This window comes from Cyanobacteria bacterium FACHB-DQ100 (genome assembly GCA_014695195.1).
GTDB lineage: Bacteria > Cyanobacteriota > Cyanobacteriia > Leptolyngbyales > Leptolyngbyaceae > Leptolyngbya.
This window is the reverse complement of record JACJNW010000039.1, coordinates 1-229,747: the sequence shown is the minus strand read 5'-3', so window position 1 is coordinate 229,747 and position 229,747 is coordinate 1. Positions and strand designations below refer to the sequence as shown.

The 229,747-nt window shown below is 48.5% G+C and carries 225 protein-coding genes, 3 pseudogenes and 1 riboswitch (1 of these 229 cut by a window edge); of the genes and pseudogenes, 127 read left to right on the top strand and 101 right to left on the bottom strand.

Going from position 1 to position 229,747, the window contains the following annotated elements; all coding sequences use genetic code 11:
* The 3 genes in view from H6F51_23165 to folK are tightly spaced (at most 21 nt apart) and all read right to left on the bottom strand, a layout consistent with a single transcriptional unit that may run on beyond the window.
* Window positions 1-1,250 carry the 5' portion of a deoxyribodipyrimidine photo-lyase gene (locus tag H6F51_23165; GenBank protein MBD1825373.1) on the bottom strand. Its footprint begins 187 nt before the window's first position, so the window shows 1,250 of its 1,437 coding nt (coding positions 1-1,250); the start codon lies at window positions 1,248-1,250; its stop codon lies beyond the left edge, outside the window.
* 3 nt (window positions 1,251-1,253) lie between these two features.
* Entirely contained in the window at window positions 1,254-1,808 is a 555-nt protein-coding gene (locus H6F51_23160; GenBank protein MBD1825372.1) for an NUDIX hydrolase, read from the bottom strand.
* Between the two features lie 21 nt (window positions 1,809-1,829).
* Window positions 1,830-2,300, bottom strand: coding sequence for a 2-amino-4-hydroxy-6-hydroxymethyldihydropteridine diphosphokinase (folK, locus tag H6F51_23155; protein MBD1825371.1), 471 nt, complete (start codon window positions 2,298-2,300; stop codon window positions 1,830-1,832).
* A 62-nt stretch (window positions 2,301-2,362) separates the two neighbouring features.
* Here folK and H6F51_23150 point away from each other — a divergent pair, with 62 nt between their 5' ends.
* Complete coding sequence (locus H6F51_23150; protein MBD1825370.1) at window positions 2,363-2,923, top strand: Uma2 family endonuclease; 561 nt, start codon at window positions 2,363-2,365, stop codon at window positions 2,921-2,923.
* A 5-nt stretch (window positions 2,924-2,928) separates the two neighbouring features.
* Here the strand turns inward: H6F51_23150 and ppk2 are convergent, their stop codons facing one another.
* On the bottom strand, window positions 2,929-3,756 hold the full coding sequence (gene ppk2, locus H6F51_23145) for a polyphosphate kinase 2 (protein MBD1825369.1): 828 nt from the start codon (window positions 3,754-3,756) through the stop codon (window positions 2,929-2,931).
* Window positions 3,757-3,840: 84 nt separating this feature from the next.
* On the opposite strand from ppk2, the gene H6F51_23140 reads away from it, so the two are divergent.
* Window positions 3,841-4,164, top strand: coding sequence for a YnfA family protein (locus H6F51_23140; protein MBD1825368.1), 324 nt, complete (start codon window positions 3,841-3,843; stop codon window positions 4,162-4,164).
* Window positions 4,165-4,185: 21 nt separating this feature from the next.
* Here the strand turns inward: H6F51_23140 and H6F51_23135 are convergent, their stop codons facing one another.
* From H6F51_23135 to H6F51_23120, 4 genes are all read right to left on the bottom strand, one after another.
* Window positions 4,186-5,352: an ABC transporter permease gene (locus H6F51_23135; protein MBD1825367.1), complete on the bottom strand. Its 1,167-nt coding sequence runs from the start codon at window positions 5,350-5,352 to the stop codon at window positions 4,186-4,188.
* A 19-nt stretch (window positions 5,353-5,371) separates the two neighbouring features.
* Window positions 5,372-6,517 (bottom strand): AI-2E family transporter, encoded by a 1,146-nt coding sequence (locus tag H6F51_23130; GenBank protein MBD1825366.1) that lies wholly within the window; start codon window positions 6,515-6,517, stop codon window positions 5,372-5,374.
* 83 nt (window positions 6,518-6,600) lie between these two features.
* Window positions 6,601-7,446 (bottom strand): metal-dependent phosphohydrolase, encoded by an 846-nt coding sequence (locus tag H6F51_23125; GenBank protein ID MBD1825365.1) that lies wholly within the window; start codon window positions 7,444-7,446, stop codon window positions 6,601-6,603.
* 78 nt (window positions 7,447-7,524) lie between these two features.
* The gene (locus H6F51_23120) at window positions 7,525-7,863 is read right to left on the bottom strand and encodes a hypothetical protein (protein ID MBD1825364.1); all 339 of its coding nucleotides are present in this window, start codon (window positions 7,861-7,863) and stop codon (window positions 7,525-7,527) included.
* A gap of 200 nt (window positions 7,864-8,063) precedes the next feature.
* Between H6F51_23120 and H6F51_23115 the strand changes: the two genes are divergently transcribed.
* Both H6F51_23115 and H6F51_23110 read left to right on the top strand, forming a co-directional pair.
* A complete protein-coding gene (locus H6F51_23115; protein MBD1825363.1) occupies window positions 8,064-8,468 on the top strand; it encodes a hypothetical protein in 405 nt (134 codons plus the stop codon).
* 152 nt (window positions 8,469-8,620) lie between these two features.
* On the top strand, window positions 8,621-10,012 hold the full coding sequence (locus H6F51_23110; GenBank protein ID MBD1825362.1) for an ATP-dependent DNA helicase RecQ: 1,392 nt from the start codon (window positions 8,621-8,623) through the stop codon (window positions 10,010-10,012).
* An 83-nt stretch (window positions 10,013-10,095) separates the two neighbouring features.
* On the opposite strand, the pseudogene H6F51_23105 reads toward H6F51_23110, so the two are convergent.
* The 4 genes and pseudogenes from H6F51_23105 to H6F51_23090 form a co-directional block, all read right to left on the bottom strand.
* A pseudogene (locus H6F51_23105) lies at window positions 10,096-10,436 on the bottom strand (DUF86 domain-containing protein).
* Window positions 10,433-10,738, bottom strand: a complete 306-nt coding sequence (locus tag H6F51_23100; protein MBD1825361.1) for a nucleotidyltransferase domain-containing protein — start codon at window positions 10,736-10,738, stop codon at window positions 10,433-10,435. The pseudogene H6F51_23105 and the gene H6F51_23100 overlap by 4 nt, the downstream one beginning before the upstream one ends.
* Before the next feature lie 95 nt (window positions 10,739-10,833).
* Window positions 10,834-11,445, bottom strand: coding sequence for a DUF4935 domain-containing protein (locus H6F51_23095; GenBank protein ID MBD1825360.1), 612 nt, complete (start codon window positions 11,443-11,445; stop codon window positions 10,834-10,836).
* Entirely contained in the window at window positions 11,442-11,912 is a 471-nt protein-coding gene (locus H6F51_23090; protein MBD1825359.1) for a hypothetical protein, read from the bottom strand. Before H6F51_23090 ends, H6F51_23095 begins: the two co-directional genes overlap by 4 nt.
* Before the next feature lie 155 nt (window positions 11,913-12,067).
* Here H6F51_23090 and ureC point away from each other — a divergent pair, with 155 nt between their 5' ends.
* Both ureC and H6F51_23080 read left to right on the top strand, forming a co-directional pair.
* Window positions 12,068-13,777 carry an urease subunit alpha gene (ureC, locus tag H6F51_23085; protein MBD1825358.1) on the top strand — a complete coding sequence of 570 codons (1,710 nt, stop codon included), beginning with the start codon at window positions 12,068-12,070 and terminating at the stop codon, window positions 13,775-13,777.
* A gap of 42 nt (window positions 13,778-13,819) precedes the next feature.
* The gene (locus H6F51_23080; GenBank protein MBD1825357.1) at window positions 13,820-14,107 is read left to right on the top strand and encodes a Uma2 family endonuclease; all 288 of its coding nucleotides are present in this window, start codon (window positions 13,820-13,822) and stop codon (window positions 14,105-14,107) included.
* Here the strand turns inward: H6F51_23080 and H6F51_23075 are convergent.
* Complete coding sequence (locus H6F51_23075) at window positions 14,100-16,505, bottom strand: glycoside hydrolase family 65 protein (protein MBD1825356.1); 2,406 nt, start codon at window positions 16,503-16,505, stop codon at window positions 14,100-14,102. The two genes, H6F51_23080 and H6F51_23075, sit on opposite strands and share 8 nt — an antisense overlap.
* 143 nt (window positions 16,506-16,648) lie before the next feature.
* On the opposite strand from H6F51_23075, the gene H6F51_23070 reads away from it, so the two are divergent.
* The 3 genes from H6F51_23070 to H6F51_23060 all read left to right on the top strand — a co-directional run bounded on the left by H6F51_23070 (window position 16,649) and on the right by H6F51_23060 (window position 18,145).
* Entirely contained in the window at window positions 16,649-17,077 is a 429-nt protein-coding gene (locus tag H6F51_23070; protein MBD1825355.1) for a ferredoxin, read from the top strand.
* Window positions 17,078-17,113: 36 nt separating this feature from the next.
* The gene (locus H6F51_23065) at window positions 17,114-17,206 is read left to right on the top strand and encodes a hypothetical protein (protein MBD1825354.1); all 93 of its coding nucleotides are present in this window, start codon (window positions 17,114-17,116) and stop codon (window positions 17,204-17,206) included.
* 288 nt (window positions 17,207-17,494) lie between these two features.
* Window positions 17,495-18,145 carry a response regulator transcription factor gene (locus tag H6F51_23060; GenBank protein ID MBD1825353.1) on the top strand — a complete coding sequence of 217 codons (651 nt, stop codon included), beginning with the start codon at window positions 17,495-17,497 and terminating at the stop codon, window positions 18,143-18,145.
* Window positions 18,146-18,196: 51 nt separating this feature from the next.
* Here H6F51_23060 and H6F51_23055 read toward each other — a convergent pair whose 3' ends face one another.
* Window positions 18,197-19,429: a hypothetical protein gene (locus tag H6F51_23055; GenBank protein ID MBD1825352.1), complete on the bottom strand. Its 1,233-nt coding sequence runs from the start codon at window positions 19,427-19,429 to the stop codon at window positions 18,197-18,199.
* A 230-nt stretch (window positions 19,430-19,659) separates the two neighbouring features.
* Here H6F51_23055 and purD point away from each other — a divergent pair, with 230 nt between their 5' ends.
* Entirely contained in the window at window positions 19,660-20,937 is a 1,278-nt protein-coding gene (gene purD / locus H6F51_23050; GenBank protein ID MBD1825351.1) for a phosphoribosylamine--glycine ligase, read from the top strand.
* Window positions 20,938-21,012: 75 nt separating this feature from the next.
* On the top strand, window positions 21,013-22,971 hold the full coding sequence (locus H6F51_23045; GenBank protein ID MBD1825350.1) for a HAMP domain-containing protein: 1,959 nt from the start codon (window positions 21,013-21,015) through the stop codon (window positions 22,969-22,971).
* 2 nt (window positions 22,972-22,973) lie between these two features.
* Here the strand turns inward: H6F51_23045 and ribA are convergent, their stop codons facing one another.
* Window positions 22,974-24,668 (bottom strand): bifunctional 3,4-dihydroxy-2-butanone-4-phosphate synthase RibB/GTP cyclohydrolase II RibA, encoded by a 1,695-nt coding sequence (gene ribA / locus H6F51_23040; protein MBD1825349.1) that lies wholly within the window; start codon window positions 24,666-24,668, stop codon window positions 22,974-22,976.
* Between the two features lie 276 nt (window positions 24,669-24,944).
* Here ribA and H6F51_23035 point away from each other — a divergent pair, with 276 nt between their 5' ends.
* The gene (locus H6F51_23035) at window positions 24,945-26,003 is read left to right on the top strand and encodes an N-acetyl-gamma-glutamyl-phosphate reductase (GenBank protein ID MBD1825348.1); all 1,059 of its coding nucleotides are present in this window, start codon (window positions 24,945-24,947) and stop codon (window positions 26,001-26,003) included.
* Here H6F51_23035 and cobM read toward each other — a convergent pair.
* From cobM to H6F51_23020, 3 genes are read right to left on the bottom strand one after another with little or no spacing between them, the layout of a single operon-like run.
* Complete coding sequence (gene cobM, locus H6F51_23030) at window positions 25,994-26,803, bottom strand: precorrin-4 C(11)-methyltransferase (protein MBD1825347.1); 810 nt, start codon at window positions 26,801-26,803, stop codon at window positions 25,994-25,996. The two genes, H6F51_23035 and cobM, sit on opposite strands and share 10 nt — an antisense overlap.
* Window positions 26,804-26,809: 6 nt before the next feature.
* Window positions 26,810-27,661, bottom strand: a complete 852-nt coding sequence (locus H6F51_23025; protein MBD1825346.1) for a prolipoprotein diacylglyceryl transferase — start codon at window positions 27,659-27,661, stop codon at window positions 26,810-26,812.
* A gap of 53 nt (window positions 27,662-27,714) precedes the next feature.
* A complete protein-coding gene (locus H6F51_23020) occupies window positions 27,715-29,271 on the bottom strand; it encodes a PAS domain S-box protein (GenBank protein ID MBD1825345.1) in 1,557 nt (518 codons plus the stop codon).
* A 525-nt stretch (window positions 29,272-29,796) separates the two neighbouring features.
* On the opposite strand from H6F51_23020, the gene rlmN reads away from it, so the two are divergent.
* The gene (gene rlmN, locus H6F51_23015; GenBank protein MBD1825344.1) at window positions 29,797-30,813 is read left to right on the top strand and encodes a 23S rRNA (adenine(2503)-C(2))-methyltransferase RlmN; all 1,017 of its coding nucleotides are present in this window, start codon (window positions 29,797-29,799) and stop codon (window positions 30,811-30,813) included.
* A 40-nt stretch (window positions 30,814-30,853) separates the two neighbouring features.
* Here rlmN and H6F51_23010 read toward each other — a convergent pair whose 3' ends face one another.
* Complete coding sequence (locus tag H6F51_23010; protein ID MBD1825343.1) at window positions 30,854-31,033, bottom strand: replication restart DNA helicase PriA; 180 nt, start codon at window positions 31,031-31,033, stop codon at window positions 30,854-30,856.
* Window positions 31,034-31,414: 381 nt separating this feature from the next.
* On the bottom strand, window positions 31,415-32,119 hold the full coding sequence (locus tag H6F51_23005; GenBank protein MBD1825342.1) for a DUF4230 domain-containing protein: 705 nt from the start codon (window positions 32,117-32,119) through the stop codon (window positions 31,415-31,417).
* Between the two features lie 119 nt (window positions 32,120-32,238).
* Between H6F51_23005 and clpS the strand changes: the two genes are divergently transcribed.
* Window positions 32,239-32,559, top strand: coding sequence for an ATP-dependent Clp protease adapter ClpS (gene clpS, locus H6F51_23000; protein MBD1825341.1), 321 nt, complete (start codon window positions 32,239-32,241; stop codon window positions 32,557-32,559).
* Complete coding sequence (locus H6F51_22995) at window positions 32,556-32,846, top strand: metal-binding protein (protein ID MBD1825340.1); 291 nt, start codon at window positions 32,556-32,558, stop codon at window positions 32,844-32,846. Before clpS ends, H6F51_22995 begins: the two co-directional genes overlap by 4 nt.
* Window positions 32,847-32,862: 16 nt before the next feature.
* Here the strand turns inward: H6F51_22995 and H6F51_22990 are convergent, their stop codons facing one another.
* On the bottom strand, window positions 32,863-33,183 hold the full coding sequence (locus tag H6F51_22990) for a hypothetical protein (GenBank protein ID MBD1825339.1): 321 nt from the start codon (window positions 33,181-33,183) through the stop codon (window positions 32,863-32,865).
* 138 nt (window positions 33,184-33,321) lie between these two features.
* Here H6F51_22990 and H6F51_22985 point away from each other — a divergent pair, with 138 nt between their 5' ends.
* Window positions 33,322-34,239 (top strand): histone deacetylase, encoded by a 918-nt coding sequence (locus tag H6F51_22985; GenBank protein MBD1825338.1) that lies wholly within the window; start codon window positions 33,322-33,324, stop codon window positions 34,237-34,239.
* A gap of 97 nt (window positions 34,240-34,336) precedes the next feature.
* A complete protein-coding gene (locus H6F51_22980) occupies window positions 34,337-34,828 on the top strand; it encodes a hypothetical protein (GenBank protein ID MBD1825337.1) in 492 nt (163 codons plus the stop codon).
* A gap of 201 nt (window positions 34,829-35,029) precedes the next feature.
* Here the strand turns inward: H6F51_22980 and H6F51_22975 are convergent, their stop codons facing one another.
* Entirely contained in the window at window positions 35,030-35,731 is a 702-nt protein-coding gene (locus tag H6F51_22975; GenBank protein ID MBD1825336.1) for a response regulator transcription factor, read from the bottom strand.
* A gap of 351 nt (window positions 35,732-36,082) precedes the next feature.
* Between H6F51_22975 and H6F51_22970 the strand changes: the two genes are divergently transcribed.
* The 5 genes from H6F51_22970 (at window position 36,083) to H6F51_22950 (ending at window position 40,970) form a co-directional block, all read left to right on the top strand.
* The gene (locus H6F51_22970; GenBank protein MBD1825335.1) at window positions 36,083-36,700 is read left to right on the top strand and encodes a CPP1-like family protein; all 618 of its coding nucleotides are present in this window, start codon (window positions 36,083-36,085) and stop codon (window positions 36,698-36,700) included.
* 6 nt (window positions 36,701-36,706) lie between these two features.
* The gene (locus H6F51_22965) at window positions 36,707-37,327 is read left to right on the top strand and encodes a DUF4129 domain-containing protein (protein ID MBD1825334.1); all 621 of its coding nucleotides are present in this window, start codon (window positions 36,707-36,709) and stop codon (window positions 37,325-37,327) included.
* The gene (locus H6F51_22960; GenBank protein ID MBD1825333.1) at window positions 37,327-38,406 is read left to right on the top strand and encodes a DUF4350 domain-containing protein; all 1,080 of its coding nucleotides are present in this window, start codon (window positions 37,327-37,329) and stop codon (window positions 38,404-38,406) included. The genes H6F51_22965 and H6F51_22960 overlap by 1 nt, the downstream gene beginning before the upstream one ends.
* A 134-nt stretch (window positions 38,407-38,540) precedes the next feature.
* A complete protein-coding gene (locus H6F51_22955; GenBank protein ID MBD1825332.1) occupies window positions 38,541-40,118 on the top strand; it encodes a DUF4070 domain-containing protein in 1,578 nt (525 codons plus the stop codon).
* Window positions 40,119-40,190: 72 nt separating this feature from the next.
* Window positions 40,191-40,970, top strand: coding sequence for a phosphate ABC transporter permease (locus tag H6F51_22950; GenBank protein ID MBD1825331.1), 780 nt, complete (start codon window positions 40,191-40,193; stop codon window positions 40,968-40,970).
* Here the strand turns inward: H6F51_22950 and H6F51_22945 are convergent.
* Window positions 40,967-41,590 (bottom strand): precorrin-8X methylmutase, encoded by a 624-nt coding sequence (locus H6F51_22945; protein ID MBD1825330.1) that lies wholly within the window; start codon window positions 41,588-41,590, stop codon window positions 40,967-40,969. The two genes, H6F51_22950 and H6F51_22945, sit on opposite strands and share 4 nt — an antisense overlap.
* A gap of 103 nt (window positions 41,591-41,693) precedes the next feature.
* On the opposite strand from H6F51_22945, the gene H6F51_22940 reads away from it, so the two are divergent.
* The 9 genes from H6F51_22940 to H6F51_22900 all read left to right on the top strand — a co-directional run bounded on the left by H6F51_22940 (window position 41,694) and on the right by H6F51_22900 (window position 49,294).
* On the top strand, window positions 41,694-43,016 hold the full coding sequence (locus tag H6F51_22940; protein ID MBD1825329.1) for a cytosine deaminase: 1,323 nt from the start codon (window positions 41,694-41,696) through the stop codon (window positions 43,014-43,016).
* A 356-nt stretch (window positions 43,017-43,372) separates the two neighbouring features.
* Window positions 43,373-43,768, top strand: coding sequence for a prevent-host-death family protein (locus H6F51_22935; protein ID MBD1825328.1), 396 nt, complete (start codon window positions 43,373-43,375; stop codon window positions 43,766-43,768).
* A 27-nt stretch (window positions 43,769-43,795) separates the two neighbouring features.
* Window positions 43,796-44,665, top strand: a complete 870-nt coding sequence (locus tag H6F51_22930) for a hypothetical protein (protein ID MBD1825327.1) — start codon at window positions 43,796-43,798, stop codon at window positions 44,663-44,665.
* Complete coding sequence (locus H6F51_22925) at window positions 44,655-45,146, top strand: hypothetical protein (GenBank protein MBD1825326.1); 492 nt, start codon at window positions 44,655-44,657, stop codon at window positions 45,144-45,146. The genes H6F51_22930 and H6F51_22925 overlap by 11 nt, the downstream gene beginning before the upstream one ends.
* Before the next feature lie 56 nt (window positions 45,147-45,202).
* Window positions 45,203-45,439, top strand: a complete 237-nt coding sequence (locus tag H6F51_22920; protein ID MBD1825325.1) for a type II toxin-antitoxin system Phd/YefM family antitoxin — start codon at window positions 45,203-45,205, stop codon at window positions 45,437-45,439.
* Window positions 45,436-45,819, top strand: a complete 384-nt coding sequence (locus tag H6F51_22915; GenBank protein MBD1825324.1) for a type II toxin-antitoxin system VapC family toxin — start codon at window positions 45,436-45,438, stop codon at window positions 45,817-45,819. Before H6F51_22920 ends, H6F51_22915 begins: the two co-directional genes overlap by 4 nt.
* 309 nt (window positions 45,820-46,128) lie before the next feature.
* Window positions 46,129-47,409, top strand: coding sequence for a histidine--tRNA ligase (locus tag H6F51_22910; GenBank protein MBD1825323.1), 1,281 nt, complete (start codon window positions 46,129-46,131; stop codon window positions 47,407-47,409).
* Between the two features lie 113 nt (window positions 47,410-47,522).
* The gene (locus tag H6F51_22905; GenBank protein MBD1825322.1) at window positions 47,523-47,963 is read left to right on the top strand and encodes a hypothetical protein; all 441 of its coding nucleotides are present in this window, start codon (window positions 47,523-47,525) and stop codon (window positions 47,961-47,963) included.
* Window positions 47,964-48,235: 272 nt separating this feature from the next.
* Window positions 48,236-49,294, top strand: a complete 1,059-nt coding sequence (locus H6F51_22900; GenBank protein ID MBD1825321.1) for a hypothetical protein — start codon at window positions 48,236-48,238, stop codon at window positions 49,292-49,294.
* A gap of 71 nt (window positions 49,295-49,365) precedes the next feature.
* Here H6F51_22900 and pgmB read toward each other — a convergent pair whose 3' ends face one another.
* Window positions 49,366-52,284, bottom strand: a complete 2,919-nt coding sequence (gene pgmB / locus H6F51_22895; GenBank protein ID MBD1825320.1) for a beta-phosphoglucomutase — start codon at window positions 52,282-52,284, stop codon at window positions 49,366-49,368.
* A gap of 30 nt (window positions 52,285-52,314) precedes the next feature.
* Window positions 52,315-54,720, bottom strand: coding sequence for a sucrose synthase (locus H6F51_22890; protein MBD1825319.1), 2,406 nt, complete (start codon window positions 54,718-54,720; stop codon window positions 52,315-52,317).
* A 276-nt stretch (window positions 54,721-54,996) separates the two neighbouring features.
* Window positions 54,997-55,089, top strand: a riboswitch (TPP riboswitch).
* 7 nt (window positions 55,090-55,096) lie between these two features.
* On the opposite strand from H6F51_22890, the gene thiC reads away from it, so the two are divergent.
* Entirely contained in the window at window positions 55,097-56,467 is a 1,371-nt protein-coding gene (gene thiC / locus H6F51_22885; GenBank protein MBD1825318.1) for a phosphomethylpyrimidine synthase, read from the top strand.
* A gap of 127 nt (window positions 56,468-56,594) precedes the next feature.
* Window positions 56,595-57,148, top strand: a pseudogene (locus H6F51_22880) (hypothetical protein).
* Here the strand turns inward: H6F51_22880 and H6F51_22875 are convergent.
* Window positions 57,140-57,355, bottom strand: coding sequence for a DUF3148 domain-containing protein (locus tag H6F51_22875; protein ID MBD1825317.1), 216 nt, complete (start codon window positions 57,353-57,355; stop codon window positions 57,140-57,142). The pseudogene H6F51_22880 and the gene H6F51_22875 overlap by 9 nt on opposite strands.
* A gap of 120 nt (window positions 57,356-57,475) precedes the next feature.
* On the opposite strand from H6F51_22875, the gene H6F51_22870 reads away from it, so the two are divergent.
* Window positions 57,476-58,432: a ribonuclease Z gene (locus H6F51_22870; GenBank protein ID MBD1825316.1), complete on the top strand. Its 957-nt coding sequence runs from the start codon at window positions 57,476-57,478 to the stop codon at window positions 58,430-58,432.
* 447 nt (window positions 58,433-58,879) lie between these two features.
* On the opposite strand, the gene H6F51_22865 is transcribed toward H6F51_22870, so the two are convergent.
* Window positions 58,880-60,037, bottom strand: coding sequence for a trypsin-like peptidase domain-containing protein (locus H6F51_22865; GenBank protein ID MBD1825315.1), 1,158 nt, complete (start codon window positions 60,035-60,037; stop codon window positions 58,880-58,882).
* Between the two features lie 161 nt (window positions 60,038-60,198).
* Between H6F51_22865 and H6F51_22860 the strand changes: the two genes are divergently transcribed.
* Window positions 60,199-60,549, top strand: coding sequence for a metal-sensitive transcriptional regulator (locus H6F51_22860; protein ID MBD1825314.1), 351 nt, complete (start codon window positions 60,199-60,201; stop codon window positions 60,547-60,549).
* Here H6F51_22860 and H6F51_22855 read toward each other — a convergent pair.
* From H6F51_22855 to H6F51_22845, 3 genes are read right to left on the bottom strand one after another with little or no spacing between them, the layout of a single operon-like run.
* Window positions 60,546-61,895, bottom strand: coding sequence for a GHKL domain-containing protein (locus H6F51_22855; protein MBD1825313.1), 1,350 nt, complete (start codon window positions 61,893-61,895; stop codon window positions 60,546-60,548). The two genes, H6F51_22860 and H6F51_22855, sit on opposite strands and share 4 nt — an antisense overlap.
* Window positions 61,895-62,254: a PAS domain-containing protein gene (locus H6F51_22850; GenBank protein MBD1825312.1), complete on the bottom strand. Its 360-nt coding sequence runs from the start codon at window positions 62,252-62,254 to the stop codon at window positions 61,895-61,897. Before H6F51_22850 ends, H6F51_22855 begins: the two co-directional genes overlap by 1 nt.
* A gap of 55 nt (window positions 62,255-62,309) precedes the next feature.
* The gene (locus tag H6F51_22845) at window positions 62,310-62,969 is read right to left on the bottom strand and encodes an NAD(P)H-binding protein (protein MBD1825311.1); all 660 of its coding nucleotides are present in this window, start codon (window positions 62,967-62,969) and stop codon (window positions 62,310-62,312) included.
* 323 nt (window positions 62,970-63,292) lie between these two features.
* Between H6F51_22845 and H6F51_22840 the strand changes: the two genes are divergently transcribed.
* The gene (locus H6F51_22840) at window positions 63,293-63,985 is read left to right on the top strand and encodes a DUF1997 domain-containing protein (GenBank protein ID MBD1825310.1); all 693 of its coding nucleotides are present in this window, start codon (window positions 63,293-63,295) and stop codon (window positions 63,983-63,985) included.
* Here the strand turns inward: H6F51_22840 and H6F51_22835 are convergent, their stop codons facing one another.
* Together H6F51_22835 and gatB are read right to left on the bottom strand one after the other, a co-directional pair.
* Complete coding sequence (locus H6F51_22835) at window positions 63,986-64,474, bottom strand: cyclic phosphodiesterase-like protein (protein ID MBD1825309.1); 489 nt, start codon at window positions 64,472-64,474, stop codon at window positions 63,986-63,988.
* 43 nt (window positions 64,475-64,517) lie between these two features.
* On the bottom strand, window positions 64,518-66,026 hold the full coding sequence (gatB, locus tag H6F51_22830) for an Asp-tRNA(Asn)/Glu-tRNA(Gln) amidotransferase subunit GatB (GenBank protein MBD1825308.1): 1,509 nt from the start codon (window positions 66,024-66,026) through the stop codon (window positions 64,518-64,520).
* Between the two features lie 211 nt (window positions 66,027-66,237).
* On the opposite strand from gatB, the gene H6F51_22825 reads away from it, so the two are divergent.
* Together H6F51_22825 and H6F51_22820 are read left to right on the top strand one after the other, a co-directional pair.
* Window positions 66,238-68,043 (top strand): serine/threonine phosphatase, encoded by a 1,806-nt coding sequence (locus H6F51_22825; GenBank protein ID MBD1825307.1) that lies wholly within the window; start codon window positions 66,238-66,240, stop codon window positions 68,041-68,043.
* A gap of 71 nt (window positions 68,044-68,114) precedes the next feature.
* Window positions 68,115-68,658: pseudogene (locus tag H6F51_22820) on the top strand (hypothetical protein).
* Window positions 68,659-68,802: 144 nt separating this feature from the next.
* Here the strand turns inward: H6F51_22820 and H6F51_22815 are convergent.
* A complete protein-coding gene (locus H6F51_22815) occupies window positions 68,803-69,021 on the bottom strand; it encodes a DUF4327 family protein (protein MBD1825306.1) in 219 nt (72 codons plus the stop codon).
* Between the two features lie 205 nt (window positions 69,022-69,226).
* On the bottom strand, window positions 69,227-70,891 hold the full coding sequence (gene cimA / locus H6F51_22810) for a citramalate synthase (protein ID MBD1825305.1): 1,665 nt from the start codon (window positions 70,889-70,891) through the stop codon (window positions 69,227-69,229).
* A 122-nt stretch (window positions 70,892-71,013) separates the two neighbouring features.
* On the opposite strand from cimA, the gene H6F51_22805 reads away from it, so the two are divergent.
* The 12 genes from H6F51_22805 to H6F51_22750 all read left to right on the top strand — a co-directional run bounded on the left by H6F51_22805 (window position 71,014) and on the right by H6F51_22750 (window position 80,683).
* Window positions 71,014-71,352, top strand: a complete 339-nt coding sequence (locus H6F51_22805) for a 2Fe-2S iron-sulfur cluster binding domain-containing protein (GenBank protein MBD1825304.1) — start codon at window positions 71,014-71,016, stop codon at window positions 71,350-71,352.
* A gap of 77 nt (window positions 71,353-71,429) precedes the next feature.
* A complete protein-coding gene (locus tag H6F51_22800) occupies window positions 71,430-71,810 on the top strand; it encodes a hypothetical protein (GenBank protein MBD1825303.1) in 381 nt (126 codons plus the stop codon).
* Between the two features lie 5 nt (window positions 71,811-71,815).
* A complete protein-coding gene (thiO, locus tag H6F51_22795) occupies window positions 71,816-72,859 on the top strand; it encodes a glycine oxidase ThiO (protein MBD1825302.1) in 1,044 nt (347 codons plus the stop codon).
* A 145-nt stretch (window positions 72,860-73,004) separates the two neighbouring features.
* A complete protein-coding gene (locus H6F51_22790) occupies window positions 73,005-73,832 on the top strand; it encodes a thiazole synthase (protein ID MBD1825301.1) in 828 nt (275 codons plus the stop codon).
* A 263-nt stretch (window positions 73,833-74,095) separates the two neighbouring features.
* Window positions 74,096-74,551 (top strand): HNH endonuclease, encoded by a 456-nt coding sequence (locus H6F51_22785; protein ID MBD1825300.1) that lies wholly within the window; start codon window positions 74,096-74,098, stop codon window positions 74,549-74,551.
* Between the two features lie 92 nt (window positions 74,552-74,643).
* The gene (locus H6F51_22780) at window positions 74,644-74,814 is read left to right on the top strand and encodes a ssl1498 family light-harvesting-like protein (protein ID MBD1825299.1); all 171 of its coding nucleotides are present in this window, start codon (window positions 74,644-74,646) and stop codon (window positions 74,812-74,814) included.
* Window positions 74,815-75,008: 194 nt separating this feature from the next.
* Window positions 75,009-76,985, top strand: a complete 1,977-nt coding sequence (locus H6F51_22775) for a tetratricopeptide repeat protein (GenBank protein MBD1825298.1) — start codon at window positions 75,009-75,011, stop codon at window positions 76,983-76,985.
* Between the two features lie 104 nt (window positions 76,986-77,089).
* The gene (gene argB, locus H6F51_22770) at window positions 77,090-77,983 is read left to right on the top strand and encodes an acetylglutamate kinase (GenBank protein MBD1825297.1); all 894 of its coding nucleotides are present in this window, start codon (window positions 77,090-77,092) and stop codon (window positions 77,981-77,983) included.
* 41 nt (window positions 77,984-78,024) lie between these two features.
* Window positions 78,025-79,071 carry an alpha/beta fold hydrolase gene (locus tag H6F51_22765; protein ID MBD1825296.1) on the top strand — a complete coding sequence of 349 codons (1,047 nt, stop codon included), beginning with the start codon at window positions 78,025-78,027 and terminating at the stop codon, window positions 79,069-79,071.
* Between the two features lie 14 nt (window positions 79,072-79,085).
* A complete protein-coding gene (locus H6F51_22760; protein ID MBD1825295.1) occupies window positions 79,086-79,619 on the top strand; it encodes a Uma2 family endonuclease in 534 nt (177 codons plus the stop codon).
* Window positions 79,620-79,632: 13 nt separating this feature from the next.
* A complete protein-coding gene (locus H6F51_22755) occupies window positions 79,633-80,100 on the top strand; it encodes a hypothetical protein (GenBank protein MBD1825294.1) in 468 nt (155 codons plus the stop codon).
* A gap of 46 nt (window positions 80,101-80,146) precedes the next feature.
* Complete coding sequence (locus H6F51_22750) at window positions 80,147-80,683, top strand: hypothetical protein (protein MBD1825293.1); 537 nt, start codon at window positions 80,147-80,149, stop codon at window positions 80,681-80,683.
* 100 nt (window positions 80,684-80,783) lie between these two features.
* Here H6F51_22750 and uvrB read toward each other — a convergent pair whose 3' ends face one another.
* Window positions 80,784-82,787 (bottom strand): excinuclease ABC subunit UvrB, encoded by a 2,004-nt coding sequence (gene uvrB, locus H6F51_22745; protein MBD1825292.1) that lies wholly within the window; start codon window positions 82,785-82,787, stop codon window positions 80,784-80,786.
* A gap of 220 nt (window positions 82,788-83,007) precedes the next feature.
* On the opposite strand from uvrB, the gene H6F51_22740 reads away from it, so the two are divergent.
* A complete protein-coding gene (locus H6F51_22740) occupies window positions 83,008-83,196 on the top strand; it encodes a CsbD family protein (GenBank protein ID MBD1825291.1) in 189 nt (62 codons plus the stop codon).
* A 110-nt stretch (window positions 83,197-83,306) separates the two neighbouring features.
* Here the strand turns inward: H6F51_22740 and H6F51_22735 are convergent, their stop codons facing one another.
* Window positions 83,307-84,254 (bottom strand): apocytochrome f, encoded by a 948-nt coding sequence (locus tag H6F51_22735; GenBank protein ID MBD1825290.1) that lies wholly within the window; start codon window positions 84,252-84,254, stop codon window positions 83,307-83,309.
* A gap of 31 nt (window positions 84,255-84,285) precedes the next feature.
* On the bottom strand, window positions 84,286-84,825 hold the full coding sequence (locus H6F51_22730) for a cytochrome b6-f complex iron-sulfur subunit (protein ID MBD1825289.1): 540 nt from the start codon (window positions 84,823-84,825) through the stop codon (window positions 84,286-84,288).
* Window positions 84,826-85,088: 263 nt separating this feature from the next.
* On the opposite strand from H6F51_22730, the gene H6F51_22725 reads away from it, so the two are divergent.
* From H6F51_22725 to H6F51_22695, 7 genes are all read left to right on the top strand, one after another.
* Window positions 85,089-85,406 carry a DUF3067 family protein gene (locus tag H6F51_22725; GenBank protein ID MBD1825288.1) on the top strand — a complete coding sequence of 106 codons (318 nt, stop codon included), beginning with the start codon at window positions 85,089-85,091 and terminating at the stop codon, window positions 85,404-85,406.
* 65 nt (window positions 85,407-85,471) lie between these two features.
* Entirely contained in the window at window positions 85,472-85,744 is a 273-nt protein-coding gene (locus H6F51_22720; protein ID MBD1825287.1) for an HNH endonuclease, read from the top strand.
* Window positions 85,741-86,679, top strand: a complete 939-nt coding sequence (locus H6F51_22715) for an SIS domain-containing protein (GenBank protein MBD1825286.1) — start codon at window positions 85,741-85,743, stop codon at window positions 86,677-86,679. Before H6F51_22720 ends, H6F51_22715 begins: the two co-directional genes overlap by 4 nt.
* An 85-nt stretch (window positions 86,680-86,764) precedes the next feature.
* On the top strand, window positions 86,765-87,727 hold the full coding sequence (locus H6F51_22710; protein MBD1825285.1) for an S-layer homology domain-containing protein: 963 nt from the start codon (window positions 86,765-86,767) through the stop codon (window positions 87,725-87,727).
* A gap of 77 nt (window positions 87,728-87,804) precedes the next feature.
* Window positions 87,805-90,384, top strand: a complete 2,580-nt coding sequence (locus H6F51_22705) for a leucine--tRNA ligase (GenBank protein ID MBD1825284.1) — start codon at window positions 87,805-87,807, stop codon at window positions 90,382-90,384.
* Between the two features lie 67 nt (window positions 90,385-90,451).
* On the top strand, window positions 90,452-91,477 hold the full coding sequence (locus H6F51_22700; GenBank protein MBD1825283.1) for an agmatinase family protein: 1,026 nt from the start codon (window positions 90,452-90,454) through the stop codon (window positions 91,475-91,477).
* A gap of 56 nt (window positions 91,478-91,533) precedes the next feature.
* Window positions 91,534-92,034, top strand: a complete 501-nt coding sequence (locus tag H6F51_22695) for a hypothetical protein (GenBank protein MBD1825282.1) — start codon at window positions 91,534-91,536, stop codon at window positions 92,032-92,034.
* Window positions 92,035-92,092: 58 nt separating this feature from the next.
* Here H6F51_22695 and H6F51_22690 read toward each other — a convergent pair whose 3' ends face one another.
* Both H6F51_22690 and H6F51_22685 read right to left on the bottom strand, forming a co-directional pair.
* Window positions 92,093-92,935, bottom strand: a complete 843-nt coding sequence (locus tag H6F51_22690; protein MBD1825281.1) for a carbonic anhydrase — start codon at window positions 92,933-92,935, stop codon at window positions 92,093-92,095.
* A gap of 13 nt (window positions 92,936-92,948) precedes the next feature.
* A complete protein-coding gene (locus H6F51_22685) occupies window positions 92,949-96,422 on the bottom strand; it encodes a DUF4912 domain-containing protein (protein ID MBD1825280.1) in 3,474 nt (1,157 codons plus the stop codon).
* A gap of 201 nt (window positions 96,423-96,623) precedes the next feature.
* On the opposite strand from H6F51_22685, the gene H6F51_22680 reads away from it, so the two are divergent.
* A complete protein-coding gene (locus H6F51_22680; protein ID MBD1825279.1) occupies window positions 96,624-98,339 on the top strand; it encodes a PAS domain-containing protein in 1,716 nt (571 codons plus the stop codon).
* Between the two features lie 35 nt (window positions 98,340-98,374).
* On the opposite strand, the gene H6F51_22675 is transcribed toward H6F51_22680, so the two are convergent.
* The 9 genes from H6F51_22675 to H6F51_22635 all read right to left on the bottom strand — a co-directional run bounded on the left by H6F51_22675 (window position 98,375) and on the right by H6F51_22635 (window position 105,818).
* Window positions 98,375-99,475 (bottom strand): ABC transporter ATP-binding protein, encoded by a 1,101-nt coding sequence (locus H6F51_22675; GenBank protein MBD1825278.1) that lies wholly within the window; start codon window positions 99,473-99,475, stop codon window positions 98,375-98,377.
* A gap of 20 nt (window positions 99,476-99,495) precedes the next feature.
* Entirely contained in the window at window positions 99,496-100,377 is an 882-nt protein-coding gene (locus tag H6F51_22670; GenBank protein ID MBD1825277.1) for a carbohydrate ABC transporter permease, read from the bottom strand.
* 2 nt (window positions 100,378-100,379) lie between these two features.
* Window positions 100,380-101,285 carry a sugar ABC transporter permease gene (locus H6F51_22665; GenBank protein MBD1825276.1) on the bottom strand — a complete coding sequence of 302 codons (906 nt, stop codon included), beginning with the start codon at window positions 101,283-101,285 and terminating at the stop codon, window positions 100,380-100,382.
* Window positions 101,286-101,288: 3 nt separating this feature from the next.
* Entirely contained in the window at window positions 101,289-102,599 is a 1,311-nt protein-coding gene (locus tag H6F51_22660; protein MBD1825275.1) for an ABC transporter substrate-binding protein, read from the bottom strand.
* A 503-nt stretch (window positions 102,600-103,102) separates the two neighbouring features.
* Entirely contained in the window at window positions 103,103-103,297 is a 195-nt protein-coding gene (locus H6F51_22655) for a hypothetical protein (GenBank protein MBD1825274.1), read from the bottom strand.
* A gap of 326 nt (window positions 103,298-103,623) precedes the next feature.
* The gene (locus H6F51_22650) at window positions 103,624-104,157 is read right to left on the bottom strand and encodes a hypothetical protein (GenBank protein ID MBD1825273.1); all 534 of its coding nucleotides are present in this window, start codon (window positions 104,155-104,157) and stop codon (window positions 103,624-103,626) included.
* Window positions 104,158-104,289: 132 nt separating this feature from the next.
* Window positions 104,290-104,493 carry a phycobilisome linker polypeptide gene (locus tag H6F51_22645; protein MBD1825272.1) on the bottom strand — a complete coding sequence of 68 codons (204 nt, stop codon included), beginning with the start codon at window positions 104,491-104,493 and terminating at the stop codon, window positions 104,290-104,292.
* 291 nt (window positions 104,494-104,784) lie between these two features.
* Window positions 104,785-105,270 carry an allophycocyanin subunit beta gene (gene apcB / locus H6F51_22640; GenBank protein ID MBD1825271.1) on the bottom strand — a complete coding sequence of 162 codons (486 nt, stop codon included), beginning with the start codon at window positions 105,268-105,270 and terminating at the stop codon, window positions 104,785-104,787.
* A 62-nt stretch (window positions 105,271-105,332) separates the two neighbouring features.
* The gene (locus H6F51_22635) at window positions 105,333-105,818 is read right to left on the bottom strand and encodes an allophycocyanin (GenBank protein MBD1825270.1); all 486 of its coding nucleotides are present in this window, start codon (window positions 105,816-105,818) and stop codon (window positions 105,333-105,335) included.
* Between the two features lie 364 nt (window positions 105,819-106,182).
* Here H6F51_22635 and H6F51_22630 point away from each other — a divergent pair, with 364 nt between their 5' ends.
* Entirely contained in the window at window positions 106,183-108,132 is a 1,950-nt protein-coding gene (locus H6F51_22630) for a CHASE3 domain-containing protein (protein ID MBD1825269.1), read from the top strand.
* On the opposite strand, the gene H6F51_22625 is transcribed toward H6F51_22630, so the two are convergent.
* Complete coding sequence (locus tag H6F51_22625) at window positions 108,082-108,300, bottom strand: hypothetical protein (protein ID MBD1825268.1); 219 nt, start codon at window positions 108,298-108,300, stop codon at window positions 108,082-108,084. The two genes, H6F51_22630 and H6F51_22625, sit on opposite strands and share 51 nt — an antisense overlap.
* A gap of 219 nt (window positions 108,301-108,519) precedes the next feature.
* On the opposite strand from H6F51_22625, the gene H6F51_22620 reads away from it, so the two are divergent.
* On the top strand, window positions 108,520-110,121 hold the full coding sequence (locus H6F51_22620) for an Hsp70 family protein (GenBank protein MBD1825267.1): 1,602 nt from the start codon (window positions 108,520-108,522) through the stop codon (window positions 110,119-110,121).
* Here the strand turns inward: H6F51_22620 and H6F51_22615 are convergent.
* Window positions 110,118-110,363 (bottom strand): hypothetical protein, encoded by a 246-nt coding sequence (locus H6F51_22615; GenBank protein MBD1825266.1) that lies wholly within the window; start codon window positions 110,361-110,363, stop codon window positions 110,118-110,120. The genes H6F51_22620 and H6F51_22615 overlap by 4 nt on opposite strands.
* Window positions 110,364-110,601: 238 nt before the next feature.
* Here H6F51_22615 and H6F51_22610 point away from each other — a divergent pair, with 238 nt between their 5' ends.
* A complete protein-coding gene (locus H6F51_22610) occupies window positions 110,602-110,784 on the top strand; it encodes a hypothetical protein (GenBank protein MBD1825265.1) in 183 nt (60 codons plus the stop codon).
* Here H6F51_22610 and H6F51_22605 read toward each other — a convergent pair.
* Window positions 110,781-111,710 (bottom strand): sugar ABC transporter permease, encoded by a 930-nt coding sequence (locus tag H6F51_22605; GenBank protein ID MBD1825264.1) that lies wholly within the window; start codon window positions 111,708-111,710, stop codon window positions 110,781-110,783. The two genes, H6F51_22610 and H6F51_22605, sit on opposite strands and share 4 nt — an antisense overlap.
* Window positions 111,711-111,850: 140 nt before the next feature.
* Here H6F51_22605 and H6F51_22600 point away from each other — a divergent pair, with 140 nt between their 5' ends.
* Both H6F51_22600 and H6F51_22595 read left to right on the top strand, forming a co-directional pair.
* Complete coding sequence (locus H6F51_22600) at window positions 111,851-112,480, top strand: phosphoribosylglycinamide formyltransferase (protein ID MBD1825263.1); 630 nt, start codon at window positions 111,851-111,853, stop codon at window positions 112,478-112,480.
* Window positions 112,481-112,675: 195 nt separating this feature from the next.
* Window positions 112,676-113,614, top strand: coding sequence for a branched-chain amino acid ABC transporter permease (locus tag H6F51_22595; protein ID MBD1825262.1), 939 nt, complete (start codon window positions 112,676-112,678; stop codon window positions 113,612-113,614).
* Here H6F51_22595 and H6F51_22590 read toward each other — a convergent pair.
* Window positions 113,576-114,238 (bottom strand): HAD-IB family phosphatase, encoded by a 663-nt coding sequence (locus tag H6F51_22590; protein MBD1825261.1) that lies wholly within the window; start codon window positions 114,236-114,238, stop codon window positions 113,576-113,578. The genes H6F51_22595 and H6F51_22590 overlap by 39 nt on opposite strands.
* Before the next feature lie 173 nt (window positions 114,239-114,411).
* Between H6F51_22590 and H6F51_22585 the strand changes: the two genes are divergently transcribed.
* The gene (locus H6F51_22585; protein ID MBD1825260.1) at window positions 114,412-115,377 is read left to right on the top strand and encodes a CHAD domain-containing protein; all 966 of its coding nucleotides are present in this window, start codon (window positions 114,412-114,414) and stop codon (window positions 115,375-115,377) included.
* A gap of 62 nt (window positions 115,378-115,439) precedes the next feature.
* On the top strand, window positions 115,440-115,781 hold the full coding sequence (locus H6F51_22580; protein MBD1825259.1) for a hypothetical protein: 342 nt from the start codon (window positions 115,440-115,442) through the stop codon (window positions 115,779-115,781).
* 39 nt (window positions 115,782-115,820) lie between these two features.
* Here H6F51_22580 and H6F51_22575 read toward each other — a convergent pair whose 3' ends face one another.
* From H6F51_22575 to H6F51_22565, 3 genes are all read right to left on the bottom strand, one after another.
* Window positions 115,821-116,441, bottom strand: a complete 621-nt coding sequence (locus H6F51_22575) for a universal stress protein (protein MBD1825258.1) — start codon at window positions 116,439-116,441, stop codon at window positions 115,821-115,823.
* Between the two features lie 659 nt (window positions 116,442-117,100).
* Window positions 117,101-117,997 carry a DMT family transporter gene (locus H6F51_22570; protein ID MBD1825257.1) on the bottom strand — a complete coding sequence of 299 codons (897 nt, stop codon included), beginning with the start codon at window positions 117,995-117,997 and terminating at the stop codon, window positions 117,101-117,103.
* Window positions 117,997-119,496, bottom strand: a complete 1,500-nt coding sequence (locus H6F51_22565) for an FAD-dependent oxidoreductase (GenBank protein MBD1825256.1) — start codon at window positions 119,494-119,496, stop codon at window positions 117,997-117,999. Before H6F51_22565 ends, H6F51_22570 begins: the two co-directional genes overlap by 1 nt.
* A gap of 80 nt (window positions 119,497-119,576) precedes the next feature.
* Between H6F51_22565 and H6F51_22560 the strand changes: the two genes are divergently transcribed.
* Both H6F51_22560 and H6F51_22555 read left to right on the top strand, forming a co-directional pair.
* A complete protein-coding gene (locus H6F51_22560) occupies window positions 119,577-120,005 on the top strand; it encodes a peptidylprolyl isomerase (protein ID MBD1825255.1) in 429 nt (142 codons plus the stop codon).
* A 322-nt stretch (window positions 120,006-120,327) separates the two neighbouring features.
* Window positions 120,328-121,782, top strand: coding sequence for a glycosyltransferase family 2 protein (locus tag H6F51_22555; GenBank protein ID MBD1825254.1), 1,455 nt, complete (start codon window positions 120,328-120,330; stop codon window positions 121,780-121,782).
* A gap of 51 nt (window positions 121,783-121,833) precedes the next feature.
* Here H6F51_22555 and H6F51_22550 read toward each other — a convergent pair whose 3' ends face one another.
* From H6F51_22550 to H6F51_22530, 5 genes are all read right to left on the bottom strand, one after another.
* A complete protein-coding gene (locus H6F51_22550; protein MBD1825253.1) occupies window positions 121,834-122,298 on the bottom strand; it encodes an Hsp20/alpha crystallin family protein in 465 nt (154 codons plus the stop codon).
* 114 nt (window positions 122,299-122,412) lie between these two features.
* A complete protein-coding gene (locus H6F51_22545) occupies window positions 122,413-122,676 on the bottom strand; it encodes a hypothetical protein (protein ID MBD1825252.1) in 264 nt (87 codons plus the stop codon).
* Between the two features lie 179 nt (window positions 122,677-122,855).
* Window positions 122,856-123,125 carry a GlsB/YeaQ/YmgE family stress response membrane protein gene (locus tag H6F51_22540; protein MBD1825251.1) on the bottom strand — a complete coding sequence of 90 codons (270 nt, stop codon included), beginning with the start codon at window positions 123,123-123,125 and terminating at the stop codon, window positions 122,856-122,858.
* 196 nt (window positions 123,126-123,321) lie between these two features.
* Window positions 123,322-126,030: a cyanophycin synthetase gene (gene cphA / locus H6F51_22535; protein MBD1825250.1), complete on the bottom strand. Its 2,709-nt coding sequence runs from the start codon at window positions 126,028-126,030 to the stop codon at window positions 123,322-123,324.
* Between the two features lie 220 nt (window positions 126,031-126,250).
* On the bottom strand, window positions 126,251-127,102 hold the full coding sequence (locus tag H6F51_22530; protein MBD1825249.1) for a cyanophycinase: 852 nt from the start codon (window positions 127,100-127,102) through the stop codon (window positions 126,251-126,253).
* A 204-nt stretch (window positions 127,103-127,306) separates the two neighbouring features.
* On the opposite strand from H6F51_22530, the gene trmD reads away from it, so the two are divergent.
* Genes trmD through H6F51_22515 form a run of 3 tightly spaced genes read left to right on the top strand, consistent with a single transcriptional unit; the run spans window position 127,307 to window position 129,238 of the window.
* The gene (gene trmD, locus H6F51_22525; protein ID MBD1825248.1) at window positions 127,307-128,026 is read left to right on the top strand and encodes a tRNA (guanosine(37)-N1)-methyltransferase TrmD; all 720 of its coding nucleotides are present in this window, start codon (window positions 127,307-127,309) and stop codon (window positions 128,024-128,026) included.
* Window positions 128,026-129,009 carry a DUF1517 domain-containing protein gene (locus H6F51_22520; GenBank protein MBD1825247.1) on the top strand — a complete coding sequence of 328 codons (984 nt, stop codon included), beginning with the start codon at window positions 128,026-128,028 and terminating at the stop codon, window positions 129,007-129,009. Before trmD ends, H6F51_22520 begins: the two co-directional genes overlap by 1 nt.
* A gap of 4 nt (window positions 129,010-129,013) precedes the next feature.
* Window positions 129,014-129,238 (top strand): hypothetical protein, encoded by a 225-nt coding sequence (locus tag H6F51_22515; GenBank protein MBD1825246.1) that lies wholly within the window; start codon window positions 129,014-129,016, stop codon window positions 129,236-129,238.
* On the opposite strand, the gene H6F51_22510 is transcribed toward H6F51_22515, so the two are convergent.
* On the bottom strand, window positions 129,225-129,863 hold the full coding sequence (locus H6F51_22510) for a Uma2 family endonuclease (protein ID MBD1825245.1): 639 nt from the start codon (window positions 129,861-129,863) through the stop codon (window positions 129,225-129,227). The genes H6F51_22515 and H6F51_22510 overlap by 14 nt on opposite strands.
* Before the next feature lie 66 nt (window positions 129,864-129,929).
* Between H6F51_22510 and H6F51_22505 the strand changes: the two genes are divergently transcribed.
* Together H6F51_22505 and H6F51_22500 are read left to right on the top strand one after the other, a co-directional pair.
* A complete protein-coding gene (locus H6F51_22505) occupies window positions 129,930-130,889 on the top strand; it encodes a M48 family metallopeptidase (GenBank protein MBD1825244.1) in 960 nt (319 codons plus the stop codon).
* A 111-nt stretch (window positions 130,890-131,000) separates the two neighbouring features.
* Window positions 131,001-132,872: a carbohydrate porin gene (locus H6F51_22500; GenBank protein ID MBD1825243.1), complete on the top strand. Its 1,872-nt coding sequence runs from the start codon at window positions 131,001-131,003 to the stop codon at window positions 132,870-132,872.
* A 97-nt stretch (window positions 132,873-132,969) separates the two neighbouring features.
* Here H6F51_22500 and H6F51_22495 read toward each other — a convergent pair whose 3' ends face one another.
* The 3 genes from H6F51_22495 to H6F51_22485 form a co-directional block, all read right to left on the bottom strand.
* A complete protein-coding gene (locus tag H6F51_22495; protein MBD1825242.1) occupies window positions 132,970-134,448 on the bottom strand; it encodes an alpha-amylase in 1,479 nt (492 codons plus the stop codon).
* Window positions 134,449-134,645: 197 nt separating this feature from the next.
* Window positions 134,646-136,775 (bottom strand): AAA family ATPase, encoded by a 2,130-nt coding sequence (locus tag H6F51_22490; GenBank protein MBD1825241.1) that lies wholly within the window; start codon window positions 136,773-136,775, stop codon window positions 134,646-134,648.
* Between the two features lie 95 nt (window positions 136,776-136,870).
* Window positions 136,871-138,952: an SLBB domain-containing protein gene (locus H6F51_22485; GenBank protein ID MBD1825240.1), complete on the bottom strand. Its 2,082-nt coding sequence runs from the start codon at window positions 138,950-138,952 to the stop codon at window positions 136,871-136,873.
* A gap of 463 nt (window positions 138,953-139,415) precedes the next feature.
* Here H6F51_22485 and H6F51_22480 point away from each other — a divergent pair, with 463 nt between their 5' ends.
* Both H6F51_22480 and H6F51_22475 read left to right on the top strand, forming a co-directional pair.
* Complete coding sequence (locus tag H6F51_22480; protein ID MBD1825239.1) at window positions 139,416-140,384, top strand: phosphodiester glycosidase family protein; 969 nt, start codon at window positions 139,416-139,418, stop codon at window positions 140,382-140,384.
* Window positions 140,377-140,994, top strand: a complete 618-nt coding sequence (locus tag H6F51_22475; protein ID MBD1825238.1) for a DNA-3-methyladenine glycosylase 2 family protein — start codon at window positions 140,377-140,379, stop codon at window positions 140,992-140,994. Before H6F51_22480 ends, H6F51_22475 begins: the two co-directional genes overlap by 8 nt.
* Here H6F51_22475 and H6F51_22470 read toward each other — a convergent pair.
* The gene (locus H6F51_22470) at window positions 140,991-143,084 is read right to left on the bottom strand and encodes a S8 family serine peptidase (protein ID MBD1825237.1); all 2,094 of its coding nucleotides are present in this window, start codon (window positions 143,082-143,084) and stop codon (window positions 140,991-140,993) included. The two genes, H6F51_22475 and H6F51_22470, sit on opposite strands and share 4 nt — an antisense overlap.
* 149 nt (window positions 143,085-143,233) lie before the next feature.
* Between H6F51_22470 and H6F51_22465 the strand changes: the two genes are divergently transcribed.
* The 3 genes from H6F51_22465 to H6F51_22455 all read left to right on the top strand — a co-directional run bounded on the left by H6F51_22465 (window position 143,234) and on the right by H6F51_22455 (window position 145,484).
* Window positions 143,234-143,518, top strand: a complete 285-nt coding sequence (locus tag H6F51_22465; GenBank protein MBD1825236.1) for a hypothetical protein — start codon at window positions 143,234-143,236, stop codon at window positions 143,516-143,518.
* A complete protein-coding gene (locus tag H6F51_22460; GenBank protein MBD1825235.1) occupies window positions 143,515-144,771 on the top strand; it encodes a glutathionylspermidine synthase family protein in 1,257 nt (418 codons plus the stop codon). The genes H6F51_22465 and H6F51_22460 overlap by 4 nt, the downstream gene beginning before the upstream one ends.
* A gap of 107 nt (window positions 144,772-144,878) precedes the next feature.
* A complete protein-coding gene (locus H6F51_22455; protein ID MBD1825234.1) occupies window positions 144,879-145,484 on the top strand; it encodes a hypothetical protein in 606 nt (201 codons plus the stop codon).
* A gap of 158 nt (window positions 145,485-145,642) precedes the next feature.
* On the opposite strand, the gene H6F51_22450 is transcribed toward H6F51_22455, so the two are convergent.
* Window positions 145,643-146,512 (bottom strand): alpha/beta hydrolase, encoded by an 870-nt coding sequence (locus H6F51_22450; protein ID MBD1825233.1) that lies wholly within the window; start codon window positions 146,510-146,512, stop codon window positions 145,643-145,645.
* 354 nt (window positions 146,513-146,866) lie between these two features.
* Between H6F51_22450 and H6F51_22445 the strand changes: the two genes are divergently transcribed.
* From H6F51_22445 to rpiA, 4 genes are all read left to right on the top strand, one after another.
* A complete protein-coding gene (locus tag H6F51_22445; protein MBD1825232.1) occupies window positions 146,867-147,532 on the top strand; it encodes a CIA30 family protein in 666 nt (221 codons plus the stop codon).
* 12 nt (window positions 147,533-147,544) lie between these two features.
* Window positions 147,545-147,973, top strand: coding sequence for a lactoylglutathione lyase (gloA, locus tag H6F51_22440; GenBank protein ID MBD1825231.1), 429 nt, complete (start codon window positions 147,545-147,547; stop codon window positions 147,971-147,973).
* 159 nt (window positions 147,974-148,132) lie between these two features.
* A complete protein-coding gene (locus H6F51_22435; GenBank protein MBD1825230.1) occupies window positions 148,133-149,518 on the top strand; it encodes a carbohydrate porin in 1,386 nt (461 codons plus the stop codon).
* A 54-nt stretch (window positions 149,519-149,572) separates the two neighbouring features.
* Window positions 149,573-150,277, top strand: a complete 705-nt coding sequence (gene rpiA / locus H6F51_22430) for a ribose-5-phosphate isomerase RpiA (protein MBD1825229.1) — start codon at window positions 149,573-149,575, stop codon at window positions 150,275-150,277.
* A 113-nt stretch (window positions 150,278-150,390) separates the two neighbouring features.
* On the opposite strand, the gene H6F51_22425 is transcribed toward rpiA, so the two are convergent.
* Window positions 150,391-152,046: a glycosyltransferase family 39 protein gene (locus H6F51_22425; GenBank protein MBD1825228.1), complete on the bottom strand. Its 1,656-nt coding sequence runs from the start codon at window positions 152,044-152,046 to the stop codon at window positions 150,391-150,393.
* 262 nt (window positions 152,047-152,308) lie between these two features.
* Between H6F51_22425 and H6F51_22420 the strand changes: the two genes are divergently transcribed.
* Window positions 152,309-154,240 (top strand): chloride channel protein, encoded by a 1,932-nt coding sequence (locus H6F51_22420; GenBank protein MBD1825227.1) that lies wholly within the window; start codon window positions 152,309-152,311, stop codon window positions 154,238-154,240.
* A 136-nt stretch (window positions 154,241-154,376) separates the two neighbouring features.
* Here the strand turns inward: H6F51_22420 and H6F51_22415 are convergent, their stop codons facing one another.
* Window positions 154,377-154,766, bottom strand: coding sequence for an AbrB family transcriptional regulator (locus H6F51_22415; GenBank protein ID MBD1825226.1), 390 nt, complete (start codon window positions 154,764-154,766; stop codon window positions 154,377-154,379).
* Between the two features lie 677 nt (window positions 154,767-155,443).
* Between H6F51_22415 and H6F51_22410 the strand changes: the two genes are divergently transcribed.
* Entirely contained in the window at window positions 155,444-156,682 is a 1,239-nt protein-coding gene (locus tag H6F51_22410) for a trypsin-like peptidase domain-containing protein (GenBank protein MBD1825225.1), read from the top strand.
* A gap of 67 nt (window positions 156,683-156,749) precedes the next feature.
* On the top strand, window positions 156,750-157,286 hold the full coding sequence (gene def / locus H6F51_22405; protein MBD1825224.1) for a peptide deformylase: 537 nt from the start codon (window positions 156,750-156,752) through the stop codon (window positions 157,284-157,286).
* Here the strand turns inward: def and H6F51_22400 are convergent.
* Entirely contained in the window at window positions 157,272-157,643 is a 372-nt protein-coding gene (locus H6F51_22400; GenBank protein ID MBD1825223.1) for a sulfite exporter TauE/SafE family protein, read from the bottom strand. The two genes, def and H6F51_22400, sit on opposite strands and share 15 nt — an antisense overlap.
* Before the next feature lie 148 nt (window positions 157,644-157,791).
* Between H6F51_22400 and H6F51_22395 the strand changes: the two genes are divergently transcribed.
* From H6F51_22395 to H6F51_22380, 4 genes are read left to right on the top strand one after another with little or no spacing between them, the layout of a single operon-like run.
* Complete coding sequence (locus H6F51_22395) at window positions 157,792-158,361, top strand: hypothetical protein (protein ID MBD1825222.1); 570 nt, start codon at window positions 157,792-157,794, stop codon at window positions 158,359-158,361.
* A gap of 34 nt (window positions 158,362-158,395) precedes the next feature.
* Complete coding sequence (locus H6F51_22390) at window positions 158,396-159,130, top strand: ATP-binding cassette domain-containing protein (protein MBD1825221.1); 735 nt, start codon at window positions 158,396-158,398, stop codon at window positions 159,128-159,130.
* Complete coding sequence (locus tag H6F51_22385) at window positions 159,118-159,744, top strand: ABC transporter permease (protein ID MBD1825220.1); 627 nt, start codon at window positions 159,118-159,120, stop codon at window positions 159,742-159,744. The genes H6F51_22390 and H6F51_22385 overlap by 13 nt, the downstream gene beginning before the upstream one ends.
* Entirely contained in the window at window positions 159,741-160,619 is an 879-nt protein-coding gene (locus H6F51_22380) for an ABC transporter substrate-binding protein (GenBank protein ID MBD1825219.1), read from the top strand. The genes H6F51_22385 and H6F51_22380 overlap by 4 nt, the downstream gene beginning before the upstream one ends.
* Here the strand turns inward: H6F51_22380 and H6F51_22375 are convergent.
* The 11 genes from H6F51_22375 to H6F51_22325 all read right to left on the bottom strand — a co-directional run bounded on the left by H6F51_22375 (window position 160,612) and on the right by H6F51_22325 (window position 168,918).
* Window positions 160,612-161,241, bottom strand: a complete 630-nt coding sequence (locus H6F51_22375; GenBank protein MBD1825218.1) for a Uma2 family endonuclease — start codon at window positions 161,239-161,241, stop codon at window positions 160,612-160,614. The genes H6F51_22380 and H6F51_22375 overlap by 8 nt on opposite strands.
* A gap of 122 nt (window positions 161,242-161,363) precedes the next feature.
* Complete coding sequence (locus H6F51_22370; protein ID MBD1825217.1) at window positions 161,364-162,119, bottom strand: phycobilisome rod-core linker polypeptide; 756 nt, start codon at window positions 162,117-162,119, stop codon at window positions 161,364-161,366.
* A 124-nt stretch (window positions 162,120-162,243) separates the two neighbouring features.
* Window positions 162,244-162,993, bottom strand: a complete 750-nt coding sequence (locus H6F51_22365) for a phycobilisome rod-core linker polypeptide (protein ID MBD1825216.1) — start codon at window positions 162,991-162,993, stop codon at window positions 162,244-162,246.
* 36 nt (window positions 162,994-163,029) lie between these two features.
* Window positions 163,030-163,773 (bottom strand): phycobilisome rod-core linker polypeptide, encoded by a 744-nt coding sequence (locus H6F51_22360; protein MBD1825215.1) that lies wholly within the window; start codon window positions 163,771-163,773, stop codon window positions 163,030-163,032.
* Window positions 163,774-163,996: 223 nt separating this feature from the next.
* Window positions 163,997-164,839 carry a phycobilisome rod-core linker polypeptide gene (locus H6F51_22355; protein ID MBD1825214.1) on the bottom strand — a complete coding sequence of 281 codons (843 nt, stop codon included), beginning with the start codon at window positions 164,837-164,839 and terminating at the stop codon, window positions 163,997-163,999.
* Window positions 164,840-164,857: 18 nt separating this feature from the next.
* Window positions 164,858-165,490 (bottom strand): HEAT repeat domain-containing protein, encoded by a 633-nt coding sequence (locus tag H6F51_22350; protein MBD1825213.1) that lies wholly within the window; start codon window positions 165,488-165,490, stop codon window positions 164,858-164,860.
* A gap of 70 nt (window positions 165,491-165,560) precedes the next feature.
* On the bottom strand, window positions 165,561-166,394 hold the full coding sequence (locus tag H6F51_22345) for a HEAT repeat domain-containing protein (GenBank protein ID MBD1825212.1): 834 nt from the start codon (window positions 166,392-166,394) through the stop codon (window positions 165,561-165,563).
* 26 nt (window positions 166,395-166,420) lie between these two features.
* Complete coding sequence (locus tag H6F51_22340; GenBank protein MBD1825211.1) at window positions 166,421-166,678, bottom strand: phycobilisome linker polypeptide; 258 nt, start codon at window positions 166,676-166,678, stop codon at window positions 166,421-166,423.
* Between the two features lie 69 nt (window positions 166,679-166,747).
* Entirely contained in the window at window positions 166,748-167,611 is an 864-nt protein-coding gene (locus H6F51_22335) for a phycobilisome linker polypeptide (protein ID MBD1825210.1), read from the bottom strand.
* Window positions 167,612-167,803: 192 nt separating this feature from the next.
* Complete coding sequence (gene cpcA / locus H6F51_22330) at window positions 167,804-168,292, bottom strand: phycocyanin subunit alpha (protein MBD1825209.1); 489 nt, start codon at window positions 168,290-168,292, stop codon at window positions 167,804-167,806.
* A 107-nt stretch (window positions 168,293-168,399) separates the two neighbouring features.
* Window positions 168,400-168,918, bottom strand: coding sequence for a phycocyanin subunit beta (locus tag H6F51_22325; protein ID MBD1825208.1), 519 nt, complete (start codon window positions 168,916-168,918; stop codon window positions 168,400-168,402).
* A gap of 676 nt (window positions 168,919-169,594) precedes the next feature.
* Here H6F51_22325 and serS point away from each other — a divergent pair.
* Entirely contained in the window at window positions 169,595-170,866 is a 1,272-nt protein-coding gene (gene serS / locus H6F51_22320; protein ID MBD1825207.1) for a serine--tRNA ligase, read from the top strand.
* 365 nt (window positions 170,867-171,231) lie between these two features.
* Here the strand turns inward: serS and H6F51_22315 are convergent, their stop codons facing one another.
* Window positions 171,232-171,885, bottom strand: a complete 654-nt coding sequence (locus H6F51_22315) for a Uma2 family endonuclease (GenBank protein ID MBD1825206.1) — start codon at window positions 171,883-171,885, stop codon at window positions 171,232-171,234.
* Between the two features lie 178 nt (window positions 171,886-172,063).
* Here H6F51_22315 and rseP point away from each other — a divergent pair, with 178 nt between their 5' ends.
* From rseP to rpsN, 3 genes are all read left to right on the top strand, one after another.
* Entirely contained in the window at window positions 172,064-173,152 is a 1,089-nt protein-coding gene (gene rseP / locus H6F51_22310; protein MBD1825205.1) for an RIP metalloprotease RseP, read from the top strand.
* Complete coding sequence (nth, locus tag H6F51_22305) at window positions 173,149-173,850, top strand: endonuclease III (GenBank protein ID MBD1825204.1); 702 nt, start codon at window positions 173,149-173,151, stop codon at window positions 173,848-173,850. The genes rseP and nth overlap by 4 nt, the downstream gene beginning before the upstream one ends.
* Window positions 173,851-173,913: 63 nt before the next feature.
* Window positions 173,914-174,216: a 30S ribosomal protein S14 gene (gene rpsN / locus H6F51_22300; protein ID MBD1825203.1), complete on the top strand. Its 303-nt coding sequence runs from the start codon at window positions 173,914-173,916 to the stop codon at window positions 174,214-174,216.
* 59 nt (window positions 174,217-174,275) lie between these two features.
* Here the strand turns inward: rpsN and H6F51_22295 are convergent, their stop codons facing one another.
* Entirely contained in the window at window positions 174,276-174,605 is a 330-nt protein-coding gene (locus H6F51_22295) for a hypothetical protein (protein MBD1825202.1), read from the bottom strand.
* A gap of 77 nt (window positions 174,606-174,682) precedes the next feature.
* Between H6F51_22295 and H6F51_22290 the strand changes: the two genes are divergently transcribed.
* Window positions 174,683-175,261 (top strand): leucyl/phenylalanyl-tRNA--protein transferase, encoded by a 579-nt coding sequence (locus H6F51_22290; GenBank protein MBD1825201.1) that lies wholly within the window; start codon window positions 174,683-174,685, stop codon window positions 175,259-175,261.
* Between the two features lie 147 nt (window positions 175,262-175,408).
* Window positions 175,409-176,764 (top strand): serine hydrolase, encoded by a 1,356-nt coding sequence (locus H6F51_22285; protein MBD1825200.1) that lies wholly within the window; start codon window positions 175,409-175,411, stop codon window positions 176,762-176,764.
* 12 nt (window positions 176,765-176,776) lie between these two features.
* On the opposite strand, the gene H6F51_22280 is transcribed toward H6F51_22285, so the two are convergent.
* The 4 genes from H6F51_22280 to H6F51_22265 all read right to left on the bottom strand — a co-directional run bounded on the left by H6F51_22280 (window position 176,777) and on the right by H6F51_22265 (window position 178,870).
* Window positions 176,777-177,319 carry a Uma2 family endonuclease gene (locus H6F51_22280; GenBank protein ID MBD1825199.1) on the bottom strand — a complete coding sequence of 181 codons (543 nt, stop codon included), beginning with the start codon at window positions 177,317-177,319 and terminating at the stop codon, window positions 176,777-176,779.
* Window positions 177,320-177,339: 20 nt separating this feature from the next.
* Window positions 177,340-178,149, bottom strand: coding sequence for a DUF3598 family protein (locus H6F51_22275; protein MBD1825198.1), 810 nt, complete (start codon window positions 178,147-178,149; stop codon window positions 177,340-177,342).
* A gap of 158 nt (window positions 178,150-178,307) precedes the next feature.
* A complete protein-coding gene (locus H6F51_22270) occupies window positions 178,308-178,499 on the bottom strand; it encodes a hypothetical protein (protein ID MBD1825197.1) in 192 nt (63 codons plus the stop codon).
* 83 nt (window positions 178,500-178,582) lie between these two features.
* Window positions 178,583-178,870: a hypothetical protein gene (locus H6F51_22265; protein MBD1825196.1), complete on the bottom strand. Its 288-nt coding sequence runs from the start codon at window positions 178,868-178,870 to the stop codon at window positions 178,583-178,585.
* 250 nt (window positions 178,871-179,120) lie between these two features.
* On the opposite strand from H6F51_22265, the gene H6F51_22260 reads away from it, so the two are divergent.
* Window positions 179,121-180,605, top strand: coding sequence for a hypothetical protein (locus H6F51_22260; protein ID MBD1825195.1), 1,485 nt, complete (start codon window positions 179,121-179,123; stop codon window positions 180,603-180,605).
* Here H6F51_22260 and H6F51_22255 read toward each other — a convergent pair.
* From H6F51_22255 to H6F51_22245, 3 genes are all read right to left on the bottom strand, one after another.
* Window positions 180,586-180,774, bottom strand: a complete 189-nt coding sequence (locus H6F51_22255; GenBank protein ID MBD1825194.1) for a hypothetical protein — start codon at window positions 180,772-180,774, stop codon at window positions 180,586-180,588. The genes H6F51_22260 and H6F51_22255 overlap by 20 nt on opposite strands.
* Window positions 180,775-180,880: 106 nt before the next feature.
* Window positions 180,881-181,675: a PD-(D/E)XK nuclease family protein gene (locus tag H6F51_22250; protein ID MBD1825193.1), complete on the bottom strand. Its 795-nt coding sequence runs from the start codon at window positions 181,673-181,675 to the stop codon at window positions 180,881-180,883.
* A gap of 122 nt (window positions 181,676-181,797) precedes the next feature.
* Window positions 181,798-182,022 carry a DUF2811 domain-containing protein gene (locus H6F51_22245; protein ID MBD1825192.1) on the bottom strand — a complete coding sequence of 75 codons (225 nt, stop codon included), beginning with the start codon at window positions 182,020-182,022 and terminating at the stop codon, window positions 181,798-181,800.
* Window positions 182,023-182,694: 672 nt separating this feature from the next.
* Here H6F51_22245 and H6F51_22240 point away from each other — a divergent pair.
* Window positions 182,695-183,444 carry a DUF475 domain-containing protein gene (locus H6F51_22240; GenBank protein ID MBD1825191.1) on the top strand — a complete coding sequence of 250 codons (750 nt, stop codon included), beginning with the start codon at window positions 182,695-182,697 and terminating at the stop codon, window positions 183,442-183,444.
* A 67-nt stretch (window positions 183,445-183,511) separates the two neighbouring features.
* On the opposite strand, the gene ndk is transcribed toward H6F51_22240, so the two are convergent.
* A complete protein-coding gene (ndk, locus tag H6F51_22235) occupies window positions 183,512-183,961 on the bottom strand; it encodes a nucleoside-diphosphate kinase (protein MBD1825190.1) in 450 nt (149 codons plus the stop codon).
* A 143-nt stretch (window positions 183,962-184,104) separates the two neighbouring features.
* Between ndk and speA the strand changes: the two genes are divergently transcribed.
* The 5 genes from speA (at window position 184,105) to H6F51_22210 (ending at window position 192,513) form a co-directional block, all read left to right on the top strand.
* Entirely contained in the window at window positions 184,105-186,132 is a 2,028-nt protein-coding gene (gene speA, locus H6F51_22230; protein ID MBD1825189.1) for a biosynthetic arginine decarboxylase, read from the top strand.
* Window positions 186,132-186,749 (top strand): histidine phosphatase family protein, encoded by a 618-nt coding sequence (locus H6F51_22225; GenBank protein MBD1825188.1) that lies wholly within the window; start codon window positions 186,132-186,134, stop codon window positions 186,747-186,749. Before speA ends, H6F51_22225 begins: the two co-directional genes overlap by 1 nt.
* A gap of 41 nt (window positions 186,750-186,790) precedes the next feature.
* The gene (locus H6F51_22220) at window positions 186,791-187,705 is read left to right on the top strand and encodes a TIGR01777 family protein (protein ID MBD1825187.1); all 915 of its coding nucleotides are present in this window, start codon (window positions 186,791-186,793) and stop codon (window positions 187,703-187,705) included.
* Window positions 187,706-187,869: 164 nt separating this feature from the next.
* Window positions 187,870-190,467: a DNA gyrase subunit A gene (gyrA, locus tag H6F51_22215; GenBank protein ID MBD1825186.1), complete on the top strand. Its 2,598-nt coding sequence runs from the start codon at window positions 187,870-187,872 to the stop codon at window positions 190,465-190,467.
* A 213-nt stretch (window positions 190,468-190,680) separates the two neighbouring features.
* Window positions 190,681-192,513, top strand: a complete 1,833-nt coding sequence (locus tag H6F51_22210) for a tetratricopeptide repeat protein (protein MBD1825185.1) — start codon at window positions 190,681-190,683, stop codon at window positions 192,511-192,513.
* A 113-nt stretch (window positions 192,514-192,626) separates the two neighbouring features.
* On the opposite strand, the gene H6F51_22205 is transcribed toward H6F51_22210, so the two are convergent.
* Window positions 192,627-193,127: a nucleoside deaminase gene (locus tag H6F51_22205; GenBank protein MBD1825184.1), complete on the bottom strand. Its 501-nt coding sequence runs from the start codon at window positions 193,125-193,127 to the stop codon at window positions 192,627-192,629.
* 106 nt (window positions 193,128-193,233) lie between these two features.
* Between H6F51_22205 and H6F51_22200 the strand changes: the two genes are divergently transcribed.
* From H6F51_22200 to H6F51_22180, 5 genes are all read left to right on the top strand, one after another.
* On the top strand, window positions 193,234-194,808 hold the full coding sequence (locus H6F51_22200) for a pentapeptide repeat-containing protein (GenBank protein MBD1825183.1): 1,575 nt from the start codon (window positions 193,234-193,236) through the stop codon (window positions 194,806-194,808).
* A gap of 38 nt (window positions 194,809-194,846) precedes the next feature.
* Complete coding sequence (locus tag H6F51_22195; GenBank protein MBD1825182.1) at window positions 194,847-195,185, top strand: hypothetical protein; 339 nt, start codon at window positions 194,847-194,849, stop codon at window positions 195,183-195,185.
* A gap of 70 nt (window positions 195,186-195,255) precedes the next feature.
* Window positions 195,256-195,606, top strand: a complete 351-nt coding sequence (locus H6F51_22190) for a YtxH domain-containing protein (GenBank protein ID MBD1825181.1) — start codon at window positions 195,256-195,258, stop codon at window positions 195,604-195,606.
* Window positions 195,607-195,617: 11 nt separating this feature from the next.
* Window positions 195,618-196,199, top strand: coding sequence for a DUF948 domain-containing protein (locus tag H6F51_22185; GenBank protein ID MBD1825180.1), 582 nt, complete (start codon window positions 195,618-195,620; stop codon window positions 196,197-196,199).
* 134 nt (window positions 196,200-196,333) lie between these two features.
* The gene (locus H6F51_22180) at window positions 196,334-197,137 is read left to right on the top strand and encodes a TPM domain-containing protein (GenBank protein ID MBD1825179.1); all 804 of its coding nucleotides are present in this window, start codon (window positions 196,334-196,336) and stop codon (window positions 197,135-197,137) included.
* Window positions 197,138-197,247: 110 nt separating this feature from the next.
* On the opposite strand, the gene H6F51_22175 is transcribed toward H6F51_22180, so the two are convergent.
* The 4 genes from H6F51_22175 to H6F51_22160 all read right to left on the bottom strand — a co-directional run bounded on the left by H6F51_22175 (window position 197,248) and on the right by H6F51_22160 (window position 202,163).
* On the bottom strand, window positions 197,248-198,792 hold the full coding sequence (locus H6F51_22175) for a TAXI family TRAP transporter solute-binding subunit (protein ID MBD1825178.1): 1,545 nt from the start codon (window positions 198,790-198,792) through the stop codon (window positions 197,248-197,250).
* A 70-nt stretch (window positions 198,793-198,862) separates the two neighbouring features.
* Entirely contained in the window at window positions 198,863-199,162 is a 300-nt protein-coding gene (locus H6F51_22170) for a hypothetical protein (protein MBD1825177.1), read from the bottom strand.
* Window positions 199,163-199,685: 523 nt separating this feature from the next.
* Window positions 199,686-200,150 (bottom strand): tryptophan-rich sensory protein, encoded by a 465-nt coding sequence (locus tag H6F51_22165; protein ID MBD1825176.1) that lies wholly within the window; start codon window positions 200,148-200,150, stop codon window positions 199,686-199,688.
* A gap of 84 nt (window positions 200,151-200,234) precedes the next feature.
* On the bottom strand, window positions 200,235-202,163 hold the full coding sequence (locus H6F51_22160) for an amino acid transporter (protein ID MBD1825175.1): 1,929 nt from the start codon (window positions 202,161-202,163) through the stop codon (window positions 200,235-200,237).
* Between the two features lie 335 nt (window positions 202,164-202,498).
* Between H6F51_22160 and H6F51_22155 the strand changes: the two genes are divergently transcribed.
* The 9 genes from H6F51_22155 to H6F51_22115 all read left to right on the top strand — a co-directional run bounded on the left by H6F51_22155 (window position 202,499) and on the right by H6F51_22115 (window position 211,971).
* Window positions 202,499-203,746 (top strand): dicarboxylate/amino acid:cation symporter, encoded by a 1,248-nt coding sequence (locus H6F51_22155; protein ID MBD1825174.1) that lies wholly within the window; start codon window positions 202,499-202,501, stop codon window positions 203,744-203,746.
* Window positions 203,747-203,930: 184 nt separating this feature from the next.
* Entirely contained in the window at window positions 203,931-204,932 is a 1,002-nt protein-coding gene (locus H6F51_22150) for a glycosyltransferase family 9 protein (protein ID MBD1825173.1), read from the top strand.
* The gene (locus tag H6F51_22145; protein MBD1825172.1) at window positions 204,922-205,353 is read left to right on the top strand and encodes a hypothetical protein; all 432 of its coding nucleotides are present in this window, start codon (window positions 204,922-204,924) and stop codon (window positions 205,351-205,353) included. The genes H6F51_22150 and H6F51_22145 overlap by 11 nt, the downstream gene beginning before the upstream one ends.
* A 287-nt stretch (window positions 205,354-205,640) precedes the next feature.
* Window positions 205,641-206,624: a helix-turn-helix domain-containing protein gene (locus H6F51_22140; GenBank protein MBD1825171.1), complete on the top strand. Its 984-nt coding sequence runs from the start codon at window positions 205,641-205,643 to the stop codon at window positions 206,622-206,624.
* A gap of 90 nt (window positions 206,625-206,714) precedes the next feature.
* A complete protein-coding gene (locus H6F51_22135; GenBank protein ID MBD1825170.1) occupies window positions 206,715-207,683 on the top strand; it encodes a glycosyltransferase in 969 nt (322 codons plus the stop codon).
* Window positions 207,680-209,569 carry a glycosyltransferase gene (locus tag H6F51_22130; GenBank protein ID MBD1825169.1) on the top strand — a complete coding sequence of 630 codons (1,890 nt, stop codon included), beginning with the start codon at window positions 207,680-207,682 and terminating at the stop codon, window positions 209,567-209,569. The genes H6F51_22135 and H6F51_22130 overlap by 4 nt, the downstream gene beginning before the upstream one ends.
* A gap of 156 nt (window positions 209,570-209,725) precedes the next feature.
* Window positions 209,726-210,451, top strand: a complete 726-nt coding sequence (locus H6F51_22125; GenBank protein ID MBD1825168.1) for an SDR family oxidoreductase — start codon at window positions 209,726-209,728, stop codon at window positions 210,449-210,451.
* A 39-nt stretch (window positions 210,452-210,490) separates the two neighbouring features.
* Window positions 210,491-211,255, top strand: coding sequence for a pentapeptide repeat-containing protein (locus H6F51_22120; protein ID MBD1825167.1), 765 nt, complete (start codon window positions 210,491-210,493; stop codon window positions 211,253-211,255).
* 35 nt (window positions 211,256-211,290) lie between these two features.
* The gene (locus H6F51_22115) at window positions 211,291-211,971 is read left to right on the top strand and encodes a 2-C-methyl-D-erythritol 4-phosphate cytidylyltransferase (GenBank protein MBD1825166.1); all 681 of its coding nucleotides are present in this window, start codon (window positions 211,291-211,293) and stop codon (window positions 211,969-211,971) included.
* Here the strand turns inward: H6F51_22115 and H6F51_22110 are convergent.
* Window positions 211,968-212,537 (bottom strand): Uma2 family endonuclease, encoded by a 570-nt coding sequence (locus H6F51_22110; GenBank protein MBD1825165.1) that lies wholly within the window; start codon window positions 212,535-212,537, stop codon window positions 211,968-211,970. The two genes, H6F51_22115 and H6F51_22110, sit on opposite strands and share 4 nt — an antisense overlap.
* Window positions 212,538-212,660: 123 nt before the next feature.
* On the opposite strand from H6F51_22110, the gene H6F51_22105 reads away from it, so the two are divergent.
* From H6F51_22105 to larB, 6 genes are all read left to right on the top strand, one after another.
* Entirely contained in the window at window positions 212,661-214,436 is a 1,776-nt protein-coding gene (locus H6F51_22105; GenBank protein ID MBD1825164.1) for an autotransporter domain-containing protein, read from the top strand.
* A gap of 306 nt (window positions 214,437-214,742) precedes the next feature.
* On the top strand, window positions 214,743-216,527 hold the full coding sequence (locus H6F51_22100) for an ABC transporter substrate-binding protein (GenBank protein MBD1825163.1): 1,785 nt from the start codon (window positions 214,743-214,745) through the stop codon (window positions 216,525-216,527).
* A gap of 6 nt (window positions 216,528-216,533) precedes the next feature.
* On the top strand, window positions 216,534-216,773 hold the full coding sequence (locus H6F51_22095) for a DUF2281 domain-containing protein (protein MBD1825162.1): 240 nt from the start codon (window positions 216,534-216,536) through the stop codon (window positions 216,771-216,773).
* Entirely contained in the window at window positions 216,760-217,149 is a 390-nt protein-coding gene (locus H6F51_22090; protein ID MBD1825161.1) for a PIN domain-containing protein, read from the top strand. The genes H6F51_22095 and H6F51_22090 overlap by 14 nt, the downstream gene beginning before the upstream one ends.
* Window positions 217,150-217,178: 29 nt before the next feature.
* Complete coding sequence (locus H6F51_22085; GenBank protein MBD1825160.1) at window positions 217,179-218,951, top strand: ABC transporter substrate-binding protein; 1,773 nt, start codon at window positions 217,179-217,181, stop codon at window positions 218,949-218,951.
* A 17-nt stretch (window positions 218,952-218,968) separates the two neighbouring features.
* Window positions 218,969-219,742: a nickel pincer cofactor biosynthesis protein LarB gene (gene larB / locus H6F51_22080; GenBank protein ID MBD1825159.1), complete on the top strand. Its 774-nt coding sequence runs from the start codon at window positions 218,969-218,971 to the stop codon at window positions 219,740-219,742.
* On the opposite strand, the gene H6F51_22075 is transcribed toward larB, so the two are convergent.
* The 3 genes from H6F51_22075 to H6F51_22065 form a co-directional block, all read right to left on the bottom strand.
* Window positions 219,734-220,513 (bottom strand): Rpn family recombination-promoting nuclease/putative transposase, encoded by a 780-nt coding sequence (locus H6F51_22075; GenBank protein MBD1825158.1) that lies wholly within the window; start codon window positions 220,511-220,513, stop codon window positions 219,734-219,736. The two genes, larB and H6F51_22075, sit on opposite strands and share 9 nt — an antisense overlap.
* A 101-nt stretch (window positions 220,514-220,614) precedes the next feature.
* Entirely contained in the window at window positions 220,615-220,920 is a 306-nt protein-coding gene (locus H6F51_22070) for a hypothetical protein (protein MBD1825157.1), read from the bottom strand.
* 15 nt (window positions 220,921-220,935) lie between these two features.
* Window positions 220,936-222,105: a cysteine desulfurase gene (locus H6F51_22065; GenBank protein MBD1825156.1), complete on the bottom strand. Its 1,170-nt coding sequence runs from the start codon at window positions 222,103-222,105 to the stop codon at window positions 220,936-220,938.
* A gap of 95 nt (window positions 222,106-222,200) precedes the next feature.
* Here H6F51_22065 and H6F51_22060 point away from each other — a divergent pair, with 95 nt between their 5' ends.
* From H6F51_22060 to H6F51_22045, 4 genes are all read left to right on the top strand, one after another.
* Window positions 222,201-223,775 (top strand): helix-hairpin-helix domain-containing protein, encoded by a 1,575-nt coding sequence (locus H6F51_22060; protein MBD1825155.1) that lies wholly within the window; start codon window positions 222,201-222,203, stop codon window positions 223,773-223,775.
* A gap of 395 nt (window positions 223,776-224,170) precedes the next feature.
* Window positions 224,171-225,286, top strand: a complete 1,116-nt coding sequence (locus H6F51_22055; GenBank protein ID MBD1825154.1) for a 4Fe-4S ferredoxin — start codon at window positions 224,171-224,173, stop codon at window positions 225,284-225,286.
* Between the two features lie 167 nt (window positions 225,287-225,453).
* Window positions 225,454-227,190, top strand: a complete 1,737-nt coding sequence (locus tag H6F51_22050) for an AAA family ATPase (GenBank protein MBD1825153.1) — start codon at window positions 225,454-225,456, stop codon at window positions 227,188-227,190.
* A gap of 52 nt (window positions 227,191-227,242) precedes the next feature.
* Window positions 227,243-228,328, top strand: coding sequence for a histidinol-phosphate transaminase (locus H6F51_22045; protein MBD1825152.1), 1,086 nt, complete (start codon window positions 227,243-227,245; stop codon window positions 228,326-228,328).
* A 60-nt stretch (window positions 228,329-228,388) separates the two neighbouring features.
* Here the strand turns inward: H6F51_22045 and H6F51_22040 are convergent, their stop codons facing one another.
* Window positions 228,389-228,529, bottom strand: a complete 141-nt coding sequence (locus tag H6F51_22040; protein ID MBD1825151.1) for a hypothetical protein — start codon at window positions 228,527-228,529, stop codon at window positions 228,389-228,391.
* A 184-nt stretch (window positions 228,530-228,713) separates the two neighbouring features.
* Between H6F51_22040 and H6F51_22035 the strand changes: the two genes are divergently transcribed.
* Entirely contained in the window at window positions 228,714-229,631 is a 918-nt protein-coding gene (locus H6F51_22035) for an SGNH/GDSL hydrolase family protein (protein MBD1825150.1), read from the top strand.
* A 9-nt stretch (window positions 229,632-229,640) separates the two neighbouring features.
* Here H6F51_22035 and H6F51_22030 read toward each other — a convergent pair.
* Window positions 229,641-229,747 (bottom strand): IS1 family transposase (locus tag H6F51_22030; GenBank protein MBD1825149.1); only part of this gene is annotated, 107 nt, incomplete at its 5' end.

Sequence of the window (229,747 nt, the reverse complement as noted above, 5' to 3'; positions counted from 1 at the left end):
ATATACTCCGCCTCCGCATCAAACTTTTTCGCTTGACTCGCCGGATTAAAGATTCTCAACGGTTTTGGATCCATGCCGCTCGATGTACTCCACTGCCACCCGCCGTTATTCGACGACAAATCGCCATCATACAACCGCTGCATAAAATACTTCTCACCCAAGCGATAGTCCACGAACAAATCTTTTGTGAGAAAGCTTGCCGTAATCATTCGACAGCGATTGTGCATCCAAGCGGTTTCATTCATCTGCCGTATCGCCGCATCGATAATCGGATATCCCGTCCGCCCTTCGCACCAAGCCTGAAAATACTTTTCGTTATTGTCCCAGGGAAACGTCTTCAGCACCGGACGATAAGCACCCTCGGCTAATTCAGGGAAATGATACATTGCGTGTTGATAAAACTCGCGCCAAGCAATCTCCTGCCGCCAAACTCGAATATCATCGGTTTCGCCCTTGTGATCTGCCGCTTCCACGGTCGCCGCCCAAACCGTCCGGACTCCAATCACTCCAAACTTGAGCGCCGCACTTAAAAGCGAAGTCCCAGGCTGAGCCGGAAAATTTCGCTGTTCCTGATATTGATAGATCGCCGAAGCACAGAACTCTTCTAATCGCTCCTTTGCCGCCTTCTCGCCGGGATCAAGCATCAAGGGATTGTCCCAGACATAGCCCAGTTCTTTTACTGTTGGAAGCGGAATGATCCCTGCTGCTTGTTCCCGCTCGGCATCGGTCAATCCTTCTGCCCCTGCCAAATCTGCAACGGGAGACGCTTTCGATCGACTACTCCAATTCTTCCAAAACGGGGAATAAACCGTATAAGGCGAACCTGTTCCTGATTTGATGTCTTCCGGTGAATGGAGCAGTTGATCCCAAAATCGCTGCACTTCGATTCCACTTTCATTCAGCGCAGTGACCACTGCCTGATCGCGATCGCGTCCATACGGCTCGACATCCTGATTCAAAAACACCGCTTTAGCATTCAGCGATCGTGCCAGTTTCGGAATCCCTTCCTTCGGATCAGCCTGGATAATCAGTAATTCACTCCCTGCCGCCGCATACCGCTCCTGCAAAGATTCCAGACTGCCGATCAGATACTTCACCCGGGCAGGCGCAACATCATCGCGATCGAGAATCAACGGATCAAGGCAAAACACGCCCACGACTTTTGGCGATCGTTCTCTTGCCTTGGACAGCCCCAAATTATCTGAAGCCCGAAGATCCCGACGATGCCAAAACAAAATCAAATCAGACATAACCTACGAACCGAGTAACAACGATCGCGCTAATAAGAAGCTAGAAATCGACTTAGAATCCGCGATATCTCCAGCGTAGATCGCACTCTCGACTTCCTGCGGTGTCATTAACACTGTTTCCATGTCTTCATCCTCATCTTGAGCAGGCGGATTCTCGACCACAGTGGCTTCTGTCGCCAAAAACGCATAGATAATCTCATCCGAATAGCCCGGAGCTAAAAAGAATTGTCCAAGCTTCTTCCAATTTTCCGAGGTGTAGCCTGTTTCTTCCTGAACCTCGCGCTGCACCGTTTCGAGCGGATCTTCTCCCGGTTCAACAGTGCCTGCCGGAAACTCATACAATCGTCCCTTTGCCGCAAATCGATACTGCCGCACCAGCACAAGCTTGCCGTCAGTCGTCACTGGGATTACCAATGCACCGCCCGGATGACGAATACATTCCCAATCGCCCTCTGATTTATTCGGCAATCGTAAACTGTTGACTTCAAAGTTAAACTTGCGTCCTTTGTACAAAAGGCGCTGCTTTAGGAGTTGAGGAGGTTCTGATCCGAAGGACATAAACTTAACGAGGTGAAGGATTTAGAGCTTTCGCACATCAGACGCATCAATCGATCGCGCTAGTTCCAAGATCGATCGATTCAACACTGGATGCTGCCAATCCGGAGCAATTTCAGCCAAAGGCACCAGCACAAAGGCCCGATCGCTCATACGCGGATGCGGAATATTTAGCATTTGCGTTTGAAAGATTCCATCTTCAAATAGAAGGATATCTAAGTCAAGGGTACGAGCATCCCATTTCTGCTGCCGAATCCGCCCAAATTCGCTTTCAATGTGCTGAAGCTTTGCGAGCAGTTCTAGGGGTTCTAAGTCAGTTTCAAGAATCGCACAGCCATTGAGATAATCGGGCTGGGACGGACTGTTGGGAAGCGTCACTGCTTTGGTTTGATACCAAGACGATCGCGCAATCACACCCTCTAATCGACTTAATGCAGATTCTAGAATCGAGCGTGAATCTCCCAAATTGCTACCGAGCGCGATCGCATATTTCATCAGACGATAATCCAAAACTTCCCTGTTATAGTCAAGAGTATCGCTGCATTCTGGACAAGCTAATGGTACATCCTGCCTTTACTGAGATTACCGATGAAGAACTAATGCAAATGAGTTCCAAAAATCCTGAACTGCGATTTGAACGTAACGCAGATGGGAGTTTAGTCACGATGCCACCGGTTGGGGGAATTTCAGGAGATCGAGAAGCGTCTGCGATTAGCTTTCTCTACGTTCACGTTCATGGACAAGAATTAGGAAACGTTTTCAGTTCTAGCACTGGATTTCGATTGGCAAATACAGCAATCCGCTCTCCAGGTGCGGCATTTGTCGCGAAGGGTCGATTACCTCAAAATTGGAAACAGCAAGAAGACAAATTTATCGCGATCGCACCTGATTTTGTGATTGAAATTCGATCGAAATCCGACTCCCTCGAAGCGTTAAAAGCCAAAATGCAGGAGTACATCGAGAATGGGGTGCGCTTAGGATGGCTAATTGATTGTAAAAACAAAACCCCTTTTGTCTATCGCGCCGATGGTTCAATCACGCAATATCCTGAATCTGCAACTTTAAGCGGTGAAGATGTCGTTCCAGGACTTTCTTTAGCGCTGAAAATTCTGTTGTAGCTGCGTCAATAAATCGAGGGCACAAAGAATTGTTCATTGATCGGGGGACGAACATAATCATCGGGAGCAGCCTGACGCGGCGTTAGCTCGATCGGTTCAGGAGTCATATCGGTATACGGAACTTTGCTCAAAATATGACTGATACAGTTGAGACGAGCACGTTTTTTATCATCCGCTTCGACCGTGAACCAGGGCGCTTCAGGAATATTTGTGTGAGCAAGCATTGTATCTTTTGCTTTGGAAAATTCCACCCAGCGATCGCGAGACTCCAAATCCATCGGACTCAATTTCCATCGCCGCATCGGATCAATTGCCCGCGATTGAAATCGCCGCTCTTGCTCCTCATCGCTCACCGAAAACCAGTATTTCAGCAGCATAATCCCCGATCGCACCAGCATTCGCTCAAACTCTGGGCAGGAGTGCATAAACTCTTGATACTGCACTTCGGTACAAAAACCCATGATGTGCTCGACCCCAGCGCGGTTGTACCAACTGCGATCAAATAGCACAATCTCACCTGCTGACGGTAAATGCTCTACATAGCGCTGGAAATACCATTGGGTTTTTTCGCGATCGGACGGCGTTCCTAACGCCACCACTCGACACCCACGCGGATTCATCGGATCGGAAATGCGTTTGATCGTGCCCCCTTTACCCGCCGCATCGCGCCCTTCAAAGATAATCACCAGCCGATATCCGGTGTGCTTGATCCAATACTGCATCTTCACCAGTTCGGCTTGTAACTTGCTAAGTTCGGTTTCATAAACTTTTGAACTGAGCTTTTTTGCTTTATGAGCCTCAGTTGTGTGTTGTTTTTTATTCGATCGATCCATTAGCACACCGAGAACAAACACTTAAACTCAACTTACAACACCGCATCCTGAGCAATACTGAAAAGAATCTGCATGTTTAAACCGATGCTTCAGTCTCTATTGTTTTTCGTCTTAGCTGGATTGTGTGAAATCGGGGGCGGCTATCTATTTTGGCTCTGGGTGCGTGAAGGAAAAAGCGTTTGGTTTGCAGCGGTTGGAATGCTTATCTTAGCGATCTACGGAGTTGTACCAACCTTGCAGCCCGTCAATTTTGGCAGAGCTTATGCAGCTTATGGGGGCGTGTTTATTGTGTTGTCGATCGCTTGGGGCTGGATCGTCGATCGCGTTCGTCCCGATTATTACGATTGGCTCGGAGGCGCTATCGCGCTCATGGGTGTGTTGGTGATGATGTACGCACCCCGACACTAGAAGCGCGATCGCGCCTTGGAACTATCGCTGCAAACTCCGGGGATCGAGCGCGTCGCGCAATCCATCTCCAAGCAGGTTAAACGCCAGCACCGTCAAGACAATCAAAACAGCAGGTGGCCACACCAACCAGGGTTGCAGCACTAAAATTGAGGCGTTGCTTGCCAACGACAACATATTTCCCCAGGACGGATCAGGCTGCTGAATTCCAAGACCAATCAGACTCAGAACCGATTCCGCAATGATAAAACTCGGAATTTGCAGCGTTGCCGAAATGATCACATAGGTTGCGGTTTGCGGTAGGACATGCCGAACAATAATGTAGAGCGATTTTCCACCCATTGCCCGCGATGCCTGCACAAACTCACGCTCTTTAATCGAAAGCACTTGCCCCCGAATCACCCGCGCCAATCCTGCCCAGCTAATAAACGACGTAATGAAGATAATCAGCAAAAACCGTTGAGCGCTCGATAATCCCGGTGGCAACACCGCAGCCAGTGCCACCAAAAGATAAATGCTCGGAATCGTCATCAACACTTCGACAATTCGCATCAACACCCCATCAATCCAGCCGCCAAAGTAGCCAGAAATTCCGCCGATTAACATTCCGATCGGAAACGACAGCGCAATCCCCACCAATCCGATACTGAGACTAATTCGACCGCCATACACCAAGCGGCTAAACAAATCCCGCGCCTGCTCATCTGTCCCTAATAAATTAAATTTCCCTTCGCCAGTCGTGCCGAACAAATGCAGATTGCCAGGAATCCCTGGAAACAGTTCAATTTCTTCAAACTTCGGATCGCTGAGTGAAACCTGGGTCGGTAACGGTAATCGAATTTGAAAAAAGCGGTAAGGCTCACCTTGCACAAAAAATCTCAGCGGTGAAGGCTTCGACCGATCGACCCGCAATTCGCGATCGCCCGTATTCACATCTACCGGGCCTTGCGTGGTTGGATAGACGTGCGGGCCAATGAAGCGATTATTTTGATCCGTCCAATAAATCTGCGTCGGGGGTAACAATGCACCATCCGTTTGAGGCTTACAAGCCCCGCTGGTAATCGACACCGTATCACACGGGCTATAGGGCGCAACAAACTCGGCAGCGATCGCCGAGAAATAGAACAGCAGCAGCAGCAGCGCTCCAAGCTTGGCTAACGGATTTCTTTTGAGTTTCAGCCACCAGTCCATAGGTCAGAGAAGATAGGGGTTAACGCGAATCGTTGACGATGATTGTGACTTTCGGTTCGTCGTCAGGCTCAACCGAGAGCATGGGCTCCAGAATGCTATTTTCCACCGTTTCCGAGAAGATCGAGCCCCGCTGCGGCGGCAAGTCAGGATTGAGGAGAATTTCGACGGTCGTTTTAACGACGCTGGTTAAAGGAATCGCCAAAATCACACCCAATAATCCCGCTACTCTAGCACCTACCAGCAGCGACATGAGGATGATGACGGGACTGAACCCCGTTAACTCTCCTAAAATCCGAGGCGCGATCGCATTATCTTTTACCTGCTGAATTCCAATTGCAACCCCGACCACTTCGATCGCTAACCACCAATCAATAAACGCCACCAAAATCCCAACGATCGCAATTCCCAAACTCGCCCCAATAAACGGAATCACTTCCATCGCCCCGATAAACACGGCAAACACTAGGAAGAACGGCACTCGCAGCCACCAAAACGCGATCGACAGCATCACTGCCATAAACAGCCCTAACAGCAATTGACCGGATGCAAATCGCTGTAAACTATCGCGCATGGAGTTCGTTAGACTTTCCCGAATCGGCTGCGAAAAAATGCCCGTGATCCCGTTCCAAAGCTTCTTCCCATCTAGCACCAAGTAAAACGAGATCACCAAGATCAAAATAAAATCCAGCACCCAGTTAAACGTGCCCAGCACCAAGCCAATTCCGGTTGAAGCGAGCGATCGCGCCTGTCCTTGCAGTTGAGCGGAGAACTGCTGCTCAAGAAACGACAAATCAAAGCCTAAATGCCGCGCTTGGCTCCACGCTTGAAATTCCGAAATTTGATCTTGTCCTGATGCAATCAGATTTGGCAAATTTGCTGCGAGTTGTTGCGCTTGCTGAAGAATTGGCGGCGCGATCGTCACCGCCACCACCCCAAAAATTACGCCAGCGAATAGGTAAACGATCGCAGCCGAAATCGTTCTCGGTAGCACTTGGCTCAGCCGCGAAACCGGATAGTTCAGCATAAAAGCAATCAAGCTCGCTGTGACTAGAACGCTAATCAGTTCACCAAAATAAGTGAGGGCGTTGAGCGTCAGCCATCCAGAGACTAGAATCAGCAACCAAGTAATGAGAAATTGCTGAATAGGGGAGAAAAAACGATCCATGAGCAGCCGCGATCGAGTACCTTTTAATTCTGCCGCCTGATTTGGCGAATGGGTGGGATGCGATCGCGGCTTTCTACCTGAAGTTACATCCAATAATCATCCGCAGGTTCGTGTTCAACCACAAACACATTCGAGTAGAGATTCGCAATGATTTGCTTTCCTTGTTGCGTCAGCGACAGATAGTACAGCGCGTGTTTGATGTAAGGATAAACGCCTTGCCAGTAGAATTTAGGGTAATTCTTGCGTAAATCTCCAGGATGACGGTATCCCAAGGCTTTGTTGACCCCTGTTTCCTCGAATTCGTAGTAGAGGGCGCTAATTTTCTTCAGATAGCGGGGATCGCTTAATTGCCCGATCAAGTCTGAGGCGCGAATCAAGCCGGGATAGTTCATCGTGTCCTGGTGATCTTCGGCAGCGGGAACCGGAAAGCGCGTTAACTCGATATTCTGCTTAACGATTTCGGCGTTGATCAGTTTGTGTCCACCGAATCGCTCATCAATGAAGAGTTTGGCGCGATCGACATGATAGGGAGTCATCGCCGCATCCGACGATCCGGGCTGCACTGCCACCATTGCACCATCGCGTCCAGTTGCATACAGATTGTGTCTATCCTGCCGACAAACTCCCCGAACGTAGCCAATATCGTGGCAAACTAGCGAAATAATGAAGTGGAGCCAGTCCTCACACGACACGCCACCATCGCGAATATGCCGACCTCGCAAAATCTCTTGACCCACCAGAGTCACCAAGATCGAGTGTTCAACATTGTGATAAAGCGCATCGCTATTTGCGATATTTTCCATTGCCATCGACCCAACCCAGCCGATGATATCTTCATAATCAGACTTCCAGCCGCCATACGTGCGATGGTAGCCTTCCTTCAGCTTCTGAACAAAATCATCAATTAAGAGTTCTGTAGCGTTAAACATTTGGGGCGGTATGGCTAATTAACGCTTTTAGTTTTCCCGCCCCGCTTCACAAATTAAATATCGTGCTGAATCTCGTTTTTACTTTTTCATTACCTCAGCGACGCAGGCTTGAACGATCGAGTTTAATTCTTCTGGTGCAGCCTTGCCTTGTCCAATGCTGTTGCCGATTTGGGTGAATTGCTCAAACGAATAGGTTTTCTGAAGTTCTTCGATGCTACAGGTACAAATCTGACGCATCGCCTCGGAAGAAATGGTTTTGCTGTCCCCTTGCTCAACGCAAGTTTTCGTAAACACTTCAACTGCTTCTGCTGGATAGGGTGTCGTGTTTTGGGCGATCGCCTTTTGGGGCAGCACGGTTAGACTGCTGGCCGCAACCAAACCCAGCAAAGTCGAGAGCAGGTTGGATGAAAGGTTCATAAATACTGAATCTCAATGAATGGCTGATCGATATTATGGTTTTGCTCCGTTGAGGATCTATCTGCTCGGACAAAACTTTCAATAAACTTTAAGATTAATCGTTGGGGTAGAAGAATCTCTATTGAAATCAATCGGGCACTGGACAGTCTGCTCGCTTCGGATGTGACAAGATGGGGATGGTGTTTACCAGATGTTGCCGGATGTCTTTGACTGAGTTTGATTCAACGCTGCAACGATTGGGACAGGTGCGGTTTGCCCTGTTGCGTCTGCATAAAGCGCTGCTCGATGGAGAGCGGGTAAGGTATGAGCAGGAGTATGGACGGATTCGATCGAATACGGAGTTTTTTCAGTTGGTGCTGGAAAGTGAATGGTTTGCCTGGTTGCGACCAATTTCGCAGTTTATTGTGCAGATTGATGAAGCTTTGAGCGCGAAGGAGCCGATTACACTGGCTCAAGCGGATGAGCTACTCGTTCAAACTCGTCAACTGATGCAACCGTCGCAAACCGGATCGACGTTAGAGCAGAATTATTATCACGCAATTCAGCGCGATCCAGATATTGCGTTTATTCATGCAGAGTTAGCGAATATGTTGACGGTGAAATAGTTCGACGGTGCGATTTCTTGCGTGGGTCTGTCTACGTTAAGTGGGTACGATCGCGAGAATTTACCAAATGAAGAAATTGAATGATCCACGGGTGCAGGGGTTGTATTTTGGTCTGAGCTTCGTGGATCATTGGTTTTTTGGCGGTGTGTAGGATGATGCCACTCTTACATGATCGCCTAAAGCAAATTTGGGGCTATTCAGAGTTTCGGTTTCCTCAATTTGAGATCGTTCAAGCGATTTTAGCTCGGCAGGATGCGTTGATTGTTTTACCCACAGGTGGCGGTAAATCATTGTGCTTTCAGCTTCCTGCCATTATGCAGCAAGGATTAACGATCGTTGTTTCTCCCTTGGTTGCACTGATGGAAAACCAAGTCCAAGAGCTACAGCAAAAACGCATTCCAGCAGCACTGCTCCACAGTGAACTTTCAAGCTGGCAACGCAAACAAGTTCTAAATGCTATTGCAACTCATCGCTTACTGTATCTTTCCCCCGAAACACTGCTAAGTCCACCCGTTTGGCAGCGCTTGATCAATCCCGAACTTAAGATTAATTCACTAATCATTGATGAGGCGCATTGTTTAGCTCAGTGGGGTGAGACATTTCGACCTGTTTACTATCGATTGGGGGCTGCTCGATCGACCTTATCGAACCATCGAAACCGCATTACGATCGCGGCTTTTACGGCAACTGCAAACCCAGCAACTCAAGCAACCATCCAACGCCTTTTACAACTTGAAGCACCGCAATGTTTTCGAGTGAGTCCGTATCGAGCGAATCTAACCTTGAAGGTTCAACCTGTTTCAACGCCGAGACAGCGCAGACAAAAGTTATTAGAGGTGATTCGCGCTCAAACTGGCTCAGGCTTAGTGTATGTACGATCGCGTCGAGATGCTGAAGAACTCGTAGAATGGTTAACTCAACAAGGACATCGAACTGCAGCTTATCATGCAGGCTTAAAATCAACCGATCGACGACAGATTGAACAGGCTTGGCTGAACGATCAGTTACGGTTTGTGGTTGCAACTTGCGCTTTTGGTCTAGGAGTTAACAAAGCTGCAACTCGATGGGTTGTACATTATCATGCTCCGTTGCTGATGAGTGAGTATGTCCAAGAAATTGGGCGAGCAGGACGAGATGGAAAAGCTGCGATCGCGGTTCTACTCAAAAGCAGTTGGCTTGATTTAGAAGATCGTCAGCGCTGGCAGTTCTTTGAGACTCAGGAACGCAATCAAGCTATCAAAGCACAGCAATTAATTCCGAAGCTACCGCAGCAAGGCAATATTGATGTGGTAGCGCGAGAGTTTAAGGGAGCAGCGATCGCGCTTTCTCTTCTGCACAATGCAAATCAACTGACTTGGACTGATCCTTTTCACTATGAAATTCAGTCTAAACAAAAGCGATTGAAGACTTCGCACAATTCGACCCAATCCATGAAAGACTATCTCAGCACTAAAGGCTGTCGGTGGAGGTTTGTGTTGCGATCGTTTGGCTTTGAGCAGGATGCTGAGAACTTTGCTTGTGGTCACTGTGATCACTGTCGTTAACACCAGAAGCTCAACAAGCCAGTAATTATGACTGTCGTGGAGACCCAACTTCTACAAGTTACACATTGCTCTGATGAAACCTTTTAGAGATCATCAATCTCCACAAGCATTCTATCAACCGTATCCTTCAAACTAGGTAAGTTGTTCTGCACGATCACCCAAACTAAGTTCAGCGACACCCGGAAATACTCATGCACCACAATGTTCCTGAACGCAATAATTTGCACCCACGGCACTTCGGAGTATTGATTCATCAATTCGACTGATAATGAATTTGTTGCCTCTCCAATAACCTGAAGATGATGAACAATCCAAACTTGAATCAGTTCTTGTGCATCAAACGCCTGCTTTCCTTGATTCGCGTACCGTTCAATCGCTGCGATCGCACCAAAATATCCCGCAACCGTTCATCATCTCGCCTCATAACCGCACTGCCTCTGAAAGAACAGACTCTCGAATCCGTTCTTTCAACATATCCACCGTTGCAACATCAACCTTGCGCTGCAAAAGCCTTTCTAAATCAAGCTTTAGCCCTCCAGGAAACCAAGGCGAAATCCTTTCCAAATCGTAGTTAACCAGAAAATCGATGTCGCTGGTTGCTGTCGCTTCTCCCCGCGCAACTGAACCAAATACTCGGATGTCGAATGCTCCATGCCGTGCCGCGACTTCTAGGATCTGCGATCGTTTCTCCGATAAAAGCTCCGCAATTCCTAATCCCGTTTGCATTGTTTATACTTCAGCAATCAAGATTTTCAGATAGTTACTTCTAGTTTAAGATCTTCCTTTCAAAATCCTAAAGCCATCGGTAAATTCTGCAAACTTTATGACGATCGCAGTTGTGCCTGAATAAACTGATATCCGTGATCAAATCGGGAAAGCATTCGGCAATTCAATTGATTGAGTTCACCAATAATATTGGGATCATCAAAGTCTCTTGCATTGCGATTGAGAAAGCACGATCGCTGGGGTTGATTCTGCTGCAAATGATCCACCACAGAAGCATAGACGATCGCATCTTGAGGTCTTAGCTGATAAGTTAGCTCACAGGATGCGGCTTCAAGCAAGATGTCGGAAGTCAGTGGAATAATTTCAGCAAGGCTGATTAAGCGCGATCGAATTTGATTGAATCGTTGTCGCTCTTCTTGATTGCTTAGAGTAATGAGATCAGAGACATCTTGAATATTCCTAATCCGATCGCCATAAGAGACTGTCCGTGAAAGTTGAGCTAATTCAGCATTCAGTTGTTGCTGCAAATTCGTGCGACGAATGGCTTGACGGCTCAACTTTTCATGGGGTTCAGCCAAACTATAAGCCGGAATGATTAGCCCTGCCTGACCAGTTTGGCACAGACTTAAAACTGATTCACAACTTGTACACTGTTCCTGCTCAAAAGCCAATTCCAGAATAAAGTTCGTTTCGACGTAAATATTCACGCCAATTCCTCATACTGAAGTTGTCCTCCAGAGATGGCTGAATAGAGACCAGAATCAATCAGCCAGGATTGTGATTGATAGGATGTTTCAGCAAGATTTTTTGAAAGCGTCAGTTCGCTTAACCACGCACCAACCATCAGCGTAAAACTGTCGCCATAGATTTGCTCAGGCTGGATTCCTGTTCGTTCAAAATAAGGTTGAAAAATTGGAACAGCATCAATGATGTAGTCTGGTTCTCGATCTAATTGACCATCAGATTCAATCCACAGGAAGAGACGATCGGGAAAAGCCATCAGGAAATATGGAGCCTTTGGAGCTTCTTCATGAGCGAGAAGATTACTTCTAAATTTCGCAGCCCAATCTGGTGCAGCATTCAGTTTGGTTTTCACTTCAACCGCTACGACAAGTTGACCAGAGCGATTTCTAACTTCTATATCCCATTGAAAACCTAGATAAATCGACATCATTCGCCCTCTTCAAAGACGATTTACTCTATCATTCTGTCGCAAAACTTGAATCACCCACGATCGCCCGTCAAAATCAGTCAAAATCCTAAAGCCTTCTGCATCTGCTCTAAATCCATCTGATAATAAACAACCGAGAATTTTCCGAGGGTTGCCTTATGAGCTATCGCATGAATCGCCGCGCCTATGCCGAAACTTTTGGCCCGACTGTCGGCGATCGCGTCCGGCTTGCGGATACTGAACTGATCATCGAAGTCGAACAAGACCTGACCACTTACGGGGATGAAGTGAAATTCGGCGGCGGGAAAGTGATTCGCGATGGCATGGGACAATCGCCGATTACCAATGAAGAGGGTGCGGTTGATGCAGTGATTACCAATGCGCTGATCCTTGACTGGTGGGGCATTGTGAAAGCAGATGTGGGAATTAAGGATGGGAAGATTCATGCGATCGGTAAAGCTGGAAATCCCTATATTCAAGACGATGTCACGATCATTATTGGCCCTGGCACTGAAGCGATCGCCGGAGAAGGCCTGATCCTCACCGCAGGCGGAATTGATACTCACATTCACTTTATCTGTCCGCAACAGATCGAAGTTGCGATCGCATCGGGTGTTACAACGATGATTGGTGGCGGAACAGGACCTGCTGCGGGAACGAATGCCACGACTTGCACTCCCGGACCTTGGTACATTCATCGAATGCTGCAAGCGGCAGAAGCCTTCCCGATGAACTTAGGATTCTTAGGCAAGGGAAATTCGAGCCAACCGGATGCACTCGAAGAACAGATCAAAGCGGGCGCAATGGGACTGAAGCTGCACGAAGACTGGGGAACCACACCTGCGGCGATCGATACCTGTTTAAGCGTGGCTGATGACTATGATGTGCAAGTTGCCATTCACACCGATACCCTAAACGAAGCAGGCTTTGTTGAAGATACGATCGCAGCCTTCAAAAATCGCGTCATTCACACTTATCACACCGAAGGTGCAGGCGGCGGACACGCTCCAGACATCATTAAAGTTTGTGGTGAGGCGAATGTATTGCCCTCCTCGACCAATCCGACTCGACCTTACACACAAAACACGCTAGATGAACACTTAGATATGTTGATGGTTTGTCACCATCTTGATCCGAGCATTCCTGAAGATGTTGCCTTTGCAGAATCGCGGATTCGCCGAGAAACGATCGCAGCCGAAGACATTCTGCATGATATTGGTGCGTTTAGTATGCTGTCTTCTGACTCGCAAGCAATGGGGCGCATCGGAGAAGTGATCATTCGCACTTGGCAAACCGGACACAAGATGAAAGTACAACGGGGAGCATTATCAGAGGATAGCGATCGGAATGATAATTTCCGAGCCAAACGCTATGTTGCCAAGTACACGATCAATCCTGCAATCACACATGGCATTGCGGATCACGTTGGATCGGTTGAAGTTGGTAAGTTAGCCGATTTGTGTCTGTGGCGACCTGCAATGTTTGGAGTCAAGCCAGAAATGGTAATCAAAGGAGGAATGATCGCTTGGTCACAGATGGGCGATGCAAATGCGAGTATTCCGACTCCGCAACCTGTACATATGCGTCCGATGTTTGGCAGTTTTGGTCAAGCGATCGCGCCCATCTCCCTTACGTTTGTTTCTCAGGCTTCGTTGAAGAAAGGTAGTTTAGATTCGCTGCATTTGAAACGTCGATTAGTTCCCGTTTCTGGAATTCGCAGTCTGACCAAACGCGATATGAAACTGAATGATGCACTCCCTCACATGGAAGTAGATGCAGAGACGTATCAAGTTCGGGCAGATGGCGAACTATTAACTTGCGAACCTGCAACGGTTTTACCCATGGCGCAACGTTATTTTTTGTTCTGAGTCATTGTTAAGATCAAGATATTGCAACCAGTGAGGTAGAGCATGAATCAACCCATTACTGATCGGATGCGGTGGACGATCGCAGATCTAGAGCTACCTCCGGAGGATGACCGACGATATGAAATTATTGATCGCGAACTCAAACTCCGCCTTTATTCAGCGCGAGGAGTGCGAGAGTATTGGATCATTGATTGGCAAGCTCAACAGATGGAGGTTTACCGCCGAGAATCCGCTACCCTCGCGCTAGTCGCAACATTGTTTCCGGGTGATGAGATCACAAGTGCCGTGTTGCCTGGGTTTAGAATGCCGATCATAGTTCTATTTACCTAGACTGATCCTGAATGCAAGTTTCTATCTTGTCGATTGGTTTAATTGCCATCAATACAGGTTCTTCCGCGCCCAGAACAATGGTTTCGCCCTGATGCTCGATCGTTAATTTCGTTCCTTCTCGCAGCAAGTAAGTTGCTTTGTCGTGCGTAATCTCAACTTCTAACCGCTGCCCTTGTAGAATCAGCGCAAACTTCATCCGCTTTAAGGTCTTTGGTAGCCGAGGATGGAACGAAAATCCTCCATCAGAATCGCGTAAGCCTGCAAATCCATACACTAACACCATCCAAGTCCCGCCCATTGAGGCAATGTGGCATCCATTTTCTACATTGCCTGCCACATCGCCTAAATCCATCAAGGTGGCATAGCGGGCATAGTCGATCGCTTGATCCATTTTGCCGATTTCTGCTGCAACAATGCTTTGAATACACACAGATAGCGAAGAATCACCTGTCGTTAGCGGATCATAATACTCAAAGTTCTGGCGCTTTTGCTCTCGCGAAAACTCATGCCCCAGTAAAAACATTGCTAACACAATGTCAGCTTGCTTGATCACTTGATGTCGATAGATTACCAAAGGATGGAAGTGAAGCAGCAGAGGATACTTCTCAGCAGGTGTGTTCTCAAAGTCCCAAACTTCTTGTTCTAAAAATCCATCGTGCTGTAAGTGAATGCCTAGCTTCTCGTCAAAAGCGAGATACATTGAGTCGGCTGCTCTTTGCCAGTCATCCGCTTCTGAAAGTTCAACTTGAATTTTTGCAGCTAGCGCAGCAAAGCGATTGGGATACTCATTGTGCAGTTGTCGCACCACTTTGGCAGCATACCAAAGGTTCTCTCTTGCCATCAAATTGGTGTAAGTGTTGTTATCAACCACAGTGTTGTATTCATCCGGCCCTGTCACTGCATGAATGCAGAATTGGTTGTTCGATCGCGGTGAGAAAAATCCTAAGCTAAACCACATTCGCGCTGTTTCCACGAGCATCTCTGCTCCAACCTGACAAAGAAACTCATCGTCCTGCGTGACTTTTACATACTTTTTTAGGGCATACATAATGTCAGCATCAATGTGATACTGAGCCGTTCCTGCTGCATAATAAGCCGAAGCTTCTTCCCCGTTGATGGTTCTCCAGGGGAACAATGCCCCTGCTTGACTTACTTCCTTTGCCCGCTGTCTTGCTTGATCCAACATTTGATAGCGGAACATTAATAGATTCTTTGCGATCGAGGGTGCCGTATAAGTTAGAAATGGCATCACATAGATTTCTGCATCCCAGAAGTAATGTCCATCATAGGCTTGGCTGGTCAATCCTTTTGATGGAATTCCCGCTCCCTCTGATCGCGCCGAAGCTTGCAAAATGTGGAACAGATTAAATCTCAGAACTTGCTGTAGCCGCTCTGGTGTTTCATCGGGGTGATCGGGTGCGCCATCAATCTCAATATCACTGCGATACCAAAAATCATCGAGATAGTCACATTGGCTTTTCAGGAGTGCATTAAAGCCTTGTTTCATCGTTCGATCGAGCGTCCGTTCTGCGCGATCGTGCAATTCCTGACTCGAACAGCGCCCCGAATGATGGTAAGTAATAAACTTGATCAATCGAATCGTTGCATTGGGCTTTCCATCAATGCTAAAGACCACTTTGCCATCATCTTCAGAACAATCGCTGGTGTACTCATAAGCACAGTCTGTCTCAAACTGATGATCGACACCACAGGCAACTGTCATGTGACTATTTCGAGTTTGGTGACTGAGAATCAATCGGCGATCGCGCTTGGACTGTTGTTGCGGAAGGAGAACCCGCTCTTTAAACTTCTTCGCCAATCTTGGATCGTTGCTGGTGCTACCGCCTTCTGGCTCGTAGCGGACTTCCGAAGAAATGACGATCGGCGCTTCTGCATTGAGCAAAGTGACTTCATAGGAAATCGCCGCCACATGACGCTGCACAAGCGATATCAATCGCTGCGATCGGATCAAAACCTGCTTTCCCGACGGCGTTTCCCAGAGAATTTCTCGATCGAGCGTCCCCGTCTGCATATTCAGAGCGCGTTCAAACTGCAACAAAGTTGCAGTCGGCAAATAAAATAGTTCATCATCAACATAAAGCTTAATCGGCTTACTGTCAGTCACGCTGACGATCGTCTGTCCGGTTTTCGCATAGCCATATGCCGCTTCCGCATACTCAATCTCATACGACTCATAGAAGCCATTAATGAATGTCCCGTTTTGCGCCACCGGATTGCCTTCCTCACACCCCCCACGCATTCCGACATAGCCATTAGCAGTAGAAAATAAAGTTTCCATCTGGGCAAGGCGTTGCGGGTAGAACTCAGTTTCAACCCACCGCCAAGGATCATGTGGATAAATGTGCTTTGGCGGATGGATCAGTTTACGATGTAGCATTGGGTCTAAGCGTATGAGAACAATGAACGCGAGTAATCGAATTTGCTCTCATCCTGTAATTTCGGGGGAATCGCTGCATCTGACTTTCTACATAATTTTGGCGATCGTGCTGATTTGCGTATTTCTTGTTTGAATAGGTATCTATGACTGCATCTGACTCGTTTTCAACTTGTATTCAAACCTTGGGACTCGATCGCATCGATCGGCATATCTTCATTTGCGCTGATCAAACAAAGCCCTTATGTTGCAGCAAAGAAGCGGGGATCGAAGCTTGGAACTATTTGAAAAAACGCTTACGAGAACTAGAGTTAGACAAGCCCACTGCTGAGCGTCCAAGCTGTGTGTTTCGCACCAAAGCAAACTGCTTAAGGGTTTGCGATCACGGCTCGATTCTAGTCGTCTATCCCGATGGCGTTTGGTACCACTCCGTTACGCCAGAAGTGATTGAACGGATTATCCAAGAACACCTGATTGGCAATCGGATTGTTGAAGAGTTTGTTCTTTTGAGACATCCGCTTCCGCAACCAGAAAACCCTTCTAAAAAGAACGAAGATCCGGTAGCTTCTGACTAAGAAAAACTAAACCTTTAAGAGAGTGAAAATTAATAAATGTTGAGAGAGTTCGTGCTTTACGATCGTCAAAATCAATCACTCTCACTTCATTTCCGAGATTGTTTAAACACTACTAGATTGATTTTGTAGCAAATAGTCCATGCGCTTGGATCGCGATCGTTGCCCCCTGCCCCGGCTGCATCCGAAAAAAGTTTAACTTCTTGACGAGTCGGATATAATGGCGCATGACATATAGATTAGATAAAAATCTGGATGGTTTCAGTTCTTGAATCAACTTCGAGTCCGATCAGCCAGAATAATCCGTACTGTTGAGCCGAAATACACGACTCTGAACGCTCAGAATCGGTAAGATAGCTCAGTCATGAAGTCGATTTGTGTAAATGTTGATTTAGATTCAGGCAGAGCGAGTAGCACAGCATGAAGGAAACCAGTTCAGGGAATCACAGACGCTTGCTGTTGATTGATGATGACCCTAACCTAATTCTGTTGGTTAAAGATTATCTGGAGTTCCGGGGATACGAAGTCGTCACCGCAGAAAACGGGCGGGAAGCGCTGGAAGTCCTAGAGCAAGATATCCCAGATATGATTATTTGCGATGTGATGATGCCAGAAATGGACGGCTATCAACTCGTAAGCAACATCCGCCAAGACCCCAAAACAAGCTGGATTCCAGTGTTGTTTCTCTCTGCTAAAGGTCAGAGCCAAGACCGAGTAAAAGGTCTGAATATCGGCGCGGATGTGTATATGGTGAAGCCGTTTGAGCCAGAAGAACTGGTGGCACAGGTGGAATCCTCGCTCAAGCAGGCTTCGCGTCTGATTCAGCATAAGGATGCCAAAGGCGGCGAAACGGCTCCTAAGATTCAGGTGCCGTTTGATGTGGAATTAACGCCGACTGAATTAAGGGTGGTTCAGTTTGTGGCGCGAGGCATGGCGAATCGTGAGATTGCCGAAGAATTAAACGTGAGTCAACGCACGATCGAAAGCCACGTCAGCAATATGCTCGGTAAAACCGGATTGCACAACCGCACCGAGTTGGCGCGGTGGGCGATCGAAAATAGCATGGCGTAGGTTGAATCTCATCAAGAGTTTAGGGGCGGCACGATCGTGCCGCCCTTTTTGTTAACGTGCCGCCTGAATCTTCTGGAGTTGTTCGGTAAAGTAATCCACTCTGTAGTTGATTTGTTGAGCCACTTCTAACCCTTGACGAAAGGCATTCGCCGCCTCTGTTCGTGCATTGCGCTGAAGCTGAATTTGTCCAATTTGATCGTAGGCATCCATCACGCCGAACGTATCGTAAGCCTGCTGCTGGACGCCTGCGAGATATTGATAAACTTGCAGCGCCGCATCAAGGCGATTGTTCGATCGATATAGCGCTCCCAATTTTCGGAGCGCATCGCTCGCGTAGGCAAACTGTAACAGCGGTGCTGCAAGTTCAAACGCTTCTTGGTAAACCTTTTCTGCTGCCTCTAATTGATTTGTTGCCGCATAATTATCCGCCTGTCGCAGTTTGAGTGCGGGAATCAATTTGGCTTGCTGAGGATCACGCTGATAGATGTCAATTAACTGCTGTTGGTAGGCGATCGCCTGAGCGGGCTGTTTGGCTTGCTCAGAAATATAGGCAAGCTGAGCTAAATTCGCCGTCACGTTCTGAGCATCGTTACGCGCCTTTGCAATATTTAAGAGTTCTGTATAAGTTGCGATCGCATCCGGATAATCAAACCAACTGAGGTGCAATTGCCCGATCGTGTTGAGTAAATTGAGTTCGGCGGCAGCATCTTGACGCGCTCTCGCTTCCGTTAACATCTGCTGATAAACCTTCAGCGCCAGTCCGGGCGATCGCACTTGCTGAAATGCAAGTCCTAAACCGGGGAGGATCTGTGCGCGATCAGGCGGTACGGGCTGATTGTTCTGCGGTTGCTGAATCTGGATTTGAATAGCCGAAAGTCGATTTGTGATAACCCTCACCTGATTCGGCTGGTTCTGCACCCAAGCGATATTTCCGACTCGTCCTAACGCCTGCACTTCTTCGAGCAATCCCAGCGCTCGCCTTAACCGTAATTCACGATTCCAAATATCAAACGCACCCAAAGAATCGCCCGATCGCAGTTTTGCGCCGGCTTCCGTGTCGAGTCGATCAAGTGCCGTTCTCAGCGCTTGCTTCTCAGCTTCGGGCAGCGGGCGGTTTAAGCCACCGGGAAGCAAGGGGTCAGGCGTGCTTAGCTCTAAAGGATTGTAGAATCGGTCTGGAAGTTGCGGTTTTGCCGGGGGATCAGCCGCATTGATGCTGAGTGTCATGCTCAAGCTACAGACGATCGTGCCTGCGATTCCGCTCCAGTAGCGCAGTAGGGTCATGATGATGTCTTAGGTCTTTCTTTACCAGAATCTCAGGTTATCGAAAAGTTTCAGCACAATACAGCAAACCTTCTACAACTTCATCGAATTAGAAGTTAAAACCTAAAAATTATCATTTCTGTGTATCGAAGATTTTACACTTAGGCTTAAGATTTGTACTGGACTGGGTGTGATTAAATCGATCGCGCTGTTCGTTAGATTCATTCAAAAAGAGCCTGAGCGAGGAAACTGTGAGAATTTTGGTCGTTGGCAATGGTGGGCGCGAACACGCTCTAACTTGGAAGTTCTTGCAGTCTCCGCAGGTACAGCAAGTGGTGTGTATTCCGGGCAATGGCGGCACGGCTTCTCTGAAAAATTGCCGTAATTTGCCGCTATCGATCGACGACTTTGCGGGCATGGCGCGATATGCGCTGGTGAACAATATTGGCATGGTGGTCGTGGGGCCTGAGTTGCCGCTCTCGCTTGGAATTACAGACTTTCTAAGACAGCAAGGCTTAACAGTGTTTGGGCCGACTCAAGCGGGAGCACAAATCGAGTCGAGTAAGGCTTGGGCAAAAGCGTTGATGCAAGAAGCAGGAATTCCAACCGCAAAGGCTGAGGTGTTCACCGATGCAGAGTCGGCAAAGAATTATGTCCGCGCTCAGGGTGCGCCGATCGTGATTAAAGCCGATGGACTTGCTGCCGGAAAAGGGGTGACTGTAGCCGAATCTGTGGAGCAGGCAGAGGGCGCGATCGCTGCCTGTTTCTCCGGTCAGTTTGGTGCAGCCGGAAGCCAAGTTGTGATCGAAGAATGCCTGATGGGTCAAGAAGTCTCAATTTTGGCTGTCACCGATGGCTTAACGATTCGCCCACTATTGCCTGCTCAAGACCATAAGCGGATTGGCGAAGGCGATACCGGAGAGAACACAGGCGGCATGGGGGCTTACGCTCCGGCTCCGATCGCAACTCCAGAGTTGATGAATCGAATTCAGCAAGAAATTCTCGAACCTGCAATTCGGGTACTGCGCGATCGCAAGATCGATTATCGCGGCGTTTTGTATGCAGGATTGATGATTACGCCTGAAGGCGATCCAAAAGTGATCGAATTTAACTGTCGATTCGGTGATCCAGAAACGCAAGCGATTTTGCCGCTGCTTGAAACGCCGTTAGAAAAGCTTTTGTACGCTTGCGCCCAGCAGAAACTTGCAGATTTTCCTGAGATTGAGTGGAAATCGGGTGCAGCAACTTGCGTGGTGGTGGCTGCCGGTGGCTATCCGGGGAGCCATCCAAAGGGACTACCCGTCAGCGGCATCCAAGCGGCAGAAGAAACCGGAGCGGCTGTGTTTCATGCGGGAACGCAATTAAAGCAAGCGCAATTAATCACAGACGGTGGACGAGTGTTTGGAGTCACGGCGATCGGTGAAACGTTCGATCAGTCGATCGAGGCGGCTTATCGAGCGGTCGATCGCATTCAGTTTGAGGGAATGTACTACCGCCGTGACATTGGTAGCCGCGTAAAGACGAAGTAAGATGAAGAAAAACGCGAAGACAGAAACAAGTTGTTATGATGCTTCGCAGTTTGTTCTTTATTCATAATCTTCACCGTGTCATCCCTCGTTGCCCAAATTCCGGATGTTCTACGTCGCTGGTGGTCTGGTTTTAGCCTCCAGACAAAACTCATGGCGGCAGCTACTTTGGTCGTGTCGATCGTGATGAGTGGCTTAACCTTCTGGGCGGTCAATACAATCCAGATGGATGCGCGGTTGAACGATACGCGCTTCGGCAGCGATTTGGGTTTACTGATGGCGGCGAACGTTGCGCCCCTGATAAACGAGGAGAATCGAACGGAACTGGCTCGCTTTTCGCATCGCTTTTATAGCAGCACTGCCAGCATTCGCTATATGCTCTACGCCGATGCGGACGGCAACATCTTTTTTGGGATTCCTTTTTCCGATGCTCAGGTGCAGAACTCGCTAACGATTCAGCGCAAAATTCAACTGCCCGAAGATTTTACAGAACGCACGGATCATCCGCTGGTACGCCAGCATCTCACTCCGGATGGTGAGGTGACGGATGTATTTGTGCCGCTGGTGTCCGAGGGCAAATATCTCGGCGTTTTGGCGATCGGCACGAATCCGAATCCAACCGTGGTCACTTCTTCGCACTTGACGCGAGATGTGACGATCGCGGTATTCGTCTCAATCTGGGTGATGGTGATTTTGGGGGCGGTGTTTAATGCGCTGCAAATTACCAAGCCGATTCGTGAATTAGTCATCGGGGTGCGCAATATTGCCAAAGGCAACTTTAAGCAGCGCGTGGATCTGCCTGTTGGCGCGGGTGTTGAACTGAGTGGACTCATTGACAGCTTTAACGACATGGCAGAGCGGCTAGAGCGCTACGAAGAACAAAACATCGAAGAATTGACCGCAGAAAAAGCCAAATTAGAAACCCTAATTTCGACGATCGCAGATGGAGCAGTGCTGCTCGATGCCAATATGCAAATCGTGTTAGCCAATCCGACAGCACGAAAGATTTTTGGATGGGAGAACAAAGCGATCGAAGGCGAAAACGCGCTTTATGCCTTTCCGGTCGCGGTTCAAGTTGAACTGACAAGACCGCTGTTTCAGATGGCGCGGGGCGAAGTGCGGGAGGAGGCAGAATTTCGGATTACCGCGATCGAACCGAATAACCGCACCTTGCGCGTATTATTAAATGCCGTTGTTGATCCGGTGCGCGAGAACGTGAAAGGCATTGCGGTCACGGTGCAGGATATTACTCGCGAAGTCGAACTCAACGAAGCAAAAAGCCAATTTATCAGCAACGTTTCTCACGAACTCAGAACGCCATTATTTAATATCAAATCGTTTATCGAAACGCTTTACGAATACGGTGAAGAACTCACCGAAACTCAGAAACTCGAATTTCTTGAAACTGCCAATCGAGAAACCGATCGTCTTACCCGTTTAGTCAACGATGTTCTGGATCTCTCGCGTTTGGAATCGTGCAAGATTTATCACTTTGAAGCGATCGATCTGGTGCAGCCGATCGAACAAATTCTCAGAACTTACCAACTCAACGCCAAAGATAAAGGCATCGAACTGATTCAAGAAATCGAGCCAAACTTACCGCCTGTGTTTGGACACTACGATTTGCTGCTTCAAGTCTTTGCGAATTTGGTGGGTAATGCTTTGAAATTCACCGAAGCGGGTGGAAAAGTGGCAATCCGCGCTTACTCGCTACCAGCGCATGAATCTCAATCCCAGCGATTTGTGCGCGTTGAAATTGGCGATACCGGAATTGGAATCGATGGAGTCGATCAAGAAGCCATTTTCGATCGCTTCTTCCGCGTGGAAAACCGAGTTCATACGCTCGAAGGAACGGGATTGGGACTGTCGATCGTCAAAAACATTATCGAGCGCCACCGCAGTCATGTTCGACTGGTGAGCGAAGTCGGCTGTGGGACAACGTTCTGGTTTGATTTAGTTGTGTTTCAGGAGAACTCACATCTGATCGAAACCACAGCCGAGCCTGTAAGACTTGCTGAAGCGGTGAATGCACCCTGAACTTACGGTTTCTCAAAGCTATAGATCGTTTGGGTTGAGAGCAATTCACAGACCTTTGAGGGCAAATGATCGATCGGAAACGTTTGGCGATCGAGTTGGATTTGCAATCCGATCAGCGGATCGGTTCCGGGTGAAACTAGAAACTCTAATTTCTCCATTTCAAAGCTGGTCGAAACCTGATCCAGAATTTGGGCAATTGCGCTCGTCAGGGGGTGCTGTGGAGCCTTGTACCAGTCTGCATCATGGATGATTTCCTGCTCAAACCCCAAATTCACGATCAACGAAGCACGATCAAACAACGCTAACGCCACAGGTCGTGCTTCTTCTTGCAGCATCAGATCTTGAGATTTAGCAAGATGCCGCAGTTTTTCTAACAGCGCATATCGTTCTGTCACCGAATTAAAGTCATCACTTAGATGCAGCGCGATCGTCACCAAATAAGTCCGCAGAAACAAGTGTCCAAGCTTTTCCGCTTTCGTCGTCAAGTAGCTGGAATTGTAGGTCGTCGCTTCGGTGAGTAACGGAACGCGATCGACCATTTCGATGCCGTAGCCTTTTAAGCCTGCGATTTTGCGCGGATTATTAGTAATCAAGCGAATCTGCTTCACGCCCAGATCATTCAGAATCTGAGCGCCGACTCCGTAATCGCGCAAATCCGGCGGAAAGCCTAATCGCTCATTCGCTTCGACTGTGTCCAGCCCGATATCTTGCAGCGAATACGCCTTCAGTTTATTGACCAGCCCAATGCCGCGCCCTTCTTGCCGCAGATACACCACCACGCCAGAGCCATTATGCTCAATCATCTTCAGCGCCGCTTCAAGCTGTACCCGACAATCACACCGCAATGAGCCGAGCGAATCCCCGGTCAAGCACTCTGAATGTACCCGCACCATCACAGGCTGATCGTTAAATTCCGCCGGATCCCCTTTAACGATCGCCACATGCTCGGTATGGTCTAATAAGTTCCGGTAGCCGTAAATTTTGAAGTGCCCGAATTGCGAGGGCAGATCTGCGATCGTTTCACGATGCACAAAGCGCTCATGGCGCAATCGATAGCTAATCAGATCCGCAATGCTAATAATCTTGAGATTGTGCGCTTTGGAATATTCGATTAACTCCGGTAGCCGCGCCATCGAACCGTCCGGATTCTGAATTTCGCAAATTACGCCCGCCGGATACAGTCCTGCAAGCCGCGCTAAATCGACTGCGGCTTCGGTATGTCCAGCGCGTTTAAGCACTCCCCCTTCTCTGGCTCGAATCGGGAAGATATGACCCGGACGACGCAAATCCGCAGGGCGCGTAGTCGGATCGAGCACCACTTGAATCGTTCTCGCCCGATCGTCTGCCGAAATTCCCGTTGTCACTCCCACTCGCGGAGACGCATCAATGCTGACGGTAAATGCAGTTTGATTACTATCGGTATTCTCCCGCACCATTAGTGGAATATCGAGTTCATCTAATCGCTCTCCGGTCATAGCAAGACAGATCAGACCCCGCGCATATACTGCCATGAAATTGATCATGTCAGCCGTGGCAGACTGCGCCGCGCAGATCACATCTCCCTCGTTTTCCCGATTTTCATCATCGACCACCACGATTGCCCGACCCGCTTTCAGGTCAGTTAACGCATCCTCGATCGTATCGAAGGTAGACGGCTGAGTATAAGTTGATTGAGACGAATTAACAGAGAAGTTCAAGGCGACTACACCGTAAAGATTCTTGAAGCGGACTGTTCTTTGATTGTAATTCTTCGGACTACAGAACTGGGTGTTCAAGCGTAGTTTCGTACAATTGTAGTTCTTTTTGGGGGAATGCCTAGATAGCTATAGTATCGGAGTGAGCAGTTCTGAAACAGGTCAACCTCTAGATTGAGAGGCAACAACTCAATTTCTTGAGAATCTGCTTTGAGAATGGCGCGATCGGCATTACAATGCAGCAAACATAAAGGTCATTCACGGGAAAGTCGAGGCAATATGGGTGATTCAGAACGAGTCTCCGTGGGAATAGTCGGAGCTTCAGGCTATGGAGGAGTTCAACTGGTTCGCCTGTTGCTCGAACATCCGCGCTTAGAATTGGCGTATTTAGGCGGGGATAGTACCGTCGGGCAGGATTTCGCAACTCAGTATCCACATCTGTTTCACGCCGTCCATCAGCAAATTGAAGCGATCGATCTTGATGAGATTGCTGCTCGGTGCGACGTGGTATTTTTATCGCTGCCGAATGGTTTAGCGTTAAAAATGGCTCCGGTGCTGATAGAGAAGGGCTGTAAGGTATTGGATCTTTCGGCAGATTATCGCTTCTCAGATTTGGCGGTGTATAAGCAGTGGTACGGTGGCGATCGTAGCGATCAAGCGATCGCTGAAACGGCAGTGTATGGATTACCCGAACTGTATCGCGATCGAATTGCTCAAGCGCAACTGGTCGGTTGTCCAGGCTGTTACCCGACTGCAAGTTTATTAGCGCTGTCTCCGTTGTTAAAGCAGGGATTAATCGTTCCAGAAACCGCCATTATCGATGCAAAATCCGGTACTTCTGGCGGGGGTCGGGTTGCAAAAACGAATTTCCTTTTAGCTGAGGCAGATAATTCTCTCGGTGCTTACGGCGTAGCGCGACACCGACACACACCAGAAATCGAGCAGGTGTGTAGCGACTTAGCCGGACATGAAGTGCTGATTCAGTTCACGCCGCACTTAATTCCGATGGTGCGAGGAATTTTAGCCACAGTTTACGCGACGTTACGCGATCCGGGATTGGTACGCGATGATTTGCTGACGATTTATAGCGCGTTCTATCGATCGTCCCCCTGGGTGAAGCTGTTGCCGAGTGGCACATATCCGCAGACAAAATGGGCGTGTGGTACAAACCTTTGCTACATCGGCATCGAAGTCGATGCTCGAACAGGTCGAGTGATTGTGATGTCGGCGATCGATAACCTGCTCAAAGGTCAAGCGGGGCAAGCGATCCAATGCCTCAACATTATGATGGGCTGGGATGAAACGCTCGGATTGCCGAAATTTAGCTTCTATCCTTGACGAAATAAACGATCGTGGTTTGGGTTGTAAAGCTGCGATCGCTTACCTGTCACTTGATCGGTTCCTGCAAATTCATAAGGTACGGTTGCAGCGCTCAGCGCCGGACTAATCACATAGAGCGTCGTTCGCACTAAGTTCTCTTGCTGCGTCACTTCTGCCATTTGACTCAGTGGAACGAGCCGGATTTTTTCATCTGACCAACCGAGCCGAAAACAGATTGCAACTGGAGTTTCTGCGGGGTAATGCTGCATTAATTTTTGCTGTGCAGACTCAATATGTCTTGCACTGAGATAAAGGCAGAGGGTCGATCGGTGTGCCGCTAACGAGGAGAGTTCTTCTGATTCCGGAACTTGAGTCCGTCCACTGATGCGCGTCAGAATAATCGATTGCACCAATCCAGGAACGGTAAATTCAACCCGCAATCGCGCAGAAGCCAACTGAAACGCGCTGATTCCAGGAACAATCTCAAATGGAATCTCAGCTTCAAACAGTGCCTGCATTTGCTCTTGAATGGCGCTATACAAGCATGGATCGCCTGAGTGAAGCCGCACAACGGATTTCTGCGATCGTACTCGCTCAATCAAAATCGGCAAAATCTCCTCTAGCGTCTTATCTGCGGTCGGAATCACTTCCGCATCTGATCGAGCGCCTTCGAGGATTTCCGGCGGCACAAGCGAATCGGCAAAGACGATCGTATCTGCCTGCGCGATCAATTTTTGCGCTTTAACGGTGAGTAAATCTGGATCTCCCGGCCCTGCACCCACAATGTAGACGGCAGGCGGAAGCGCATGATGCAACATATTTTTCTAAGAAGGTTGGGAATCCGGGGTGTTTGGGTCAGGCACAACATCAGGCAGCGATCGCCGCAGCACATACAGCCATACTAAACCGAGAGTTCCGATCGCAATTCCGGTTAAACTCACCACCTGCGCCATCCTCAAAAAGCCCAGCATCAAGCTATCGGTTCGCAATCCCTCAATCCAAACGCGACCTGCACTGTATCCAACTAAATAGGTAAGAAATAGTGTTCCAACTTTCAGCCGAGGACGTTTGAAGAATAGGAACATCAACAGCGCAAATACGCCTAAATTCCACAACGATTCATACAAAAATGTCGGATGATAATATGCAACATTTTCTAAACCCAGCGGACGACGATCGAGCGGAATGAATAACTTCCAGGGTAAATCGGTCGGACTCCCGAATGCTTCTGAATTGAAGAAATTTCCCCACCGCCCGATCGCCTGTCCCAAAATCAGCGAGGGTGCGACCAAATCTGCCAACTGCCAGAACGATACCCGCTTCAACCGAGCAAAAATCAGTGCTGCAATCACACCGCCTAAAATCGCCCCGTGAATCGCAATCCCACCCTGCCAAATTGCAAAAATCGAGGCGGGATTGGCAGCATAATCGCGCCACTGAAAAATCACGTAATACAGCCTTGCACTCGGAATCGCAGCCAGCACCAACCAAATTGCCAGATCGCTAATCAAATCTGGATTTACCTGCCGTCGGGATGCCAGATACTGAGACAAATTCACCCCAATCAGCACCGCCGACGCAATCAAAACGCCATACCACCGGATCGACAACGGGCCTAACTCAATGCCGCGTCCGGGAGAGGTAAACTGAAACGCCAAAACAACATCAGACAGCATAAATCCAAACCGAGAAATGGCACTGATCACCATAACATCTCTCACCGGTGGATTTACCTGCGATTTGGCTCGATCGCGATCGTTCCCACCGTTGCCGGATGCTGCAAATCCATCGGCAACAGAATCGTGAACTGACTGCCTTCACCCTCTCTCGAATGCATCACGACGGTACCTGAATGCAGTTCCGCCAATTTCTTCGTCAGCGCCAGTCCTAGTCCTGTCCCCTCATGCTTGCGCGACAATGAACCATCGACCTGCTGGAAGGGATGAAACAGAAGGTGCTGCTTGTCTTCGGGAATGCCAATGCCGTGATCCCAAACGGTGAGATCGAGCATTTCACCACACATTTTCACCGTGAGACCAATTTCGCCACCTTCGGTTGAAAACTTGATCGCATTCGACAGCAAGTTCAGCAACATTTGCCGCACCCGCAATTCATCCGCCATTAACGGCTCTAAACCAGGCTCGATCGATGAATGCAACGTCAACTCCTTTAATCGCGCTTGCTCAGTGACAAACGATAAAGTCTTCTCGCACAATTCATCCACAACGATCGGTGCAAGCTCCAGCCGCAATTGCCCTGCTTCCACTTTCGACAAGTCCAGCACATCGTTGATCAGACCTAACAAATGCTGTCCACTCTGATAAATCTGATGAATGTAAATCTGCTGTTTTGGGTTGAGAACGCCGAAAATCTGCTTTTGCAGAATCGACGAGAATCCCAAAATCGAAGTCAGCGGAGTTCGCAACTCATGCGACATATTCGCCAAGAAATCGGACTTCATCCGGCTAGCGCGTTCCAGTTCATCATTTTTTGCTGCGAGTTCTGCCTCAGTTTGCTTTTGCTGAGTAATATCGCGAGTAATGATCGAAACAGCAGTTGGCTGATTGTTTTCATCAAAAACCGGACTGACCGACACCAAAGCCGGGAATAAATCACCATTGCGCCGCAAGCAAGTGACTTCTCCACTCCAACCCCCTGCGATCGCTTGAGCAATCAGTAATTCTGTCTGCTTGCGCTCCGGATAAAACACAGCAGCATGTGTCCCCACCAGCATTTCTGTCTGCCAATCAAAAATCCTGCTGCAAGCAGGATTAGCATAGAGAATCTTGCCGTCTAAGTCAGTAATCACCGTACTGTCATACGCAGATTCTACAGCGCGAGAAAAAATTTGCAGCTTCTTTTCGATTCGCTTCCGTTCTGTGACATCTCGCCCAATTCCCATCCCGCCAATTAATTCATCGTGACGAAACAGAAGCCTTCCGTTCACTTCAAGATGAATTTCTGTGCCGCGTGAAGTCATTAGCACAAATTCAAAATCCCGGAGTTCGCCTGTTTCTACCAAATTGGCGAAGGCTTGCGTTGTTCTATCCCGGTGCGGTGGAGAGACAAATTCTAAATACGATCGCCCGATAATTTCTTCTTGCGAACATCCCAGCAGTTTTTGACCATATGAATTTACATAGGTCAATCGTCCTTCTAAGTCCACGGTGTAAACCATGTCGTTAGCAGTTTCAACATATGCTCGGAACAGTTCTTCCGATTGGCTCAGGCTAATCTCCACAGAACCAATACGGAGAAGTTTGTCGGGAAGTGTGTGATTTGTCATTTCCACAAAATTACCAGGCTGAGGTGAGGAGCAAGAATCAGAACTGATTTGAATCGCGAACGAAAATTAACAATAACTTGCAAAGGAATCAAAGGATGCTAGACAAAGGTCATTCATCTTATCGCCTGTGCAGGCAAACGACGAAACAATATTGAATCCACTTAAACAGAGGCTGACCTTCTAGATCGGGTATTCTAAACGGCTTTGAAAGACAATTCAATTTCTGAAATCCTCATAGAAGTTTGTACCATGACCGCAAAACATAAAGCAGAGTTTATACGGATCATTCTTTGGGTAGATTTTCTAATTTGTTAAAAATAAGTAAGTAGTTTTACAAGGAATCACGAAAAATACGCAAATCGGCTGGAGCAATTCCCAGAGTGCGAATGATGCAGTCTAGAATAGAAGCCTGACGGAACGAATGCCCGGAGTTGCCTGATAATGCAGTGCCGCTCAGCGAGTAAAATTTGCCTGCGTTTTGTTGATGTTACCGCCAGATTTTCGACAGTTTTTTATTCAGTTTCTATGAAAGCCTTAATAGGGGCATCCCTTCCAGAATTAACCGAGTGGGTCAGAGAGCAGCAGCAGCCTGCCTATCGAGGACAGCAGCTCCATCAATGGATTTATCAGCGAGGAGCACGATCGCTGTCTGAGATTTCTGTATTCCCGAAACAATGGCGCTCCGATATGGCAGATTGGGCGATCGGGCGATCGGAAATTTATCATCAGGCGAAATCGATCGATGGCACCGTAAAATTCCTATTGCGCTTGAGTGACGGTCAGATTGTCGAAACAGTTGGCATTCCTAGCGATAAGCGCCTGACCGTGTGTGTCTCGTCTCAAGTGGGCTGTCCGATGGCGTGTGATTTTTGCGCGACTGGGAAAGGCGGCTTTAAGCGCAACCTGGAACGCCATGAAATTGTGGATCAGGTTCTCACGGTGCAGGAAGTGTTTCAACAGCGCGTCAGCAACATTGTCTTCATGGGCATGGGTGAGCCACTGTTGAATGTCGAGAATGTACTGAGCGCGGTGCGATCGATGAATGAAGATATTGGCATTGGTCGGCGCTTTATCACGATTTCCACAGTAGGCATTCCCGGTAGGATTCGTAAACTTGCGGATCACCACCTTCAAGCAACACTAGCAGTGAGCTTGCACGCCTCGAATCAAGCGGTCAGAGAACGCCTGATTCCGAGTGCGCGTCAGTATCCCTTAGAAGCACTCTTAGATGAGTGCCGCGAGTACGTGAAGCTGACCGGGCGGCGGGTGACGTTTGAATATATCTTGCTGGCGGGTGTGAACGATTGTCGTGATCATGCGATCGAGCTTGCAGATCATCTGCGTGGATTCCAGAGTCACGTCAATCTGATTCCGTACAATCCAATCAGCGAAGCCGATTATCAAAGACCGGATCAGCGCCGGATTACTCAGTTTGTGAATGCGTTGAAAGACCGGAATATTGCGGTGAGCGTTCGTAAAACACGCGGTTTAGAAGCGGATGCAGCCTGTGGTCAACTCCGAGCTTCCTTTGCAGGAGTTTAAAGGTTGAAAGTCCTCAAAATGTGAGGACTTTCAATTGAATTTATCGACGCGCGTAGATGCCCGGTGCGTAAGCTTCGATTACTCTGCCTGTTCTAGAGCAAGTAATCATCAAATAATCGCACTGGGCACACTGCGTCCGCGTCAATTGATCAGGTTCAATTTGAATTCGCTCGGCATGATCACCACAGTTCGGGCACCGAACAGCTTGAATGACTTGCATTTTAAATTCCTCGATACGATCGCTAAATCAAAACATTAATAATTTGAGCTTTGAGCGGCTGATGTTCGCTTAACAGTTGTAGTGATTGCTACTAAATTTGCGACGACTTCGCAGACTGTTGTGACGAATTACTTCATATTATTAGCGGTAAAAAGCTCAGCCGCTTCAAATCTCATACTTATTTTAGAGTCGGTAAATCGAGGGATCACCTATCTACAGGGTGATCCCCGGCTTGATGAGCCTTTCAATTTAGCTAAAAAGGGCTGCTTAAATATCTTACTTTCTTTAAAGAAAGTAGCGTAATAACTCTATAATCTTGAGCAATTTCCATTAACAAGAATCAGTATTTTTGCTGTAGAATTTCTTAGTTCTGTATTCTTTTTATGGTGCTGAACATTCCTGTGTTGCGACAGACTGTGGTTCAACAATCACTTGTTTAATCCCAGAAATCCGAATGATCTGGCTTACGGCTAATTTTGCTCGATCGTTAGCTTTGTTTAAAATTCCATCAGCACAAGCCGCGAGCTGAATCTTTTTAAGCGCTTCTTCTTGAGCTAATTTCTGTAAGCTGGGGGCAACATCTGGCCCTAATCCGAGAAGCCCACGATTGTAGTCGTACACGCTCGATCGAGTCACATCGATCTTTTTGTCTAGAATCTTGGGTGCAGGTAGCTGCAATCGAACCGTATCACCCGTAATTTTCACATCTTGAGCGGTTAGCCCACTTAGATCAACGCCTGCTCGAACCTCCCCTCGCGCGATGTACAACAGCTTTGTCGTCCCAATCACCATGCCTGCGATCGTTGCATCCTGCTGCGTCGGCACCACTGCCTCCATTGTGAATACAGCCGTTGTCAGTTCGCTCACTTGCCGAACCTGCTGAATCACCACCGATCGAGTTTCGACTTTGGGTTCTGGCGGCTTGGCATTCATTAACGATTTAAGCTGAGCGAAAAACTGATCGCCCGATCGCAAGAATCCAGTAACGAGAACAGCACTCAACATGAGTCCGCTTCCCGCTAACATCCAGCTAATATTTTTGAACACGCTGCCCGCTCCTGACTTGTGGCGATCTCTTTTTCGCATCGTCTAATTCAAATATCTCTAGCTTAGAACAAGCTTACTATTTCGAAATTGAGCGACTTAGTGAAGACTGAATTAGAATTTGGTAATAAATTTAGTGAATTAAGCCCTTACTGAGAGTTATGACGAGCGTTTTTGTCAATTCAGCTTCAATGACGGCGGGGGGCACGACTCTTGAGAAAACCAGTCAAACGACTCGCCAAACCTATCCGAACTACAAGGTAATCGTTCTGGACGACGATTTCAACACATTTGAGCACGTCGCCAAATGCCTGATGCAGTATATTCCAAAAATGACCAGCGATCGCGCCTGGAAGCTGACCAATCAAGTGCATTTTGAAGGACAAGCGATCGTCTGGACAGGCCCACTGGAACAAGCAGAACTCTATCATATGCAGTTAACTGTCGAGGGCTTAACGATGGCTCCCTTGGAGCAAGCATGAAAAATAAACCGGGGCGGCTGGTGCTGACGCATTCGACCTACATTCCGGGGTTGATTGCAATGCTTGAGAAGCTAATCCAGGTGGAGGGAATCCAGACCGTTACGCCAGCGGTAATCGGGTCGGTGCGCTCTCATTCTCCCCAGTTTAAGCTCAAAATTTCTGTGCCCATCAGGGGCGGGTTCAAGGCGATTGCGCGTCAAGGTAAATCAGTTCAAGAGGTTTTCATTCTCACGACGCTGAACCAAGATCAGCTTGAAAGCGCGATCGCCTTGCTGAACGGGAAGTAACCGCTCGCTCAAGTCACTATTCCGCTTGCTGTTGAGTCGAGGCGATTCGATGTAGCGGTAGGCTCAGCGCGCAGGAGAAGGTGAGGAGGTAGGAAATTACGCCTGTCCACTTGAGGCTCAGCATACAAACCTCCCAATCTGGGCAAATCCATTTCTGTGCCCCAATCGCGACGCAATGTACAATCCAATAGGCAAACGCCATCGAAAATAGAACCTGATCGGCAATATCAGCGTCTTCTGTCTCTGCTTGCTTTTTATTGCACAAAACATAGAGTCCGAGGACGCTGGCAAAGAACGAAGCAAGGTTCAAATAGTCGTGCCAATTTGAATGAGCCATAGTGCGGGTATAAGACGGGTTTAAGTCATGAATCAGTCTAAAGGATGAAACGTCTACTACTCTAGAAAGTCTTACAAATAGCAATAATGAACGCAATTTTTTAACAAAACTACAGATAGAAATCGATCGTTTTTTTGCATGAATTTGCCCCTAATTTACCATCCTAATTACGTTGCACCGTTGCCGCGGGATCATCGCTTTCCAATGGAGAAATTTAAGAAACTTTACGAGATGCTTCTAAATGATCGAGTCGCTGATCCCGCACAATTTCACCGTCCTGAATGTCCACCACAAACTTGGCTCGAACTCGTTCATGCGTCCGAATATGTCCGCGCTTACTGCTCTGGAACCCTTGATGCGAGGGCGCAGCGGCGCATCGGTTTACCCTGGAGTCCTGAATTGGTGAATCGGACTTGTACCGCAGTCGGAGGAACAATTCTCACTGCCAAACTTGCTCTGCAATATGGTTTAGCTTGTAATACTGCGGGTGGAACTCATCATGCTTTTCCCGATTATGGGTCGGGATTTTGTATTTTTAACGATTTAGCGATCGCCTCTCGTGTCTTACAGAAATTAGGCCTAGTTAGAAGAATTTTAATTGTCGATTTAGATGTGCATCAAGGCGATGGTACGGCATTTATCTTTCAATCTGATCCAAGTGTTTTTACATTCTCTATGCACTGCGAAATTAACTTTCCTGGAACAAAACAGCAAAGTGATTTAGATGTTCCGTTAGCAGAAGGCATGGAAGACGATGAATACTTACAAACCTTGGCAGAATATTTACCCGATTTACTATCTGAAATCAAGCCAGATTTAGTGCTGTATGACGCAGGCGTTGATCCGCATTGGGGCGATCGTTTAGGCAAACTCGCACTTACAGATTCAGGCTTATATCGTCGGGAGATGCAAGTTTTAACCACCTGCGTTTCGCAAGGCTATCCGGTTGCTTGTGTGATTGGAGGCGGATATGCCGAAGACATGGATGCGCTCGTTTATCGGCATTCGATCGTGCATCGGGCGGCGAGCGATGTCTTTCGACAATACCGTTTGTAGGGTGTTGAGGAATGGGTCGATCGCAGATTGAAGCATTCCTCAACACCCTATACGCCAGATGATGCCTTCAAATTACAGAGCGCTTCTTCCAGGAGTTGTGCTTACCATTGCTACAATCGCGGCTCCGCCAACGATCGCATTTTCCGCGCCTGTTCCCACCTCCCCAGTGCAAGAATTTTCCTTCTCCCGAATGGGTATTGGCGGAATCCAACTGGGAATGAAAGCCTCTGAAGTGCAGCGTAGGCTGGGTAAGCCATTGAACATGAAAGCAGAGAAGTCTCCTTGTTGTGGGGTACTGCTGCGCTGGCAGTATGCAGAGTTTGAAGTCCGGTTGGAAGTACCAGAAGGAGCCAATCAAGCGCGCAACGCATCGGTCTATTCCATCTCAACCCGGAGCGCCAAAGTTGCCACACTAGAAGATGTTCGAGTGGGCGATCGTCGCAGTAAAGTCACGCGAGTGTATGGAACACCCAGCACGACGATTCAGGACAGAATCTTTTACAGCAATGATGCGAACGCTTCGCTATTGATGCTTCGATTGAAGAACGATCGTGTTGTAGAGATCATTGCAAACACTCAGCTAAATTAATGCAAGTAGGTAGACAGAATGGGTTGCCGCGTTTCGGCTGCGCTCAACGCTCAAAAGCCAGATTACTGTAGGCTGAGCGCAGCCGAAGCCCAAACCCAATGCGGAACTTAATTTTGTTCATCTACTTATTAAATCTGTAAACAATAAAACCGGGGCTTGCAAAAGCTTTCCCCGGTTTTATATTGAGTTGAGTTTTTTGCCCTAGCTAACTGCCGCAGGCGACTCAAACTTGTAACCGACACCCCGAACCGTTTGAATCAAAGCAGGCTGGCTCGTATCAATCTCGATCTTTTTGCGTATCTGTCCGATATGAACATCGACTACTCGCTGATCGCCGACATACTCGTAATCCCAAACTTCCTGAATCAATTCCGCCCGTCGCCAAACTCGTCCGGGATGCGCCGCTAAAAAGTGGAGCAAATCGAACTCTAGCGCGGTTAGGGGCACAATTTCATCATTCAGCTTCACTTCACGCCGTACCGGATCAATGACCAATCCTCCAAAAGCGAGACATTGCTGCTCGGCAGTGGTCACAATCCGTTGACGTTTGAGAATTGCGCCAACTCGACCACCTAGCTCCACCAAGCTAAACGGTTTCGTGATGTAATCATCTGCTCCCTGCGCGAACCCACGTACCTTATCTGCCTCATCTGTCCGGCTGGTCAGCATCAAGACAAAAACGTTGGTGCGGCTTTGCATCTCCTGGCAGAGCGAGTAGCCGTTCGCATCCGGTAGATTTACGTCTAGGATGACGAGATCCGGATTGAACTGCTCAAAAATTTGCATCGCGGATTTGCCATCTTCGGCAGATTCCATTTGATAACTTTGCTTGGTAAGGAAGCGATGAACGAGATTCCGAATTGCCGGATCATCATCCACGACGAGTATCTTGGCTGGAGCCATGACCATAACCTTGCGTTAAAAGTAAATTGAGAAGGGAGCGATCGGGCGTTTAAGAAAAAATTCCTATTTCTGTTTTACACAGAAGAAATTTGTCATCAGCATTAGTATGCCTTAGCTTTTGATTAGAATATCCTGGTTTGATAAAGTTTCCGCAATTTTACGGTCGAATCTAAACTAGAAGTAGGGAATACGCACATTGATTACAGCGCGGCGATCGCGCTTTACAGAGAAAGCGGTGATCCAGTTGGATCAGAAAACTTATCTCCAAGTCGGGAACACATCGTCTACACTCTAGTTGTAATCCCCAATGCAGCTAGGTTACTTTGGTAGAGAAGGTGGAGTAACAAGCCCATGAGTGCCCAAAGCCCGTATGAAAAGTTAGGCGTTTCTGAAGGTGCGACGTTTGAAGAGATTCAGACGGCTCGTGCCCGTTTGGTTGAAGAATTAGCAGGTGATCAGCGAAAAATCGCAGAAGTGGAAGCAGCATATGATTCTGTGCTGATGGAGCGACTTCGATTGCGCCAAGAAGGCAAGATCAAAGTGCCCGATCGCATTCGATTTCCAGAGAAATTAGTGCAAGCGACTCCGACTGAAACTCCCGCTCCAGCCTCAAAATCGAATCAGTGGTTGATGAGCTTGATCGATCAGCCGAGCACTCAGGATATCGCGTTTCCTGGGGTGGCAATGGTGGGACTAGGCACGCTTGTATATCTTTATCCCACTGATCAGGTGCTGCAAGTTTCGATGGCGCTGGCGACGGGAACAGCGTTGTATTTTCTCTTCCGCAAAGAGCGGAAGTTAGGGCGAGCGGTGCTGCTAGGGGTAGCGGGCTTGTTGCTGGGGTTTGCGATCGGTGGAGTTGCCTATACGCTGTTGCAGCCCTCTGTACCGATGCTGCCCCCGAACGAAATTTTTATCAGTTTGGTAACTTTTCTGGTTTTATGGGTGGTCAGTAGCTTTACCAAGTAATTTCTGATGGCGGCTGAGCAATTCCAGAGAAGCGATTTTAATTGGCAAATCCAGCAGTTTTTTCGGCGGGTGGGCGAGTGGATTGAATTACGATTTCCACAGGTTCAGCCTCCGAATTTGCCCGATGCGCCAAATTGGTGGTTCCCGTCTTGGTGGCTAGAGGCAGGTTTTTGGGTGCTTGTCAGTTTGGCTGTCGCTTGGTTGGGATTTCAAATCTATCTCTGGGTTCACGCTTATCTAAATCGAAATCAAGCTGAGATTGCGAAGTTTTTCGATCTCACCGCTTCCCAGCCTGAAAAAGAGCGGACGATCGCAGGCTGGGTAAAGTCTGCTCAGGAATTTCAACAGCAGGGAAATTACCGAGAAGCATCTAGGGCGCTTTATATGGCGATGCTGCAGCGGTTGAATGAGACGAAGCTGATTACGATCGACAAAAGCCGTACCGATCGCGAATATTCCCGGCTGGTGCAACTACTGCCTCAAGCTGAGTCGTATCAAATGTTACTTGAAACTCACGAGTTGCTTTGTTTTAGCGATACGCCAATTTCAGCGGAAATGTTCGATCGAGTCCAACGCGCCTATGGCAACATTGAACGCGCAACGGTTGATATGGCAAAAATGGCGTGATGAAAAAACTCGATCGACGTTTGGTTTTCGGGCTGATTGCGCTTGCTGTGATCATCAGCTTAACCCTGTTTATTGCACCCAGAAGCAACCGAATTAGCAGCGGCTCTACGTTCAGTCGTTCCCCGGATGGCTACGGAGCTTGGTATGCCTATATGCAGCGTCAGGGAACTCCGGTTGAGCGGTGGCGGAAAACAATCCGTGAGATTGAGCAAATTTCGGGCACGGGAAACACAATGATCCAGGTTGATCCCTCTGGGCTTGGAATGGCGAATCCCGATTTGAACTGGATCGATCGCGGCAATACTTGGATTGTTCTAGGCGGACGCGATCTAGCAGCAACTGAGGCGGGATTTTCCACGCAGCACGAGAGCGATCGAGGCTTGGTAAAAATTGAGACTTCTAGACGACTGACGAGCGATAAAAGAATTAAACAATTGTTGGGCGATCGCTTTGGGTCGATCGTTTGGGAAGAACCCAAGGGAAAAGGTCGAATTATTTATGCCGTAACGCCTTTTTTAGCGGCTAATGCGTATCAAGATGAGCCAGGAAATTTTCCGTTTCTGGCGCAATTAGTAACTGGAAAAAAGATTTGGATTGATGAATACCTGCACGGCTACCGCGATGAAACTGCCAAAACTGAAAGTCAGCAAAGTTGGTTAGGGTACTTGCTCGGAACACCTCTATCCGTGGTGCTTTTGCAGGCGATCGTGCTCTCGATCGTGCTGGTTTGGGCAAAGAATCGCAGGTTTGGACAGGCACAACCGATTGAAGCCTCTCGTGTGAATGATAGCGAGGCGTATACGCAAGCTCTAGCAAGTGTGTTGTACAAAGCGGGACGGAGTGAGTTTGTTGTGGATGTGGTTGGGCGTGAAGAGCAATTGCAGATCCAGCGATCGTTAGGACTTGGAGGGGTGTTGGTCGATCGAGAAGTGTTGATCAAGGCGTGGGTGGAGCAAACCGGAAGACCTGCCGCAGAACTGGCGCAACTTTTTCCAGAGAAACAGCGATTGAGTGAGCAAGAGTTAATCAAATGGCTGGCTCACCTCAAAGAGATCAGGCAGAGCTTCCCGTGGAGTTGAGAAGTTTTAACAAAACCTTGCAGAACTCCTGCAGAACTGTTACGAAATACGAAGTCTGAGAAGTCAACAGAAAGATCAAGATAAGCTTGCGACAGCTTTTGATTCGTTTTTGAAAGAATTGCCACAGCTTCAATATGCGTGTTTTACTGCTGTATCCAGTGTTTCCTCAAAGTTTCTGGTCATTTGAAAAAGCGTTAGAGCTTGTGGGCAGGAAAGCGATGCTGCCGCCGCTTGGACTGATTACAGTGGCAGCAATTCTGCCGCAAGACTGGGAATTTAGGCTGGTCGATCGCAATGTTCGCGAGGTGACTGAGGCAGACTGGGACTGGGCAGAGTTGGTGGTTCTGTCGGCAATGATTGTGCAGAAAGGAGATCTGTTAGCGCAGATTCGAGAAGCGAAGCGGCGTGGAAAGCGTGTGGCAGTTGGAGGCCCTTATGCAACGGCACTGCCTCAAGAAGTCGCAGAAGCGGATTATTTAATTTTGGATGAAGGCGAAATTACCTTGCCGAAGTTTGTCGCAGCGATTCAGCGCGGAGAAACACAAGGGACTTATCGATCTGAGGGCGATCGACCGGATGTGACCATTACTCCGATTCCTCGATTCGATCTGCTGGATTTTGAAGCTTACGATAATATGTCGGTGCAGTTCTCGCGGGGCTGCCCGTTTCAGTGTGAATTCTGCGACATCATTGTTCTCTATGGGCGTAAGCCGCGCACAAAAAGCCCAGAGCAACTTCTAGCCGAACTCGATCGTTTATATGAATTGGGCTGGAGACGATCGATTTTCATGGTGGACGATAACTTCATCGGCAATAAGCGCAACGTCAAACTCTTGTTGAGAGCGCTGAAAGACTGGATGGCAGAGCACGAGTATCCGTTCCATCTCAGCACCGAGGCTTCGGTCGATTTAGCACAAGATCCTGAACTGATGGATCTGATGGTCGAATGTAATTTTAATGGCGTATTTTTGGGAATTGAAACGCCAGATGAATCGAGCTTGACGCTGACCAGTAAGCATCAAAATACACGCAATTCCCTGTCTGATGCAGTCGATGCGATCACCCGAACAGGACTGCGAGTGATGGCAGGCTTCATCATCGGGTTTGATAACGAAACATCGGGAGCGGGCGATCGCATTGTGCGATTTGTTGAGCAAACAACAATCCCGATCGCGATTTTCTCGATGCTGCAAGCCCTTCCCGATACCGCACTCTGGCATCGCTTAAAACGAGAAGGTCGCTTAGTCGAAGACAACGCCAACCTGAATCAAACCACGCTGATGAACTTTGTGCCGACTCGTCCGCTAGAGGAAGTGACGCGAGAATATATCGATGGATTTTGGCGGCTGTATGATCCGGTGAACTATCTCGATCGCACCTATCGCCACTTCCTGAAACTGGGAGCGCCAAGACATTCTGCAAAATTAAGAAAAGTGACCTGGAAGGTTATCCGAGCATTTCTCACTGTTTGTTGGCGACAAGGGGTCGTGAGAGAAACGCGCTGGAAATTCTGGCACCACTTATTCAGCATTCTGAAACACAATCCAACCGTTGTAGAACATTACTTCTCGGTTTGTGCGCTGAATGAGCATTTCCTGGAATATCGTCAAGCAGTCCGTACTAAAATTGAGGCGCAATTAGCGGATTATTTGGCGCGTCAGGAGTTGAACAATGCTCTGGAATCAGCGCCTTCTGAAGCGCAAGCCGTTTAGTCGATCGCACCAGTGCTTTTCCTCCAGTCTAGAATTGAAGGAACGCCGTTTTGTTTGTCGATCGACTGACCTATGCTAGTTCCTTTAAGCCGTAAGAAATTTGAAGATCTGATTCCGTTCGTGGGGACTGGCGCTCAGTATAAGTATTGCTGGGGTAAGTTTCCTGATTTCCTGCGTCGAGTGCTGATCTCGATCTCGGCACTGGCAACTGTGCTGCTAATTCGAGCGTTTTTTGCGTCAGGCGAATTGCAGGACGTGCTTCAGGGTGTAACGTTCTTCATGTCGCTGTTTGCGCTGGTGTATTGGCTGTGGAGTCCCGCAGTTCTGGCAGCAGCGCGAAATGCCTCGTGTCGGCGCTATAAGTACGCGGGATTTTTGCGCGGCGAGGTGTTTGATGTCTTCGTTAGTGATGAAGTCGTTAGCACTCAAGAAAGTGTGAATAACCGGGGCGATTTGGTTGTCACAGAGAATCGAGAGCGGCGGATTAATGTAGAAGTCGGGGATGAGTCAGGATTTGCCACGCGGATTCAAGTGCCGCTTAAGCGCGAACATCAAGCGATTCGGATTGGAGATACGGCGGAAATGCTAGTGATGTCCGATCGACCAGATTTGAGTCGGATTGCTAAAGTAAGCGATGTGTTTGTCAGTCGCGTTGGCGTTTGGGTGAGCGATTATCCTTACTTGCGTCGCGATGAGTTTGAAGCGGTGAGTCGGCGGTTGAACACGATCGATATTGAACCCGAGGAGTACGACGATCGTCGGGATGAACCCGAGGAGTACGACGATCGCTACGAGCAGTTTGAAGCACCGCAACCGAGAAAACGGATTCCACGATCGAGACGGCGACGTTAACTTGCTTGATTGCCGCCGTAGGCTTGCCACGCGAGATCCACGAGGGCATTGACGATCGCAGCCGCGACGACTGCGCTTCCTTTTCTGCCTTCGGTGCGAATATGCGGAACTAGAGAATCACTCAATCGCGCCTTGGCAGCATCGACATCGAGAAACCCGGACGGCGTGGCAATAACTAAAGCAGGTTTAATTTCTTCCGCTTGAATGAGGGCGGCAAGCGTCATCAGTGCGGTTTGAGATTGTCCGACGACAAAGATTCCTTCTGGATAGCGTTTAGCTAATGTTTCAATCCCCCAAGCTGCACGGGTTTTCTCTTTCTGGGGACGAGTGATCGTCTCCATGCTGCAATAGATTGGATTGGCAAAGGTGTTTTGAATGTTGGTATTAATTCCAACCTGCACCATTGGCACATCGACAATAATGGTTGTCCGAGCCGCAAGCGCTGCTGCACCGGATTGCAGCGCCAAATCCGAGAAATAAATCAGGGTTTTATAGTCAAAATCCGCAGTTGCATAAATCGCTCGTCGGACGATTTCATATTCGGCCGGAGATAGAGTGTGATCACCCACTTCTCGATCGATGATGGCTAAGCTTTGTGCGTCGGTCGGGTGCCACTCCATAATGGTTGTTACTTTTTTTACATTGGTTTCCAAGCTCTCTTAGTTTACTCGGATTTATTCGAGTTGCATGGCAAAATCAGAGGAATGCAATGGCTCAAACCTTATGATTTTTGCTGCAAATCACTATTGGATTAGAAATGCCCATGTGCCTGCTTGTTTGCTGGTGGGTGAGGAACTGTGGACGACGCAGAAGGCATCAGATCAGTTGCTAAACGTCGATTTAGAGATTGTTGAGGGTGTGATTGCTGCGATCGTTCCTACGGGAACTCAGAGCAATGCTGGGGTTGCGTCGATCGATTTGCAGGGTGGAATGGTTTGGGCGTGTTTTGTAGATTTGCATACGCATTTAGACAAGGGACATATTTGGAATCGGGCAGCAAATCCAGATGGAACCTTTGAGAGCGCACTCGCGACAGTCCGCGCAGATTCGGAGAAGAATTGGGATGCGGAAGATGTGTATCGTCGCATGGAGTTTGGTCTGAAGTGTAGCTATGCTCATGGGACGAAAGCGATTCGGACACATTTAGATTCAGCAGGTAAACAAGGCACGATCAGTTTTGAAGTGTTTCGAGAGTTGCGGCAGAAATGGGCAGATCGAATTATTTTACAAGGCGTTTGTCTGGTTTCATTAGATTATTTTCTAACACCTGAAGGAGAAAAACTTGCAGATTTAGTCGCAGAATCTGCTGGAGTTTTAGGCGGAGTGACGTTCATTAATCCTGAGATTGATCAACAGATCGATCGCGTCTTTTCACTCGCGAAAGAACGGAACTTGAATTTAGATTTTCACGCGGATGAGAACGATGATCCAAACTCAGATACCTTACGTCGAGTCGCAGAAGCCGCAATTCGACATGAATATCAGGGCAAAGTTGTTTGCGGTCATTGTTGTAGTTTGGCAGTTCAAGAAGATACCGAGGCAGATAGAACGATCGCACTCGTAAAAGAAGCTGGAATCGGGATTGTTAGTCTCCCGATGTGCAATCTTTACCTACAAGGAAGACGACCCGGAAAAACTCCAAGATGGCGCGGAGTCACATTATTACATGAGTTGAAACAAGCAGAAGTTCCGGTGGCGATTGCTTCAGATAATTGCCGCGATCCGTTTCATGCGTATGGTGATCACGATGCGTTAGAAGTGTTTAGCCAATCGGTGAAAATTGCTCAGTTAGATCATCCCTTTGGGAATTGGGCAAAGGCAATAACTTCTACGCCTGCGGATTTAATGAATTTGCCGAAAGTGGGACGAATTGGAGTGGGTTTGCCTACGGATTTGGTGTTATTTAAGGGGCGGAATTATCGGGAGTTATTGTCGCGATCGCAGCACGATCGGATTGTGTTGAGAAACGGAAAAGCGATCGACACGACCTTACCCAGCTATACCGAGTTGGATAATTTACTTGAAAACAGAATTTCGTCTACATAGCTGCCCATTTCGGAGTGATATACAGACAAAATTCTACATATCATCCCGATTCAGAGTTTTATCCAGACGAAAAGCCGTATGAAACCCTGAATTAGAGGAGTTAGACAGAATAAGGCGGATCAAATCTGTCTAAAAAAGAGTTGAGCTGCTTAGGTTATCGGTGAGGGCAGCAACCTGAGTGTTCTCGGTTGGCACGCAGTACCCATCTAGCGCAAACCATCTATTCTACGCAAAGCAAGATACCCTACAATCCTTGCTGATTCTCTGGTTTAGACTTAAAATGTAAAAAACGTAAGACACTATTGACAGTTTCAAAATGATTTGCCATTATGAGGTGTAGGGAAGGGCAAGTAAACATGAACAAAAGTTTTAAGCAAATCCCGATGTCCGAATTAAGAGTCAAGCTGCCAAAACTTAGGCGGCAAGTTCAGTCGGGTAACTTACGGATTGTATGTACTCACTATGGTGAAGTTGCAGCCTTTTTGCTTCCACTTCAAGATATTGATGCTCTCAATTCAGAAGAGGGAGAACCTAGTATTCAGAACAGTGAAGAGATTCCTCTCACTGAGTTTCGTGATCAGCTAACCGAATCCTGGGAGAGGCTTTTGGGTGGAATAGATTGTATCTATCTGACGTTTCATAAAAGGCGGGTTGTGGCATTTGTATCGCCTCGCTTCACGCATTACCTTTCATTACCACTGATTGGTGACGCAGATAAAGTTTTGTTTGTTCCTTCTGAGATTCAGGTCTAGTTATTGCAGCATGAGGAGTTAATTGAAGTGTTCAAGTTTACGTATTTTGATTCTCAAACTAAGACGATACTTTCTGACAGAAGTACATTCTGTGATCTGGCAGTAGAGCAGGAACTTGCGCCTGTCCTAGAAATTCTCAAGCAGACTGGTGAAGTTGAAGGGGCTTGTTGTGGTATCAAGCCTGGTGTTTCGGGATTAGTTTATGAACTCAAGGGAAGAACTTTCCAGCTTACCTATGCTGTTGATGTTCCGAGAAAAGAAATCAGGTTTTATGAGTTCCAGCAGATTTCTCACTTAATTGATTGGAAAACTGCTCTAGATCAGGATCTGCGTGGAGGCGAGCAACAGCCCATTTACATCCCTCAAATCGGTGATCCACAGAAGTACATTAAGACTGTTGCGCTAATTCATTCTGGAACCAACACATCTAAATCTTTAGGTGTTGCTTTTGGTAGTGGTGCCAAAAAAGAAAAAGATTTGGCTAGGAGAGGAGATTACCTTGGACGACCCGTGATGGAGATTGGTCTTGCCAGTCGAGGTTCGACCGAGAATAAGTCTTCAAGCATTTACGTCTTAACAGATCGAGGGAAAAGGATTGCCCAGAGCGATGATCAGGAAACTCGTGAACGCCTTCTTGCAGAAGCATTGCTAGGGTTCTACCCAATTCAAATGATTATTGAGAAAACAACTCGTGACGATCAAGAACTCACTAAAGAACTAATTCAAGAGGTGATTTCTCTGGTAAGTTTCGGTGATTGTGGAGGAACCACCAATCCTCGCAGAGCCAGTTCCTTGCGGGCATTGGTGAATTGGGTGTCACGGTGGGCTGGCATTCCAATTCGACGAGAAGGTAGCGATGGTATCCAACTCTACATCCCTCAAATCGATGCAAACTAAACCATACGATTTTGAAACTCAGTGCAAAGTTGGACAAGAGGGAGAAACCTTCTTAGACCAGTGGTTATATCCTATCTACAAAGTGCTTGATGTCTCTAACGAGATGAAGTACCAGCAAGCAGGGATAGACAGAATTATCACTCGGTCAGATGGATCAGTTATCACGATCGAGTATAAGTTTGACCTTGTGGCTAAACGGACAGGCAATCTCTTTTTTGAAACTATCTCGAACGACAAAGAGATGATTCCAGGATGGGGGTGGAGTTCTCAGGCGGATTACTGGATCGTCCTGATACCAGAGCAAGAAATTCTTGTCTTTAAGCCAGGAAAACTGAGAGTGCTAGTTTGGGAATTACAGAAAACTCTTCAAAAGAGAAGTGTTCCCAATAGAGGGTACAACACAGTTGGCTATCCCATTCCACTAACCCAAGCTAGAAAAGTTGCCTTTCAGATCAAAACTCTTTACCTAGAGAGCCTTTGAACTCTTTGATGTTTTGGAGATTTGTTTGTCCATCAAATTTACACCGAGGTAGGCTGATGCTGAATGTAACTATTGATGAAATTCAACGTGATCCCTTGAAGTACCTTCACCAGGTAGAGGCAGGCGAAACTCTTGTCATTGTTAGATCTGACAAGCCTATTGCCGAACTTAGACCGATTACCAGTAGCAAACAATTGAGACCATTTGGTTTATGTGCAGGTGAGTTTATCGTTCCAGATGATTTCGATGCTCCTTTGCCGGAAGATCTTCTCAGCGCATTCGAGGGCAAATGAAGATTCTGCTAGATACTCACATCTTTCTATGGTTCATTAGTGGCGATACCCAGTTGTTAACAGATGTTCGGGATGCAATTCGTGATCCAGACAATGAGGTTTATCTGAGTGCAATCTCAGTCTGGGAAGCAATTGTCAAGTACCAGTTGGGCAAGCTGCCTCTGCCGGAGCATCCCGAAACGTATTTACCCAAACAGCGCGATCTACATCAAATTGCCAGTCTTGCCCTTGATGAAATTAGTGTGGTTCAACTGGCTAAACTGCCACTATTACATCGTGATCCATTTGACAGAATGCTTATCTGTCAAGCTTTACAAAATGGTTTAACAATTGCGACAGTGGATACAGCAATCTGTGCCTACTCAGTCAACGTCATGTAGCAGCGCAGCCCAACAATGCGTTGGTGGGGGCGGAACAGAGGTTGGTGGTGGGAGTCCGAGATTATCTGCCGCCGCACAACTTCACCGTTAGCTGGCTTAGCCTGAGATTGAATTGGGATAAACGTTCAATCTCGTGATTTGGCAATATGGCGATCGTCTTTACGATGTTGTTCGTGACAATGACGTTTTCATCTTGCAAGTAATGCACGATCGAGAACCTAGCCCTTATTAGCGGAATTTGTCAGGGGTCGTAACCATAATGCTTAACTTTGTCGGTAGACTGAGTAAGCGAATTTGATTTTGTGGGACATGGGTATTCAAGCGACTCGCGGAACGCGGGATATTTTGCCGGAAGAAATCGGCAACTGGCAACGAATTGAAGCGATCGCTCGTGAAACGCTGGCGCGTGCGGCTTATCAAGAAATTCGCACTCCAATTTTTGAGCAGACCGATTTGTTTGAGCGCGGCATCGGAGAGGCAACTGATGTGGTCGGCAAAGAGATGTATACGTTCAAAGACCGGGGCGATCGCTCGATTACGCTGCGACCGGAAGGAACGGCGGGAGTGGTGCGATCGTACATCGAACACGGAATGCAGGCTCAAGGCGGCGTGCAGCGCTTGTGGTATACCGGAGCGATGTTTCGATACGAGCGTCCCCAAGCAGGACGGCAACGGCAGTTTCATCAACTGGGTGTTGAGGTTTTAGGAAGCGGGGATGTGAGAGCCGATGCGGAAGTGATTGCGATCGCCACGGACATTCTGCAATCGATCGGGTTAAAGAATCTCACGCTGCAATTGAACTCGATCGGAAATGCGGACGATCGCCAAAATTACCGCGCTGCATTGATTGAGTTTCTTACGCCATTCAAAGACAAACTCGATCCCGATTCTCAAACTCGCTTGACCAAAAATCCGCTGAGAATTCTTGATTCCAAAGATGCACAAACGCAAGCAATTTTAGAAAATGCACCGAGCATTTTAGATTACTTAAGTGCAGAGTCGAAACAGAGATTCGATCGTGTTCAAGCCTTGCTTCAAGATCTCGGAATTCCTTGCAATATCAATGCCCGATTAGTTCGCGGCTTGGACTATTACACACACACCGTTTTTGAGATTCAGTCGGATGATTTGGGAGCACAAGCAACCGTTTGTGCAGGCGGACGATATGACGGATTAGTGGCGCAATTGGGCGGCGCGGATACACCTGCGGTCGGTTGGGCAATGGGATTAGAACGGCTTGTGATTTTATTGCAGAAAATGCAGCAAACTCAGGCAAGTCCGATCGACTTCTATATTGTGTCGCGGGGTGAAAAAGCAGAAGCACAGGCATTAAAACTGGCTCAATCGCTTCGGCGCATTGGATTTGCAACCGAGTTGGATATGAGCGGCAGTGCGTTCGGAAAACAATTTAAACGCGCCGATCGTTCCGGGGCGGCGGCTTGTTTGATTCTTGGTGATGCTGAAGCAGAGAATGGAACTGTACAGCTTAAATGGCTGAAAACTGGAGAGCAAAGCGCGATCGCGCAGACTGGGCTACTGAACAACGCAGATCAACTACGGCAGCAACTTGCAGAACGATCGGGAGCTTAATTTTGCATTTTTTCTGAGCGGGTGTGCATAAAGGTTTCTTCTCCGCCCTACTTGTGAAGTGTAGAACGCAACAACGTTTTACACTTCACAACTCAAACCTTAGGAGATATCAAATGAACGCTCGCAACACCTTGATCGCACTGTTTACCGCAACCACTTTAACGACTGGAATCGCCCTACAACCGACACAAGCGCAAACAGTACAGCAAGGACAGTTCCCAGTTCAGCCTCTCAACAGCTTTACAATGCCTGCATCTGCGATCGGGGTTTGGCAAGGCGGAATCCACAGCAAAGGTGATGATGCGGTCACATCTTTGCGGTTGCAAATCAAAAGCAGTGCATTGGGCTATCAAGGCACATGGCAAGTTTTAGGCGAAAATGGAGTGTTGCAACAAGGTAAGCTGAGCGGTACGCAAACAGGCGGCAAAGTGACTCTGAAGCTTGAAAAATTCAGCGGCAATACTTCGCTGATGTTGAACGGCACAATCAAGGGAGCCTTAATGTCAGGACAAGTCGCCAACAGCAATTTTGTCTTTTCGCTGAACAAAAACTAGCGTGATCACACCTCTCGAAGTGGATCGGATCGACTTTTGAGAATGCGATTCACTTCAGAGCAGGATATTGCTGGGTTGCTGAGTCCGAAAAAGCTTTGCGGAACTTACGATTTGATCGCTGAATCTATGTACTGGAGGTTGATGCAGAACTCAATTCACATCAAAGCAGTTGAGAGTTCTACGCATGGCGTTGATGAATGTACAGCCAGTTGCAAAATTCACACACTAACGCTATTTCCTCTTCCTGAAGTCATCACCATAGATTCACAAAAATGATTAATCTTAAGCTTTTCGCTGGAGTCGGGACTGCTTTAGTGTTGGGCAGTTGTGGGCTTTTAAGTACTGAATCGCGCTCTGTTGCGATCGCTCAATCTCCAACGCCGCGTCAAGACAATCTGATTGGGCTATTCATTGTTAAGCGCAACAATCTAAATCAACAGTATCGTGGCGAAATCTATCCGATCGTTCAGTACAAGAATGGTCGCTACAGTGATGCTAGTCTCGATGTCACACTTCAAATGCGGCAGGATGCCAAAGAAGCCGATATTGTCAAACGCAATGCTGCAAAGAGTGTCCTCAACAGCAATCCAACCTTTACGGCTGTGAATGCTCAGGGCAATTCACTAGGTAAATTTAGTATCGATCGCTTAGGCGTGAGTCAGTTTGCTTGTTCGTCGCTGTTAATCGGACGAGGAAAACTGCTTGGGCAATCTAATGTACAAACAATGTTCAATCAGCTTCCTCGCGATCGTGAAAGACAGTTAAGCGGCTTCTTCAACGGTCAGGAGTTTGACGAGACTTGGCGCTCTACCCTTGCCGCACAATCTGTTCCATCTACCGTCACTCCGGTTCGTTCAACGCCTGTTCAGAGACAACAATACCGTAAAGACCTGATTCAGATCGGCACTCGCGAAATCGCTAAAAATCCGCAGGCAAAATCGGTGCAAGGTTCAGTTGCGCTGATGGATATGCAAGTGTTTGATCTCGATCGTGATGGCAAACCCGAAGTCTACGGCAAACTGCGAAAAGCACCCGTTAGACCTGTAACGCCTTCAAATCGTGCTACTGTACAATCGATTTATGCCAATGTTTGGTTAGGCTACACTGCACCACAACCAAAAATATTAGCAAGTCAAGTTGTTCCTTACTTTGTTCCTACGAGTGAAGTGTCTCGCGCTTATGAAGTGTTGGGCGCGCTCGATGCAAATGGCGACGGCAAACAGGAAGTGTTGATTCAGAACAATGGCTATGAAGCAATTAACTTCAGCGTGTATGAATTGCAGGGCAATCAGCTTAAACCTGTGTTTACGGGTGCAGGCTACGGGTGTTAAAGCCTTGATGTAACTTTGCAAAGATTGTTCTAGCGATCAAAGAGTAAATCTCCGATCGCTAGAACACCTAACTAGCGAATTAATTCTGCTTTTCTACCGCCTTCTTTTGCAATTTGCTGCAACTGAGCGAGTAAATCCGCCCAATGTACCTCTGCTAAGCTTGGGAGAGCGATATGGGCTTCACCCACGCGCTCAACCGGGCCCAATCCCACTGCCCACATATTTCCAGCTAAAGCGGCTTCCACTCCGGCTTCGGCATCTTCAAACACGACGCATTGTTCTGGAGGGAGTCCGAGTTCTTTTGCGGCAAAGAGGAACAGATCCGGAGCGGGTTTTGCTCGATCAACACTATATCCATCTGCGATCGCGTCAAACTGGTCAGCAATGCCAAGTTTTTCCAGCACCGGACGCGCATTTTTACTGCCTGATCCCAGTGCAATTCTAATTCCTGCTTGTTTCAATTCTTTCAGTAAGTTCAGCGCTCCCGGTAGCAGATCATTGGGTGAAAAGGCTTGGATAGAGTCAACATAGTATTGATTTTTGCGCTCCATCATTTGCTGAATTTGTTCTTCGCTGAAAGAGCGACCACTGATGATTTTCATTAAAGATTCACGCCGAGATACACCGCGCAGGGCTTCGTTCGCCTGACGATCGAAGGGAATCCCCTCTTCGTCGGCAAGCCGTTGCCAAGAGCGGTAATGATATTCTGCCGTGTCGGTAATGACACCATCGAGATCGAAGATTGCGCCTTGAATGTTGGAAGAAGGAATCGAAGAAGTCATGATCGGTTTAGAAGGTTTGGGTTCTGCTTTGAGATCGAATTCGTGCCATTTGCCCCGCCAGTGTAGGCGGAATTTGAGCCGCGTCCAACCAGGGGGGAGATGCGGATGGGCAAAGGGTTCATCGCCAAATTGGATACCGCCGAATCCGAGAACAACGGCTTGCCAGATGCCGCCTGCGGATGCACCGTGAATGCCGTCATGTGCATTGCCGCGTGTGTCTTCGAGGTCAACTAATACGGCTTGCATGAAGCGATCGTAGGCTTCGATCGTTTTGTTGAGATCCGATGCCAGAATTGCATGAATGGCAGGGCCTAAGGATGATCCATAAGTGATATCAGTGCGAGGCGCGTAGTAGTTCCAGTTTGCTTCTAAAGATTCCTGTGAGTAAGGAAACTCTTGTGATTGCCGCATCAGATACAGCAGCATCAATACATCCGGCTGCTTGAGAACTTGCGCTTTGTCTGCACCTGCAATTCCTAGAATCTCCTGCATTGATTTGCTGCGCGGTTCATAGTCTTGCAGATTGATATCTTTGAGCTTGAAGAAGCCTTCGCATTGTTCGATCAATCCCGATGAATGATAAGGAATCCACATATTGTTAGCAATGTCTTGCCAACGCGATCGACGTTCTGGCGTGATTTTTAAGCGATCGCACAAGTCTTCCAAGCGATCGGGATAACATTTATTCAACCAATCATAGATATAAATTGCTTTTTCTAGATGCCACTGTGCCATGCGATTGGTGAACGCATTATTATCAACGTGTTCGTGATATTCATCGGCACCAATTACCTCACGGATTTCGAAGCGTTCATGCTGCGTACTCCATTCAGTTCGACTCATCCAAAATACAGCCGTATCTAAGATGATCTCACAGCCATAATCGCGCATCCATTCATCATCATTAGTAGCTTGCCAGTAGTACCATGCAGCGTAGGCAATATCGGCGCTAATGTGAATTTCACGATCGCGACACCAAATCCGAATGTCTTCACCGTAAGGATCTTTCGGAAGCGCCCAGCGAGGCGTGACTTCATCTCCGGTATCTGCACTTTCCCAAGCGTACATCGCACCTTTGTAGCCATAGTAAGCAGCTTTACGACGTGCGCCCTCGATCGTGTGATATCGATAGCTGAGTAGATTTCGCGCTAGGTGCGGCTGAGTGAAGGTGAAGAACGGCAGAATAAAGATCTCAGTGTCCCAAAAGACGTGACCGCGATAGCCAAATCCAGAAAGCGTTTTTGCTGGGATGCTGACACGATCGTTGTGTCGTGCCGCCGCAATGAGCAATTGGAACAAGTTGTAGCGCACAGCGAACTGAGCGCGAAGATCGCCTTCGATGACAATGTCGCTTTGTTGCCAAGCTTCTGCCCAACTTTGGGCATGAGCATCAAACAAGGTTTGATAGTTAGTTAATGCACCAAGCCTTGTTTGTGCAGCTTTCACCGGAGCTTCGGTGTCGCGAGAAGTGTAGATGGTGATCAGGTTTTCGATCGTAATGGTTTTTCCACCCAGAGCCACAAAGGTTGTAGTTAAGGTTGGATAGCCCGGAACATTAGTTGTCTGTACTGTCCCTTCTGCACCATCTAACGACAAACTTGAAGCCATCGCAAGTTCAATATGCGAAGTGCGGGTGCGGACTTGTAGCCAGACTCCATGCTCTGTTTTACCTTGTCCTAGTTGTTCCCAATGGTTAAAGCCCTGGTTCTCTGGATAACCATTGATGCTGGCTTGGACTTCAATGTTGGTGTCTTGCTCCGTGGTAATCTGACAGCGCAACCCGACAATATGCTCATCTGCCAGACTTGCGAACCGCTCAAAGTGTAGTGAAATCGTTTTCCCGCTTGGGCTGCGCCACTTGATCGATCGACTCAACACCGCTCGCTTGACATCAAGCTGACGCTCATAGCTCAGAATCTCACCTTGATCGAGCCGAAAGCGCTCTCCATCCACAATGATCAACAATGGCAACCAGTCGGGACAGTTTACAAGCTCGGTGTAAACCACCGGAACATCGTCATACACCCCATGAATCAGCGTCGCCGGTTGGGAGCGAGAAAATCCTTCCTCAAAGCTGCCGCGAGTGCCAAGATAACCATTGCCGATCGTAAAAATCGTTTCACGGGTGTTAGTCAGCTTTGGATCGAATTGAGTTTCGATGACTGTCCAGTCGGTATAAATCAAAGGGGAGCGATCGGTCTGAGTCATGGGGCAAAACTCCGCGAGAATGTTCAGGGGTTATTGTTTTTGGTGTTGTTCCAGAATCAGTTCGGCTCTAGGTTTGTAGATCAGGTGGAACAAAGCGTCGAGATAGTGTAACAGCGATTCTCGACTTTCGCGATGGACATAATTCCAGAAACTATAAAGTTTAGTTAGAAGTAAAAGTTGCTGCGTGTGATGTTGCCAATTGTACTCATCATGAATCCGCTGGATACTTCGATCTGACATAGACTGCCAATAATTTGGATCAGCGTCTGCACGATCGAGAAACTCTAAGATCTTACGCGCTGAGCCTTGGAGATCAGTCGGGTTAATCAAAACTCCATACTTGTCGTTTTCAATAATCTCAGTCGTTCCCCCAAACTCGGTTACAAATGCAGGTAATCCAGAAATCATCGCTTCGAGCAATACGCGACCAAATGCTTCAAATCGAGCAAAGTGAACGAAAATTCCCTGACGATCGGCAATGCAGCGATACATTTCTCCGAGATCAGGATTGGAAAGGCGTTTACCAATCCAGCGAATGTGTTCGTGCAATTGGTAATGATCGATTAATCGATGCAACTTCTCGATCTCTTCGGCTTCATGATCATTAATGGCATCTCTAATATGAAGATTATTAGTAACGAGAATTAAATTACAACGCTGGTGTAAATCGCTGCGCCCAAAGCATTCCACTAGCCCACATAAATTTTTCACCGCCGTTAGGGGTGCAACCGCGAGGAGTGGACGACGCTGTGGATCGGCGAGTTTGCCAAAGATGTATGCGTCTTCTTGCTCGTCGAATAATAGGTGATTAACCCGATCAATGGAGAAGCGCGATCGCGTTTCGGTGTACGGGAAAAACACCCGCTCATCGACTCCCGGCGGAACTCGATTAAATTTCGGATTAAACAGTTCAATGCCGTTGATCACATGATAAAGCTGCGGCATTGTGAAACATTTGTAGGATTCGTACTGCCCAAACGTATCGGGAGAACCGACAATTTCTTGATACGAGGAAGTCACAATAAAATCTGCCGCATTCATACTGATCAAATCTGCGGTGAATTGTGCCGAAAAATGATATTGCGGCTCTAATTCTTGCCAGTAAAGATTACTAAATAAATGCTTCGGCTTCTCGAGCGAGTGAGCAATATTGCAATGCGTTACCTTAAGCTGCCGCGCCATGAGTGAAGCAACTAAATTTCCATCACTATAGTTACCAATGATTAAATCTGGTTTATCCCCAAGTTGCTTGAGTAACTGAGCTTGAGCGTCGATCGCATAGCTCTCCAAATAGCCCCAAATCTGAAACTTAGAAATCCAATTATCAGTAATTTTCGGGTTAAATGTCCGAAACGGAACCCGCAGAATCCAGGCATTTTCAGTGCCATCAATCTTCTCTAAAGGCAATGCACAGTGAGTTCCTTCACAGTTTGGAATCAATCGCGTTAAGACAATGACCTGCGGCTGGATGTTTAGCATCTTCAACCCAGTGAGTTCAATGTTCTCTTGCAATTGGCGATCGAGCGATCGGGCTTGATCCAACACATAAGCGACTTGCCCCAATGTTTCCGGTCGCCCTAAGTCTTCTTGTCCCACCCAACCATGAATCGACACGGAGACGACTCGAAACACTGAGGGGAATCGATCCACAAATGCCTCTAAAATCGCGCTCTGTGGCATGATGATCAACTGATCCAATAGTTCCAACGTTTGGCGCGCTCGTTCTGCGGTGTTGCCCCATCCTGGCTCAAATCCAAGCGGCTGTAACTCTGGGTGAATATTTTGATAGGGTTCATCAGCAGGACGCGATCGCAGAATTTGAATTGCTTGTCGAACCTGCTGCGCTAAATGTTCACCGGACTGAATGCGATCATTGATCAATAGCTGAATGCCTTCGTACTCATGCCGATGCAACACATCGAATAACAGATTAAACCAATACTCTCGATCGTCTAAAACTTGACTGGATAAGTAGCGATTGAGAAAAGCAAGTCCTTGCCCAATGTTGCGCGGATCATCGATCGTCGGACTGCCTTCATAAAACGACGTAACGTCGATTTCAAACAAATTTGGTTGAGCATGACCGACAAATCGATCGCGAGCTTCCAGCATCTCTTTCGGAGGCATTTCGGTGCATTCTGTCAGGGCTGAATTGATCGCCCAAATCTGTTGACTGGCAACCCACGGACGCAGGACTAACCAAATACGATCGCTTTCCAATAACAGTTCGTGGCTGTACTGAATCAAGTGTGCAATGTGCGAAGAATGTAAGAAATGAGCAGGCTTTTGCGTTTCGTGACAATATTCAAAAAAGGCTTGGAGAATCTCGTTTTTGAGGAAATAGCGCTGCTCCGATCGGCTCAAACGATCCACAAGCTGCTGAAGCGCTGCTTTTTCTTCGGGATTTTGTAAAATTGCTGTAATCAGTTGATTCATAGGAACGTTCCACCAAGCGTCTAGAGTTTGACTCATTCCATTTGCAACTCGATGGACGAAAAAGTGCGACTCCCATTACTGCATTGCCATCAAGCCACAACTCACCTAGCCTACTTATAGAATCTTGATCAAGAAAACTCACCTAGCTATTGATAGAGATGCTTTAACTCAAACGAATGCTAGCTTTACCATCGATCGCACTTCGACATCAATCTTTTCGATAGAGAAACGAACTGTACAAATTAAGAATTTTTGTCGTCAACCTGATACGATAAGCAATCAAGCTAGGGGTGCCCACTTGGGCTGAGAACAAACTCTTAGAACCTGAGACTGGGTAATGCCAGCGAAGGGAAGCTAACTATCAGAGGAAAAATTTATGCGGACAGATTGGATTGCCAAGCGTCGCGGGCAGAGCAACGTCTCTCAGATGCACTATGCCCGAAAAGGTGTAATCACCGAGGAAATGCACTATGTCGCCCAGCGCGAAAACCTCCCGATCGAACTGATTCGCGATGAAGTGGCGCGGGGTCGGATGATCATTCCAGCGAATATCAATCACCCAAATCTAGAACCGATGGCGATCGGGATTGCTTCCAAGTGCAAAGTGAATGCCAATCTCGGCGCATCACCGAATTCTTCTGATATGAGCGAAGAAATTGCCAAGCTCAATCTGGCAGTGAAATACGGCGCGGATACCGTAATGGACTTGTCCACGGGTGGCGGCAACCTGGATGAAATTCGGACGGCGATTATTAACGCTTCTCCAGTACCGATCGGCACTGTGCCAATCTATCAAGTTCTCGAAAGCGTACATGGCAATTTGGAAAGTCTAACCCCCGATGATTTCCTCCATGTGATCGAGAAACACGCCCAGCAAGGGGTCGATTACATGACGATTCACGCTGGATTGCTGATCGAATACCTGCCACTTGTGCGCTCTCGGATTACTGGAATTGTTTCGCGGGGTGGCGGAATCATTGCCCGTTGGATGCTGCACCATCACAAGCAAAATCCGCTCTATACCCACTTCGACGACATCATCGAAATCTTCAAGAAGTACGATGTATCTTTCAGCTTAGGCGATTCTCTCCGTCCGGGTTGTACTCACGATGCCTCCGACGAAGCGCAACTTTCAGAACTCAAAACCCTGGGTCAACTGACTCGTAGAGCTTGGGAACATGATGTCCAAGTGATGGTCGAAGGCCCCGGACACGTTCCGATGGATCAAATCGAATTTAATGTTCGCAAACAAATGGAAGAGTGTTCCGAAGCACCGTTCTATGTGTTAGGCCCGCTCGTAACTGACATTGCACCAGGATATGACCACATCACTTCAGCGATCGGGGCTGCGATGGCTGGCTGGTACGGCACCGCAATGCTGTGCTACGTCACCCCAAAAGAGCATTTAGGCTTACCGAACGCAGAAGATGTTCGCAACGGTTTGATTGCTTACAAAATTGCAGCACACGCCGCCGACATCGCACGACACCGACCAGGGGCACGCGATCGCGACGACGAACTCTCAGCAGCGCGGTACAACTTTGACTGGAACCGACAGTTTGAACTCTCGCTCGATCCAGAACGCGCCAAAGAATACCACGACGAAACGCTACCAGCCGATATCTACAAGACCGCAGAATTCTGCTCGATGTGTGGTCCTAAATTCTGCCCGATGCAAACCAAAGTCGATGCCGATGCGCTAACCGAGCTTGAGAAGTTCCTGACTAGAGAAAAGCAGTCTGTTTAACCCGATCGTCTGACACTTCATTTGTCATCCCGCTTTCTTGAACCGAAGCGGGATTTTTTGTTCTTACAGAATAGTTCAATAGTTCTACGGTAGATTAAGCGAAACGGTTGCAATCAGGAGGTTCAGCATGACACCGCAGCAACAAGCACTGATTTCTTCTGAAGTGTTTTATCCGGCGAGCGATGGCAAGCCAGTGGCAGATAATACCAAGCAATTCCGCTGGATTGTTGTCATCGAACAGAATCTAGAATGGTTGTTCGCAGACGAGCCGAATGTGTTTGTTACAGGTGACTTGTTGTGGTATCCGATCGAAGGCAACAACACCGTTTGCACCGCTCGCAAACTGCTGTTTTACGATCGCTACGGCGTTGAAGAGTATTACATTTACGACCCCGACCGCATTGAACTGAGTGGATGGCACCGGTCGGATACCGGACTCGACAGCATCGAAGAAATGAACGGCTGGATTAGTCCTCGCCTGGGCATTCGCTTCAACTTAGCAGAAGAATTAGAGTTGTAGCGTCCAGACGGAAATCGCTTTCTTTCGTTCGCTGAAATCAGTCAGCAGTTAGCCAACGAGCAGAACAGGAGCGACAACGGGCAGAACAAGCTGAACAGCAAAAAGCAGAGATCGAACGACTCCTTCAGCAGTATCGCGCCCGCTTCGGTGAACTAGATTGATTCTAGATACTGATCGTCTAGCAAGAATGCGCCCTTGCCAAACCGAACCCCCCAATATCCGCCGGGTCGTCGATCGAGAACGGTTCCTTCGTCCCCAACCTGCAAAAGATCCGCCGGACGCAGCATCGGCATCGGCTCAGCCGTTTTTAGATAGGGCGGTAAAGAGACAAGGCGGACTTTTTCACCGATCGTAAATTCTTTCATCATCACAGCATCGCAGACTTTGAACTCATTCTACTTGGTTGAGATTTCTGATTGATCCGCTCGGTCTCGTGCAAATTCCTGTGGCAGTATGAAGGTAGTGTATTGAGTTCAGGTGGGTTAACTTTGCAGATCACATTTTTGGGAACAAGTTCTGGGGTTCCCACTCGATCGCGCAATGTTTCTGCGATCGCGCTTCGATTGCCGCAACGCGCTGAAGTGTGGCTGTTTGACTGTGGCGAAGGAACGCAACATCAATTCTTGCGAAGCGATTTACGAGTGAGTCAAATACGCCGAATTTTTGTGACTCACGTTCACGGCGATCACATTTTCGGGTTGATGGGGCTGCTGGCAAGCTGCGGACTCGCGGGAAATCCAGAGCAAATCGATATTTACGGCCCACCTGAATTAGACCAATATCTCAAAGCCTGTAAGCGCTACTCACAGACGCATTTCTCGTATCCGGTAAAGTTTCATCCGGTGAGTCCCGGTTTGGTGTTTGAGGATGAAGAATTTACGGTCACTTGCAGCTTGCTCAAGCATCGCGTTCCCGCATTTGGGTATCGTGTGGCTGAGAAAGACCGTCCAGGACACTTTAAGGCAGAACTGGCGAAAGAATTAGGGATTCCGTCTGGCCCTCTCTATGGAAAATTGAAGCGGGGAGAAAGCGTCATATTACCCGATGGACGCACGATCGACGGCAAAACCCTCTGTGGTGAAACCGAGATCGGTCGCAAAATAGCTTACTGTACCGATACCGTCTTTTGTGAAAGCGCGATCGACTTGGCGCGAGATGCCGATGTACTGATTCACGAAGCCACCTTTGCCCATCAGGACGCAGAAATGGCGTTTCAAAGGCTGCATTCCACCTCGACAATGGCGGCGCAAACTGCCTTACTCGCACAAGTTAAAACGCTGATCATGACGCACTTCAGCCCCAGATACGCACCCGGAAATCCAGTTCAGCTTCAAGATCTTCTAGCTGAAGCCCGCGCTATCTTTCCGAATACTGAACTCGCTTCAGATTTTTGGACGTATGAAGTGCCGAGACGGATTGAGCAAGCTGAAGCGATCGCACGTTGAGTGGGAGTGCTTGAAATCTCCACCTTATTTGGCTTGAGACAAGACCATCAAAAATCGCCCGTGAATAAGACCCACGATCGCTCCTGCGGCGAGCAGTGTGCTGCCAATGACGCGGACTAGCTGATGGCTCTCAGGCTGGCATTAACGGGCATTGCGACAGCTCCAACGCAAAGCCCAGCAACTTGGAGCCACTCTTGTGGTTGAGTCGAGTGCAACTCCGATCCATTCCTTAGCTAAAGCGACTTCTGGGGGTTAGTTTCTTAGCAGAATGCCCATTTTTGGCTTTGAGACAAAAATGAGCAGTGATGCAGAATGTCTTTAGCCCAAACTGCCAAGATCGGGAAGTAGACGGAAAACGATCGATCGCATCCTCTGAAAGAGCATTACACCGAATGTTTCTATCTACTTCCCGAATAAAGCTTGGACTTCATCGACCAATACAATCCCTTAGCTTGCATCCTGCAATTCCGCAGGCTTCACCGCTAACTGTTGCACCTGTCCATTTCGTTGAATCTGCATCTTTAACGTCTGACCCAGCTTGGTATTTTCCACCAGTTCTTGAAGCTGTTCTGCCTTAGTAATCGATCGATCATCGATCGAAGTAATCACATCTCCCCGACGGATACCCGCGATCGCAGCAGGCGAGTTCGGCAACACTCGCACCACAATCACACCATTCACTTCTGGTACTTCAAACGCAGAATTCGGATCGGTGTTGTTTTGCCGCGCAATTTCAGGAGTTAAAGTCGTCATCTGAACGCCCAGATACGGATGTGGAATTTTTTCACCCCGCGCTAACGCATCTTTAATCAACTTCGCTTTATTAATCGGAATCGCAAATCCAATTCCCATTGCATCTGCCCGAATTGCGGTGTTAATTCCGATCACTTCACCCCAATCGTTTAACAACGGCCCACCCGAATTCCCCGGATTGATCGCCGCATCCGTCTGCAAAAAGTCCAAGCGCTTATCGCTTAAACCCACTTGAGCGCTCGATCGATGCAGCGTACTCACAATTCCTAGCGTCACCGTGTTATCCAGCCCGAGCGGGTTGCCAACCGCGATCGCCCAGTCGCCCACCTGTACCTGATCGGAATCTGCCAGCGATGCAATCGGCAGATCTTTGCCGTCAACTTTGACAACCGCCAAATCTGTCACTTCATCAAAACCGCGCACCTTGCCTTCAAACACGCGCCCATCTTTTAGCGTCACCGTCACTTTATCTGCACCATTGACCACATGAGAATTCGTCAAGATGATGCCGCTTTTGTCGATCACAAATCCTGATCCCTGACCGCGCAAGGTTTCCGATCGCGGTACGGTCGAAAAATCCTCCCCAAAAAATCGCCGGAACATTGGATCATCGAACATTGGGTCTGCCCGTCGCGTCACCGTTTTTTCCGTATCGATTCTCACCACTGCCGCGCCCACCTTCTGAACCGCTTCTGCCACAAAGCTCCCACGCTCGATCGCTTTTGGAGCTTGCGCGATCGTCGGTTCTGCTGAAGCCAACTGCGGAAAGGAGATCAAGCCAAATAACATCGCAATCGTGACGATCGCAAACTGAAGTCGGCGGAACTGATTTGAGACCTGAAAGCGTTGCATAAGTCATCATCCGTAAAACTGTCTCTAGCCACTTGTGTAGCCATTATTCCTATCCTACGGGTGAAAACAAAACTCGGCTTGGTAGAGATTTCACACCATTCTCCACACCTCAGCTGATAAAGCACTAAAATCAGTAGCACCCCTTCGCACGATCGCACACGATGGCTACTTCTGATTTACCTCGCGACCTTGAACCACTCCCGAACCACGAGCATCATGAGCATGATCCAACTCATCCGCACGTTCATAGTGAAGAATCTGTGCGGCGTGTGATCAATCGCCTCTCCCGCATCGAAGGACATATTCGTGGGATCAAAACGATGGTACAAGACGATCGACCCTGCCCAGATGTGTTGATCCAAGTTGCTGCGGTGCGTGGTGCACTTGATCGAGTTGCCCGGATGATTTTGGATGAGCATTTGTCGCAGTGTGTTGCGCGTGCTGCTCAAGAAGGCAATATCGATGCTGAAATCGAAGAACTCAAAGCCGCGCTCGATCGCTTCTTGCCTTAAGTCTGAGAACAAGGCAACTGCACCACAAACTTAGTCCCAGATTCAAGCTGCAAACACTCAATCTTGCCGCCGTGATTTTTGGTGACAATCTGATAGCTGATGGCTAATCCCATTCCCGTTCCCTCACCCACGGGTTTGGTCGTGAAAAACGGATTGAAGATTTGCGATCGCACCGCTTCGCTCATTCCTGTCCCTGTGTCTGAAATCTCAATTTGTACCCAATCTGCATCAATGTTCGTCGTCTGAATCTGAATGAATTGTGGTGCGGCAGCGTTTGAGCTTAGAGCATCGATCGCATTTGATAACAGATTCAAAAAGACCTGATTCAGTTGACCCGCATAACACTCGATTAGAGGTAACTCCCCATAATTGCGAATCACCTTGATCTGCGGATGACTCTTCAAACGGTGCTGCAAAATCATCAAGGTATTTTCTAACCCGTCATGCAAATCCACCGCAGACTTTAGCTCAGCCTCGTCTAACCTTGCGAAATTGCGAAGCGATACCACAATCTGCCGGATACGCTCGGTACCCTCTTGCATCGACTGCACAATTTGTAGAAAGTCAAGTTTGAGAAACCCCAAGTCAATCTCTTTCGCAACATGAAGCACGTCAGGATGCGGATTTGTGCAGTGTTGCTCGTAAACCGACAGCAGCCTGAGTAAATCTTCTGCATACGTTTCGACAAATGTGAGATTGCCATGAATAAAGCTCACTGGGTTATTGATTTCATGAGCAATGCCCGCCACCATTTGCCCCAAACTCGACATCTTTTCCGCTTGAATCAGTTCTGCTTGGGTTTGCCTCAGTTCTTTCAGCAAAGCTTGCAGTTGAGTTGATTCTGAGCGTAAGCGATCGTTTGCCTCACTGAGCTGCTGCGTTCGTTGTTCGACCTGCTGCTCTAACGTTTGATTAACTTGGTGCAAGTTTCGCTCTGCTTGTACCTGCCTAGTGACGTTTCGCAACACTAAAACGGCATTCGACTCTGTTTCGATCTCCCCGAGATGCACATACGACCAGGTAATTTCCAGAATGAGAGTTTCATGCTCACGCTTGAAGTCATAACACTGTCTCCCCTTCGTTCGAGTGGAAAGCGCGATCGTTGCTGGATGCTTCTCAATGGGAATCACTTGTCCATCCAAGATTAAGGGCAAATGATCCCACAGCGTCAGTCCGACAACCAAAACATGCGGGCGGTTTAGGAAGCGATCAAAGGCAGCATTGCACCATTTGACCCGTCCCTGAGCATCGATCCAAATAATGCAGTCCTCAACTGCGCCCAAAGCCACTTCCATTGTGCTGAGCGTTGCCCTCAGTTGATTCACCAACGGATTTATATCGAGCATTAGCGCGGCTCAAGTGGACGTAGAGTTGCTGCGAATAGCCATTCCTCACCCCGCCGTTCTGCGATGATGAAGTGTTCGGATTCGATTTCGCGATCGTCTTTGGTAACAGCTTTAAGATTGAGCGGATGATTTAGAACCGTTGAATTTCCAGTCGCAGAAAATCGGGCAAACCCTAGATGGTGAGCATCACGAAAAAAAGCGGGGAGCAGTACGCTTAAAGGCTGGCCAATAATCTCCGCCGGAGTCCAACCGAACACTGTTTCAAAATGAGCATTGATCTCGACAATGATTCCAGACTGGTTCGCGGCAACAAACGGTATGTCGCCGTGCTTAAGTTGCTCAATGGATGGAGCTGACATAAAGGCTGGGGATAGAATAATTAACCCCAGTCTTCCCAACTGCACTGCTAGATGCTCAAGCTACTCCAGTGAAGAGCGTCTCGAAAGGTTGCTGAGGGGCTTCTGGTTTCGCGACGATTTCAACGATTTTATTGCGGGCGCTGGGTTGAAAGACGGACTCAACGCAAACTTGAGCAACCTTAATGCGCGGAATACTACCTTCAGAAAGCGTATCGGCAGAAGACATGACGATCGCGTTCTCGTTTTCTTCGTTTTTTAATCCACCGGGACGAACGATCGTATAAGTTAATCCGCTCTTTTGCAGATATTCCTCTGCCTGCTTTTTCCACACCAGAATCAGCCAGAACAAATTCAACGGATGAAAGAGTTGCGAGGTGCAAAGCGAAGTTACTAAAACAAACTGCTCGATTCCTTTTGCTTTTGCGGCATCGACTAAATTTTTTGTCCCTTCATAATCGACCTTGTAGGGCTGCGTGGGGTCAAAGCTCGGTTTTGCCCCCGTTGCACAGAAAACGACCGTAGAATCGCCCATTGCGCCGATCAACTGTGATCCCTGTAAAACATCTCCTTGAACCAGTTCTACTTCAGTCGGCAAAATCGATCGCGCCGTTTCCAGATTTCGCACCAACGCTCGCACCGCAATCCCACGATCGACTAACTGCTGCACAATTCGTCGTCCGGTTTCGCCCGTTGCACCTGCTACAAATGCTTTCATACGTCATCCCTAATCAGAATCTCTACAGTTTTCATTGGTTCTTTTTTGCTTTACATCGGGCGCAAGAAAGAAATGCTGACGATCGACTTGTCCTAAATCTTTGGCGATCCTTTGCAGATTCTTGGCGCTCGCAGTAAGATACAAGACGAAAGCACTTTTAACTTTTGTAAATAGAAATACAAAGTTTTGATCTGACCACTTCCGCGACATTTGAGAGACATATCGATTCAATGAACTTTCAGTAATCCTCATGCTGAAGTTGAAGCCTATCTGTATCCTTTAGGGAACCTTGACCTTGACCAACGGCAACCGGAAGAGAGTGAATGCAATCGCAACCAACCGATTCTTCGGACTTCGCTAATCCTAACTTCACCCGTTCCACCGATGCCGCAGGCGCAAGTGGAGCGCCGTCGCATCCTGCCCACGGAACTGAAATGCTGCTGCATGAGCCGATGATTTTTTCCAGCCGCTTTATCGACTCAATGGAGATGAATGCCGATGCCCGAACGGTGGCGCGGTATCTTGATGTGCATCAGGAGTGGTTTCATCGCTGTGCTCATCCAATGCACGTCGAGCCGATCGGACGAAACAGCTATGCGCTGATTATCGGGCATTTCGGGGCATTCGGGTATGATGTTGAACCGAAGATCGGGTTGGATTTACTGCCGCAGCAGGAAGGCATTTACCGGATTGAAACCGTTCCCGTTCCAAATGAAGCCCCGCTTGGCTACGAGGTTGATTTTCAAGCGGCGATGAATTTAATTGAGCATCCAAGCCAGAGCAACCCTACGCTAAGAATGACTCAAATTCAATGGCAGCTTGATTTGCAGGTGGCAATTCAGTTTCCGCGATTTATTCATGCGCTTCCCGATTCGCTGGTTCGCAATACGGGAGATCGCATTCTCCGCCAAGTGGTACGCCAGGTTTCTCGCCGTTTGACGCACAAGGTTCAGGAAGATTTTCATGCGTCGCGCAATCTCTCCATGCCGAAGCGTACACGCCGCAAGCGCTTGTAATTAATCAATTTTCCGCCAAGCCTCGACATCTTCGCAGGTTTGGGTTTTGGTCGGAGTTTCGATCGCGCAAATTCGATCGAAGCGAATCCCTCGATCGCTCAGTTGGATTTGCTCAACGAGAGATCGCTTCTCCGCTTCAGATAAAGGAGCGTAAATCAAACTCAAGTGGGGATCAAGGGAATACGACCCGCCAAAAAATCGCTGAATCTCATCGCTGAGTTGATTCAGTTCGGGCGTCGAAACAAGCTGAATGAATAGCGTTTTGGTGAATTGTTCAGAATATTGGATGCGATCGATTTCTAACCTGATCTCGAAGCTGGACTGGCTTTTGAGAAATTCGGAGACTCGATCGCGCTCACACTCACCACTGTAGAGGGTGACGTGCGGTTGAAAAATTGGTGCGTTGTAGCGGTGCGCGAGATTGGTGATTAGGGATTGGTAGAGGCTGTGATCGCGCTCGATCGGCATTAACCAGAATGAAGCCTTCATGATCATAGAAAACGGGCTGAGCAAAATCGCCCAGCCCCCCTCTTTAACCGTTCAACTTCTTCGCCAGCAATTGATTGGTGAGTTTGGGGTCTGCCCGTCCTCCAGTCTCCTTCATCACCTTGCCTACAAAGAAGCCAAGCAGCTTCGTTTTACCGCCGCGATACTGCTCTAATTCATTCGGATTCGCCGCAAGAACGGCATCGATCGCTGCCTCGATCGCACCCACATCCGAGATCTGAATCAAGCCTTTCTTCTCAATCAGTTCTTTTGCCGATCCGCCCGTCTCCAGCAATTCTGGCAGCACATCTTTGCCGATTTTGTTGCTGATCGTGCCGTCTTCGATTAGTCCAATCAGTTCGGCGAGCGTTTCGGGCTTGAGTGCAAGATCGGTAATGCTCTTACGCGAATTGTTCAAATAAGCGCTGATATCACCCATGATCCAGTTCGCTGCCAGTTTCGGGTTGGCTTTCGCAACGATCGTCGCTTCAAAGTATTCAGCAATGGCGCGATCGTCTGTAAGAACTCGCGCATCGTAAGCCGAAAGCCCCAACTCTTCCTCGTAGCGGTGACGCTTTTGGTACGGCAATTCGGGCAACTGCGATCGCCATTCTTCTAATTGCTCAGAAGACACTTCGATCGGCCCTAAATCCGGTTCAGGGAAGTAGCGATAATCGCTCGATCCTTCTTTCACCCGCATACTAATCGTGCGTTGTGACCCCTCTTCCCAAAGACGTGTTTCCTGCACGATTTTCTCGCCGTTCTCGATCGCCGCAATTTGCCGCTCGATTTCGTGGTCGATCGCTTTTTGGATTGCGCTAAACGAGTTCATATTTTTGATTTCGACTTTTACGCCGAATTCTTCTTGTCCCACCGGGCGCACCGAAACGTTGACATCGCAGCGCAGCGATCCTTCCTGCATATTGCCGTCGCTCACACCCAAATACAACATGATCCGGCGCAATTCTTGAGCATATTCGGCAGCTTCTTGTCCGGTTCGCATATCCGGTTCGGACACAATCTCACACAGAGGAACCCCGGCGCGGTTGTAATCTACCAGCGAGTAAGTTGATCCGGCTAAACGATCGCTGCCTCCATGCACCAGTTTTCCGGCATCTTCTTCCATATGCAGGCGCGTGATGCCGATGCGCTTCGTTCTCGCTTTGCCGTTTTCATCGAGCAACGGCTTCCCTTTATCGTCGGTAATTTCGATTTCCAGCCAGCCATGTTCTGCGATCGGCAAATCATACTGAGAAATTTGATAATTCTTCGGCAAGTCTGGATAGAAATACTGTTTGCGATCGAACTTGCTGTAGGGCGCAATTTGGCAATTAAGCGCAAGTCCCGCCTTCACCGCATATTCCAATACTTTCTGATTCAGAACAGGCAAGACCCCCGGCATTCCCATGCAAACCGGATCGATATGAACGTTCGGATCGCTCGTGAACTGAGTTGAGCTATCCGAAAAAATCTTCGTCTCAGTGTTCAACTGACAGTGAGTTTCCAGTCCGATAATCGCTTCGTACTGAGTTTTAGCAGGAGCAGCAGTAGTCATGAAAACAATACGCCTGTGAAAAAGCTAGATATATTTTAGAGGAGTAAGGTAGAAGTTAGGAATTCAAAGGATGGAGAGATAACCTACCATTTCTTATTGATCAAACAGAATTCAAAGGATCGGCTAAAATTGCGAAGCATCAGAGAAGCGTCATTGCGAAATCTGCGTCAGATTGAAAAAACCTTCCCGATCGGGAACTGAGGAATTGTGAATGCTGGTCTGCCCTCAATGCCAATTTGAGAATCCAGAACACCATAAGTTTTGTCAGGTGTGCGGCACTTCGCTCGTGGATAAGCCTTGTCCAAATCCAAATTGTGGTAAGCAAGTTGATTGGAGCGCCTATCAATGTGCAAACTGCAAGACCTTCACAGGCACAATCCGATCGGTGTGGATGTCCCAACCCTTCCAGCCAAGTGCCGATTATCTCGATGCTGAACAGCGCTATCAAATTCTGCAATCGCCTACTCCCCTGCTGCAAGTCCTCGATCGCAACCCCCTCAAACCTGCAATCATCGATACGCCGCCAGCAAGCGCCTTGCCTTATCTGGAGTTAGAGCCTTACCTCAATCAGATCTTGCCGTTGCTCTTCAATGCGTGGCAGGACGGAGCGCAAGACATCCTGGTTCTTGAAGAACGATCGCACTACACCATGCTGAGCAACTTTTTCAAAACCAGCCGCAGCGTTCCCACACTCCAAATTCTCCACTGGTTCTACGAAATGCTCGACCTGTGGGAAGCCTTGGAACCCTATCACCTGTGCCAGAGTCTATTAGAACCTTACAATCTGCGACTCGATGAAGACCAACTGCTGTGTTTAGAACACCTGATCCCTGAGTCCGTAACTGCGCCCACCCTCAAACATTTGGGTACACTTTGGCAAACCCTGCTCTCTCAACTGCGTCAAACTCAGTCGGCATCCTTACATGAGTTGATCGCCGATCTCCAGACCGAATCGATTTTGACTCTTGATCACCTCCGATCGCGGCTCAAAGCGATCGCGCACAATACCCAAGCCGACTTTACTGACTCTGAGATCATGTCTGACCCCCACTCCCCCGTAGATTTTCTCCAGGATTCTTCTACCGCAGAACCTTCAGAAATGCCCGTGACGCTCATCGGTGAATCGAGCGCTGATCAGGACGATATGCCAACCATCGTTCTGCCGATGCAGCTATTTAGCTTAGAAGATGCGGGACGGACTGACATTGGACGACAGCGCGACCACAATGAAGATTGTTTCGGGATTGATACGCAGATCGACAAGGTGCAGACCCCGGTTAGCAGAATCGTGCAGGCGCGGGGGGTATACATTCTCTGCGACGGCATGGGCGGACATGCGAGCGGAGAAGTCGCAAGTCAAATGGCAGTAGACGCGCTGCGAACCTTCTTTCGACAGTATTGGTGCGACATCGATCAAGGTAAGCATCCAGCACAGTTACCGTCTGCGGAAGTGATTCGCAACGCCATTCAGCAGGCAAACAAAGCGATTTACACGGTCAACCAAGAAGGGCTGCGATCGGGCAGTGGCAGAATGGGGACGACGCTGGTGATGTTATTGCTGCACGATACAGAAGTGGCAGTAGCACACGTTGGCGATAGTCGCCTGTATCGCTACACTCGCAAATTGGGACTGGAGCAAATCACGCTGGATCATGAAGTCGGGCAGCGCGAGATTTTGCGCGGAGTCGATCCTGAGATTGCGTATGGTCGCCCGGATGCTTATCAACTGACGCAAGCGTTAGGTCCGCGTGATGAGTATTTTGTTAATCCTGATGTGCAGTTTTTTGAAATTAATGAAGATGCCGTGCTGCTGCTTGCGTCCGATGGCTTAACCGATAACAGCTTGCTAGAAGCCTATTCGCAGAGTCACATTGAACCTATGCTCAGTTCGCAAAGCAATCTGGATCAAAGCGTCAGCCGCTTGATTGATTTGGCAAATCAACACAACGGACACGATAATGTGAGCGCGATCGCAATTCGTGCTAAGGTCCGTCCTAATCTCGATCCGTTGAGATAGTAACAAGCAATATCAGGCAGGCTCGATCGAGTTTGACCTGAAATTGATCATGCAGGCTAGGAGGATCGCCCGTGGAAGCGAATCTTTTTACTGCCGTTTTGTTACCCCTAGCGCTGGGTGTTGTCATGTTAGGGATGGGGCTAAGTCTAGTTCCAGAAGATTTTCGGCGGATTACTCGCGACCCGAAAGCCGTTGCCTACTGCGATCGGCATGGGAATTCGCCACCGGTTTCCCCGCACTGCAAACCGTTTGGAAAAGCAAATGAGCCGCCTTGCGGTCAGTCTATTAGCATTGATTATCGTGCTGCTGCTCGTGCGCGAAGGCAGCAAGCTGCCGGGATTTATTGCGCAGGTGGGAATCGGGGTTGTGCTGCTGAATCTGTTCGCCACGCTGGGCGGATTTTTTGCGGGAAAGCTATTTCGACTGCCATTGGCGCAACAGATTTGCATCGCGATCGAAGTCGGCATTCAGAACGGAACGCTTGCGATCGCCATTACTGCCGGACTGCTGAACAATCCTGATATGGCAGTGCCTGCTGCCGTTTATAGTCTTTTAATGTACTTGACTGGTTTTGGAGCAATCTTCCTTGGTAGAAGGTTGAAAGAACAGGTCTAGCTTGAAGTAGACAGTGTTTCCCGTGGTTCTTCCGCCAGGAAGATTGCCTTTTGAATCAGTCTCCTATCTGAGTGCCCCATGAATTGAACTCGTTGGATGCTCAGGAAGTCCCAATCACAGATCGCATAGAACAGCGATCGAGGCTTAATCTTCTTCCCAACTGTCAACGGCTAACAGCTCGCTGACGGGATCTTTCATTGAAAACTCAAAGGCTTCGAGTTCTTGCTTCCAGTAGCTCCAATCGTCACCGTAGAGCAGCGCAATCTTCCAAAGACTATCTGTGGGCTTGAGCAGCTTCGAGTCTACTAATTTTTGAACTTGACGCTGCAATTTTTCCATTGGATGGGCGACCTGTAGGTTCATACCATTCATCTACCAAAGCTAAGTTGTAAATTGAGTAAATTGAATTGTGCAAATGTTTCGCGGGGGCAACCAGAAGACATTTCCCTGTGTAGAGTTCACCTTGGGAGTGTCTGTTTCCGAGAGTGCATCGCTGTTCCAGCTTCTAATGTTAGCGTATTTCTTTCAATTCATGACAAGACGATCGCAACATTTACTATATCCAAAATCATAATGCAGAATCAGGACAATGTGCAGCGTCGGTTTTCCGTATGTTTGAGTGCTGCACAGTGGGTTGACGGTATCGCAGCAGTAGCCCATATTCTAGGCTTTCGACGACTGCTTGGTAGGATGCCTCTAAGATATTACCGGAGACTCCAACCGTTGCCCAGCGATCGATGCCATTACTGGATTCGACTAACACACGGGTTTTGGCTGAAGTTCCAGCCGTTCCATCTAAAATTCTCACCTTATAGTCTGTCAGATAAAAGCTATCGATCTCAGAATAGAGATTAACTAACGCTTTACGTAGGGCAGCATCTAACGCTGACACTGGGCCATTGCCTTCTGCGGCTTCGAGAATTTCTTGTCCTCGGATTGCTACTTTCACGGTGGCAAGCGATCGCGCTCGTCCGCAGTAGCTGCGAGAGGGAGCGGATTCAGGCATCATGTCGTAATGCACCTGAAAACCTCGCACTTCAAAGGGAGCCATTCTCTCTCCTAAGGCTTCTCGAATTAGTAGTTCAAAGCTCGCTTCTGCGGCTTCAAACTGATAGCCATCTTGCTCAAGATGTTTGAGCGATTCGAGAATTTGGCGACAGGTTGGATCGTGTTTGTCGAGGTTGAAGCCGAGCGATCGGGCTTTTGCCAGAATGTTACTGATTCCTGATTGTTCGGAAATTACAATCCGCCGACTGTTGCCCACTAGCTCAGGCGACATCTGTTCATAGGTGATCGGATTGCGCTGCACGGCTGAAACGTGGAGTCCTCCTTTGTGGGCAAATGCAGACAATCCGACGAACGGTGCATGATCATCGGGTGCGAGGTTAGCAACTTCGCTGACAATGCGGCTGACTTGCGTCAGGGTCGCTAATTTCTCGGACGGTAAGCATTGATAACCGAGTTTCAGTTGCAGATTTGGAATCACAGAGCAAAGATTCGCATTGCCACAGCGCTCCCCGTAGCCGTTGATTGTGCCTTGGATCAGGGTTGCGCCTGCACTAACTGCGGCGATCGTGTTTGCGACTGCAAGTTCACAGTCATTGTGGGTATGAATGCCAATGTTTACAGGTGAGATCGCGCTTCTGACTTCACGCAGAGTCTGAGCAATTTCGTGCGGTAGGGTGCCGCCGTTGGTGTCACACAGGGTAATCCATTCTGCGCCTGCTGCGATCGCGCTTTGCAAGGTCTTCAGCGCGTATGCTGGATTATGTTTGTAGCCATCGAACCAGTGTTCGGCATCGTAGATAATGCGGCGATCGTGCTGTCGAAGATAAGCGATCGTGTCTTCGATCATCGCCAAATTCTCATCGAGCGTGGTTTGCAGTCCTTCAGTCACGTGCAAATCCCAGGATTTTCCAACGATCGTGATCCACTTGGTTCCGGCAGCGAGAATCGGTTGCAACATCGGATCGGTTGCGGCAGTTTTGCCCGGACGACGAGTGAAGCAAAAGGCAACGATTTCGGCTTGGCTGAGGGGTTGCTCTTTCAGATGCCAGAAGAACTGCACGTCTTTGGGATTTGCTCCGGGCCAACCGCCTTCGATGAACGGAATCCCTAAGCGATCCAATTCACGAGCGATGCGAATCTTATCTTCGACAGAAAACGAAATCCCTTCACGCTGAGCGCCATCTCGTAGCGTTGTATCATAGATCGACAAAAAAATAGGAGCCATGATGCGAGTGACTCTGTGGTAAAGCTTTATTGTAGGAAATGAAGACAGTCTCTTAATTGTGAAAGAGATCAGCGAATAGCGGCGATCGTTGTTTGTAAATCGTAATGATAGAGAGTTGAGGAATGCCAGAGATTACAGCTCAGGGAAAAACGATCGAATGTGAATTCGGTGAAAATTTACGTCGAGTTTTGATTAGAAATGGGATTAATTTGCATAACGGTAACGCAACCGTGATTAACTGTCGCGGGATTGGCACTTGTGGCACTTGTGCGATCGAAATTGAGGGAGCCGTCTCAGAGATGGAGTGGCGCGAGAACGCGAGACTTTCCCTCCCACCGCACAATCCAGAAAAATCTCGCCGTCTCGCCTGCCAAGTGCGCGTTTTAGGAGATGTTCACGTCACGAAATATGGGGGATTTTGGGGACAGACCGATGCGATCGAGTGGAAACCCGAAGCGTAAAAAGCTACACTTTACGGGAGGCTATTTTCCGGGCACGATCGGGATTTTTAACATGAGAACTTTATGAGATAGCGATTATGAATCAGAATGGAAGACTCACCGGTGCTGTACTCATCGGGCTTGCTCTGTTGTTGATTGCTAGAGCAGCCGCGACTTTCTCATCTGGCAATCAATCTAATAATCAATTGAATCCAAATTCCAACAATCAACTCAATCAAAATCAGGCTCAGGATCAAGCCTTTGCCCAAACTCCGCCCGATCGTTTGCCGATTAACGATTTCAACGCATCGCGGGTTGGTGTTGCAGAGTTGAATCCAAGCACGGGAACAGGAGATCTGAATACTCCAGGTTCAGGGTCAGATAATGTTGCCGACAATTCTGGTAACGGTACGGGTTCTGGTTTACCTGCGGGAGCTTCAACTCGACCCGTACCTCCGGTAGTTCAAGGCGCTTGGTAACGTCCATGAATTGTCGTGAGATTATAGTGATTGGGGGAGGAATTATCGGAGTTGCGATCGCGATCGAGCTAAAGTCACGCGGCGCGGCAGTTACGGTTTTGTGTCGCGATTTTGCAGAAGCGGCAACTCACGCCGCCGCCGGAATGCTTGCACCCCAAGCTGAAGAAATTCCACCGAGTCCAATGCTGGATCTGTGTTTGGAGAGCCGCGCTCTTTATCCGGATTGGATTCACAAATTAGAATCGCTCACGGGTTTAAATGCGGGCTATTGGGCCTGCGGGATTTTAGCGCCGCGATATGAGTATTCTGAAGCGGGCAATTGGCTCGATCGCAGCACTCTACTCACCCATCAGCCAGATCTAAGTGATGAAGTCCTCGGCGGCTACTGGTTTCCCGAAGATGCTCAAGTGGATAATCGGGCGTTAGCAAAAGTGCTGTGGATGGCGGCACAAGAATTAGGAATTGAAGTCAGAACGGGGATTCACGTTGAGCGGTTTGCGGGGGACTCAAATATTACGCATCTCGAAACCAATCAAGGCAGTTGGAAAGCCGATCTCTACATTCTGGCAACCGGAGCCTGGTCACAGGAGCTATTACCGATTCCGGTGTTTCCCCGAAAAGGACAAATGCTATCGGTGCGGGTTCCCCATCCCGAAAATTTACCGCTCCAAAAAGTTCTATTCGGCGAAGAATCTTACATTGTGCCGCGCCAGGATGGACGAATTGTGATCGGTGCAACCAGCGAGAATGTGGGATTTCAGCCAGGAAATACGGCGATCGGTGTTCACCAATTACTCTCCAATGCCATTCGTCTTTATCCTCCGATTCAGCACTTTACACTAGAAGAAACTTGGTATGGTTTTCGTCCGGCGACACCGGATGAACTGCCAATACTAGGTTCAAGTCCGTATGCAAATTTAACGCTTGCAACCGGACATTATCGCAACGGAATCTTAATGGCTCCGGTGACAGCAAGCGCGATCGCGCAATTCGTTCTTACTGGAAATGATTCTCGGCTCCAACCGTTTCATTGGTCACGATTCAATTAGAAATGCAAAACATACAGGACATTCAAATCGCGATCGACCAAGAGAAAAATCATTAGCGTAGAATTCGCAATTTCTCAAGGTTGGGGAGGTGCGATTTTCGGCATAATGAAAATCCGCAACCAGTACGCGATCGAGGCGACAAGATATGCAAACTTTAGACAAGCCCCTAGAAAAATCCTTAGACGATGATTTGATCATTGCGGGGCGTAAATTCCACTCTCGCCTGATGACGGGCACTGGAAAATATCGCAATTTTGATGAAATGCGTCAGAGTATTGCAGCGAGTGGCTGTGGAATCGTCACGGTTGCAGTCCGACGAGTGCAAACGAATGCACCGGGACATGAAGGACTCGCAGAAGCGATCGACTGGAGCAAAATTTGGATGTTGCCAAATACCGCAGGCTGTCAGACCGCAGAAGACGCAATCCGCGTGGCAAGATTGGGGCGAGAAATGGCGAAGCTTTTGGGACAAGAAGACAATAATTTCGTCAAGCTCGAAGTGATTCCCGACACGAAGTATCTTTTGCCTGATCCGATCGGCACTCTCGAAGCGGCTGAACAGTTGGTAAAAGAAGGCTTTGCGGTTCTCCCTTACATCAATGCTGATCCACTCTTGGCAAAGCGGCTCGAAGAAGCCGGATGTGCCACTGTGATGCCGTTAGGATCGCCGATCGGCTCTGGTCAAGGCATTCGCAACACCGCTAATATTCAAATCATTATCGAGAATGCGAAAATTCCGGTGGTCGTCGATGCCGGAATCGGGACACCAAGCGAAGCGGCGCAAGCGATGGAAATGGGAGCCGATGCGCTATTGATTAATACCGCGATCGCACAAGCCGCAAATCCCGCAGCAATGGCACAGGCGATGAATCTTGCCACGGTTGCCGGACGGTTGGCATATCAAGCGGGCAGAATTCCGGTGAAAGCCTACGCGAGCGCCAGTTCTCCCATGACGGGCAGAATAAACGCTTAATTTCTTTTTGATTTAGATGAACCTGAGTCGAAGACATAGTGCTTTGGCTCAGGTTTTGTGTTTGATGGGTGCGATCGCATCGGCAATAAATATCAAACCACCCAAGAGATCGCAGCATTTAATCAAGAGTTATCCGAAATCGTAAACGAAATTTCAGACGAAATCGATCGACAATTTCCAGATACAGAAATTGAATCGATCGACTTCTCAAAAAAATCCCGCAGGAAGTCAAACCAGAAAACCTATAAAACTCTCAAATCCTAGTGAGAAATGCTGTGGAAGATCAAAATCTAGAAGCATTATTCAAGCAAGCAGACAAAATAGGTAAAAAGCGATATCACAAGCTCACTGCACAGGATTTTGAAAATTACTGCAAATTCGACTACTGGCGGTACATCAATGGCGACTACGAATGCGGCACGACTCAAGCAAGCCGTGACTGGGTACACGAACACTCGGATCTGTACTGTCCCATTTGCGATCGCAAATTCAATACCAGAGGCGGCAAAACGATCGATCACAAACTGCCACGCGCTCAATATCCTTGGTTATCGATGAATTTCCATAATTTGTGGGTGATTTGTCAACTGTGTAACCAAGAAAAGAGTGATATGCACTGGTACGAATACGAGCACTATATTTTTGTGCATTACCCACACCTGTACACCAACGTGCAAGCCGCTCGTCCAACCACTCTGCTAAAAACGCTGAAGGAATGAGCCGCTCAAAATATTAAATTTTCATACCTAAGATTGAGAGCAGTTACCCTCAGCTTGTTAAAGTTAACAAAACACTACGGGAAAATTTGCTCATGCGATACGTCAAGGAAGAGGGTGGCTTGCTGAATAATTTTGCGATCGAGCCGAAGATGTACGAGGCAGAACCGCCGACCCAAAACCAAAAGCGCAACTACATCTTTCTGGCGATTGGCGGCGCGATTTTGATTGGTGGTTTGATGGCTGTCGCGATCGCCGTTTCCTAAGACAGTCGAAAAAGCTTGCGTTACAGTAATCTGAATGAGCCAGGTCGCTTGATCGAATGAGTTACCTGGTTTTTTCGTGAAGATTTGAGGAATTCTATCTTTGCATCCGCCTCAGTTTTATCCTGAGCATCACCCAAACTCGACGAAGAAATCAGTATCTCGTTTATACTGCGCTTGACAGGCGCTCTTTGATAATGCTGATGTCGGCTGTCGATCGTCACTCCGCCCAAGAAATTCCTGTGACTGAGATCATCTCTCCAGGTTCATCAACCCTGAACCAACAGATCTATGTCCGCTTACGGCTGGCGTTGAGTCTGAATCTGCGTCGGCAGGTTTTGATTGCCGTTTGTGATGATAGCGCGCTGCGGAATCAGTTTGCGGCTCAGCTTGAAGCGGACATTACAACCGACCCGCTCCAGAACGGTAGCACGACCTGCTTTACCAGTTTTGGGCTGAATTTAGACAATCCTGATGTTCTCGAACAGATTCAGCAGCAGCCTGCAGCCAGAATCGGCACGCTGAGTGTTCAAGTGACGGGCATCGATCGCTTAACCCGTCAATCTGTTTATATTCAGCGCATCTTCTTGAACTCGCTCTCGACGATCGCTCAGCAAATCCCAACGCTAGACTTCAATCTGGTTTTGTGGGTCACGCGCCCTTGGTGTCGAGCCATTCAACAATCTGCACCTGAATTCTGGCAGTGGCACACGGGTTTATTTGAGTTTGAAGGTGATCCATTCGGGCAAAATCTCACGCCGCCAAGCACCAGCGGAACATCGAACGGCTACCGCAAATTTAAGCTCGATTCTGATCTGACAGACTTTGTGCTGGCAGCGGTGATGCAGACGATCGATCTCGACGATCAAACGGCACTGGCTCAGGTTCTAGAATCCAATCATCCTGATACAGAACCCCTGCGAATTCTGCACCAGATCGAAGAGTTGCATCAAGCGCGATCGTCTGCGGACGCGATCGCAGCCCTGTATCGCCAACTCGGAGACTGGTATCGCGATCGTCTCGATCCGAGTCGTCCTGCGGCTCAATCTTTAACGATCGTGATTCGCGCTTATGAGCAAGCGCTGAAGCTGGTCGATATGAAATCGGACGAAGTGCCCGACCTGCTCAACGACATTGCCAATTTGTACTGGATCAAAGCGCGAAGCGGCAGTGGTTCAGCGGTTACGAATTTGGAGAAAGCGCTGAAAGCGTATCAGTTTGCCCTCGATCGCACGAGTCCGGAGATTCAGCCGCAAACCTACGCAATGATTCAGAATAATCTGGGTTCTGTGTACAGCGATCTAGCGAGTCAGCAATCACCGGAAGAGAATTTGCGAGCCGCAGTCATGGCGTATCAAGCTTCGATTCAGTATCGATCGTTTGAAACTGACCCCGCTCGCTACGCTGCCACCCAGAATAACTTAGGCACCGCATTTTGGAACTTAGCGCAGCATCAATCCCCAATGCTCAATCTGCAATCTGCAGTTGATGCCTACAACGAAGCGCTCCGTTACTACACACCAGAGCAGGAACCGCTTCATTATGCGATGCTGCAAAACAATCTCGGCACTGCGTATTGGAACCTATCGCGCTGTGAACAAGCGGTAGAAGCACTCGCAAAAGCAGAAGAGTTTTTACAGTTAGCGATCGGTGCCTATCGGGTTGCTTTGATTTATCGCACCCTTGAAGCTGCCCCGCTTGCTTATGCTGCTACGCAAAATAACCTCGGCACGGCTTACTGGCATCTTGCGAGTCAAGAATCGACGCAGAGCGAAGAGCGATCAATCTACCTGCTGTGCGCGATCGATGCCTATCAAGAAGCTCTCAGTGCAGTGCAATATCTTGCTGCTGCCAGTACCGATCACGCGCCGCCTTTGAGCTTTGACATTTCTGCCACCCATCACCATATCGGGCTTGCCTATTATCAAACCGCGATCGATACCCAGTGTGAATTAGAGCTTGCAGAGCGCACGAAGTTTTTACACCACGCACTCCGGCATCAAGTTTATGCCGCTCAAGGCTGGGGAACTCATCCCGACTTTCAATCGAGTGCGATCGCGCAATTTAGTCAAATCGTTAAAGCTATCTATGAGCGAGAAGGAATTCAGGGACAAACCCAAGCCCTATCGCAACTTCCGCCCGCCTTCTTGCCTCAAGTCATGCGGCAGCTTTAAGCAAAAAAAGATTAAGTTGTACCAAAAGGTAATCTAGATCACGATCTGCGGGTGTTAAAGTACGCGATCGTAAATCAGAATAGTTGCACTTTAAGATTGGTTCCATGCTCAACCCCAGCGAATCTCACGACAACTCGGCAGAAACTCGTGTCCGTATTCTCAGCGAAGCCCTCCCCTACATTCAGCAGTTCAGTGGCCGCACGATCGTGGTGAAATACGGCGGTGCAGCAATGAAGGACAGCACCCTCAAAGAAAAAGTGATTCGCGATGTAGTGTTTATGGCGTGTGTGGGGCTGCGTCCGATTCTGGTACATGGCGGTGGGCCTGAGATCAACTCATGGCTGGATAAATTAGGCATCGAAGCTCAGTTCAAGAATGGCTTGCGTGTCACCGATGCCCCCACAATGGATGTCGTGGAAATGGTGTTAGTTGGTCGCGTTAACAAAGAAATTGTGGCGCTGATCAATCAAGCGGGGGGTTCTGCTGTAGGATTGTGCGGCAAAGATGGCGGACTGTTTGAAGCGCGTCCGAGTGACGAAGAAGGGATTGGCTTTGTCGGAGAAGTGACACGGGTGAATCCTCAGATTCTCGAAACGCTAGTGAAAGATGGTCATATTCCCGTCGTTTCGAGTGTGTCAGCCGATGAATTCGGACAAGCATATAACATTAATGCTGATACGGTTGCGGGTGAGATTGCAGCAGCATTGGGCGCTGAGAAATTAATTTTGCTCACCGATACCGCAGGCATTCTGCGCGACTACAAAGACCCGTCTACGCTGATTCCGCGTCTCGACATCCAGAAGGCACGAAAACTAATCGATGAAGGGGTCGTTTCGGGGGGAATGATTCCGAAGGTGAATTGTTGTGTACGATCGCTAGCACAAGGGGTGAAAGCGGCACACATTGTCGATGGACGGATGCCGCATTCGCTATTGCTCGAAATCTTCACCGATGAAGGCACTGGATCGATGATTGTGGGTTCAGAATTCATGATGTAGAGACGCGCACTCTTGAATCGATCGTTTGCCTGTCTGTTGCCATGCCTAATTTTTTCACCCAAATCGGCTATTCTGTTTCCGCTAATTCGCTGCCTTTACAGACGAGACTGCAAGAAAATCGGCTTCCAGTACGGAATGAGGGATGTCGATCGCAGTTTTTGCTGCATTCTGCACCGACTCCGAAAGTGTGTTTATTCTTTCACGGGTTTACAGCGGCTCCTTATCAGTTTCTGCCGATGGGCAGGGCGTTTTATCAGGCAGGCTATAACGTGATCATTCCACGCTTGCCGGGGCATGGTCGGGCAGGCGATTGGAACGGGAAAAATCCGCCCCCGTTGCCAGAAGATGCAGAGGTTTACAAGCAATTTGCGCTCTCGTGGTTGCGCCATGCTCAGAGCTTCGGAAATGAAGTTGTGGTCGGTGGACTTTCGGGCGGCGGAACGTTGGCGGCATGGTTGGCACTGGAAAAAGCCAGCCAAATCGATCGCGCTCTACTCTTCGCGGCGTATCTCAGCAGCAGTAATAAAGTCATCGATTTGTTTGTCAAAGTGCTGAACACTTATTTTGAGTGGCAGACCGATGAACCCGGAGAGCCGATCGGCTACAAAGGCTTCACGTTTCCGGATCTGCGAGTGTTTCTCGACATCGGCAGCGAGGTGTTGAAGCGATCGAGAACTGCCGCTTCTCCGCCGATGTTTGTGATTTCCACCGAAACCGATCGCGCCGTGAGCAATCCGGATCACGAAACCCTGGTTGAAAACCTTTTACCGCGCCAACCGAAGACTTGGTACTACTGCTTCGATCGTGCCCTCAACATTCCACATACGATGATGACCAAGGCTGAGGGCAACCGTTGGGAAAGTTTACTGAACGTGATAGCTAAAGCGTTTGTGCAAAGTGACTTAACCTGGGCAGAGATTGAAGAAATCGCCTACCGCATGACGGAGGGTAAAACTTGTAATCAAGCGGTTGCAGAATTAGGGCTGACCCGTAAAGCATCGCCAGATCTGCCTGCGTTGATCACGATGCTTGATAAGCGCGAAATCATGATCAAGCGCAATCCAAGCTGGGATAGTGAGATTAGCTAATCAGGAGAAGAAAGATGTCGATCGCCGCTGCTTCCTCAATTTCGCTCGAAGTGTTCTTAGAGAACCCGATCGACCATGCCGAATGGATCGACGGACAGATATTCGAGAAGAAAGAGATGAGCGCAAAGACAGGACGAATTCAAGCTAGGCTCGCTCGGTATTGGGGGAACTATCAGGAATCTAGCCAGCAAGGAGGAGAAGTCTACACGGAAACGCCTTGTCGAACGGTTGGTAGAGTCCGATGCCCGGATGTTGCTTACCTTTCACCTGCGCTCGTGGCTCAACATGGAAATTTCAAGGTTCTGCCTCACAGCTTTCTACTGATCGCTGAAATTATTTCTCCGACTGATGAGGCGGAAGAAGTTTTTACCAAAGTTCGTGAATACTTAGCGTCTCAGTGTCAGGAAGTCTGGCTTGTGTTTCCAGAAAGTCAGTATGTTTTAGTGATTACAGCAGACCGTCAAGTTCTAAAAACGTTGGGCGAAACTGTAACCACTCAGAAAGTATTGCAGGGATTTAGCGTTTCTGTGGATGAGTTATTAGCATGATTGAGGCTGCTGAATGAATCAGGATGAAACGATGAGCGATCGAGCTGAAACGATTCGAGAGCTTTGGGCGAACAAAAGAGCCGCAACCTATAAGGCTGAAGAAGCAGGCGTTCAGTCGCTTCAAGCCAGTTCTATGATGCCAATAGATTTAAGCGATGAAACGGTACGATCGTCGCTGCCACGATCGGTTTTAGAAGCCTACGATTACTATTTCGACCAAGTTGAATCAGCAGATTGGGGTTCGGTCTCCGTTTCAAAAGAGAAGATTCAGAATCAAGACATTTTTGCGGTGAATGTGAGCACCGATGGCGACGATGGTTGGGCAGAACTGTTCGATGCTCAAGGGCAGAACTTAGGAGCCGCACGAACCCTATTAGAGCAAGTTGCTTGGGGAGAGCCGCAAGCGATTCGAGCTTCGGTCGAGAATGCAGACCTTCCCGCCGAACTGCAACCCGGCCCGGAAACTGGGTCGAACACCTAGACTGATTTTCGATACCCTAAAAAGTAGGCGTATTGATCTTTTCAGCATGACGACAGAACAGCGTGACCTTGCAGTACGAGAATATCAAGCCGGAAAAACGGCGTTTGAGCGGGGCGATTATCGGCAGGCGGTAATGTATTTAGAGCGATCGAATGCTCTAGTCGAACCGGGTTCAAAACTGGGCGGTGAAATGCAAATTTGGCTCGTTACCGCTTACGAAGCGGCAGGTCAAAGAACTGAAGCGCTAACTTTGTGCCGCAAAGCCTGTCAGCATCCGGACTTAACTACGCGCAGGCAGGGAAAACGATTACTGTATATTCTCGAAGCGCCGCGACTGAAAACGCGCCCCGAATGGTTAACGCAGATTCCAGATTTGGCGGCGATCGAGGAAAACGAGTCGGATCGAGATTTTGGTCGATCGAAGTTTGCACCAACAGCACCTCGTAAGCGGGTGGAGAAAAAGCCCTCGATCGTGCCGGAAGAGGTGGATCTGAGCCAGGTGAATACCAAAGACAACGGGTTTATTTGGGTGGCGTTGGTGGCGGGGGTTGCGATCGTGGCTGGATTAATTTGGTTTAGTTGATGCAGTTTGATTCGCTGCATTGTCAATGGCTTAAAGCCCACTAAACTCTGCAGGATAGAGAACTTAGCGGGCTGTCCGAATTAATGAACGAAGCTAACGACTAATTATGATTTCCTAGCAACTTATCGCGCAAATGCTTGATCTTGTCGCGATATTTCGCTGCTTCCTCGAATTCCATCTTCTTCGCGGCATCTTTCATCTGCGCTTCAAGCTGCGTAATCAGCGTGGGAATGTTCTCTAACGGAATCTCATCGGCTTGCTCATAGGCTTGATCAAGCTCTTGCGAATTTAGCCGCCGTGACACTTCGAGAAACGCCAAAATCGCATTGTTCGACTTTTTGACGATCGGCGTTGGCACAATGCCATGTTTCTCGTTGTATTCGATTTGAATCACCCGTCGTCGCTCGGTTTCGCTGATTGCTGCTTCCATACTATCGGTGAGATTATCCGCGTAAAGAATCGCTTTGCCTTCGACGTGCCGCGCTGCTCGTCCGATCGTTTGAATTAGCGATCGCTTCGCTCTCAAGAATCCTTCTTTGTCTGCATCCAGAATCGCCACCAGCGACACTTCCGGTAAGTCCAAACCTTCCCGCAGGAGGTTCACACCGATTAGAACATCGAATGTGCCTTCTCGGAGTTCTTGAAGGATTTCGATTCGCTCGATCGAGTTAATTTCCGAATGCAAATACCGCACCCGAACGCCACGTTCTTGGAAGTATTCGGTCAAGTCTTCCGCCATGCGTTTTGTGAGCGTTGTCACCAGCGTTCGTTCTCGCTTCTCAACCCGTGTCTGAATCTCATGCAGCAAGTCGTCTACTTGTCCCTGAGTCGGACGCACAAACACTTCCGGATCGAGAACGCCTGTCGGTCGAATCACTTGTTCAACCACGCGATCTTCTGAGATTTCTAGCTCCCAATCGCCCGGAGTCGCAGAAATAAACACACATTGGTTGACTCTTTCCCAGAATTCCTCGGCTTTAAGTGGGCGGTTGTCGGCTGCGCTCGGTAAACGGAAACCATGCTCGATTAGCACTTTTTTACGGGCTTGGTCACCGTTGTACATTCCCCGAATTTGCGGAATCGTGACGTGAGATTCGTCGATCGCGAGTAACCAATCTTTTGGAAAGTAATTAATTAAGCATTCTGGTGGATCGCCTGCTTTACGTCCGGCTAAATGTCTCGAATAGTTCTCAACCCCATTACAGAAACCCACTTCTCGCAAGACTTCCAAATCATAGCGAGTCCGTTGCTCTAATCGCTGCGCTTCGAGTAGCTTTCCTTGAGATTCAAGCTCGATCAAGCGCTGTTTTAGCTCTAGCTCGATGTCATCGCAAGCTTGCTGTAATCGATCTTCGGGTGTGACAAAGTGACGTGCTGGATAGATATTAATCGCTTCCATACTTTGCAGCGTTGCACCCGTCACCGGATCAACATAGCGAATGGCATCAATCTCATCGCCAAAAAACTCAACGCGAATGATTCGATCTTCGTAAGCAGGCCCAATTTCTAACACATCGCCTTTGACCCGAAACTTACCGCGACCGAGATCAAGATCGTTCCGCGAATACTGCACCGAAGCGAGATCGCGTAACACCTGTCGCTGATTAATTTCTTCCCCGACTCGGAGCGGAATCGACGCATTCAGATATTCCGATGCAATCCCCAATCCGTAAATGCAGCTAATCGAAGCGACCACAATCACATCCCGACGCTCGAACAACGATCGCGTTGCCGAGTGCCGCAACATATCAATCTCGTCGTTGATCGAAGCTGTTTTCTCGATGTAAGTATCACTCACCGGAATGTAAGCTTCGGGCTGGTAATAGTCGTAATAGCTGATGAAATACTCAACAGCATTGCGGGGGAAAAATTCGCGCAACTCATTACAAAGCTGGGCTGCCAGCGTTTTGTTGTGTGCCAGTAATAGAGTCGGCTTTCCTACTTTTTCGATCACACGAGCGATCGTATGCGTCTTTCCAGTTCCGGTCGCACCTTGCAGCGTTTGAAATTGATTGCCAGCATTAATACTTTTAACCAGACCTGCGATCGCGCTCGGTTGATCGCCCTTCGGCTCAAACGGGGCTTGAATGTTAAATTCTGCCATTTCTGATTTAGAAAGAGTTACCTCGATTTTAACGTTTTTGCCTTGGGGAGTGGTGTAGCGGGGAATGCGGTCGAGATTCGGATCTCTCCATCTGTGGGCGTAAAGCTGCCTTTTGTGCTTCAACCTTCAGTTAGAGTACAACGACCTGACAAAACGGTTAAATTCGACACAGTTGGTAGCAATACCACGAAATAACTATCTAAAACGCTAGGTGAAAATTATGAGTTTAGAAGATAAAGCTAAAGCTACTGCTAAGAACGTTGAAGGAAAAGCTCAAGAAGCTATGGGCAACGTGACCGGAGATCCGGGTGACAAGATGGAAGGTAAAGCAAAGCAAGCTGAAGCAGGCGTTCGCCACGCGGCTGAAGATGCGAAAGATTCCGTTAAAGATGCGGTTGATCGCGCATAGTTTACCTCTACCCCAATAACCTCCAAGACGCTCGATCGAGCGTCTTTTTTTGCAACAAAAAACTGGGACGAATGATTCATCCCAGTTGATTCAATTTGAAGCGTGTGAAGTTAGAAATTCATTTCGGCAGCTTGAACGCGCTCGACTTGTTTCTTCTTCAGCACCAGCATGATTTGGGTCAGCGTGACGATCGCAAAAAACGCCAACAGTCCCTTCACGCGATCGGGGCTTTGCAGCACGATTTCTTTATCCACTTGACCAAATCCACCCACATTCGGGTTATTGGTCAACGGATCGCCTGCTTTCACCGTGTCACCCTGAGCGACAAGCAAGTCAGGACCTGCGGGAATCTCGTCGGTAACAACGGTTCCATTCTCTTCAGTGATTTGGACGTTGTAGCCGCCTTCTTCGGTCTTGTCGATCGCGCTAATTTGACCGGAAACCGAAGCGTTATAAACCGCGTTGTTGCTCTTTTGTCCGGTCGGATAGACTTGTCCGCGTCCCCGGTTGCCACCCACCTGAACTGGATATTTTCCGAAGCGCAGGGATTTATCAGCATTCGGATCAGGAGACAGCACCGGAAACTCGATTTCTTGATACTGTTCACCCGGAATCGGGCCGACGACCAACCAGTTCGGATGAGCATCGCTGTACGGCTGGATATAGAGTTCTTCCGCTTTTGCTTTCTGCTCTTCGGTCATGCGGTCTTCGGGAGCTAGCTTAAAGCCGTCCGGCAGCATCAACACTGCACCCACATTCAACGGCCCTTTAGTGCCGTCGCCTTGAACCTGCTGGACACTGGTGTCGTAAGGGATTTTTACGACCGCTTCAAATACGGTATCGGGCAGCACTGATTGAGGAAGTTCTAATTCCGTCGGTTTTGCGCCTAAGTGACAGTTCGCACACACGATCCGACCCGTGGCTTCACGCGGATTTTCGTATTGTTGTTGAGCGAAGATCGGGTACGCAGAAGCGGCTTGGGGCAGGGCAAAACTTCCGGCGAGTAGGGTTGCGATCGCAGCTAAAGTGACGATCGCTTTTCTTAAAGTATTTCTCATCTGTAGTCCACTCTGTTGTGCAAGGTTCAAATTAAGTCCACCAGGGAGCGTCGCCTGTACGGAAGTCAGTTTCCGTCCAGGGCGTAAACGAAATCTTGTCGTTTTCGACGTTTGCGTGAACCAGTGCCAGAGATAGCGGAGCAGGCCCGCGCACAACTTTTCCGGTGTTGTCGTACTGCGAGCCGTGGCAGGGACACATAAATTTGTTTTCGTTGGCGTTCCAGGGTACAACGCAGCCGAGGTGAGTACAAACGGCGTTGATGCCATAGTTCTCGATCGAGCTGTCGTTCGTCACCACGACATAGGTTGGATCGCCTTTTAGCCCTTGAGCGAGATTGCGATCGCCGGCGGGATGCGATTTCAGGTATTCGCTGACAACGATATCGTTACCGAGCGCGTCTTTTGCCGTGACACCCCCGGATGCGCCGCCCGATGAAGGCGGAATAAAATACTTCACGACTGGATATAAAGCACCGAGCGCCACCAACGCTTCAGAGCCAAACATCAAGGCGTTCATAAATTGGCGACGACCCATGCTTGGGACATCAGAAGATTCAGATAATTGAGCCATGACTTCTTCTCTAGGGATTGCGAATGGGAGATGACAAAAGATTTCGCGCAGAACTGATTGGAAAGCCCTGTGTTTAAATCAATTTACATGGAGAGTGCTACGTTTCGACGCTCCAAGTTGATTCGGGCGAATGTCCGGAGATCCCTTAGAGTCGGCAGTGTGTAGCGTTTCTAAGGTGTATTATACATTTCTTGACATTCACATTAGCGATACGAGACTGTGGGATTAATTAACGAAATGTTACAACCTATGTTTTCGCCATCATGACGGGACAAGAACTTCGGCAAATTCTTTTAGATAAGTGGGGGCGATCGTATGACATTCAGGTCAGGCGGACGCGGGGGAAGTTTTTTGTTCAAGTGATGTGGAAGTATCTGGAGCAGTTGTCGTTTCCGTTGTCTGAGGCGGAATATTTAGAGCATTTGGATCAGGTAGCGGAGTATTTGGCGGGTTGGGGCGCGACGGAGCAGTTTCGCGCTTATGTCGAGAAGACTCGCGAACGTCCGCGTCAGGGAAAAGCGGTGAGTGTACCGATTGAGCTTGGCGATCGAGCTTCGGAATGGTTACTGGAAGATTTTTAGGATGTATCAGCACGACAACTTTAGAGTCTTGTCGTTACCCTGGAAGAAAGACAACTCTTCTAGCTATGCCTTGTCAGCTTTGCGATCGTGATGTTCCTATCCTCACCGAACATCATTTAGTTCCGAGACAACACACCAAACGCAAAAAACTCGATCCGGGTGAAACGATCGACATTTGCCCCGCTTGCCATCGCCAAATTCATGTCTTATTCGACAATCGCCGACTGGCAGAAGAATTGAACACGGTTGATCGATTGAAGTCAAATCCCGAAATGGCGAAATTTCTCGCTTGGGTACGCAAACAAAATCCCGATCGTAAAGTGAGCGTAAAACGATGACTCATTTCATGCTGAAAGAAATTCACGAGCAACCCGATGTAATGCGGCAATTGCTCGATCGCTCAATGTCAATTTCGTTTGAGCAGGTCGATCGCATTAATATTCTTGCGTGTGGAACTAGCTTACACGCGGGCTTAATCGGACAATTTCTATTCGAGCAAGTGGCGAAAATTCCAACACAAGTGCGATCGTCATCTGAAGCGCTGTTTGCTCCACTGATTGAAACGCCGGATACCGTTACGATCGCACTCACGCAATCCGGCGAAACCGCAGATACGATCGCAGCATTACAAACGGTTCAATCTAGACGAATCGCAATTACGAATGGAATTGATAGCACGATTACAAAGCAAGTTGACCACACGATTTATACCAGCGCAGGTGAAGAAAAGAGCGTTGCAGCAACCAAAACATTTACAGCACAGTTAACGATTCTATATCAGCTTGCATTTGAAGCTGCGCAACAGAAAGATCAGCTTGAACGGCTTCGGCAAATTCCACAACAGATGGAAGTAATTTTGAAACAAAATACGATCGCTCAAATTGCCCAAAGGCTGAAAGACACTCGTAGCTTGATCTTGATTGGAAGCGGGATTAACACCGCGATCGCGCTCGAAGGCGCATTAAAACTCAAAGAAGCTACCTACACTCATGCAGAAGGATACGCAGCCGGAGAATTTTTGCACGGCCCGATCGCGCTTTTAGATCCGCAAATTCCCACCATCGCGCTGCATCCAGAAACTGCAAGAAAAACCATTGATCGCATTCGTGCGAATCAGAATCCTGTGATTGAAATCCCAACTGCTTCAATTCCCGAACTCTTTACGCCTTTTCTAACCATTGTGCCGTTGCAACTTTTGGCGTATGAGTTAGCAATCCTGCGTGGGATAGATGTTGATCGACCCCGAAACATCACAAAATCGCTCACAACTTAATTTCTCTGGGTCTGATAGCGCGATCGTCGAAATTGCTTTAGGATTTGGAGAAATAAACTCTGATCAAAGCATACGCTTTAATAAAATGACTTCACCTCCAGATCCGCGCCGCCGCCTAACTTCCGATGAACTCATTGCCATGTTTGTTGCTTTCGTCAGCATTGGAAGCATCTTTTTCTGGGCAACTCGACAACCGGGAACAGGCTTTGATATCGGTTCGCTGCTTTCAAATTCTCCACAGCCTGCACCTTCTCCGCTCCTTGCTTCACCCGCACCCGACCCCGATCGCGCGATCGTCACCACGCCCCCCAACCCCCAAGCGCCCCCTGTTCCACAACCTGAAGCCACCAGCACTCCTCAGCCAAACACTCAAACCTTTGTTCCAGTCGCTCCGATCGGCGCTGCTCCATCTCCGAGTCCTAGCAACCTGCCGAACCTCGTTCCCTCTCCCACAACACCGCCCGAAGCTGCAAAGCCAATCACAGGATTTAAGGATGTACCGAGTGATTTTTGGGCAGGTGCTTATATCGGAGAACTCACGCGCCGCAATATTTTGAGTGGATTTCAGGATGGAACGTTCAAACCGAATGAGCCGATTAGCCGCGCTCAGTTTGCGGCACTGTTAGGTAAGGCATTTGGTAAGCCGAAAGAGCGGGGAGGTATTGCGTTTCGAGATGTCCCCGCGAATTTTTGGGCGAGATCCGCGATCGATGATGCCATTCAAACAGGCTTTATGAGCGGTTATTCTGAGGGCGTGTTTCGACCGAATCAGCAAATCCCACTCTATCAACTGCAAGTAGCCTTAGCATCTGGTCTGAAGCTGCAACCGCCAACCGCTCCAGCGCAGACCTTAGCGAAGTTCAAGGACGTGAACAAGTTGCCGGAATGGGCACAAGGCAGCGTTGCAGCAGCCGTTGAATCGGGTCTAGTGACCGGATTCCCCAGCGCTCAGCAGTTAACACCGAATCGAGTGGCAACACGGGCAGATGCAGCCGCTTTGCTCTATCAAGCACTGGTCAGAGAAGGAAGAATCACACCGACAAAATAAGCTACACCTCTACATCTCCTCATCTAGAATGGGTAAGCAGATAATTTTGCCCCATATTCGTATTCAGGAGTTGATTCGTGGAGTTCCGTTACACCCCCACAGAGATCGAAGCAAAATGGCAGCAAGCTTGGACAGATGCCGAGTTGTCCCAAACGCCTGAAACGAGCGATAAGCCGAAGTTTTACGCGCTGTCTATGTTTCCGTATCCCTCTGGCAATCTCCACATGGGGCATGTGCGGGTGTATACGATCGTCGATGTGATCGCTCGACTCAAACGAATGCAAGGATATCGCGTCCTGAATCCAATGGGTTGGGATGCGTTCGGGTTGCCTGCGGAAAATGCAGCGATCGAGCGCGGCGTTCATCCCGCGAAATGGACGTATCAAAATATTGATCAGATGCGCGACCAGTTGAAGCAGTTGGGCATCTCGTTTGATTGGACAAAAGAAGTAGCAACCTGTTCGCCAGACTACTATCGCTGGACGCAATGGATCTTTTTAGAGTTCTTTAAGGCAGGTTTGGCGTATCAGAAAGAAGCCACGGTGAATTGGGATCCGATCGATCAAACTGTATTAGCCAATGAGCAGGTGGATGCCGATGGACGGTCTTGGCGATCGGGGGCGAAAGTCGAACGGAAGTTGCTGCGTCAGTGGTTTTTGAAGATCACAGATTATGCAGAGCAATTGCTAACGGATTTAGACAAGCTGAAGGGATGGCCCGATCGCGTTAAGTTAATGCAGGCAAATTGGATCGGCAAGTCCACAGGCGCACAAGTGATTTTCACCACAGAAGCAGGTGACGAAATTGTTGTGTTTACGACTCGTCCCGATACGCTGTGGGGTGCATCGTTCATGGTGTTGTCGCCGGAGCATCCTTTAGTCGAGAAGTTGACGACTCCGGAACAAGCAGAAGCAATTCAGCAGTATCAAGAAGCGGCGGCAGCGAAAAGTGATATCGATCGTACCGATGAAGGTCAGGAAAAGACGGGCGTTTGGACGGGCAGCTCTGCGATCAATCCCGTGAATGATCAGAAGATTCCGATTTGGATTGCAGATTATGTGCTGATGGACTATGGAACAGGTGCAATTATGGCAGTTCCAGCGCATGATCAGCGAGATTTTGAGTTTGCGAAAAAGTTCGATTTACCGATCAAAGTCGTCGTTCAGCCCCCGGATCAAACTTTAGATGCTGCAACTATGACCGAAGCCTTTCCGGGCGAAGGGGTGATGGTGAATTCTGGTGTGTTGGATGGTGTTCCGGCAGGGAAAGGAAAAGGTCAGAGTGTTGAAGCAGCGATCGCATTCCTTGAATCGAAGCAAAAAGGGAAAGGTACCTCGAACTATCGCTTAAGGGATTGGTTAATTTCACGACAAAGATACTGGGGCGCACCGATTCCGATCATTCACTGTCCGAAGTGTGGTGCAGTTCCGGTTCCCGACTCTGACTTACCTGTTGCACTGCCTGAGAATGTTGAGTTCTCCGGTAAAGGCGGCTCACCGTTAACCCAGTTAGAATCGTGGCTGAATGTTTCTTGTCCGAGTTGTGGAACTGCTGCAAAACGCGAGACCGACACGATGGATACGTTTATCGATTCGTCGTGGTATTTCTTGCGCTATCCCGATGCTAACAATGATCAAGCAGTATTCGATCGAGCGATCACAAATGATTGGATGCCTGTGGATCAGTACGTGGGCGGAATTGAACACGCGATTTTACATTTACTGTATTCTCGATTCTTTACAAAGGTATTGCGCGATCGGGGTCTGTTGAACTTCGATGAACCCTTCGAGCGTCTACTCACTCAAGGTATGGTTCAGGGCAGAACTTACAAGAATCCAACCACTGGAAAGTATGTGCTTCCTGCTGAGATTAAAGATGCAACCAATCCGATCGATCCAGCAACCGGAGAAAAGCTAGAAGTTGTGTTCGAGAAAATGTCGAAATCGAAGTACAACGGTGTAGCTCCGGGTGATGTTGTCGACAAATACGGGGCGGATACGGCGCGGATGTTTATCTTATTCAAAGCACCGCCTGAGAAAGATTTGGAGTGGGAAGATGCCGACGTTGAAGGGCAATTCCGATTCCTCAATCGGGTATGGCGATTGGTGACGGAATCCGGCGTTGGTAGAGCGATTAATCGCGTCTCTACCAACGGCAATTTATCCAAACCTGAGAAAGATTTGCGTCGATCGATTCACACGGCAATCAAAGAAGTCACCGAAGATTTGCAGGGTGACTATCAATTCAACACGGCAGTCTCTGAACTGATGAAATTGAGCAATGCCTTAAGCGATGCTCAAAAAGATTCCCCAGTTTATGCCGAAGGCATTGATACATTGCTGCGATTGTTAGCGCCGTTTGCTCCACACATTGCTGAGGAACTGTGGCACACGATCGGACATTCCGACTCAATCCATACGCAGTCTTTCCCGATCGTTGATCCAAGTGCATTAATCGCCGATGAGAAAACGATCGTGATTCAAATCTTAGGCAAAACACGCGGAACGATCGAGGCAGCAACTGCGATCGCAGACAACAAAGCCGCATTAGAACAATTTGCGCGAGAGTCAGAGATTGCAAAACGCTACATCGAAGGCAAAGAGATTAAGAAGGTAATTGTTGTACCAGGAAAGCTCGTGAACTTCGTTGTGGCGTAGGAGGCGAACCTTTACCGGAACCGCAAACCTTTGGAAAAACGCTTCAAACTGTATAGGAACTTAAAAAATGACAGATTTACAGAACTATGATCCTAGTGGCATAGGTGTCATGGGTCGATTGTTTGGCTTGCCGTTTGACTATGACTCGGCAAAATTAATTGTGTTGGGTGTGCCCTGGGAAGTGACGGTTTCTTACAATGCCGGAACTGCGCGAGGTGTAGCAGCAATGCTGAACGCTTCGTCGCAGCTTGATTTGTATGACTTTGACAATCCAGACGGGTGGAAACAAGGAATCTTTATGCCTGAGATTCCACAAACCATTCTCGATCGCTCCGATCGACTCCGAGCGGATGCCGCGAAGATTATCGATCGCTTATCTATTGGAGAACAGCTAGATTCAGAACTATCTCAGTTACTCGAAACAATCAATCAAGCGGGTGAAACACTGAACCAATGGTTATTTGAACAGAGCGATCGCGCCCTTCAGCAAGGAAAACGAGTCGCAGTCGTGGGTGGGGATCATAGTGTGCCGCTGGGGTACTTGAGAGCGATCGCCCAACATCACGAGAATTTTGGCATTCTGCACATTGATGCTCATGCAGATTTGCGCCAGGCTTACGAAGGCTTCGAGTATTCGCACGCCTCGATCATGTACAACGTGCTGACACTGCCACAGATGACTAAGCTTGTTCAAGTTGGAATTCGCGATGTTTGTTTAGACGAAGTAAACCTAATTCGCGACTCTAACGGTCGAATCTCAACCTACTATGATTCGATGCTGAAACAGAAACAGTATGCGGGTGTGCCTTGGCTTCAAATTTGCCAGCAAATCGTGGCAGAACTGCCGCAAGAAGTTTATATCAGCGTCGATGTCGATGGCTTTGATCCGAAGCTTTGCTCGATGACTGGAACACCTGTGCCCGGTGGATTAGAGCTAGAGCAAGCTTTCTGTTTGTTCCGCGAAGTCGTTAACAGTGGACGTAAGGTGATTGGCTTTGATGTCGTTGAAATTGGGAATGCTGAATGGGATGGAAATGTTGCTGCCAGAACTCTCTACAAACTGTGCAATCTAATGGATTCATCCTTGCAATAGAGGAAAAGGTTATCTTTAAGTCTTAGTCTGATTCAGTACAGTGTCATTCCACTTGTATGTCCTGGAAAACGGTCTTTTCGTTTGCGCTGTTCGCCACACTGCTGACGATCGCGCTTGGTTGGCTCATCAGCATACGAGCGGTGCCGATCGCTCAAACCATTCACTTTAACGATGCAGAACGTCGTTTTATGGGAATTTGGATCTGGCTGGCAATCACGCTGGGGGTGATTCTTCCCGGCATTGCCTGGATAGTCTGGTTCAGACATCCCCAAATCCGCAAAATTCTGGGGCTTTATCTGTCTGCATTGATCATTCAAATTCTGACCGAGCAGATTTTTAGCAGCCTTGGATTTCCGAGTTTAGTTGTCGCGATCGGAACGGTTTACACTATCTTTCGCTTGTGGCAACTTTGGCGATCGCAACAACTCATCAGTCAGGCCTCTGGGAATGCTGTAAATCGCAAAGGAATGACTGTACTGCTATGGATTTTAGGCTTATTTTGGTGCAGCAATCTGATTATGCTGTCAACGCTCGGATGGTCTAGCGTGTTGAGTTAACTCTAGAAAGCGATCGCCCCAACTTTAGCGTTTAGAGCGATCGCGATTTTCTCAGCCTCTACTGCCGTCGAGCGGCTGAGCCGCGATAAATGCGATCGGCTTGTTCCGGCGACAGCCAAGGCATCGACTCAATGGGCACTTCAGCACGGACGGGCTCTGGCAAACGTCCGTTTCCATTGGAAACCGCAGGCACATCCGGGACTAACTCACACGCAACAGGCGGAGCGCTCGTTTTTGCGTACTGTTTGGGAGCCACTTCACCGCGCTCTCGGAGCGATAGCTGACTTTGCGGCGGAACATACGCATGAGTCTCCGGATCAAACGCGAGAACTTCCCCAGTTTCAATGTGATAAACCCAGGCAAAGATTTCGAGTTTGCGCTGGTACAAGCGCGAATGCACAACTGGATAGGTTTTGAGATTCTCGATTTGGGTGAGAACGTTTTCGGCGATCGTAATCTCTAACAGTTGTTCGCCGCTGTACTGGCTGTAATTTTCTCTCACCAATCGCCGCGTCGCTTCCGAATGCTTCAGCCAGTCATACACCAGCGGCATTTCTTCTTCAAGCTTGCCAAGCTGTAACAAGCCCTTCATCGCGCCGCAGTGAGAGTGACCACAGACAATAATTTGCTGAATATCCAGGGCATTAATCGCATATTCAACCGCCGCCCCTTCTCCACCGTTCGCCGCGCCATACGGTGGAATAATATTTCCAGCATTGCGAATGATAAACAGATCACCGATATCCGCTTGAGTAATCAAATTTGGATCAATGCGGGAGTCAGAGCAGGTAATAAATAGAACACGCGGTTTTTGACCGTGCGACAGTTCTTCTAGCTGATCCAGGTGTCGCGGAACGTAACTCTCTCGAAATTGTCGGTGTCCTTGAATTAACTTTTTCATCGCTCCCTTCCAGTTATGATTGCCATTCGTCAATGGCTTCGTCTTTGGTGTTGGTGTTTCGGCTTGGTGTCTCGCGGGTGAACTTCAGATGAATCGATCGCGTTTGCTCTCCATCTTTTGCCACTGCCAAGATCGGATAATCGATTAAACCATCTTGGAACGACATTTGGAATCGGAAGGTTCCGTCTGGATTGAGCGGAATCGTTTCGCCTGCGATCGTAACGATCGCATCCGGTTCCGTTGCACCATATACAATCAGTTCCGCGTCGGCAACCAGCCAGAATCGGCGGGGGCGAATCGGAATAGCACTGCCCGAGAATAATCCGGCTCCAGACATGCCAATCCCAGACATTCCAGAAATCCCGGAAGCAGTGGGGGGCAATAGTCCTGCACCAGACGGAAACCCGATCGAACGATCGACGGGAACTTGCTGCATAGAGCCAAAAATCGACCCTGCAATTCGCTGAAGTTCTGCACCTTGAGATAAATCGAATATCCGATCATACATCGCATTTGGGGCGACCACCAAATCGCGCTCCTCCAGAGGTGAGGGCAGCGTCAAGGGAGTTTGACCCCGCAAATTGTTGTCCCAAGGAACGGTTGCGAATTGATCGTACTCCCAAGTAGACGGATACACGGGCGGAATTCGGACAGGCAACGATCGCGCCAGCATCAGCCAGCGTCCGTCTCCGGCAACGTAACCGATTTCGACCAGGTAATCGCGATCGCTCACCGGGATGGGGAGATACCAATCGCGGGCGAGTTCATCACATTCAAATTGCTGTAAGTTATGCGGGCTTTGATGGGTTAGATCGAGATCGCTAACATCAGCCAAACGTAAAACGAGCGTTTGTCCACCTTGGCTACGCAGTTCTGATTTGTGTTCGTTGGGAATGTCCCAGTACGTATACGCCCATTGCGGATCACGGGGCATCAGCACGATTCGGCTTTCTCCATAGCCATCGGGTAATTCAGGTAAGCCTTCATCGACTGAGGCTAGCGTTTCGCTAGACAAATCCGTTTGTCCAAGATCAAATCGCGCTGCCTCGACATCGGTTTGACCCGCATCGCTCCGGGTTGCCAATCCTGCCGCAAGTCCCATTCCGCCTGCCGCAAGGGTAGTTGCGCCAACCCTCGTAGACGGTTCTTCAGCGATCGTATCGGTCTCATCGGCGCTCGTATCCATTGTCTCGAATTCATCGATTTCGAGATCCGTTCCCGCATCGATTTCAGAAAGTTCGGACGGAGGAATTCCCGGTTCAGGAGTCGTTGCTTCCACGATCGCAGCCTCATTCCCTACAGTCGATTCAGTGGCTCCGAGTCCTGAGAGTGCTGCTGCTCCACCGAATGCTGCAAGCCCCGGAATTACACTTTCAGAATCAAGCGTTCCAAGCGGATCGACGATCGTCGCTTCAGGGACAGCCGCATCTAAATCGAGTTGCACATAATCTACATCAGGGGCTGAAATTAGCGGAAGTTCGTCTACCGTGGGTGCGTCATCGAGATCCAGGTTGATCGAAGGCAGGTCGAGCGGTGCATCTTCGACCTCATCGAGCGGTTCGATCGTATCTAGAGACGTGAGGGATTCATCGAATGCGACTGGTGCTAGTTCATCGACGCTACTGGGTGCATCATCAAGGTTCAGTTCGATCGCAGGCTGATCGAGCGGAGCGACTTCGGCTCCTTCGAGCGGCTCGATCGCGTCTAAAGATGTGAGTGGTTCGGGTTCAGGCAGGTTATCCGATTCCTCACGCATCAAGGCGACGGCTCCAAGTCCAGCCATTCCCCCAAGCATTGCTCCCGTTGGCAAGTTAATTTCCGGGGGCGCTTCCGGGGGCTCAATCGTAGCGGAGTGCAAAGTTGGGGTGTCGACCGCTGGCATCTCACGGATTTCAATCAAGGGGCGATCGGGAACCGGAGTCGATTCTGCAATCACGGGTGGCTCGATCGATTCAAGAGATTCAGCGACGATGGCAGGTGGTTCTGCGGGAATTGCTGAGGCTTCAGGCGGTTCTGTCGGCTCTGCTTGATCGGACACCGAAGCGGCCCCCGCTCCTCCAACCGCAGCAGGAGAAACTGTGGGAGGTTGAACTTCTGCGATCGCGGCGCGATCAGAATTAATCACCGAACCCGCACGCGATGCCAGACTGCCATCTGAAGTTGAAGGATTCATCAGAGGCGGGGGGGGCGGTGGAGTGACAGGTCGAGGCGGGGGCGGTAGTTCTGTTGCCGCAGGGGTCGTTGCTTGCGCCGCGCTTCGCGTTCGACGACGCAGCAGCCAGCCGATCAAAAGTGCGGCAAGCCCCAACGGCAACAGCCACCAGAGCCAGCCCGGAACACCACTATCATTATTTTCGGAGTTAGTTGGATTTGTGGCGAGGGGCGCTGCACCCGATGCGCCAGATGTCGATGTGTCAGATGCTGATATGCCGGGAGTTGAACTGAGAGCCGTTGCGCCTGATGTGCCAGAAGTGCCCGGTGCTACCGTAGACGATGCGCCAACGGGTGAGCCTGCGGGGGCAGGAGACGATCCAGCACTGGCTCCCGCATTTAATGCGCCTGCGGTGGCGCTTCCTGCCGTCAGCACTGCATCTGAGTTGATGGCTAACGAAGCCGGATCGGTTTCAGCAGCACGAGCGGCTTCTACCCCTGAGTTGGAAGTCGTGTAGCCCAAGAATGCGGCTGCACCCGGAGAGGGATTCGCTCTATGAACGTAGTAAAAGGGCTGTGAAAAGGGATAGCGCGGATCAGTAGGTAAGGTGTTGTGCATCGGCACAATCCGCAGATTTGCCTGGTTTAAGACTTGATTTGCAGGTGCAAAGCTGAGTCCATCTTTACCGAGCTGCTGAGCCACGGCTTGAGTGCTATCTTCACCCGTCCGGGTTGCGGTAGAGCCAACTTGATAGGGTGTGTCGATGAAGATGGCATAGTTGCGAAAGGCAGTACGGGTATCGCTCAGGTCGGGTCGATCGATAAAGCGAATCCGTCCCGGTGTGCCGCCTAATTCCGACCAGTCCGTAATTTCACCCCGGACAATTTTCACAAACTGCGGTACCGTGATACTGCCTCTAAAGGGATTGTCTGGACTAATGATCAGCGCAATCTTGCCGCGTCCGACCGCAACGGGAATCAGCCCCTGATCACGCTCTGATTGCGTCAACGATCGCCCGATCGCGGCCAAGTCAACCCTGCCATCGCGGAGGGCTTGCAGTCCAACCGCACTCCCGGAATAGTTGAGATTGATTTTGCTGCCCGAAAATTGACTTTCAAATCGCTGTTTCAGCGCTTGATTAGTTGTCGCCATGCTGCTTGATCCCTCAATCTGCACGGTGGTTCCAGAGGGGACAGAAGACGGAAGGGGAAAGGTCGGCGGTGCGGTCTGAGCCAACGTTGGAGGGGCAATGATCGATTCGAGGGGTTTTGCTGCTGCAACCGTGGTCAGCAGTAGGGCAAAACCGAGCGCAGACGATTTCTGATTTGGCAACATTAATTCAAATGCCTCTTACACCAGTGCAGATTAAAATAGAATTTGCAACGTATTATATAGCGATCGTTCAAAGTCCGCTTCTGTCGATGTATGGGCGCACGTTAGCAAACCATACTGAATGTGATTTGCAGCACTCCTGGTCACGGTAGGACAGATGCAAAAATCGGGAACTTTGTAAAAAATCCTGTTAAAGATTTGGTGATGCGTATTAACGACCGGGATTACCTCGTTTCTAGTCAAGACGATCGCAGCTATCAACTCTTGCTAGAAGCGATTCCAGATATCATGCTGCGCTTGAATCGAGCAGGAGTTTGTTTAGATTTTCACGTTCCGCAATCGGTAGCGTTTCGGCTATTTAGCGCAGGAGTAGACTGGCGAGGAAAGTTTCTATGGGAAATTTTGCCGCCTCATCTGGCAGCCCAGCGTATGGTTTACGTAGAGCGAGCGATCGTCACGAATGAAGTGCAAGTCTATGAACAAGAACTCGAAGTCGATGGACAGTGGCAGTATGAAGAAGTGCGCGTGACGCGCTGCAATGAGCAGGAAGCTTTAGTGATTGTTCGCGATATTAGCGCTCGTAAGTATGCACAAATCGCACTACAGCGCAGTGAGGCCCGGTTTCAAAGACTTGCCGCGAATGTTCCAGGGGTGCTGTATCAGTTTCGACTATCACTGGAGGGTAAAGTCAGTTTTCCCTACATCAGCGCATACTCACAGGAGTTGTTTGAGCTAGAACCGGAGCAAGTTTATCGCAATTCCGATCTGCTCATGAATCAGGTTCATCCTGATGATCAAGTAGAGCTTTGGAGATCGATTTGGCACTCAGCCGCCACACTTCAGCCTTGTACTTGGTTAGGACGGCTTACTACTCCATCTGGTCGGCTAATTTGGATTCAGAAGCAGTCTAGACCAGAGCGACAGGCGGATGGATCAGTGCTATGGGATGGGGTCATTCTGAATATAACCGAAGGCAAGCTCAACGAAGAAGCACTACGTCGATCGGAAGCACAGCTAAGACAGCAAGCGATCGACCTCGAAAACACACTGCAAGACCTCAAACGCACTCAAACGCAACTTATTCACAGTGAGAAGATGTCTTCGCTGGGTCAGCTTGTGGCAGGCATTGCTCACGAAATTAACAATCCCATTAGCTTTATCTATGGCAATCTGTGTCACGCCAATGATTATTTCGCTGATATTTTTGACTTAATTCATCTCTATCAAAAACATTATCCGCAGCCGCATCCAGAAGTTGAGGAACAGATTGCAGCGATCGACCTTGAGTTTATTTCCAGTGATTTAGATAAGCTGCTGAATTCGATGCAGACGGGTGCAGAACGCATTCAAGACATTGTTTTATCGTTGCGGACGTTTTCCCGGCTTGACGAAGCGGCATTGAAGCGAGTGAATATTCACGATGGCATCGAAAGTACACTGACGATCTTGCAGAGTCGTTTAAATCAGGACTATCAGGGATACAAACTTAAAGTTACAAGAAATTACGCTGAGCTACCCAGAATCGAATGCTTTGCAGGTTCGTTGAACCAGGTGTTTCTGCAAATTATTACGAATGCGATCGATGCGCTAGAAGTGGCAATTCAAAACCCGCAATGGCTAGTGCATCATCCACAGCCAACGATCGAAATTTACACCGAGCAAGTCGATGCCGAGCAAGTCCAGATTCGGATTATTGATAACGGCATGGGGATTGCCGAATCAGAGCAGGCTCGAATGTTCGACCCATTCTTTACCACTAAGCCGATCGGTCAAGGCACAGGAATGGGGTTAGCCATGAGCTATCAGATTGTGACTCAGCAGCATCATGGCAGTTTGAAATGTCGATCAATTCCATTGCAGGGTGCAGAACTTGTGGTCACGCTGCCAATTCGACAGGTTGAGGTGCAATCTCAATTATGATCGCACCTCTTGTAATGATGCGTAACGATGCGTAACTATGCCGCGACTCGTGATTCGCTACTAGAAACACGATCGCCTGTGGTGGCATCAAACCAGTGAATATGCTCAACTGGGAACGCCAATCGCACAGTGCTACCATTGCTGAACCCAGAATGCACCGGCAGAATTGCCCGAACCTTCATTGGTTCACCAGACGCACTCTGAAGGTGGCAACTCACTAAGTCGTGCATTCCTAGGTTCTCAGTCAGAAAGACTTCGCCGTTAAGAACGGGTTCATTTTGACCTTGAGCCAGGTGTACATGCTCCGGACGAATGCCCAGCACCACTTCTCGCGCTGCATATCCACGGGGTGTAGGAATCCGAGTATTGCCAACGAGTGCGCTGCCATTGTCGCAAGGAACTCGCAAGAAGTTCATTTGCGGACTACCAATAAAGCCTGCCACAAATTCGTTGGCAGGATGACTGTAAATTACATCGGGTCGATCGAACTGTTGCAGATAGCCATTGTTCAGCACGGCAACTTTAGTCGAAAGCGTCATCGCTTCGGTTTGGTCGTGCGTCACATAAACGATCGGCGCATTTTGCGATCCGAAGAGTTGTTTCAGTTCTGCCCGGACATGTTCCCGCAACAGTGCATCTAAGTTACTGAGGGGTTCATCCAGCAAGAACAAATCAGGACGACGAACTAAGGTTCGCGCCACTGCTACCCGTTGCCGTTGACCTCCAGATAACTGTCCGGGTTTACGATCCATTAATTCATGCAAGCCTAGAAAATCTGCAACTTCCCGAATGCGCTCTTTGACTTCAGCGTGGGGCGTTTTTCGCAGTTTTAGCCCAGATGCAATGTTCTCGTAAACCGACATATGGGGATACAGCGCATAGCTTTGAAACACCATTGCAATGTTGCGATCGCCCGGACTCAAGCGGCTGACATCGTGACCATTGATCATCACTCGTCCGCTGGTGGGCTGTTCGAGTCCTGCAATCAGCCGCAAAATTGTAGATTTCCCGCAGCCTGATGGGCCTAACAGCGTGAGAAATTCACCTTGATTCACTTCTAAACTGATGTTTTTGACCGGAACAACCTTGGGAGTGTAAGCCTTTCTCAAATCAATGAGTTGTAGATTTTTAGTCATGATGTTTGATGTGATAAGAGTTATCCTTTAACGGCTCCAGCAGTCAGACCTTGAACAATGCGGCGCTGGAAGAACAGCACCAATAGCACGAGCGGAATCGTACCGAGAACCGTAGCCGCTGCGATCGGGCCAAACGGAATTTCAAACGGGGAAGCACCACCGAGTTGAGCACCTGCAACCGGAACGGTTTTCATGTCTTCGCGAGTGATAAACGTCAACGCAAAGATGAATTCGTTCCACGCAGAAATGAAGGTGAGAATTCCAGTTGTAACCAATGCTGGAATTGTCATCGGTAAGACCACTTCGAGCAGCATTCGAGGAGTGCTATAGCCATCAACTCTGGCCGCATCTTCGAGATCTTTCGGTAATTGCTGAAAGAAACTCCGCATCACCAAGATGGTTAACGGTAAATTGATCGCAGTGTAAGGAATGATCAGCGCGAGATAGTTATTACCGAGGTTGAGATAGCGAACGATTTCTAACAATCCAAAGAACAATAGAATTGGTGGAAACAATGTCACAATCAAAATGGTTGCGAGAATCCAACGTTCTCCCTGGAGCTTCAATCGTGCCAACGCATAAGCCGCAGGCGCACCCACGCCCAATGCCAAAATCGTTGAAGCAAAAGAAACGATCGCGCTATTGAAGATATAGTTCAAAAACGGGCGACGCTGGAACAGTTCGCGATAGTGATCCAGGGTGTAGCGTGTGGGAAAGTAGACGTTCGGAATTGCCGCAATATCAGCGTTGACCTTCACTGAAGTCAACAACTGCCACAAAATTGGGGCGAGGCAGAAGATAACGGTGAACGCGACCGCGATCGGCAAGATAATTTTGCGACCAATCTTCGCTCCACCGCTTGGCGCTCTACGATCAACGGATTCTGGAAATACAGTGGTCATAGTTAGATTTCTCCTGCGGCTTTGGCTCTAGATCGAGTGAGGAAGTACGACGCGATCGCGACGGCTAACACCAACAGTAAGAACGTCACAACCACCAGCGCTGCACCGTAACCGAAATCCAAATACCGCATTACAGTTGAGTAAATGTAAAGCGACACAGTTTCGGTTGCACCTCCTGGGCCACCACCAGTCATCACGCTGATCAAGTCGAAGATGCCAAACGATTGTGCAAGTCGGAATAACAACGCGATTACAACTTGCGGCATCAATAGCGGCAGAGTGATCTGCCGGAAGCTTTGCCAGGGGCTGGCTCCGTCGATCGCTTGCGCTTCGTACAAATCATTTGAAATCGACTGTAATCCAGCTAATAATAAGATGCTGATAAACGGAGTCGTTTTCCACACATCTGCCAGAATCACGGCAATCATGGCTAAGGTTGGATCGCCGAGCCAGTTCACACCCGTTTTCACAAGTCCCAAGCGCAGCAGAATATCATTCACAATGCCGTACTGGTCGTTAAAAATCCAAGTCCAGCCCAGTGCAATCAGCGCAGTCGGCAATGCCCAAGGGAGAATCGCGATCGTTCTAACTGTCCCCCGTCCCCGAAACTTCTGGTTCAGCACCAAGGCAATCCCCATCCCCAAAATCAATTCGAGGAATACAGAGGCAAACGTAAAGACGGTTGAATTCAGCATCGTGCGCCAAAACCGCCCATCTTGCGCCATTCGACCAAAGTTAGAAAGTCCTGCGAACTGTGGATTAAGTTGAGTTCCCAAGTTAATTGCGAACAAACTTTGCCAGAACGCTCTCAAAATTGGGTAAGCAAACACCAGCGCCAGGATGACCAATGCGGGAATTGTGAGGAACCACCCTGCGCGGCGTTCTCGTTCTCGAATGATGTCTTTCATCGGCTAAGCTCCTAACAGCGATCGCGTTTCTCGTGCTGCCGATTGCATCGCTTCTTCGGGTGAAATTTGCCGAGACAGCGCTGCATTCAAGTAGCGTTGCAAAATGTCTGAGGTTTGGGCATATTGCGCGATCGGGGGACGCAATGCCGGGTTTTCCAGAACTTTCAGAATCATTGGAAAGTATTCGTAGCGCTGAAGCAGTTCTCGATCGTTGTACAGTTCACGCCGCGTCGGTAAGTAGGCACCTGCGATCGCTAATTGCTTCTGAGCTTCTGGGCTGGTGAAGAATTGCACTGCTTTCCGGGCTTCTTGAGGGTGTCGGGTGGTGCTGGAAATTCCCAGTCCCCAGCCGCCTTGGCACGCTCCACTGCGTGCATCTGGCGCGTGAATCATTGGCTTAATACCAACTTTGCCGCGTACCGGAGAATCTTTGCCGTTCAGCAAATCCCAAGCGTAGGGCCAATTGCGCATAAATAGCGTGTTGCCATTTTGGAATAACCGTCGTGCATCTTCTTCGATGTAAGTGTTGACTCCTGGCGGTGAAACCCCTTGTTGGATTGTGCTGACCAGGAATTTCACCGTGTCGATCGCTTCAGGTCGATCGAGTCCCACTTCATTGGTCTGAGGATTGATCCAAAACCCCCCATTTCCTTGCAGAACTTCGATGAACATCGCCGATAGTCCTTCATACTGCCGACCCTGCCACACATAGCCCCACTGCGCTGCATCTTTCGATTGAACCGCCTTCGAGGCTTGCATCAAATCTTGGAACGTTTCCGGCGGCTTTAATCCGGCTTGCTGGAGTAAGTCCGATCGGTAGTAAAGCATTCCCACATCCGTCCGGTAGGGCAAGCGATAAAGCTTACCTTTATACCGTCCACCTTCGATGTCCCCCTTGAGGAACTTTCCTAGCTCTGGCTCTGGCAAGATGTCGGACATATCTTGCAGCCATCCTGCTGCGGCGAACTTGGGAACCCAAGTGATATCCATGTTAAGGAGATCATAAGGCGAGTCACCAAGCAAGAATGCAGAGGAATAGAGATCCTCAACTAAATTAGAAGAGTTCGGGCCTTCAACAATATTGATCTTAATGCCTGGGTTTTGCCGCTCAAACTCTGCAATTAGAGGTGGAAACGGCTTCACATCTGGAGCGGGAATCAAGATTGACAATATAACAGGCTGCTGCGCTCTTAGAGGAAGAACAACCAGCAGCGCAGTTAAGGCGAATGCAACAAAGGAGCTAACGATGCGAAATGTGAGCGATCGTCGCCAATATTGCACGAATTTATAGCGATATTCTTGTAGGAGTTGCATAGGCGAATTACCCTGCGATCGCGGTTTGAATTCGCGATCGTATTGCGTTGAGTAAATGGTGAATTGGGCAAAATTTGAACAGAAATCAAACGCTAAAACTAAGCATCTCTGTAGAAGTTCCAGCGTTCTAAATCATATGAATATGGCGATCTCGCCCTCATCTTCTTTAAGATGGATGAGCTTAAAAAGAATGTTAAGTTAGTTGAATAAGCCTATTAGTTTCTGATAATAACGAGAAGCTTCTGTCTTAATAGAAATTAGGCTTTAGCCATGTTGAGGAAGGCTCAAACAGCCCGAAGCACGCTTTACAGCTCGGTCTAATAATCACTATCAGCGACACAGATTCCCTGGCACTTAATTCCATTTGTCGCCGTGCGTTTACAGTGGGGGCAGAGCAGCGTATCGCTTTCGGATACTTGCTCAGTTTCTGCTTCAGTCGTGATTTGTGGCTCGTTCTTTTCGGGTTGAAGTTCGCTCGTCATAGAAGCAATTTTGCGATCGATCTAAACATAGCTTAACAAATAGCGCTTTTCAACGCTCAACACTTCAACGTCTTCGACTTTGCTATTGAATCTAGAACGATCACTAAACACCCGCACGTCCAACTCCGGACACCGCGCCTGAGCCAAGTCCGCCACCTGCCCATACAATCCCGCATTAAGCAACTCAAACCCCACAATCAAAACAATCCGCTTCATAGTTGATGAGAAAGAGAACGCCCCTTTATTGTACGGATTGTTTTCAAGCAGTATGGTGATTCATGCTTAGATAATGACTTACTGACCGTGCCCCGGCTTGCAATCTGCAAAACCTAACGCCTCCAAGTCTAAAAAACTTGCGATCGCCATCTCAAGCACTGCTTTGATCGGAAACCTAATTTCTTCCGATGGCGCGATCAGAGCCGATCGGATTCGCTCTGGTAGACGCTTTAAAATTGCTTCGGCATCAGTGCGAGAAAGTTGTTCTGTTTTGCTTCCATAAAGCTGTATTTTGGTAATCGTGCCACAATTATTCTCTAGTAGGCTTACGAGTGTAATGTTACTTGTGCATATCGTGAATATGATGTACCACACACTTTGAAGTTTTCAACTTTAACAATACAACCATACAAGTTTCTCTCATGGTGTTTTCCAGTAGAATCAAGAATTTCAAAACGGATAATCGGTCTAATTTCCTGCCGCCTCGAATCCTGATCTAGAACAAATGAAAAAAGACTTTCTGGGCACACAAATTTATAGGTTTCTGGCTGAATGTCTGAAGGCTTCAAGAGCATCGGTTTACGTTCATTTTCTTGCTCTGGAAGTAGTACACGGTTCTTCCTGCTACCTTCAAAGGCTAATCCAACATTTAACAAAACACTGGGCTGATTGCCCAAGTTTGCAAAAGCTAAATGTAGAACCAAGACTGTTTCGCTACTTGAATTACTTTCTGAAAACCAATTAAGTAAAGTAAGCTTTACTACTCGCGTCTTCGTAGAAACTGGAAATACAGGGTAAGCACAGATACAGTTAAAGAAAAATAGTAGAGCTAGAGCAGCTATTGTGTCACTCGTAGACATAAGCCATTGCGGGTATACATTTCTGCTTTGATCTTCCAATTAATGTAGAAAATGACCTTATGATCAACCAACAAAAAAGGAGGTCTAAAACCTCCCGCTAATGCTCAGAGTTAGCAAACATTCAGAACTCGCTTACGCCAGACCTGTATTCATGCCCTGTTTACCCGTAGCCAGTTCCACCTTCACAATCTTTCCACCCATTTTTTGGATGCGTTGCTGTTCTTTGAACCAGTTCTCGTAAGGGACAAGCTTGGTAAAGAACGTATTTTGCAGTTCGCGCTGTGTGCGAATCCGAGTTTGGCTCGGAACACAAGCGGTAATCTTGAACATTCTCATGGGATCTCTCCTAAAGATGAAGAAAGGCGCAGCAAAAAAAGTGCCTTGCAAGAGTTGAGTTTAGAAAAATCTCAAAAAGAGTCGATCGCCAATTCAGCTAAAAATAGCGGCTTAACACATTGGAACGATCGCCGGTTTCACAAAACCTCTGTTTAAAAGGTTGGAAGCCAAGAGTCAACATTAAATCGTAAAAGCTTAAATACGCCTCAACAACTTAATACTCACTCCAGACTTCCAAACCAGTCCGAAAGCTAAAGAACGAAGATCACTCCATTCTCAACCTTTCGCGAGTTAGCTCAAACCAGAGCTGATGTAGTCGAAGTAAACGCCCATTTCTTTACCAGCGTCAGAACCAACCAATCCAGCCGTGACTTCTTTCATAGCTTGGATCGATTGAACGGTAGCAGCAATGGGTACACCCAAGCTGTTGTAGGTTTCTTTCAATCCGTTGAGCACGCGCTCATCGAGGATCGAAGGATCTCCAGCCAACATTGCGTAGGTTGCATAGCGGAGGTAGTAGTCGAGGTCGCGGATGCAAGCAGCATAACGACGGGTGGTGTACATGTTTCCACCGGGGCGGGTGATGTCCGAGTACAACAAGGACTTAGCGACAGCTTCTTTGACGATCGCTGCTGCGTTAGCCGAGATGGTGGTCGCTGCACGAACGCGCAGTTCACCCGTTTGGAAGTAGCCTTTGAGCTTTTCGAGGGATGAAGAGTCAAGGTACTTACCTTGAACGTCAGAAGTATTGATTACCGAGGTAATTGCGTCTTGCATGGTTAAAGTTCCGTAAGTCGCGTGGTCTAGTTAAACAAGGAGGAAATCGATCAAGGCAGCAATTACTGCATTGCACCGATTACATAGTCGAAGTAAGCGCCAGCTTCGGAAGCATCATCCGAGGAGAGCAACGAAGCAGCCACGTTCTTCATAGCGCGAATGCCTTCTGCAACCGCAGGAATCGGAGTTCCCAAGGAGTTGTACATTTCTCTCACGCCGACGATACCGATTTCTTCGATCGGGGTTACATCACCTGCAACGATTCCGTAGGTTACGAGACGCAGGTAGTAGTCCAAGTCACGCAGACAGGTAGCGGTCATTTCTTCGCCGTATGCGTTTCCACCAGGAGAAACAACATCAGGACGCTTTTGGAACAGTTGATCACCTGCTTGCTTAACGATGCGCTCACGCGAATCGGTCAAGGTTTGTGCGATCCGCAGGCGGCGCTCACCCGTGGTGACGAAGCCTTTGATCCGATCCAATTCACCGGGGCTGAGGTAACGTGCCTCAGCGTCAGCGTTCACGATTGACTTCGTGACAATACTCATTGATGGATTCCTCCAAGGAAATGTAACCGAGTGTGTTTAAAACGGGAGTTCCCCAAATGGCTTTGCAAGTTTACGCGCTTGGAGCCGTGGCCTTCAGCTTCTCAGGATGTCTGAGGGCTGTCAAGCTTGAGATTCGTCAGAACTGCAATGAAGCAGTTCGGGCAACCTCTGTGACGCAAGCGTTTTGACTTAGCGACCTTCCGAAATTATTGTGCGGCATTGTGTTCACTATCCTGGTGAGTCTGAAACATTTTGTAATATCTTTACTCAGGATAGAGAACACACCTGAGAATCCGTCTTGTAGTAGACCCAGAGAGAGTACAGGCGGTGTAAAATCTGCCTCACGGTTGATTTGGAGCGCTACATGAAGCGGTCTTTTTCATGCAATGCCTCGATCGGCGCTTGGTGTTCACTTGCAGCCCTGGTCGGGATTGGAACGCTGTCCTACTCCACGTTGGCGGGATATCGCGAGGCGAAGCGGTGGGAAAATCACACACAACAGGTTTTGCTGACAACTCAATCTTTACTCTCACAGCTAAAGAATGCTGAGTTAGGGCAACGGGGATATCTGCTCACGCAGGATCGCCAATATTTACAACCGTATGAAGATTCGATCCAAACTGTCGATCAAACGATGGTTCGGTTGCGAAGTTTGACTAAGGATAATCTCAGCCAGCAGCAACGACTATCACGCATTAATCAATTGCTGCTCGATCGTTTTGCTCTAATCAGGAGAACGATTAAGTTAGCAGATGCAAATCAATTTGATCCGGCGCGATCAATTGTGAAGAGCAATCAAGGTCTATCTTTGATGACTGAGATTCGCGGGTTGATTAGCGAAATGCAGAATGAAGAAAACCAATTGTTAGAAGAGCGAGCGAATGCTGAGCGAAATCGGCTGAATACGATCGTGAGTCTGACGATTCCAAGCTGCTTGGCGATCGCGTTATTTCTTGAAGTTTTGGTCTTGCAGTTGCGGCGAAATTTAATTCAGCGTGAGTTAGCAGAGCAAGCTTTGCGTAAGCAGAATGGCAAGCTGAATTTGCTATACGATACAACGCGAGAGTTATTGTTAGCGGAAGATCCAATCTCGCTACTAGATAACTTATATGAAAGACTTTCAGCGCAGTTAGGCTTAGGGTTTTATATCAATTATTTAGTAACCCCTAGAAGGAATGGCGCTTCTCTAAAACTAGCTTCATCATATGGATTAACGGCTGAACAAAAGATAGATCTTCTAGAGCTAGAGCTCGGCCAGGCTGTATGTGGTCAGGTTGTACAGGATGGAATACAAATTTCTATTAGTGATGTTCAAAGTTCAGTTCTAGAAAAAACTAGTTTGATACGATCGCTGGGTATTACCGCTTACTCTAGTCAACCCTTGATTACCCAAGGAAAAGTGCTAGGGGTGTTGTCGTTTGGTAGTCGATCGCGGACTTCTTTTACACTTGAAGAACAAGAGTTAATGCAGGCAGCAGCAGATCAAGTTGCGATCGCAATCGATCGAGCGAATTTGATGAAATCGCTGCAAGATCGAAGCGAACAGTTAGCCAAGTCAAATCAAATTAAAGATGAGTTTTTAGCAGTTCTGTCTCATGAGTTACGAACACCATTGAATCCAATCTTGGGCTGGGTACAGTTGCTGCGTCAACGCAAGTTTGATTCATCAGTTGCCGATCGCGCTTTAGATATTATTGAACGGAATGCAAAGATTCAGATTAACTTGATTGACGATTTATTAGATATATCGCGAATTTTGAAGGGTAAGCTGGTACTAAAAAGTGAGCCTGTAGATTTACGGAATTCAATTCTATCGGCGATCGACACCGTTCAACTTTCCGCAGAAGCGAAAAAAATCTCAATTCAATTTATTAGTCCTGATGTGCCATACAGGGTTTCGGGAGACTCCAATCGACTTCAACAAATTGTCTGGAATCTACTTTCTAATGCCATCAAATTTACAGCAGAAAACGGACGAGTTGAAGTTGCACTATCCCAGAACGAAAGTGCTCAATCACGGACAGCCGAAATTACAGTTCGGGATAATGGGGTAGGCATCGCCCCTGAGTTTCTGCCGTATGTGTTTGATCACTTTAAACAGGCAGATGGAAGCAGTACCCGGCAGTTCGGGGGACTCGGATTGGGACTCGCGATCGCGCGCCACCTCGCTGAGTTGCAGGGTGGAACGGTGCGCGCCGAAAGCGAGGGAGAAAGGCAAGGGGCAACCTTTGTAATCGCATTACCCTTGGTAGAATCTGCCATTTCAGAACAGTTTAGCGGGCTTGAGAAACAGCCAGCCAACAAAGAAGAATGAAGCGGTAAAGAGTTGGGCGATATCTAATGCAGAGAGATAGCCGTCCATTAACGCGGCGATCGAGCGATCGGTAATGCCAAACAGCCAGGAGGAAATGCCGAAGATCCAAATTCCCGATCGCAGCCTTGAAAGGAACGTAGCCAGTTCAGGAGAGGGTTGACGAATCATAATGCGCTCTAAGGGGTGGGAGTGGGTTCATGCTGCTGTCTATGTTAAAAAATATTATAAACTCTTGCCATTATTCCCCGGATATACATTACGATTCTCTGACTTTAAGAGAGCGTGAAGTTCAGGATTGAAAACATCGGCAAAATCTTGCTTTAGAGACATCTCTTATGGTTTGGTGAATTGGTATACCTGATTCACGTCAATCTACCTAGCGCCAGAATGCCTTACGCGATCGACTTCGGAACCAGTAACACTGTGATCACCCGATGGAATGCAGCGACCCAACAGCCAGAAACCCTTTCTCTTCCTGGAATTTCGCAGCGCCTTGCCCAAAATCCACCTTTGATCCCAAGTTTGATGTACGTGGAGAATGCAGCGCAGGGAAAAGTTGTGATCGGTCAGCAGGTGCGCGATCGGGCGTTAGATATCAGCAGCGATGCGCGATTTTTCCGCAACTTTAAGCGTGGAATTGGGACAGATGTACAGGGATTTTTACCGGAATTAGACGGAAAAACCGTTCGATTTGAGCAGGTTGGCGAGTGGTTTCTGACGCAAATGATCAACCAACTCAAAACGACTGATCCAGAGATTGCAGAGTCGATCGTGTTTACGGTTCCGGTTGATAGTTTCGAGGCGTATCGATTGTGGTTGGGGCAGATTTGCGAATCGCTAGATATCAATCAGGTGAGAATGATTGATGAACCGACTGCGGCGGCATTGGGATATGGATTAAGCGATCGACAAACGTTATTAGTGGTTGATTTTGGTGGCGGCACACTGGATTTATCGATCGTTCAAATCAACGTGAACGAGATCTCTCAATCGAAACCGTTGGGATTCATTCTGAAATGGGGGCAGAAATCATTTAAGGAACAGTCAGGACAAAAAGCAAGGATTGCTAGAGTGATTGCTAAAGCGGGACAGAATTTAGGCGGCTCAGATTTAGATAATTGGGTCGTGGATCATTTTGTCAAAACTCAGGGACTCACGGCAACACCCTTAATTGCAAGACTTGCAGAACGCCTGAAGATTCAGCTTTCTCTTTCTACTCAAGCGCAAGAAGTGTTCTTCAACGACGAAACGTTTGAAAGCTATGACTTATCGCTCACCCGATCGCAGTTTGAGCAGATTTTGAGCGATCGCGGATTTTTCACTCAGCTTGATGAGTCAATGGAACAAGTGCTGCAACAAGCTCGCCGTCAAGGGTTGGCAACAAGTGATATTGATGCCGTTTTATTAGTGGGTGGAACGGTTCAAATTCCAGCCGTTCACAACTGGGTGCGGCAGTATTTTGACGAAAGCTTGATTCGATGTGAAAAGCCGTTTGAAGCGATCGCTCAAGGCGCACTTCAGCTGAGTCAAGGCGTACAGCTTAAAGACTTTCTCTACCACGGTTACGGCATTCGCTATTGGGATCGCAGGCAAAATTGCCACAACTGGCATCCCTTAGTTAAAGCGGGACAGCCTTATCCGATGGAGAAGCCCGTTGAGTTAGTGTTGGGTGCGTCGATCGACAGTCAACCCAGCATCGAACTCGTCATCGGTGAAATGGGCGCAGAAACAGTTCAGACCGAGGTGTATTTTGATGGCGATCGCTTAGTCACTCGAAATCTCACCAGTTCCCAGGCTCCGGTGCAGGCATTAAACGATCGAGAGGGGTCGCGCAGTATTGCAGAGCTTGACCCGCCAGGAGTGCCGGGAAGCGATCGCATTAAAGTGCAATTTCAGGTGGATAGCGATCGCTTCCTCAAAATCACGGTTGAGGATTTGTTAACAGCGCGAACGTTAGTCGAGGATCAACCCGTGGTGCAGTTGAGTTAAGAATCGCGCTTTCGTTGGCTCCAAGTTGCGCCGACTGCCGCACCCGCACCCGCTACCATTCCTGCCATCATGCCTTCGCCCGTCTTTCTCACAGGATCTTGGGTCAAGCATTGATTAGTCACGACCTTATCTTGCAGACACTGATTGCTTTCTGCCCAGCTTGCCGAACCGCCTAATACAACGCCAGCCGCACTGCAAACCAATACAACAATCCAAGCCGGGGGATGATTTTTTCTACCCATACTTAACTCTTCGGGTCTAATCTAGTGGAGGAGTACACATTACTTTACTCGTAGATCGAACCCTTGCTCACAAATTTTGTGAAGTTCTGGTGTGAACTTTTAAATAAATTTCATCTGTCGAAAGACAGAAGTACAGAAAGCCTTAATTGATGCGACTTTGCTCAGTTTTGAGGAAATCTGACTAGAATTGAGAGTAGCTTAACATTCAGTCATACATAAGCTCGATCGACCTGGAGGAATGCTCAACATGGACGCGGAAACGATTAAAGAACGGATTAAGCTGATCGAAAGCAAGCGCGAATCTCTATTGAAGCTGATGGAACAGCCGAATCTGGGCGCGTTGCGGATTGACGTGAATCAGGCGCTTGAGGAGATGGATATTCTGATCGAGGAGTTTCAGCAAACCTTCCCGGATGCTTAATCATCGCTCGATCGCTCCGCTTCACGCAGTGTTTGGACTTGCCAATACACCAATAGCAACGCGATTAGTAACAGCAATGTTGCCGCCGCTGCTGCATAACCAAAATCAAATTGAGCAAAGGCTTGATCGTAGATGAAGTAAACGAGCAAGTTGGTGGAGTTCATTGGGCCGCCGCCCGTGATTACATAGACTTGCTCGAAGCTTCGTAAGGTAAAAATTGCAGTAGTGACGGTAACGAAGACGATCGTCGGTCTCAATCCCGGCAGCGTCACATATCGAAACTTCTGCCAAGCGTTTGCCCCATCTAGTTCTGCGGCTTCATACCGATTGATTGGAATCGTTTGCAATCCCGCCAGAAACACGACCATATTAAATCCGATCTGCTTCCAGATGCTGAGCAAGATCAACACAGGCATCGCCCAAACCGTACTCTGAAGCCAGGGAATTGCGGGAATATTAATCGCGTTTAACCACTGATTGATTACACCATCGGTTTGAAAGAGCCAGCGAAACCCCAATCCAACCGCAACTAGCGACGTGACCGATGGAATAAAGTAAGCGGCTCTCAGCAATCCACGAAACAGAATTGATTGATTCAGCAAGACCGCTAAGCCCAAGGGAAGGATCAAACTGGGAATCACGGTTGCGATCGTAAAGTAAGCCGTATTCCCCAATACTTGCCAAAAATCAGGACTCAGCAGCAATCGCCAATAATTCCGTAATCCGACCCAGCGCACCCCCAATCGGGTGAAGCTGCCCGTAGTGAAGCTGAGATAGCACAGATACGCGATCGGATACAACACAAACACACCAAGCAGAATCAACGCAGGCGCGAGAAAAACCCAAGCCGCGATCACTTCTCGATCCAGTAAGCGCGAGAATCCGGAATCTGATCGGGGTTTGGTGCGAAGGGAATCAAAGAGCATGAGGGCGATCGTTCAAATTAGGGTTATTTTATCGGTCTGGCTATCAATTAACATGAACAATCAACTTTTAAGAAATTGTTTCTACCAGCGATCGCAGCCCCTACGCTAAACTGAGAAGCTGTTTTCTCATCATCGTTCTCATGGTTGCGCTGATTTCTCCTGAACACGCTGAATTTCCGTCTCATCCGCGCCTCAAGCTTGGCGTGATGGCATCGGGAAGCGGAAGTAACTTTGAAGCGATCGCGCAATCGATTCAAGACGGGCATCTCAATGCAGATATTCAGGTGGTGATTTATAACAATCCGGGTGCAAAAGTCGTCGATCGAGCGAACCGATTTAACGTTCCCGCCGTCTTACTGAATCACCGGGAGTTTGCTAGTCGGGAGGACTTAGATCAAGCGATCGTCAAAGCCTTGAAGCAGCATTCAGTGGAATGGGTGATCATGGCGGGTTGGATGCGGATTGTGACTCCAGTTCTGATTGAGGCATTTCGCGATCGTATTCTCAACATTCATCCAAGTTTGTTGCCGAGCTTTAAGGGCAATCGCGCCGTTGAGCAAGCTTTAGAAGCAGGCGTGAAGATTGCAGGGTGCAGCGTTCATTTAGTCGTTCCAGAAGTCGATAGCGGCGACATTATCATTCAAGCGGCGGTTCCGGTACTTGCAGAAGATACGATCGAAACTTTGCAAGCTCGAATTCATGCAGAAGAACATCGGATCTATCCCGCAGCGATCGCAATTGCAGCGGCAAACTCCTTTCGTAAATGCTGATTTACATCATCCTTTAGGCTGATGTGTAGTTCGCCCAGAGGCGGCATGATATATACAGATTGAGAAGCTCATCGTCTAACACAAGGGCAGTCCAAACCGGGTAGGGACTGCTTTTTTATTGGCAAAATTTCGGATCTCTTCCCAAACTTCCCCACTTCAGGCACAATCAAGCGATATCGTGATCAAGTGCCGCGCATGGATGCCTTTTTTGCTCAGTTCGTGCAGTTAGTTGTCAATGGAATTTCTGTCGGGAGCATAATCGCGCTCTCGGCGGTGGGATTAACCCTAACTTACGGAATTCTGCGACTCTCAAATTTCGCTCACGGTGATTTCATGACGCTGGGCGCTTATTTTACACTGCTGTTTAATGCGATCGGTATCAATATTTGGGTATCGATGTTCCTCTCTGCGATCGTCACGGTTGGAGTGACTCTACTGAGCGAAAAACTGCTCTGGTCGCCGATGCGAAAAAAACGAGCAACCCCAACCACGCTGATTATTATTTCGATCGGGCTTGCCTTGTTTATTCGCAATGGCATTATCTTGATTTGGGGCGGCGGCAATCAACGGTATGACCTTCCTGTGCTTCGCGCCTTATCTATTTTTGGAATCAATATTCCGTTTAATAAAATATTGGTGATCCTGTTAGCGATCGCGGCGATCGCTGGATTACATTACCTGTTGCAAAACACCAAAATTGGTAAAGCGATGCGGGCAGTGGCAGACGATTTAGATCTAGCCCGAACAACAGGAATTAATGTCGATCGCGTCGTGATTTGGACTTGGGTAATCGCCGGAAGTTTGACAGCATTAGGCGGCAGTATGTTGGGATTAGTGGAAGCCGTGCGCCCGAATATGGGCTGGTTCCTAATTCTGCCGCTATTTGCGTCGGTGATTCTAGGGGGAATTGGTAATCCCTACGGCGCGATCGCGGGTGGATTAATTATCGGCATTGCACAAGAAGTCGGAGGCGGATTGACTGATTTGTTAGCGCCATTTGCTTCAAATCCGATCGCTGGATTTATTATCGCAACTCGCTTATTTACAGCCCAATACAAACTTGGATTTGCATTGTTAATTATGGTGATTGTGCTGTTAGTGCGTCCGCAGGGATTGTTCAAAGGAACCACCTAAAACATGATCTCGCAAATAATCTTGAACCTCAAAGAAATCACTCCAGGGAATAAAGGCTTTATTGCGTTCTTCTAAATACCGAGTGAGCGGCGGACGCGCAAACACAACTTCGGCAGCTAAAGCGAGATTTAAGTCGGTAATCGAATCCCCGATCGCAATCGATTGATCCGCGTTATATTTCGCCATAATTTGTGCTTTTGCCACAATTTCTGTCTCACTTTCGTAAGCAGAATGAACCTGTAAAAACTGTTCTCTCGTATCGACTTCCATTGCATGAATCGCATAAATTCGATGGCGGAGCGGATTAAGCACAGATTCAACCATTCCCATTAAACCGCCAGAAATCACGACAAAAGGAATCTCCCTCGACTCAAGAAAATCAAGCAGTTCTAATAAACCAGGGCGAATCGGCTGCGATCGCGTGAACTCGATGATGTCTCCATATCGCGCTGATGGAATCGATTGAATAAACTTTCGGACTCCATCCCGTAAAGTCAGACGTTTCGCATAAATTTCTGGAAGTAAACGCTCTGATAATACAGGTGTAAATTCTCTCAGCATTGCGACAAAGGTTTCTGCCTGGGTAATCGTGCCGTCAAAGTCGCAAAATACAATGCGTTTCATTTTCTTTCCAGGTGATTTCTACTTTTATAGTTTGAGCAAGTCAGTATTTTTTATACTTTTTTTGCGCTAATTTTTGCATTCTGCCTGCAAATCATAAACTAAAGCTAGAGGTTTCTAGATTTGAGCTAATACAAAATTCAAGATGACTGGTAAACCTGTTATGAGAACTCGTTATGAATTTTCAAATAAGATTACCCCAAGAAGCTCTAAGCTATTATGGTCATCGCGCGATCGAAAAGCATTTCCGTAAAGCGATCAAGCACGAAGAGGACGTTTTAGCCGATCGAGACCCAGAAGCACTCCATCAAATGCGAGTGGGGTTAAGACGACTGAGAACTGCAATTCAGGTGTTTGGGTTCGCCGCAGACTTGCCCGAAGCCGCCAGCGAAGCGAGAATTCGCAAATTTGCTCAAGTGCTGGGAGCGGTACGCGATCTAGATGTGCTTCAGCTTGAACTCACTTCGCATACCAGCCTTCCTGCGCGTGAGCAGGACACTTTAAAGGGATCGCTCAAAAAATTGCAGCAGCAGCGATCGCGAGATTTTGATCAACTGCAAAAAACCTTGGAGTCCAAAAAATACGAGGCATTCAAGCAAAGCATGGAGGATTGGTTAGCATGGCCGCAGTTCAGCGCGATCGCCCAGTTGCCCATTCGAGAAGTTTTGCCTGATATTCTCTTGCCCTTGATTAGCGGCATTTTGCTACATCCCGCTTGGCTGATCGGCGTTGAATTCGAGTCCGAGCCTGATCGAAAAGTCTTTGCACCCATTACGCCTGAATCTATTCGAGAGCAGCTAAAGCAAGACGAACTTCTGCACGATTTACGCAAGCAGATGAAGCGATTGCGCTATCAAACTGAGCTATTCACCGATTTCTATGGCAAAGGATACGAGTTTCAGGTGGATGAATTTAAGCAAATTCAAGAAGTTTTAGGACAGATTCAAGACAGCGTTATATTGCAATCTTTTCTGAACAAACATTTGAATGATTCGATCGAGAAACTTTGCCCCACTTTCTCAGGTCGGCTCGATCAAAGAATGGCAATCGCTTGGAAAGAATGGCGATCGCTGCAAGAAAAATATTTAGATGCTGGCTTTCGGATTCAACTGCGTCAGCTCGTTTTGCAACCCAAATCTTAACCAGCCAAAATTCTAACCAGCAGTGTGGGAAGTCTTAGCCTATCGTCTCTCACGCTGCTGGTATGCGTACTTTCTTGCGGCTATTCGGTTTAGGTCTGATTATTCTTGGAATCTACTTCTTGGGGCAAAAAATCATTTTCACCACTGGCGGTTATGGCTATTGGTGGCAGGGAATTGCAGCAAACGCTTCTATTGCAGCCTTGGTTGCTGGAGTCTTGATGCTGATCTTTCTTCCAAGACGCGATCGCAAGCTAGGCTGGATACCGATAACTCTCGGAATCACCTTCGTTTTCTTCAACAGCCGAGCCGTTCTGAATCCCACGAGTCTTTGGCAGTTTTTGGCTTCGTTCATTTCGATCGCGCTTGGCTATCGAATGCTAATTACAGGACGATCGCCCCTCTAAAATCTAGATCGCAGCAGATCGACGATCTGCTGCACTTTTTTATTCGCCTTCTAATACCGACGGAATCCCCAACACAGGACAGGGGAACGACTTGCCCAGTTGCTTCACCAAGGGATGATCCGGGGCATCACAGCCCAGAATCAGCAGCGATGCGCTTTCCGCCGCCACAACCTCTTTTAGCTCTTTCGCAACCACACCAAACCGCAGATGCGTTTTGAGCGACCCGCGCCACTCTTCCGCCATACATCGAGCATTCCACAGAATACGATCGGCTTGTTCAAACAATTCTGCCGCACCGAACTGCGCTTTTGTCGCGGTTTCTAGCTCCGCGATCGCCGTTCGACTGGTACGCCATTCGCCTTCGGCTTTTGCTGCGGCTTTACGCTTTGCGCCCGATTCAAACACTGGAATCCGCTTCATCATGCCGTCTTCAACCACGTATACCACTTGAACCGTGACTTGTTTTCCGGTTGCTAAGCGAGTTTGATGAGCGATCCAGAGCGTCAAATCCAATGCGGTCTGGCTCCTAGGTGAATTTGAGTAACCAACGACAAGATTAATTCCCGAATCTGCTGCACCGCTTGGGGCTTTTGCAGGAATTAAAACCATTTTCTGGACAAGATCAGTACGTCCGAGCGTTCCTTGGAGCCGTACCAGCATCGAATGAATGTTCATGAGTGCAACCTCTCTTAACTACAAAAGCGAGAGGTGGGTGAGGGAGTTGTCCCGATCGCAAACGATCGAGTTAGTTTAGGAAACTCAGAGTTAAACACTGAGTCATCCTCCCAATGCCGACGGAGTTAGCTGACGGGCTAAGACTGGAAGGTGTCTTTCTCAGACGGGTGTTTGAGATTCGCCCCAAAAATTGGTTCCTCCGCTTTGAATTTGGTCAGATTACTGTTCTACCAAACTCATATTAGGCGACCCACAGATTAGCTTCCCTAGATGTTGACGAAATGTAGGCATAACAACCTTGGCTGTTTCACAAATAATTGGGAACCCAAAAGAATCAGGAACACTGGCTCAAGTCGTTGTTAGTTAATTTATTACAGGTGAAAGCGATAGAACTGCTACTTGCAAAACAAAAGTGAGGCATTAACTAATCCAGCCTCCGTAGCAAGCCCCCCTTCCAATTATATCAGTCGCTCCTAAAAATCCTGTATTTCTTTAAAGTCTGTATTCTCATTGACTGAAAAAATCTAATTTCAATTATTAGTTTCTGCTATCGAAACCTCAATCTCCATCCATCTCCAGGATTAAATTGTCGCGATCGCTACACTTTAATAATTGGGTTAACTGTGGAGAAGTTCTATACATTACTAGCGATGGAATAATAAAGCCACTCCCAAAAGAGAAATGAGAACGCCGAAAAACGATCGCAGACTGATCCGATCACCCATTGCCCAACTAATAGGAAGAACAAACAGGGGACTGGTACTGCTGAGTGCTTGAGCAATCCCCGTGGTGGCAAATTTCAGCGAGGTTTGCTGGAGCCAGATACCGAGATAGGTGCTGATAAAAGCAGTTCCGGCAATTACCGCAAGCAAACGGCGATCTTTCAGGGGTTTGATCGTTTCGCTGATTTGGCGCTGTAGGAGTATCCAGATCAACAGCGCGATCGTGCCTCCGATTAATCGAATCAATGTACTCCATAGAGAATCGATATCGGTATGAATCAGCGCAGATCTCGATAGCACTGCACCCGCCGCTTGCCCGATCGCCGCAAGCAGTCCGTACAAACTTCCTTGTAGGGGGCGAAAGTTCTCATGCCTGTCCGAAACCCGTTCCAAAATCACCCAAACAACCCCAGCGATCGTCAGTCCGATTCCGAGCCAGGCTGAGACAGATAAACGTTCCTGAAGAAAGATCAAGGCAAGAATCGCAGAGAGGGGCGGGGCGAGGGTTTCAAACAATAAAGTGCGTCGTGCCCCGATACAGTTGAGCGCTTTGAAATAGGCGGTATCTCCGAATCCGATGCCGATTACGCCACTGAGAAACAAGAGAAAAAATGAGGCAGGATCGATCGCCGGAAAGGATTGTCCTGTGAACAAAAAGGTGAGACCGAGCAGCACGATCGCGATCCAGCCTTTTGTAAAATTCAACGCTAAAGGAGTAATCTGCCGTCCGACTCCGGTGTAGACGATCGAGCCGCACGCCCAAATCAATGCAGCAGCGAGCGCGGCAAGTTCACCCCGAAACTGTAGAAAAAAAGACATCAAAGCAAGTCAACCAATTCGAGAGTTTGAGCCGGATCGACCAGAGTATTGGCACAGAGAATCCCAGAAGCCGCCACCGCAGGCACTCCAATTCCCGGCATGGTGCTGTCTCCAACGCGGTAGAGGTTTGCGATCGGCGTGTGACAACTCGGAAATAATCCCTGTCCTACTGGAATTCCCGCTCCATAGGTTCCTTGATATCGTCGCAAATATCGCGCATGAGTCAGCGGCGTTCCAACCAGTTCTAGAACAATTCGGTCTTTGAGATCCGGGATGACTCGCTCAACCGCCCGATAAAGTGGCTGCGATCGTGCCCATTTTTTCTGTTCGTATTCGGCATTGCGTGTCCAATCTGCGAAGGGTTCTAAGGTATACGTATGAACCACATGATGACCGGATGGCGCTAGATTTTCATCCCAAACCGAGGGAATGGAAATCATGCAGGTATTCCCAGGAGTCGTGATGTCGCGATCGTCATGCACAACCACATGATGTCCAGTGAGATGCTGTAATCCGTCTGCTCGAATGCCCAGATGCAAGTGCATAAAGCTATCGATCGCAGGCGTAGCCAGCGCATTTTTACGGTAGGAAGTAGGAAGATCTGTCGGCTCTAAAAGCTGAGCATAAGTATCCCAAACACTCGCATTAGAAATGACGATCGCTGCCGATAATGTCTCACCGTTTCGCAGCCGCACTCCCCGAACTTTGCCTGATTCCACCAGAATTTTTTCGACGTGAGTTCCAAGTCGCAATGTCCCGCCCCATTTTTTCAGTCCACGAACCAGTGCATCAACGATCGCTCCACTGCCCCCGATCGGGTAATCAATCACGGAGCTTGTTCGTTCGCCAAACATAAACGCCACTTCAGGCGCGATCGTTCCATGTGCCTTGAGTCCCGACAGCAAAAAACACTCTAAATCGATCAACCGCCGCACCCACGGATCACGAACAGTTTGATCCATCAAATCCCCAACTGAAGCCTGAACCACTGGTAGATTTGGCAACATCTTCAGCAGCGATGGAAGATAGCGACTCAGCAAGATTGGAGCTAATTTCCAATCGCTCCGGAGTGCCAGCGTGGGAATTTCTCGCAACCCTTCGTACAGTTTGAGAAATCGCTTTTCGAGTTCGATCAGTTCGATCGCACCCTGCGGAGAAATTTGGGACACCGTCGATCGATATTTCTCTAGATTGCCGTAAACCGGGAGTACCGCGTCCGGGAAGTGATAATGCCCGAACGGATCATAAGGAACCGCTTCCACCGATTCCCCTAAGACAGCCAAGACTTGGCGCAAGGGATTCACAGAGTTTGAATCGCTTAATCCACAGTAAAACGATGCGCCGGAATCAAAGTGAAACCCCTGCCGCGAAAAGCTATGCACCGCGCCTCCTGGAATGGTATGGCTTTCACACACCAGCACCGACTTGCCGTAACGCGCCAAAAGTGCACCTGCAACCAATCCCCCGATTCCGCTTCCAACTACAATCACATCTTGCATCGTTTCTTGACTCTACCTTAAGAGTTCTGTCATCTCTAACCATTATTGCTAGAGTGAATTGACGCTACAAAAATTTCACTATGACACAAGCAAAATTAGGGGACACCGTCCGCGTTCACTACACAGGCAAACTCGATGATGGCACGGTATTCGATTCCTCAGCCAACGGCGAACCGTTGGAGTTTACGATCGGAGACGGCAACATTATCCCCGGCTTTGAAAAAGCGGTCGTGGGCATGAGCCCGGGAGATGCGAAAACTGAAGTCATTCCCGCTGAGCAAGCGTATGGCGAACATCGCGAAGAAATGGTCGTTGTGGTCGATCGTGCTCAGATGCCGCCAGAAATGCAGCCTGAAATCGGGCAGCAGCTAGAAATTCGGCAACCCTCCGGAGAAACCATCCCAGTCGTGGTGACAGATGTTTCGGAAGCAGATATTACGCTAGATGCAAACCATCCTTTAGCAGGAGAAGACTTAGTTTTTGATATTCAATTAGTCGAAATAGATTAATAAAACTGATTAATCGAGAAATAATGGGCTTTGTGGCGAAAAATGTTGTTCACAAAGCCTTTTTATTTGTCAAAATTCCGTAATCTGTGTGAATTCAGATGAAGCTCGATCTTGAGCTAGATTTCTCTATCTAAAAAGAGAAGTCTGTGTTCAGTCCGCTCTGTTGTTAAGCAGTGCTGCTTATCTCTTAAATCTTGAAAGGGATAAATAGCGCGGGTTTAAGCCAATAAGTAATCAAATTCACACAGAGATGAGTTTGACAACTTCTGTAACACGTGGTTTCTATCTATGAAGAAGCTCTTCTGGTCTTTAATCAACTACTATGCGTAAGGGACTGCTGCACAAGCCCGTTGTCTTCTTCGGACCTATCCTCGACAAAATTCTTCTGACTCATTTTGTCGTGATTGGTCTACCGACAGCGCTGTACTACTACATTTTGGAGAATGGATGGGATCTTTCCTTTCTTCACGTTCTGATTCCGATATTGTACCTAGTGACTTCGATCGTGGTAGTCGGGGAAGCGCTGTCCACAGCAATCACGTATCGTCGCGGACATATCGCCAAGGTACCAAAGTTCGGGATTGTGCAGAGATTCATGCGCTCTCCTCGCACTCAGCCCCTTTACCCGTTGCTCGGAGCTACAGTTGATGTCCCCAAATGCTCGCTAATTGTGGCGGCGTATTTGCCGAACGAACAGCAGATTATTCTAGAAACGCTGGAGTATATCTTAAAGACGATCGAGCGTCCCGAAGCAGGCTTAGAGGTGATTCTGGCATACAATCGACCAGAACGTTTACCGATTGAAGACCGCTTAGAGCACCTAGCTGAGCAGCATCCAGAGCTTCAACTACTTTGTGTCGAAGGCAGTCGATCGAAAGCGCAGAATATTAACGCAGCCTTAGAAATCGTGACCGGAGAAGTGACTGGGATCTTAGATGCAGATCACCACCCAAATCCAGATTGTTTTACTCGCGCTTGGCGCTGGCTCTCGAACTACCGCTATAGCGCTGTGCAGGGGCGCAACGTAATTCGCAATCGGGGTTTTAACTTCATGACGCGGATGATTGCGGTCGAGTTTGAGTGTATCTATGGAGTCAGCCATCCGGCAAAATCGCTGCTAGTCGATACGGGTGTGTTTTGTGGCGCAAATGGATACTGGAGAACTTCGGTGCTGAAGCACATCGGATTTAGCTCGCGAATGTTGACTGAAGATATCGATGCAAGTTTTAGAACCTTGCTGAGCGGACACAACATCGTGCATGATCCGACGATCATTGTGACGGAACTCGCGCCTGTAGATGTAAGAGCTTTCTGGTTCCAGCGCAAGCGGTGGGCACAGGGTTGGTTAGAAGTCACTTTGAAATATCAAGCCGTGATTGTACGATCGCTGCGTTTAGACAGTTGGCAGAAAGCCTATTGGACGCTGCTGCTGGTATATAGTGCAGGCTTTCACTTCATTGCACTGCAAGCGTTTCCAATGGCGTTTAGCTTAACGCTCACAGGCTCACAGGCACCGGATATTGCTCCAGAATATATTTGGGCAATGACCCTATTGACCTTGGCGAGTGGCCCACTACAAACGCTGGCGGCTTGGCTCGTGAGAACTGATGTAATCAAACACTCTGCCAAAGATTTCTGGATTTACTGCTTGTTTATCCCGTTCTACTGTGTGTTTAAAAGCGTGATCGCAATTACGGCAATTTATGATCACATTGTTGGCAATACGGAATGGATTGTGACTCGTCGATCGACCGATGCCCTGCCGGAAGCCAAATAAAGAAGGGAACCGCAATTGCGGTTCCCTTAAATTCATGACGAGACAGCCAGACTATGCTTGAGGCGCTTCAGTTCCAGCTTCAAGCGCTCCACCAGTGTCAGCGAGATTAAGCTTCACGACTTTTGCCTGCTCTACCTTGGGCAAGGTCAAACTGAGGATGCCTTCCTTGAATTCAGCTTTCACTTGATCATTCTGAACTTCAACAGGAAGCGGGATCACACGCTGGAATTTGCCGTAGCGAAACTCAGTTCTAAACAATCCATGCTCTTCGGTGCGTTGCTCCTGGCGGTGTTCACCTGCTAAAGAAATCGCATTCCTCATGACCTGAACATCGAGATTTTTCGCGTCGATGCCAGGAAGCTGAGCGCGGACAACCAACTCATTGCCTGTATCCTTAAGTTCGATTGCAGGTGTCCAGTCAAAGGAATCGCTCGAAGCAACAGAATCAAACAGTTGGTCAAATTGACGACGGAGTGTATCGATTTCGCGCCAGGGTTGCCAGTATCTAACTAACATATTGTGACCTCTTGGATAGCGATTAAGGACTTGAACCTTCATGTCCTTATCGTGCCGTACCCAGCGCTACCTAGTGATCAGGAGAACTGTACTAATTCAGTAGAGTTAACCGATCTAGGCCAGTACAAATTCAACCAGTGAGTTCACACCCAAAGCATATTCAACTTCATCAATTTGATCGCGATCGCGCCATTCATCAATCACACCTAATAGGCAGCGTACTGCTAAATCCCGTTGAATTAATTCTGTTACAGCTTGCCAGGCATCTGGTGCATTCGAGAAAAAGCCAAGCTGAATCATGCCACCTTCATGCCACCAAATGCTAATCCAACCTGCATCTTGTTCGGTGATTTCGATATGTTGTCCAAGGTAAGTCATCACTACTTTCGCCCCTCGATCCGCGTCTTGATGAGTCCTAGAATACGAGCAGTAATGGGGGTTTGACCTCTACTAAAAAGAAGGGATTATCTAGCAGCACTCTCTCTTCCGACAGTAACCGCGAGATAATCCTCAGCACAGATTGAAGCAGTCAATTTTGTAGCAGTCGGGCACTGATACTATGCAGCGCTACGGGTGACGAGTCCCCAAAGAAAGATCGCAATCATGGCTCCAAGGACTGCTACAAGTAAGCCCGGTAAGCTAAATCCGGTCGCAGTGAGGCTGATTGTTCCTTTCGTTAGAAGCGTATACAGGCTTCCGCCTAAGAACGAACCAATGATGCCTAAAATCATGGTGCTGAAAATTCCGCCGCCCTGCCGTCCAGGGTAAAGGAGTTTGGCGATCGCACCTGCAACGATTCCAAGTACAGCCCAAGCGATAATATTCATGCTAATTTCTCCTAAAGCTTCAAATTTTTAGGTGTGGAGAGTTGATCAATTGATCGAGGGTTTCTATCTAGAGAGGCAGTATATCCCTGCTTTTGTCTTCACTAGAAAGAAAACATTTTTATTTAATGATTTGATCCAAAAAAGACGCGATCGATTGATCGCGTCTTTCCTGCGTTCATTGCTATCAGACTTCAGCTTATGGAGTCGGAATCGCTTCTCGCGACGGGGAAACAAGCTGCGATCGTAAGTGATTCTCTTGGGCATTCGCAGGATTCACAGGGGTCATCACCTGTACAGCATTTCGCGCTTCGATCAGCTCAATTGCTCTCGTCACACTTTCCGGCAGAATTACCACTAAACTACCGGGAGTCGCACTATCTAATGCAGCTTGAATTGCAGTGGTTTCATCTAGGATTGTTTCAAAGCGGGCATCGGGTTTAGTTTCCCTCAAACCTTGAGCAATCAGCGCTGCGGTATTGCCGCGATCGCGTCCACGATTGTCGTCGTCTTCTTTGATGATGATACGGTTGAACAAGTCGGCTGAGAGTTTGCCGAGTTGCACAAAATCTTCGTCGCGACGATCGCCAGGTGCGCCAACCACACCGATGCGCTCTCCTTCTTTCCAGTTCTGCACAAATCCACCCAACGCTTGATAGCTATGCGGATTGTGAGCGTAATCGATCAGCACATGGAACTCTCCGAGGCTGAATAGATTCATGCGTCCCGGTGTTTGTTTGGTGGAAGCTTGGAAGGTCATCAGTGCAGCGCGAATGTCCTCGATACGGACACCCTGAGCAAACGCTGCCAAACTTGCAGCGAGAGCATTCGCAATCATAAACGGTGCGCGTCCACCTAATGTTAAGGGCACATTAATCGCTTGCTCGATGCGTAATGTCCAATCGCCTTTGAGAATTGACAGATAGCCATTCTCGTAAACGGCAGCGAGTCCGCCGCGCTGAGTGTGCGATCGAATTAGTTCATTCTGCGGATTCATCGAGAAATAAGCGATTTGAGCTGTGACTCGACTCGCCATCGCAGCTACGAGCGGATCATCAGCGTTCAGAACCACATAGCCTTTAGGAAGTGCTGCTTCTGCAACAACGCTTTTCACCCGCGCCATTTCTTCGATCGAGTTGATATCCCCCAATCCCAGGTGATCCGCCGCAACGTTAAGCACAACACCTACATCACAAGCATTGAAGGCTAAGCCCGATCGCAGAATTCCACCCCTGGCACTTTCGAGCACTGCAACTTCAACTGTTGGATCTTGCAAAATCAGTTGGGCGCTTTGAGGTCCCGTATTATCTCCGGGTTCAACCAGGTAGTCGCCAATGTAGGTTCCGTCTGTCGTTGTGTAACCAACCACTTGATTAGTTTGCTTGAAGAGGTGAGCAATTAGCCGAGTGGTTGTGGTTTTTCCATTCGTTCCGGTGATCGCAATAATGGGGACGCGTCCGTTCGTATGTTGAGGGAACAACATATCGATCACAGGTTCGGCAACATTGCGGGGAATGCCTTCGCTCGGTGAAACGTGCATCCGGAATCCAGGAGCCGCATTCACTTCGACAATCACACCATCCATTTCGCGCAGCGGCTTTGAGATATCCTCGGTCACGACATCAATTCCGGCAATGTCTAAGCCGATTATCTTGACGACGCGCTGTGCTAACCAGATATTTTCTGGGTGAATGTCATCGGTACGATCGATCGCCACACCGCCCGTACTCAAGTTCGCTGTTGCTCTGAGATAGCAGATCTCACCTTCAGGTAGAACAGTTTCCAGGGTGTAGCCTTTTTGCTCTAGCAACTCCCAAGAGGTGCGATCGAGTTCAATCTTCGTCAACACATTATCGTGTCCAGTGCCTCGACGCGGATCGCGATTGGTTTCATCAATTAATTCTTGAATCGTCGATCGACCATTGCCAACAACGTGTGCTGGAACCCGTTCAGCCACCGCGACCACTTTTCCATTCACGACTAACACTCGATGATCGCGCCCCTGATAAAAGCGCTCCACAATCACCGATCGCGATACTGCTTTTGCCGCATCGTAAGCCGCTTCTGCTTGCTCCCAGTTGGTGATGTTAATCGTAATTCCCCGCCCATGATTGCCATTCAGCGGTTTAATCACGATCGGATATCCACCCACATCCTTGATCGCATCTTCTAGTTCATCGAGATAGTTCACGACTGTTCCACGCGGGACAGGCACCCCCGCCGATCGCAGCATTTGTTTCGTACCTTCTTTATCCGACGCAAGTTCGACTCCTAAAATTCCCGTCTGATTGCTCAGCGTTGCTTGGATGCGTTTCTGATGTACCCCGAAGCCGAGTTGAATCATTGATCGCGCTCCTAGCTCCATCCAGGGAATATTGCGCGACTCGGCTTCTTTGACCAGCGTTTCCGTGCTGGGTCCTAATGCACATTCGGCAGCAACATTGCGTAAATCCTGGAGATCTTGTTCAAGCTCGTCTTTGGGATAGCGACCCGTTTCGACCAGCGTTTGGCAAATCCGAACCGCCGCTCTCGCGGCATAGCGCCCAGCACGTTCGTGGATGTATTCGATCGCAACTTGATACACCCCAGGTTCAGCCGTTTCACGAGTCCGCCCAAATCCCACAGGCATTCCTGTCAGCTCTTGAAGTTCAAGCGCAACGTGCTCGATGATGTGTCCCATCATGGTGCCTTCTCGAACCCGCGCCAGAAATCCACCCCGGCAACCTGGAGAGCAATAGTGTTCCACCAAAGACGGAAGCAACTCGACCAATCCTTCATAAAATCCGGGAATTAGATGAGAAGGCGTTTCGGCGAGGTCTTCCAAATCTAGACGCATTAGAATGACCTTGTGGCGGCGAATGCTCCAGTAGTTGGGACCACGCAACGTCTGAACTTTCAATATCTTCATATCGCTTCAATTCTGGGATACAAGCTGGGGGTAGATGAGGGTCTTGAAATTAAAAGGAAATCAACCGTGAACACAAGTTTCAAGTTTCCGGCGTAAGCTGAATCAGTAGTTTGTAAAGAACTGGTTTCCTCGATCGTCGGAACTGAGAGCGGAGTTTCGTAACACAACGTAACTGTTCTACTGGGCACGATAGCAGAATTGCCGATCGATCAAGGTTAAATCAATCTGCGGCTGCGTGATCCCAAGATGACTGTTTGCGATAGTTTCGGATCAGCATCGTGCGCTGGCGCAAGTCAAATCGACAACCCGCGCTCAAAACGTGCAGCCGTAAATTTCCCATACAGAGCGGGTCGGTTTTTCCAATGTCCGCTTGATTGGTGTAGGTCATTTCGCTAGGGTCGATAATCGTCACGGCACCTTTACCAAGTACCTGAAGAATGCCATCGCCTTCAAACAGGGCACAGGTGTCTTCATCAATTCCAATGCCCAGCAGCGTCGGATGCGCCACGATCGCGCTCATCAGCCGTGCCATGCGATTGCGATTATGAAAATGCTGATCAACTAGAACTTCTGGGATAATGCCCAATCCCAGCGTCATATCGACCAGAGAATGATTCGGAGATTCGCCACTACCGCCGCCCGCAATCATGTGATCACCCATGACGGCGGCACCCGCACTGGTTCCGGCAAGCGTAATTTGTCCCGCCTGCGCCCGCGATCGTACAATGTCCATTACAGGGGTATCAGCAAGCAATCCACAAAGCCGAAGCTGGTCGCCTCCAGTCAGAAACACTCCAGTACATTCGCTCACGTACTCTTGCAGTTCCGGCAAATCACCCTGAGCGCGATCATCAATATTCAGCACCTTCGCTTCTTGTGCCCCCATGCCGATAAAAATAGTGTGGTAGCGATCGCCAATGACAAGGGGTTCACGCGAGGCCGACGGAATAATGGCGATGCGGGCATCACTCCCTCCTGAGCGCCAAAAGAAGTCACGGAGAATGTCTCGACCGTGGAGTTTATCTTCTGCACCGCCGATCACCATAATTGCGGTATTGAGGGACTGAGGCATCTGCGGTTTAATCGATTGCAAGACTGACTCTAGCATGAAGGATAAGGAATATAGGGATGAACGATGAATGAGTGGCGAGAATTCGGTTTAGGATCAAACGGGTAGGATTGGCATGAGGGATTGAAGGTTGGCGATCAAATTTCGTATGACTTTCAATCATGCCAAATTATCAATTCCTTGTAACGCAATTTCGCTCTTTAAAATATGCGCTTCGATATTGTGACGTTATTTCCCGATTTCTTTGAGTCGCCGCTCAGTTCTGGGTTGTTGGGGAAAGCGTTGGCTAAAAATATTGCTGAAGTTCATTTGATCAATCCGCGTGATTTTGCGATCGATAAGCATCGGCGGGTTGACGATGAGCCTTATGGCGGTGGAGTGGGGATGCTAATTAAGCCGGAGCCAATTTTCGCGGCGGTGGAATCCCTCCCAATTTTACCGAGGCGCGAGGTGATATTTGTGACACCCCAAGGGGAGCCAATGCAGCAATCCATGCTGAAAGAATTTGCCACAAACTTGGAGCAAATTGTCATCATTTGCGGACATTATGAAGGAGTAGACGAGCGAGTGATGAGTTTAGTCACTCGTGAGGTGTCGCTCGGAGATTTTGTGTTGACTTGTGGAGAAATTCCAGCGTTGGCATTACTAAATGGCACAATTCGACTGTTACCCGGTGCGATCGGTAAAGAAGATTCACTCAAATATGAAAGTTTTGAAGCCGGACTGCTCGATTATCCGCAATATACTCGTCCGCCTGTGTTTAGAGGATTAGAGGTGCCTGCTGTTCTGCGATCGGGCAATCATGCCGCCATCGATCGCTGGCGCACCGAACAACAAATCGAACGCACTCGGATTCGCCGTCCAGATTTATATGCTGATTGGCTGAAAGAATCTGAGCAAATCAAAAAAAAGGTCAATCTCGAATAATGTTTATCCAACCATTCCGCCTGCTGTGTGCCACGATCGCGAGTTCTGTCGTTCTGAACTCAGTTCAAATCCCGTTGCTGTTGCGCTCTGAACTGTTGATTGATTCTGCTGCCTACGCAGCACGCAGCGGTGGGCGGAGTGGAGGTGGCTCGTTTAGCCGTCCTTCGGGAAGTTCTAGTAACCGTTCTTCGGGAGGTTCTAATCGCAGTAGTGGCTCTGATTCCGGTGGATCTGTGGCTCCTCGATCGGGTGGGTACTATGGTGGCGGGTATTATGGCGGAGGTTACGGTGGTAGCCACTCCAGCGGCAGTGCTGTTCTGTGGCTGATTGTGGGATTGATGCTCATCGGAGGAACAGCGCTAGCCATTTGGGTTTGGTTTATTCTCAAGGCAGGCAAGCAGGGAGGCGGCGAGCTTGAAAACGATGTCGTGACGGTGACAGAGGTTCAAGTTGGCTTACTTGCAGAAGGTCGCGCGATTCAATCGCAGTTAGCGGAGATTGTTCAACAAGCCGATACGGAGACGATCGAGGGACTTCACGCCGAATTACAAGAAGCGGTGTTGGCGCTATTGAGAATGCCGGAAAACTGGAGCCATGTCCGTGCAAGTTCGCAGACGGTGAAGACCCGCGAAGAAGCGGAGAAATTGTTTAATCAACAATCGATCGTAGAACGCAGCAAGTACACTACAGAAACGCTGACTAATGCGAACGGTAAACTGGTGCAAAAAGACTTTGAGCTTGATCCAGACAAAGATCCTGCTTCTTACATTGTGGTGACGTTATTGGTGGGAACCGCAGACGATAAGCCTTTGTTTTCTGAACTCCGAACTACTGAAGCACTCACAGAAGTTCTGACTCAGCTTTCAAGCCTTAACATGGATTATCTGCTCAGGTTTGAACTACAATGGACACCGCAGGTTGAAGGCGATAGTCTCACTTACGACGAGATGCTGATGGAATACCCCGAAATGCTGCAAATTTAGAGCAATGAAGCAATCCACAAACGTTTGGGACTCTAAGCCTTGGTGGTGTCAGCCTTGGTCAATCTTGTTAACTGGGGTGGGATTGATTAGCGGCAGTTGGTTGCTGTTGCGATCGATTTGGGTAACAGCTTTAGTTGCAATTCCAGTCCTAACCTGGATGGTTTTCTTTCTCTTGATTTATCCGAAAGCCGTGGCAAAAAGTCTGGAGCAGGAAACTACAACCGATTAAATTCTGATAGTAGCCAGGCACCAACCTGGCTTTGATTTTGCTGACGACTGCGTTGGAGTGCTTCTTGAAGCAGTGCGATCGGTAATGTTGGTAGAACTAAAGACTCTGTAATCCGACGACTACCTTGATTTTCGATCGCAAATGCCAGAACGCGAACGTTTCTGACATCAAAAATCCAATACTCTTTTACCTGCAAATCCTCGTATAAGAGCCGTTTTTCACCCTGATCATCCGATAAGGAAGTGTTGGCAATTTCGATGACTAAATCTGGCGGAGGAAAGCGATCGAGATCGATGATGGCTGTTCCCCAAGGCACAATTTCTGCGTTTTCATTCAGGTAGTACGCTAAATCTGGCTGTGCTTCTCGAACACCTGCTTTGCGAAATGTACAGTTAGTCAGTCCTTTCGCGGGAATTTCCTTCAACGTACAAAACAATGTTACTGCAAAGTTTGCGATCGTGTTGTCCGCCGCATGATCGTGTCCAAGTGGGGGCATTTCAATCCTAAATCTGTGATCGTGATAATAACTTTTCGCCTTCTCAAAAGCTGGATTCTCGATCGTTTCTAAATATTCCTGCCAGCTTGCAGCAACCCAAGTCTCTGTTGGAATTTGAATGATGTTCATGATCAATCCAGGAGAACATAAGCATATGTTAGCGTTGATGAACCTGATTCAATGAGAAGAGGTGCAATGCCAAACTATCCCGGAATTTCGAGTGAAGCCTTTCGTCATCCGCTCGATCGACAAGCAGAACAAGCACTGCGGAGCGTACCCGGATTTGATCTGGTGGCTCGAAAGTTTGTGGAGTTTGTCTACGAACGTCCTCGCTACATCTACTTGATGGGTAACTCAGTTCAGGTGGGAGTTCGACAGTTCTCAACGGTTTATCAAATCTTTCGCGAATGCTTGCAGAGCTTAGATATTACACCTGAACCTGCCTTGTTTGTGTCACAAGCGCCATCAGTGAATGCGTTTGCACTTGGACAAGAAAAACCTTGCGTCGTGTTAAATAGTGCATTGTTAGATTTGCTCTCTGAAACCGAGCTCCGATCGGTAATCGCTCATGAACTCGGACATCTTAAATGTGGACATACGACGCTGACACAGATGGCAATGTGGATGAATTTTGCGATCGCAGGCTTAGCAGATCTCACCTTTGGTCTGAGTAACTTCATCAGTACGGGCTTAATGTTGGCGTTTTATGAATGGTTGAGAAAAGCAGAACTCTCCGCCGATCGCGCTTCACTCTTAGTAATGGATGAACTCAATCCAACCCTCAACGGCATGATGCGACTCGCCGGAGGTTCACTAAAATATGCTCACGAAATGAGCTTGGAGGAACTGATCAAGCAAAGCGATCGCTATCAAGCATTGGATGATGATCAATTAAATCAGCTCTACAAATTCTCGCTCTATAACGATGTATCAAATGGTGTATTTCTATCGCATCCATTTACGATCGAACGCATTCGATATTTGCAGGAGTGGGCAGCTTCTCCTGAGTTCCAAAACATCCGCCAGGGGAACTATGTACGAGTCGGAGCAGAAGGAGCCGTGAACGTTGAGCCGCACAACGAGGAAGCCGATCGGCTAAAGCGACAGATCGAAGAATTGCAGCGAGAAATCGATCGCATTCGACGATCGCAATAACTCAGCACTGGTAAAATCACTGCTTACAACCGTCAGTCTAATAAGTTACATACGATCGAGTGAATGTCTGCTACCATACAGCATTGGCTTATTTCTACGGTGTGAGGAAAAATGTTGAATCCTGCTCGCAACTGGAAGCTGTGGTTAGCAGCTCCAGCGGTCTTGTTTTGGGTGCAGTCGGCGCAAGCGTCCGAAAAACTGCAAGCTCCGGTCTTAGAAGCAACCCCGGCACAGGCGACTCCCGCCGAACCTGTTGCAGCCCACAAGCTCAAGTCTGACGCGAAAGACGTAACGCCTAACTTCGACTCAGTGAATAGCGTTGCTGCACTGGAAGCAGATGCACCTGCAGCCGGAATGGAGCAAGTGACCTCGGTTTCTCAATTCACCGATGTTCGACCGACAGATTGGGCATTTCAAGCCTTGCAGTCTTTAGTCGAGCGTTATGGCTGTATCGCTGGATATCCCGATCGTACCTTCCGGGGCAATCGGGCAACCACACGCTATGAATTTGCCGCAGGTTTGAATGCCTGCCTCAATCGCATCAACGAACTGATCGCCGCTTCTACGGCGGATTTGGTTAAAAAAGAAGACCTCGCGACTCTGCAAAAACTGCAAGAGCAGTTTGCCGCAGAATTAGCAACGATTCGGGGTCGTGTGGATGCGCTCGAAGCTCGCACCACAACGCTAGAAAAACAGCAATTCTCAACCACAACGAAGCTCTCTGGTGGTCTATGGATTAACCCGACCATTGCGCGGAGTACCGGAGATGTGCGATTTGAGGGGGTTCCCGGTTCAGCAGCAGATACACGATTTGCAGGAGCAAGAACGGCAGGTGGCGCACCGATTTCGGCGATCGCGCCCGATCCAGAGCCAACGCTCAGCTTCCTCACCTGGCTCACGCTCAACACCTCATTCACCGGAAGAGATAGCCTAGTAACGCAGCTAGCAGCAGGCAATGGCATCTCTCCATACAATCAGTACGCCTCAGCTGGATTCTTTAATGCGACGGGGGTTCCGTTCTTTGACCAAACCGCCGGAACGGTCAACGGACGCAGTGATATTGTGATTCGGGACTTTTTCTACACCTTCCCCGTTAACGAGGGGATCAAAGTTACGGTTGGGCCTCGGATTAACTGGTATCGCCATTTCGACGGCAACCGCTTCCTCAACGTCTTTGCGTCAGGCGCGAGCTTCGACACCTCAAACAGCACTCAGACCAACACCATCGATCGTGGCTCTGGACTGGTCGTAGAAGCACAACTCGGCCGTCAGTTCCGCTTGGCGTTGGGCTACTTAGGCGAGAACACCGAGTTTCTACCGTCTCAATTCGGCTTCAACACCTCAAGCAATCCGGCGTTTGGACTGTTCGGCGGCACTAACACGGCTTCAGCAGAACTGACCTTCTCACCCAGCGATACGTTTAATCTGCGCTTGCAGTATAACTACTCGCGGATTCAGGCATACGGTGGACAAGTCGGAGGCGCGATCGGTGAACCGATTCCTTATGGATATTTGGATGCAGGCCCGGGTTTCTCGGTGCTGCAACCCGATGGCAGCGTCACGGGCGGCGGACTGAAATATGCTTACGCCAGTATGTTTGGTGTGAACTTCGATTGGCTGGTTACTCCTGGAATTGGTTTGTTTGGTCGCTATAGTTTTGCCAATACGCGACTCAATCCGGTAAATGGTTTAGTGCGGACACAATCCTTTCAAGTCGGTGCTGCCTTCCCAGATTTAGGCAAGAAGGGCGCACAAGCGACAGTCGCATTCTTGATGCCGATGGATATTACACGGGGTCGTCAATTCTTCGCTTCTGGCGGTGGGGATGGTGGAACGCAGTATCAGCTTGAGGCTTCGTACTTCTATCCGCTCAGCAACAACATTGCGATCGTGCCAACGTTCTACGCGATTTTCAATGCCAACAACTTCAACAGCAACCCGACCGTTTATGTCGGTAACATTCGCACCCAGTTTAGCTTTTAGAGTGGGTTGACGATTGTAATTCAATCGTTAATAAACGCGAAAACCCGTAGAGACGCGATCGATCGCGTCTCTACGGGTTTGTGGGATAAACGCAAAACTAAGATTGCGGCACCCAAACCGAAACCGATCCACCGTTACACCCGAACTCACCCCAGCCTTCTGCATTGGTCGTCACAGGTTCTTGAACGTGTTCGGTGATATCGATATAGGTACGATCGGGCTGTCCCACCTCCATCCACTTACTGCCGCCGTCTCCGTTGCTCATCACCACTGCCATTCCGCCCGGATGCGCTTCATTTCCTAAGCGCGTCCAGCCGACCAAATTAGAATGATCAAAGTAGTTGTATTGATCGCCGTAAGCATACTCGCGCCGCGCATACAGAAACTTATCGATCAGCCAGCGATGACAATCTAGCCACACTTCATGCTCGTTGCCATCGTTGCCATTATCGCGATAGTGCGCCCCATAATAATCAGGGTAAAACAGACAAGGATAGCCTTCGCAGCGCAGCAGAATCAGCGCATAAGCTAACGGCTTAAACCAAGGTTCGACGGGAGACTCTAGCGCCTGTAGCGGCTGAGAATCGTGGTTCTCGACCATCGTCACTGCCAAAGCAGGCTGCTGCTGTACCAAGGTGTTATCAAAGATCTGGCGCATATCATAACTATCGCCCGATTGGCTTGCCACATGGAAGTTGAAGTGCAACGGCGCATCAAACAGTGCAACAGTTCCCTGAGTCGCCTCAATGAAGTAATGCAGCGCTTCCACTTCATACGACCAGTATTCACCCACCGCGAACAGGTTGCGCTGAGCGTACTGCCGCATGTGTTCCAGCCATTCCTGAAAGAACGGCGCTTTTACGTGCTTAGCAGCATCAAATCGAAAACCATCGACTCCGGTTGTGTCGAGATACCACTCACCCCAGCGCTTCAATTCTTCGCGCACTTCCGGGTGATTCATGTCGATATCGCAGCCCATGAGATAGTCAAAATTGCCTTTCTCTAGGTCTACATTGTCATCGAATTCCTTGCCCTTGAGCAGATACACCGCTTGTCTGTGTTTCTCATACTCGTCGTAGTCGATCGCGTCAAAGTGCCACCAGTGCCATTCCATCTCGGAGTATTTGCCGCCGCGACCCGCGAAGGTGAAATGCGTCCAAGCTTTGACGGGCTTGTATTCGCCGATCGCTTCACTACGGTTGTCGGGACTCAATGGGGTTGCTTCAATTTCCTCTTGCTGATCGGCACCCATGCGGTGATTAAAAACAATATCCGCATAGACCCGAATGCCTGCTGCCTGAGCCGCTTTGATTGCGTTTAGGTATTCGTCTTTGGTACCGTACTTTGTCCGTACCGAGCCATGCTGCTCGAATTCGCCCAAGTCGTAGAGGTCATAAACCCCATACCCGACTTCATACCCGCCTCCAACTCCTTTATAAGCCGGAGGCAACCAGAGCGACGTGACCCCAACTTCTGCAAGTTCTTTAGACTTTTCTGCTAGTTCATTCCAGAATGTTCCATCACTCGGCAAGTACCAATGAAAGTACTGCATCATCACGCCATTCGGTTCAGACATATCCCGATTCCTTTTATCAAACTTAGAGTAATAACCTTAGAGTCCTAATGCGATCGCAAGCCTTTATGATCACGGCTTAATCTTTCGACATCCAGATTTTAAGGAAGGCTCCAGTTGATTTCTATCCACCGCAAGAGAAATCTTGACGAGGATTTTTTAAGTCTGAGTGTAGATTGGGCAGCAGATACGATCGTGCGTCAATCTTCGACAGCGGCTGCATTACTGCACGTCGCAACGATCCCCAGTACCGGAACTCGCGCAGTTTGTAATGTGTCTAACATTTGTCTCAGGTCGGCTTGATCCGTTTTACCCATTCCGGCAACGACGAGCATTCCGTTGGTGCAGGTAGCAAGCAAGCTACTATCGGCATAGCTCAGAAGCGGGGGTGCATCAAAAATCACCAGATCATACATCGCTTTGAAATAGTCATTCAAACGCTGCATCTTTTGGGACGATAGTAACCGAGTCGGATCAAGGGGCATTTTCCCACTGGTGAGAATCGAAAAATTGGTGCGTCCCAGCATGGGTTCATCGCCTCCGCTCACCGTGACTAGCGCTTCAAGCCGCTGAATGACATCTTGAGGATTCAAGCTCTGAGCAACCAGTTCGGTCAAGCCTTTACTGTTTGTAATCTCTAATCGTTCGGCAATCTCTGGGTGACGCAGATCCGCATCGACCAGTAACACTCGCTGTCCCATGGCGGCTGCCGCTTGCGCTAAATGCAGGGCAACCGTGGTTTTACCATCTCCGGGTGTCGCAGAACTAACGACCAGCGATCGCACTGGATGATCGGTATTCAGTAAGCGGAGGTTGGTGTAGAGCGATCGGAAGGCTTCAGTAAAGGCATTCCCCTCAGCGAGTTCGGTGGAGGCCTGCGCGATTTGTAGATCTTTCAGCACTTCGGGCGTTTTGACTTCATACGGAATTACGCCCAAGACCGGCAGCTTGGAGAGCCGTTTGATATCCGAAATGCGGCGAACTCGACGATCGAGTCGATCGGACAGCAGCGCTGCCCCCGATCCCAACAGCAACCCTGCCAGTGCCCCTAGAATAATGTTGCGCTGCGGCGAGTCTGTAGCTTGGCTAGGACGACTCGGTGGAGTAATCAGTTGCCAGGGAATGTCCTTTTGGGCGGCTTGCACTTGGAGATTCTCACGAGTGCCAAGCAAGCGAGTTAAACTTTCGGTCGCAACAGTGCGTTCACGATCGAGATCGGTAAAGATGCGCGTTAGAACAGGCAAGCGCTGCACTTCTCCGTTCCAGTAAGCGTCAGCGCGGTCTAACACCTGCCGCCGCGTTTCCAGGACCGAGAGATCCGAGCCGACTTTGGATAATTGATTGCCCAACACGCGCTGCGCTTCTTGCCGCAGGACTGGCACAAGACTAGCCCGCTGCTGCTGCAAGGCTCTCATTTCCACGGTGTCACCCTGAAAGCGCGTCGATTCGGTGGCGATCTTTGCTTCAAGGTCGCGCAGCTTGTTTAGAACGCCTTGATAAGCCCCATCAGCAGCAAGCGCTGCCCTCGCACCATCGCTCCCTTGGAGGTTGCCATACTGCCGCCGCATCTCCGCAATTTCCCTGTCGGTCTGGAATTTTTGCTGCGCGATCGATTGAACTTGTCCAGTGACTTGTCCTGCAAGCGATTCCGGCGCGATGAAGTTATTCTGCTGCCGAAAGGCTTGAAGCTGACGTTGCAGATTGTCTACCCGTTTGCGGGTTTCACCAATTTGACGATCGACAAAGGCAATGCCATAGCTGAGATTACTTTCACGCTCTTTCTGGCTGTATCTCAGATAGCCTTCTGCTAGTTTGTCGAGGACAAATTTGATGCGATCGGGATCAGAGTCGCGGTAGCTGACTTGAATTAGCTTGGTGTCGGCTGGGCGCTCGATCGTCAGCTTTTCCGCAAAGTTTTCCCTGGCGATTTCTGGGTAGCGCTGGGCGATTTGCTCGGCGATCGGTTGCAGCAGCTTCGCGCTTTTCAGCACCGCAATCTGAGTCTCGTAACTGACGTTGTCTTGATTGGAGGACGGAGCCGATCCCAAGGGATCGCGGTCTTGCTGGTTTTGAAGGCTGACCGGTTCAATCAGAAGCTGGAACCCGCTTTCATAAGTGGGTCGCTGATTCCATGAGATTGCCCAAGCTGCAGCAGTCGTTGCAGCAGTCACGCCTGCGATCAGCGGAATTTTGCGGCGCAGTGCTTCTAGCAGTTTCCCCGAATCTTCGTCAGCTTGTGTGGAGTCAGGCACCAGCAAGTATTCTGGAGCGTGGGGAACTTTGCCGTTTTTTTCGGAGGGAGAGAGCGGTGTTTTAATCTGGTTTTCCATGAAAGCACCTAAAGAAAAATCGAGGGCGAACAGCACCGAAAATAAGCAAGAAGACCAGCGCCTTCACAGGTGACAGAAGCGTTGAGTAACAACCTTTACAATCCAAATAAGAATCGGAACGGCAAGACTTGAAGCACAGGCCCGAGAACGTTGTTGAGCGTATCGCCTGTTTTTGCAAGTCCATTGCGATCGATCACCAGCACGTCACCGTCTTTTAACAGCGGATTGCCTTTTTCATCGATTCCGCGTGACAGGTCGATCGAGACATTTTGACGACTCACAGAGCCATTTGGATTGAGCCGTACCAATTCCACCCGACGACGATTCGCTTGGCGCGTAAATCCACCTGCTGCAAGCAAGGCTTGATTCAGTGGCGTATTCATCGGCACTTCGACTTGACCGGGCTTCTCAACTTCGCCAACTACGGTAATCTTGACCGACCTCGGGGCAAAGCTGGCATCACCGAGCTGTCTCGCTTCTTCTGAGTTAAGCGCGAGTGCGGTTGGAATCTCGATCGTGTCGCCTTGCTGCAACACTAGATCCTGCTTGAGGTCACCGGATTTAAGCAATTGCCAGAGATCGACGCTGATCGTTTGAGGAGCGCCGCTGCGGGTGTTGCGACGAACTTTGACTTCTTTTAGATTGGCAAGCTGTTTGATGCCGCCTGCTTCTCGAATTGCGCTAGACAGCGTGGGAGTTTGGTCTTTAATGATGTAAGGACCTGGACGCGCTACTTCGCCAACCACAGCAACATTAACGGGTTGAGTCGCGCTGATGCTAAAGTTGGCATCTGCCATTTGTGCAACTTCAGCTAGATTGACCGAATTTGCCGCCGGAATGAAAATCGAATCTCCATCACGCAGAGACAAATCTTGGCGGATATTACCCGTGGTAAACAGTTCCCACATATTGAGGCGAATTTCCTGACTGCCGTTGCGCCGCACGACCACCTGACGCGCATCTGCAGAGCGATTCATGCCACCTGCCTCGCGAATCAGTTTCGTCACGGTGGGAAATTTTCCACCCTCGCCAAACGACAGCGCATAGGTTCCGGGCTTGCCGACTTCACCGGCGATCGCCACATTGACAGGACGGGCGCTGATCAGGCTGACATCCACGGTGGGGGCTTTGAGCAGGCGGGAGTAACGAGCGGCGATCGCGCTTTGAGCCTGACGAATCGTTAACCCGGCGACTGAAACGTTGCCGACCCGGTGCAGATTCAGTGTTCCATTCACAAGGACTTGATATTCCTTGCTGTACTCTGGCACGTTGAAAATCTCGACGCGGATGCGATCGCCCGCACCCAAGGTGTAGGAGTCAGTATCCGCTGTATCTACATCAGATGAAACGGCGATGGGTGGAGTTGCAGGGGGTAGAGGACGGCTTGCAGGCGTGCTGTTGACCAGTTGAGCCGAGTCGCTAGCGTTCAGGATCGGTAATGGAGCCGAGGTGGGAGCCTGAGCGACCAATTGAGATTTCTCGATCGTGCTGGCTCTGAGCAATTGCCGATGAATATAGGTGGCAGCATCGGCGCGGGTCACGATGTCTTTCGGGCGTTTTAGCGATGCGATCGTGCTCGATTTTGTGGCTGCCTGTTTGGTGATGCTTTTGAACTGAGCATCGGTGATGGGGGCATCCGGTCGGAATGTCCCATCGCTGTAGCCTTTCATGATGCCTTGCTGCATCATTGCCGTGATGCTGGGCTGGGCGCGATGACCCTGCACATCCTTCGGAGCGCCTGTTGGGGCTTTCGGAGCAGATTGATCCGCGCTGACGGTAACTTTAGGCGGCGGCGGGGGAAGCTTCAGGGTTTGCTCGATAATGGTATCGATCGGCAGTTGGTTCACATCGGTCACGCCCAGATTGGGCAAGGATGCAGCAACGGTTGGCGGCGGCGGCGGAACGATCGGTTGATTCGCTGGGACTGCGGGCTTTGCGATCGCGGTTGGATTTGAGATCGTGGGGAGCGCAGAAAACAGGCTTTCTGGCTGAGAAAGCGCGACTCGATCGGGAAGGGGCGCGGCTGGAGGGGCGGAGTTTTGCTTAGCGTTAAATTTATTAGGCGGTGTGGCGCTCGGAGTCTTTGCATCGGAGCGGGCTAGCTCTTGAGCCACGACTGCTGCAAAAGCACCCAAAGCGAGGAGTGATACGCGAGTCGGCGATAACTTCAACTTCATAAGCTCACAGGAGGATATAAACTCGGCTATTGAGAGTGCGCGGTCAAAGAGAAGCGCAGGGAATTTCTAGGCAATTTCGATGCACACGACTACTGATACGGTAATCTTCCGGAGGAATCAGGACAAAATCATGAATGTTGCTAAAACAACATCAGAAATTTCGCGGGTTGTTAGCGGGATCAGGGCAGGAGAGGGGTGTTGTTTTTGCTGGCGAGATTGTGGATTGTGAGCTAGAAGTTTGATCTGTATGGCGACGGGTGCTGCCTGCGAAAAATGGCGAAATTCTAGCCTTGAAGAGTAAATCAAGGAATTACGGGTAGATTTGACAGAGCTTAGTGCAGCAATTGAAGGGACGCACCTGAGTTATCCGTATAATCACTGCAAAGATTTCGTTTTACCAGGCTCTACTGCAATTTTTATTTCGTCTCGCTGAATTCACGCTCTAATAAAGAGACTGTGAAGCATGGGTGGCTTGTATGCTTCAAGCAGTTGTGGAGTTTTCATCATCAGGAGTTCGATCGTGAAAAGATTGTGGATCGCAAGTTTAGCCTTGTTTGGGTGTGGCGGCTTGGGGTTGTGGTTTGTTTATTCATTGATTCCACCCGCTCCGGTTTCATCACAATCCACGCCAGAGGCAACGACCTCTCCTGCTTCTACGCCGATCGTTGAGTTGCCGAAGTACCAGCGCTATTCTCTACCCAATAGCGATATTCATACGGTAACGATTTCGCCTCGGAGCCGGTTTAAAGTGTCGATCGCGGTTGCTCCAACGCTTGAAACGGTGGAAGAATTTGCCAAACCCCAAAAGACGATCGCGGTTCTCAATGGCGGTTTCTTCGATCCTAAAAACGCGAAAACGACTTCGTATGTCACTAAAAATGGAAAGGTTGTAAGCAATCCCGAGCAGAACGATCGGTTAATGCAGAATCTGGATCTTCAGCCTTATTTGCCACAGATTTTGGAGCGATCAGAGTTTCGCAGTTACCAATGTGGTGAGCAGGTGAGGTATGCGATCGCGTCTCGATTAGAGAAGGTTCCGTCGGGTTGTAAATTGATCGATGCGATCGGGGGAGGTCCTCAGCTTCTACCAGAATTTACTGCGACTGAAGAGGGGTTTGTTGATCCAAACGTGGGACGAGACTCGATCGGTGTGAATCAACGGAATTCAAGAAGCGCGATCGGAATTACGCAAGACGGATCGGTCGTGTTAGTCATGGCAGCCCAGAGAGCGGATGCACCGCAGAATTCTGGAATGTCGGTGCAAGCGCTGGTGGGGTTTATGCAGCGATTGGGAGTGAAGCAGGCGTTAAATCTCGATGGCGGCTCTTCTTCTGCGCTGGTTTACCAAGATCAAACGTTCTATGGCAAAGTGGATAAAGCGGGAAAGCCCGTTCCAAGAGCCATTAAATCTGCCATTGTTGTGCATGAATAAGCTGGATTATGCGATCGCCACGCAAGCCCTAAAATCCGCAGACCCAAAACTGGGTGCGATCATTGATCAAGTTGGAATCTGTACGCTTGATCAAGCCCAGCATTTAGGTGGATTGCTGGATTCGCTGGCACGATCGATTATCTATCAACAGCTTTCGACCAAATCCGCCACTGCTATTTATCATCGCTTTCTGCAACTTTATCCAAGCGGGATGAGTGCAGAAGCGATTTTGGACACACCCGATGAAATGCTACGACAAGTCGGATTATCACGTCAGAAGATCATTTACGTGAAAGACTTAGCCCAAAATGTTTTAACAGGTTTACCAACGCTGGAGGAATTGCAGCCGCTAGATGATGAAACCATTATTCAAACGCTAACGAAAATCAAAGGCATCGGACGCTGGACAGTTCAGATGTTATTGATTTTTCGGCTGCATCGTTGGGATGTTTTACCCGTCGATGATTTAGGAGTTCGATCGAGCATTCGTCGCATTTATGAATTAGATGAATTACCCGATCGCAAAACCGTAATGAAAATTGGACAAGCTTGGAAACCGTATTCAACGATCGCCAGTTGGTATTTATGGCGAAGTTTGGAGATTAGCTAAACCCCGATCGTTAACTTCCAACCGTTGATAATTCCAGTATCGTTTGGAATTGCGTCCACTGCTTTTAATAACCAACGTCCCCGTACCGATTGTCCTAGCATTCTTCTTAGTGTTAGCGTTGTTTGTAGAGAGTACGATCGATTCAGTACCGTCTGCCGTCCTAGCGTTCGACCTTGCAATAATACGATTTGTCCCGAAGGCGCGATTAAGCTCAATTCGATATCACCGAGATAATCGTGGGCGATATTAACGCTCACTTGAATGTCTTTAACCGTCGCAGAGTCGTTTATCTGAATGACGCTCGTAATTCCTGACAAATTATTATCAGGAATCATCAGCATATTATTGTTCTCGGCAGAAAGCGATCGCGCAACCATTAGCGTTATTTTTCTCGCAGACGCAGCTTGAACCGCCTTTGCAGCATTCACTTTCCCGTAGCCAAACCAATCACATCGCCCATTTGCATCATAGGTTCCTTTACGCAACCCAAACTGCGGATCAGGATCAGGATCAACAATTTTATCTGCGGTTTGCTGCAAGATTTGCCGAACTTCTTGCGCGGTTAAGTCTGGGTTTGCCGACAACACTAACGCTGCCACACCTGCGGCTAATGGACAAGCGCTCGATGTACCACCAAAACCGTACGTAAAATCGCCCTGATCATAGCCATCATTGCCGCGTCGATCGGCGGTCACAACTCCCAATCCCCGCAGTGCAACTCGAACCTCTGGTGGTGTCGCCACATAGCCAACTCCTGCAAGTCCCATTCCTGGGGGCGCATTATTGCTGGGCGCACAGATTGAAACCTCAGCACCCCAATTGCTATAAGCCGATTTTTTGTTCAAGCTGGTTGAGGCAGAAACGGTGATCACGTCTGGATGCACAGTGAAACCGCCGAACCACCGAGTATTGCCACTGAGCGCATTGTTGCGCCATCCGGCTTCGTTAATGGTGCCGTTTGTCGGGCGATTGGCATTTCCAGCAGCAAATAAAATGACACAGCCTTTGCCGTCGCGCCCTTCGGTAGCAGCGCGAGTAATCGCGGCGCGTTGTCTCAAAGACAGGGGGTAATTGACCGCACTCGGACCCCAACTGCAAGAAATCACCGATGCCCCACGATCGACCGCCCAAGCGAATAAATCTTCGATCGTTTGATCATCCAAAAATCCAGTCGTCCGAATCGGCATCAATGCACAACCCGGAGCGGCTCCCACAACCCCGAAGCCGTTTTCTTCTGCAACGGCAACCCCAGCACAAGACGTTCCATGATCTTCGCCTGCTTCATCTGGGTCAGGGTCGAAGTCTTTGCCTCTAAAGTCTCGCGGTGCAACGACCTTGCCCAATCCTTGAAAGTCGGGATGATTCAAATCGACGGCATCATCCATGACTGCAACTACGATCGATCGGCTGCCTTTGGTAATGTCCCAAGCTTGCTCTGCAAAAACGTGCGATCCAGGTGCTAAATCTGATCCGCCTGAATGATTCAGGTGCCATTGCTTCGAGTAGAGCGGATCTTTGGGGCGATAGTATCCCTGCTGACGCACAATGATGTTCGGTTCTGCGGTCAGAATCTCCGATCGCGTAATCAATCGGTTGGTAATTTTGAGCGGGTTTTCGGTTGAATTTGCAGTGAGTTGAAAAACGAAAGTATTGGGAATTCCGACAATTTGTTTCACCTGTTCTAGAGCGAATTCTTCAGCGATCGAGCGAATCACATCAGGACTCACCGCCGGATCAAATTGAACTGTAATTTGATTTGTGACGTAGAGCTTTGAGCCAGGATTGTCTTTGATTTGATAGACATGGCTCGCGTAGTTTACTTGCTCTTCTGAGCGCACCTGGTTTAGTACCTGAACTTTCTGATTCGGAGCAACGACAAATTCTGTGAGTTGAGGCGGGGCGGCACCGGGATTAATTTGAATCGGGGCTTTATTGACCAAATCCCAGGCTTGCTCTTTAGAAGTTGCGTTCACGGCGAAGCGATCGTCGAGTTTTTCAACCAGTAACTCTTCACCACCACGTTGAAGAATTCTGCCGCGATTTTCTTCTGGAATGCTGGCATTTCCTTGGGATTGTGAGGGGTTCGTCATCGCACTTCTCCAACGCTTTCTAACTCATATTTCACCTGCAATCTGTCCGACTCCTAGATTGCTTTATTGTTTTTAACATCCAGTCTGCGGGAACCCTGAAATCGTGCTGTATCTCTTAAGTATGTGCCCGTCAAGCCTGAACGATAATTATGAAATCGAATCGTTTGCAGTTGTTTTTTAGTCTGGCAGTGTCCACTGTGATCCTCATGCCACTCACAGGCTGCACGTCTTCCTCAACCACGGAATGCCAACCGGATGCTCAGGGTCGAGTGCCGCAAAATTGTGCGTCTCGTGGAGGTTCAAGCAGTTATGGCGGGTCATCTTATCGATCGGGCGGTGGCTCATCTGGTGGTTCAGAGGGAACCGGAGTTTCGGGTCGATCGTCGGGTCGGAGCGGTTTCGGCAGTTTTGGTGGAGGGCGTGCGGGAGGATGAGCAATCCATTTCACGGGATTGAGCGCGATCGCTTCTTCCAACAAATCCGAATGCCTTGGTACAACCTGGCAATGATGAATGCGACTTCTGACATTCCAAGTCCTTATGCGCTGTATCACTGTCATCCAGTGACAGAAGACCAGGTGATCAGAATGAAGCGATCGGCGGAACGAGTCGGAGCCGTGCTTGCCCATCTTTGGTCAGTAGTACGCGAATTCGATGAGGAAACCTTGCTTGAATATGGATTTCCCGAAGAAACTCTTCGAGTAATTCAGTTCGATCGATTAGCTCCGTTTTGTATGCGGCTCGATTGGTGCTGGAATGAGAAAACGCAGGTGTATAAAGTCATCGAAGCGAATGTGCAAACGCCAAGTTTTTGGTTTGAATGTCTCGAAGGCAATGCCAAAGTTGCAGAGCATTTTGGATTTAAGCCACCAGAACTCGGATTGCAATCTGTTCTGAGCTATGCCATGAGCCAACAGCTTCAACGCGCCGCAGATTGGCTTAAAAAACCACTCGAACGCTGTCAAATTGCCTTAACCACGCTGAACAACACCGAAGATATGGGAACGATGCGCTGGTTAAGACCATTCACGGCTGAAAATTGTCGAGTGTTTCCGATCGAGGAACTAAAAATTAAAAATCATCAATACTTATTTCACGAAACAACCGGAGAACCGATCGATATCTTATTCATGTGGTATCCGGTCGAGTGGGTGATTCACGATCGCGATGCCGAAGGGAAAGAACTTTGGTCAGCATTGGAAGAATTGATTCTGAAACGCAAGGTTGCGATCGTTAATTTCGCGTCAGCTTTCGCACTCCAGCCCAAGAGTATCTTTGCTTTAATTAGCGATTTAGGCTTAGATTTCTTCCCATCAGAACTCGCTGAAACGGTTTACGATCTCTTTCCAAAAACCGCTCAAACTTCAGATGAAATGGGCGATACTTACTTTGCAAAACCCGTTTTAGGACGACAAGGAGAAGGCTGTTTTTCAATGATTCGGGGTGAAGTTGGCGTAGAAAGTTCCAATCAAGATCCTTGGTACACGAATCAAGATTACGTCTATCAAGAATTACTCGATTTCCCCACGGTTGGAATTGCTGAGAAATCACTCACCGCTTTGTGGAGTACCTGGCTATTTAACAATGGAGACGATCGCTTCACTGCGGGCGGGGTTGGATTGCGCGTCTCCGAAGGCAAAATTACCGATGATTACTCGTATTGGTGCCCGATCGGCGTTCCAGTTTAACCTCTAAGGAACAAAACGAGCCACTGGGCTTCATTTGAAGAAAATGGATCTTGCAGTGATAAGATCCGAGAGTTCCGAGTTGTCCTATTAGCATTCTGCAATTATTCATGGCTCATCTGAGAACGATTCAACCCCTTTCCATCTCTGGCATTCTTTCGCTCTCAATGCTTGCAGGTGTAATGTTCCAAGTGCCGTCTGTTCAGGCTCAATCGACCAAGCCTGCATCTGGACAAGCTCGCCCGATCGATCCCAATAGCCCGAATGTGGTGCGTCCAACGGCGGCTCAGAGTGATGGTTTACTGAGTATGCAGGGTGGACAACGGCTGATGAATGAAGCGGATCAAGCCGTCAAATCGCAGAATCTACCCTTGGCAATGAAGAAGCTGCAAGAAGCGCGGCAAGTTTACAATCAGTTATCTAACTTCTATCAAGAGTTGACAGCGAGTTTCTCTGGCATTGATACCCGTGTGGCAGACAGTCAGCGCAAAAAGGCTTTAGAAGCAGCAGAATTGCGGGATCAATCAACCTATCGTTTGGCATTAGTGCATCGGGCAATGAACCAATCTGAATTAGCAGTTCCGCTTTTGGTGCAAATTATCCGAAGCCAGCAGCCGACTCGCGATTTGGGTAAACAAGCCTATCAGCAATTGCTAGAACTCGGCTTCGTGGACGTGCAATATCCACGAACTGCGGATCAGCCAGCCAATCGATAAGGGATCTGGGCGGTTTCTTAATCGCCCAATTTTTTATTTAAAGGTGTTGAAACGCTAGATCACACGATCGTCTGATCCAGCCTTTGAAATCACTTCTTTTGTCTATCCAAAGGTGGATCATTCTAATCAGTTGCGATTAGCGATTTAGCGGAACAAGCTCAATCTGTCTCCGAATTTATCCATTGTTTGAGCAGCCGAGCGACGATCGCGGGCTGTTCCAAATGTGCTAAAACACCCGACTCTGGCACAACTTCAAATCGCCGAATTGCTTGTGGATTTGCCGCTGCAATGCGTCGCCCTAAATTGACATCGGTAAATAGGGCTTGATTTCCCCAGACGATCGCAGTCGGTGTGTTTAATTGCGGCAAATAGAGCGACAAATCGAAGTACAAATCGCCCCGCAAAAATGACAGCGCAGCGTATTCTGCATTTGATTTTCGAGCCGATTCTAGATAGGCATTAACTATTTCTGGTGTAATCCGATCTCGATTTGCAAACAGGAAGTTCTCTAGAAAATTCCGTACTGCCAGGTCATTTGTTGCACCGATCGTATAAATAATTCGATCCAAAATTGGCGTATTGATAATATCCAAGGGAATTCGTCGCCCTGCATTCTGTCCAAAATCATCAAATCCAGAAGGACAGACGAGAAACAGCGATCGCACCAGTTCCGGTCGTTGTGTCGCTAACCGAATTGCCAATGCTCCTGTAAGTGAAGCAGCAACCAACGTGACAGGCTGATCTGATATTTTTTCTAAGAACTCTGCGACCATCATCACATAATCTTCGGGTCGGTAATCGCGGGCGGGATGGCTCGAATCTCCCCAACCTATTAGATCAGGCGCGATCGTTGACTCAAAGAAGGGATAAACTTTTGACCATTCATACGCTGAAGAGCCACCCCCGAAGCTGTGAAGGAATACGATCGGCGTTTCGGTGATTCCTTGCGCCTGCGTGTAATATGCGATCGTGCCTAAGCTGGTTTGAGTAAACTTTTGCCCGAACCCTGGAGGATGAAATTTCAGCATATGGTGTCGATCGCAGAAAACATCCTCTTCATTACAGCAAATTCTACAGAAGTAGAAGATTCAACTTTTGGTAGAACCTTCACGCAATGCTGCTTCTACTGCACGACCTCACACTTCATTCATTCAAGCATTAATCTTTTCCCCACCTTAAACAAGCTCACAATATCACTCCAAAGAAGGTCAGCACGAATGGGAGTCTCGAAAACGGCTGTAAGGTCTTCGTTTGTTTTCGATTGAGCTTCATACTGATTCTAATGTGATGTCAATTTACGATATCGCTTTCTTACAGTGTCAGATCCAGTGTCCGATCGCTTTTCTTAGAATGAAGAGAGTTCCGCTGATTTGGAGAACGTTATGAATGAACAACGGACTCAATGGGATTTGGGTCGATTTGTGCAAACTTTAGAGTATTTTGAAGCAATTCCCGTTGTCAGTTGGCTGCAAAAAATGTTTCAACCTCGTCCCAATCCTCAGCCTGCGCTCAACAATCAGGTTCTATTCGATTTCAGTGATCCGACGATCGACCTGCACAACACTTGGGGCGCTCTCGATGATGTGGTGATGGGCGGCGTGAGTGATAGCGGTGTTCGTCTGGGAAATGGAGTCGCTGTTTTTTCGGGGAATGTTTCGACGGCGAATTCGGGTGGATTTGCTTCGATTCGGACGCGCAATTTTGATCCGGCGATCGATCTGTCTGCATTTACCGGAATCGAACTGCGAATCAAAGGAGATGGGAATCGCTATAAGTTTTTAGTGCGCGATGATGATGGCTGGGATAGCGTCGGCTATTCTCATTCGTTTGATACGGTTGCAGGGGAATGGATCACCGTGCAAATTCCCTTTGCTCAACTCGTTCCCGTCTTCCGGGCAAAAACGCTATCGAGTGCGAAACCAATCTCCGCAAATGTGATTCGCTCTTTTCAATTGATGCTGAGTAAATTTGAATATGATGGCGCACTGAATCCACGATTTAATTCTGGATCATTTCGCTTAGAAATTGAGTCGATCGTAGCTTATTAGTAGGAGAACCTAATGCGTTTATTACACACCATGCTTCGTGTCGGAAACCTAGAAGAGTCGCTGAAGTTTTATTGCGATTTACTGGGCATGAAGCTTTTAAGAAAAAAAGATTACCCCGGTGGAGAGTTCACTTTGGCATTTGTCGGCTACGGGGCAGAGGCGGATACGGCTGTGCTTGAACTCACCTACAACTGGGGAAAAGACAACTATGAGCTAGGCGATGCTTACGGGCATATCGCGATCGGAGTCGATGATATTTATGCGACTTGTGAGGCGATCGCTCAACGGGGCGGAAAAGTGACGCGCCAACCGGGGGCAATGAAACATGGCTCTACGGTGATTGCCTTTGTTGAAGATCCAGATGGCTACAAAGTTGAACTGATCCAACTTGGCACACAAGGTTCAGCATCGGAAAAAGCAGCAGCCACCGCGAACGCTTGATTGAGGCGACTCTAAACGGGCTGTTATAACTATGAAGGTTGCAGCCCGTGAGGAGAAAAGTGCGTGAAACAGGTGAAATGGTTCTGCTTCGGCTTGAGTAGTTTACTCATCGTGGCTGCTCCTGCTTGGTCACAACCTACGATCGAGCCAGACGACGTGATGGATCAAGTCACGTCTGTTTCTGAATTATCGGATGTGCGTCCGGGCGATTGGGCATTTGAAGCGGTGCGATCGTTGGTAGAACGATACGGAGTGTTGAGGGGATATCCGGACGGTACCTTTCGCGGCAATCGCCCTTTGAGCCGTAACGAGTTTGTCGCCGCGATCGCAACCGTCATCGGCAGAATCGAAGAACAACTCCTTGCTGGAAATGAAAACACAACGCTCAGGGAAGATATCCAGACGATTCGGCGCTTGATTGCGGCTTACGGGAATGCGTTCTCTCAATTGCGATCGCGAGTTGACAACATCAACACTCGGATTACGACTCTTGAACGACAGCAATTTTCGACAACCACAAAGCTAGACGGACAAGTTTATTACGTGCTAACTGATGGCACCAGAGCGAATGCAACTGTTTTGGCGCGTGTTCGGCTGAATTTACTCACCAGCTTTCAAGGGAACGATCGCCTCGTCACGCAACTTGAGGCAGGCAACAATGGCGGAGATGCGATCGCTCTGGCACACAACGAACGCCAAAACTTACTTGGAACTACGGGAGTTTTAGCAGATGGTGGTGGACTTGATCCGGTCGAAGCAACTCCTCAACTCAAAATTCGTAAGCTCTATTATGCGTTTCGTCCGGCTGAGAACTTAGAAATTGCCGTTGGCTCGAATCTACCGCCGAGTGATTTTATCGATCGCAATAGCTTCGCCAATCAATCCGGGCAAAATTTCGGCTCTAGTTTCTTTGCCAACAATCCATTGATTGTGCAAAACGAGATCGATCGCTTTGGCGGAGCGGGAGCCGCGATCGCTTGGTCGCCTGATCGTAATTTCACCTTCAGAGCGCTATACGCCGCAGCAGATTCCTCAAATCCTAGCGCGGGATTGTTCCGCGATCGTTATCAAGCCAGTGTGGAAGCAGAATATGCAATTCCAAATCAGCCGATCAAGGTGCAATTGCAATACACCAACGCAAAGATTAATGGCACTCAGATCAATGCAGCAGGTCTCGGTGCAGAATGGGCAATTCAACAGCGTTTTGGTGTGTTTGGCATCTTTGGACGCTTGGGAATCGGTAGCTATCGCGGATTTAATCCTCTCTTACAGCAAGACCTCGATCTGAATCCGAAAACTTGGACATTAGGCGTTTCGTTTCAAAACTTTCTCATTCCTGGGTCAAAAGCCGGGTTAGCGATCGGACAACCCTTCATCACCGATCGCTTAGGTAACGCGACTCAAACAAACTTTGAAGCCTTTTTCGGACTGCTGCTCAACGATCGCTTAAATGTCAGCCCCTCGGTGATCGTTGTGACGAATCCCAACAATCGCGCTAGTCCAACGATCGTCGAATGGTCGTTGCGAGTGCTTTACGGGTTCTAAAGTCGCGTGACATAGTACAGTGATCAATTGATAACTTGTACAGGAATAAATGGTATGAATGCAGACCCCGTAACAATGATGAAACAGCAAGTCGGTTATGCGGCGGCTGCCAAAGTGCAATCGAATACGATCGTCGGTCTCGGTACAGGTTCGACCACCGCTTATGCGATTCAAGCGATCGGCGAGCGATTGCAAGCTGGTGATCTGCAAAACGTTAAAGGGGTTCCGACTTCGTTTCAAGCGATCGTTCTAGCCCGTCAGTTTGGCATTCCTTTAACTACGCTCGATGAGATTGAAAAGATTGATATTGCGATCGATGGTGCGGATGAAGTTGATCCACAGAAGAACCTGATTAAAGGCGGTGGCGCGGCTCACACGCAAGAAAAGATTGTTGATAGCTTGGCGGATCAATTCATCGTTGTGGTCGATAGCGGCAAACTGGTGGATCATCTGGGTTCTACCTTCTTGCTTCCAGTTGAAGTGATTCCGATGGCAGTAACTCCGGTGATGAAAGCGATCGAAAAGCTTGGCGGTAAGCCTCAATTAAGAATGGGCGTGAAAAAGGCGGGGCCTGTTGTGACCGATCAAGGAAACTTAGTTGTGGATGTGAAGTTCGATCGCATCGACAATCCCGCTGACCTAGAGAAAGCACTAAACAATTTGCCCGGAGTTCTTGAGAACGGCTTATTTGTGGGTGTTGCCGATGTGATTATGGTCGGAGAAGTCAAAGACGGACAGCCAAGCGTCAGAGAGTTCTAATCCTGAAGTTGAGTCAAGCGACTAATATTCAATGCTTGACTCAACCCTACCGTTTAAGACATTGGGACTAAGTAGGCATGAAGATTCGCGATCGAACGGCTGAGCGTAGCATTTCATTTCTTTCGCTTTGCTGTGTTGATCGTTTTTACCGCAGGTGCTCGACTCACTAACGCCCACTCCTCACTCATGCCCAGAAACTGGATTTGCTTTTGTGGCAACTTCTTCAACGACGCGGGATCGAGCAGCAAATAGGGATGAGCATCCTCGCGCCAGCGTTTTAACAAGGCTTCAGAACTCGCTGGAACAATCGATCGCTCACTATAGAAGTTCAGCGACGGGCGGAAATAAGGATAGGACGTATAAATCGTTTGCCCTTTGGCGGTGGCTTCCTGAATCATTTGTGCCACAGGTTTTGCCGGAAATGCTTCTTGCAGTTCCCAGATCCAATAATTCGACATCATCAAGACCAGCAGCGTCAAAAACGTCCCCCAAATCAATACCACGACAAACTGCACATCCTGACGCGCCATCAGAACTGCCGTTACCGTTAGCGTCAGCGCCAGCGTTGCAAATACCAATTGCACATCCGGCTGCGATCGTACCCAAAACGTATAGTAGATCGCACCTGCCCAAGCGACGATCGCCAACACCAAAAACACGCTCACCCAAACCCGAACCCGCTTAATCATCGGTGGTTCTGAGGAGACAGGTTGCCAAAATCGCTGCAACTGTGCCCCAACCACCAGCGCAAAGGCTGGATAAAGTGGCATTGCATACCAAGGCAGTTTGGTTTGCATCAGCGAAATCACAGCAAAATAAATTCCGCTCCACACCAGAACCAATCTTGCCCAGCTTAGAGTGCGATTTTCCCAAGCATGACGAAACGCGATCGGCAAAAACACCACCCACGGAACCCCATTTTTCAGGACTTCCCAAACGTAGTAGGTAATTAATCCTTGATTATCCTCAACCGAATCTGACACGCGCTTCAAAGATTGATCAAAAAAATGCGTCGCTAAAAACGCCTCACCATACCGATAAACCTGCGCTCCATTCCAGAGCGCAACGGGAACACAGCCTAAACCAAAGCCCGCCCATAAATATCCTGATCTCAATAATCGCGGCGTATCCCAAGTGATAAACACCAGCGCGATCGCTGCCAGCAAAATTCCTAAAATCCCTTTCGTCAAACAAAGGCAGCTAAATCCTAAACCAACTCCCAAACCCCAACGCAAATCTCGCCGCGATCGCAGCAAACAAAACATCATCGCCAGAAAAAAGCACAGAATCGCACCGTCAAGCATCGCTAATCGTCCCTGACGCACGACAGGTAGCGAAGTGAGATAAACCAGTGCGGCGAACACAGCCGTACTGCGCTGAAAAAAGACCTCACGCCCAATGCCATACAGCAGCGGAACCGAAGTCGCTGTTAGCAGCGCTCCGGGAAGTCGCGTCGTCCATTCACTCACTCCCCATATTCGATAGCACAAGGCAATCAACCAATGCACCAAAGGCGGCTTGTTCAAATACGGTGCGCCATTGAGATCGCGGGGGTGCAGCCAGGTTAGGGATTCAAACGGAGCATTCGCAATTTCACGGGCAATCTGTGCCACGATGCCCTCATCCCAATCTCTCAAGGGGAGAACACCGAGATTAATCGTAAACAGCACGATCGCAGCACTCCACAGTCCGATCGTCCAACCTGGATCAATCCAAGCTTGATAGCGCGGTGTTCCTGATTGATTCCCGATCGAAATCTTGCGATCCATTTTTCTATCATTAGATACACGGAATCATTGTGCATCATAAACAGTCCTGTGATGGGGTTAACCCCAAAAACAATCTCTTGCCGTTCTTCTAGTTAAATAGGGCAAACGTATTAATTCATAAGAATCTGAGCAGATAATTTTAGCGATCCCTACCGTCTAGATTTACTCATTGAAAAACCGACAAATTACTTGTCTTGTCTGGCTTTGATCGCCCACAATGAGAAGGAGAAATAAAATTTAATCTTATTATTCCCCCCCTGCCGTGCCCTCGACCCTGACGCCCAAAGTTCTGCTGCCCGACTCCTCAAATTCTCCCTCATCTCGCCTCACTGGACTATTCAATCGCCTCCAACCGCACCCCGACACGATCGTTTTGATTCTGGCAGTCGTCATCGGTGGTGGGGCTGGTTTGGGGGTGCTTACGTTTCGCTATTTAATTGAATTCGTGCATCGTCTCGCGCTTGAAGACCTGATGGGAACGATCGGTCATTTTGGTGCGTGGACTCTAGCTTGTGTCCCTACTTTGGGGGGTGTCTTAGTCGGATTGATTCGCTGGTTAACGAAAGAATTCAGTCCGGGAATTTCTGCCCTCATTGCAGCCGTGCAAGCAGGCAAGGAAATGTCAGCAACACGCCCGATCGCGAAAACGATCGCCGCCGCCATTTCTCTTGGAACTGGAGCATCACTGGGGCCTGAAGGCCCAAGCGTCGAGGTAGGAGCGAATTTTGGCTTGTTTGTGGGTCAACTGTTGAAAGTGTCCCGCGATCGTCAACGCTTACTCTTAGGAGCAGGAGCCGCAGCCGGACTGGCAGCCGGATTTAATGCGCCGATCGCAGGCGTGTTCTTCGCGCTGGAAGTGGTACTAGGCACGACATTTGAGACCTCAGCCGCTAGCATTGTTCTACTCTCTGCGGTGGTGTCAGCGCTAATTGCTCAGATTGGTCTGGGTGGGCAACCTGCCTTTGATCTGCCTGCGTATGAAGTACGAAGTCCTTTAGAATTGCCGCTTTATTTGGGGTTGGGACTGTTTGCTTGTGTGGTGTCGATCGCCTATACAAACTTATTAAAGTGTTCAAGTGACTTCTTTAAGGGAAAGCTTCCGGGTTCAAGCTGGATAGCAAAAGTTCCGCGTGAAGTTCAGCCGATTCTAGGAGGGCTATGTGTTGGGGTGGTGGCACTGAAACTGCCACAAATTCTCGGAGTGGGGTATGACACTGTAGAAGCGATGCTGCGAGATGTACAGTTCTCGCTGGTGCTGCTGATTACTTTATTGGTGGTTAAGCTGTTGCTGACGGCAATTAGTTTGGGCAGTGGATTAGTGGGTGGTATCTTTGCGCCCGCCATGTTTTTGGGCGCATCGCTCGGAGCCGCTTATGGCAAAGTCTTACCTTCAGTATTGCCGATGTTTGCGACAAGTATTGCTGCACCGCCTGCTTATGCAATGGTCGGAATGGCGGCTGTGCTGGCAGCAAGTGTGAACGCTCCCTTAACGGCGATTCTGCTGCTGTTTGAAATGACCCGCGATTATCGAATTGTTTTACCGCTGATGGCAGCCGTAGGTTTAAGCGTCTGGCTCGTCAATTTGTTTAAATCGAGTCCAGAACAGCCCTCGAACTTACAGCAAATCGAAGCAAAACGCGATCCCGATCAAGTGCCAAATTCCACGCTTTATCAGCAAGAAATTCTCAGAAATCTATTGGTCGCAGAAGCGATGCAGCCTGGGTTTTTGCAGGTTGCGGAATTGACTCCATTGCTAGAAGCAGGACTGCAACTGATTCAACATCAAACGCACAGTGCGCTAGTGGTGAACGACGATCGACACCTGATCGGCATTATCACGCTGCAAGATATCAATCGGGCGATCGCGCGCTGGGAAACCGAACCGCATCACGCAGAACAGGGATTGAGTCAACGCACGATCGCCGAAGTTTGCACAACCGATATTCTCTATGCCTATCAGGATGAACCGCTCACCGATGCGCTCGATCGTATGGCAACTCGCGGCTTGCATCAGCTTCCTGTGATCGATCGCGCCAATCCAGATCATGTGCTGGGACTGTTAGAGCAAGAAGGCATTACCTTAGCGTGCAATCTTGCGTTAACTCGCGTGCGTTTAATGCCATATCTCCCTCATACAGAAGAGGCAAGCCCGATCAAAACCGGACTTGCCCCTGAGTTTGGCGTATTGAACTAGACCTAGACAAGCAGGAATTTTCTATTTGTTTCTGCTTGTCCAAATGCCAGTAAACATCATCAGCATTCCACCTAGAAAAATTGCGATCGCAAGACCTGCCGGAATCGCCGTTGTCCAATCGATGTTTTCCATTTGTTTAAGCCGAGAGTTCTTCTCGATCGAGTTGTTTTAAATGGATATGTTTTCGACCTAGAGAAATTTCAAATTCGTCTCCAGGCTTCAACTCCATTTGTTTAGTATACGCTGCCCCAATCAGCAAATTTCCATTAGACTGTACGCTGATTCGATAGCTTGCGCTCCGACCACCTCGACCACTTGTGCCTTGTTTTCCATCTAGCTCAATTCCTTCCGCATCAATTAGTGCATTCAGGAATTTCATCATATTCACGCGCTCTACACCGTTCTTTGTCACCGTGTAATAGCCGCACTCTTTAGCTTTTTCTTCTTTATTGAGATGATCGAGTTCTTTTACTTTTTTGAGCAGGGCTTCACCCATTAATGGCTCAATCTTTTTCTTTTTAGTCATTCATCCGAAATCTAAATCAGGTGGACAGCAATCGTATTTTGTGACACTAACAAACCCGCCAAACCAAGACAAATTTAGCGCCTTGCCAGTTGCCCCATTCATATTACACTGGCATTGCTGATTTATCACACCGGCATAAGACAGGATTGATTCTTTAATTTGGAATCAATTCTTGATGAATGAAATGAGATTTTTCAAGATTGCCATTCGACTGAATTAAAGCTTGTCAAGTGGCTCAATTTGAGTGGAATTTTGGTTAAAATTAACGATCCGCTATCATAAAAAAAAAGAAGCAGATTATCTGCACAGAGCGATAGTGGCGATCTGGACGGGATCATTGCTCGATCGACACCCAATAGATCAAAAACCTTAATTCGCTCTAGCAGCAACCTGCTCTTACCATTCATTCACCTGTGATTAACAAGGTATCAACGCCAGTTGTCAACGCTGTGTGTTCCTCATGAAGTTGAAATGACAAATTTGGAGCCGTAAAACCCTAAAAAGTATGGCAAAGTTGCAACCAAAACGCCGTTTGATCGTCACATGGGCTAATTACATTGGAAGTGTCTATCGCTCAGCGCGTTCTCATCTCGCGTCTTTTTCTTCAGAATAAGAGATAGATGAGCTTTTTAATTGACCGGGAACGCACCATTAAGGAGAAGGAGAATATATCACTGATGACGACATCTCGAAATACTTGGAAACAGTCTGCAATTTATTTCATGCTGCCTCTAGTTGGGGCGGGTACGGTGCTTGCAGGAAACCGTTTGCTCTCTGAAAACACCTTCTCGCCGCCTGCCATTGCTCAGACTAATACGGCTCAGACTAATACGATCGTGGCGCAAAATCGTACAGGCGCATTTGCAGCATCGACTGACCCGAATTTTATTGCAGCAGCGGTTGAGCGGGTAGGTCCTGCGGTTGTAAGAATCAATGCGTCTCGTACCGTGCAATCGCGAGTGCCCGAAGTTTTTAACGATCCCTTTTTCCGGCAGTTCTTTGGCGCGGATATTCCATCGACTCAACGCCGGGTAGAACGAGGAACCGGATCAGGGTTCATTATTAGCTCAGACGGGTTGATTTTAACCAATGCTCACGTTGTCAGTGGTGCGGATACCGTGAGTGTGACGATGAAAGACGGACGAGAATTGCGCGGTAAAGTTGTGGGGCAAGATTCGCTCACCGATGTGGCAGTGATTCGAGTGCAGGGGAGTAATCTACCGACCGTGGCGCTAGGCAATTCAGATACGCTGAAACCGGGAGAATGGGCGATCGCGATTGGCAATCCGCTCGGATTGGATAACACCGTGACGGCTGGAATTATTAGTGCGACGGGTCGATCGAGTTCGGAAGTGCGAGTTCCAGATAAGCGAGTCAACTTTATCCAGACCGATGCCGCGATTAATCCGGGGAATTCTGGCGGCCCGTTGTTGAATCAGCGCGGCGAAGTGGTCGGGATGAATACGGCGATTATTGGTGGCGCACAAGGGTTGGGATTTGCAGTTCCAATTAATACAGCGCAACGAATTTCGCAGCAGTTGATCACAAAAGGGCGCGTAGATCACCCCTATTTGGGAATTCAGATGCGGGGATTGACTCCGGAGTTGAGACAGCAAATCAACAGTGATCGGCAGGTTGGTTTCCGGGTGCAGGATGATCAGGGTGTTGTGATCTTCCGAGTTCAGCCGAATTCTCCGGCAGCAAGGAGTGGATTACGTGATGGTGATGTGATTAAGCGCATTAACGGGCAGGCTGTGACAAAGGCAGAGCAAGTGCAGCAAGCGGTCGAGAATGCGTCGATCGGGGGAACGCTGCAAGTCGAAGTTAACCGAAATGGTCGATCGACAACGGTGAGTGTTCAGCCGGGAGCATTTCCAACTCGAACCGCTCAGGGTGGCGGCAGCGACACACCCTAGTGCGTCAGTGAGTACGATAGAACTCCGGATGTTGAATTCGGAGTTCTTTGCATTTTTGGGGGTAAAAATGGGTGAGATTCTCGACATTATTGAGTTAGGGCATCCAGTTCTCAGAGAAAAGGCGCGATCGATTGAACCTATCCAAGACGATCGCATTCAAAGGTTGGTTGAGAATCTGATGGCAACGGTGCAGAAAGCGAACGGAGTGGGAATTGCTGCACCGCAAGTTGCAGAGTCTTATCAATTGATGATTGTGGCATCGCGTCCCAATCTGCGTTACCCGAATGCGCCTTCGATGGAGCCAACCCCGATGATTAATCCAAAGATCTTGGCGCATTCAGATGAAATGGTGAAAGGTTGGGAAGGGTGTCTGAGCATTCCGGGAATTCGGGGAAACGTGCCGAGGTATCAAGCGATCGAAATTGAGTTTTACGATCGCTTCGGCAAGCGGCAAAAACTGAAAATGACCGATTTCGTGGCACGAATCTTTCAGCACGAATACGATCATTTTAATGGGATTGTGTTTCTTGATCGGGTTGCAAGCAATCACGATCTGGTAACAGAAAAGGAGTACCAAAAGAGACTGATATCAACGATAGAGTAGGTAACGCAATCCAATCACTAAGAGAAACACACCATAGAGTTTTTTCATCGTTTCTCCGCTAATAAAGGGTTGATTGGCAAATAGAGCACCAAAAAGGTTGCCAACTACAAGCCCGATCGCGATAATGACGGCGTATTTCCAGTTAAGATTACCGCTGCGCTGATAGACGATCGCGGCAAGAATGCCGATCGGTAAAATTTGGGCTGCAACTGAGGTTCCCGTGGCGAATTTTTGCTCCATCCCCAGCATTAGCACCATTGCTGGAACCATAATCGCTCCGCCTCCGATGCCAAACATCCCACCTGCAATGCCTGCAATTAATCCAATGACTAAAAGCTGAACCAGTACGATCGACATGATTGAAGTCCTTCGTGTAAACCTGTTTGGATAGTACAGGATACGACTGTAAACCCTGGGCAAATCTGTCTTAGGAATTACATTGCTGTGATCTGGAGTTGTGCGATCGTGCGATGTAGAATCTTATGTTCAATCACAATTCATTCACATGAAACGACAGCTTCTTTCCATCACCGCAGCTTTCACCCTGGTGTTTAGCTTGTCTCAATCTGCTCATGCTTTACCAGGGGAAACGGTGCAAACTGTTAAGAATCGGGTCGCGAAACAATCAATGATGTCGCCGCTGAAGCGAGGGATTGCAGAACTCAGTGGCCTACCCTTTTACACGAGTGAAGGCAAGCTGCCGAACGGAACGATCGTGTTTTCGATGAGTCCCGATCGCCAAGATCAACGATCGCAAAAAGAAACGATCGCGCTTGGAACTGCACAATCATTTGCAGGATTTACTCGCGAGAATTTGGGATTGATTCAGCAGATGTTTAACACTGCGGTTTCGGAGGATTTTCGGCGATCGCAGTATGTAGCGCGAGTAGACTATACCGGAATTGAAAAGCGATTCTATCGTGGAAGAACATTTGCCTACAGGACTACAGAGTTTAAGCAGCCAAACCAGGGACGAAAGTTTTATCACTTTACAGTGTTATCGCTGAAGGACTTGAACGGTGAAATTCAATCCGAACGTCAATGTCGCCAGCAAAGTGCCTACGGTTGTGAGTAATGATGGGTGCAAGACCCTTAGAAGATGTTCATAAATGAGTGCCGTTGAATTCTGCCAAGTTTCTTACCAACTCAATCAAAAGCGGCTGATTTCAGATCTGAGCTTTACGATCTTTCCGGGAGAAACGATCGTGCTACTGGGTCGGAGCGGTTGCGGCAAAACGACAACCCTGAGATTGATCAATCATTTGCTTGTTCCGACAGCGGGAGAAGTGCGGGTAAATGGTCGATCGACCCTTGACTGGAATTCGATTCAACTGCGGCGGCAGATTGGCTATGTGATTCAAGAAGTTGGGCTGTTTCCGCATTTCACAGTGGCGCAGAATATTGCAGTGGTGCCCTCGCTTCAGAAATGGGAGCCGGATCGAATTCAGTCGCGTGTGATTGAGTTATTGGAACTGGTTGGATTAGAACCGCAACGGTTTAAGCATCGCTATCCGCATCAGCTATCCGGTGGACAACGACAGCGAGTCGGAGTTGCACGAGCGCTGGCGGCTGATCCACCGATATTATTAATGGATGAACCGTTTGGAGCATTAGATCCAATTACACGAGTAGAACTTCAGCGAGAATTTGCGCGATTGCAGCAGCAATTAGGAAAAACGATCGTCTTTGTGACGCATGATATTCAAGAGGCATTTAAGCTAGGAACGCGGATCGGATTGATGCAGGCAGGGCAATTAGTTGAATTAGGAACGCCCCAGGAATTTGCACGATCGACCCATCCCGCAGCCCAAGCTTTTATGAGCGTAACCGAATGGAATTCTTGACGCGCTACGGTGATGAGATTTTAGAACGGCTTGGACAACATTTGTTTTTGGTCGGGGCGGCACTGTCGATCGCGATTCTGATTGGTATTCCGCTCGGAATTTTAGTCACACGCCGTCCAGCTTTAGGTAAACCGATTTTAGGATTTGCCAATGTGATGCAAACGGTTCCAAGTTTGGCGCTGTTTGGCTTTCTGCTGCCGATTCCGATTATTGGGGGAATTGGGGCGAGAACGGCGATCGTCGCGCTTGTGCTGTACTCATTACTTCCGATTATTCGGAATACAGTTGTCGGAATTAATAGCGTTGATCCGGCAGTCCGAGAAGCGGGGCGCGGAATGGGAATGAGCGATCGACAATTGCTGTTTCAAGTCGAGCTTCCGTTAGCGATGGGCGTGATTTTGTCTGGTGTCCGAGTGGCGACGGTAATCGGAGTCGGATTGGCAACGATCGCATCGGCAATCGGCGCGGGAGGTTTAGGAGAATTTATTTTTCGGGGGGTTGCGATCGTCGATAATCAACTCATTCTCGCGGGTGCAATTCCGGCAGCGGTCGTAGCGCTGGGTGCAGATTGGGGTTTAGGTTGGATTGAGAGACGTTTGACGATTAGAAAATGAAAAGATTTCTAGCTTTAGGACTTTTAGCGATTTGTTTAATGGTGTCGATCGTCGCGTGTCAAGGCGGCGGCGATCGTGTGGTAATTGGCTCAAAGAATTTTACCGAGCAGATTATTTTAGGCGAAATTCTAGCGCAGCAAATCGAGCGCAAAACGAATATTAAGGTCGATCGTAAATTCAATTTAGGTGGAACATTTGTCTGTTTAACTGGAATTCAAAAAGGCGAACTCGATATCTATCCTGAATACACCGGAACTGCTTACACGGCGATTCTAAAACTAGGAGCAGAAAGCGATCCAAAGCAAACATTTGAAACCGTAAAAAGTCGATTTGAACGAGATTTCCAATTAACCTGGTCAAAGCCATTCGGATTTAATAACTCATTTGCAATGGTCATTCGCGGCGAAGATGCGAGAAAGCTGAAGATTCAAACGCTTTCACAAGCATCAGCTTATGCACCGAAATGGAGAGCAGGATTTGGACCTGAATTTCTCAATCGCGAAGATGGATTTCCTGGACTTGCGAAGGCTTATAACCTGAAATTTGACTCTCAACCGAAAGTAATGGATTTGGGATTGTTGTATCGATCGCTGCAAGATAAACAAGTCGATATCGTGGCGGGAAGCACAACTGATGGCTTACTTTCAACACTGGATTTAACCGTTCTGCAAGATGATAAGCGCTATTTTCCACCGTATGAAGCGGCAGCAGTAGTTCGGCGCGATACGTTCCAAAAACATCCAGAACTGAGAGAAGTTTTAGATCAGCTTGGTGGTTTGATTTCTGATAAAACAATGCAGGAATTAAACTATCGAGTGGATGGAAAAAAAGAGGATGTAAAACAGGTTGTTCAGGAGTTTCTAAAATCTAAGTAGAGGCTTGAAAAATCTGTGTAGCGGTTAGTTGCAAATTTGGAAAAGTTGGGGAGATGATGCGATCGTCTCCTCGAAATGGAGTCATTTGATACTCATCTTCGATCAGTTCACAGACCCAAAGCGTTGGCTCTTTCGGATTGCCCAAAAATCTTCGTCCTCCAAGGGCTGCATAATCGACAATCCAATATTCTGGAATGCCCAAAGCTTCATAAGCGGCAAACTTAGTGTGATAGTCATCACGCCAATTCGTACTCACGACTTCGATGATGAGTTTGATCGTTTTGCTGTTTTCGATCGCAGACGATTTTTCCCACTTCGGCTCATTCACGATCTCACGACGATCCAGAACAACTCCATCTGGTTCATAAGCAGATTCGCTCTCATCTTCAATCTCATCAACTTTCACAACACACTCTTTCGGAACGAAAAAAGGTAGGTTTAATTGCCGAATTAAAATACCTGCCTCGATTGCTAGAAATCCTGCAATATCTGAATGTTTTCCTCTTGGCTTTGGCACTTTGACAATTACTCCACGACGCAATTCATAGCGAACCTCTGCACTTTCTGGATACCATTCGAGGAACTGCTCAAAGCTGACAGGTTTCTTCAGGGCTTGAATCATAGTGCTCGACGGATTGCGACAATTTCATTCTAAAAACAAGTAGGCCCGACTCTCGACTCCAATCTGCCTGAAACAGACTGCAATCGAAAATCGAGCCTACAGCTAAACCACGATCGACGAAATTAACGACGACTGCGGTTCGGCACTTTGCTCATGTAGTCTTCAGAAGTTACGACGCTGCCATAGTTCGATTTAGGCGCGATCGCGGCTGCCACACTGAGGAAGCGACGCGGATCACCTTCGGGCAGACGACGTTCTTGAGAGCGCTTGGAGTAGTAGTTCTGCACCACAAACTGCCAATCGTTCTTCACGGTTCCCACCGTGTCGCGGAAATCTTCGCCGTAACGCGGTGTGACCAAGTTAAACGGACGCGCTTCCATACGACGACGCTGATACGGAACGGTGTAGTCACCGAAAGCGTTGGTGTACTCTTCGCTGTCGAGCAGTGCATCAACGAATCCGCTGAATCCTTTGGTTCCGATGACGATCGACCAGGCAACCTCCTCGTTGCGGTCATAGGAATCCCGACCCAAGAACCGCTTCAGGCAGATTTGCACTAAGCGATAGTTGTTGTTCACTTCTACAACGGTGCTGTAGAAGCGCTCGGATTTTGCCAGTTCACGAATGAAATCGCGCACTGTGATTGCGCCGTTTCTCAGACGAGATTCGCAAGTCACTTGGCGGTTAAACTTCAGCGTTTCATGTTCGCTGAACACTTGACGATAGGTAGCCCAGATCAGAGCTTCCATATCCGTTGAAGAGCTTACATCTTCGATTCGATAGATGTAAGGAGTATCTTCGTTTTGGTCAGCAATGCCGAAATTTTTCACCCGATGGTTTTGGGTGGTCGGCTTGTAAGCTAACAATGGCAATGCCATGTCAGAATCTCCCTCGTAATATAAACGGCGGTAAATTTTGGATGGATTTTTATGATTAGAAATCCAAGTCGCGTGAAACTATTATCTCGCGTCTGGTGTCCGAAAGTAGTACCCTTGTGAGCATTTATCCAATCGAACCGTTCACCGCGAAAAACAGTAACAGAAAGAAAATCAAGCCCAACGTCGAAACGGAAACAGCCGTAACCGTTTTCCAATCCGAGGTTCTGACGAATTTCTCCCAGTTAAATCGCTCAAACTGTTCAAATTGTGGTTTGAACGGTTGAACGAATTTCAGTTCGCCTTGTTTGGGGAGTCGATCGCGATAATCGGCTCCATAGCGCGGCGTGAAGCTGTAAGGGCGCTCCGTGACTCGTTTGCGCTGATACGGTACAGTGTTGTCTCCGAATGCTTCGGAATACTCAGCGCTATCAATCAAAGCATCAACGAATTTGCTCCATCCCAATGTTGCCACTTGGATTGACCACGCGATCGTTTCTTCTTTGTTGTAAGGCGATCGACCCAGTAACCGCTTTAAGCAGACTTCGACCAAGCGATAGTTATTGTTCGCTTCGACAACGAGACGGTAGAACCGTTCTGATTTTGCCAAGCCTCGAATAAAATCGCGAACAGTGATCGATCGATTCTTCAGTTGAGTTTCTAGCGTAATCTGCCGATTAAACTGCAACGTTTCCTGCTCGTTAAACACTTGCCGATAGGTTGCCCAGATCAGCGTGTCTATTTCAGTCCGGGTCGAACTGTCTTCGATGCGGTAGAGATACGGGCTATCTTCATTCAAGTCAGCTTTGCCAAAGCTTTGAACGCGCTGATCCTGAGTCGTGGGTTTGTACTCCAACAAGGGCAGTGTTGTTCCCATAAGAACCTCCTTAACTACGTCTAGTGAGACCGTAACCTAGCGCAAGGGGAAACCCGCAGCAGTGCTAATCGAAGCTGGAGTTCCGGTCGGAGCAGTTTTACGGGTGGTGTCAGGGATGCTGATGTTTTCGGTCGAAACGGGCTTGAACTCGACCATTTTGATGCTCAGCGATCGTGCCAAGTCGCGGAAGTTGTTGATGTCACCCCACTTGTAGCGTCCGGCTTCTTCTTGATCGCGCCAGTAATCCGCATAGCTCGGTGTCACCAGGTTGAACGGACGACCTTTGTAGCGCCGCCGCTGATAGGGAACGGTGTTGTCACCAAAAGCAGTGCTGTATTCTTCGCTATCGAGCAAAGCATCAACGAAACCACCCCAGCCTAACGTGGCGATCTTGATCGACCATGCGATCGTTTCTTCGTTGTTGTAGGCTGAGCGACCGAGTAGGCGTTTTAGGGCGACATCAACTAGGCGATAGTTTGAGTTTTTATCGATCACGAGCGATCGGAATGTTTCAGACTTTGCCAATCCGCGTACAAAATCGCGAACGGTAATTGCCCGATTTTTTAGCTGGGATTCCAGATTGGTCTGACGGCTGCTTTTCAGAATGACGTGCTCACTGAACACTTGGCGGTAAGCTGCCCAAATCAGCTCACTGATATCCGTTTGATCGACACAATCTTCGAGCCGATAGATATAGGGAGTATCTTCGCCTGGAACTTCGTACCCATCGACTCGCTGATTCTGCGAGGAGGGCTTGTACTCAAGTAGAGGGATCGACATGGTAAATCAAGGGTAAAGAATTTATACGGGGTTCGCTGCGGTTGTGAATTCGGAGAAGCCCCCTAAATCCCCCACGAGTGGGGGACTTTGAATTGGAGTTTTGGCTCGAAATTCCCCAAAATGGGAGATTTAGGGGGCAGCAATCCGTTCATTCCGAAGCGGAAAGACTCATCGAGTTCAAGCTAGAAACGTTTCGCGATCGCACTTTCCCAAAAACTCTAAACTAAACTTTCGGAGTGTTGGGAAGATAGCTATACGGCAAATTAACCTTCGGACGGCTCACGGTCGGCTTCGTTACCGCAGCAGCTTCACGGCTTGAATCGGGTACTTGAACCGCGCTCGATGTTGCTCTTGCCACATGGCGTTGTGTATCGAGATGCGGTGTACTCATGCCTTGTGCCATGTTCAAGAACGTAAACGGAATCGCTTGACGAATCACTGTTCTATCCAAGTCGCCAGCATTGTAGCTGCGAACTTGATAGTAGGAGCGAGTCGCCAACTCACGTTCTAAAAGCCGATTGCGCCAGAAGTCGCTATAGCGGGGATTGCTCAAGTTAAACGGACGACCTTCTAAGCGACGGCGTTGATACGGCACAATGTCATCGCCAAAGTTCTCGCGGTATTCTTCGCTATCAACAATGTCGTCAATGAAACCATGTAAGCCTCTGGTGGCGATGACGATCGATTTTGCGATCTGTTCATCTTGACCATAAGAAGCTCGTCCCAGAAAGCGCTTCAGGGTGATATCAACTAAGCGATAGTTCGAGTTTGTGTCAGCAACCAATTCGCGATAAACGTCGGACTTACCCAACCCGCGCATGAAATCAGCAACGCTGATCCTACGGTTGCGTAATTGCGATTCTAGGTTGACCTGACGATGACTTTTGAGAATTAGTTGTTCCGCAAAAATCTGGCGATAGGCTGCCCAAATCAGACGATCGAGATCTTCCGCCGATCGGGCATCCGCAAGGCGATAAATCACTGGATCATCTTCATCAAGCACGTCGTAACCATTAACGCGCTGATTCTGTGTTTTTGGATTAATGTTTAGAAGTGGGATTGCCATTAGAGAAACCCAATAAGTTTAAGCAAGGTGTTGTTTCGCAAGTGTGGCTCTAGCCCGAACCGCACCATCAGGATCTGTTTGAGCAAGCTGATCGAGTTGATCGAGCGCACTGGATCGATTGACTAAATCCGCAGAAGTAATCCAACTTTGTAGCCCCACGATCGCGGCATAGCGATTTGCCCAATCTGCATCCTGAGCAACCAACAATAGTGTTTTCAAAGCTTGAGACTGAGCTGATTCGCGTTCTGTGGGTTCAAGTTGTTGCCAGCGTAGTTGTCCCAATCCTTTAATAGCTGCTCGCCGGACGCTTGGTGCAAAGTCTGCTTCTGCCGCTTTGATCAATACGTCTAGGGCACGTGGGTCAGCGATCGCCGCTAACGCTCGTAAACTATAAGCCCTCGCCCCATAGTTATAGCCATCAATTTGCGCTAACAAGTCGGGCACTGCTTCTTCACCCAGCGCCACTAAACCAGAAACCGCCGCTAATGCTGCACCCGGATTGTTAAACCCAAGCGCGCGGATCAGCGTCGGTATGGCTGCGGTTGATCGTGTTTGTGCCAAAGCGCGAACGGCTCCGACCAATTTGGCAGGAGAGTCTGCTGCTTCGACCGCTTGAATCAGCGATTGAATTGTGGGATCAGTTGCAATCATAGAGTCCTCGTGAGGGGGCAATTTGGCGATCCAGGTTCGAGAGCTTCGCTCCCGAATCACCGCTTACCGTTCACAATAATTGATCCATGAGGGTCATGAGCTTGATGGCATCTGAAGAAAGCGGATCGCCCGTTTCCCGCAGATGATAATCAAGCAAGCCTTTACAAGACAGCAGCTTAAAGCTGTTTTCTACCGGAGCAGCGGCAATCGCGTCAGCCGCCGGAATATATCCGATCGCGCCCAAGTCTGCTAATGCCGATCGCCTCAGTTGCACATCATTCCCCTGTAGCGCTTGTACCAACTGCTCTCCGTAAACCGGATCGCGAGTGAGCTGATACATTGATCGCGCCGCAGCATATTGAACTCGTGCCACCGAATGATCGAGAAACGGACGAACTAAATCGATCGCTTCCGTTGCTCCTAATGCTCCCAGCGCTTCTAGCACTGCCTCAACGGGCTGCACTAGATGTGGGCGATCTGGAACAAACTGTGCAACCTCGATTCCACCTTCAAGGAGCGTCATCAATTGAGGAACACAAGACGCATCACCGAGCAATCCCAGGGCTTGAGCCGCTGACTCCCGTACGTAAAAGTCATCACACTCAAGGCAGCGAGTCAGCCCAGGAACCGCTCGACGATCGTCTAATTTCCCCAATGCCCGTGCTGCATTGCGCCGCAACGGGTAGCCGCCCATTTCGGTGCGATCGTCTTCGTCTTCCAATGCTCGAATCAATGCATCGATCGCCCTCGAATCTTTGATCTGAAACTTCCCCAGCCACCAAGCCGCGTAGTACCGCAAACTTGTATCGGTATCGGATAAATTTGCGATCGCTTGCTCTACCGTTAACGGTTCGGCTCCGAGTGCTTCAGGTGACGATTCAAGATCGGACGTAGATTCCAGCACGATAGTTCGATGAGGTTAAGGTTGACTTACTCTTGATTTGCGGATGTGTCTACCTGTGTCAGCGGGGTGATGCTGACAATGCGACCGCCCAAGCGAGCAATCCGCTGCATCTCTTCGGTCATGCGGTTGTAGGGCACGGTGAGGAACACACTGCCGCTATTGCGAATTTGATAGTTGTTGCGATCGGTTTGGTCGTTTTGGCGCAAGCCGACGACTTCATAACGAAACATTCGAGCGCCCGATTGAGTGGTTGCGGCGCTGCCAACGGCGGTTTGACCGAGCATGATTTGAAACTCCTTGTATTGCAAGTGAAAAATCGAGGACTAGACCACTAATCCTCGATTCAGCAGAATCTACGCGGGTGTAACGCTCACGATTCTTCCGCCAGTGCGGTGAATCTGTTGCATCTTCGGCAACAGTTGTTCGTAAGGGAGCAGATAAGCGGTGCTGGAGCGACGCACTTTCGGATAGCCAGCACCTAAAATGCCAGCAACTTCGAGCCGATAGATCCGACCACTTTCGCCATACGAACCGCCGAGTGCCTTCTTCGGTGCAATATCGCTGGAAGCGCTGAAGTGTGCCCAACCGCCGCTTGATTGAGACGGCTGCGCGATCGTCGAAGCTTCATTTCTTGCTAGGTTCCGTGCCAAGCGAGTGTTATTGCCACCCGTTTGAGAACGATCGCTGTTCGCATACCCACGATACAGCTTGAACAAGTTCGTAAAGCCGATGCTTCTCGCACCAGTTTCATACTGGAAGCCCCGGTAGTACGGCACAACATTGTCGCCAAAGTTTGCTTCGTATTCTTCCGAGTCAATGTAAGAATCGATCTCAGCATCAAACCCCTGGTTTTGATAAATATCCAGGTGTTCAATCACTGCTGCTTCATCAAACGGAGCACGACCGAGCAAATGCTTGTGATTCAGTTCGATCGTTCTCGTTTGGAAGTTGTTATACAAAAACTTCTCTTTATATAGTTCTGATTTTGCGACGGCGCGGACAAACTCTCTGACCGTGATTTTGCCGTTGCGTAACAGCGACTCTGCACCTGTCAATCGTTCAGACTTCATCAGGTAATCGTTGCCCAACACCTGACGATAAGTTGCACGAACCACTGCTTCTACATCACCTTCTGCCCAAGGGTGGCGAAGTTCCACCTTAGGAGTTTCCTGAAAAGGCGCGGTTCCAAGCCGCCCCGCTGCTGCTGTAATAGCCATTGTATCGAGTTCTCCAAAGTCAACGGCGAACGTAATTCTACAGACTCAAACTGCGTCAGCGTTCAGCCATCAGGCTTATGAGCAATCCCGATCGCCGATCGCTAACCCGAATTTTGATAAAACAATGCCCGGAAGGGTAAACAATAGCCAGCATCTGCCAGCGAACCGCATACCTTTCCGGGCAAGGCGATGTTAGCTCAGAGCGTTGATCGCGTAGTCGATGTAAGCGTTCGCTTCAACTGAAGCTTGACCCGTCAAACCATGGTTCGCTTTGATGTGCTTCAAAGCTTCAACGTACCAGCTCGGAGACAGATCGAAGGTGCTGTTGATTTCAGCCAAGCCAGCAACCAGGTACTCATCCATCGGGCCTGTTCCACCAGCGACCAAGCAGTAGGTCACCATGCGGAGGTAGTAGCCGATGTCACGCGAGCATTTTGCTTTACCACGAGCATCTGCTGCGAAGTTGTTTCCTTGCATTTGGGTGGTGTAAGGAAACTTTTGGTAAACCGCATTTGCAGCACCGTCGGTCAGTTTTTGAGCATTGTTGGTCAAGGAACGTGCAGCTTCCATAGCAGCAGCAGCGCGCTCGAAACGTCCATACACTTGGTGCATTTCAGCGTTGCTTAAGAAACGTCCTTGGGTATCTGCAGCAGCGATCGCTTCAGTAATCGGGGTCTTCATTGTCAGTCTCTCCCTTTGGGTTTATCGTTAAGAAAAAAGTAAAGTTTGAATTTTTGCTACTGTTCCGATCTCAATCGGCAAATAGCAAAGGAGATTGCGCTAGAAATTTACGCAACTGCAGCAGCAGCGCGATCGAAGTAGCTAGCCAATTCAGACATCAGCGAGCTGCAGTCACCCTTGGTGATACCGTTGGGGTCATTCGCAATTGCGATCGCAGCGTCTTTCATCTTGCCAACACCAGCAGCAACGGAGCCACCAGGAACGCCCAATGCTTGGTAGGTCTCACGCAGACCGTTCAAGCAGCGATCGTCGAGAACACTAGCATCACCAGCGATGGCTGCATAGGTTACATAGCGCAAGATAATTTCCATGTCGCGCAGACAAGCAGCCATGCGACGGTTGGTGTAAGCGTTACCGCCAGGTGCGATGAGTTGGGGTTGCTCTTCAAACAATGCGCGAGCTGCGTTAGCAACGATGGTGGAAGCATTGCTGGTGACGCGGTTAACAACGTCCAAGCGCTTGTTGCCGTCACGAACCATTGCGGTCAGGGCATCGAGTTGACCAGCGCTCAGGAATTCGCCTTTAGCGTCAGCCTGAGAGACCACCTTTGCGAATGCATCTAACATTGGAATTCTCCTAAAAACTGGGTATGAGTTCGATTTGGTTCAGAACTGGAAGGTGTTTCTGAAGCCATTTGGAGGGTTGATGGACTTGGGGGAATACAACCCCACGCTCTGAATTAAGAACACTCCTCAAAAACTCGATATGTTGAGTTTTGTTAGAAATCTGAGAGACTGTCACATTTCTATGAGAAAGTGCGAACCCTATTTCAGATGGTGTTTTAAGCGGGTTTGTTTTGTTGTTTTCCCCTTCGATTTCCTTTTATACAATGCTGTAGCGTCTGATTTTGTTACAAGTTATTGATTTGTATCACCTCCAACGAAATATTTAACGAAAGTATTGCTAGATCAGGGATTTCACGGGATCAAGGATAAGATTTGCCCAATTTGCTGAGAAGATTTAGACGCAAAGCGTGTACTTTCTTTAAGTTAATAATTTCTTAAGATTTCCAAACCTGCTTTACTGATTGATTTGTAGAACTTTTCAGAGATAGAAGCAAAACTCAAGCTTGTAACAAATGATTGAGATATTTTTCGAGATATTAGTTTCGCTTTGTTAAGACTGATTTAGTGCATAAGGCTACGATCGCACTCCGGCTTCTCCGATTCATCTCTACAATGTCGATGTATCCTGATTGTTGGGCGTTTCTGCCCGGAAAATTATCGTTTTGGAAGTTGTATTGTGCTTGACCTGAAGCTAATTCGTGAAAATCCTGACCTTGTGCAAACCAAGCTGAATCAGCGCGGGGGTAGCTATGACATTCCTGCGATCGTTTCGCTCGATCAGCAGCGTCGCGAGTTAGAGGTTGAGCGATCGCAACTCCAAGCCCGAAGTAATGAGATCGGAAAGCTAGTTGGTCAGATGATGAAGGCTGATCCGAAAAATCCAGAAGTTCAGCCTCTGCGCGAAGAAGGAAATGCACTGAAGGCAAAATTGAGCGAGTTAGAGCCGCGAGAAAAAGAAATTCGCGATCAGATTGAAACGCTATTGTTGACGTTTCCGAATTTGCCGAGTGAGACGACACCGATCGGCAAAGACGAAACCGAGAACGTGGAAGTGAAGCGATGGGGCGATGAGTTTAAGCCCGCGATCGAAGTTCTACCCCATTACGAGATTGCTGAAAAGCTTGGAATTTTCAACACAGAACGGGCAACCAAAATTGCTCAGAGCCGATTTGTAATTCTGATGGGTGCGGGTGCGGCGTTAGAACGGGCATTGATTCAACTTATGTTGGATCAGCAAATTGCTGCGGGTTATGTGGAAGTGCTACCTCCGGTGTTGATTAATTCTCGATCGATGACTGCAACCGGACAGTTACCCAAATTTGCCGAAGAAAGCTTCAAATGTTCTGACGATGATTTGTGGTTAGCTCCGACTGCCGAAGTTCCGGTGACAAATCTATACCGAGATGAGATCATTCCTGCCGAACAATTACCAATTCATCACTGTGCTTATACGCCTTGTTTTCGTCGTGAGGCAGGAAGCTATGGCAGAGATACACGCGGCTTAATTCGACTGCATCAGTTCAATAAAGTTGAGTTAGTAAAGCTAGTGCATCCTGAAACTTCCGAGCAGGAACATCAAAGCTTAGTGCGAAATGCAGAAGCGATTTTAGAAGTGCTGAAACTGCCATATCGCACGATCGAGCTTTGCACCGGAGATTTAGGCTTCGGTGCAGCAAAATGTTATGACCTTGAAGTCTGGCTACCATCAGCGGGAACATACCGCGAAATCTCAAGCTGCTCGAATTTTATGGACTTCCAAGCGCGTCGGGGCAATATTCGATTTAAGGGAGCGGGGCAGAAAGGAACACAATTTGTGCATACGCTGAATGGATCGGGATTGGCAATCGGACGAACGATGGCAGCAATTTTAGAAAACTATCAGCAAGCGGATGGAACAGTGAAAGTTCCGGAGGCATTGCAGCCTTATTTGGGTCGTGAAGTGCTGTAAAAAATGGAGATTGTGCGATCGTTTTGTCCAGCGATCGTGTTTCAACATACAACTATTCTCTAAAAGGTGTAAACGTTCCTATTGCAGACTGGAACGTTCACACTTTTTGCACGAATTTCCATGCTTTAAGCGAGAACTTTCACGTTGAGAGCAAGAACTTTCATCAATTGAACTAGAACGTTCACACTTTTTGCAGGAACGATCGTGCGTTGAGGTGGAATAATGCGATCGAGAGGGGGAAGGATTACGTTTCGAGTTGGAATTGGGATTTTTTGTTGTATTCAAGGCTGGTATTTTCAGATCATGCAACAACACGATCGCTCCTCCAATAACTCCAAAGCGAAGAGAACGATCACACTCCAAACTCAACTCATCTCAGACTGAAACTGATTCATCAGCCAAGCACTCACCTTGCCGTGATTCATCTCCCGACTGCGGCGAAAGGCTTCTTCCAAGACCGCAATTTCTAAACCGGGTAGAACGATCGAACAGTCAATCCGCCGACTTCCACGATCGGCAACCGCAAATGCCCAAATACTCGCATTCTGCACATCAATAATCCAGTATTCCTTCACGCCTAACGATTCGTAGAGCAAGCGTTTTTCACCGCGATCGTCGGCCAAAGAGGAATACGCAACTTCAATTACCAAATCTGGAGCAGGATACCGATCCAGATCGATGATCGTCGCTTCCCAGGGTACAATCTCTGCATTTTCACCCACGTAGAACGACACATCGGGCTGAACTTCAGCGCACCCAGTTTTGCGATAGGTGCAATTATCATGACCATCAATATCAAGACCTAGAATCCCGGTGAAAATTGATATAGCAGCAATCACAATGTAGTGATCACGAGAATGCGGATTACCCAGTGCTGCCATTTCTTCGAGCCTCATTCGTCCGTTGTAATAGTAAGCCTTAACCTTGGCATAGGCAGGAGTCTCAGTGATTCGGATAAACTCTTCCCAAGACATCGAAATCCAGGCTTCCATCTGCACCTGAGTATTTAGCTGACTCATGAGACTTTTCCTTGTACGAGTTGGCTTTATTGTAGTTCAGAAGCTCAATTCACCCGGATACAGTAGCGATCGTGAACTACTCCTTTCTACCGATTTGTGCCGTGAAGATTCGTAACGGCAAGACGAAACCTCTAGAATAAGAAAAACGTTCTTCATCGAGCCTTAACTTTTACTGCTTATGTCTGTTCTGGCGGTTATTCTTCTTCTGGCAGTTCTGATCTTTGTACATGAACTCGGTCATTTCCTGGCGGCAAGGCTTCAGGGAATTTATGCAAATCGCTTTTCGATCGGCTTTGGCCCGATCTTACTGAGATATCAGGGTGAACAAACCGAATACGCCCTTCGCGCCCTGCCGCTTGGGGGTTTTGTTGGATTCCCTGACGATGACCCAGAAAGTACGATTCCGCCAGATGACCCAAATTTGTTAAAAAATCGTCCGGTACTCGATCGCGCGATCGTCATCAGCGCTGGCGTAATCGCGAATCTGATCTTTGCTTACTTTATCTTGGTCGGACAAATGGCATTCGTCGGACTGCCCACAATTGAGTACAATCCCGGTGTGATTGTGCCAGAAGCGATCGCGGAAGGTGTCGCTGCTCAATCAGGCATCCAAAACGGAGATGTTGTCGTTGGGATTAACGGCAAATCACTCGGTGCATCTGATGCTGCGATGAATACGCTCAGACAAACGATCGAGACGAGCCCCGGAAAACCGTTGCAATTGTCGATCGAGCGCAAAGGGCAGCCTGTAACGGTCAATGTCACGCCGCAAGACGACAACGGCAAAGGCAAGATCGGAGTCAAATTGCAGCCGCACTTTAAGACTCAACCCAATGGAAAAATCGTTTACTACAAACGTGCCAGTAACCCGATCGCAGTGTTCACAATGGCGGCAAACGAGTTTCAGCGAATTGTAGTGTTAACGGTGCAAGGCTTTGGACAACTGATTAGCAATTTTGGTAACACTGCAAATCAAGTGGCTGGCCCAGTTGCGATCGTGGCAACAGGCGCAAGAATTGCTAAAACTGACTTTGCTAGCTTGTTCAACTTCACAGCATTAATCAGCATCAACTTAGCGATTATCAACATCCTGCCGCTTCCCGCACTTGATGGCGGACAGCTTGCATTCCTGTTGGTAGAAGGTCTTCGCGGTAAACCTGTTCCGTCTGGCATTCAGGACGGCGTGATGCAGACCGGATTAATGCTATTACTGGGATTAGGCGTTTTTCTGATCATCCGTGACACGGTGAATCTCATTCCACAGTGACGACAACTAGACGACTTTCTGCAACCAAACAACGTGCATTAGAGATCTTGGTGCGACTGAAAAAGCTTTATCCAGAAGCTCCTTGCACGTTGGATTATGACACTCCAGTTCAATTAATGGTAGCAACGATCCTGGCGGCTCAATGCACCGATGAACGAGTTAATACCGTCACGCCTGCCTTGTTTCGCCGCTTTCCTGATGCGGCGGCTTTGGCAGGCGCTGATCTTTCTGAGCTTGAAGAATTAGTACGATCGACCGGCTTCTACCGCAACAAAGCCAAAAATATTCAGGCAGCTTGTCGCATCATCATGGAAAAGTATGGCGGGGAAGTGCCGCGATCGATGGAAGACCTCACCAGTCTCCCCGGTGTTGCCCGTAAAACTGCAAATGTCGTTTCGGCTCATGCGTTTGGCGTGAACTTGGGGGTTACAGTCGATACGCACGTCAAGCGATTATCGTATCGATTAGGTTTAACCAAGAACACCGAGCCTGTGAAGGTTGAGCGGGATTTGATGAAGCTCTTACCGCAACCGGACTGGGAAAACTGGTCGATTCGGTTGGTGTATCACGGTCGGGCTGTATGTAATGCTCGGAATCCGCAGTGCGATCGTTGTGCTCTCGCTGATCTTTGCCCGTCCGCCCCTCTCGCCGCTCTGCCAGCAAAGAAAAGCCTGAAGGAATCTCGCACAACCTCGTAGAAAGCTGCAATTTTTGAGTAGAATCAAAAATAGTGTCTTTTATCAGAAGGTCAAACATCATTCATGGCTAAGAAAAGCATGATTGAGCGTGAGAGAAAGCGCGAACGCACCGTCGAGAAGTACGCAGAAAAGCGTGCGGCTCTGAAGGAACAGTTTGCGGCTGCCACGACTCAAACCGAAAAGCTAGAAATTCATCGCAAAATTCAACAGCTCCCACGCAATAGCGCAAGAGTCCGGGTGAGAAATCGCTGCTGGGCAACCGGTCGTCCGAGAGGTTTCTATCGCGATTTCGGGCTGTCACGGCACTGTATTCGGGAAATGGCACACGCCGGATTACTGCCTGGCGTAGTGAAATCAAGCTGGTAAGAAAATTTTGGATTTTGGATCAGTGCATCTGAAATCCAAAATTTCACTTCTCCAGAATTTCACTGCCCACAACAGCGATCGACCCCTAAGCTGTCCATGAGTAAATCGCTCACAGCATTGGCGATCGCAAATTCTCCATAAAAACTGTCAGAAAAGTCGAACGATTGCATCTCTGCGATAATCGCAATTACTAGCGACCCCAAATCGTTTTCGTCTTCCATGCGGTGGCGCTTGTAGATTTGGGCAGCCCGTTCTGCGATTCTTCGGTTGGCGGGTTCTGGGAGAAATTCCTCATCGAGCCACCGCAGCAATTTTTGTTCAAGCCAAACCGCTTCTTGCTCCGGATGCTTCGCGGGCGGTAACGTAATCGGTGGGATGGGTTCAATCATGCTACTTTCCCCCAAACAAGGCTATTCAAACTATATCGTTTCAGTATCCCTGTTACAACGCCTTTCGGAGCTAGGTTATGCGAATTGATGTGCCTTCGATTCTTGAAGGTTACGCTCAAGGTTATTTCTTGATGTCGAATGAGTCAGGTAAAGATTTAGCCTGGTATACCAGTCGTGAACGAACTTTGATTCCTCTAGATGAGCGGTTTCAATATCCCAAATCGCTACGACGGGTATTGAATCAAAATCGATTTACCGTGGCAATTAATCAAGCGTTTGAGGCGGTAGTCGAGGGTTGTGCCGATCGTGAATCAACCTGGATCTCAGATGACCTCAAGGAAATTTACTGGACGTTGCATCAAGCAGGCTGGGCGCATAGTTTTGAAACCTGGCAAGGCGATCAGCTTGCGGGTGGCATTCTGGGATTGTCGCTGCGGGGAGCGTTTATTGGGGAATCGATGTTCTTTCGAATCCCGGACGGCTCGAAAGTGGCGATGGTGAAGCTGGTGGAACATTTACGATCGCGCAATTTCGTTCTATTTGATGCGCAGATGATGAATCCGCACTTAGAGCGGTTTGGCGCTTATGTCATCAACAATCGCGATTATCGAGATTTGTTGCGGCAGGCATTGGAGCGAGATTGCTCGATCATATGATCAGATGATGCACGATCGCTTGAGCTAACACGCCAAAATCTTCTCTCATGTGGTCGTGGTCATGTGAATCGAATTGGTAGACGATCGATGATCAAATCTTCTGTTCCTTGGATCGCTTTAGCTCTAGCAGGTGCGGGGGTTGGACTGATGCAACTGAGATCACTCGCTCAAGCAAAACTACCTCAATCTGATTTATCCGTTGACGCAGTGCAACTCATTCTGCAACGCCGCATTGACCAGGAAAAACAAAGTCTGGGCATCGTCGTCGGACTGATTACACCTGAAGGACGCAAAATTGTTAGTCATGGACGATTGGCGCAATCAGATTCTCGCAAGCCTGATGGGAATACAGTTTTTGAAATTGGCTCGATTAGCAAGGTGTTTACGGCGCTCTTGTTAGCAGACTGCGTAGAGCGGGGAGAACTCAGGCTGAGCGATCCGATCTCAAGGTTTCTGCCCAAATCTGTTCGCGTTCCTCACCGGAACGGAAAGGAAATTACGCTAATCGATCTCGCTACACACACCTCTGGATTACCTAGACTGCCGGATAATTTCAATCCACAAGACCCCGAAAATCCTTACGCAGATTACACCGTTGAGCAACTGCATGAATTCTTATCCAGGCATCAATTAACCAGAGATATCGGAACGAAGTACGAATACTCGAATCTAGGATTTGGCTTGCTCGGACAGATCCTCAGCTTAGAGTCTGGAATGAATTACGAAACGCTTGTGACAACGCGAATTGCTCAGCCGCTAAAGATGGAAAGCACTCAGATTCAGTTATCTTCAGAGCTGCGATCGCGCCTCGCAACAGGACATACTTCAACAGGTCAGCCTACTAAAAGCTGGGATTTTCCAACCTTGGCAGGGGCAGGAGCATTACGCTCTACAACTCAGGATCTTTTAGATTTCCTGGCAGCAAATCTGGGCTTAATCGAGTCTAATCTCGTGCCTGCGATGCAGCGGACGCAGGTCGCTCAGCGTCCAACTGGAACACCTGATTTAGACATCGGCTTGGGTTGGCATATTTTCCGAAAGTACGGTAGAGAGATTGTTTGGCATAACGGTGGAACAGGGGGCTATCGCAGCTTTATTGGCTTGGATAAAAAGAAGCGATTGGGAGTCGTAGTTTTGTCAAATTCCAGTAACAGTATTGATGATATCGGACTGCATCTTCTGGAGAAGCAGTTTCCGCTAATGAAGCATGAGCCACCAAAAGAGCGAAAAGCGATCGTTGTCAATCCCAAGCTGTATGAACCTTATGTAGGACGCTATGAACTTTCTCCGAACTTTATTCTGACGATTACTAAAGAAGGCGATCGCCTCTTCGCCCAGGCGACGGGTCAGCCTATGATAGAACTTTTCCCTGAGTCAGAAACCCGCTTTTTTACCAAAGAAGTCGATGCTCAGATTACGTTCATCAAAGACCAACAAGGCCAGGTAACGCAATTAATTCTGCATCAAGCTGGACAGGATAGTGCTGCTAAGCGGCTTCGTTGATGAGTCGAGCGTTTAATCGAACTGCGGCGACCAGAGATCTTCGACTTTGGCTTCCCAACCCGGAAGAAGATCGGGGGCTGTGATTGTGTCGCCGTTGTGAAGAACGATCGGATCTTCTCCACTGCGACGAATTTCGACCCACTCTTGCTCTGGATTGATTAGAATACCGACTCTGGTTCCCAGCTCAAGAAATTCATCAATTTTGGTTCTGAGCTTGGTAATGCTGTCGCTGGGTGATTTAACTTCAACCACCAAATCGGGAGCAAGTTCGGCAAAGCTTCGGGGACTGCGGCGTAATCGTTCTGCTTGCACAAAGGAAACATCAGGCGCACGAGTATCAGAGTTCGGTAAGACGAAACCAGCGCTAGAAGCAGTCACTCTACCCATTTTTCTGGGTCTAACCCAGTTTCCTAACTGTCGAATCATTTCTGCTGTGACTTCATCTGATTCATACCCCGATGGACTCATGACAATAATCTCTCCATTCACTAGCTCCATTCGATAGTCTGGACACTGCGTTTGGAGTATTTCTAAATCCTTAACTGTAAGTGCCATAAAGTGGTTGGATTGTTGGATTATGAGTCAATTTTATGCTCTGTCACTAATGTAAGGCTAACCCATTCACCTTTATCGCTATAGCTGCGGATTAAGCGCTGTCTTAGATTTGGTTGTAGAAGCCAGCCGACTTCAAGCACGAAAGGCTGACGAGGTTGAATTTCTAACGGACAGTTGGATGAAGCTCCATTCGGAAGCAGCAAAATTTGAACACCTCGATCGAATCTCAATCGCGATCCTTCAATTTGAGCACTGGTGACGATCGTGCGTCCGAAGTTCAGTTCTTGATGTAGACGTTCACCTTCGCGCCAAATTTTCAAAGCAGTGGTGTACGAATCGGGCGATCGCCAATCTGGATAAATGGTCGTCGCTGCTCCCTTCCATTCCCCGATCAAATCTTCAACTTGAAGGGGTGGACGCTCTAGTGTTTCTGAACCGGATAATTTTTCTCGAATTAAGGTGAGTCCGGTGAGCTTACCTTGTTTGTCGAATAGTTGAACGAGGCGGAGGCGGCGATCGTCATGAATTAATCCCAACTCCGCACCAAACTCTGAGAACGGCGCAAACTGAATCGTACCTTGAGAAAATGCGCCGTTGTCGAACAGCAGAATATTGCGACCGAGTGAACTGTACTCTAGAACTTTCTCGCTGATGGGCTGATTTGCTGGAGCGAGACGAACAATCTGACGCATGGTTTGATTGTGATTGAGTCCGGCAAAAGACACGATCGAAGGGGTATCTTCTAAAACTTCCCCAGCGGGTGAAAGCCGTGTAAACGAACCTTCCCAGGTGCCTAAATTCTCCAGCAAACAATCCCATTGAGATTTCATAGCGGTGCAAATTCGAGTTGGATTGAAGGTTCGATCGTCTCACAAACTGCTTGATTCTGCGACAAATCAGTGCGGACGCTAACTTGAGCAACGGGATCACCTTCGATCGCAATGGCGCTGGTTTGCCATGCGATTGCCCAAGCCGTATCTTCGGAGTGCTACCGATAGCGGAAATTCTGTATTACGCGAGGTATAGACTGAAACAATCTTTTCAGCGTTGAGCGTGTACCGAGATAGCCATTGCCGATCGTAAAAACTGTTTCTTGAGCGTGAAGCCTCGCTGGATTAAATTCTGCTTCGAGAATGCTCCATGCAGCGGCATCAGTTGTAACGTGATCGAACTCAAACATCGAAATGTTTAAACAAAATATGCAAACGAAAAAGCGCGATCGTATGAAATGATCGCGCTTTCTAGCCAACGATTCAGGCTTGTTTAATACTCTAAAAATAGGGTATTCAGAGCAGAGTCAGAAGCTGAAATTTTTGTGACAGAAGTTAGCTTAGGAGTCGATGCCCTTTGCATCTCAGAAACCTGGCTTTCGAGAAATGATAATCGCTTTTGAATGCGATGGCGGCGCTGTTCGATCGAGTCAAGTTCGGTTTGAAGACGCTTCTTCTCGATCGCGAGTTTGTACAGATTCAGGTAGGCTGTTGCTTCCGTTTGGGGACGGGGCATCGTGCTAATTTTGGGGCGCGAGTCAGTCAAAGGGTTAGGACGCATGAGAACACCTATAGATTAAGAAGCATACTTACGCCATCGATTGCAGCAGGCAGCGTTGCGGACTGCCCACAGCATTAGAGAGGTCGTAAGTTTGATATCGCTAGAGTGCCTCAATTTTTTTATCTGATAACAGGTAAAGTTTATCTTTTTTTCATATTTGGATTGTCGCGCTTTTACGATCGAATCATGCTATTTTAGTACACAAATACTATGATTAGTCAAGAGTTAGATCTTGGCTGAATGATTTGTGATGCAAACACCGTTGTCTGTTGATACGATTTTGGGCGACCGCTACTGCGTCTTAAAGATTCTGCATCAAAGTGCAGCAGGATGGGTCTATCTAGCGATCGACCAAACGACAAAAGGGGTTTGTGTCTTAGAAGAAATCTCTGCAATTGATCCAAGCGCGTTACCGTTTTTGCAAGAACAATATGAGGAATTGCTGCCAGCTTTAAAGCTTCGTCAGGTGGCGCACTATCAAGCCGCGATCGTGGATTTTGATCGGTTTTACTTAGTTCGTGATTATACGGAGGGTCATTCCTATCGTGAGTTATTCGAGCAAAAACGAATCTTCTCAGAAAAGGAAGTGACGCAGTTTTTCAAGCAAATTCTAGCAATTCTGCGATCGCTGCAACGACGAGAGATTGCACACCAAAATCTTTCTCTCAATTCGATTATTCAGCGTTTAGATGGCTCATTAATGCTAGCCGAGTTCACGCAAGCGAGCTTTGTAGAGCGGGAATTTGATGCAGATTTATACCTGTTAGCTGTTTTATCGATCGTGCTGCTGACAGGATGCGAACCGAAAGAACTCTACGACGAAACAACACAATCCTGGAAATGGCGCGATCGCGCTGATGTTCAGTCTCGATTAGCGCAAGTCCTTGATCGAATGCTTTCTCCCAATCCGCAAAGCCGTTATTCCTCGGCTGCAAAAGTCATGCAAGCTTTATCGGCATCATATCAACCGGATTTTGCTGCGATCGTCTTTACATTCGTGCTGATCGGACTGGCTGCAATCTCAGCTTATCGACTGATCAACTATCTACCAAATTTACAGACATCACCTCCGATCGCACTGGATACTACAGCATCACCAACCGCAACCGCCAAAGAAACGGTTCAGCAACGATCGAAACGATTAGGACTTCGAGATAATCTGCTTCAGCAAATTGTTGATGACTCAAAGGGAGTTCAAACACCAGAGAAGCTTCTAGAGCATCTAGAAACATTAAGCCAAGAAGCTCGTAGCGACATTGGAACCTACAAACGTGTTAACTACAATGCTTGGCTATCGAGCAATAAAGAGATCAGCGAACGAGCAATCGAACTGCTCACCGATGCTCAATTTGTCTCGTACTTCCCAGAACAGGAAGGAAAAGTTCTCAATCCCAGAACCTTTGGTCAAATCTGGTATGCGATCGCCCGCGACCAAATCACCAAAAGCAAATTTGAAACGCTCCCTGCTCGTGCAAGTGGAACACTTAAGAATGGAATCGGAAAAGTTTACCGATCGCAATTCAAACAAGGTCAAACATTGAAGCTCAACCTAAAAGCAGAGTCGGTCAGCGTTTGGATCATTACTGACAATGCAACGCTGCTGAAAAGCTTTGATCAATTAACCTGGACGGGAAAGGTCACTCGATCAGGCATCTATGAGATCGTGATTGTTCCCAATACAGCTAAAACGACTCAATATGAACTATCGATCGACTCTAGCTCGACTTCCAGGTAGGGGAATAGACAATCTCTTGAGTGACTTGGCGCGGTTTTTGAATGGTTCGACGATCGCGAGCAGAATAACAAACCGCACCGTAACCACTGAAGGTTTGGTAATCCCGATAAATTGAAACGAGAAACGGAGCGCTAGAAGACTTTCTAGCGTAAGCAATAAAACGATTCATACTGCACACCCACCCAAGGCATTGAACAATATTGAACAATGCTGAAAACAACGTCCGTTCGATGAGTCCTCCGCTCAAAACGAAGCCAAGAACCAATATCAAAACTCTACAATCCCAGTGCAAGCTGTAACTCAGGAGTTGCACTAACCGTTGTAGGCAACGGAGCCGGGTTAACATTCACCGCAGAACAATACCGGAAATATGCACAACGATCGCATTGCTTCCCTGGTATTGGCTCCCATGTTTCATCATGGCGCAACCGTACCGCCAAATCTGAAATCACCGCTTGCACTTGCTTTTTATGTCTGCGAGTGGCTCGATACCGAACCTTCTCGCCCGTTCGCAAAAACAGCAAGGTGAGATACTTCAAACTTTGTTGATAAGTCTGCTCCAACGCCAGGTAATACAATCCGATCTGCAAATCCATCTCATCAGACTCTGGAACCTTCAGATCGCGGCTCGACTTGTAATCGATTAGCTCTAACCCATCATTGAGATAGTCGATCCGATCGTATCTTCCCGTAATACAGAATTCGAGGCTTTCGACGCGCAAAAACGCCTGAATTCTTCCTTCAACTGCTAACGGTTGGCGTAACGACGGAGCATTCAAAATGAACTTCTCGTAATAACGCTCAAGAATCGATCGACCATCTTCAACTTGGCTCGGAGTCAAGCCGGTTGAATGCTCTTCCCAGCAGCGATGCACCCAGGCTAAATCGGGGACAGAATCGTGGTAGTGCCAGTCCCGATGAACCATTGCCAACGCTTGATGCAGTGCCGTTCCCAACGCTGCTGAACCGAAGAAATCATTGCTCGTAAGCCGCCGCTCGTACCGCAAATAGTACGCATAGGGACAGCGACTATACGCCTGAAGTTTTGTCGCAGAAATCTGATAAGGCATGATGAGGCAAACAAGGTTATGAGGAACGTACAGTTCGGAAATCGATAATGCTTGAATCGGCTCGACCGAATGCTAGAGCGTCGGACTTCTAATCCACTGCTTCTAGGTTCCAATCGAAACAGTTAAATCTGTTCAACCGGACGCTTAAAGATGGAATCGAGATAAATCCGCGCTGTCTGACGATCGGTTTGACGTTCATTTGCTGGGCGGTTTTGCAGCAGGAACAAAGACAGCGCCGCAGACATCACTCGGTCTTGATCCCAATCGGGACGGGAATCGAGAAACGACTGGAATGATTGATGTAGGGCTTCGGGAATTTCAACAAAAAGACTGATATTGCTATCCATATCCATCAAACCTCAAATAATGAATCGTCAGTAGGTGAGCTAACCCTCGAATTTCTGCAAAAATCTGCAACAGAAATCTACGCCAGTCCGGTCGCTCTTTCCAATCTCCAGGGCTGTGGAAATCTTGTATCGCGGCTCGGCTGAACGCTTTCGGTTAGTCGCTACATTCTGCGCGATCGCTGCCAGAAGATCAACATCAAGAAACGTAACAATCCGCTGCTAGATCAAAATTACTGAACGATAGAATCGGTATTTCAGCCATTTTTTCTTAATGTCGCTTCACAAATTAAGTAATTCTCAAGCAGTGAGCAGGATTGCACTCGACTTTTCCACAGTCTGCCGGAAAATGACGATCCTAGCCCGATCCCCTGTGGAAAACTTTCTATTCGATGTGGAAAAGGTGTGGAAAAGGAATCGATCACCTGTGGAGAGGCTGTGGAGAGTTTGGGGAAAACCCGCTTCTTTGTAAAGTTTTGTTAAGATTCCTGCCCTCTCCGGCCTAAGCTGTAAATCCCGCGGCTGAATTGGGTATTCTCTGTCTCCGAGCCTCCATTTTGCTCGAGAATATGAGCAAAATGGAGGCTGATACTCCGGTCGGTGGTCGCCAATCTAGACACAAGAAGGGATAATAGAATGTCTGATTACCGCTGCTCGTCCCTTTAATATTCTGGAATGATAGATCTGAATCTTCCTGCCCAACTCAATCCGCAATCCTTCCTAGTCCTAATCGTTTTAGTTGCCTTGGAATGCGTGTTGTCGGCAGATAACGCGATCGCCCTTGCTGCAATAACTCAGGGCTTGCAAGACCTAGAACTAGAGCGTCGCGCCCTGAATATTGGGCTAGTGGTTGCCTATATCTTGCGGATATCGCTGATTTTGGCAGCATCTTGGGTGATTGGGTACTGGCAATTTGAGTTAGCGGGAGCGCTCTATCTGCTGTGGCTGGCATTTCAGTATTTCACCTCTGCCGAGAAAGAAGAAGGAGCGCATCACAGCCCCCGATTTTCTTCGCTGTGGCAAGCGATCCCGTTAATTGCTTTTACGGATTTGGCGTTTTCGCTGGATAGTGTGACGACCGCGATCGCGGTTTCTCAAGAAACCTGGCTGATCTTGCTCGGCGGCACGATCGGGATCGTAGTGCTGCGGTTTATGGCAGGTTTATTTATCAATTGGCTAGAAGAATTCACGCACCTCGAAGATGCAGGTTACGTTACTGTTTCATTTGTGGGAATTCGATTGCTGTTGCGGGTGCTGAACGATCAGCTTGTGCCGCCAGAATGGTTGATGATTACGCTGGTTGCGATCGTGTTTGCATGGGGATTTTCTAAGCGAAATGATATCGCGGAGATTGAAGCGATCGCCGAATCCCAAAGCGAAGCCATGCCCGAAATTGAACCCATTTCGGAAAAAGATCCGGTTTAATTGCTCAAAACCCGACGGCACGCCGCCGGGTCACGATCGACAATTTGCCGCCAATTCAGGATTGCGATTATTCGTAAATCCAAGACAGCACGGTGGGCTGCCAATTCACTAATTCTTCGTCCTTAAACCAAAGCGCAATCTCGCTTTGAGCAGTTTCCGGCGCATCCGACCCGTGAATCAGATTACGTCCGATATTGGCACCAAAATCACCCCGGATTGTTCCGGGTTCAGCAGTGAGTGGATTGGTTGCGCCGATCACTTTCCGCGCTGCTGCAATCACACCATCGCCTTCCCAGACCATTGCGACGACTGGGCCAGAAGTGATGAATTCAACCAGACTGCCGAAAAACGGACGTTCCCGGTGAACGCCGTAATGGCTTTCTGCCAGTTCGCGACTGACATTCATAAATTTCAAACCGACAAGGGTAAAGCCCTTCGTTTCAAAGCGGCGAATGATTTCACCGATCAGTTTGCGCTGTACGCCATCGGGCTTGATGGCTAAAAATGTGCGTTCCAAGCTGGACTCCCAAAAATGAAGTGAAATTTACAGAACCTAGATTATCTTAGAACGGTTAATCCGGTGATATGAAAGACTTCTGTTTTCAGATGGACGCGATAGACTGGATGCTTGAAGATTCGTTGCAATGAGGAAAAACCACGATGGGAGAACGCTCCGCTACTGTCAAGCCCGAAAAACAACCACCAGATCCGGGCTTGCAAGAGGAGGATTTGAAAACTAAGAATGGTAAGTCGAACGGCAAGCAAAACGGGAAATCCTCCACTCTGCTGGCTGCGCCGAAAAAGTGGACGATCGAAGATAGCGAAGAACTTTATCGGATTCAGGGCTGGGGCGATCCGTACTTTTCAATTAATGCGGCGGGGCACGTCACCGTCTCACCGAGAGGCAATCGCGGCGGATCGCTGGATTTGTTTGACTTGGTGAATGCACTAAAGCAACGAAATCTTGGTTTGCCGCTGCTGATTCGGTTCTCGGATATTTTAGAGGATCGCGTCGAGCGGATTAATTCTGCATTTGCAAAAGCGATCGCTCGTTACAGCTATCCCGGAGTTTACAAAGGGGTCTTTCCGGTTAAGTGCAACCAACAACGGCATTTGGTCGAAGATTTGGTGCGCTTTGGTCAACCGCATCAGTTCGGGCTGGAAGCGGGATCAAAACCGGAATTGATGATCGCTCTCGCGTCGCTGAAAACTCCTGGAGCCTTGCTGATCTGCAACGGCTACAAAGATCGGGAGTACATTGAAACGGCGATGTTAGCGAGACGATTGGGACAAACGCCGATCATTGTTCTAGAGCAGATCGAAGAAGTTGGACTGGCGATCGAAGCCAGTAAAAAACTCGGCATTCAACCGATTTTAGGGGTTCGAGCAAAACTGAGCGCGAAAGGCATCGGACGCTGGGGAACTTCGGCAGGCGATCGAGCAAAATTCGGCTTAACAGTTCCCGAAATCATTGATACCGTGAACCAACTGAAAGCAGCCGATATGTTGGACTGTCTGCAATTGCTGCATTTCCACATTGGTTCTCAGATTTCAGCAATCAGTGTGCTGAAAGAAGCCATGCGTGAAGCCAGTCGCATCTATATCGAACTATGCAGACTGGGTGCGAATATGCAGTACCTCGATGTGGGCGGCGGTTTGGGCGTGGACTATGACGGATCGCAAACGAACTTTCACGCCTCGAAAAACTACAGCACTCAGAACTATGCGAATGATGTGGTTGCAGCCGTGAGAGATGCTTGTGCGCTTGCCAATCTTCCGGTTCCAACCTTAATTAGCGAAAGTGGACGAGCGATCGCATCGCATCAATCGGTGCTGGTGTTTGACATTCTGGGTACAAGTGATGTCGCGGTTGAAACGCCCGAACCTCCCCAAGAAGATGAACATCTAATCATCCAAAATCTCTATGAAACTTACACCTCGATCAACAGTGAAAACTTTCTAGAGATGTACCACGATGCAGCTCAGTTCAAAGAAGAGGCGGTGAATCTATTTGGATTTGGCTATCTCAGCTTGACCGAACGAGCCAGAGCAGAGCGATTGTATTGGTCTTGCTGCCATAAAATCATTACATTTTCGCGTCAACTTGAGTACATTCCCGATGACATCGAAGACCTTGAGAAAATTATGGCTTCGATGTATTACATGAATCTCTCGGTGTTTCAGTCGGCTCCGGACAGTTGGGCGATCGATCAACTCTTCCCAATCATGCCAATTCATAGACTCAACGAAGAACCGACAAAGCGAGCAACTCTGGCAGATTTAACCTGTGATAGTGATGGCAAGATTGATCAATTCATCGATCTACGCGACGTGAAATCAGTGTTAGAACTCCATTCGCTCAAGCCGGGTGAGCCTTACTATCTGGGAATGTTTCTTAGTGGTGCATACCAGGAAATCATGGGCAACCTACATAACTTGTTTGGGGACACCAATACGGTTCACATTCAACTCACACCTAAAGGCTATCAGATTCAGCACGTGGTTCGGGGTGACACGATCAAGGAAGTGCTGGGCTATGTGCAATACGATGTGGAAGACATGATCGAAAGCGTTCGATTGCAAACTGAACACGCGCTAGAAGACGATCGCATTACCTTACAAGAGTCACAATTGCTGCTTCAGAACTATGAGCGCAGTTTAAGCGGCTACACCTACTTGCTGTCTTAATGATGAAGTGGTTTGTTTGGCTGTTGCCATTGTTATTGATTGGATGCGGGTACGATCGTTCACTATCTCAAGCTTCTGATGAAACTGTGAATGCTCGACCTGCTCCGGTCGATCGATCAATTTGGGGACAATTGCGGCAAGTAGAAACCTTCACGGTGATTCTGATGCGTCACGCGCTGGCTCCCGGAACAGGTGACCCAGGCAACTTTCGCTTAAACGATTGTTCGACTCAGCGCAATTTGTCCCAAGAAGGTAGAAATCAAGCCAAACAAATCGGTCAAGTGTTCAGACAGCGACAAGTTCCCGTGTCGCGAGTGCTATCGAGTCAGTGGTGTCGCTGCTTGGAAACGGCTCAATTGATGAATTTAGGAAAAGTTGAGCCGTTTCCCGCGCTAAATTCTTTTTTTCGCGACAGATCTACCGAACCGCGACAAACTGAACAACTCCGCCAATTCATGATCAAAAACAAAGCTGCAAAGCAAGTCGTGATCATGGTGACGCATCAAGTCAACATTACGGCGATCACGGATGTTGTTCCCGATCAGGGTGAAGCGATCGTCGTGCAACTCGACGAGCAGAATCAGTTTAAGTCGATCGGCGAACTCGATCCGAATTAAGCGCGATCTATACTTGCAGATGGCGTTTCGTCTTGAAGATTATGAAAGTCGCGGTGACTGGGGCAACAGGATTTGTCGGATCACGGTTAGTGGAACGATTGTTAGCAGAAGGGAATTCGGTGGTTGCATTCAGCCGCGATCGAGCCAGCGCAGAACGAAAACTTCCGCGCTCCTCAAACTTAGAAATCGTTGCATACAATCCGAAACAAGCGGGAGACTGGCAAGCAAAAATCTCAGGCTGCGATGCGGTTGTGAATTTAGCCGGAGAACCGATCGCTGAAAATCGCTGGACTCCTGAGATCAAGAAATCTCTGCTAGAAAGCCGGACTTTGACGACTCAAAATGTGGTGAATGGGATTGCTCAAGCCAATCCAAAACCGTCTGTGCTCGTGAATGCGTCAGCGATCGGCTTTTACGGCACCAGTGAAACGGCGGCGTTCGATGAAGCCAGTGCCGCAGGACAAGATTTCTTAGCCGAAGTGTGTCAGGCTTGGGAAGCAGAAGCCAGCAAAGTCAAAGAAAGCGGCACCCGATTAGTAATCTTCCGAATCGGAATTGTTCTCGAAAACGGCGGCGCACTGGGTAAAATGTTAACCCCGTTTCGGATGTTTGCGGGAGGGCCGATCGGTTCAGGCAAACAGTGGTTCTCCTGGATTCATCGTGAGGATTTAGTCAATCTGATTCTCAAAGCCCTGACCGATTCCAATCTAGAAGGCACCTATAACGCAACGGCTCCGAATCCGGTGAAAATGGCAGAACTCACCGACGCGCTCGGACAAGTGATGAATCGTCCGTCTTGGTTGCCCGTTCCGGCATTTGCGTTAGAAGCATTATTGGGCGATGGCGCGATCGTCGTTCTCGAAGGACAGCAAGTTTTGCCAAAACGTACCCTGACCACCGGCTTCGAGTACGAGTATCCAACCGTAAACCAAGCCCTTGCCGCAATTCTTAAATAATCCCAGTAAACCCTAGATTTCATAAGGATTTCAGCCCCGATCCCAAAGCTAAATTTGTGCTAAAATTTATCCAATATGAGCCGAAGCAGCTATACTTTCTAGGCATCTTTTTCCGCTCATATTTTTTCGCTTTTCGATAGTACAAAAGTATCTCGGAGTCTTCTATGACCTTCTCCCAGGAACCGCCCCAAGATCGGATTATTCCAACCGATTTACGCAACGAAATGCAGCGGTCTTACCTGGAATACGCGATGAGCGTCATCGTAGGGCGGGCGCTGCCCGATGCGCGGGACGGGCTGAAACCTGTGCATCGTCGTATTCTTTATGCTATGCACGAATTAGGACTGACGCACGATCGACCCTTTAGAAAGTGTGCCCGTGTGGTCGGGGAAGTGCTGGGGAAATACCATCCGCACGGAGATACCGCCGTGTACGATGCCTTAGTGCGGATGGCGCAGGACTTTTCGATGCGATCGCCCTTGATTGATGGGCATGGAAACTTCGGATCGATCGACAACGATCCTCCCGCAGCGATGCGATACACCGAGTGTCGTTTAACTTCACTGACTGGCAACGCGCTGCTGCAAGACATCGAATCGGAGACCGTCGATTTTATCGATAACTTCGATGGTTCGGTACAAGAACCGACCGTTCTCCCCGCCCGCATTCCGCAGCTTCTGCTCAATGGTTCAGCCGGAATTGCAGTCGGGATGGCGACGAACATTCCACCGCATAACTTAGGGGAATTGATCGATGGCTTAGTCGCATTGATTCAAAATCCAGACCTGACTGATTTGGAATTGATGCAGTACATTCCAGGCCCTGACTTTCCCACAGGCGCGCAAATTTTAGGACGGACTGGAATTCGCGAAGCCTACACAACAGGACGCGGCTCAATCACGATGCGAGGTGTGGCAGCGATCGAGACGATCGAACAGCGCGGACGACCGGACAAAGAAGCGATCATTATTACCGCTCTGCCCTATCAAACCAACAAAGCTGCTTTAATCGAACGCATTGCAGAACTGGTGAACGATCGTAAGATCGAAGGCATTTCTGATGTGCGCGACGAGAGCGATCGTGACGGAATGCGAGTTGTCATCGAACTGCGGCGCGATGCTTACCCGCGCGTCGTGTTAAACAATCTCTACAAGCAGACTCCGATTCAGGCGAACTTTGGCGCGAATATGCTGGCGCTCGTGAACGGTGAACCTCAGCTTCTGACTCTGAGGCAGTTCTTGAGCGTGTTCCTAGAGTTCCGAGTCGAAGCAATCACCCGCCGCACCCAGTACCAACTCCGCAAAGCTCAAGAACGCGATCATCTCCTGCAAGGATTGTTAATTGCACTGGCGAATCTCGATCGCATTATTGCGCTGATTCGTCATGCGGCTGATACCGCAACGGCGAAACAACAACTGATTGAAACCTACTCGCTTTCAGAACAGCAAGCGGATGCAATTCTGCAAATGCAGCTTCGACGGTTAACAGCACTCGAAGCCGAAAAGATCGAGCAAGAACACCAAGATTTGCAAGCTCAAATTCAAGACTTGTTAGATATCTTGGCAAGACGCGATCGCATCTTAGACATCATCACTCAAGAGGTCACGCAGCTTAGAGCGAGTCATGCCACACCGCGTCGAACTATCATCGAACAGTCTGAAGACGACCTCGGTGATATCGATCTGATTGCAAATGAGAAATCGATCGTGCTTGTCACCGAACAAGGCTACATCAAGCGCATGCCGATCAGCACGTTTGAAGCCCAGAATCGCGCCACTCGCGGTAAGTCTGGAGCGCGAATGAAGGAAGACGATGCCGTTGAACACTTCATTAGCTGCTGCGACCACGACAGCGTATTGTTCTTTAGCGATCGTGGAGTCGTCTACGCGCTGAAAGCCTATCAAATTCCAGTCGGATCAAGAACCTCGCGAGGAACGCCGATCGTGCAGTTGCTCACTGTGCCGCACGGAGAAAAAATCACCTCGGTTATCTCTGTGAGTGAGTTCTCCGATGATGAGTACCTGGTGATGTTGACCAACAAAGGCTACATCAAGAAAACGGCACTCTCAGCCTTCAGCAACATTCGCACCAACGGCTTGATTGCGATCTCGCTCGAAGAAGGCGACCAACTGCGATGGGTGAGACTATCGCGAGTAGATGACAGCATCATTATTGGATCAAGTCAGGGTCGATCAATTCACTTCCGCGTCAACCATGAGCAATTGCGCCCACTCGGTCGTGCAACTCGTGGGGTAAGAGCGATGTCTCTCCGAGAAGGCGATAGCTTAGTCGGTATGGCAATCCTGCCAGGTCAAATTGTGGCAGATGTTGCCCAAGCGCAAGCCGAAGATCCTGCCGGCGTTGAAGATGAAGCAAGCTTGGACGAGAACACAGAACTGCCGCCGCAGTCCGGCCCGTGGGCGCTTGTCGTCACGACCGGAGGCTATGGTAAGCGAGTTCCGGTCAAACAATTCCGTCTGCAAAACCGAGCAGGAATGGGAATTGTGGTGACGAAGTTCCGCAAACCGGGTGATACTTTGTCTGCGCTGCACATTGTCAACGAAGGCGATGAAATGATGCTAATTACCAATCGCGGCATTATTATTCGGCAGTCGGTGGATGCAATTTCATCGCAGTCACGCGCCGCCACTGGAGTCAGAGTGCAGCGATTAGACGAAGAAGATGCGATCGCAGCCGTTGCGCTTGTTCCTCCCACTGCAGAGGAAACTGAAGTGGGTGATCTCGAAGACGACGCAGAATAATCAAAAGGCGGGAGCAATCCCGCTTTTTTGGTTTTTTGCAGATTGAGATCGACTCTCAGAGCCGGCTTCTCTCCCTGGGGGATCATAGCCCTGAACTTTGTTTGAAAAAATTGAGCAGGAACCGAAGTTAAAAACTTTGCCTGACCCCTACCCTAATCCCTGAAAGTAGGGTAAGAAGACGTAAGTTCGATGCACCAGGAGTGAGAACAATTCGTGAGTGTTTTACAGCGATTTCAGTCTAATTCGTCCAATCATCCATTGGGGGGTCGCTATCAAGTTATTCAGGAATTGAGCGCGGGTGGATTCGGTCAAACTTTTCTTGCTGCGGATTTGCACCTTCCCGGTCAGCCTCGCTGCGTCGTGAAACAACTGAAACCCCAGTCTACTCATCCCCAAAGCTTGCAGGTCGCTGCCCGCCTGTTTGATACGGAGGCGCAAGTGCTTTATCGCTTGGGACATCACGATCAAATTCCGCGCCTGCTGGCTCACTTTCAGGAGAATTCAGAATTCTACCTGGTTCAGGAGTGGATCGACGGACACCCCGTGGGTGAAGAACTGATTGCTGGGCAACCCTGGTCAGAAGCGCAAGTCCTCTGGATGCTTCGCAGCTTGCTTGACGGACTGAGCTTTGTGCATCAGCAGAACGTGATTCATCGCGACATCAAGCCCTCAAATCTGATGCGTCGTCGCTCAGATGGCAAAATTGTGCTGATCGATTTCGGAGCCGTGAAGCAAGTCAGTACCGGATTCAGTCACACTGTGCCAACTCATACGATCCCGATCGGCACTCCAGGCTATATGGCGATCGAACAAATGGCAGGAATGCCCCGCTTTAGTAGCGATATTTATGCGGTTGGTGTGATTGCGATCGAAGCTCTCACCGGACTTCCGCCTTCCCATCTCACTCAAAATCCGAATACCGGAGAGCTTCAGTGGCGCGATCATCTACCCGATCTTAGCCCCGCGATCGCTGCTGTGCTAGAGAAGATGATCTGTGCTGACTTTCGCGATCGCTATGCCACTGCTGTACAAGCTTTGACCGCCATTCAAGCGATTTCCGCAGATCTCGGCGCTGCACCTATCCCCCTGCCTTCACATCCACCGATCGCGTCAAACTCTACCGGAACCGCTTCGGTTCCGGTACCCACAGCAGCCTTAGCCGTGAATCCTCCACGCAATTTAGACAATGCAGCGATGCAGGCGCGAAAAATCTTTCCGTTTCTCGCGTCGTTCCGTCCCACCGTCTTAGCGGCGACATCCCTAATGCGAGTCAGCACACTTAAGCAAAGCGTAACGGTCAGATGGCGCGAACCGCTCGCTAAGATTTCTCGCCGTCGGATGCTGCCTCCTGCGATCGGACTCACGATACTAGGCGCTACTTTTTTCGGTTGGAATGCCACTCGTCCCCCTCAAAGAAATCTGAGCATTTCCACGCCTGCTCCTTCCCCGAATCCGGCGACTCAAGCTGCAAAACTCCTCGACGAAGCAAAACAGCAGCGGACAGCAAAGCAGTATCAGCAAGCCGTGAACACCTACGATCGGATGATCACGATCGATGCCAAATCTGCTGAAGCGCATTGGGGACGGTGCTACAGCTTGAATTATTTACAGCGTAGTAAAGATGCGATCACGGCGTGTGAGGCTGCATTAGCGCTGCGCCCGAATTATCCAGAAGCTTTATGGAGTAAAGGGTACGCTCTGGAGCAACAGCAACAGTACGAGCAAGCCTTGCCGCTTTATCAACGCGCTATCACCCTGAAGCCTGATTTTGCTGAGGCGTGGAGCAATCAGGGAACGCTACTGTTCCGGTTTGGTCGTTTCCCTGAAGCGATCGCCGCCCTGGATAAAGCAACCACCCTCAAACCAGATTTAGCAGAGGCTTGGAACAATCGGGGTGCTGTATTGTGGCGCTTGGGGCGGATTGATGAATCGATCGCATCGATCGACAAAGCCATTCAGCTTCGACCCGATTACCAAGACGCGCTCAGTCTGCGGCAGCAGATTGAGCAAAAACTGAACCGAGGCGACAATCAAAAGCGAAACTAGCCAAATTGGCAAACTCCCACTGCTAGCAGTGGAACTCTCCCACGCTCTGCGTCAGACCAGCTAAAAGCAAGCCGATTGGGATCAGTCTCGAACCGCAGTCTGTCGGATTCGCATTAATCTTTACGCTCACGCCGCTGTCGAAACCATTGCTGCAATTGATCCCGGCAAGGCATTTCTAAAATCCCACCGAATACTGTTAATCGATGATTCGATGCCGCGCTATCCGGCAAATTCAACACTGTCCGAATCGCGCCAGCTTTCGGATCATCAGCTCCATAAACAAGCATTCCTAATCGCGCCAAGACGATCGCACCCGCACACATCGGGCAGGGTTCCAGCGTTACGTACAGCGTACAGTCATTTAAATGCCAGGACTGTAAAGCTTGCCCCGCTTGTCGCAGCGCCAACACTTCTGCATGAGCCGTCGGATCGCGATCGCGTTCTCGGCGGTTCTCAGCCTCCGCAATAATCGTGCTAGATCGAACCACGATCGCACCAACCGGAACTTCTCCCGCATCTCCGGCTTGCTGTGCCAATTCGAGCGCTCGCCGCATCCAATCGCAGTGCGTGGAATAGCCAGCGCTATTGATCCCACTTGGGTACCCAGAAACCATGAACTTTATTGAGGCTTTTAGGGAATACTCTACCTGATTGCCTTGGAGATTCTTGCAGCTCTGGGCAGTTCAGGGTCAAACATTCTGTAGCGCGATCGATGTCCTCATGAGCTATTGCTTAAATCCAGTCTGTTCTAATCCCGAAAATCTGGCGAACGTTGAGCGGTGTCAAGCTTGTGGTGTTTCTCTGCTGTTGCGTGATCGGTATCGGGTGTTTCACGCGCTGGGTCAAGGTGGCTTTGGTGCAACATTTCTAGCTAGGGATGAATCGCTTCCCGGTCAGCCTCATTGCGTGATTAAACAACTCCGTCCCACCGCAACGGCTCCTCATGTCATGCAAATGGCGCGAGATTTGTTTGAACGAGAAGCCCAGACGCTGGGACGAATTGGCAATCATCCACAAGTGCCACGTTTGCTGGATTATTTTGAGGCAAATCAAGAATTTTATCTAGTTCAAGAGTATATTAGCGGATCGACGCTGCAACAGGAAATCAAACGATCGGGCGCGTTCAGTGAAGCTGGAGTCAAACAGTTTCTCAGTGAAATTCTACCGATCATGCAGTACGTGCATAGCCATCAAGTGATTCACCGGGACATCAAGCCTGCAAATCTGATCCGCCGATCGCAAGACTGCAAGCTTGTGCTAATTGACTTTGGAGCCGTGAAAAATCAGGTTAACTCGATTTCTACAAGCTTATCGGATCAAACTGCTTTAACCGCTTACGCCATTGGGACACCAGGGTTTGCCCCACCAGAGCAAATGGCGATGCGTCCAGTGTATGCCAGTGACTTGTATGCACTCGGAGTCACCTGTATTTATCTCTTGTCTGGGAAATCTCCTAAAGATTTAGATTACGATCCCACAACAGGCGAACTCCTCTGGCAAAGGCAAGTTCACGTCAGCGAACACTTTGCAGGTGTCTTGAAGAAAATGCTGGAAGTGTCCGTGCGGCATCGGTTTCAGTCGGCTAATGAGATTCTCCGGGCGCTGGACTTAGAACCGTATCTTGATAGTTTGGCAAACAGCATGAATAGCGTCACCGCCCGATCGACCCTGCCGAAACGCGAACCCGATTCCCAGCCAAGCTCTCCCGCCGCTCGCGCAGCAATGGCAATTCGTGCTAGGAATACGCGATCGGACTCAACTCACACCCAAACCGGAGCCGCCCGAAACCGGATGATGGCAGCCCGTCCTCGTGATTCGGGCGGACGCACTAGCGGCATGACCGAAGGCAGAATCAATCAGGCCACAAAACTGGATGCTATCACTCTCGCTAATTTGTATACCAAAGGAAAACGCGATTTTGCTTCTGTAGAGCTGTGCGCTGTCGTCGCTCCAAAAATTAATCTAGCCGGTGCAGTCTTTCACCAATCGAATCTCAAGCAAATTAACTTACAAGGCGCAAACTTATTTAACGCAGATTTTGGGCGAGCCAACTTAAGCCGCGCAAATTTACGTGATACCAATATGGCGCAGTCTTATCTGAGCAATGCGGATTTACAAGGGGCAGATTTGCGGGGAGCCGATCTCACCCAAGCCTATTTGCTCAATGCCAATCTCCGGGGAGCGAACCTTTGTGGCGCGAATCTCACAGGCGCGAAAATCACTGAAGAACAGTTAACCACCGCAAAAATGAACTGGCTAACCGTCAGACCCAACGGAAAACGCGGAATTTTGTAAAGACATGGCTATTATTAAGATAAATTCTCGATCGCACCATGTTAATCGCCGTTATTGCTCTGAATCTTTCACTGGCACTTTACGGGTTCTACCTGACCTGGCAAATGCGGAACCTGCGCCGGACATTTTCTCAAGCCGCAGATGCCCTGATTCTTGCAGAACAGAATACACACAATCTACTCAGCGGCGCACCTGAAGGAATTGAGCGACGAGAACTCACTGTTCGCCAGCTTCGTCAGAACTATCGACAACTCCAGCCAAAACTCCAGCAAGCTCAGAAAGCGATGGCACTTCTTGGTATGGGACGATCGATGTTCTTGAGTCCCAAACTCCCCCAACGCTTAAGAAAATCTGCTACAAAACGAATGAACCGCTAGATCGCTCTCTTCGTCTGGCAAAATGGGGGTACGGTGTTGATCGAAATACTAGCAAGGGGAAAAGCCGAGCATTATGTCTAATCGGTCTGGATCATTTTTAGGCGGCATGATTGTCGGAGCGGCGATGGGAACGATCGCAGGCTTACTGATGGCACCGCGCACTGGGCGAGAAACCCGACAACTGATCAAAAAATCAGCCGATGCCCTACCTGAACTTGCGGAAGATCTTTCCACCAGTGTCCAACTTCAGGCAGATCGATTTTCTGAGACAGCTTTGCGAAACTGGGATGGTACCCTGACTCGATTGAAAGAAGCGATCTCGGCGGGTCTCGAAGCGACTCAGCGTGAGCATCAACTCCTCGATCGTGAAACTGAATCAGGGAATGAACCAAATCCTCCGGTACGCGATCGTTTGCGATAGGCGAGTGAAATGTGGCTGATCCTATTTTTTGGTTAGGTTTATCAATTTTATTGGTGGCGATCAGTTTGACCGCACTGCTTACGGTTGCAATCCCAGCGTTTAATGAGATGGGACGCGCCGCCCGCAGTGCGGAAAAGCTATTTGATACGCTGAATCGCGAACTGCCGCCAACGCTGGAGGCGCTGCGAATTACGGGTCTGGAAGTCACCGATCTCACCGATGACGTGACGCAGGGTGTTCAGAGTGCAACCCAAGTGGTGAAACAGGTCGATCAGAGCATTACCGGAGTAAAACAGCAGGTTCAAAAAGCGCAAACGACAAGTCGAAGCGTGTTTGTGGGTGTGAAAGCGGCATGGCGCACCTTGACCCAGCCGAATAAATCGCGGCGATCGTCCCGGTTGGCATCGGGTTCAGACCCACGATCGTTTTTTCGTCCTACTGCTTATCGCGACCCTTTTGACGACAATCATTACGAAGATTCTTTAAGCGCAGACCCGCACCATGATCGCCACAGTGAGAATTTACCGAATGAGCAATCGGACGTGCAGCCCACTGAACCTCCAAGACAACCGGTGCAGCGTAAGCCAGAGTAGTCCAATTTCTCAGGGATCGCGATCCTATATTAGAATTAGTTAAACAAATGTAAACAAAAATGAACGTTAATCCCTGAACGTCTCATTTTACGATCGCTTCTATGTTCTTTAGTCATACAACTGTGAAACCGCCCATGCACACTCTTCGAGTCCGCCGTCTGTTACAAGGACTGATGGCGCTGATGGTTGTTCTCTCCGTATGGACGATCGCACCTGCGGCTCAGGCTTATAACAATCCTGACCTGCTGCCCGATCATCCGACGAATGTGATTGATCTCGCGAATGAATTGACGACGATCCAGGAAGAGACGCTCTCCGAAGATTTAACCAATTTTGAGGCAAAGACGGGCTGGAAACTGCGCGTTCTCACTCAGAGCGATCGCACTCCCGGAACTGCGGTAAAACAATTTTGGGGTTTGGACGATAAAAGCGTTTTGCTTGTGGCTGATCCCCGTGGTGGGAATTTATTAAATTTCAGCGTTGGTGATGACCTGTATCCGCTACTGTCTCGGACATTCTGGATCGAGCTGCAAACCCGATTTGGCAACCAGTTTTTTGTGAGAGATAACGGCGGGGATCAGGCAATTTTGCAGGCGTTAGAGTCGGTGAAAGGATGCTTGTTGCAGGGTGGCTGTAGCGTGGTTCCGGGATTACCGCGTGAGCAGTGGTTATTGACGTTAATCACATCTACAGTCGGTGGATTGGTGTTTGGCTTTGCGGCACAGCCTCGTAAAGAAGGGCAGATTTTTGCTTGGCAGTGGGCGCTGATTTTCTCGCCGCTGTGGGGCATTTTGTTTTTGGCGTTCGGTGTTGGCCCAGTCGTGACTCGCACTTCGGAATGGCTCCCTCTGTTTCGCAATGTGGCAGGATTTGCGATCGGAGCGCTAGTTGCATTTCTAGCTCCATCTTTTGCGCGATCGTCCACCTCAGAAACCTAAACATTCAGAACACAAGCAATTCTCCATTAGAGGATCGTAGCGACATGACTGATCGCGTCGCTACGATTATGTAACGAACTGGCGATCTCCTACGATTCTTTAAGTTTGAATTAGACCGGGGTTGATGAACCCTCCGATCGCTCTTCCAAGCTTGGGCTAGCCATTTCAGGCAGAATAGCAGTTCCGCTCAAAGTCATCACAGACAGTAAAGTTAGCTCCATTAGCTCGATGTATGCCTGAACTTCAACTTGGTCAGTAATCAACATCTCGCGGTATTGCTGCTTGAGATAGCCTAATTTCTGTAGGGCGGCTTGTGGATCGGTTTGCAGCGAGGCTTGCCAGTCATCTAAGACCAGTAGTGTGTTCAGAACAAACTGTTTTCGCTGCTGCTCTAGGATAGTGCGGCATTGAACCGCGAAAGTTTGCGTTTTGTGCTGTACTTGCTCATAGACATCCGACGTAATCGAACCGTCGATGAACATCAAGCGGTGTTCCTGGCTCAGATCCTCAATGCCCTCTAGAGCTTGCTGAGGGTTGTGCGGAAGAAACTGCTTCAGTTCGTTGGTGCGAGTGATGGTAGCCAGGAGGAACTTTTTGCTGCGATCGCGTCTCCATCGCTGAATAATTAATCCAATCCCGCTCGTGCCAAATAGAATCACAAGTCCTGCCTGGAGGTCACTATTGGCTTCGAGATATCGCAGCCACGCATTGCGCGGATCAGCATTTTCAGCATAGACATTCTGAGCGCCGGGGTGGACGTAGAGCAAGTTTCTCTGCAACAGCGATCGCGCTTCCCCGGTTTGCAAATCGGGATAAAAGAGCGAAAACCGGCGGGAATTGTATAGAATCGCCCAGGTGAGTAAGCCAACCGTTTCGGTGCTGACATCGGGGCGAGTCACCAGAACAGTTGCAGTGGCGAGAGTAGAAATATCGCGGCTGGGAATCACAGGGCGCGGATTGTACACACCCTGCGGAATCGTTGTGGACTGATACGCACCCGGATCGCGATTGGTGAGGTAGTTGATGCGCTCAGGCTCGATCGACACCAGTTGCAGCGAGGAATTTGCAATTAACTCCTGTCGTAGTCGTTCGCTTGCACCCAGCGTTCCTACATAGAATCCAGCATCAAGCTGACGGATGCTGAGCTTACGAAAGGTTTCATCAAAGCTAGAGCTGTCTTTCTGAAGCTTGAGGTTGAAGGCTCGAATGAGATATTCCGAGGTGTAACGGATGCCGCTGCCTGAAGAGCCAACTCCGACCCGCTTGTTGTTCAAGTCGGAGAACGATCGAATTTTGGCATCTTTGGAGGCGATGATGTGAATCGGCTCATTTGCCAAAATTGCCACGGCTTGAACTTTCCCTTGGCTCATGGCATCGCTGACGACATCAAGCTGCACTAAGGCGAAGTCTACCTGACGATCGAGTAAACGCCTCAGGTTCTCGATCGAGCCTTGAGATTCGCGGTTTTCGACCTTGAGCTGTACGGTGTGATGAGTTACGGAGCGAATTTGCTCTGCCAATCGACTGTAATAGCCCTGGCTGGTTCCACTCGAAAGCGCAACTTGTTTAGACGATCGAGCGCAACCGGAGGTCAGCAATGTGACTCCAACGGCACAACCCATCATTAGCTTCGATAAGAACTGCAGTTTTAGCATTGTTTCGATCGAGAAAGGAACGCTCAGACCTGTCTTTTAATCATGTCTGATTTCATCATCCCTGAAACCGTCACCGCGGATACAGTGATAATTTTTGTTTGGATGAATTCGGTTCAAGCTGTTTCGGTTTTCCTTTCCGTAAAGCAAGACTAACCAACGATAGGGTCTTTAAAAGACTGACATCCTGTCGAACCAAAACGCCATACGAGGGAGATTGTAAGTTAATCCAAATCACAAATCGAGTCGCAGGCAGAGTGACTACGATTGGGATTTTTGCTTCAGCGAGTACCCATGCCATTTGGTACGCCTGAAGACGGTATCTCAGATCAAATTGGTAAGCTGCGCCATAGAGAGTATTGGCATACCGCATTCCTTCTCGAATTTGATCTTGGAAAAAGAAGGAAAATTTGTCGATCGTAGATTCCCGCAGAATAGGAGGGTACTGGTTGGGTGCAGTGTCCTTGATCTCAAAGCCAAGAGTCTGAAAAATGCGGCGCTTGATCTCTACTTGATCTCTATGAGTGCGGTTGCATTGGCTGGGTTTTGTTCAAGCTGCTGGTAAAGCTTTGTTAGCAGCTCAAGCTCTTGAATTCTCAAGCTGCGGTTCCCAGGAGCGAGTGGCAAATTTTGCACAATGCGATCGAGATTGTCGTCACTCAGATTGAAGCAATTTGAAGTGGAAACAAGCGATCGAGGTATTCAAGATTTTGCCTTAGAAGTTTACGAATGTGATAGTGAGCGATCGGAGAAAGAGACATAACCGTAGACGAGAATGGACTTGCGAATGAGCAACTTCTATTTCAGAGTGCCCCATATAAGTCGCTTAAGAGCGTCAGCGTTTTAACGGAAGTCTCCAACGAAGGTACATTTGTGGGAAGGGCGAAATAAATTTGTTAGATCGCTTCGGGATTGAAATCGATTAGCTCACGGGTCGCATAGGTTCCGATCGGACTCCAGAGCAAATAAGGCACAAGAAACAGGGCGGCAAGCGGAGAAATCGGCAATACCGAGAGAGCTAAGACAAAACCCAAAACCCCACCAAAGCCTCCGATTACCGTTCCGATCGCTAAGCTGCGAAGTCTTAACGTCAGCGGAATATAAGCAACAGTCACGACCTCCACAAGCAGATAGAAGCCCATAATCAACCAGGTTTTGAGGCTGCCTGGATCGGCTCTCCACACAAGCAGCGCCGAGATTGCACCACAGGTAAAAATCACAGTCCAAATCACTGGAATTACAGGTTCAACGATCGCTAACCAGCGTGGAAGATTCAGCCGTTTCACCCAGCGAATGTCCTCTTTGGGGTGAAACAGAAAGCTTCCAAACGATACCAATATCGTTACGATCGCAATGATCATCCAGGGTTTCAATGAACTGCTCCTAACTCTGCATTTTGAACATAGCGAGATTGCTACAAGCGCAACCTGTATCCCCAGGCAGAACTATCCGCCGACGTGGATGCGGGGACGGCGTTGCGGAATTCTTTCAGCTTTTCGCAAGACTTCGCGAGTTAAAACTGCGATATCTCCTTCACCCAGTAGAATAAACCGCATCAAATATTGAATCGGATTGCCTTCGACCCAGCCAAAGTAAACATGAGGAAGCCGACCCGTTTCATCTCGAATGGCTAAGGCAATGGCTGCGATCGCATTCGGTACAGCAGCACTTCTGGCTCTCAAGATGCGATAGTTTCCAACCTGCACTCCTTGGACTTGAATGGTATGAGCAAATTGCGACGCATCTGAAATCTGGATTTCTAGAAACAGAATGGTTTCATCTGGTGGAATGTGAGTATCTTCGCGTACCTCTTGTTCTTTGAGAAAATACTCTCGTTCATCCCCTATACTGATCCGATTTGCAATCAATCGCACCGCATGATGATTTTCTTGAGCGAGAAATTGACGCGCAACTTCATCAAACTCAAGGTGCTCAGCCCGAAGCTCAGTTGATCGCCAAACTCGCGAAATCATCGACGTGACAATGATCGCTCCGATAAACAGCGAGGCAATCCGAATTCCTTCAGGTCGCTCGATAATATTGACGATCGTAGTGTAGATAAACACTAGAGTAATGATGCCGAACGTGAGCGTTCTGGAAAGTTTGCCTCGATTGCGCGTTGAGAGTGTGACCGCGATCGCGGCTGAACTCATTAGCACTAACACACCTGTAGCATAAGCTCCCCCCTGTGCCTCAACATTCGCCTTGAAAATGATGGTTACGACAAAGGCAACAAAGGTGTAAATCAGCACTAAAGGACGAATCATCAATGTCCAACTGGGAGCCATTCCGTAGCGGGGTAGATAGCGCGGCACAATGTTTAACAATCCTGCCATTGCAGAAGCACCCGCAAACCAGAGAATTGCGATCGTGCTTAAGTCGTAAACAGTTCCAAAGGCATTTCCTAGATATAGGTGTGCTAGATATGCCAGTGCGCGTCCGTTTGCTTTTCCGCCTGCTTGGAACTCTGCCGCTGGAATTAATAGTGTTGTAACAAGACTACTGGTCATGAGGAAAAAGCTCATAATTATTGCAGCAGTTCCCAACAACTTATGAGTATTGCGAATTCGCCCTTTGGGGGCTTGTTCGGTATCAGTTTGCCGTCCTCGTACTAGCGGCATCACAGCAACCCCGGTTTCAAATCCAGACAGTCCTAGTGCTAACTTAGGAAACAGTAGTGCGGCAACTCCTACAATTAGCAATGGATTAGATTGTTGTGCAAACAGTGCTTGTTGCCAGTTTGCCACAGCTGATAAGTTATTCAATATTTGATAAGCGCCTACACCAATGGTGATCAAATTCAGAAACAAATAGACACTGACTAAAAAGACAGCAATGCCGATCGCTTCTTGGAAACCTCTAAGAAAAACTGCTCCTAACAGGGCAACTAGTATCAGCGTAATCGCAACGCTTTGCCCATGCAGGAAGTGTGGAACAAACGGATTTTCAATGATGTGAGCCGTGGCATCCGCCGCAGAAAGGGTAATCGTAATAATAAAATCGGTGGCAACAAAGCCCAGCAAACATAATACAAACAATTTGCCTTGCCATCCGGGTAGAAGGTTTTCGAGCATTGCGATCGAACCTTCTCCATTCGGACTGATACTGGCAACGCGACGATAGATAGGAAGCGCTCCAAAAAGCGTTAATAGCACTAGAATCAGTGTTGCGATCGGAGATAGGGCTCCGGCGGCGAGTGCTGCAATTCCTGGCTGATAGCCTAGGGTCGAAAAGTAATCCACCCCAGTTAGACACATCACTTGCCACCAAAGTTTTCTCACATGATGCTTTTCTGCTTCGCTGCGATTAGTATCTAGCAACCATTCGGCGAACTGCTGTCGATATTGTTTTGGTGGAACAATTGGTCCGACCATGAACATTACTCCTAAAGATCTAGCAAGCCTAGTTCAGTTATGCAGAAGCATGATCGCTGAACAGCAGCCTTAATTTGTCAAAAATTTGTCAAAATTAAAGGTTACATATTATTAGGGTGAAGGTACCTATCTAAGGTCGAGGACTGTAGCGTTAGAAGCTCTACGGGCTAGCCAGAGGAAAGTATAGAGGATTTTAGCTGTAGAGCGACAAATTCTTTGACCCCGTTGAAGAATTCGTTTGAAAAAATATAAAGACGGGAATAAGGGGAGCGATCAGAAGAACTGAAGCGATCGACAGTGCTACAGTGAGTCCTGACGGTTGAAGAGTCAAGACTATGAGCTTATCGACGCTGATTTTGGTGGCAATGGCGGTGGGAATCGGGTTTGGGGCGGTGCTGCATGATTTCTTTCCGACAGTGATCCTGCCGCTCGATCTCTATTTGCTCAGTCCAACTGGAACGGCATTTTTGCGGTTGATTCAGTTTGTGGTTGTGCCGATCGTTTTTTCATCGCTGATTCTAGGCTTGACTCGGATTCAGAATGCGGCACAGGTTGGGCGGTATGCGGTAAAGCTGATTGTGAGCTATTGCTTAACGAGTGGGATTGCTGTGGCATTGGGATTGATCATAGCGGTTGTTGTTAAGCCTGGAGTTGGAGTGTCGGTTTCAACTGATGTGCAAATTAGTGCGATCGCTCAACAACAATCACTAATCGACTGGTTAGTGAGCTTGATTCCAACGAACCCAATTGAAGCACTTAGCACAGGCAACCTACTACAAGTAATTTTCTCATCTGCGTTGATTGGGGTTGCAATTCAGCTTGTGGGTGAAAAGGCAGCAAGCTTTGTTAGCTTTGTTGAAAGTTGCTATGTCATTAGTGAAAAAATTCTGTCGATCGTGCTTTATGTTGCACCGATTGGTGTTTTTGCCTTAGTTAGCTCAGTTATTGCAACCGAAGGGCTACAGCTAATCGTGAAGTTATTTACCTATGTCTTTTCGCTCTTTGTTTCGACATTGATCATGATTACTTTCTATGTCTTGATTCTTGCGATACTGAAAGCCAAACCGATTAAACTGCTTCAAAGTCTTGTTCCAGCATTGTCGTTAGCATTTGGCACTGCAAGTTCTAATGCTGCACTGCCTGTCGTGCTGAAGAATGTTCAGGAAGATTATGGGCTGCGTGAGGACATTGCTAGCTTTGCAGTCCCCTTAGGAACAGCATTAAAGCGAGATGGATCAGCGATTTTGCAAGGCTTTAATGCGGTGTTTATTGCTCAAATGTTTGATATTTCTTTGACTCCTTCATTGTTGCTTGCGATCGTACTCAGCACCTTCTTAGTTTCGTTCAGCACTCCGGGTGTTCCTGGTTCTGGAATCATCATGATGACGACTGTTCTGACTGCATCAGGATTACCCGTGGAAGGAGTGGCAATTGTGGCGGGAATCGATCGCTTAACTGATGGCTTCAAAACAGTGCTCAACATCATTGGCAATGTTTCAAATGCAGTCATTCTGAATGCTTGGGAAGATGCGGCGGCTCCTCAGCTTACTGATGTCACGGATGATGTCAGGAAGCTTACCTAATCGCACTTCAAGTTGGTAGATCAGTCTTTAAACGAAGTGGGCTTTTGACCCACTTTTTTATGATCTCTATCTTGGGTCAGACTGAGCTTCTACTGTCTTCTATCTATGTGGGGACGACATAATTTAGCTAGAACCTCTACTCTGCTTCAAGACGTAGCAGGTAGACGGATAGTAGGTAGACAGTGTGAGTGAGGCGATTTCAACAGCAGAAAGAATTGCGATCGTTCGGGCATTACCAGGATTGGGGGACTTCCTGTGTGCAGTGCCAGCTCTACGTGCTCTGAGAGTCGCTTATCCTCAAGCAAAGGTGACGCTGATTGGTTTGCCCGGTTCACAGGGATTAGCGGAGCGATTTGAGCAGTACATTGATGAGTTTGTAGTGCTGCCTGGTTATCCTGGTCTGCCAGAGCAGCCTGTTGATTTATCCGCTTTGCCAGCTTTTTTTGTAGAAATGCGATCGCGCAAGTTTGATCTCGCAATTCAGATGCATGGAAGCGGCGTTGTGACGAATCCGCTAACACTGGAACTCGGTGCAGGGCGAACGATCGGATTCTTCCAATCCAGTCAAGTTTGTCCCGATCCCGCTTCGTTTTTGTCGTTCGTCGAAACGGAGCATGAAATTTTGCGGTATTTGCGCTTGCTTGATTTTGTAGGAATCCCAGCGTCAAACGCGCAGATGGAATTTCCGATCGGAGAGAACGATCGACAGGAGGGACAAGCTTTATTGCAACTGTACGATCTACAGCGCTATATCTGTATTCATGCCGGGGCAAGTGTTTCTTCGCGCTGTTGGTCGAGCGATCGATTTGCAGCGATCGGAGAGCATCTCGCCCAGAAGGGATGGCAGGTAGTATTGACCGGAAGCGATGCGGAACGGGGATTAACTGAGGCGATCGCACAATTGATCAAGGCTCCGACGATCAATCTAGCAGGACGAACCAGCTTGGGGACGTTGGCGGCAGTGCTAGAAAACTGTCGATTGTTGGTGTGCAATGATACGGGAGTTTCACATCTTGCGGCGGCGCTCAAGGTTCCAAGCGTGGTGATCTTTAGTGGGTCTGATCCGCAGCGATGGTCGCCTTTGGATCGCCAGCGCCATCAATCGATTGTGCCTCCTGCTTCGGTTAGCACGGTCTTGGAGCAGGTTGAAGCTCTATTACAGCAGGAGGCACTCCATGTTGCCTGAGAAGGTATTGGTGATTCAGACTGGCAATCATGCAGATGGATTGCGATCGGGAATTAAGCAGGTGCGATTGCAGTTGCCAAATTCGCAGATTGTTGTGCTGTGTGCGGCTCGGCTGAGTCAAGTGGCACTCTCAATTGCTCAAGTGAATCAGGTCTTAGTACATTCTGCTATCTCTGAAACAAGCTTGTCTGATGTTCCAGAGCGATTACTGAATTTGATTGAACTGCTGAAGGTTGAGCAATTTGATGCGGCGATCGTCTTACCTGATGGGAATCGATCGCCGTATCCGGTTGCTTATGCTTGTTATCTTGCCGGAATTCCGGTGCGAGGCGGAGTGTCTTGTGAGTTTGGAGGCGGAGTGTTATCGGCGTGTAAAGCGAGTATTGAGGAGATGCTGAATACTCTTCGGGAGGCAGCGTGACACGAGAAGGAGCTGCGCTAATTCGGTTTAAGCGAGTTGCTCAAGTGATTGTTCAGCAGATCCAAGAGGTGCTGAATGCACGAGTGTTTGTAGTGGACGATCGAGCGATTGTGGTCGTAAGTACCGAGAATGAGGCAGTTGGACACTGTTTTGATGCACCATCGAATTTGAGACTGCCTTTACAGGTCGGATACCAACGAGGCGAATTGATTCTCAGCCATTTAGAGTCTGATGAGATTTCGCTGCGGCTAATGCAAGTTTTAGTAGAGTTAGTGATTGCTCAGGCAATGTCGATCTCAGATCAGCCTTTTCAGCCAGAACTGAAAAACAAGTTTATTCATGATCTGCTGCGTTCTGCGAGCCGGAACGAATCTGAAGTGCTACGAGAAGCGCAGATTTTGGGCTTAGATTTTACTCGTCCGCGGGCTGTGATTTTGATTGACGCGGCTGAATATTTGCTCTCTTGTCCGACTAAGCCGTTTGAAATGTTGGATGCTCAAACTCAACGCAGAATTCAGGTAATTATTGAAAGCATTGTTAAGTTCTTTCATCTCCCTAACGATACAATTTGTGCTTACATTGGCGGGAGTGAGATTGCAGTATTAAAAGCCAGTAGCACTCAAGATCTTAAGGCTTGGGCAGACCAGAAAGACCCCGCCGGAAATCCATCGTGGGCAAATTTAGCCGCCTTAAAACGAGCCAGTACCGCATTGCTGAATCAATTGCGATCGCAAACCGGAACCAATCTCAGCATCGGAATTGGGCGCTATCATCCAGGCATTCAAGGGTTGGCGCGATCGTATCAAGATGCACAAGCGGCATTGTCTTTAGGACATCACTTTTCTGGTGAAAACCAAGTTTATTGTTTGGACGATTTGGGTGTCGCTGCCTTCGTTGGCATTTCAGACGAAAGCACAAAAATTGATTTAGCAAAACATCTTCTCAGCCCGTTAGATCAAGAGCCAGAACTAATTGATACGCTGGAAGTTTTCTTTGCAGAAAATTGCTATCCGTCTTCTACAGCCGGGAAATTATCTATCCACAGGAATACTTTAAGTTATCGCCTTGATAAAATTACTTCATTAACGGGACTAAATCCCCGCCTATTTGATGATGCGATCCAGATTCGATTAGCGCTACTGTTGCGCTCTTTTGTTGATTCGCATTCGGAAAGTTTAGCGGTTCGCGATCGTAAGTTGGGCATTTGCACAATCTCTGAACATACAAACTCATTACATCTTGTGCAAATGCCCAATGTATTCTCTCGTTAAATTTTGCATGATATAAAACAATCATTCAGTATGTTTGTTTTGCGTTGATTGTTCTGCTCCAAGAACGCGCACTTATTCGGAATTTTAGTTATGAAACCTCTTCGGATTCTTACTTGGCACGTCCATGGGAGCTATTTGTATTACCTTGTCCAGTCGCCGCATCAATTCTTTCTGCCTGTGAAACCTGGGTTTCCAGAAGGATACGGCGGTAAGTTAGGTGGATTTGTTTGGGGTGACAATGTGCATAATGTTCCGGCTGAAGAAGTACGGAACTTGGAGTTCGATTGCATCTTGTTCCAATCACGCAAAAACTATCTCGAAGATCAGTACGAGATTCTGTCGGAGCAACAGCGCTCCTTGCCTCGGCTCTATCTGGAACATGATCCACCCCGCGAACATCCAACAGATACACCGCATGTTGTGAATGATCCAAATGTCCTATTAGTTCATGTGACGCACTTTAATGATCTGATGTGGAACAGTGGTGTGACACCGACCTGTGTGATTGAACACGGTGTTATGGTTCCTGAAAATGTGCGCTATCAAGGGCAGATCGATCGCGGCATTGTCGTAGTGAACGGATTGCAAGCAAGGGGACGAAGACTCGGAGCTGATATTTTTGAACGAGTGCGATCGCAAGTGCCGTTAGATTTAGTCGGCATGCAGGCGGAAAAGCTCGGTGGACGGGGCGAGATTCCGCATCAACAGTTAGCTGAGTTCACGTCACACTATCGATTCTTTTTCAATCCGATTCGCTACACCAGTTTGGGCTTGTCGGTCTGCGAAGCCATGATGATCGGAATGCCAATCATTGGACTTGCGACCACAGAAATGGCAACGGTGATTGAAAACGGAGTGTCTGGTTATGTGGATACGAATGTCGATCGCTTAATCGAGGTGATGCAGCAGTTGCAGAAATCACCCGAAGAAGCTCAGCGATTGAGTCAGGGGGCGCGGAAAGTTGCCGAAGAGCGATTCAATATCGAGCGGTTTAAGCGCGATTGGAATCGGGCATTTGCACAAGTTGTCGATCGTAAACCTACTATGACCCTCGTATGAAACGGATTGCATTAATTAGTGAACACGCTTCGCCGTTTGGGATTCTGGGCGGTGTGGATAGTGGCGGACAAAATGTGTATGTCGGACAGTTGGCGAAGCATTTAGCCAAGCGCGGTTATCAGGTGGATATTTTCACGAGGCGCGATCGGGCGTTGTTGCCGGAGATTGCCAACTGGAGCGAGGGAGTGCGTTTAATTCATGTTCCCGCAGGTGATCCGGTTGAGATTCGCAAGGAAGATCTATTGCCGCATATGCAGGAATTCACAGCGTACATGCTGCGTTTTTGTCAGCATACGCACTATGATCTCGTTCATGCTAACTTCTGGATGTCTGGGCTGGTTGCCGCAGAGTTGAAGCGAGTGTTGCAGATTCCGTTTATGATTACGTTTCATGCGTTGGGGCGGGTGCGGCGATTTCATCAAGGCGGAAACGATGAGTTCCCGGATGAGCGGTTTGAAATTGAGGATCGATTGGTGCAGGAAGCCGATCGCATTGTTGCCGAATGTCCTCAAGATGAAACGGATTTGATTGAACTCTATAATGCTGATCCGCGCAAAATTACGATCGTGCCTTGTGGCTTTGATTCATCTGAGTTTTGGTGTTTAGATAAAGCATTGGCGAGAGTTGCTTTAGGGTGGAATCCTGACGATCGCATTGTTTTGCAACTCGGTCGCATGGTTCCGCGTAAAGGGGTTGATACCGCAATTCGGGGATTTGCAAAGTTCTCTGAGAAGGCTCCTGCACAGTTGATCATTGTGGGAGGTGAACTGAATGATAGTGATCCGCGCATTGCGAAAGAGGTCGATCGACTGAATGCAATTGCAACAGAGCTAGGAGTCGTCGATCGTGTGCATTTCGTCGGTCGCAAAGGGCGGGAAGTGTTGCGGTACTACTACAGTGCAGCAGATGTGTTTATTACAACGCCTTGGTACGAACCTTTCGGAATTACACCGCTTGAAGCAATGGCTTGCGGAACTCCAGTAATTGGTTCGAATGTCGGTGGGGTGAAATTCTCGGTTGCAGATGGTGAAACAGGCTATCTTGTGCCACCGAATCAGCCCGATGCGATCGCCGATCGTCTGTCTCATTTGTATGCTCATCCAAGTTTAATGGAAAAGCTCAGCCGCCAAGCAATTCGGCGCGCCAATCATCTGTTTACTTGGCAAAGTGTGGCAGACTCGATGGCGAATTTATATCAGTCTGTGCTGATTGATCAGTCAACTGTGTTAGATTCTGCGGCAGTGATCGATCGGGGATTCAATTCAGTGATTGCAGCCATTCAAGCAGCCCACTCCTGCTTGCAAACTGAAATTACTCAAGCGGCAACCTTGATCACAAATTGCTTTCTTCAAGATGGCAAAGTGTTAATCTGTGGCAATGGCGGTAGCGCTTCAGATGCTCAACACTGTGCAGCAGAATTTGTCGGACGATTCAAGATTCCAAATCGGCGGGCGCTGCCTGCGATCGCGCTGTCTGCTGATAGTGCATTGTTGACCGCTTGGGCAAATGATGTGGGGTACGATCAGGTGTTTTCTCGTCAGATTGAGGCATTTGCACAACCGAATGATTTAGTCATTGGAATTAGCACGAGCGGTCGATCGAAAAACATTCTTGCCGCGTTTGAAACCGCACAACGCTTAGGAATTCCGAGCATTGGAATTTTAGGCGGCGATGGAGGACATGCTCGATCGCTCTGTGACTTATCGATCGTGGTTCCTGCGGCTGATTCACAGCACATTCAGGAAGTGCAAATCGTCGTGATTCACTTACTTTGCGAATTAGTTGAAGCATGGGTAGTGAATCACGAACAGAAACCGAAGCGACAACGATTAAGATTACAGAATCGTAAACAAGCTTCGGGACTTCCGTTAACGGTAAATTATTAGGACTGCGATATGCCTAAAATTTCGCCCTCACCCTAAACCCTCTCCCTAGGGGAGAGGAGACAAGAATTCTAGCTCCCTTCTCCCTCAGGGAGAAGGGTTGGGGATGAGGGCAACACCGTTAACGCAAAGAACAAACAATTGATATAGGAGAAAACAATGAGTGATTTAACTGGAAAAGTAGCTCTCGTGACAGGTGGCGCACAAGGATTAGGCGAAGCAATTTGTCGAGTTCTGGCTGCTTCTGGTGTTACTGTCATCGTCGCAGATATTCGAGAAGATCTCGCTGAGAAAGTTGTCTCCGAAATTAGCTCAGAAGGTGGAAAAGCGGCAGCCTTGCGCTTAGATGTTACCGATGAGAATCAAATTCTCTCCAGCATTGACAAAGTGATTGCAGAATATGATCACTTAGATATTCTGATTAACAATGCGGGAATTGATGTTACGGTGTCGATCGAAGAACTCGATGTCAAAGACTGGGATCGGGTTCTTGCGGTGAACCTCCGCGCACCCTTCATTCTGTCGAAAGCGGTGATTACGCACATGAAGCAGCGCAAGTCTGGACATATCGTCAACATTGCTTCGACTGCATCAAAGCGCACATGGGCGAATGCAACTGCGTATCATGCCAGTAAGTGGGGCTTAGTTGGGTTTAGTCATGCGCTGCACGTTGAAGCCCGTCCAGAGCGGGTCAAAGTTACGGCTGTGATTGCAGGCGGAATGCAGACTCCATTTATTCTCGATCGCTTCCCCGATACGCCGCTTGACAAGCTCCAAGACCCCAAAAACGTTGCGGATACCATTCGCTACATTCTCACCCAACCACCGGAAACTGTGATTCCAGAAGTGATGGTAATCCCGATGCAAGAATCGTCTTGGCCTTAATCTAATATTAGAAAGGCACTTCTAACTCTGTTGAACCTTATGCAGAAGATTTCGATCGCGCTTCTCACGCTCACAGGAGTTTTAATCTCCGCGTCTGCCCAAGCTCAAAACTCACAGCAGCTTCAACAGTTGCAATCGACTAAAGAGTGTCGTGGGTGCGATTTGACCAACGTGAATTTGGCAAATACCGATCTGAGCAATGCACGCTTGATCAATTCTTCGCTGTTCGGCAGTAATTTCAGCGGTGCTAACCTGACTGGAGCAAACCTTAGTGGAATTCAGGCAGGTGAATTAGTCGTGAATGCACGATCGAGCGATCGGCGAACGAGCAACTTTACTGGAGCAGATTTCACCAACGCTGATGTCAGTCGGGCTTCGCTCAATCGTGCGATTCTCGATCGTGCGAATTTCACCAATGCTTACTTACTAAACACTGATTTCGGTTCGGCGCGGCTCACGGGTGCAAATTTTCAAGGTGCGACGCTTGGGTCTTCATTTTTTGGGGGTGCAGACTTAAATGGCGCAAATCTAAGCAATCAGCAGCTTGTCAGTGTGTACCTGAGAAATGCCAGATTAGACAATGCTCAGCTTGCAGGCGCACAGTTCAGTTTCTCTGATTTGACCAATGCTGTATTGAAAAATGCGGATTTGCGGGGAGCAACTTTCGTTAGCACTTCGATCAGCAATGTCGATTTCACAGGCGCGCAGCTTGATCCGGCGATCGTGCCGCAACTGTGCCAGCTTGCGAATGGAACAAACACGATTACCAATGTCTCAACTCGTCAAAGTCTCGGCTGTCGCTGATAGACTATGAACTCGGAGTGTTATTGGAATGAATCGTGTATTTATTAATTCCTGCGGCGGGTTCCGGACGAAGAATGGGCAGTGAGCGCAATAAACTGCTGCTCGAACTACTGGGAAAGCCTTTAATTGCTTGGACATTGCTTGCCGCAGAAGCCTCACAAACAATCAAATGGATCGGCATCATCGGGCAATCGATCGATTGGGAAGACTTCAAATCGATCGTTGAGTCGCTGAATCTGACGAAGCCTGTTCAGTTTATTCAAGGGGGTGCAACTCGCCAAGAGTCGGTCTACAACGGACTTCAAGCACTCCCGATTGGAGCTGAATCCGTTTTGATTCACGACGGCGCACGCTGTTTAGCCACGCCAGAACTGTTCGATCGTTGCTCTGAAGCATTGCAATCTTGTGATGGATTAATTGCTGCAATTCCGGTCAAAGATACGATTAAAGTTGTGGATGCAACCGGGGCGATTGAAAGTACACCGGATCGATCGCGGCTTTGGGCTGCCCAAACTCCTCAAGGATTCTCAGTTTCACTGCTGAAAAAGTGCCATGAACAAGGGCGGCAGAAGGGCTGGGAAGTGACGGATGATGCGGCACTATTTGAACAATGTGGATTGTTGGTGCGGATTGTGGAAGGTGAAGAAACGAATTTGAAAGTCACAACGCCTGTGGATTTGGCGATCGCAGAATTCATTTTGCGACAGCGTTCTTAAGCCGAAAAAATTTGTGCTGGCGTTAGGTTGAGCATTGGGAAAGTTGAGGAAGAAATGACTTGATCGCCTTGAAACGCTCCGATTTCTTGATAGGCTCCTGCTTCTAATTGCAGCACCGTGACACTCTGAGTTTGAGGATCAACAATCCAATATTCAGGAATCCCTCGATCTTCGTACTGTTCACGCTTGTTGGTGTAGTCCCGCGATCGATTGGTTTCCCCCGGACTGACAATTTCCACCACCAGCAGGGGAGGAGCCATTGATAAAAGGATCGTATTGCGGCGTTTTAACTGCTCGATGTGTTCTTCGCGAAGCACCGTCAGATCAGGAAAGCGGTTCTGGGGTTCACCACGGACTTGTAGCTCTAGTCCATGTCCTCGAATCCTACGGTAGTCAATGAATGGAACAAGCTGTAAGAGTAGAAAGGTGGCTATTTGAAAATTTAGTCCTGATTCCGGTGGCAATGCGACTAGCTCCCCATTCCATAACTCGTAAAGCTGATCTGTCCCGTCATCATAGGACAAATATTCTTCAAAACTCGAAAACTTGACTTTTGCTTGAGTCATGAGATTGTCCTCGATCGCTCTCTTCATTCTGACGTGATTTTCAAACAGTAATTACTAATCACAAAATTTAAGCTTCTCTGTTCTACACTCTAGGGTAAGTGTGATGAAGCATCAGAAAGTATTATGAAATGCAAGATTTTTACACTTTCGTTGGCGATCGCGGTTTCCTTACTACCTGTTCGCGTCTCGGCTCAAGCGATTGAAGGATTTACAGTTTTTGGAGATAGCCTTTCAGATAATGGCAATGCGTTCAGAGCCACAAACGGATTATTTCCGCCAAGTCCACCTTATTTCAACGGTCGGTTGAGTAATGGGCCTGTTTGGATTGAAAGCCTTGCTGAAACACTCAACCTAACAACCACAACCACGAATTTTGCATTCGGTGGAGCTTCGAGCGGAACGATAAACACCACGGTTCCATTTTTACCCGGCGTGACGACTCAGGTGAATGGCTTTTTGCAGAATTCACCGAGTATTAGCCCAGATCGTGTGTTTGTCGTTTGGGCAGGCGCAAATGATTATCTTGGTGGTCGTGTTACTGATCCTGCAATTCCACTGGGAAATATTTCTAACATTCTGCAACGCCTGACGGCAGCAGGCACAAGAACTTTGATCGTGCCAAATCTGCCGGATTTAGGCAGAACTCCGGGAGCGAGGACTCCAGAGCGACGTGCGGGACTCACCCAACTGTCGATCGCGCACAATCAAGGCTTAAGAACCTCATTACAAGCCTTAGCGCAAAGTCAGCCAGATGTGAATATCATTCCGCTTGATATTGGCGCATTACTCAATGAAGTGTTCAATGATCCGGCTCGATTTGGCTTTACCAACGTGACTCAGCCCTGTATTCTATCGGGCGCAAATTGCGATCAGTTTCTATTTTGGGATGATATTCATCCAACAACCGCCGCGCATCGAATTGTTTCAGAGTATGCGCTGGACATCTTGACGGCTCCGCAAACGATCGTGCCTCAAGCCGAGATTGCGCTGGGTGTGGCGCGTCGTCCCACTCGCGATCTGGATGGTCGATTATTGACGCTGCGAAATCCAACTCAAAATCCAACTCAAAGACTGGGTGTATTTGTGAACGGAGATTTTAACTTTGGGAGTCAGGATGCAAACGATCGCAGTACAGGGTTTGATTTTGATACCAAAGGCGTTACAGTCGGAGCAGATTATCGCGTCACAGATGACCTAGCACTGGGATTAGCATTCAATTATGCAAGCAGCAATAGTGACTTAAACAACAATCGTGGCAGAGTTGAGATTGATAGTTATTCGCTATCTGCCTATGGAAGTTATGAGCGCGATCGCTTCTATGCAGATGCAGTGATTAACTATGGCTGGAATGACTTTGAAATCGATCGGAAAATTAATGCGACAGGTTTCCGCTCTGCAACTGCAAAGACTAACGGTAATCAATTCTCGGTTCGTTTGAACACAGGGTATAACTTTGGAAGAGATCAGCTCTCTGTCGGGCCGATGATTGGTGTTCGATATACCAGAGTTAACATTGATGGCTACACAGAGCGAAACGGCAGTATTCTGAATTTGAATGTGGCTGATCAAACAGCAGATTCTGTCATTTTGAATGTTGGAGCGCAGCTTTCGTATGATTTCCGTTCTCCTGCTGCAACGGTAACGCCGTTTATTGCGGCAAACTATGAGCATGAATTTTCCAACGGAAGTCGCGAAATTGTCACCGAGCTTGTCGGTCAACCCGGAATCCCTAATCGCACCAGAACGGGTGAACCCGATCGAGATTTTATTCGCTTGAGCGCAGGAGTCCAAACCCAGTTTGCGAATAATTTGTCGATCGGAGTTGGATACGAAACAATTTTAGGCAAGCGGGATGTCAGCGATCATTTTGTTCAAGCCCGAATTCGCTATCAGTTTTGACATCCGGGATGGGCTGACGTTCTGCGGTGAAGAGTCCACAATTCTTAGCGATTCTTATACCGAATTAAACATAGAATGCGACAGATCATACTCAAAGTCACCCAGAATGGGGGATTTAGGGGGCGAGAGTCTGTCGCATCCACAAATCAATCTGGTATTAGCGATCGCACGTTTCTACTCCAAATTGGGATAGAGCATTGCTGCCAGATTGATATTCAGGTTGATAATCTCCCAGAAATCTCCCAGAAATCGCGCAAAAGGTGTAGAAAGGATAGAATCACTCTCTGAAAGATGCGCGATCGACGTATGAAATTTTCCGCTCCGACAGGTTTCTGGCGATTCTGGACATTCGCAATGGCGGCGTTCTGCCTTGTGTTGACTGTCACGGCTTGCAATCCTCAAGGATATAAGACACAAGCAGCGCGAGTTCCACAAATGGTCGATAGCATTCTGAGCGATCCCAAGTCGTTCAACTATGCGCTGATTAACGAAGATCCAAACGTTGCGGGTCTGATGTATGTCGGATTAGTGACCGAAAATGCTTTAACCGACAAGCTGGAGCCAGAATTAGCCGAGAAATGGGAGCTTTCCCCGGATAAAAAGAAAGTGACCTTTACGCTGCGAGAGGGCTTGAAGTGGTCGGATGGCGCACCTTTAACGGCGGATGATGTCGTGTTTACGTTTCGCGATATTTTCTTGAATCCCAAAGTTCCGACTGATATTCAAGATGTGCTACGGATTGGTAAAGAGCGGCAATTGCCCACCGTGCGGAAGATCGACGATCGCAGAGTCGAATTCACGACCCCAGAACCGTTTGCTCCATTTCTACGGGTGACGGGTGGACTCGGAATTTTGCCAAAACACATCTTAGCGGAAACGATCGCGAAAACGGGCAGAGACGGCAATCCGTTGTTTCTCTCGACTTGGGGAACGGATACCGATCCGAAAAAGATTGTTACGAACGGTCAGTATACGATCGATCAATATGTCGCCACTCAGCGAATCATCTTTAAGCGCAATCCTTACTACTGGCGCAAAGATGCTCAAGGCAATCAACAACCGTATATTGAGCGGATTGTTTGGAGCGTGGTCGAAAACCAGAATACCGAGCTTTTACAGTTTCGATCGGGTGGGTTAGATATCTCTGAACCGATTCGGGCAGAAGATTATCCAATTCTGAAAAAAGAGGAAAAGCGCGGTAGCTTTACAGCTTACATTGGTGGCACTCGACCGATTACCACGTTTATGGCGTTTAACCTGAATCAAGGACGCAGAAACGGTCGTCCTGTGGTTGATCCGGTGAAGTCGAAGTGGTTTAACAATCCGAAGTTTCGGCAGGCAATCGCGTATGGTATCGATCGCGAGCGCATGAACACCAACATCTATCGCGGTTTGGGTGTGTTAATCAATTCTCAAATTCTAGAAACGAGTCCATACTATCTCAAACCCGAAGAAGGATTAAAATCTTACAACTTTGATCAAACGAAATCGAAGCAACTGCTAAAAGAAGCCGGATTCAAACTCAATTCTCGCGGTCAATTGACTGATGCAGAAGGAAATGCGGTGCGATTTACCTTGATTACGAATGCTGGAAATACGGTTCGAGAAGCAATGGTGGCTCAGATTAAGCAGGATTTGAGTCAGTTAGGAATTCAGGTTGATATCAATCCGATTAACTTTGGAGTGTTAATCGATAAGCTGGATAACACTCAAGACTGGGAAGCGTATTTGCTGGCAATGGGTGGCAGTAAAGAGCCAAACAGTGGGGCGAATGTGTGGTTGCCGGATAGTCGATCGCATAGTTTTAATCAGTCTGCGTCTCCTGGAAAACCCCCGCTCGAAGGTCGGGTTGTGGCAGATTGGGAAGCAGAAATCGGACGGCTCTACATTGAAGGCGCAAGAGAGTTAGACGAAGCGAAGCGTAAACAGATTTACGGTCAGATCCAGAAAATTTCTCAGGAGTATTTGCCTTGGATTCCGTTGGTGAATGCAAGAGTGATGGCAGTGGTTCGCAACAGCATTGAGGGTGTACAGTATCCTGAGAGCGGCGGCGCATTGTGGAATCTCCACGAACTTAGAGTTGAGGATTAATGGATGATGAAAGTGGCAGATAAGATTTACGAATTGGTGAAGACGCTGCCAGAGGAGCAAGCCAGCCAGGTGCTTATGTTTGTTGAGTCTTTGCAGCAAGCTACTAGAGTACAAGTAGAGGGTCAAACAGTGGCGCGACAGTCAGAAACACCTCTTTCTGATTTCGTCGGAATTCTGAAAGACTCACCCAACTTTAATCAAGATCCAGTAGCACTACAAAGAAAGCTGCGCGATGAGTGGAATTAGATTTCTTCTAGATACTAATTACATCATCGGTTTGGTAAAGCAGCAAGCAGCAGTGACCCAGGAAATAATCGATCGTGCGATCGTGGTTCAGGCTTGCGCTTATAGTGCTATCACGCGAATTGAACTGCTCGGATTTCCAGATATCACACCGCAAGAGGTGGAAGGGATTGAGCGCATCTTAGCTCCAATGTACTATGCTGCACTAACTAGAGAGATAGAAGATTGTACGATCGTTGTTCGCCGTCAATATTGCTTAAAAACACCGGATGCCATTATTGCTGCAACCGCCAAATGCCTCAAGCTAGAACTGCTCACGCTCGATCAGCAATTAATTAAACGAATGCAGGAAATCGAAGTGAGTGATCTTGAAGGATGAGAAATATGTCATTTCAATTTATTCGATCGATGCGTTGGAGCGTTGTTTTAATCCTTGCGATCGCTTCACTCTTTCTATCTGGCTGTAGCCCATGGAATTATCGAACTGAAGCTGCACAAGTTCCACAATTAGTATTAGTTAGTCCAACTGATCCTAAAACGTTTAACTATGCAAATAACCAAACATTTCCAAGTGTCTTTCCGTTTATTTACGAAGGATTAACGAGAGAGAATGGTGTTACTGGAAGCTATGAGCCTGCATTAGCAGAATCGTGGAAATTTTCACCTGATAATAAACGAATCGTTTTTACGCTTCGCCCGAATCTGAAATGGTCAGATGGAACCCCTTTAACATCAGATGACGTTATTTTTACTTATGAGGATATTGTTTTCAATCCGAAAATTCCAACCGACCAAAAGGAAACTATTCAGATTGGAACGCAGAAGGTTTTTCCAAAGGTTCGCAAAATTAACGATCGACAAGTCGAATTCATTTTGCCCGAGCCATTCGCTCCGTTGCTTGCTGCGACTGCCGCTCCAGAGGGCGTGATGATTCTCCCAAAACATGCACTTGCTGAAGCGGTTAAAAATAAGCTGCCTGACGGAAATTCAGCCTTTATTTCAACTTGGGGAACGGATACTGATCCGAAGAACATTATTACCAATGGTGCCTATGTAATTGATAGCTACAGCGCGGGTCAAAGATTAGTTTTAAAGCGAAACCCGTATTATTGGCGCAAAGATCAGAGCGGAAAACAATTGCCTTATATCGGTCGAATCATTTGGCAGTTTATTGAGAATCAAGATACCCAATTGCTGAGATTTCGCTCCGGCGATTTAGATGTGATGGGAGATACTAGACCGCTTCGACCGGAGTATTTCTCATTGCTGAAGCGAGAAGACAAACGTGGAAACTTCCAAGTTCTAAACGGCGGGCCTTGGTCGGGAGTATTGTATCTAACGTTCAATCTCAGTAAAGCAAAAGATCAAAATGGAAAGCCGTTCGTTGATCCGATTAAATCGAAATGGTTTAATACACTAGAATTTCGGCAAGCGGTGGCATACGCGATCGACAGAGACCGCATCAATACAAACCTATTTCGAGGACTAGGAGTTGTACAAAACTCTCCGATTTCTGTGCAAAGTCCTTTCTCGCTTAAAGAAGGCTTAAGGGTTTATAACTATAATCCACAAAAATCGAGGGAGCTACTGAAAAAGGCGGGATTTAAGTATAACGATCGCGGACAGTTGTTTGACTCCGAAGGGAATCGTGTTCGGTTTACCTTGATGACTAATGCGAACAATCTGACGCGAGTTGCGATCGGCGCTCAAGTTCGACAAGACCTATCAAAAATTGGAATTGAAGTTGATTACAATCCGATTAATTTTAATGTTTTGATCGATCGAATCAATGGATCGCGAGAGTGGGATGCTCACATGATTGGTTTTACGGGTGGCATCGAACCACAGGGACTTGCTAATCTCTGGATGACCAGTGGTGGATCGCATTCGTTTAATTTGACCCAACAGCCAGGGCAACCCAAGATGCAAGGGTATGTGGCAAATGATTGGGAGAAAGAGATCGATCGCTTATTCATTGAAGGAGCGCGAGAACTCGACCCAGAAAAACGTAAAAAAATCTACGGTGAATTCCAAAAATTAGTGCAAGAGCAACTTCCGGTGATTCATCTGGTGAATGATTCTGCACTCATGGCAGTGCGAAATCGAGTGCAAGGATTGAAATACTCTGGTTTACCGAGTTGGGGACTGTGGAATATTCAAGAACTTAGAATTAAAGAGTAAACTATGTCTCCTTAACAATGAGTCAACCCGAAGCGCTCAAAGCCTTACTTGATGAAGTTTCTCAAGGCAAAATTAGTTCAGCCGATGCTCTCAATAAGCTGAAGTATCTGTCGTATGAGCCTGTCGGTGGATTCGCCAATATTGATCATCATCGATCGCTTAGAACCGGATTTCCTGAAGTAATTTGGAGTCCCGGCAAAACACCCGAACAGATTGCCCAGATCATGGAATCCCTGCGCGGTAACGCTTCGGTTGTGATGGCAACTCGCATGGAAGCGGAAGTCTATGCTTGGGTCAAAGAAATGGTTCCTGATGCAATTTACTACCCGATGGCTCGAATCTGTGCGTTAAATTCAGTTCAAGCCCCAACGCATCTAGGCACGATCGGCATTCTTTCGGCAGGTACGGCTGACTTACCTGTTGCCGAAGAAGCAGCAATTACGGCTGAACTGTGTGGTTTTCGAGTGCAACGCCTTTGGGATGTGGGAGTTGCAGGTATTCACCGTTTACTCAGCAATGTTCAGGTATTGTCTGAAGCGGATGTGTTGATTGTTGTTGCGGGAATGGAAGGAGCGTTGCCGAGCGTGGTCGCGGGATTGTCGGACTGTGCGATCGTTGCGGTTCCCACCAGCATTGGTTACGGTGCAAGCTTTAACGGATTGTCGGCATTGTTAACGATGCTGAATTCTTGTGCAACTGGAATTGGAGTTGTCAACATTGACAATGGTTTTGGTGCAGCAATGTTAGCAGGTCAGATTTTGAGAACGGCGGCAAAGCTGAAATCAAGATGAAGCCGATTCGTTAAGTTGCTGTTGAAGCTGTTGAACTTGTTCGATCGTCAATCCTGTGGCGCGAACGATCGTAGCAACTAAAACCCCCTCTCTTAGCAAGTTGAGCGCGATTTCTCGTTGTTTTCTCTCCTCTCCTTTTGTTTCACCTTCTGCCAAGATCGAACGGTATACAGATGATTCTTGCATGATATCCCTCCGCAAAATTCGATAAATGATCTCATCTTCTAATCTTATCCCAGCCAAAATTGCTGAAGCTGCTGATAAATTTGCTCGAATTGTTGGATCTGTGATTCCGCCAATTACCTGAGAAGCTTGGCGCAATGCCATTTCTGAATCTGTTCGACCAAGAGCCGCAAACGGAATTAGTCCGGGATATTGCAAAAATAAATCCGTTGGTTGCTCCCACAAACAAATCACATCAAATTCATGTTGAGTCCGTTGCATGACAAAGCGAGTTTGCCGAACAAGCTCTGATCCAGTGGGCTGGAGATAAATCACGACTTGCTGCATCGCTTTGTCTGGATACTTCCGGTAAACTCGCACTCGGTAATCCAGCATTCGGAAGGGAATGTCTTTATCGGGGCGGGTCTGAAACTCTAGATGCAAAACAGTGTCGTCGGACTGAAGCAGAATCAAAGCATCTGCTCGAATGGGATCAAGCGAAAGTTCAGAGGGTTTGAGTTCGGTCAGGTTAACAGACCTTCCAAGCGGCCAACTGGCAAAGTCGGTGGAGAACTGTTCAGCAAGAAATCGGCAGGTGTCATCGTACATGAAAAGATTGTACTCTCGAACATCTTGAGCTTAGAAAAGCTCTAAATTTGATTAAGGATACTCAGCAATACAATTGAATTTTTCATCATAAATTTCAAATTTTACTTCGTACCCGACCAGCGTAGTGGGTTTGATACTGTTTGAAGTACGCTTAAAACTTCATCTCGATCGCCTGCTACTGATCCATTGAATAACCAAGAGTCTCCTTGTGTTGCTTTTCGAGCTTCAAACTCAAACGCTTCGGTATTGATGTGAAGTATTTCACTACCATCAAACTGGCTTTTGTAGATGTACACTTGTGCTTCTGTTAGCCCTAAACGACTTCGCAATACCTCCGCAACTTTTTCTATGGCAGTGTTTAAGAAAAGAAACCCATATACATTGTAAGGAGAGGGTAATTCTCTCATTTCTCTAGAAGGATCTCAAACGCATTCACAAGGCTGTTTTTGCGGTTGCAGTCGCGCCAGAATTTGCTTCAGCACGATCGCACTCCAATCAATATCTTCCTCAGTCGTATATCGTCCCAACGTTAAGCGGATTCCCGATTTTGCCGCATGATCGCTATATCCCATTGCTAACAAAATCGGACTTGGCTTCAAAGTGCCACTACTACAAGCAGCCCCCGCACTAATTCCAATGCCTGCTAAATTCATCTGACGGACTAAGACTTTTCCATTCAAGGTTTCGCCATCTGCATTGGGCAAACAAAAACTGACATGATGCGGCAAGCGATGAATGCGATCGCCTGTCGTCACTAATTCAGGAACATCCGCAAGCTGATCGAACAAACGATCGCGCAATCGAATCAATCGCGGCGTTTCGGTTGGCAATTCTTGAGCGCTTAACTCGGCGGCAGTTCCAAAACTCGCGATCGCAGGTAAAGCTTGAGTGCCCGATCGTAACTTTCCTTCCTGCCCACCGCCCCCTAGGATCGGAACCAATTCCACACCCGGACGAACATACAACGCTCCGGCTCCCTGAGAACCATACAGCTTATGGCTTGAAAGGGATAATAAATCGATCGGTAACTGTTGCACATCAAGCGGCAATCTTCCTGCGACTTGAACCGCATCGGTGTGAAAGATTGCGCCATGATTCCGCACGATTTGACCAAGTTGCGCGATCGGCTGAACGGTTCCGACCTCGCTTTGACCATAGATGATCGAGACTAATACCGTATTTGCTCGCAATGCTGCCTGCAAATCAGCCGGATTTACCTGTCCCAACACATTCACCGGCAAGCGCGTAATTTCCCAGCCCCACTGCTCTAGAAGTCGAGCAGGTTCGGAGATTGCCGAATGTTCGACGCTCGAAATGATCATGTGTTGGGGGGTGCTGTACTGATGCGCGATTCCCATCACGGCAAGATTATTTGACTCTGTACCGCCAGAGGTGAAGACGATCGATTCCGCAGGTGCATTAATCAGCATCGCAATCTGCATCCGCGATCGCTCCAAAATCGTAGCGGCGCGGTTTCCCCAGGTGTGCAAACTCGACGGATTGCCCCATTGTTCTGCTAAGACTTGCTGCATTTGTGCGATCGCTTCGGGTCGCGTGGGAGTCGTTGCACTGTAATCAAGGTAGATTTGCATGAGCGGTGTTGACAAGAGAAGAATGGGTACGCTACGGATGCTGTAGAACTGCTGCTTTAACAGTAGCAAGCTCATCTTGCGGGGCAATCTAGCTTATGGGTAGACTCAATCACCTTCTTCAGTTTAGTCTCTGTGTGGCACTGTTTACAGGTTGTCAAGTTGCGTCTTCCGTGAGCGATCGTCCAAAGCCGCTCCCGCAAGACCCGAATATTCAAGTTTTTACCAATCATGATCCGTCGTCTGAATACACCGAGCCATACCGGAAAATTACGCGATCGGGCAACAATCTAGAACAAGTTTTGATTGACGCGATCGCGACTGCAACCTCAAGTATTGATATTGCGGTGCAAGAATTTCGATTGCCGAATGTAGCGAAAGCCTTGCGCGATCGTGCTGCATCTGGGGTAAAAGTTCGAGTCATTTTGGAGCATGAGTATGCTCGTCCCTACAGCGCGTACACGACTGCGGAAGTTGAGAAGCTACCAGAGCGCGAGAAAGCAAGATATCAAGAATCACGATCGCTGATTGACGAGAACAACAATGGACAATTGAGTGAAGCTGAGATTCGAGAGCGTGATGCTTTAGTTGTTCTAGACACTGCGAAGATTGCTCGAATGGATGATCGTGCTGATGGTAGTCGCGGGAGTGGGCTGATGCACCATAAGTTTATGGTTGTAGATGGTAAGACGACGATCGCCACTTCAGCTAATTGGACAATGTCCGATGTTCACGGCGATCTGTCCCGCCCGAGCAGTCGCGGTAACGCAAACACGCTTTTGAAAATTAACAGTCCTGAACTTGCACAAGCATTTACTCAAGAGTTTGAATTGATGTGGCGCGGTCGTAAGTTTGGCGTGAAAAAGCCTGTTCGACCTGTGCAACAGTTCAATATTGGTGAAACGCAGATTGATTTACACTTTTCACCGCATTCTAATAAAGTTCCCTGGGAACAGACCTCGAATGGCTTAATTGCAAAGACGCTGGAACAATCAACCCAGTCGATCGATCTCGCTTTATTTGTGTTCTCGGATCAAGATTTGGTCAACGCGATCGAACCTCGTCATAGTCAGGGCGTATCTATTCGGGCATTGATTGATCCTGGCTTTATCTATCGATCCTATAGCGAAGGCTTAGATATGCTAGGTGTTGCTTTAAGTGATGATTGCAAGTGGGAAGTAAACAATCGCCCTTGGCAAAATCCGATTAAAACAGTAGGTATCCCACAACTACCGCCTGGTGATTTATTGCATCATAAGTTTGGTGTTGTCGATCGCCACACTGTTATCACAGGTTCACATAATTGGACAATTGCTGCCAATCGAAACAATGATGAAACCTTACTAATCATTCGTAGTCCAATTGTTGCAGCGCATTTCCAGCGAGAGTTTGATCGACTTTATGCCAACCCAATTTTAGGAGTTCCGCCTGCAATTCAGCGCAAAGCTGAGGCTCAACAAAAACAATGCCCTCCTCCCACAGCTAGAAGCGATGGCAAAGTTAATCTAAACACTGCAACACAAGCTGAACTAGAAGCATTACCAGGTGTTGGTTCTGCATTAGCAAAACGGATGATTCAAGCAAGACCGCTTCACTCAGTCGAAGATCTCGATCGAATTCCCGGTGTTGGTAAAAAGCTGGTGGAGCAATTGCGCGATCGTGTGGTTTTTTGAATGCATCAGTACTAGCATGGATAGAATTTTTCCCGATCGGGCAAAGATCGATCGGGCCTGCAAATCTATGTTTGAAATTCAGAAATTGAAATGCGAAATTGAGTAACACAATTCCTGCACTCGATATCGTAAGTGCAAAACTCAATGATCTAATTCGTTTACTCAATAAAGAAATTCTGAAACGAAATGACAATATCTACTTTCTTAAAATGCAATTCGTTTATCAAATTACGTAATACCAAAATTAAGAAACACAATTCTGAAACTCGATACTGCAATTTTGAAACAAGATGACAGAATTCATTGACTAGATGTTGGATTTTGCTCGTTGCGTCGCCCCGCCTACAAAAAAAAATTGCCAAAAATCCCCCTCGTCGCATTAGCATGAAAGAGTGATGGATTTTTATTCGCCCCGACGATCGCTACAACAAGGTCACTGGTTCAAACTCATTTGCGGAGCCAGTTTCCAACATCTCCCTGCCATTCGCACCCTTGCACTTGTGTATGCGCTTGCCGGGGCAGATTGTATTGATGTCGCTGCTGATCCAGCGATCGTCTCCACCGCACGAGAAGCGTTAGCCGTTGCTAATCAATTTGCCGAGGAAGCCCGCGATCGTGGCTATCGTCCCTCAATTCCTTGGCTGATGGTGAGCCTCAACGATGGCGAAGACCCGCACTTTCGCAAAGCAGAATTTGATCCAGCCGTTTGTCCGCCCGATTGCTCAAGACCCTGTGAATCGATTTGTCCCGCTCAAGCGATCGTGCATTCTGGCGTGATCGACGATCGGTGTTACGGTTGCGGTCGCTGCATTCCGATTTGCCCGATCGGACAAATCACCACGCGGTCGTATGTCTACACACCCGAAGCAATTTCGCTGATGTTGCTTGATGCCGGAATTGACGCGATCGAGATTCATACGCAAGTGGGACGATTCGAGGACTTTCAGAGGCTTTGGAGCGCGATCGCACCCTGGGTCGATCGGCTCAAACTCATTGCGATTAGCTGTCCGGACGGAGACGGCTTAATCGAATATCTTTGGTCAATTTACAACTTGATCCGTCCGCTTCCTAGCGAATTGCTCTGGCAAACCGACGGCAGACCAATGAGTGGAGATATCGGCGATGGAGCAACCCGTGCTTGTGTGAAATTGGGCGAAAAAGTTCTCACCGCAGGTATACCCGGTCATATACAGCTAGCAGGAGGAACGAACCCGTACACTGTCCCTAAGTTAGAAGCATTGGGAATGTTGCACAATAGAGATAGAACATTCGTTTCGAGGTGCGTTTCTGGAATTGCTTACGGTAGTTACGCTCGGCGCTTACTTTTACCTGTCCTTAATCAGCTAGAAGCAATGGAGATGATACCCTTGAGCCGTCAATCGATCGTGTCGCAGAATGCAAGCCATTGTGCGATTGAAACCGTTCCTGAACTTCTGTGGCAAGCCGTTGATCTTGCCGCCTCGCTAGTGACTCAAATCAAATCTCCCGATCGTATCCGGCAAGTGATTTGACAGACATCAGCAGGAACCAAAACCTCCTACCCTAATCACAAGACAGTTTTTCCTGTCTTTTCCTCCCAGACTCAGAACACATGGCAGAATACAGCTCAGTTCCTTCCGCTCAACCCGATTCTCAGTTTTCCTCTGACCGTGAACTGACCGCTACAGACAAAAACCGGATGCAAATTACTGACGATTTAACGAAACTTCTAGATATCCTGCCGACGCATTTACGCGATCGCTTAATGCAGCACCCCGAACGCGATCGCTTAGTCGAAGTCGTGATGGACTTAGGACGCTTCCCCGAAGCTCGTTTCCCTGGCAGGGCTGAATATTTGTCCGATACGCCAATCACAAAAGCAGATTTGGCAGAAAGCACGAAAAAAGTCGGAGATTTTGGCGGCGATAACCGTGCTGGGATTGAGAAAACGCTGCACCGGATTAGCGCGATTCGTAACCGTCGCGGTGAAGTGATTGGGTTAACTTGCCGCGTGGGTCGAGCGATTTTTGGCACGATCGGGATGATTCGCGATTTGGTCGAAAGTGGTCGATCGATTCTGATGCTCGGTCGTCCGGGTGTAGGTAAGACTACGGCACTGCGGGAAATTGCGCGGGTGCTGGCAGACGAACTCGATAAGCGCGTGGTCATCATCGATACGTCAAACGAAATTGCTGGAGATGGTGATGTCCCCCATCCGGCGATCGGTCGCGCTCGTCGAATGCAAGTGGCTCGTCCGGAACTGCAACATCAGGTGATGATCGAAGCGGTGGAAAACCATATGCCCGAAGTCATCGTGATCGATGAAATCGGCACTGAATTGGAAGCACTGGCAGCCCGAACGATCGCAGAGCGCGGTGTGCAACTTGTGGGAACGGCTCACGGTAACAAGCTGGAAAACCTGATTAAGAATCCCACGCTGTCGGATCTAGTTGGGGGGATTCAATCGGTAACGCTGGGTGACGAAGAAGCCCGCAGACGCGGCACACAAAAGAGTGTGCTTGAACGGAAAGCCCCGCCGACTTTTGATATTGCTGTCGAAATGATGGAGCGGCAAAAGTGGGTGGTGCATGAGGAAGTGTCGGATACGATCGATATCCTCCTACGCGGCAGACAGCCGAATCCGCAAACCCGCACGACCGACGAAGACGGCAATGTGACGATTACGCACGAAACGCCGTCTGCACCCGAACCCCGGAGTCGTCCGCAAGCGGTTCCCGAAATCGGTAACTACTTTTCAGGGCAAGCGCGGGGCTGGCGATCGTCGGGACGGATGAAAGCGGTGGCAAGTCCGACGAATGTGCGATCGTTGACTCCAGAGCAGCAATCGTTTGAGCGGATGCTGGATGAGTCCTTGGGACGGAGCTTTGATCCCGTTGAGCCCACATCGTTTCCAGGGCCAAACGGTGAGGAATTGCCGTTGCACATCTATCCCTATGGCGTAAGTCGGCAGCAACTCGACCAAGTGATTCAAACGCTGAATTTGCCTGTGCTGCTGACGAAGGACATGGATGGAGCCGATGCGGTGTTGGCGTTGCGATCGCACGTCAAAAACCATGCGAAGCTGCGCCATCTCGCTAAAACGCGCCAAATTCCGATTCACACCGTCAAATCAAACAGTGTGCCGCAGATTGCGATCGCGCTGCGACGATTGCTGAATATGGATGATTCGGGTGTACCCGGCGAAGCAGAGTTAAGCTTGATTGTGCGGGGCGACAACGAGGATGAAATCGAAGCGCTCGAAGAAGCACGGCTCGCCGTCGAGCAGATTGTGATTCCGAAGGGTCAGCCTGTGGAATTGCTGCCGCGATCGGCGACGGTGCGAAAGATGCAGCATGAATTAGTCGAGCATTACCGCTTGAAGTCGCGGAGTTTTGGTGAGGAACCGAATCGCCGCTTGCGGATTTATCCCGCTTAGAACTGGGAGTTTGGTAGACTCAATATCTGCCAAACTTCTAGTTTTCTTGATCATGCTTGAGTTCATTCGCTCGGATCTGGCTCAATTTGCGGCATACAACACGCAGCACACGGACAATTCACATCTTGATCGCCCTGATCGCTTAGACGTGAACGAAAATCCGTATGATCTGCCCGAAGAACTCAAGCAAAAACTTGCCTGGAGTTGGCAAACTGAGATCGAATCAAATCGATATCCCGATGGCGGATATTTGTCGCTGAAAGACGCGATCGCCCAATATGTCAACGAAACGGCACATTCAGAATTTACAAACACAAATATTTCAGTGGGAAACGGCTCGGATGAATTAATTCGATCGTTGCTGATGGCAACCTGTTTGAATGGAGAAGGCTCGATTCTGGTTGCGAATCCCACGTTCTCGATGTACGGAATTTTGGCGAGAACGTTAGGAATTCCGACTATTAGTGTCGATCGGTCTGAGCAAAGTTTCGAGATCGATTTGACTGCTGCACAAAGCGCGATTGCCACTCATCCGATCCGCGTGGTTTTTGTCGTGCATCCTAATTCACCGACTGGAAACGCTCTCACAGAGTCAGAAATTCAATGGTTACGAAGCTTGCCGCAAAACATCTTGGTGGTGATCGACGAAGCGTATTTCGAGTTTAGTCAAACCACTTTAGCCGGAGAACTACCGCAGCATCCAAACTGGGTCGTCTTGCGAACCTTCTCTAAGGCATTTCGGTTAGCGGCGCATCGAGTTGGATATGCGATCGCGCATCCTGAACTAATCGAAGCGCTAGAAAAAATGCGGCTCCCGTTCAACTTACCAAGTTTTTCGATCGCAGCCGCCCGCTTTGCCGTCTCCGAACGCTATTCCCTTTTAGCAGTCGTCACAGAATTGTTAAATGAACGCTCAAAGCTACAACAGCAATTAAAACAACTTCCAAATCTACAAACCTGGGATAGTGCAGCGAATTTCATTTATGCACGATCGCCCCAACACCTAGCCGAACTGTGCGATCGCTTAAGGCAGCAAGGCACGATTATTCGGCATACAGGCGGCGGCTTGCGAATCACGATCGGGACTCCTGCCGAAAACCAGCGAACGTTCGATCGACTGGCTGCGCTTCTGGGGTAAAGGTACCAAAAAAGAGCCTACAAGCTGTAAGCTCTCTAATCTTTGAGTAAACCAATTTCTCTAACCTAGTAAATACGCAGATTTAAGTGCCCACAAAATCAGCACTGCAATGCTTCCCAAAAGCAAAGTTGCAGAAACGCCAACCACGATCGGACTATCTGCACCGTCAAATTTCATAATGCCGCGATTCAGATCTGACATAGCTCAACACTCCAACATGACAACTCGGTGACTAACTCAAGGCTATTCAAGAAATTGCGTTGTTCCTTCTTTCTCAAGCATTATTTTATCTTCTCATTCTCATAAGTCCAAGTAATGAGCAGGATTTCTGCATCAATCTCTCTAAGAGCAGCCAAGATAGTAAGGCAAATTACACAGACCCCGGATGAATTGGATCGTCCTAGCGATCGCTCTGATCACGATCGCGCTCATTCTTCTTGAGCTCGCCCTTAGAACTTTGTTTGGCTTCGGTGAGCCACCGCTTTACATTCCAGATGCGGAAATCGGCTATCTGCTTGCTCCCAATCAATCGGTGCGGCGATTTGGCAACCGGATCGAAATCAATTCATATTCAATGCGATCGCACCCCTTTGCCCCAAAACCCTCCACTGGCACAAAGCGCATTTTGATGCTGGGCGATTCGATTATTAACGGGGGATGGTGGACAGATCAAAACGACCTGATTTCAGAGTTGATGATGCGATCGTCAGATCACCCGATCGAAGTCCTCAACGCCTCAGCGAATTCTTGGTCGCCTCGGAATGAACTCGCCTATCTCAAACGCTTTGGAACGTTTAATGCTGATGTAATTGTGTTAGTCATTAATACCGATGACTTATTTGGAACACCGCCGACAGCGCTCGGAGTCGGGCGCGATCGCAATTACCCGGATCGAAAACCAATGAGCGCGATCGTTGAGGTGATCGATCGCTATCTTCTACCCGCACCGAAATTACCGGATGAATTGAAAAAAATTCAGGCGGAACCGGGCGATCGAGTCGGCATTAATCTAGACGCGATTCGACAAATTCGAGATCTTGCGATGCAAAACAAAGCGAAATTTGTTTTAGTCATGACCCCACTATTACGAGAGCTAACGCCACCTGGATCACGCGATTACGAAATCACCGCACGCCAACGATTAACAGAAATGACGCAATTAGAGCAAATTCAGTACCTTGATTTTCTCACTATTTTTCAAGGCGAATCGACTAGCCCACAAGAACTCTACCGGGATTCTATCCACCTCAGCTTACGTGGGAATCAACTGCTGAGCTATTGGATTTGTGGCATTGCTGAATGAGAAGATGAATTAGACTGGAATGGGCACATCTCGAAATTTGAGGTAGTGCAGTAACAAGCGAATCGAATGACTGAGCATCTCCACTGACTTCGAGTAGCACAAGGTCTTACGATGCA

What these genes read in the sequence shown, in the direction of transcription:
- H6F51_22085 (MBD1825160.1), top strand. Translation starts at nt 217,179, where the DNA reads ATGCGTTGGAGCGTTGTTTTAATCCTTGCGATCGCTTCACTCTTTCTA.
- clpS (MBD1825341.1), top strand. Translation starts at nt 32,239, where the DNA reads ATGACGAGCGTTTTTGTCAATTCAGCTTCAATGACGGCGGGGGGCACG.
- H6F51_22325 (MBD1825208.1), bottom strand. Translation starts at nt 168,918, where the DNA reads ATGTTAGATGCATTCGCAAAGGTGGTCTCTCAGGCTGACGCTAAAGGC.
- H6F51_22110 (MBD1825165.1), bottom strand. Translation starts at nt 212,537, where the DNA reads ATGACTCAAGCAAAAGTCAAGTTTTCGAGTTTTGAAGAATATTTGTCC.
- H6F51_22855 (MBD1825313.1), bottom strand. Translation starts at nt 61,895, where the DNA reads ATGCTCGATATAAATCCGTTGGTGAATCAACTGAGGGCAACGCTCAGC.
- H6F51_22065 (MBD1825156.1), bottom strand. Translation starts at nt 222,105, where the DNA reads ATGCAAATCTACCTTGATTACAGTGCAACGACTCCCACGCGACCCGAA.
- H6F51_22125 (MBD1825168.1), top strand. Translation starts at nt 209,726, where the DNA reads ATGAGTGATTTAACTGGAAAAGTAGCTCTCGTGACAGGTGGCGCACAA.
- H6F51_23070 (MBD1825355.1), top strand. Translation starts at nt 16,649, where the DNA reads ATGACTGCATCTGACTCGTTTTCAACTTGTATTCAAACCTTGGGACTC.
- H6F51_22945 (MBD1825330.1), bottom strand. Translation starts at nt 41,590, where the DNA reads ATGGAGTGGCACCCGACCGACGCACAAAGCTTAGCCATCATCGATCGA.
- H6F51_22475 (MBD1825238.1), top strand. Translation starts at nt 140,377, where the DNA reads ATGAATAAGCTGGATTATGCGATCGCCACGCAAGCCCTAAAATCCGCA.
- H6F51_22655 (MBD1825274.1), bottom strand. Translation starts at nt 103,297, where the DNA reads ATGAAGCGGATTGTTTTGATTGTGGGGTTTGAGTTGCTTAATGCGGGA.
- H6F51_22585 (MBD1825260.1), top strand. Translation starts at nt 114,412, where the DNA reads ATGAATTTTCAAATAAGATTACCCCAAGAAGCTCTAAGCTATTATGGT.
- H6F51_22290 (MBD1825201.1), top strand. Translation starts at nt 174,683, where the DNA reads ATGCGAATTGATGTGCCTTCGATTCTTGAAGGTTACGCTCAAGGTTAT.
- H6F51_22910 (MBD1825323.1), top strand. Translation starts at nt 46,129, where the DNA reads ATGGGTATTCAAGCGACTCGCGGAACGCGGGATATTTTGCCGGAAGAA.
- H6F51_22615 (MBD1825266.1), bottom strand. Translation starts at nt 110,363, where the DNA reads ATGGGTAGAAAAAATCATCCCCCGGCTTGGATTGTTGTATTGGTTTGC.
- H6F51_22295 (MBD1825202.1), bottom strand. Translation starts at nt 174,605, where the DNA reads ATGATTGAACCCATCCCACCGATTACGTTACCGCCCGCGAAGCATCCG.
- H6F51_22555 (MBD1825254.1), top strand. Translation starts at nt 120,328, where the DNA reads ATGCGTAAGGGACTGCTGCACAAGCCCGTTGTCTTCTTCGGACCTATC.
- H6F51_22200 (MBD1825183.1), top strand. Translation starts at nt 193,234, where the DNA reads ATGAGCTATTGCTTAAATCCAGTCTGTTCTAATCCCGAAAATCTGGCG.
- H6F51_22205 (MBD1825184.1), bottom strand. Translation starts at nt 193,127, where the DNA reads ATGGTTTCTGGGTACCCAAGTGGGATCAATAGCGCTGGCTATTCCACG.
- H6F51_22265 (MBD1825196.1), bottom strand. Translation starts at nt 178,870, where the DNA reads ATGCGTCCTAACCCTTTGACTGACTCGCGCCCCAAAATTAGCACGATG.
- H6F51_22175 (MBD1825178.1), bottom strand. Translation starts at nt 198,792, where the DNA reads ATGCTAAAACTGCAGTTCTTATCGAAGCTAATGATGGGTTGTGCCGTT.
- H6F51_22725 (MBD1825288.1), top strand. Translation starts at nt 85,089, where the DNA reads ATGACGGGACAAGAACTTCGGCAAATTCTTTTAGATAAGTGGGGGCGA.
- thiC (MBD1825318.1), top strand. Translation starts at nt 55,097, where the DNA reads ATGCGGACAGATTGGATTGCCAAGCGTCGCGGGCAGAGCAACGTCTCT.
- H6F51_22460 (MBD1825235.1), top strand. Translation starts at nt 143,515, where the DNA reads ATGAGCAATCCATTTCACGGGATTGAGCGCGATCGCTTCTTCCAACAA.
- H6F51_22260 (MBD1825195.1), top strand. Translation starts at nt 179,121, where the DNA reads ATGCAAACACCGTTGTCTGTTGATACGATTTTGGGCGACCGCTACTGC.
- H6F51_22255 (MBD1825194.1), bottom strand. Translation starts at nt 180,774, where the DNA reads ATGAATCGTTTTATTGCTTACGCTAGAAAGTCTTCTAGCGCTCCGTTT.
- H6F51_22240 (MBD1825191.1), top strand. Translation starts at nt 182,695, where the DNA reads ATGATAGATCTGAATCTTCCTGCCCAACTCAATCCGCAATCCTTCCTA.
- pgmB (MBD1825320.1), bottom strand. Translation starts at nt 52,284, where the DNA reads ATGACTCAGACCGATCGCTCCCCTTTGATTTATACCGACTGGACAGTC.
- H6F51_22390 (MBD1825221.1), top strand. Translation starts at nt 158,396, where the DNA reads ATGAGTGCCGTTGAATTCTGCCAAGTTTCTTACCAACTCAATCAAAAG.
- H6F51_22835 (MBD1825309.1), bottom strand. Translation starts at nt 64,474, where the DNA reads ATGAAGGCTTCATTCTGGTTAATGCCGATCGAGCGCGATCACAGCCTC.
- H6F51_22850 (MBD1825312.1), bottom strand. Translation starts at nt 62,254, where the DNA reads ATGTCAGCTCCATCCATTGAGCAACTTAAGCACGGCGACATACCGTTT.
- H6F51_22465 (MBD1825236.1), top strand. Translation starts at nt 143,234, where the DNA reads ATGAAATCGAATCGTTTGCAGTTGTTTTTTAGTCTGGCAGTGTCCACT.
- H6F51_22470 (MBD1825237.1), bottom strand. Translation starts at nt 143,084, where the DNA reads ATGACGAACCCCTCACAATCCCAAGGAAATGCCAGCATTCCAGAAGAA.
- cimA (MBD1825305.1), bottom strand. Translation starts at nt 70,891, where the DNA reads ATGGCTCCTATTTTTTTGTCGATCTATGATACAACGCTACGAGATGGC.
- H6F51_22490 (MBD1825241.1), bottom strand. Translation starts at nt 136,775, where the DNA reads ATGGAAAACCAGATTAAAACACCGCTCTCTCCCTCCGAAAAAAACGGC.
- H6F51_22170 (MBD1825177.1), bottom strand. Translation starts at nt 199,162, where the DNA reads ATGCGGTATGCCAATACTCTCTATGGCGCAGCTTACCAATTTGATCTG.
- H6F51_22090 (MBD1825161.1), top strand. Translation starts at nt 216,760, where the DNA reads ATGAGTGGAATTAGATTTCTTCTAGATACTAATTACATCATCGGTTTG.
- rpiA (MBD1825229.1), top strand. Translation starts at nt 149,573, where the DNA reads ATGAATGCAGACCCCGTAACAATGATGAAACAGCAAGTCGGTTATGCG.
- H6F51_22960 (MBD1825333.1), top strand. Translation starts at nt 37,327, where the DNA reads ATGAAAAAACTCGATCGACGTTTGGTTTTCGGGCTGATTGCGCTTGCT.
- H6F51_23110 (MBD1825362.1), top strand. Translation starts at nt 8,621, where the DNA reads ATGATGCCACTCTTACATGATCGCCTAAAGCAAATTTGGGGCTATTCA.
- H6F51_22860 (MBD1825314.1), top strand. Translation starts at nt 60,199, where the DNA reads ATGGCTACTTCTGATTTACCTCGCGACCTTGAACCACTCCCGAACCAC.
- rseP (MBD1825205.1), top strand. Translation starts at nt 172,064, where the DNA reads ATGTCTGTTCTGGCGGTTATTCTTCTTCTGGCAGTTCTGATCTTTGTA.
- H6F51_22600 (MBD1825263.1), top strand. Translation starts at nt 111,851, where the DNA reads ATGGTTGCGCTGATTTCTCCTGAACACGCTGAATTTCCGTCTCATCCG.
- H6F51_22595 (MBD1825262.1), top strand. Translation starts at nt 112,676, where the DNA reads ATGGATGCCTTTTTTGCTCAGTTCGTGCAGTTAGTTGTCAATGGAATT.
- H6F51_22990 (MBD1825339.1), bottom strand. Translation starts at nt 33,183, where the DNA reads ATGGCTCATTCAAATTGGCACGACTATTTGAACCTTGCTTCGTTCTTT.
- H6F51_22395 (MBD1825222.1), top strand. Translation starts at nt 157,792, where the DNA reads ATGAAACGACAGCTTCTTTCCATCACCGCAGCTTTCACCCTGGTGTTT.
- H6F51_22495 (MBD1825242.1), bottom strand. Translation starts at nt 134,448, where the DNA reads ATGTCTGAACCGAATGGCGTGATGATGCAGTACTTTCATTGGTACTTG.
- H6F51_22610 (MBD1825265.1), top strand. Translation starts at nt 110,602, where the DNA reads ATGCTCAACATGGACGCGGAAACGATTAAAGAACGGATTAAGCTGATC.
- H6F51_22340 (MBD1825211.1), bottom strand. Translation starts at nt 166,678, where the DNA reads ATGCTCGGTCAAACCGCCGTTGGCAGCGCCGCAACCACTCAATCGGGC.
- H6F51_22515 (MBD1825246.1), top strand. Translation starts at nt 129,014, where the DNA reads ATGAAGCAATCCACAAACGTTTGGGACTCTAAGCCTTGGTGGTGTCAG.
- H6F51_22370 (MBD1825217.1), bottom strand. Translation starts at nt 162,119, where the DNA reads ATGGCATTGCCATTGTTAGCTTACAAGCCGACCACCCAAAACCATCGG.
- H6F51_22570 (MBD1825257.1), bottom strand. Translation starts at nt 117,997, where the DNA reads ATGTCTTTTTTTCTACAGTTTCGGGGTGAACTTGCCGCGCTCGCTGCT.
- H6F51_22410 (MBD1825225.1), top strand. Translation starts at nt 155,444, where the DNA reads ATGACGACATCTCGAAATACTTGGAAACAGTCTGCAATTTATTTCATG.
- cphA (MBD1825250.1), bottom strand. Translation starts at nt 126,030, where the DNA reads ATGAAGATATTGAAAGTTCAGACGTTGCGTGGTCCCAACTACTGGAGC.
- apcB (MBD1825271.1), bottom strand. Translation starts at nt 105,270, where the DNA reads ATGCAAGACGCAATTACCTCGGTAATCAATACTTCTGACGTTCAAGGT.
- H6F51_23120 (MBD1825364.1), bottom strand. Translation starts at nt 7,863, where the DNA reads ATGAACCTTTCATCCAACCTGCTCTCGACTTTGCTGGGTTTGGTTGCG.
- H6F51_22625 (MBD1825268.1), bottom strand. Translation starts at nt 108,300, where the DNA reads ATGATTCGTCAACCCTCTCCTGAACTGGCTACGTTCCTTTCAAGGCTG.
- H6F51_22700 (MBD1825283.1), top strand. Translation starts at nt 90,452, where the DNA reads ATGACAGATTTACAGAACTATGATCCTAGTGGCATAGGTGTCATGGGT.
- H6F51_22355 (MBD1825214.1), bottom strand. Translation starts at nt 164,839, where the DNA reads ATGGCAATCCCACTTCTAAACATTAATCCAAAAACACAGAATCAGCGC.
- H6F51_22450 (MBD1825233.1), bottom strand. Translation starts at nt 146,512, where the DNA reads ATGCTGAAATTTCATCCTCCAGGGTTCGGGCAAAAGTTTACTCAAACC.
- H6F51_22120 (MBD1825167.1), top strand. Translation starts at nt 210,491, where the DNA reads ATGCAGAAGATTTCGATCGCGCTTCTCACGCTCACAGGAGTTTTAATC.
- H6F51_22510 (MBD1825245.1), bottom strand. Translation starts at nt 129,863, where the DNA reads ATGAACATCATTCAAATTCCAACAGAGACTTGGGTTGCTGCAAGCTGG.
- H6F51_22485 (MBD1825240.1), bottom strand. Translation starts at nt 138,952, where the DNA reads ATGAAGTTGAAGTTATCGCCGACTCGCGTATCACTCCTCGCTTTGGGT.
- H6F51_22940 (MBD1825329.1), top strand. Translation starts at nt 41,694, where the DNA reads ATGATTTTTGCTGCAAATCACTATTGGATTAGAAATGCCCATGTGCCT.
- H6F51_22385 (MBD1825220.1), top strand. Translation starts at nt 159,118, where the DNA reads ATGGAATTCTTGACGCGCTACGGTGATGAGATTTTAGAACGGCTTGGA.
- H6F51_22530 (MBD1825249.1), bottom strand. Translation starts at nt 127,102, where the DNA reads ATGCCTCAGTCCCTCAATACCGCAATTATGGTGATCGGCGGTGCAGAA.
- H6F51_22480 (MBD1825239.1), top strand. Translation starts at nt 139,416, where the DNA reads ATGGGTGGCTTGTATGCTTCAAGCAGTTGTGGAGTTTTCATCATCAGG.
- H6F51_23135 (MBD1825367.1), bottom strand. Translation starts at nt 5,352, where the DNA reads ATGGACTGGTGGCTGAAACTCAAAAGAAATCCGTTAGCCAAGCTTGGA.
- H6F51_22130 (MBD1825169.1), top strand. Translation starts at nt 207,680, where the DNA reads ATGAAACGGATTGCATTAATTAGTGAACACGCTTCGCCGTTTGGGATT.
- H6F51_22935 (MBD1825328.1), top strand. Translation starts at nt 43,373, where the DNA reads ATGAACAAAAGTTTTAAGCAAATCCCGATGTCCGAATTAAGAGTCAAG.
- def (MBD1825224.1), top strand. Translation starts at nt 156,750, where the DNA reads ATGGGTGAGATTCTCGACATTATTGAGTTAGGGCATCCAGTTCTCAGA.
- H6F51_22380 (MBD1825219.1), top strand. Translation starts at nt 159,741, where the DNA reads ATGAAAAGATTTCTAGCTTTAGGACTTTTAGCGATTTGTTTAATGGTG.
- H6F51_22100 (MBD1825163.1), top strand. Translation starts at nt 214,743, where the DNA reads ATGAAATTTTCCGCTCCGACAGGTTTCTGGCGATTCTGGACATTCGCA.
- H6F51_22590 (MBD1825261.1), bottom strand. Translation starts at nt 114,238, where the DNA reads ATGAAACGCATTGTATTTTGCGACTTTGACGGCACGATTACCCAGGCA.
- H6F51_22845 (MBD1825311.1), bottom strand. Translation starts at nt 62,969, where the DNA reads ATGAAAGCATTTGTAGCAGGTGCAACGGGCGAAACCGGACGACGAATT.
- H6F51_23115 (MBD1825363.1), top strand. Translation starts at nt 8,064, where the DNA reads ATGTCTTTGACTGAGTTTGATTCAACGCTGCAACGATTGGGACAGGTG.
- H6F51_22250 (MBD1825193.1), bottom strand. Translation starts at nt 181,675, where the DNA reads ATGCCTTATCAGATTTCTGCGACAAAACTTCAGGCGTATAGTCGCTGT.
- H6F51_22635 (MBD1825270.1), bottom strand. Translation starts at nt 105,818, where the DNA reads ATGAGTATTGTCACGAAGTCAATCGTGAACGCTGACGCTGAGGCACGT.
- H6F51_22075 (MBD1825158.1), bottom strand. Translation starts at nt 220,513, where the DNA reads ATGTACGATGACACCTGCCGATTTCTTGCTGAACAGTTCTCCACCGAC.
- H6F51_22220 (MBD1825187.1), top strand. Translation starts at nt 186,791, where the DNA reads ATGAAAGTCGCGGTGACTGGGGCAACAGGATTTGTCGGATCACGGTTA.
- H6F51_22760 (MBD1825295.1), top strand. Translation starts at nt 79,086, where the DNA reads ATGTCGATCGCCGCTGCTTCCTCAATTTCGCTCGAAGTGTTCTTAGAG.
- H6F51_22135 (MBD1825170.1), top strand. Translation starts at nt 206,715, where the DNA reads ATGAAACCTCTTCGGATTCTTACTTGGCACGTCCATGGGAGCTATTTG.
- cobM (MBD1825347.1), bottom strand. Translation starts at nt 26,803, where the DNA reads ATGTTGCATCATGCGCTTCCGCCTGCCGTCTACATTGTGGGTGCAGGG.
- H6F51_22840 (MBD1825310.1), top strand. Translation starts at nt 63,293, where the DNA reads ATGCAATCGCAACCAACCGATTCTTCGGACTTCGCTAATCCTAACTTC.
- H6F51_23020 (MBD1825345.1), bottom strand. Translation starts at nt 29,271, where the DNA reads ATGACAAATCACACACTTCCCGACAAACTTCTCCGTATTGGTTCTGTG.
- H6F51_22285 (MBD1825200.1), top strand. Translation starts at nt 175,409, where the DNA reads ATGCAACTGAGATCACTCGCTCAAGCAAAACTACCTCAATCTGATTTA.
- H6F51_23010 (MBD1825343.1), bottom strand. Translation starts at nt 31,033, where the DNA reads ATGCAAGTCATTCAAGCTGTTCGGTGCCCGAACTGTGGTGATCATGCC.
- H6F51_22180 (MBD1825179.1), top strand. Translation starts at nt 196,334, where the DNA reads ATGCACACTCTTCGAGTCCGCCGTCTGTTACAAGGACTGATGGCGCTG.
- H6F51_22270 (MBD1825197.1), bottom strand. Translation starts at nt 178,499, where the DNA reads ATGTTTGAGTTCGATCACGTTACAACTGATGCCGCTGCATGGAGCATT.
- H6F51_22500 (MBD1825243.1), top strand. Translation starts at nt 131,001, where the DNA reads ATGTTGAATCCTGCTCGCAACTGGAAGCTGTGGTTAGCAGCTCCAGCG.
- H6F51_22045 (MBD1825152.1), top strand. Translation starts at nt 227,243, where the DNA reads ATGCTTGAGTTCATTCGCTCGGATCTGGCTCAATTTGCGGCATACAAC.
- H6F51_23140 (MBD1825368.1), top strand. Translation starts at nt 3,841, where the DNA reads ATGCTTCAGTCTCTATTGTTTTTCGTCTTAGCTGGATTGTGTGAAATC.
- H6F51_23075 (MBD1825356.1), bottom strand. Translation starts at nt 16,505, where the DNA reads ATGCTACATCGTAAACTGATCCATCCGCCAAAGCACATTTATCCACAT.
- H6F51_23025 (MBD1825346.1), bottom strand. Translation starts at nt 27,661, where the DNA reads ATGCTGTCTGATGTTGTTTTGGCGTTTCAGTTTACCTCTCCCGGACGC.
- H6F51_22445 (MBD1825232.1), top strand. Translation starts at nt 146,867, where the DNA reads ATGAATGAACAACGGACTCAATGGGATTTGGGTCGATTTGTGCAAACT.
- thiO (MBD1825302.1), top strand. Translation starts at nt 71,816, where the DNA reads ATGAATTGTCGTGAGATTATAGTGATTGGGGGAGGAATTATCGGAGTT.
- H6F51_22645 (MBD1825272.1), bottom strand. Translation starts at nt 104,493, where the DNA reads ATGAGAATGTTCAAGATTACCGCTTGTGTTCCGAGCCAAACTCGGATT.
- H6F51_22505 (MBD1825244.1), top strand. Translation starts at nt 129,930, where the DNA reads ATGCCAAACTATCCCGGAATTTCGAGTGAAGCCTTTCGTCATCCGCTC.
- H6F51_22815 (MBD1825306.1), bottom strand. Translation starts at nt 69,021, where the DNA reads ATGAACCTACAGGTCGCCCATCCAATGGAAAAATTGCAGCGTCAAGTT.
- H6F51_22905 (MBD1825322.1), top strand. Translation starts at nt 47,523, where the DNA reads ATGAACGCTCGCAACACCTTGATCGCACTGTTTACCGCAACCACTTTA.
- H6F51_23100 (MBD1825361.1), bottom strand. Translation starts at nt 10,738, where the DNA reads ATGCAAACGGGATTAGGAATTGCGGAGCTTTTATCGGAGAAACGATCG.
- H6F51_22365 (MBD1825216.1), bottom strand. Translation starts at nt 162,993, where the DNA reads ATGGGAACAACACTGCCCTTGTTGGAGTACAAACCCACGACTCAGGAT.
- H6F51_22740 (MBD1825291.1), top strand. Translation starts at nt 83,008, where the DNA reads ATGAGTTTAGAAGATAAAGCTAAAGCTACTGCTAAGAACGTTGAAGGA.
- H6F51_22375 (MBD1825218.1), bottom strand. Translation starts at nt 161,241, where the DNA reads ATGATTCAAGCCCTGAAGAAACCTGTCAGCTTTGAGCAGTTCCTCGAA.
- gyrA (MBD1825186.1), top strand. Translation starts at nt 187,870, where the DNA reads ATGACCTTCTCCCAGGAACCGCCCCAAGATCGGATTATTCCAACCGAT.
- H6F51_23125 (MBD1825365.1), bottom strand. Translation starts at nt 7,446, where the DNA reads ATGTTTAACGCTACAGAACTCTTAATTGATGATTTTGTTCAGAAGCTG.
- gatB (MBD1825308.1), bottom strand. Translation starts at nt 66,026, where the DNA reads ATGACTACTGCTGCTCCTGCTAAAACTCAGTACGAAGCGATTATCGGA.
- H6F51_22755 (MBD1825294.1), top strand. Translation starts at nt 79,633, where the DNA reads ATGAATCAGGATGAAACGATGAGCGATCGAGCTGAAACGATTCGAGAG.
- H6F51_22145 (MBD1825172.1), top strand. Translation starts at nt 204,922, where the DNA reads ATGTTGCCTGAGAAGGTATTGGTGATTCAGACTGGCAATCATGCAGAT.
- H6F51_22660 (MBD1825275.1), bottom strand. Translation starts at nt 102,599, where the DNA reads ATGCAACTCCTACAAGAATATCGCTATAAATTCGTGCAATATTGGCGA.
- H6F51_22955 (MBD1825332.1), top strand. Translation starts at nt 38,541, where the DNA reads ATGCGTGTTTTACTGCTGTATCCAGTGTTTCCTCAAAGTTTCTGGTCA.
- H6F51_22690 (MBD1825281.1), bottom strand. Translation starts at nt 92,935, where the DNA reads ATGAAAAAGTTAATTCAAGGACACCGACAATTTCGAGAGAGTTACGTT.
- H6F51_22070 (MBD1825157.1), bottom strand. Translation starts at nt 220,920, where the DNA reads ATGAGAGAATTACCCTCTCCTTACAATGTATATGGGTTTCTTTTCTTA.
- folK (MBD1825371.1), bottom strand. Translation starts at nt 2,300, where the DNA reads ATGAAATATGCGATCGCGCTCGGTAGCAATTTGGGAGATTCACGCTCG.
- H6F51_23005 (MBD1825342.1), bottom strand. Translation starts at nt 32,119, where the DNA reads ATGCGAAAAAGAGATCGCCACAAGTCAGGAGCGGGCAGCGTGTTCAAA.
- H6F51_22670 (MBD1825277.1), bottom strand. Translation starts at nt 100,377, where the DNA reads ATGACCACTGTATTTCCAGAATCCGTTGATCGTAGAGCGCCAAGCGGT.
- H6F51_23065 (MBD1825354.1), top strand. Translation starts at nt 17,114, where the DNA reads ATGTTGAGAGAGTTCGTGCTTTACGATCGTCAAAATCAATCACTCTCA.
- H6F51_22875 (MBD1825317.1), bottom strand. Translation starts at nt 57,355, where the DNA reads ATGATGAAAGAATTTACGATCGGTGAAAAAGTCCGCCTTGTCTCTTTA.
- H6F51_22925 (MBD1825326.1), top strand. Translation starts at nt 44,655, where the DNA reads ATGCAAACTAAACCATACGATTTTGAAACTCAGTGCAAAGTTGGACAA.
- H6F51_22095 (MBD1825162.1), top strand. Translation starts at nt 216,534, where the DNA reads ATGAAAGTGGCAGATAAGATTTACGAATTGGTGAAGACGCTGCCAGAG.
- H6F51_22800 (MBD1825303.1), top strand. Translation starts at nt 71,430, where the DNA reads ATGAATCAGAATGGAAGACTCACCGGTGCTGTACTCATCGGGCTTGCT.
- H6F51_23055 (MBD1825352.1), bottom strand. Translation starts at nt 19,429, where the DNA reads ATGACCCTACTGCGCTACTGGAGCGGAATCGCAGGCACGATCGTCTGT.
- H6F51_23130 (MBD1825366.1), bottom strand. Translation starts at nt 6,517, where the DNA reads ATGGATCGTTTTTTCTCCCCTATTCAGCAATTTCTCATTACTTGGTTG.
- H6F51_22915 (MBD1825324.1), top strand. Translation starts at nt 45,436, where the DNA reads ATGAAGATTCTGCTAGATACTCACATCTTTCTATGGTTCATTAGTGGC.
- H6F51_22545 (MBD1825252.1), bottom strand. Translation starts at nt 122,676, where the DNA reads ATGACTTACCTTGGACAACATATCGAAATCACCGAACAAGATGCAGGT.
- H6F51_22335 (MBD1825210.1), bottom strand. Translation starts at nt 167,611, where the DNA reads ATGGCTATTACAGCAGCAGCGGGGCGGCTTGGAACCGCGCCTTTTCAG.
- H6F51_22350 (MBD1825213.1), bottom strand. Translation starts at nt 165,490, where the DNA reads ATGATTGCAACTGATCCCACAATTCAATCGCTGATTCAAGCGGTCGAA.
- H6F51_22865 (MBD1825315.1), bottom strand. Translation starts at nt 60,037, where the DNA reads ATGCAACGCTTTCAGGTCTCAAATCAGTTCCGCCGACTTCAGTTTGCG.
- rpsN (MBD1825203.1), top strand. Translation starts at nt 173,914, where the DNA reads ATGGCTAAGAAAAGCATGATTGAGCGTGAGAGAAAGCGCGAACGCACC.
- H6F51_22280 (MBD1825199.1), bottom strand. Translation starts at nt 177,319, where the DNA reads ATGGCACTTACAGTTAAGGATTTAGAAATACTCCAAACGCAGTGTCCA.
- H6F51_22560 (MBD1825255.1), top strand. Translation starts at nt 119,577, where the DNA reads ATGACACAAGCAAAATTAGGGGACACCGTCCGCGTTCACTACACAGGC.
- H6F51_22975 (MBD1825336.1), bottom strand. Translation starts at nt 35,731, where the DNA reads ATGGCTCCAGCCAAGATACTCGTCGTGGATGATGATCCGGCAATTCGG.
- H6F51_22950 (MBD1825331.1), top strand. Translation starts at nt 40,191, where the DNA reads ATGCTAGTTCCTTTAAGCCGTAAGAAATTTGAAGATCTGATTCCGTTC.
- H6F51_22720 (MBD1825287.1), top strand. Translation starts at nt 85,472, where the DNA reads ATGCCTTGTCAGCTTTGCGATCGTGATGTTCCTATCCTCACCGAACAT.
- H6F51_22165 (MBD1825176.1), bottom strand. Translation starts at nt 200,150, where the DNA reads ATGATCATTGCGATCGTAACGATATTGGTATCGTTTGGAAGCTTTCTG.
- H6F51_22050 (MBD1825153.1), top strand. Translation starts at nt 225,454, where the DNA reads ATGCAAATTACTGACGATTTAACGAAACTTCTAGATATCCTGCCGACG.
- rlmN (MBD1825344.1), top strand. Translation starts at nt 29,797, where the DNA reads ATGAAAGCCTTAATAGGGGCATCCCTTCCAGAATTAACCGAGTGGGTC.
- H6F51_22620 (MBD1825267.1), top strand. Translation starts at nt 108,520, where the DNA reads ATGCCTTACGCGATCGACTTCGGAACCAGTAACACTGTGATCACCCGA.
- H6F51_22245 (MBD1825192.1), bottom strand. Translation starts at nt 182,022, where the DNA reads ATGGATAGCAATATCAGTCTTTTTGTTGAAATTCCCGAAGCCCTACAT.
- H6F51_22680 (MBD1825279.1), top strand. Translation starts at nt 96,624, where the DNA reads ATGCGTATTAACGACCGGGATTACCTCGTTTCTAGTCAAGACGATCGC.
- H6F51_22965 (MBD1825334.1), top strand. Translation starts at nt 36,707, where the DNA reads ATGGCGGCTGAGCAATTCCAGAGAAGCGATTTTAATTGGCAAATCCAG.
- H6F51_22730 (MBD1825289.1), bottom strand. Translation starts at nt 84,825, where the DNA reads ATGGCTCAATTATCTGAATCTTCTGATGTCCCAAGCATGGGTCGTCGC.
- H6F51_22540 (MBD1825251.1), bottom strand. Translation starts at nt 123,125, where the DNA reads ATGAATATTATCGCTTGGGCTGTACTTGGAATCGTTGCAGGTGCGATC.
- H6F51_22675 (MBD1825278.1), bottom strand. Translation starts at nt 99,475, where the DNA reads ATGACTAAAAATCTACAACTCATTGATTTGAGAAAGGCTTACACTCCC.
- H6F51_22750 (MBD1825293.1), top strand. Translation starts at nt 80,147, where the DNA reads ATGACGACAGAACAGCGTGACCTTGCAGTACGAGAATATCAAGCCGGA.
- H6F51_22040 (MBD1825151.1), bottom strand. Translation starts at nt 228,529, where the DNA reads ATGTCAGATCTGAATCGCGGCATTATGAAATTTGACGGTGCAGATAGT.
- trmD (MBD1825248.1), top strand. Translation starts at nt 127,307, where the DNA reads ATGCGCTTCGATATTGTGACGTTATTTCCCGATTTCTTTGAGTCGCCG.
- H6F51_22900 (MBD1825321.1), top strand. Translation starts at nt 48,236, where the DNA reads ATGATTAATCTTAAGCTTTTCGCTGGAGTCGGGACTGCTTTAGTGTTG.
- H6F51_22735 (MBD1825290.1), bottom strand. Translation starts at nt 84,254, where the DNA reads ATGAGAAATACTTTAAGAAAAGCGATCGTCACTTTAGCTGCGATCGCA.
- H6F51_22155 (MBD1825174.1), top strand. Translation starts at nt 202,499, where the DNA reads ATGAGCTTATCGACGCTGATTTTGGTGGCAATGGCGGTGGGAATCGGG.
- H6F51_22920 (MBD1825325.1), top strand. Translation starts at nt 45,203, where the DNA reads ATGCTGAATGTAACTATTGATGAAATTCAACGTGATCCCTTGAAGTAC.
- speA (MBD1825189.1), top strand. Translation starts at nt 184,105, where the DNA reads ATGGGAGAACGCTCCGCTACTGTCAAGCCCGAAAAACAACCACCAGAT.
- ureC (MBD1825358.1), top strand. Translation starts at nt 12,068, where the DNA reads ATGAGCTATCGCATGAATCGCCGCGCCTATGCCGAAACTTTTGGCCCG.
- H6F51_22630 (MBD1825269.1), top strand. Translation starts at nt 106,183, where the DNA reads ATGAAGCGGTCTTTTTCATGCAATGCCTCGATCGGCGCTTGGTGTTCA.
- larB (MBD1825159.1), top strand. Translation starts at nt 218,969, where the DNA reads ATGAGTCAACCCGAAGCGCTCAAAGCCTTACTTGATGAAGTTTCTCAA.
- H6F51_22455 (MBD1825234.1), top strand. Translation starts at nt 144,879, where the DNA reads ATGGCTCATCTGAGAACGATTCAACCCCTTTCCATCTCTGGCATTCTT.
- H6F51_22765 (MBD1825296.1), top strand. Translation starts at nt 78,025, where the DNA reads ATGCCTAATTTTTTCACCCAAATCGGCTATTCTGTTTCCGCTAATTCG.
- H6F51_22225 (MBD1825188.1), top strand. Translation starts at nt 186,132, where the DNA reads ATGATGAAGTGGTTTGTTTGGCTGTTGCCATTGTTATTGATTGGATGC.
- argB (MBD1825297.1), top strand. Translation starts at nt 77,090, where the DNA reads ATGCTCAACCCCAGCGAATCTCACGACAACTCGGCAGAAACTCGTGTC.
- H6F51_22985 (MBD1825338.1), top strand. Translation starts at nt 33,322, where the DNA reads ATGAATTTGCCCCTAATTTACCATCCTAATTACGTTGCACCGTTGCCG.
- H6F51_22710 (MBD1825285.1), top strand. Translation starts at nt 86,765, where the DNA reads ATGACTTCACCTCCAGATCCGCGCCGCCGCCTAACTTCCGATGAACTC.
- H6F51_22425 (MBD1825228.1), bottom strand. Translation starts at nt 152,046, where the DNA reads ATGGATCGCAAGATTTCGATCGGGAATCAATCAGGAACACCGCGCTAT.
- H6F51_22605 (MBD1825264.1), bottom strand. Translation starts at nt 111,710, where the DNA reads ATGCTCTTTGATTCCCTTCGCACCAAACCCCGATCAGATTCCGGATTC.
- H6F51_22790 (MBD1825301.1), top strand. Translation starts at nt 73,005, where the DNA reads ATGCAAACTTTAGACAAGCCCCTAGAAAAATCCTTAGACGATGATTTG.
- gloA (MBD1825231.1), top strand. Translation starts at nt 147,545, where the DNA reads ATGCGTTTATTACACACCATGCTTCGTGTCGGAAACCTAGAAGAGTCG.
- uvrB (MBD1825292.1), bottom strand. Translation starts at nt 82,787, where the DNA reads ATGGCAGAATTTAACATTCAAGCCCCGTTTGAGCCGAAGGGCGATCAA.
- H6F51_22315 (MBD1825206.1), bottom strand. Translation starts at nt 171,885, where the DNA reads ATGAGTCAGCTAAATACTCAGGTGCAGATGGAAGCCTGGATTTCGATG.
- H6F51_23035 (MBD1825348.1), top strand. Translation starts at nt 24,945, where the DNA reads ATGGGTGATTCAGAACGAGTCTCCGTGGGAATAGTCGGAGCTTCAGGC.
- H6F51_22805 (MBD1825304.1), top strand. Translation starts at nt 71,014, where the DNA reads ATGCCAGAGATTACAGCTCAGGGAAAAACGATCGAATGTGAATTCGGT.
- H6F51_22160 (MBD1825175.1), bottom strand. Translation starts at nt 202,163, where the DNA reads ATGGTCGGACCAATTGTTCCACCAAAACAATATCGACAGCAGTTCGCC.
- H6F51_22780 (MBD1825299.1), top strand. Translation starts at nt 74,644, where the DNA reads ATGCGATACGTCAAGGAAGAGGGTGGCTTGCTGAATAATTTTGCGATC.
- cpcA (MBD1825209.1), bottom strand. Translation starts at nt 168,292, where the DNA reads ATGAAGACCCCGATTACTGAAGCGATCGCTGCTGCAGATACCCAAGGA.
- H6F51_22565 (MBD1825256.1), bottom strand. Translation starts at nt 119,496, where the DNA reads ATGCAAGATGTGATTGTAGTTGGAAGCGGAATCGGGGGATTGGTTGCA.
- H6F51_22825 (MBD1825307.1), top strand. Translation starts at nt 66,238, where the DNA reads ATGCTGGTCTGCCCTCAATGCCAATTTGAGAATCCAGAACACCATAAG.
- H6F51_22055 (MBD1825154.1), top strand. Translation starts at nt 224,171, where the DNA reads ATGGATTTTTATTCGCCCCGACGATCGCTACAACAAGGTCACTGGTTC.
- H6F51_22140 (MBD1825171.1), top strand. Translation starts at nt 205,641, where the DNA reads ATGTCGATCTCAGATCAGCCTTTTCAGCCAGAACTGAAAAACAAGTTT.
- H6F51_22035 (MBD1825150.1), top strand. Translation starts at nt 228,714, where the DNA reads ATGAATTGGATCGTCCTAGCGATCGCTCTGATCACGATCGCGCTCATT.
- H6F51_22275 (MBD1825198.1), bottom strand. Translation starts at nt 178,149, where the DNA reads ATGAAATCTCAATGGGATTGTTTGCTGGAGAATTTAGGCACCTGGGAA.
- H6F51_22195 (MBD1825182.1), top strand. Translation starts at nt 194,847, where the DNA reads ATGTTAATCGCCGTTATTGCTCTGAATCTTTCACTGGCACTTTACGGG.
- H6F51_22650 (MBD1825273.1), bottom strand. Translation starts at nt 104,157, where the DNA reads ATGTCTACGAGTGACACAATAGCTGCTCTAGCTCTACTATTTTTCTTT.
- H6F51_23060 (MBD1825353.1), top strand. Translation starts at nt 17,495, where the DNA reads ATGAAGGAAACCAGTTCAGGGAATCACAGACGCTTGCTGTTGATTGAT.
- H6F51_22360 (MBD1825215.1), bottom strand. Translation starts at nt 163,773, where the DNA reads ATGTCGATCCCTCTACTTGAGTACAAGCCCTCCTCGCAGAATCAGCGA.
- H6F51_22060 (MBD1825155.1), top strand. Translation starts at nt 222,201, where the DNA reads ATGGGTAGACTCAATCACCTTCTTCAGTTTAGTCTCTGTGTGGCACTG.
- H6F51_22715 (MBD1825286.1), top strand. Translation starts at nt 85,741, where the DNA reads ATGACTCATTTCATGCTGAAAGAAATTCACGAGCAACCCGATGTAATG.
- H6F51_22415 (MBD1825226.1), bottom strand. Translation starts at nt 154,766, where the DNA reads ATGACTAAAAAGAAAAAGATTGAGCCATTAATGGGTGAAGCCCTGCTC.
- H6F51_22685 (MBD1825280.1), bottom strand. Translation starts at nt 96,422, where the DNA reads ATGTTGCCAAATCAGAAATCGTCTGCGCTCGGTTTTGCCCTACTGCTG.
- H6F51_23080 (MBD1825357.1), top strand. Translation starts at nt 13,820, where the DNA reads ATGAATCAACCCATTACTGATCGGATGCGGTGGACGATCGCAGATCTA.
- H6F51_22575 (MBD1825258.1), bottom strand. Translation starts at nt 116,441, where the DNA reads ATGCTGGTACGGCTCCAAGGAACGCTCGGACGTACTGATCTTGTCCAG.
- H6F51_22435 (MBD1825230.1), top strand. Translation starts at nt 148,133, where the DNA reads ATGGATCAAGTCACGTCTGTTTCTGAATTATCGGATGTGCGTCCGGGC.
- H6F51_23160 (MBD1825372.1), bottom strand. Translation starts at nt 1,808, where the DNA reads ATGTCCTTCGGATCAGAACCTCCTCAACTCCTAAAGCAGCGCCTTTTG.
- ppk2 (MBD1825369.1), bottom strand. Translation starts at nt 3,756, where the DNA reads ATGGATCGATCGAATAAAAAACAACACACAACTGAGGCTCATAAAGCA.
- H6F51_23150 (MBD1825370.1), top strand. Translation starts at nt 2,363, where the DNA reads ATGGTACATCCTGCCTTTACTGAGATTACCGATGAAGAACTAATGCAA.
- H6F51_22400 (MBD1825223.1), bottom strand. Translation starts at nt 157,643, where the DNA reads ATGTCGATCGTACTGGTTCAGCTTTTAGTCATTGGATTAATTGCAGGC.
- H6F51_22550 (MBD1825253.1), bottom strand. Translation starts at nt 122,298, where the DNA reads ATGTTAGTTAGATACTGGCAACCCTGGCGCGAAATCGATACACTCCGT.
- H6F51_22695 (MBD1825282.1), top strand. Translation starts at nt 91,534, where the DNA reads ATGTCCTGGAAAACGGTCTTTTCGTTTGCGCTGTTCGCCACACTGCTG.
- H6F51_22580 (MBD1825259.1), top strand. Translation starts at nt 115,440, where the DNA reads ATGCGTACTTTCTTGCGGCTATTCGGTTTAGGTCTGATTATTCTTGGA.
- H6F51_22995 (MBD1825340.1), top strand. Translation starts at nt 32,556, where the DNA reads ATGAAAAATAAACCGGGGCGGCTGGTGCTGACGCATTCGACCTACATT.
- H6F51_22890 (MBD1825319.1), bottom strand. Translation starts at nt 54,720, where the DNA reads ATGAATCAACTGATTACAGCAATTTTACAAAATCCCGAAGAAAAAGCA.
- H6F51_22775 (MBD1825298.1), top strand. Translation starts at nt 75,009, where the DNA reads ATGCTGATGTCGGCTGTCGATCGTCACTCCGCCCAAGAAATTCCTGTG.
- H6F51_22105 (MBD1825164.1), top strand. Translation starts at nt 212,661, where the DNA reads ATGAAATGCAAGATTTTTACACTTTCGTTGGCGATCGCGGTTTCCTTA.
- H6F51_22520 (MBD1825247.1), top strand. Translation starts at nt 128,026, where the DNA reads ATGTTTATCCAACCATTCCGCCTGCTGTGTGCCACGATCGCGAGTTCT.
- H6F51_23090 (MBD1825359.1), bottom strand. Translation starts at nt 11,912, where the DNA reads ATGATGTCGATTTATCTAGGTTTTCAATGGGATATAGAAGTTAGAAAT.
- H6F51_22665 (MBD1825276.1), bottom strand. Translation starts at nt 101,285, where the DNA reads ATGAAAGACATCATTCGAGAACGAGAACGCCGCGCAGGGTGGTTCCTC.
- H6F51_22970 (MBD1825335.1), top strand. Translation starts at nt 36,083, where the DNA reads ATGAGTGCCCAAAGCCCGTATGAAAAGTTAGGCGTTTCTGAAGGTGCG.